Origin of the sequence: Nocardia sp. NPDC058244 (assembly GCF_042882065.1) — a bacterium.
In the GTDB taxonomy this organism is placed as follows: domain Bacteria; phylum Actinomycetota; class Actinomycetes; order Mycobacteriales; family Mycobacteriaceae; genus Nocardia.
Genome location: NZ_JBHVWX010000001.1, coordinates 487351 through 710099, shown reverse-complemented (window position 1 = coordinate 710099; position 222749 = coordinate 487351). Strand labels below are relative to the sequence as shown.

The 222749-nt window shown below is 69.5% G+C and carries 236 protein-coding genes, 2 tRNA genes and 3 riboswitches (2 of these 241 only partly in view); of the genes, 102 read left to right on the top strand and 136 right to left on the bottom strand.

Translation table 11 applies throughout. The annotated features are described in order from the left end of the window. On the bottom strand, positions 1-59 hold the 5' end (the start) of the coding sequence (locus ACFVW6_RS03475; protein ID WP_355273984.1) for a glutaredoxin family protein. Its footprint begins 223 nt before the window's first position; the window shows 59 of its 282 coding nt (coding positions 1-59); the start codon lies at positions 57-59; the stop codon falls past the left edge of the window. A gap of 184 nt (positions 60-243) precedes the next feature. On the opposite strand from ACFVW6_RS03475, the gene ACFVW6_RS03470 reads away from it, so the two are divergent. Further along, positions 244-1173, top strand: a complete 930-nt coding sequence (locus ACFVW6_RS03470; protein WP_355274648.1) for an HAD-IB family hydrolase — start codon at positions 244-246, stop codon at positions 1171-1173. Positions 1174-1179: 6 nt separating this feature from the next. Here ACFVW6_RS03470 and ACFVW6_RS03465 read toward each other — a convergent pair whose 3' ends face one another. The 9 genes from ACFVW6_RS03465 to ACFVW6_RS03425 form a co-directional block, all read right to left on the bottom strand. Then, positions 1180-2196: a lysophospholipid acyltransferase family protein gene (locus ACFVW6_RS03465; RefSeq protein ID WP_378823927.1), complete on the bottom strand. Its 1017-nt coding sequence runs from the start codon at positions 2194-2196 to the stop codon at positions 1180-1182. Continuing rightward, positions 2193-3227, bottom strand: coding sequence for an NAD-dependent epimerase/dehydratase family protein (locus ACFVW6_RS03460; protein WP_355273990.1), 1035 nt, complete (start codon positions 3225-3227; stop codon positions 2193-2195). The genes ACFVW6_RS03465 and ACFVW6_RS03460 overlap by 4 nt, the downstream gene beginning before the upstream one ends. Positions 3228-3463: 236 nt before the next feature. Then, positions 3464-3565, bottom strand: coding sequence for a 30S ribosomal protein bS22 (locus ACFVW6_RS03455; RefSeq protein WP_003402602.1), 102 nt, complete (start codon positions 3563-3565; stop codon positions 3464-3466). A 184-nt stretch (positions 3566-3749) separates the two neighbouring features. Continuing rightward, complete coding sequence (locus ACFVW6_RS03450; protein ID WP_355273993.1) at positions 3750-4019, bottom strand: helix-turn-helix domain-containing protein; 270 nt, start codon at positions 4017-4019, stop codon at positions 3750-3752. Positions 4020-4181: 162 nt separating this feature from the next. Beyond that, positions 4182-5000: a pyrroline-5-carboxylate reductase gene (proC, locus tag ACFVW6_RS03445; RefSeq protein ID WP_378823930.1), complete on the bottom strand. Its 819-nt coding sequence runs from the start codon at positions 4998-5000 to the stop codon at positions 4182-4184. 28 nt (positions 5001-5028) lie between these two features. Beyond that, entirely contained in the window at positions 5029-5895 is an 867-nt protein-coding gene (locus tag ACFVW6_RS03440; protein ID WP_378823933.1) for a thioesterase family protein, read from the bottom strand. Positions 5896-5988: 93 nt separating this feature from the next. After that, positions 5989-6828 (bottom strand): sugar phosphate isomerase/epimerase, encoded by an 840-nt coding sequence (locus ACFVW6_RS03435; RefSeq protein WP_355274651.1) that lies wholly within the window; start codon positions 6826-6828, stop codon positions 5989-5991. 42 nt (positions 6829-6870) lie between these two features. Further along, complete coding sequence (locus tag ACFVW6_RS03430; RefSeq protein WP_378823935.1) at positions 6871-8667, bottom strand: hypothetical protein; 1797 nt, start codon at positions 8665-8667, stop codon at positions 6871-6873. A gap of 76 nt (positions 8668-8743) precedes the next feature. Further along, on the bottom strand, positions 8744-9727 hold the full coding sequence (locus tag ACFVW6_RS03425) for a hypothetical protein (RefSeq protein WP_378823937.1): 984 nt from the start codon (positions 9725-9727) through the stop codon (positions 8744-8746). Positions 9728-9792: 65 nt separating this feature from the next. Between ACFVW6_RS03425 and ACFVW6_RS03420 the strand changes: the two genes are divergently transcribed. Both ACFVW6_RS03420 and ACFVW6_RS03415 read left to right on the top strand, forming a co-directional pair. Further along, positions 9793-10671, top strand: a complete 879-nt coding sequence (locus tag ACFVW6_RS03420) for a hypothetical protein (RefSeq protein WP_378823939.1) — start codon at positions 9793-9795, stop codon at positions 10669-10671. Between the two features lie 70 nt (positions 10672-10741). Further along, positions 10742-11071 (top strand): hypothetical protein, encoded by a 330-nt coding sequence (locus ACFVW6_RS03415; protein ID WP_355274010.1) that lies wholly within the window; start codon positions 10742-10744, stop codon positions 11069-11071. A gap of 59 nt (positions 11072-11130) precedes the next feature. On the opposite strand, the gene ACFVW6_RS03410 is transcribed toward ACFVW6_RS03415, so the two are convergent. The 3 genes from ACFVW6_RS03410 to ACFVW6_RS03400 form a co-directional block, all read right to left on the bottom strand. After that, the gene (locus tag ACFVW6_RS03410) at positions 11131-11820 is read right to left on the bottom strand and encodes a response regulator transcription factor (protein ID WP_019049472.1); all 690 of its coding nucleotides are present in this window, start codon (positions 11818-11820) and stop codon (positions 11131-11133) included. Then, the gene (locus ACFVW6_RS03405; protein WP_355274013.1) at positions 11817-13055 is read right to left on the bottom strand and encodes an ATP-binding protein; all 1239 of its coding nucleotides are present in this window, start codon (positions 13053-13055) and stop codon (positions 11817-11819) included. The genes ACFVW6_RS03410 and ACFVW6_RS03405 overlap by 4 nt, the downstream gene beginning before the upstream one ends. 128 nt (positions 13056-13183) lie before the next feature. Beyond that, a complete protein-coding gene (locus ACFVW6_RS03400) occupies positions 13184-13570 on the bottom strand; it encodes a helix-turn-helix domain-containing protein (protein WP_355274016.1) in 387 nt (128 codons plus the stop codon). A gap of 111 nt (positions 13571-13681) precedes the next feature. Between ACFVW6_RS03400 and ACFVW6_RS03395 the strand changes: the two genes are divergently transcribed. Beyond that, the gene (locus ACFVW6_RS03395; RefSeq protein ID WP_378823942.1) at positions 13682-14401 is read left to right on the top strand and encodes an NADPH-dependent F420 reductase; all 720 of its coding nucleotides are present in this window, start codon (positions 13682-13684) and stop codon (positions 14399-14401) included. Positions 14402-14439: 38 nt separating this feature from the next. On the opposite strand, the gene ACFVW6_RS03390 is transcribed toward ACFVW6_RS03395, so the two are convergent. The 7 genes from ACFVW6_RS03390 to ACFVW6_RS03360 all read right to left on the bottom strand — a co-directional run bounded on the left by ACFVW6_RS03390 (position 14440) and on the right by ACFVW6_RS03360 (position 18980). Beyond that, positions 14440-15144, bottom strand: a complete 705-nt coding sequence (locus tag ACFVW6_RS03390; protein ID WP_378823943.1) for an ESX secretion-associated protein EspG — start codon at positions 15142-15144, stop codon at positions 14440-14442. Beyond that, positions 15141-16478 (bottom strand): hypothetical protein, encoded by a 1338-nt coding sequence (locus ACFVW6_RS03385; protein WP_378823944.1) that lies wholly within the window; start codon positions 16476-16478, stop codon positions 15141-15143. The genes ACFVW6_RS03390 and ACFVW6_RS03385 overlap by 4 nt, the downstream gene beginning before the upstream one ends. A 2-nt stretch (positions 16479-16480) precedes the next feature. After that, complete coding sequence (locus ACFVW6_RS03380; protein ID WP_378823945.1) at positions 16481-17107, bottom strand: DUF3558 domain-containing protein; 627 nt, start codon at positions 17105-17107, stop codon at positions 16481-16483. Between the two features lie 3 nt (positions 17108-17110). Further along, positions 17111-17473: a hypothetical protein gene (locus ACFVW6_RS03375; protein WP_378823946.1), complete on the bottom strand. Its 363-nt coding sequence runs from the start codon at positions 17471-17473 to the stop codon at positions 17111-17113. 178 nt (positions 17474-17651) lie between these two features. Next, entirely contained in the window at positions 17652-18083 is a 432-nt protein-coding gene (locus ACFVW6_RS03370) for a hypothetical protein (protein ID WP_378823947.1), read from the bottom strand. Positions 18084-18117: 34 nt separating this feature from the next. Continuing rightward, positions 18118-18465, bottom strand: coding sequence for a hypothetical protein (locus tag ACFVW6_RS03365; protein WP_378823949.1), 348 nt, complete (start codon positions 18463-18465; stop codon positions 18118-18120). Positions 18466-18632: 167 nt separating this feature from the next. After that, positions 18633-18980 (bottom strand): DoxX family protein, encoded by a 348-nt coding sequence (locus tag ACFVW6_RS03360; protein WP_378823950.1) that lies wholly within the window; start codon positions 18978-18980, stop codon positions 18633-18635. A 205-nt stretch (positions 18981-19185) separates the two neighbouring features. On the opposite strand from ACFVW6_RS03360, the gene ACFVW6_RS03355 reads away from it, so the two are divergent. Beyond that, entirely contained in the window at positions 19186-20304 is a 1119-nt protein-coding gene (locus ACFVW6_RS03355) for a serine hydrolase domain-containing protein (RefSeq protein ID WP_378823952.1), read from the top strand. Positions 20305-20362: 58 nt separating this feature from the next. Here ACFVW6_RS03355 and ACFVW6_RS03350 read toward each other — a convergent pair whose 3' ends face one another. Next, positions 20363-21100, bottom strand: a complete 738-nt coding sequence (locus ACFVW6_RS03350; protein WP_355274046.1) for a phosphoglyceromutase — start codon at positions 21098-21100, stop codon at positions 20363-20365. A gap of 71 nt (positions 21101-21171) precedes the next feature. Beyond that, positions 21172-22065 carry an ROK family protein gene (locus tag ACFVW6_RS03345; protein WP_378823955.1) on the bottom strand — a complete coding sequence of 298 codons (894 nt, stop codon included), beginning with the start codon at positions 22063-22065 and terminating at the stop codon, positions 21172-21174. A gap of 201 nt (positions 22066-22266) precedes the next feature. On the opposite strand from ACFVW6_RS03345, the gene ACFVW6_RS03340 reads away from it, so the two are divergent. From ACFVW6_RS03340 to ACFVW6_RS03330, 3 genes are all read left to right on the top strand, one after another. Further along, complete coding sequence (locus tag ACFVW6_RS03340; RefSeq protein ID WP_378823957.1) at positions 22267-23442, top strand: lipase family protein; 1176 nt, start codon at positions 22267-22269, stop codon at positions 23440-23442. Between the two features lie 101 nt (positions 23443-23543). Next, entirely contained in the window at positions 23544-23813 is a 270-nt protein-coding gene (locus ACFVW6_RS03335; protein WP_378823959.1) for a type II toxin-antitoxin system Phd/YefM family antitoxin, read from the top strand. Then, on the top strand, positions 23803-24255 hold the full coding sequence (locus ACFVW6_RS03330) for a type II toxin-antitoxin system VapC family toxin (RefSeq protein WP_378823960.1): 453 nt from the start codon (positions 23803-23805) through the stop codon (positions 24253-24255). The genes ACFVW6_RS03335 and ACFVW6_RS03330 overlap by 11 nt, the downstream gene beginning before the upstream one ends. 1 nt (position 24256) lies before the next feature. On the opposite strand, the gene ACFVW6_RS03325 is transcribed toward ACFVW6_RS03330, so the two are convergent. From ACFVW6_RS03325 to ACFVW6_RS03305, 5 genes are all read right to left on the bottom strand, one after another. Continuing rightward, on the bottom strand, positions 24257-24775 hold the full coding sequence (locus ACFVW6_RS03325; protein WP_357342505.1) for a YbjN domain-containing protein: 519 nt from the start codon (positions 24773-24775) through the stop codon (positions 24257-24259). After that, positions 24772-26130: a D-inositol-3-phosphate glycosyltransferase gene (gene mshA / locus ACFVW6_RS03320; protein WP_378825606.1), complete on the bottom strand. Its 1359-nt coding sequence runs from the start codon at positions 26128-26130 to the stop codon at positions 24772-24774. The genes ACFVW6_RS03325 and mshA overlap by 4 nt, the downstream gene beginning before the upstream one ends. 154 nt (positions 26131-26284) lie before the next feature. Next, a complete protein-coding gene (locus ACFVW6_RS03315; protein WP_378823963.1) occupies positions 26285-27268 on the bottom strand; it encodes an alpha/beta hydrolase in 984 nt (327 codons plus the stop codon). Positions 27269-27620: 352 nt separating this feature from the next. After that, a complete protein-coding gene (locus tag ACFVW6_RS03310; RefSeq protein ID WP_378823965.1) occupies positions 27621-28643 on the bottom strand; it encodes an alpha/beta hydrolase in 1023 nt (340 codons plus the stop codon). A 128-nt stretch (positions 28644-28771) separates the two neighbouring features. Then, on the bottom strand, positions 28772-29596 hold the full coding sequence (locus ACFVW6_RS03305) for an alpha/beta fold hydrolase (RefSeq protein ID WP_378823967.1): 825 nt from the start codon (positions 29594-29596) through the stop codon (positions 28772-28774). Between the two features lie 81 nt (positions 29597-29677). On the opposite strand from ACFVW6_RS03305, the gene ACFVW6_RS03300 reads away from it, so the two are divergent. Continuing rightward, the gene (locus ACFVW6_RS03300) at positions 29678-30412 is read left to right on the top strand and encodes an SDR family NAD(P)-dependent oxidoreductase (protein WP_378823969.1); all 735 of its coding nucleotides are present in this window, start codon (positions 29678-29680) and stop codon (positions 30410-30412) included. Positions 30413-30601: 189 nt separating this feature from the next. Next, a complete protein-coding gene (gene mscL / locus ACFVW6_RS03295) occupies positions 30602-31057 on the top strand; it encodes a large conductance mechanosensitive channel protein MscL (RefSeq protein ID WP_378823972.1) in 456 nt (151 codons plus the stop codon). 36 nt (positions 31058-31093) lie between these two features. Here the strand turns inward: mscL and ACFVW6_RS03290 are convergent, their stop codons facing one another. Both ACFVW6_RS03290 and ACFVW6_RS03285 read right to left on the bottom strand, forming a co-directional pair. Continuing rightward, on the bottom strand, positions 31094-32533 hold the full coding sequence (locus ACFVW6_RS03290; protein ID WP_378823974.1) for a DHA2 family efflux MFS transporter permease subunit: 1440 nt from the start codon (positions 32531-32533) through the stop codon (positions 31094-31096). A 5-nt stretch (positions 32534-32538) separates the two neighbouring features. Beyond that, on the bottom strand, positions 32539-33141 hold the full coding sequence (locus ACFVW6_RS03285) for an NAD(P)H-dependent oxidoreductase (protein ID WP_357342496.1): 603 nt from the start codon (positions 33139-33141) through the stop codon (positions 32539-32541). 177 nt (positions 33142-33318) lie between these two features. On the opposite strand from ACFVW6_RS03285, the gene ACFVW6_RS03280 reads away from it, so the two are divergent. After that, positions 33319-34677, top strand: a complete 1359-nt coding sequence (locus tag ACFVW6_RS03280; RefSeq protein ID WP_378823975.1) for an MFS transporter — start codon at positions 33319-33321, stop codon at positions 34675-34677. A gap of 92 nt (positions 34678-34769) precedes the next feature. On the opposite strand, the gene ACFVW6_RS03275 is transcribed toward ACFVW6_RS03280, so the two are convergent. Both ACFVW6_RS03275 and ACFVW6_RS03270 read right to left on the bottom strand, forming a co-directional pair. After that, positions 34770-35948 (bottom strand): Ig-like domain-containing protein, encoded by a 1179-nt coding sequence (locus ACFVW6_RS03275; RefSeq protein WP_378823977.1) that lies wholly within the window; start codon positions 35946-35948, stop codon positions 34770-34772. A gap of 163 nt (positions 35949-36111) precedes the next feature. Then, the gene (locus ACFVW6_RS03270; protein WP_378823978.1) at positions 36112-37245 is read right to left on the bottom strand and encodes a UDP-N-acetylmuramate dehydrogenase; all 1134 of its coding nucleotides are present in this window, start codon (positions 37243-37245) and stop codon (positions 36112-36114) included. Between ACFVW6_RS03270 and ACFVW6_RS03265 the strand changes: the two genes are divergently transcribed. Genes ACFVW6_RS03265 through ACFVW6_RS03255 form a run of 3 tightly spaced genes read left to right on the top strand, consistent with a single transcriptional unit; the run spans position 37244 to position 39141 of the window. Further along, positions 37244-37729 carry a DUF2505 domain-containing protein gene (locus tag ACFVW6_RS03265; protein WP_378823979.1) on the top strand — a complete coding sequence of 162 codons (486 nt, stop codon included), beginning with the start codon at positions 37244-37246 and terminating at the stop codon, positions 37727-37729. The two genes, ACFVW6_RS03270 and ACFVW6_RS03265, sit on opposite strands and share 2 nt — an antisense overlap. Before the next feature lie 58 nt (positions 37730-37787). After that, entirely contained in the window at positions 37788-38315 is a 528-nt protein-coding gene (locus tag ACFVW6_RS03260) for a DUF2505 domain-containing protein (RefSeq protein ID WP_355274083.1), read from the top strand. 25 nt (positions 38316-38340) lie between these two features. Further along, positions 38341-39141, top strand: a complete 801-nt coding sequence (locus ACFVW6_RS03255; RefSeq protein ID WP_378823980.1) for a class I SAM-dependent methyltransferase — start codon at positions 38341-38343, stop codon at positions 39139-39141. On the opposite strand, the gene ACFVW6_RS03250 is transcribed toward ACFVW6_RS03255, so the two are convergent. Then, a complete protein-coding gene (locus ACFVW6_RS03250) occupies positions 39127-39735 on the bottom strand; it encodes a hypothetical protein (protein ID WP_355274089.1) in 609 nt (202 codons plus the stop codon). The genes ACFVW6_RS03255 and ACFVW6_RS03250 overlap by 15 nt on opposite strands. A 105-nt stretch (positions 39736-39840) precedes the next feature. On the opposite strand from ACFVW6_RS03250, the gene ACFVW6_RS03245 reads away from it, so the two are divergent. Further along, complete coding sequence (locus ACFVW6_RS03245; protein WP_378823981.1) at positions 39841-40575, top strand: DUF2993 domain-containing protein; 735 nt, start codon at positions 39841-39843, stop codon at positions 40573-40575. A 5-nt stretch (positions 40576-40580) separates the two neighbouring features. Here the strand turns inward: ACFVW6_RS03245 and deoC are convergent, their stop codons facing one another. Further along, complete coding sequence (gene deoC, locus ACFVW6_RS03240) at positions 40581-41252, bottom strand: deoxyribose-phosphate aldolase (protein ID WP_378823982.1); 672 nt, start codon at positions 41250-41252, stop codon at positions 40581-40583. Between the two features lie 143 nt (positions 41253-41395). On the opposite strand from deoC, the gene ACFVW6_RS03235 reads away from it, so the two are divergent. Continuing rightward, positions 41396-41923 carry an N-acetyltransferase gene (locus tag ACFVW6_RS03235; RefSeq protein WP_355274098.1) on the top strand — a complete coding sequence of 176 codons (528 nt, stop codon included), beginning with the start codon at positions 41396-41398 and terminating at the stop codon, positions 41921-41923. Between the two features lie 3 nt (positions 41924-41926). Here the strand turns inward: ACFVW6_RS03235 and purU are convergent, their stop codons facing one another. From purU to ACFVW6_RS03205, 6 genes are all read right to left on the bottom strand, one after another. Beyond that, on the bottom strand, positions 41927-42817 hold the full coding sequence (gene purU / locus ACFVW6_RS03230; protein WP_357342490.1) for a formyltetrahydrofolate deformylase: 891 nt from the start codon (positions 42815-42817) through the stop codon (positions 41927-41929). Positions 42818-42837: 20 nt separating this feature from the next. Further along, positions 42838-43890: an alpha/beta fold hydrolase gene (locus ACFVW6_RS03225; RefSeq protein ID WP_378823984.1), complete on the bottom strand. Its 1053-nt coding sequence runs from the start codon at positions 43888-43890 to the stop codon at positions 42838-42840. Positions 43891-43980: 90 nt separating this feature from the next. Beyond that, positions 43981-44274 (bottom strand): DUF2516 family protein, encoded by a 294-nt coding sequence (locus ACFVW6_RS03220; RefSeq protein WP_342800085.1) that lies wholly within the window; start codon positions 44272-44274, stop codon positions 43981-43983. A 73-nt stretch (positions 44275-44347) separates the two neighbouring features. Beyond that, positions 44348-45001 carry a heparin-binding hemagglutinin gene (locus ACFVW6_RS03215; protein WP_355274105.1) on the bottom strand — a complete coding sequence of 218 codons (654 nt, stop codon included), beginning with the start codon at positions 44999-45001 and terminating at the stop codon, positions 44348-44350. After that, entirely contained in the window at positions 45001-45447 is a 447-nt protein-coding gene (locus ACFVW6_RS03210) for a helix-turn-helix domain-containing protein (RefSeq protein ID WP_071932013.1), read from the bottom strand. The genes ACFVW6_RS03215 and ACFVW6_RS03210 overlap by 1 nt, the downstream gene beginning before the upstream one ends. Before the next feature lie 94 nt (positions 45448-45541). Beyond that, entirely contained in the window at positions 45542-46873 is a 1332-nt protein-coding gene (locus ACFVW6_RS03205; RefSeq protein WP_355274107.1) for a DUF445 family protein, read from the bottom strand. A 107-nt stretch (positions 46874-46980) separates the two neighbouring features. Between ACFVW6_RS03205 and ACFVW6_RS03200 the strand changes: the two genes are divergently transcribed. The 10 genes from ACFVW6_RS03200 to ACFVW6_RS03155 all read left to right on the top strand — a co-directional run bounded on the left by ACFVW6_RS03200 (position 46981) and on the right by ACFVW6_RS03155 (position 55630). Then, positions 46981-47808: a TetR/AcrR family transcriptional regulator gene (locus tag ACFVW6_RS03200; RefSeq protein ID WP_355274109.1), complete on the top strand. Its 828-nt coding sequence runs from the start codon at positions 46981-46983 to the stop codon at positions 47806-47808. A 159-nt stretch (positions 47809-47967) separates the two neighbouring features. After that, a complete protein-coding gene (locus tag ACFVW6_RS03195) occupies positions 47968-49386 on the top strand; it encodes an AarF/UbiB family protein (protein ID WP_378823985.1) in 1419 nt (472 codons plus the stop codon). Further along, positions 49383-50642: a saccharopine dehydrogenase family protein gene (locus ACFVW6_RS03190; RefSeq protein WP_378823986.1), complete on the top strand. Its 1260-nt coding sequence runs from the start codon at positions 49383-49385 to the stop codon at positions 50640-50642. The genes ACFVW6_RS03195 and ACFVW6_RS03190 overlap by 4 nt, the downstream gene beginning before the upstream one ends. Further along, positions 50639-51271 carry a class I SAM-dependent methyltransferase gene (locus ACFVW6_RS03185; RefSeq protein WP_378823987.1) on the top strand — a complete coding sequence of 211 codons (633 nt, stop codon included), beginning with the start codon at positions 50639-50641 and terminating at the stop codon, positions 51269-51271. Before ACFVW6_RS03190 ends, ACFVW6_RS03185 begins: the two co-directional genes overlap by 4 nt. Before the next feature lie 36 nt (positions 51272-51307). Further along, positions 51308-52765 carry an alanine/glycine:cation symporter family protein gene (locus ACFVW6_RS03180; RefSeq protein ID WP_378823988.1) on the top strand — a complete coding sequence of 486 codons (1458 nt, stop codon included), beginning with the start codon at positions 51308-51310 and terminating at the stop codon, positions 52763-52765. A 15-nt stretch (positions 52766-52780) separates the two neighbouring features. Continuing rightward, complete coding sequence (locus ACFVW6_RS03175; protein ID WP_378823990.1) at positions 52781-53626, top strand: polyphosphate kinase 2 family protein; 846 nt, start codon at positions 52781-52783, stop codon at positions 53624-53626. 73 nt (positions 53627-53699) lie between these two features. Further along, complete coding sequence (locus tag ACFVW6_RS03170; RefSeq protein ID WP_378823991.1) at positions 53700-54452, top strand: DsbA family protein; 753 nt, start codon at positions 53700-53702, stop codon at positions 54450-54452. Beyond that, entirely contained in the window at positions 54449-55015 is a 567-nt protein-coding gene (locus ACFVW6_RS03165; protein WP_218722026.1) for a vitamin K epoxide reductase family protein, read from the top strand. Before ACFVW6_RS03170 ends, ACFVW6_RS03165 begins: the two co-directional genes overlap by 4 nt. A 22-nt stretch (positions 55016-55037) precedes the next feature. Then, positions 55038-55337 (top strand): hypothetical protein, encoded by a 300-nt coding sequence (locus tag ACFVW6_RS03160; protein ID WP_378823992.1) that lies wholly within the window; start codon positions 55038-55040, stop codon positions 55335-55337. Between the two features lie 11 nt (positions 55338-55348). Further along, the gene (locus ACFVW6_RS03155; RefSeq protein ID WP_378823993.1) at positions 55349-55630 is read left to right on the top strand and encodes a hypothetical protein; all 282 of its coding nucleotides are present in this window, start codon (positions 55349-55351) and stop codon (positions 55628-55630) included. Here the strand turns inward: ACFVW6_RS03155 and ACFVW6_RS03150 are convergent. Continuing rightward, positions 55627-56712 carry a S1C family serine protease gene (locus ACFVW6_RS03150; protein WP_378823994.1) on the bottom strand — a complete coding sequence of 362 codons (1086 nt, stop codon included), beginning with the start codon at positions 56710-56712 and terminating at the stop codon, positions 55627-55629. The genes ACFVW6_RS03155 and ACFVW6_RS03150 overlap by 4 nt on opposite strands. A gap of 116 nt (positions 56713-56828) precedes the next feature. Here ACFVW6_RS03150 and ACFVW6_RS03145 point away from each other — a divergent pair, with 116 nt between their 5' ends. From ACFVW6_RS03145 to ACFVW6_RS03135, 3 genes are read left to right on the top strand one after another with little or no spacing between them, the layout of a single operon-like run. Further along, a complete protein-coding gene (locus ACFVW6_RS03145; protein ID WP_378823995.1) occupies positions 56829-57881 on the top strand; it encodes an NAD(P)-dependent alcohol dehydrogenase in 1053 nt (350 codons plus the stop codon). A 51-nt stretch (positions 57882-57932) separates the two neighbouring features. Next, positions 57933-59123 (top strand): AI-2E family transporter, encoded by a 1191-nt coding sequence (locus ACFVW6_RS03140; RefSeq protein ID WP_365008533.1) that lies wholly within the window; start codon positions 57933-57935, stop codon positions 59121-59123. Between the two features lie 7 nt (positions 59124-59130). Continuing rightward, positions 59131-59862, top strand: coding sequence for a ZIP family metal transporter (locus ACFVW6_RS03135; RefSeq protein ID WP_378823997.1), 732 nt, complete (start codon positions 59131-59133; stop codon positions 59860-59862). Here the strand turns inward: ACFVW6_RS03135 and ACFVW6_RS03130 are convergent. Genes ACFVW6_RS03130 through ACFVW6_RS03120 form a run of 3 tightly spaced genes read right to left on the bottom strand, consistent with a single transcriptional unit; the run spans position 59856 to position 62128 of the window. After that, positions 59856-60419 (bottom strand): TetR/AcrR family transcriptional regulator, encoded by a 564-nt coding sequence (locus tag ACFVW6_RS03130; protein WP_378823998.1) that lies wholly within the window; start codon positions 60417-60419, stop codon positions 59856-59858. The genes ACFVW6_RS03135 and ACFVW6_RS03130 overlap by 7 nt on opposite strands. Continuing rightward, positions 60419-60838 carry a VOC family protein gene (locus ACFVW6_RS03125; RefSeq protein ID WP_378823999.1) on the bottom strand — a complete coding sequence of 140 codons (420 nt, stop codon included), beginning with the start codon at positions 60836-60838 and terminating at the stop codon, positions 60419-60421. Before ACFVW6_RS03125 ends, ACFVW6_RS03130 begins: the two co-directional genes overlap by 1 nt. A 39-nt stretch (positions 60839-60877) precedes the next feature. Beyond that, a complete protein-coding gene (locus ACFVW6_RS03120; protein WP_378824000.1) occupies positions 60878-62128 on the bottom strand; it encodes a hypothetical protein in 1251 nt (416 codons plus the stop codon). 9 nt (positions 62129-62137) lie between these two features. Between ACFVW6_RS03120 and ACFVW6_RS03115 the strand changes: the two genes are divergently transcribed. The 5 genes from ACFVW6_RS03115 (at position 62138) to ACFVW6_RS03095 (ending at position 65332) form a co-directional block, all read left to right on the top strand. Next, entirely contained in the window at positions 62138-62677 is a 540-nt protein-coding gene (locus ACFVW6_RS03115; protein ID WP_378824001.1) for a TetR/AcrR family transcriptional regulator, read from the top strand. Between the two features lie 255 nt (positions 62678-62932). Further along, positions 62933-63232 (top strand): WXG100 family type VII secretion target, encoded by a 300-nt coding sequence (locus ACFVW6_RS03110; protein ID WP_378824002.1) that lies wholly within the window; start codon positions 62933-62935, stop codon positions 63230-63232. Beyond that, positions 63232-63534, top strand: coding sequence for a WXG100 family type VII secretion target (locus tag ACFVW6_RS03105; protein ID WP_378824003.1), 303 nt, complete (start codon positions 63232-63234; stop codon positions 63532-63534). The genes ACFVW6_RS03110 and ACFVW6_RS03105 overlap by 1 nt, the downstream gene beginning before the upstream one ends. A 59-nt stretch (positions 63535-63593) precedes the next feature. Next, complete coding sequence (locus ACFVW6_RS03100) at positions 63594-64871, top strand: hypothetical protein (RefSeq protein ID WP_378824004.1); 1278 nt, start codon at positions 63594-63596, stop codon at positions 64869-64871. Between the two features lie 20 nt (positions 64872-64891). Beyond that, complete coding sequence (locus tag ACFVW6_RS03095; RefSeq protein WP_378824005.1) at positions 64892-65332, top strand: hypothetical protein; 441 nt, start codon at positions 64892-64894, stop codon at positions 65330-65332. Positions 65333-65393: 61 nt separating this feature from the next. Here the strand turns inward: ACFVW6_RS03095 and metE are convergent, their stop codons facing one another. The 3 genes from metE to aceA form a co-directional block, all read right to left on the bottom strand. Next, positions 65394-67721 carry a 5-methyltetrahydropteroyltriglutamate--homocysteine S-methyltransferase gene (gene metE, locus ACFVW6_RS03090; RefSeq protein WP_378824006.1) on the bottom strand — a complete coding sequence of 776 codons (2328 nt, stop codon included), beginning with the start codon at positions 67719-67721 and terminating at the stop codon, positions 65394-65396. 227 nt (positions 67722-67948) lie between these two features. Then, the gene (locus tag ACFVW6_RS03085; RefSeq protein ID WP_218722035.1) at positions 67949-68818 is read right to left on the bottom strand and encodes a 3-hydroxybutyryl-CoA dehydrogenase; all 870 of its coding nucleotides are present in this window, start codon (positions 68816-68818) and stop codon (positions 67949-67951) included. Between the two features lie 160 nt (positions 68819-68978). After that, positions 68979-70268: an isocitrate lyase gene (aceA, locus tag ACFVW6_RS03080; protein WP_355274148.1), complete on the bottom strand. Its 1290-nt coding sequence runs from the start codon at positions 70266-70268 to the stop codon at positions 68979-68981. 504 nt (positions 70269-70772) lie between these two features. On the opposite strand from aceA, the gene ACFVW6_RS03075 reads away from it, so the two are divergent. Continuing rightward, the gene (locus tag ACFVW6_RS03075) at positions 70773-71933 is read left to right on the top strand and encodes a lipase family protein (RefSeq protein WP_378824008.1); all 1161 of its coding nucleotides are present in this window, start codon (positions 70773-70775) and stop codon (positions 71931-71933) included. A 65-nt stretch (positions 71934-71998) separates the two neighbouring features. Here the strand turns inward: ACFVW6_RS03075 and ACFVW6_RS03070 are convergent, their stop codons facing one another. Further along, positions 71999-72835, bottom strand: coding sequence for an alpha/beta fold hydrolase (locus tag ACFVW6_RS03070; RefSeq protein WP_378824009.1), 837 nt, complete (start codon positions 72833-72835; stop codon positions 71999-72001). Between the two features lie 70 nt (positions 72836-72905). Here ACFVW6_RS03070 and ACFVW6_RS03065 point away from each other — a divergent pair, with 70 nt between their 5' ends. Beyond that, positions 72906-73343 carry a MarR family winged helix-turn-helix transcriptional regulator gene (locus tag ACFVW6_RS03065; protein WP_378824010.1) on the top strand — a complete coding sequence of 146 codons (438 nt, stop codon included), beginning with the start codon at positions 72906-72908 and terminating at the stop codon, positions 73341-73343. A 158-nt stretch (positions 73344-73501) separates the two neighbouring features. Here the strand turns inward: ACFVW6_RS03065 and puuE are convergent, their stop codons facing one another. The 5 genes from puuE to ACFVW6_RS03040 all read right to left on the bottom strand — a co-directional run bounded on the left by puuE (position 73502) and on the right by ACFVW6_RS03040 (position 80967). Further along, positions 73502-74407, bottom strand: a complete 906-nt coding sequence (gene puuE, locus ACFVW6_RS03060; protein WP_378824011.1) for an allantoinase PuuE — start codon at positions 74405-74407, stop codon at positions 73502-73504. Then, positions 74404-75381, bottom strand: a complete 978-nt coding sequence (alc, locus tag ACFVW6_RS03055; protein ID WP_378824012.1) for an allantoicase — start codon at positions 75379-75381, stop codon at positions 74404-74406. Before alc ends, puuE begins: the two co-directional genes overlap by 4 nt. Positions 75382-75545: 164 nt before the next feature. Continuing rightward, positions 75546-76778 (bottom strand): DUF6986 family protein, encoded by a 1233-nt coding sequence (locus ACFVW6_RS03050; RefSeq protein ID WP_378824013.1) that lies wholly within the window; start codon positions 76776-76778, stop codon positions 75546-75548. Beyond that, on the bottom strand, positions 76775-80023 hold the full coding sequence (locus tag ACFVW6_RS03045) for a molybdopterin cofactor-binding domain-containing protein (protein WP_378824014.1): 3249 nt from the start codon (positions 80021-80023) through the stop codon (positions 76775-76777). The genes ACFVW6_RS03050 and ACFVW6_RS03045 overlap by 4 nt, the downstream gene beginning before the upstream one ends. Next, entirely contained in the window at positions 80020-80967 is a 948-nt protein-coding gene (locus ACFVW6_RS03040; RefSeq protein ID WP_378824015.1) for an NADP-dependent oxidoreductase, read from the bottom strand. The genes ACFVW6_RS03045 and ACFVW6_RS03040 overlap by 4 nt, the downstream gene beginning before the upstream one ends. Before the next feature lie 103 nt (positions 80968-81070). Between ACFVW6_RS03040 and ACFVW6_RS03035 the strand changes: the two genes are divergently transcribed. Beyond that, positions 81071-81469 carry a winged helix-turn-helix transcriptional regulator gene (locus tag ACFVW6_RS03035; protein ID WP_378824016.1) on the top strand — a complete coding sequence of 133 codons (399 nt, stop codon included), beginning with the start codon at positions 81071-81073 and terminating at the stop codon, positions 81467-81469. A 2-nt stretch (positions 81470-81471) separates the two neighbouring features. Here the strand turns inward: ACFVW6_RS03035 and ACFVW6_RS03030 are convergent, their stop codons facing one another. From ACFVW6_RS03030 to uraD, 5 genes are all read right to left on the bottom strand, one after another. Next, positions 81472-82317 (bottom strand): FAD binding domain-containing protein, encoded by an 846-nt coding sequence (locus tag ACFVW6_RS03030; RefSeq protein WP_365011229.1) that lies wholly within the window; start codon positions 82315-82317, stop codon positions 81472-81474. Between the two features lie 186 nt (positions 82318-82503). Next, positions 82504-83874 carry an 8-oxoguanine deaminase gene (locus tag ACFVW6_RS03025; RefSeq protein ID WP_378824017.1) on the bottom strand — a complete coding sequence of 457 codons (1371 nt, stop codon included), beginning with the start codon at positions 83872-83874 and terminating at the stop codon, positions 82504-82506. Continuing rightward, positions 83862-84767 carry a factor-independent urate hydroxylase gene (gene pucL / locus ACFVW6_RS03020; RefSeq protein ID WP_378824018.1) on the bottom strand — a complete coding sequence of 302 codons (906 nt, stop codon included), beginning with the start codon at positions 84765-84767 and terminating at the stop codon, positions 83862-83864. Before pucL ends, ACFVW6_RS03025 begins: the two co-directional genes overlap by 13 nt. 8 nt (positions 84768-84775) lie before the next feature. Next, positions 84776-85093: a hydroxyisourate hydrolase gene (gene uraH, locus ACFVW6_RS03015; RefSeq protein WP_357342443.1), complete on the bottom strand. Its 318-nt coding sequence runs from the start codon at positions 85091-85093 to the stop codon at positions 84776-84778. Continuing rightward, positions 85090-85584, bottom strand: coding sequence for a 2-oxo-4-hydroxy-4-carboxy-5-ureidoimidazoline decarboxylase (gene uraD, locus ACFVW6_RS03010; protein ID WP_378824020.1), 495 nt, complete (start codon positions 85582-85584; stop codon positions 85090-85092). Before uraD ends, uraH begins: the two co-directional genes overlap by 4 nt. Positions 85585-85710: 126 nt before the next feature. Here uraD and ACFVW6_RS03005 point away from each other — a divergent pair, with 126 nt between their 5' ends. After that, positions 85711-86307, top strand: a complete 597-nt coding sequence (locus ACFVW6_RS03005; RefSeq protein WP_378824021.1) for an NTP transferase domain-containing protein — start codon at positions 85711-85713, stop codon at positions 86305-86307. A gap of 15 nt (positions 86308-86322) precedes the next feature. Next, a complete protein-coding gene (locus tag ACFVW6_RS03000; RefSeq protein ID WP_355274203.1) occupies positions 86323-87339 on the top strand; it encodes an XdhC family protein in 1017 nt (338 codons plus the stop codon). A gap of 3 nt (positions 87340-87342) precedes the next feature. Here ACFVW6_RS03000 and ACFVW6_RS02995 read toward each other — a convergent pair whose 3' ends face one another. The 4 genes from ACFVW6_RS02995 to ACFVW6_RS02980 form a co-directional block, all read right to left on the bottom strand. Then, on the bottom strand, positions 87343-88407 hold the full coding sequence (locus ACFVW6_RS02995; RefSeq protein WP_355274206.1) for an ABC transporter substrate-binding protein: 1065 nt from the start codon (positions 88405-88407) through the stop codon (positions 87343-87345). 67 nt (positions 88408-88474) lie between these two features. Further along, on the bottom strand, positions 88475-89278 hold the full coding sequence (locus tag ACFVW6_RS02990; RefSeq protein WP_378824022.1) for an ABC transporter permease: 804 nt from the start codon (positions 89276-89278) through the stop codon (positions 88475-88477). Beyond that, the gene (locus ACFVW6_RS02985; protein ID WP_378824023.1) at positions 89275-90126 is read right to left on the bottom strand and encodes an ABC transporter permease; all 852 of its coding nucleotides are present in this window, start codon (positions 90124-90126) and stop codon (positions 89275-89277) included. The genes ACFVW6_RS02990 and ACFVW6_RS02985 overlap by 4 nt, the downstream gene beginning before the upstream one ends. Beyond that, entirely contained in the window at positions 90123-90917 is a 795-nt protein-coding gene (locus tag ACFVW6_RS02980) for an ABC transporter ATP-binding protein (protein WP_355274212.1), read from the bottom strand. Before ACFVW6_RS02980 ends, ACFVW6_RS02985 begins: the two co-directional genes overlap by 4 nt. A 245-nt stretch (positions 90918-91162) precedes the next feature. On the opposite strand from ACFVW6_RS02980, the gene ACFVW6_RS02975 reads away from it, so the two are divergent. Beyond that, on the top strand, positions 91163-92179 hold the full coding sequence (locus ACFVW6_RS02975) for an alpha/beta hydrolase (protein WP_378824024.1): 1017 nt from the start codon (positions 91163-91165) through the stop codon (positions 92177-92179). 76 nt (positions 92180-92255) lie between these two features. Here ACFVW6_RS02975 and ACFVW6_RS02970 read toward each other — a convergent pair whose 3' ends face one another. The 5 genes from ACFVW6_RS02970 to ACFVW6_RS02950 all read right to left on the bottom strand — a co-directional run bounded on the left by ACFVW6_RS02970 (position 92256) and on the right by ACFVW6_RS02950 (position 96454). Continuing rightward, on the bottom strand, positions 92256-92840 hold the full coding sequence (locus ACFVW6_RS02970; protein ID WP_355274217.1) for a TetR/AcrR family transcriptional regulator: 585 nt from the start codon (positions 92838-92840) through the stop codon (positions 92256-92258). Between the two features lie 185 nt (positions 92841-93025). Further along, positions 93026-93382 (bottom strand): DUF3349 domain-containing protein, encoded by a 357-nt coding sequence (locus ACFVW6_RS02965; RefSeq protein WP_355274220.1) that lies wholly within the window; start codon positions 93380-93382, stop codon positions 93026-93028. Positions 93383-93393: 11 nt separating this feature from the next. Further along, on the bottom strand, positions 93394-93675 hold the full coding sequence (locus tag ACFVW6_RS02960) for a hypothetical protein (protein ID WP_355274223.1): 282 nt from the start codon (positions 93673-93675) through the stop codon (positions 93394-93396). Positions 93676-93685: 10 nt separating this feature from the next. Beyond that, entirely contained in the window at positions 93686-94870 is a 1185-nt protein-coding gene (locus ACFVW6_RS02955; RefSeq protein ID WP_357342429.1) for an inorganic phosphate transporter, read from the bottom strand. Between the two features lie 63 nt (positions 94871-94933). After that, the gene (locus tag ACFVW6_RS02950; protein WP_378824025.1) at positions 94934-96454 is read right to left on the bottom strand and encodes an ATP-dependent DNA ligase; all 1521 of its coding nucleotides are present in this window, start codon (positions 96452-96454) and stop codon (positions 94934-94936) included. A 94-nt stretch (positions 96455-96548) separates the two neighbouring features. Here ACFVW6_RS02950 and ramB point away from each other — a divergent pair, with 94 nt between their 5' ends. Continuing rightward, positions 96549-97955, top strand: a complete 1407-nt coding sequence (gene ramB / locus ACFVW6_RS02945) for an acetate metabolism transcriptional regulator RamB (RefSeq protein ID WP_355274231.1) — start codon at positions 96549-96551, stop codon at positions 97953-97955. A gap of 22 nt (positions 97956-97977) precedes the next feature. Here the strand turns inward: ramB and ACFVW6_RS02940 are convergent, their stop codons facing one another. Further along, positions 97978-98256, bottom strand: a complete 279-nt coding sequence (locus tag ACFVW6_RS02940) for a ribbon-helix-helix protein, CopG family (RefSeq protein WP_355274233.1) — start codon at positions 98254-98256, stop codon at positions 97978-97980. 328 nt (positions 98257-98584) lie between these two features. Next, a complete protein-coding gene (locus ACFVW6_RS02935; RefSeq protein ID WP_378824026.1) occupies positions 98585-100414 on the bottom strand; it encodes an acyl-CoA dehydrogenase in 1830 nt (609 codons plus the stop codon). 341 nt (positions 100415-100755) lie between these two features. On the opposite strand from ACFVW6_RS02935, the gene urtA reads away from it, so the two are divergent. The 6 genes from urtA (at position 100756) to ACFVW6_RS02905 (ending at position 106314) form a co-directional block, all read left to right on the top strand. Further along, the gene (urtA, locus tag ACFVW6_RS02930) at positions 100756-102006 is read left to right on the top strand and encodes an urea ABC transporter substrate-binding protein (RefSeq protein ID WP_355274241.1); all 1251 of its coding nucleotides are present in this window, start codon (positions 100756-100758) and stop codon (positions 102004-102006) included. 73 nt (positions 102007-102079) lie between these two features. After that, a complete protein-coding gene (gene urtB / locus ACFVW6_RS02925) occupies positions 102080-102964 on the top strand; it encodes an urea ABC transporter permease subunit UrtB (protein ID WP_357342424.1) in 885 nt (294 codons plus the stop codon). Beyond that, positions 102961-104097 carry an urea ABC transporter permease subunit UrtC gene (gene urtC, locus ACFVW6_RS02920; protein WP_378824027.1) on the top strand — a complete coding sequence of 379 codons (1137 nt, stop codon included), beginning with the start codon at positions 102961-102963 and terminating at the stop codon, positions 104095-104097. The genes urtB and urtC overlap by 4 nt, the downstream gene beginning before the upstream one ends. Further along, entirely contained in the window at positions 104094-104906 is an 813-nt protein-coding gene (urtD, locus tag ACFVW6_RS02915) for an urea ABC transporter ATP-binding protein UrtD (protein WP_378824028.1), read from the top strand. The genes urtC and urtD overlap by 4 nt, the downstream gene beginning before the upstream one ends. Next, positions 104899-105591 (top strand): urea ABC transporter ATP-binding subunit UrtE, encoded by a 693-nt coding sequence (urtE, locus tag ACFVW6_RS02910; RefSeq protein ID WP_355274253.1) that lies wholly within the window; start codon positions 104899-104901, stop codon positions 105589-105591. The genes urtD and urtE overlap by 8 nt, the downstream gene beginning before the upstream one ends. A 9-nt stretch (positions 105592-105600) precedes the next feature. Then, entirely contained in the window at positions 105601-106314 is a 714-nt protein-coding gene (locus tag ACFVW6_RS02905) for a GntR family transcriptional regulator (protein ID WP_378824029.1), read from the top strand. Positions 106315-106318: 4 nt separating this feature from the next. Here the strand turns inward: ACFVW6_RS02905 and ACFVW6_RS02900 are convergent, their stop codons facing one another. Next, positions 106319-107215, bottom strand: coding sequence for a nuclease-related domain-containing protein (locus ACFVW6_RS02900; RefSeq protein WP_378824030.1), 897 nt, complete (start codon positions 107213-107215; stop codon positions 106319-106321). Between the two features lie 201 nt (positions 107216-107416). Between ACFVW6_RS02900 and ACFVW6_RS02895 the strand changes: the two genes are divergently transcribed. Both ACFVW6_RS02895 and ACFVW6_RS02890 read left to right on the top strand, forming a co-directional pair. Continuing rightward, positions 107417-107962, top strand: coding sequence for a carboxymuconolactone decarboxylase family protein (locus ACFVW6_RS02895; RefSeq protein ID WP_378824031.1), 546 nt, complete (start codon positions 107417-107419; stop codon positions 107960-107962). Between the two features lie 91 nt (positions 107963-108053). Then, positions 108054-108431 carry a VOC family protein gene (locus ACFVW6_RS02890; RefSeq protein ID WP_378824032.1) on the top strand — a complete coding sequence of 126 codons (378 nt, stop codon included), beginning with the start codon at positions 108054-108056 and terminating at the stop codon, positions 108429-108431. Here the strand turns inward: ACFVW6_RS02890 and ACFVW6_RS02885 are convergent, their stop codons facing one another. Continuing rightward, entirely contained in the window at positions 108432-108755 is a 324-nt protein-coding gene (locus ACFVW6_RS02885; RefSeq protein WP_378825608.1) for a hypothetical protein, read from the bottom strand. Between the two features lie 105 nt (positions 108756-108860). Continuing rightward, positions 108861-109709 carry an SDR family oxidoreductase gene (locus ACFVW6_RS02880; protein ID WP_378824034.1) on the bottom strand — a complete coding sequence of 283 codons (849 nt, stop codon included), beginning with the start codon at positions 109707-109709 and terminating at the stop codon, positions 108861-108863. A gap of 99 nt (positions 109710-109808) precedes the next feature. Between ACFVW6_RS02880 and ACFVW6_RS02875 the strand changes: the two genes are divergently transcribed. Beyond that, positions 109809-110216, top strand: coding sequence for a winged helix-turn-helix transcriptional regulator (locus ACFVW6_RS02875; protein WP_378824035.1), 408 nt, complete (start codon positions 109809-109811; stop codon positions 110214-110216). Here ACFVW6_RS02875 and ACFVW6_RS02870 read toward each other — a convergent pair. The 4 genes from ACFVW6_RS02870 to ACFVW6_RS02855 form a co-directional block, all read right to left on the bottom strand. Beyond that, positions 110213-110917, bottom strand: coding sequence for a polysaccharide deacetylase family protein (locus ACFVW6_RS02870; protein WP_378824036.1), 705 nt, complete (start codon positions 110915-110917; stop codon positions 110213-110215). The genes ACFVW6_RS02875 and ACFVW6_RS02870 overlap by 4 nt on opposite strands. Positions 110918-111043: 126 nt before the next feature. Beyond that, on the bottom strand, positions 111044-111457 hold the full coding sequence (locus ACFVW6_RS02865) for a L,D-transpeptidase (RefSeq protein ID WP_355274273.1): 414 nt from the start codon (positions 111455-111457) through the stop codon (positions 111044-111046). Between the two features lie 387 nt (positions 111458-111844). Further along, positions 111845-113248, bottom strand: a complete 1404-nt coding sequence (gene lpdA, locus ACFVW6_RS02860) for a dihydrolipoyl dehydrogenase (protein WP_357342409.1) — start codon at positions 113246-113248, stop codon at positions 111845-111847. Between the two features lie 75 nt (positions 113249-113323). Next, positions 113324-113767: a MarR family winged helix-turn-helix transcriptional regulator gene (locus ACFVW6_RS02855; protein WP_378824037.1), complete on the bottom strand. Its 444-nt coding sequence runs from the start codon at positions 113765-113767 to the stop codon at positions 113324-113326. Between the two features lie 89 nt (positions 113768-113856). On the opposite strand from ACFVW6_RS02855, the gene ACFVW6_RS02850 reads away from it, so the two are divergent. Next, on the top strand, positions 113857-114186 hold the full coding sequence (locus tag ACFVW6_RS02850; RefSeq protein ID WP_355274280.1) for a rhodanese-like domain-containing protein: 330 nt from the start codon (positions 113857-113859) through the stop codon (positions 114184-114186). Between the two features lie 79 nt (positions 114187-114265). Beyond that, positions 114266-115294 (top strand): AraC family transcriptional regulator ligand-binding domain-containing protein, encoded by a 1029-nt coding sequence (locus ACFVW6_RS02845; RefSeq protein WP_378824038.1) that lies wholly within the window; start codon positions 114266-114268, stop codon positions 115292-115294. On the opposite strand, the gene ACFVW6_RS02840 is transcribed toward ACFVW6_RS02845, so the two are convergent. Next, positions 115291-116193, bottom strand: coding sequence for a LysR family transcriptional regulator (locus tag ACFVW6_RS02840; protein ID WP_378824039.1), 903 nt, complete (start codon positions 116191-116193; stop codon positions 115291-115293). The two genes, ACFVW6_RS02845 and ACFVW6_RS02840, sit on opposite strands and share 4 nt — an antisense overlap. On the opposite strand from ACFVW6_RS02840, the gene ACFVW6_RS02835 reads away from it, so the two are divergent. From ACFVW6_RS02835 to ACFVW6_RS02825, 3 genes are all read left to right on the top strand, one after another. Continuing rightward, positions 116165-118072, top strand: coding sequence for an adenine deaminase C-terminal domain-containing protein (locus tag ACFVW6_RS02835; protein ID WP_378824040.1), 1908 nt, complete (start codon positions 116165-116167; stop codon positions 118070-118072). The two genes, ACFVW6_RS02840 and ACFVW6_RS02835, sit on opposite strands and share 29 nt — an antisense overlap. Before the next feature lie 31 nt (positions 118073-118103). Further along, complete coding sequence (locus ACFVW6_RS02830) at positions 118104-118802, top strand: YitT family protein (RefSeq protein ID WP_378824041.1); 699 nt, start codon at positions 118104-118106, stop codon at positions 118800-118802. Between the two features lie 137 nt (positions 118803-118939). Beyond that, on the top strand, positions 118940-119968 hold the full coding sequence (locus ACFVW6_RS02825; protein ID WP_378824042.1) for an NADP-dependent oxidoreductase: 1029 nt from the start codon (positions 118940-118942) through the stop codon (positions 119966-119968). A gap of 12 nt (positions 119969-119980) precedes the next feature. Here the strand turns inward: ACFVW6_RS02825 and ACFVW6_RS02820 are convergent, their stop codons facing one another. Beyond that, positions 119981-120955 carry a dipeptidase gene (locus ACFVW6_RS02820; protein ID WP_378825610.1) on the bottom strand — a complete coding sequence of 325 codons (975 nt, stop codon included), beginning with the start codon at positions 120953-120955 and terminating at the stop codon, positions 119981-119983. 135 nt (positions 120956-121090) lie between these two features. On the opposite strand from ACFVW6_RS02820, the gene ACFVW6_RS02815 reads away from it, so the two are divergent. Together ACFVW6_RS02815 and ACFVW6_RS02810 are read left to right on the top strand one after the other, a co-directional pair. Beyond that, the gene (locus ACFVW6_RS02815; protein WP_378824043.1) at positions 121091-121621 is read left to right on the top strand and encodes a hypothetical protein; all 531 of its coding nucleotides are present in this window, start codon (positions 121091-121093) and stop codon (positions 121619-121621) included. 79 nt (positions 121622-121700) lie between these two features. Beyond that, positions 121701-123761: a prolyl oligopeptidase family protein gene (locus ACFVW6_RS02810; RefSeq protein WP_378824044.1), complete on the top strand. Its 2061-nt coding sequence runs from the start codon at positions 121701-121703 to the stop codon at positions 123759-123761. Between the two features lie 3 nt (positions 123762-123764). Here the strand turns inward: ACFVW6_RS02810 and ACFVW6_RS02805 are convergent, their stop codons facing one another. The 9 genes from ACFVW6_RS02805 to ACFVW6_RS02765 all read right to left on the bottom strand — a co-directional run bounded on the left by ACFVW6_RS02805 (position 123765) and on the right by ACFVW6_RS02765 (position 132329). Next, positions 123765-124634 carry an alpha/beta fold hydrolase gene (locus ACFVW6_RS02805; RefSeq protein ID WP_357342393.1) on the bottom strand — a complete coding sequence of 290 codons (870 nt, stop codon included), beginning with the start codon at positions 124632-124634 and terminating at the stop codon, positions 123765-123767. Then, on the bottom strand, positions 124634-125239 hold the full coding sequence (locus ACFVW6_RS02800) for a TetR/AcrR family transcriptional regulator (RefSeq protein ID WP_355274303.1): 606 nt from the start codon (positions 125237-125239) through the stop codon (positions 124634-124636). Before ACFVW6_RS02800 ends, ACFVW6_RS02805 begins: the two co-directional genes overlap by 1 nt. A 360-nt stretch (positions 125240-125599) precedes the next feature. Then, the gene (locus ACFVW6_RS02795) at positions 125600-126205 is read right to left on the bottom strand and encodes an alkylhydroperoxidase domain protein (protein ID WP_378824045.1); all 606 of its coding nucleotides are present in this window, start codon (positions 126203-126205) and stop codon (positions 125600-125602) included. Further along, on the bottom strand, positions 126202-126678 hold the full coding sequence (locus ACFVW6_RS02790; RefSeq protein WP_378824046.1) for a hypothetical protein: 477 nt from the start codon (positions 126676-126678) through the stop codon (positions 126202-126204). The genes ACFVW6_RS02795 and ACFVW6_RS02790 overlap by 4 nt, the downstream gene beginning before the upstream one ends. A 32-nt stretch (positions 126679-126710) precedes the next feature. Next, complete coding sequence (locus tag ACFVW6_RS02785) at positions 126711-127718, bottom strand: LLM class flavin-dependent oxidoreductase (protein WP_378824047.1); 1008 nt, start codon at positions 127716-127718, stop codon at positions 126711-126713. Then, a complete protein-coding gene (locus ACFVW6_RS02780) occupies positions 127715-128461 on the bottom strand; it encodes an ABC transporter ATP-binding protein (RefSeq protein WP_378824048.1) in 747 nt (248 codons plus the stop codon). Before ACFVW6_RS02780 ends, ACFVW6_RS02785 begins: the two co-directional genes overlap by 4 nt. Further along, the gene (locus tag ACFVW6_RS02775; RefSeq protein WP_378824049.1) at positions 128451-129350 is read right to left on the bottom strand and encodes an ABC transporter ATP-binding protein; all 900 of its coding nucleotides are present in this window, start codon (positions 129348-129350) and stop codon (positions 128451-128453) included. The genes ACFVW6_RS02780 and ACFVW6_RS02775 overlap by 11 nt, the downstream gene beginning before the upstream one ends. Continuing rightward, on the bottom strand, positions 129331-131166 hold the full coding sequence (locus tag ACFVW6_RS02770; protein WP_378824050.1) for an ABC transporter permease: 1836 nt from the start codon (positions 131164-131166) through the stop codon (positions 129331-129333). Before ACFVW6_RS02770 ends, ACFVW6_RS02775 begins: the two co-directional genes overlap by 20 nt. Next, the gene (locus tag ACFVW6_RS02765; protein WP_378824051.1) at positions 131166-132329 is read right to left on the bottom strand and encodes an ABC transporter substrate-binding protein; all 1164 of its coding nucleotides are present in this window, start codon (positions 132327-132329) and stop codon (positions 131166-131168) included. Before ACFVW6_RS02765 ends, ACFVW6_RS02770 begins: the two co-directional genes overlap by 1 nt. A gap of 41 nt (positions 132330-132370) precedes the next feature. Then, positions 132371-132485, bottom strand: a riboswitch (SAM riboswitch). A gap of 219 nt (positions 132486-132704) precedes the next feature. Here ACFVW6_RS02765 and ACFVW6_RS02760 point away from each other — a divergent pair. Genes ACFVW6_RS02760 through ACFVW6_RS02745 form a run of 4 tightly spaced genes read left to right on the top strand, consistent with a single transcriptional unit; the run spans position 132705 to position 135914 of the window. Further along, on the top strand, positions 132705-133331 hold the full coding sequence (locus ACFVW6_RS02760) for an FMN-dependent NADH-azoreductase (RefSeq protein ID WP_378824052.1): 627 nt from the start codon (positions 132705-132707) through the stop codon (positions 133329-133331). Further along, positions 133309-134505: an MFS transporter gene (locus tag ACFVW6_RS02755; protein ID WP_378824053.1), complete on the top strand. Its 1197-nt coding sequence runs from the start codon at positions 133309-133311 to the stop codon at positions 134503-134505. Before ACFVW6_RS02760 ends, ACFVW6_RS02755 begins: the two co-directional genes overlap by 23 nt. A 41-nt stretch (positions 134506-134546) precedes the next feature. Beyond that, complete coding sequence (locus ACFVW6_RS02750; protein WP_378824054.1) at positions 134547-135047, top strand: DUF5063 domain-containing protein; 501 nt, start codon at positions 134547-134549, stop codon at positions 135045-135047. Between the two features lie 27 nt (positions 135048-135074). After that, complete coding sequence (locus tag ACFVW6_RS02745; RefSeq protein WP_378824055.1) at positions 135075-135914, top strand: DUF4265 domain-containing protein; 840 nt, start codon at positions 135075-135077, stop codon at positions 135912-135914. An 8-nt stretch (positions 135915-135922) separates the two neighbouring features. On the opposite strand, the gene ACFVW6_RS02740 is transcribed toward ACFVW6_RS02745, so the two are convergent. The 3 genes from ACFVW6_RS02740 to ACFVW6_RS02730 all read right to left on the bottom strand — a co-directional run bounded on the left by ACFVW6_RS02740 (position 135923) and on the right by ACFVW6_RS02730 (position 137284). Then, a tRNA-OTHER gene (locus ACFVW6_RS02740) sits at positions 135923-135993 on the bottom strand. 11 nt (positions 135994-136004) lie between these two features. Then, positions 136005-136076, bottom strand: a tRNA-Arg gene (locus tag ACFVW6_RS02735). A gap of 17 nt (positions 136077-136093) precedes the next feature. Further along, entirely contained in the window at positions 136094-137284 is a 1191-nt protein-coding gene (locus ACFVW6_RS02730; protein ID WP_378824056.1) for a hypothetical protein, read from the bottom strand. A gap of 294 nt (positions 137285-137578) precedes the next feature. On the opposite strand from ACFVW6_RS02730, the gene ACFVW6_RS02725 reads away from it, so the two are divergent. Continuing rightward, positions 137579-138472 carry an ADP-ribosylglycohydrolase family protein gene (locus ACFVW6_RS02725; RefSeq protein WP_387790564.1) on the top strand — a complete coding sequence of 298 codons (894 nt, stop codon included), beginning with the start codon at positions 137579-137581 and terminating at the stop codon, positions 138470-138472. A gap of 30 nt (positions 138473-138502) precedes the next feature. Here the strand turns inward: ACFVW6_RS02725 and ACFVW6_RS02720 are convergent, their stop codons facing one another. From ACFVW6_RS02720 to ACFVW6_RS02710, 3 genes are read right to left on the bottom strand one after another with little or no spacing between them, the layout of a single operon-like run. Further along, positions 138503-139345 carry a hypothetical protein gene (locus tag ACFVW6_RS02720; protein WP_378824058.1) on the bottom strand — a complete coding sequence of 281 codons (843 nt, stop codon included), beginning with the start codon at positions 139343-139345 and terminating at the stop codon, positions 138503-138505. Then, entirely contained in the window at positions 139339-140055 is a 717-nt protein-coding gene (locus ACFVW6_RS02715) for an HAD family hydrolase (protein ID WP_378824060.1), read from the bottom strand. The genes ACFVW6_RS02720 and ACFVW6_RS02715 overlap by 7 nt, the downstream gene beginning before the upstream one ends. Continuing rightward, positions 140052-140828 (bottom strand): AfsA-related hotdog domain-containing protein, encoded by a 777-nt coding sequence (locus ACFVW6_RS02710; RefSeq protein WP_378824061.1) that lies wholly within the window; start codon positions 140826-140828, stop codon positions 140052-140054. Before ACFVW6_RS02710 ends, ACFVW6_RS02715 begins: the two co-directional genes overlap by 4 nt. A gap of 14 nt (positions 140829-140842) precedes the next feature. Beyond that, positions 140843-140960, bottom strand: a riboswitch (SAM riboswitch). A 144-nt stretch (positions 140961-141104) separates the two neighbouring features. Between ACFVW6_RS02710 and ACFVW6_RS02705 the strand changes: the two genes are divergently transcribed. After that, positions 141105-141557, top strand: coding sequence for an SRPBCC family protein (locus ACFVW6_RS02705; protein WP_355274313.1), 453 nt, complete (start codon positions 141105-141107; stop codon positions 141555-141557). A gap of 59 nt (positions 141558-141616) precedes the next feature. On the opposite strand, the gene ACFVW6_RS02700 is transcribed toward ACFVW6_RS02705, so the two are convergent. Beyond that, positions 141617-142063, bottom strand: coding sequence for a MarR family winged helix-turn-helix transcriptional regulator (locus ACFVW6_RS02700; protein ID WP_378824062.1), 447 nt, complete (start codon positions 142061-142063; stop codon positions 141617-141619). Positions 142064-142177: 114 nt separating this feature from the next. On the opposite strand from ACFVW6_RS02700, the gene ACFVW6_RS02695 reads away from it, so the two are divergent. After that, positions 142178-143137 carry an SMP-30/gluconolactonase/LRE family protein gene (locus ACFVW6_RS02695; protein WP_378824063.1) on the top strand — a complete coding sequence of 320 codons (960 nt, stop codon included), beginning with the start codon at positions 142178-142180 and terminating at the stop codon, positions 143135-143137. On the opposite strand, the gene ACFVW6_RS02690 is transcribed toward ACFVW6_RS02695, so the two are convergent. Together ACFVW6_RS02690 and ACFVW6_RS02685 are read right to left on the bottom strand one after the other, a co-directional pair. Next, positions 143138-143917, bottom strand: a complete 780-nt coding sequence (locus ACFVW6_RS02690) for an alpha/beta fold hydrolase (RefSeq protein WP_378824064.1) — start codon at positions 143915-143917, stop codon at positions 143138-143140. It lies immediately after the preceding gene. Between the two features lie 53 nt (positions 143918-143970). After that, on the bottom strand, positions 143971-144357 hold the full coding sequence (locus ACFVW6_RS02685; protein ID WP_378824065.1) for a DUF2867 domain-containing protein: 387 nt from the start codon (positions 144355-144357) through the stop codon (positions 143971-143973). A 53-nt stretch (positions 144358-144410) separates the two neighbouring features. On the opposite strand from ACFVW6_RS02685, the gene ACFVW6_RS02680 reads away from it, so the two are divergent. After that, positions 144411-145007, top strand: a complete 597-nt coding sequence (locus ACFVW6_RS02680) for a TetR/AcrR family transcriptional regulator (protein ID WP_378824066.1) — start codon at positions 144411-144413, stop codon at positions 145005-145007. Positions 145008-145133: 126 nt separating this feature from the next. After that, positions 145134-145934: a DUF6585 family protein gene (locus ACFVW6_RS02675; RefSeq protein WP_357342381.1), complete on the top strand. Its 801-nt coding sequence runs from the start codon at positions 145134-145136 to the stop codon at positions 145932-145934. Positions 145935-145950: 16 nt separating this feature from the next. Here ACFVW6_RS02675 and ACFVW6_RS02670 read toward each other — a convergent pair whose 3' ends face one another. The 4 genes from ACFVW6_RS02670 to ACFVW6_RS02655 all read right to left on the bottom strand — a co-directional run bounded on the left by ACFVW6_RS02670 (position 145951) and on the right by ACFVW6_RS02655 (position 149362). After that, positions 145951-146292 carry a type II toxin-antitoxin system PemK/MazF family toxin gene (locus ACFVW6_RS02670; protein ID WP_378824067.1) on the bottom strand — a complete coding sequence of 114 codons (342 nt, stop codon included), beginning with the start codon at positions 146290-146292 and terminating at the stop codon, positions 145951-145953. Then, positions 146286-146642, bottom strand: coding sequence for a hypothetical protein (locus ACFVW6_RS02665; RefSeq protein WP_378824068.1), 357 nt, complete (start codon positions 146640-146642; stop codon positions 146286-146288). The genes ACFVW6_RS02670 and ACFVW6_RS02665 overlap by 7 nt, the downstream gene beginning before the upstream one ends. A 119-nt stretch (positions 146643-146761) precedes the next feature. Then, the gene (gene groL / locus ACFVW6_RS02660; protein ID WP_355274330.1) at positions 146762-148387 is read right to left on the bottom strand and encodes a chaperonin GroEL; all 1626 of its coding nucleotides are present in this window, start codon (positions 148385-148387) and stop codon (positions 146762-146764) included. A 243-nt stretch (positions 148388-148630) separates the two neighbouring features. Then, positions 148631-149362, bottom strand: a complete 732-nt coding sequence (locus ACFVW6_RS02655) for a Clp protease N-terminal domain-containing protein (protein WP_378824069.1) — start codon at positions 149360-149362, stop codon at positions 148631-148633. Positions 149363-149434: 72 nt separating this feature from the next. Between ACFVW6_RS02655 and ACFVW6_RS02650 the strand changes: the two genes are divergently transcribed. Then, complete coding sequence (locus tag ACFVW6_RS02650) at positions 149435-150697, top strand: hypothetical protein (RefSeq protein ID WP_378824070.1); 1263 nt, start codon at positions 149435-149437, stop codon at positions 150695-150697. Here ACFVW6_RS02650 and ACFVW6_RS02645 read toward each other — a convergent pair. The 5 genes from ACFVW6_RS02645 to ACFVW6_RS02625 all read right to left on the bottom strand — a co-directional run bounded on the left by ACFVW6_RS02645 (position 150648) and on the right by ACFVW6_RS02625 (position 154750). Beyond that, positions 150648-151736 carry an NAD(P)/FAD-dependent oxidoreductase gene (locus ACFVW6_RS02645; RefSeq protein ID WP_378824071.1) on the bottom strand — a complete coding sequence of 363 codons (1089 nt, stop codon included), beginning with the start codon at positions 151734-151736 and terminating at the stop codon, positions 150648-150650. The two genes, ACFVW6_RS02650 and ACFVW6_RS02645, sit on opposite strands and share 50 nt — an antisense overlap. Positions 151737-151818: 82 nt before the next feature. Next, on the bottom strand, positions 151819-152706 hold the full coding sequence (locus ACFVW6_RS02640) for an RNA polymerase sigma-70 factor (protein ID WP_378824072.1): 888 nt from the start codon (positions 152704-152706) through the stop codon (positions 151819-151821). A gap of 116 nt (positions 152707-152822) precedes the next feature. Continuing rightward, positions 152823-153692 (bottom strand): phosphatidylcholine/phosphatidylserine synthase, encoded by an 870-nt coding sequence (locus ACFVW6_RS02635; RefSeq protein WP_355274344.1) that lies wholly within the window; start codon positions 153690-153692, stop codon positions 152823-152825. After that, complete coding sequence (locus ACFVW6_RS02630) at positions 153689-154402, bottom strand: phosphatidylserine decarboxylase (protein WP_355274346.1); 714 nt, start codon at positions 154400-154402, stop codon at positions 153689-153691. Before ACFVW6_RS02630 ends, ACFVW6_RS02635 begins: the two co-directional genes overlap by 4 nt. Before the next feature lie 75 nt (positions 154403-154477). Then, positions 154478-154750, bottom strand: coding sequence for a GlsB/YeaQ/YmgE family stress response membrane protein (locus tag ACFVW6_RS02625; protein WP_355274349.1), 273 nt, complete (start codon positions 154748-154750; stop codon positions 154478-154480). A gap of 239 nt (positions 154751-154989) precedes the next feature. On the opposite strand from ACFVW6_RS02625, the gene ACFVW6_RS02620 reads away from it, so the two are divergent. The 5 genes from ACFVW6_RS02620 (at position 154990) to ACFVW6_RS02600 (ending at position 159938) form a co-directional block, all read left to right on the top strand. Then, positions 154990-156018, top strand: coding sequence for a beta-ketoacyl-ACP synthase III (locus tag ACFVW6_RS02620; protein ID WP_378824074.1), 1029 nt, complete (start codon positions 154990-154992; stop codon positions 156016-156018). Between the two features lie 190 nt (positions 156019-156208). Continuing rightward, positions 156209-156388: a hypothetical protein gene (locus ACFVW6_RS02615; protein ID WP_355274354.1), complete on the top strand. Its 180-nt coding sequence runs from the start codon at positions 156209-156211 to the stop codon at positions 156386-156388. 46 nt (positions 156389-156434) lie between these two features. Next, positions 156435-158102, top strand: a complete 1668-nt coding sequence (locus ACFVW6_RS02610; protein WP_378824075.1) for an FAD-dependent oxidoreductase — start codon at positions 156435-156437, stop codon at positions 158100-158102. Between the two features lie 13 nt (positions 158103-158115). Then, positions 158116-159585 (top strand): ATP-binding protein, encoded by a 1470-nt coding sequence (locus ACFVW6_RS02605; protein WP_355274358.1) that lies wholly within the window; start codon positions 158116-158118, stop codon positions 159583-159585. Further along, positions 159585-159938: a UBP-type zinc finger domain-containing protein gene (locus ACFVW6_RS02600; protein ID WP_378824076.1), complete on the top strand. Its 354-nt coding sequence runs from the start codon at positions 159585-159587 to the stop codon at positions 159936-159938. The genes ACFVW6_RS02605 and ACFVW6_RS02600 overlap by 1 nt, the downstream gene beginning before the upstream one ends. Before the next feature lie 6 nt (positions 159939-159944). On the opposite strand, the gene ACFVW6_RS02595 is transcribed toward ACFVW6_RS02600, so the two are convergent. Next, a complete protein-coding gene (locus tag ACFVW6_RS02595; protein WP_378824077.1) occupies positions 159945-160331 on the bottom strand; it encodes a hypothetical protein in 387 nt (128 codons plus the stop codon). Positions 160332-160504: 173 nt separating this feature from the next. On the opposite strand from ACFVW6_RS02595, the gene ACFVW6_RS02590 reads away from it, so the two are divergent. The 9 genes from ACFVW6_RS02590 (at position 160505) to mnhG (ending at position 171391) form a co-directional block, all read left to right on the top strand. Next, complete coding sequence (locus tag ACFVW6_RS02590; RefSeq protein ID WP_378824078.1) at positions 160505-162709, top strand: AAA family ATPase; 2205 nt, start codon at positions 160505-160507, stop codon at positions 162707-162709. A 62-nt stretch (positions 162710-162771) separates the two neighbouring features. Next, the gene (locus ACFVW6_RS02585; protein WP_378824079.1) at positions 162772-164037 is read left to right on the top strand and encodes a hypothetical protein; all 1266 of its coding nucleotides are present in this window, start codon (positions 162772-162774) and stop codon (positions 164035-164037) included. A 63-nt stretch (positions 164038-164100) separates the two neighbouring features. Further along, on the top strand, positions 164101-165372 hold the full coding sequence (locus ACFVW6_RS02580) for a hypothetical protein (RefSeq protein ID WP_378824080.1): 1272 nt from the start codon (positions 164101-164103) through the stop codon (positions 165370-165372). A gap of 114 nt (positions 165373-165486) precedes the next feature. After that, positions 165487-168273: a Na+/H+ antiporter subunit A gene (locus tag ACFVW6_RS02575; protein WP_378824081.1), complete on the top strand. Its 2787-nt coding sequence runs from the start codon at positions 165487-165489 to the stop codon at positions 168271-168273. Continuing rightward, positions 168270-168653, top strand: a complete 384-nt coding sequence (locus tag ACFVW6_RS02570; protein ID WP_378824082.1) for a Na(+)/H(+) antiporter subunit C — start codon at positions 168270-168272, stop codon at positions 168651-168653. Before ACFVW6_RS02575 ends, ACFVW6_RS02570 begins: the two co-directional genes overlap by 4 nt. Further along, entirely contained in the window at positions 168650-170245 is a 1596-nt protein-coding gene (locus tag ACFVW6_RS02565; protein ID WP_378824083.1) for a Na+/H+ antiporter subunit D, read from the top strand. The genes ACFVW6_RS02570 and ACFVW6_RS02565 overlap by 4 nt, the downstream gene beginning before the upstream one ends. Further along, positions 170242-170802, top strand: a complete 561-nt coding sequence (locus ACFVW6_RS02560) for a Na+/H+ antiporter subunit E (protein WP_355274378.1) — start codon at positions 170242-170244, stop codon at positions 170800-170802. The genes ACFVW6_RS02565 and ACFVW6_RS02560 overlap by 4 nt, the downstream gene beginning before the upstream one ends. Further along, a complete protein-coding gene (locus ACFVW6_RS02555; RefSeq protein WP_355274380.1) occupies positions 170799-171059 on the top strand; it encodes a monovalent cation/H+ antiporter complex subunit F in 261 nt (86 codons plus the stop codon). The genes ACFVW6_RS02560 and ACFVW6_RS02555 overlap by 4 nt, the downstream gene beginning before the upstream one ends. Continuing rightward, a complete protein-coding gene (mnhG, locus tag ACFVW6_RS02550) occupies positions 171056-171391 on the top strand; it encodes a monovalent cation/H(+) antiporter subunit G (RefSeq protein WP_378824084.1) in 336 nt (111 codons plus the stop codon). Before ACFVW6_RS02555 ends, mnhG begins: the two co-directional genes overlap by 4 nt. On the opposite strand, the gene ACFVW6_RS02545 is transcribed toward mnhG, so the two are convergent. The 5 genes from ACFVW6_RS02545 to ACFVW6_RS02525 form a co-directional block, all read right to left on the bottom strand. Further along, entirely contained in the window at positions 171388-172731 is a 1344-nt protein-coding gene (locus tag ACFVW6_RS02545; RefSeq protein ID WP_378824085.1) for a DUF5933 domain-containing protein, read from the bottom strand. The genes mnhG and ACFVW6_RS02545 overlap by 4 nt on opposite strands. Before the next feature lie 50 nt (positions 172732-172781). Continuing rightward, positions 172782-173924 (bottom strand): glutamate--cysteine ligase, encoded by a 1143-nt coding sequence (locus ACFVW6_RS02540; RefSeq protein WP_355274388.1) that lies wholly within the window; start codon positions 173922-173924, stop codon positions 172782-172784. 10 nt (positions 173925-173934) lie between these two features. After that, positions 173935-174627, bottom strand: a complete 693-nt coding sequence (locus ACFVW6_RS02535; protein ID WP_357342350.1) for a superoxide dismutase family protein — start codon at positions 174625-174627, stop codon at positions 173935-173937. 119 nt (positions 174628-174746) lie between these two features. Next, positions 174747-175322: a LytR C-terminal domain-containing protein gene (locus tag ACFVW6_RS02530; RefSeq protein WP_378824086.1), complete on the bottom strand. Its 576-nt coding sequence runs from the start codon at positions 175320-175322 to the stop codon at positions 174747-174749. A 42-nt stretch (positions 175323-175364) separates the two neighbouring features. After that, positions 175365-175682 carry a DUF3263 domain-containing protein gene (locus ACFVW6_RS02525; protein ID WP_378824087.1) on the bottom strand — a complete coding sequence of 106 codons (318 nt, stop codon included), beginning with the start codon at positions 175680-175682 and terminating at the stop codon, positions 175365-175367. A gap of 180 nt (positions 175683-175862) precedes the next feature. On the opposite strand from ACFVW6_RS02525, the gene ACFVW6_RS02520 reads away from it, so the two are divergent. The 8 genes from ACFVW6_RS02520 to ACFVW6_RS02485 all read left to right on the top strand — a co-directional run bounded on the left by ACFVW6_RS02520 (position 175863) and on the right by ACFVW6_RS02485 (position 186101). Then, positions 175863-176453: a peptide deformylase gene (locus tag ACFVW6_RS02520; RefSeq protein WP_355274398.1), complete on the top strand. Its 591-nt coding sequence runs from the start codon at positions 175863-175865 to the stop codon at positions 176451-176453. After that, positions 176443-177405 (top strand): GNAT family N-acetyltransferase, encoded by a 963-nt coding sequence (locus tag ACFVW6_RS02515; protein WP_378824088.1) that lies wholly within the window; start codon positions 176443-176445, stop codon positions 177403-177405. The genes ACFVW6_RS02520 and ACFVW6_RS02515 overlap by 11 nt, the downstream gene beginning before the upstream one ends. A 16-nt stretch (positions 177406-177421) precedes the next feature. Then, on the top strand, positions 177422-178237 hold the full coding sequence (locus ACFVW6_RS02510; RefSeq protein WP_355274404.1) for an exodeoxyribonuclease III: 816 nt from the start codon (positions 177422-177424) through the stop codon (positions 178235-178237). 74 nt (positions 178238-178311) lie between these two features. Beyond that, positions 178312-179514, top strand: a complete 1203-nt coding sequence (locus tag ACFVW6_RS02505; RefSeq protein ID WP_378824089.1) for a homogentisate 1,2-dioxygenase — start codon at positions 178312-178314, stop codon at positions 179512-179514. Then, positions 179511-180698: a fumarylacetoacetase gene (gene fahA / locus ACFVW6_RS02500; protein ID WP_378824090.1), complete on the top strand. Its 1188-nt coding sequence runs from the start codon at positions 179511-179513 to the stop codon at positions 180696-180698. Before ACFVW6_RS02505 ends, fahA begins: the two co-directional genes overlap by 4 nt. A 149-nt stretch (positions 180699-180847) precedes the next feature. Next, positions 180848-183112: an MMPL family transporter gene (locus tag ACFVW6_RS02495; RefSeq protein WP_378824091.1), complete on the top strand. Its 2265-nt coding sequence runs from the start codon at positions 180848-180850 to the stop codon at positions 183110-183112. 74 nt (positions 183113-183186) lie between these two features. Continuing rightward, a riboswitch (TPP riboswitch) is annotated at positions 183187-183315 on the top strand. Beyond that, entirely contained in the window at positions 183308-184948 is a 1641-nt protein-coding gene (thiC, locus tag ACFVW6_RS02490) for a phosphomethylpyrimidine synthase ThiC (RefSeq protein ID WP_378824092.1), read from the top strand. It overlaps the preceding riboswitch by 8 nt. 127 nt (positions 184949-185075) lie before the next feature. Next, positions 185076-186101 carry a linear amide C-N hydrolase gene (locus tag ACFVW6_RS02485; RefSeq protein ID WP_378824093.1) on the top strand — a complete coding sequence of 342 codons (1026 nt, stop codon included), beginning with the start codon at positions 185076-185078 and terminating at the stop codon, positions 186099-186101. A 21-nt stretch (positions 186102-186122) separates the two neighbouring features. On the opposite strand, the gene ACFVW6_RS02480 is transcribed toward ACFVW6_RS02485, so the two are convergent. Continuing rightward, on the bottom strand, positions 186123-186428 hold the full coding sequence (locus ACFVW6_RS02480; protein ID WP_378824094.1) for a hypothetical protein: 306 nt from the start codon (positions 186426-186428) through the stop codon (positions 186123-186125). A 436-nt stretch (positions 186429-186864) separates the two neighbouring features. Between ACFVW6_RS02480 and ACFVW6_RS02475 the strand changes: the two genes are divergently transcribed. From ACFVW6_RS02475 to ACFVW6_RS02455, 5 genes are read left to right on the top strand one after another with little or no spacing between them, the layout of a single operon-like run. Then, positions 186865-188211, top strand: coding sequence for a serine hydrolase domain-containing protein (locus tag ACFVW6_RS02475; RefSeq protein WP_387790539.1), 1347 nt, complete (start codon positions 186865-186867; stop codon positions 188209-188211). Further along, a complete protein-coding gene (locus ACFVW6_RS02470) occupies positions 188208-189242 on the top strand; it encodes a sensor histidine kinase (protein ID WP_378824096.1) in 1035 nt (344 codons plus the stop codon). Before ACFVW6_RS02475 ends, ACFVW6_RS02470 begins: the two co-directional genes overlap by 4 nt. Before the next feature lie 58 nt (positions 189243-189300). After that, the gene (locus ACFVW6_RS02465; RefSeq protein ID WP_378824097.1) at positions 189301-189954 is read left to right on the top strand and encodes a response regulator; all 654 of its coding nucleotides are present in this window, start codon (positions 189301-189303) and stop codon (positions 189952-189954) included. Positions 189955-190010: 56 nt separating this feature from the next. Next, positions 190011-190229 (top strand): hypothetical protein, encoded by a 219-nt coding sequence (locus ACFVW6_RS02460; protein ID WP_378824098.1) that lies wholly within the window; start codon positions 190011-190013, stop codon positions 190227-190229. Between the two features lie 20 nt (positions 190230-190249). After that, positions 190250-191044 carry a thioesterase family protein gene (locus tag ACFVW6_RS02455; protein ID WP_355274432.1) on the top strand — a complete coding sequence of 265 codons (795 nt, stop codon included), beginning with the start codon at positions 190250-190252 and terminating at the stop codon, positions 191042-191044. On the opposite strand, the gene ACFVW6_RS02450 is transcribed toward ACFVW6_RS02455, so the two are convergent. From ACFVW6_RS02450 to ACFVW6_RS02435, 4 genes are all read right to left on the bottom strand, one after another. Then, positions 191045-191557: an SRPBCC domain-containing protein gene (locus ACFVW6_RS02450; RefSeq protein WP_357342328.1), complete on the bottom strand. Its 513-nt coding sequence runs from the start codon at positions 191555-191557 to the stop codon at positions 191045-191047. It abuts the gene before it with no gap. Between the two features lie 16 nt (positions 191558-191573). After that, a complete protein-coding gene (locus tag ACFVW6_RS02445) occupies positions 191574-191903 on the bottom strand; it encodes a metalloregulator ArsR/SmtB family transcription factor (RefSeq protein ID WP_355274437.1) in 330 nt (109 codons plus the stop codon). Beyond that, a complete protein-coding gene (locus ACFVW6_RS02440; protein WP_357342326.1) occupies positions 191893-192324 on the bottom strand; it encodes an SRPBCC domain-containing protein in 432 nt (143 codons plus the stop codon). The genes ACFVW6_RS02445 and ACFVW6_RS02440 overlap by 11 nt, the downstream gene beginning before the upstream one ends. Positions 192325-192396: 72 nt before the next feature. After that, positions 192397-193917 (bottom strand): MFS transporter, encoded by a 1521-nt coding sequence (locus ACFVW6_RS02435; RefSeq protein ID WP_378824099.1) that lies wholly within the window; start codon positions 193915-193917, stop codon positions 192397-192399. Positions 193918-194288: 371 nt separating this feature from the next. Between ACFVW6_RS02435 and ACFVW6_RS02430 the strand changes: the two genes are divergently transcribed. Then, positions 194289-195470, top strand: a complete 1182-nt coding sequence (locus ACFVW6_RS02430; protein WP_378825612.1) for a beta-ketoacyl-ACP synthase II — start codon at positions 194289-194291, stop codon at positions 195468-195470. A 50-nt stretch (positions 195471-195520) separates the two neighbouring features. Here the strand turns inward: ACFVW6_RS02430 and ACFVW6_RS02425 are convergent, their stop codons facing one another. From ACFVW6_RS02425 to ACFVW6_RS02405, 5 genes are all read right to left on the bottom strand, one after another. After that, the gene (locus ACFVW6_RS02425; protein ID WP_355274451.1) at positions 195521-196516 is read right to left on the bottom strand and encodes an ABC transporter substrate-binding protein; all 996 of its coding nucleotides are present in this window, start codon (positions 196514-196516) and stop codon (positions 195521-195523) included. Positions 196517-196546: 30 nt separating this feature from the next. Then, the gene (locus ACFVW6_RS02420; protein ID WP_378824101.1) at positions 196547-197299 is read right to left on the bottom strand and encodes an ABC transporter ATP-binding protein; all 753 of its coding nucleotides are present in this window, start codon (positions 197297-197299) and stop codon (positions 196547-196549) included. 97 nt (positions 197300-197396) lie between these two features. Then, on the bottom strand, positions 197397-198203 hold the full coding sequence (locus tag ACFVW6_RS02415; RefSeq protein ID WP_378824102.1) for an ABC transporter permease: 807 nt from the start codon (positions 198201-198203) through the stop codon (positions 197397-197399). 45 nt (positions 198204-198248) lie between these two features. Continuing rightward, positions 198249-198671, bottom strand: a complete 423-nt coding sequence (locus tag ACFVW6_RS02410; protein ID WP_355274459.1) for a VOC family protein — start codon at positions 198669-198671, stop codon at positions 198249-198251. Between the two features lie 85 nt (positions 198672-198756). After that, on the bottom strand, positions 198757-199404 hold the full coding sequence (locus ACFVW6_RS02405) for a TetR/AcrR family transcriptional regulator (RefSeq protein ID WP_378824103.1): 648 nt from the start codon (positions 199402-199404) through the stop codon (positions 198757-198759). A gap of 90 nt (positions 199405-199494) precedes the next feature. On the opposite strand from ACFVW6_RS02405, the gene ACFVW6_RS02400 reads away from it, so the two are divergent. Next, entirely contained in the window at positions 199495-200640 is a 1146-nt protein-coding gene (locus ACFVW6_RS02400) for an epoxide hydrolase family protein (protein ID WP_378824104.1), read from the top strand. A gap of 104 nt (positions 200641-200744) precedes the next feature. On the opposite strand, the gene ACFVW6_RS02395 is transcribed toward ACFVW6_RS02400, so the two are convergent. Next, complete coding sequence (locus ACFVW6_RS02395) at positions 200745-201893, bottom strand: GTP-binding protein (protein ID WP_378824105.1); 1149 nt, start codon at positions 201891-201893, stop codon at positions 200745-200747. Positions 201894-201970: 77 nt separating this feature from the next. On the opposite strand from ACFVW6_RS02395, the gene thiD reads away from it, so the two are divergent. Then, positions 201971-202819, top strand: a complete 849-nt coding sequence (gene thiD, locus ACFVW6_RS02390; protein ID WP_378824106.1) for a bifunctional hydroxymethylpyrimidine kinase/phosphomethylpyrimidine kinase — start codon at positions 201971-201973, stop codon at positions 202817-202819. Positions 202820-202934: 115 nt separating this feature from the next. Here the strand turns inward: thiD and ACFVW6_RS02385 are convergent, their stop codons facing one another. Further along, a complete protein-coding gene (locus ACFVW6_RS02385; protein WP_378824107.1) occupies positions 202935-203657 on the bottom strand; it encodes a TetR/AcrR family transcriptional regulator in 723 nt (240 codons plus the stop codon). A gap of 139 nt (positions 203658-203796) precedes the next feature. Between ACFVW6_RS02385 and ACFVW6_RS02380 the strand changes: the two genes are divergently transcribed. Further along, entirely contained in the window at positions 203797-204423 is a 627-nt protein-coding gene (locus ACFVW6_RS02380) for a class I SAM-dependent methyltransferase (protein WP_378824108.1), read from the top strand. Here ACFVW6_RS02380 and ACFVW6_RS02375 read toward each other — a convergent pair. Continuing rightward, positions 204420-204914, bottom strand: coding sequence for a DUF6790 family protein (locus ACFVW6_RS02375; RefSeq protein WP_378824109.1), 495 nt, complete (start codon positions 204912-204914; stop codon positions 204420-204422). The genes ACFVW6_RS02380 and ACFVW6_RS02375 overlap by 4 nt on opposite strands. Positions 204915-205050: 136 nt before the next feature. On the opposite strand from ACFVW6_RS02375, the gene ACFVW6_RS02370 reads away from it, so the two are divergent. Next, positions 205051-206313: a glycosyltransferase gene (locus ACFVW6_RS02370; RefSeq protein ID WP_378824110.1), complete on the top strand. Its 1263-nt coding sequence runs from the start codon at positions 205051-205053 to the stop codon at positions 206311-206313. A 148-nt stretch (positions 206314-206461) separates the two neighbouring features. Next, on the top strand, positions 206462-208651 hold the full coding sequence (locus ACFVW6_RS02365; protein ID WP_378824111.1) for a glycosyltransferase family 39 protein: 2190 nt from the start codon (positions 206462-206464) through the stop codon (positions 208649-208651). 140 nt (positions 208652-208791) lie between these two features. On the opposite strand, the gene ACFVW6_RS02360 is transcribed toward ACFVW6_RS02365, so the two are convergent. From ACFVW6_RS02360 to ACFVW6_RS02315, 10 genes are all read right to left on the bottom strand, one after another. Next, positions 208792-209571, bottom strand: a complete 780-nt coding sequence (locus ACFVW6_RS02360; protein ID WP_378824112.1) for an SDR family oxidoreductase — start codon at positions 209569-209571, stop codon at positions 208792-208794. A 71-nt stretch (positions 209572-209642) separates the two neighbouring features. After that, positions 209643-210074 carry a PIN domain-containing protein gene (locus tag ACFVW6_RS02355; RefSeq protein WP_355274487.1) on the bottom strand — a complete coding sequence of 144 codons (432 nt, stop codon included), beginning with the start codon at positions 210072-210074 and terminating at the stop codon, positions 209643-209645. Then, entirely contained in the window at positions 210065-210271 is a 207-nt protein-coding gene (locus ACFVW6_RS02350; RefSeq protein WP_378824113.1) for a DUF2191 domain-containing protein, read from the bottom strand. Before ACFVW6_RS02350 ends, ACFVW6_RS02355 begins: the two co-directional genes overlap by 10 nt. A gap of 82 nt (positions 210272-210353) precedes the next feature. Further along, positions 210354-210968 (bottom strand): TetR/AcrR family transcriptional regulator, encoded by a 615-nt coding sequence (locus ACFVW6_RS02345; RefSeq protein WP_355274491.1) that lies wholly within the window; start codon positions 210966-210968, stop codon positions 210354-210356. 4 nt (positions 210969-210972) lie between these two features. Then, positions 210973-211755: an enoyl-CoA hydratase family protein gene (locus tag ACFVW6_RS02340; RefSeq protein WP_378824114.1), complete on the bottom strand. Its 783-nt coding sequence runs from the start codon at positions 211753-211755 to the stop codon at positions 210973-210975. A gap of 60 nt (positions 211756-211815) precedes the next feature. Further along, positions 211816-212976: an acyl-CoA dehydrogenase family protein gene (locus ACFVW6_RS02335; RefSeq protein ID WP_357342295.1), complete on the bottom strand. Its 1161-nt coding sequence runs from the start codon at positions 212974-212976 to the stop codon at positions 211816-211818. Beyond that, entirely contained in the window at positions 212973-214970 is a 1998-nt protein-coding gene (locus ACFVW6_RS02330; RefSeq protein WP_378824115.1) for a biotin carboxylase N-terminal domain-containing protein, read from the bottom strand. The genes ACFVW6_RS02335 and ACFVW6_RS02330 overlap by 4 nt, the downstream gene beginning before the upstream one ends. Before the next feature lie 11 nt (positions 214971-214981). Beyond that, on the bottom strand, positions 214982-216580 hold the full coding sequence (locus tag ACFVW6_RS02325; RefSeq protein WP_355274500.1) for a carboxyl transferase domain-containing protein: 1599 nt from the start codon (positions 216578-216580) through the stop codon (positions 214982-214984). Then, entirely contained in the window at positions 216577-217728 is a 1152-nt protein-coding gene (locus ACFVW6_RS02320; RefSeq protein WP_378824116.1) for an acyl-CoA dehydrogenase family protein, read from the bottom strand. The genes ACFVW6_RS02325 and ACFVW6_RS02320 overlap by 4 nt, the downstream gene beginning before the upstream one ends. Continuing rightward, on the bottom strand, positions 217725-219440 hold the full coding sequence (locus ACFVW6_RS02315; protein ID WP_378824117.1) for an acyclic terpene utilization AtuA family protein: 1716 nt from the start codon (positions 219438-219440) through the stop codon (positions 217725-217727). Before ACFVW6_RS02315 ends, ACFVW6_RS02320 begins: the two co-directional genes overlap by 4 nt. Before the next feature lie 85 nt (positions 219441-219525). On the opposite strand from ACFVW6_RS02315, the gene ACFVW6_RS02310 reads away from it, so the two are divergent. Together ACFVW6_RS02310 and ACFVW6_RS02305 are read left to right on the top strand one after the other, a co-directional pair. Then, positions 219526-219669, top strand: coding sequence for a hypothetical protein (locus ACFVW6_RS02310; RefSeq protein WP_355274678.1), 144 nt, complete (start codon positions 219526-219528; stop codon positions 219667-219669). 101 nt (positions 219670-219770) lie between these two features. Then, the gene (locus ACFVW6_RS02305; protein WP_378824119.1) at positions 219771-220085 is read left to right on the top strand and encodes a hypothetical protein; all 315 of its coding nucleotides are present in this window, start codon (positions 219771-219773) and stop codon (positions 220083-220085) included. Positions 220086-220087: 2 nt separating this feature from the next. On the opposite strand, the gene ACFVW6_RS02300 is transcribed toward ACFVW6_RS02305, so the two are convergent. The 3 genes from ACFVW6_RS02300 to ACFVW6_RS02290 form a co-directional block, all read right to left on the bottom strand. Beyond that, positions 220088-220855, bottom strand: coding sequence for an adenylate/guanylate cyclase domain-containing protein (locus ACFVW6_RS02300; RefSeq protein WP_365011233.1), 768 nt, complete (start codon positions 220853-220855; stop codon positions 220088-220090). A 274-nt stretch (positions 220856-221129) separates the two neighbouring features. Then, positions 221130-221888, bottom strand: a complete 759-nt coding sequence (locus tag ACFVW6_RS02295) for an ABC transporter permease (RefSeq protein ID WP_378824120.1) — start codon at positions 221886-221888, stop codon at positions 221130-221132. After that, positions 221888-222749, bottom strand: partial view of an ABC transporter ATP-binding protein gene (locus ACFVW6_RS02290; protein WP_355274513.1) — the 3' portion only. 71 nt of this gene lie beyond the right edge of the window; the window shows 862 of its 933 coding nt (coding positions 72-933); its start codon lies off the right edge, out of view; its stop codon occupies positions 221888-221890. The genes ACFVW6_RS02295 and ACFVW6_RS02290 overlap by 1 nt, the downstream gene beginning before the upstream one ends.

Genomic DNA, 222749 nt, shown 5'->3' with positions numbered 1-222749 from the left:
GTGCACAGGTAGCAACCGGCGCGCGTCAACAGGGTCACGGTGGGTGTGGGATTAGTCATGAGCCCTATTTAATCCTCGAGCCCGCCGCGGCTTGTCGGTGAATCCGGTTACTGTGGACATGGTTCGCGCGACTAGCGGAGGGTACTGGTGCCGGAACGTTCGAAGGTGGCTAGGGCCGGATTCGTCGCAGGGCGATTCGGGGAGTTCCCTGCGCGGTGGCAACCCAGCCGCCTCGGCCAGGAACTGCAGGAACAGTTCGCACGGCTGCCCCGCAGCCCGTTCGGGCCGAGCGAGGAGGAGCTGCGCGCCAACCTGGCCGGTGAGGCCAGCGCCGACGCCGCGCTCACCCTGCACGAGTCCGAACTCGCCGAACAGGGCGAGCCGACGGGCCGGGAGGTACCCCGCGATCTGACGGCGGCGGCGTTCTTCGACGTCGACAACACCCTGGTCCAGGGTGCCTCGATCGTGCACTTCGCCCGCGGGCTGGCCGCCCGCAAGTACTTCAAGACCTCCGATCTGGTCGACGTCGCCTGGAAGCAGGTGAAGTTCCGGGTCACCGGCAAGGAGAACTCCTCCGACATGGCCTCGGGCCGGGAGAAGGCGCTCAGCTTCATCGCGGGCCGCCCGACCGCGGAGCTCGCCGCGCTCGGCGAGGAGATCTACGACGAGATCATCGCCGACAAGATCTGGCCCGGCACCCGCGCGCTCGCCCAGATGCACCTGGACGCGGGCCAGCAGGTGTGGCTGGTCACCGCGACGCCGGTGGAGCTGGCCAACGTCATCGCCAAGCGGCTCGGGCTCACCGGCGCGCTGGGCACGGTGGCCGAGAGTGTCGACGGCAAGTTCACCGGCCGCCTGGTCGGTGACATCCTGCACGGCCTCGGCAAGGCGCACGCGGTGCGCACCCTGGCCATCCGCGAGGGCCTCAATCTCAAGCGCTGCACGGCCTACTCCGACAGCCACAACGATGTGCCGATGCTCTCGCTGGTCGGCACCGCGGTGGCGATCAACCCCGACTCCGACCTGCGTGAGGTCGCCAAGAACCGGGGCTGGGAGATCCGTGACTTCCGCACCGGCCGCAAGGCCGCCAAGATCGGCGTGCCCACCGCGCTCGCACTCGGCGCGGCGGGCGGTGCGGTCGCGGCGGCGGTCGCCCGCCACCGGGAGCGCTAGGCGCCGCTACCCCAGCACGGTGTTGCGGCGCTTGGCCAGCAGCTTGTAGAGGGTCTGCTGGATGGTCTCGCGGACCTGGTCGGTGACCTCGAACATCGTCATCGGGTCGTCGGCCTCTTCCGGTTCGTAGGCCGTGGTGGCGATCGGCTCACCGAATTCGATGTACCACTTCGAGGGCAGCGGCACGGCGCCCAGCGGGCCCAGGTGCGGGAACAGCGGGGTCACCGGGAAGTACGGCAGGCCGAGCAGGCGGGCGAGCGGCTTGATGTCGGCCAGCTTCGGGTAGATCTCCTCCGAGCCGACGATCGAGCACGGGATGATCGGCACACCCGTGCGCACGGCCGCCGAGACGAACCCGCCGCGCCCGAAGCGCTGCAGCTTGTAGCGGTCGGCGTAGTTCTTGCCGACGCCCTTGAAGCCCTCGGGGAACACACCCGCGATCTGGCCGGAGCGCAGCAACCGCTCGGCGTCGGGGTGGCAGGCCAGCGTGTGCCCGGCCTTGCGGGCCAGCGCGCCGAGCAGGGGCAGCTCGAAGATCAGGTCGGCGGCCAGCAGCCGCAGCGCCCGGTGGCTCGGATGCTTGTCGTGGATGGCCAGCTGCAGCATCAGCCCGTCGAGCGGGACGGTGCCCGCGTGATTGGCGACGATCAGCGCGCCGCCGGTGGCCGGGATGTTCTCCAGGCCCGCGGCCTCGACCCGGAACCAGTAGTCCGACAGCGGCCGCAGCGCGGGCAGGATGACCGACTCGAGCAGATGCTCGTCGTAGCCGAACTCGTCGACCGAGTAGTCGCCGGTGAGCCGGCGCCGCGCGAACTCCGCGGCGTTCTCGATCTGGCCCGCGACGGTGTCGCGGACGAGGTCGGACAGGGTCTTGGGTGGCCGGGTCGGCATCCCGGGCCTGCGTTCACTCAGCGAAGTGACCGGGGTGGCTTGCCGCGGCTGGTCTGGCCAGCGGCGCGCCTGCGGTCGTTGTCGGGCCTCGACATTCACGTCGAGACGAATGACTTTCGCTCCCTCGTTCATGTATGCGCTCCCGAACCGGCCCCGATGAGGCCGAGCAGTTTGGTTTCCGCGGCGTCGATCCATGCCGGATCGAAGACGGGCCGCAACGCTGCGCCCGCGATGAAGTCGTCGAATGCCTGGACCGTGGTCCAGCGGGGGGTGAAACCGAGTTCTGTCCGCATGCGGGTGGTATCCAGCCCGCAACCGAAGTAGAAGTAGTCGGGTTGTTCACCGCTGAATCCGCGCATGACCGGGCCCATCAGCGTGCGCCCGACAGTGCGGAAAACGAAGAACGGCACCGGCGCGACAATGCGGCCCGCCCTGCGGATGGCCTGGGACATGGCCAGCGCGCCGTCGCCCGCGATATTCACCGTGCCGCCGTGTGCCCGAAATGCCGCGTGCACCAGGACGGCGACAGCGTCTTCTTCATGCAGCAATTGCAGCCTGGCTTCGCGCCCGAGGACGGTGGGGGTGATCGGCGAGCGCAGATATTGCACTCCACGATCGGCCAGCCGGGGACCCACGATCGGCGCGAAACGCAGAATCGAGGCGGAAATATCGGGCCTGCGTCGCGCCATTCCGCGCACCAGTGCCTCGATATCGATCATGTCGCGCGCAAACCAACCGGACGGTGGGGTACGCGCGCCCATTTCCTCGGTGAATTTCGCCGGGTCCTTGGCGCTGCAGCCGTACACCGCCGAGGACGACCGGACGACAACGCGCCGCACCGACGGCGCCTTCTGACAGACCGCGAGCAACTGCATCGTGCCGAGGACGTTGAGATCCTTCATCACCGCGCGACCGCCACCGGCGGGCGGACGGGTGAGCACGGCCGCGTGGACGACGGTGTCGACGTCGTTGCCCTCGACGACCTTGCGGATCAGCGGATTCCTGATGTCGGCGCGCACGAACTCGGCGCTGCCCATGCGACGGCGGAGCTCCCGGCTGGGGGTCATCGTGTCGACCGCGATGACGCGCTCGACACCCGGTTCCGCGGCGAGCCGGGACGCGACATTGCCACCGAAGAAGCGGCTGGCTCCGGTCACCAGCACTACCTTCGGTACGTGTCGTTCCCGTGTATCGGAACTCGGTCCTGGCCCCACTCAAAGCCCCCTGCTTCTCATGTTTTCCCGCGTACCAGAGTAGCCGCATTCGTGCCACCCACCGACACGATCAACAAGCTTTTAACGAGGTCGACTCGTCAGCGCATGACGAGATTCACAAACCTGATCTTTTCAAAACGAGAGCCCGCCACCTCGAAGGTGACGGGCTCGCGTGGCACGCAGGCTTACTTGCCGAGTTTGCGCCGCTGAACACGCGTGCGGCGAAGCAGCTTGCGGTGCTTCTTCTTCGACATACGCTTGCGGCGCTTCTTGATCACAGAACCCATAGGGTTTCCTCGCGTTTCTCTTCTCGGCATACACACGCGGTGTCGCGTGCGTCGTCTGGTGTCCGCGCCGCCGGGGCGCACCGGACACCACGAAGCGGTGCCACCGGCAGGCGGACACGAACCGAGGGTTCATGCTACCGGGACACCCGAGCAGCGACGAAACCGCCCTTGTGGCCGACCTGGGTCAGCCGGCGTCGAAGTACGACGTCTCCAGGTAGTCGTGCACCGCCTTCGCGTGCACCCGGAACGAGCGGCCGACCCGCACCGCGGGCAGTTCACCCGAGTGGACGAGCCGATACACCGTCATCTTGGACACCCGCATGAGATCGGCGACTTCGGCGACGGTGAGAAACTGAGTGCCACCGCCGATCACCGGTTGTCCCTGTGTGGAGCCGACCCGCGGACTCGGCGAACCCGATCCGCCGCCCGACGCCGGTGAATTGCTTGCAGACATTCTGTTCGCAGACATCATGGCACCATTGACCTCCGGCACGTCCGCGCCGCCGGCTTCCCCACCGGCGGAACAGACACGCACGTGCTTCTACGAGCTTAGCGGGACCAGTGGGATTACTGCGACGGGTGTGAGAAATCGGTTTTCATCCCGGGTACCCGATCGTCATTCGTTCGACGCGCCCTGTTCCGCGGAGCGTTGCTTGGAGGCGTGCAGCGCCTCGATGAACGTCGAGCGCAACGCGCCGCGCTCGAGCACCCGCAGTGCCGCCGCCGTCGTACCGGCGGGCGAGGTGACCGCGGCCCGCAGATCGACCGCGTTCTGCCCGGTCTCGTCCAGCAGCGCCGCCGAGCCGATCATGGTCTGCACGACCAGCTGGGTGGCCACATCGCGCGCCAGCCCCAGGCTCACACCGGCATCGATCATCGCCTCGACGACGAGGAAGAAATACGCCGGTCCGGAACCCGACACCGCGGTGACCGCGTCCATCTGCGATTCGGCCACCGTCACCACCTTACCCACGGCCTCGAGCATCTCGCCGACGAGCTCGAGCTGCTCGGGGTCGGCGTAGCGGCCCGGCGCGAGCACGCTCATGCCCTGCCCGACCAGCATCGGGGTGTTCGACATGACCCGGACGACCGGGAAGCCCGCGGGCAGCTTGGACTCCAGCCGCGCGGTGGTGACACCCGCGGCCAGCGACACCAGCACCTGCTCGCTGCCGGTGTCGAGATCGGCCTTGGACAGGTCGGTGAGCACCGAGTCGACATCGCCCGGCTTGACCGCGACGACGACGATGTCGGCCCCGACGACCGCCTCCACGACCGAACCGCTCACCCGCACCTTGAAACGCTCGGCGAGCTGCGCGGCCCGCGCGGCGACCGGCTCGACGACGACCAGGTCCTTGGTCGCCCGGCCGGACTCCAGCAATCCGGCGACCAGCGCCTCACCGATCCGACCGCCACCGACTACCGCAATTCTCGTCATGGAATCCAGGTTAGTGGTGCGGCACCCTTCAGCGCGCCGCCGGGATCAACGCCAATTGGCGACTCTGCGCGACGACCGCGCCGGTGGAGTCGATGACCAGCTGGTCCTCGTCGAACATGCGCTCACCGACCTCACGGGCGGTCGCGATGACGCGCAGCCAGCCGGGGGCGGGGATGCGGCGCAGGTAGGTGGTCATCTGGACGGTCGGCGACCAGCCGAACTGGCCCAGGTTGATCGGCACCGGCGGGCTCATGTCGGCGGCCATCATGGCGAAGGCGGCGCGCACGCGCGGGTCGGCCTCGTCGCCGTCGAGCGGGCGGATCCACAGCCGGGCCCGGGGCGCGCCGGTCTCGCCGCGGGCGAAGTCGGCCCACTTGGCGTCGAGGTAGACCCGGGCCACCTCGCCGACGTGCACGATCTTGCCCATCGGCGAGTCGGGGGTGTACTCGAGCGCGGTGGCGTCGGGCTCGGCGGGCATGTCGGTGGCGGTGTCGCTCCAGCGGGTGCCGTCGGCGTCGAGGTGGCCGAAGGTGAAGGCGGTGCGCACGAGGGTGCGGCCGTTCTGGATCAACTCCGCGTCGGCGAGGCAGATCTGGCGGCCCTTCTTGCGGATGTGGACCGCGTACTCGACCTCGCCGGGCTCGGGGGCGCCGAGGAAGTCGGAGCTGGCCGCGATCGGCGCCATCTGCGCGAGCGAGGCGTCGGACTCGGTGAGCCAGCGGGTGGCCGCGGCGGCGCTGGCGGCGACCATGGTGCCGCCGTGCACCTTGGGACCGATGGTCCAGGCGGGCGCGATGATGCCGACGTAGCGCCCGGTCTCGGCATCGGTGGTGGGGAGTTCGGTCAGGTCGACGACCTGACCGAACGGCGCGTCGGTCGCGAGTTCTCGCGTCATCGTCACTCCTGGTCGCGGTTCACTTCGGTTCGTACAGCGTACAAGCATGCTATGCAAGGCACCATACTGCGGCGGTGTGACGTAGCAGATGCCTCAGCTGAGGTCGGCGTGGGTGGCGCCGGTGAGGTGCCTGCGCGCGAAGTCGAGCGTGCGGCCGAGCAGGGCCGAGCGTTCGGCCGTGGTGCGCGCGGTCTGGGTGTTGATCTCGGCGACGGCGTGCCCGGTGAAACCGGTGTGCACCAGGTGCTCGCACAGCTGCGCGCACGGCTGGGTGCCGTCGCCGGGGACCAGGTGCTCGTCGTGGGCGGCGCCCCGGCCGTCGGCCAGATGCAGGTGCACCAGGCCCTCACCCATCCGCTGAGCCAGCTCGAGCGCGTCGGCGCCCGCGGTCGCGGTGTGCGAGAGATCGAGGGTGTAGTGCTCGAAGCCGATGTCGGTCGGATCGAAGGACGGGCTGAACGCGCTCACCGCCGGACCGGGCCCGGAGCGGCGTTCGAGCCTGCGCACCGCGCCCTCGCGGAACAGGGTGTCGGCCCGCATCGGGAACATGTTCTCCACCGCGACCTTGATCGGGTAGTTGGCCTCCAGCTCACCGACCTGGTCGGCGAAACCCTTGGCGTAGCGGCGCTGCCAGCGGAACGGCGGATGCACCACCACGGTGTCGGCGCCGAGCGCCTGCGCGGTGCGCACACTGCGCTCCAGCTTGGCCACCGGGTCGGCGCCCCAGACCCGTTGGGAGATCAGCAGACACGGCGCGTGCACGGCCAGCACCGGAACGCCGTAGCGCTTCACGTAGGACTGCACGGTCGCGATGTCCTGGCTGGCCGGTTCGGCCCACACCATCAATTCCACACCGTCGTAACCCAATTCGGCCGCGTAGCGGAACGCCGCCTGGGTGTTCTCCGGATACACCGACGCCGTCGAGAGCCCGATTCCGATATCCGCCCGCGCGTTCCCCACAGCCCACTCCCTGCTTCAGCTGGTACTGAGGAGAAAGGCTAGCGGTCCGAGCGTCACGAAGACGCCTACGACGACGGCGATCACAGTGCTGTAGATGTCGTCGGTGCGGCGCAGTATCCGCACCAGCGCCACCAGCCCGAGGATGACGACCATGGCCAGGGCCAGCGCGACCCAGGGCAGCGTCTCCCACATCGTCTCGAAACCCTTGAACAGCAACATTCCGGCGATCGCCGCGCCGACGCTCTGCCCGGCGAGGATCAGCCACTGACGGCGGTTGTCGTCCTCGGTGGCGCCGCGGGCCAGCTGGGAGAAGCGCCCGCTCGCGCGGGTGGCCGCGACCCGGCTCGCCGCCCGCGACTTGGCCCGGCTCGCCACCTTGGACGCGGCGGCCTTGGTCGCGGCTCGCCTGCTCGCCCTGGTCGGCTTCGGTTCGGGCTCGTAGTCGTCGTCGTAGTCGTCATCGTCGTAGCCGGTGTCGTAGTCGCCGGTCGTGTAGTCGGTGTCGGAGTAGTCGTTGTCGGCGTAGTCGCGGTCGACATAGTCGGACTCGGCGTAGTCGTCGGTGTCCGGCTCGGCGGCGCGGTTACCGCCGACGCGGTAGACCTCGGTGCGGGCGTCGGCGTCGTCGGCCTGCTGGCGCAGCAGGTCACCGGCCACCGACTGACCCGAGATCAGCGGCTGCTCCTGGCTGACCGGCGACCAGGCGGCCGTCGGGAAACCGCCGCTCTCGGGCGCGGACGGCGCCGGGTCGGGCCGGTGCCTGCGCGCCGACCAGGACGGCAGCCCACCGGTCTTGCCCGCCTCGGGCCCCGGCCTGCGGCGATCCAGCGACGGCCGCTGCTCGGCCTCGGGGGCGGGCCAGCCGGTCCCCCGCGCCTGCGGGACGTCGGGGGCGGGCGGGGCGTTGTAGACCTGCGTGGCGTCGATGTCGGCGCGCGGGCCGAATTCCGGGAACGCGTTGAAGCCGGGCGCCGCGCCACCGGGAGCGGGGAAACCACCGAAACCGGATCCCGAGTCCTGGCGGCCGGGGAAACCACGGGCGGTGTCCGGGGCGGGCGCGGGAGGTTCGAAACCGGTCGGCGCCGCGTATCCCGACGCGTCCGGCGTCCACGGCGCCGGCGCCGCGGCGGCCTCCTCGGCGGCCTCGGCCGCGCGCCTGCGGGCAGCCCGGCCACCGGTGGCGGGCGGCGCCTGCGGCGGCTCGGGCAGCGGAGCGGGTTCGGGCGCCTCGTCCGGCTCGGCCCGGCGACGACGGCCGCCACCGACCGCGGGCAGCGCGCCCGAACCGAACATCTCGGCGATGCCGGGATCGACCGGCTGGGCCGAGCTGGGCGCGCCCAGCCGGCCGGGACCACGTCCGGCACCGCGCGAGCCGGAGTCGCGCGCCTCGGCGCGATACGGGCCGAACGGATCGGCCGACGGGCGCGGGCCCGCCACGCCGAGCGGATCGCTCGGATCGGGGGCGGAGAACCCGGACTGGGGATCGAAGCGGGTGATCGGCCCCGACATCGGCGAGTACGCCGGCTCGGCCGGGCCCGGCGGCGGATACGGCGCGGGCTGATAACTCGCGGGCGGTTCGTAGGCGGGCGCGGGCTCCGGCTGATAGGCGGGCGGCTCGGGCTCCGCGCTGGGCGCGGCGTGCGAGTTCGGCCGGACGGCCGCGTTCTCTCCGGTCAGATCGTTGACCGAGAGCCCGCGACCACTGCGTCGCCGTCTGCCGCCCCCACCGCTCGCCGGCGGCGACGCGCCCTGCGCGGCATTGCGCGCGAGTAGTTCGGCGACCGATAGCTGTTTCGAATCGTCAGCGCTCATGCCCGCGCCTCGCTAGCGCTCGGCGCCGGCATGACCGCTGCGGCAGCTGTGCCGATCTGCCGCTCGCTCCGCTCGCTCATGCCGACTCCGCTCTCGCCACCGACGCGACCGGCGGGACGATGGCCGGGCCCCCGTTCGGCTCGGTATCCAGCTTGCGCAGGATCAGGCCTTCACGCAGCGCCCATGGGCAGATCTCGATGCTGTCGAGCGACAACGCCCGCATACTCGCCTCCGCGACCAGTGCGCCGGCCACCAACTGCTGGGACCGGTCCGAACTCACGCCTTCCAGCTCCGCGCGGTCGGCCGCGGTCATCCGGGAGATGAACGCGATCAGCTGGCGCAAACCGGAGCTGGTCAGTGTACGGCGCACCCGCGGACCGGCGGCCGAGGGTGCCGCCCCGGTCAGCCTGGCCAGCGAGCGGAACGTCTTCGAGGTGCCGACGGCCAGGTCGGGCTTGCCCGCTTCGATGATGGTCCGGGTGGGGGCGACGAGCTCGGCGTCGAGCCAATCGCGCAGGACCGCGATCTTGCGCTTGCTCGGCGGATCGTCGCGCAGCCACTCCCTGGTGAGCCTGCCCGCGCCGAGTTGCAGCGACAGCGCGACGTCGGGTTCCTCGTCGCCGCCGTTGGACATCTCCAGCGAGCCGCCGCCGATGTCGAGGTTGATGATGCGGCCCGCGCTCCAGCCGAACCAGCGGCGCACCGCGAGGAACGTCAGCCTGGCCTCGTCGTCGCCGGAGAGCACCTGCAGATCGACGCCGGTCATGCCGCGCACCCGGGCCAGCACCTCATCGGAATTGGTGGCCTCACGCAGGGCCGATGTGGCGAACGGCATCAGCTCGACGCACTTGGAATTGCGCGCCAGATCGGCGAATTCCTCGATGGTCGCGATCAGCCTGGCCTCGCCCGCCTCGGTGATGCGGCCGTCCCCGTCCATGTTCTCCGAGAGCCGTAACGCCGACTTCGACGAGCTCATCGGCATCGGGTGACCACCACGATGCGCGTCCACCACGAGCAGGTGAACGGTATTGCTTCCGACATCGAGAACACCAAGCCGCACAGGAATACGGTACTTGGTGATCCGGTACTACAGGTCAGGCGACTGAACTGTTAGCGTCACAAGTTGTGACCGAAGGCGCATCTGGCACCGCGGAGACCGGGCTCCGACCTGGGCGAAAGATCGATCCGAGCCCCGAGGTCGAGCTCGACTTCCCACGCGAATGGATCGAGTTCACCGACCCAGCAAACGACGAGCACCAAATCGTCGCCGATCTGACCTGGCTACTCTCCCGCTGGTCGTGTGTATTCGGCACACCCGCCTGTCAGGGCATCATCGCCGAACGCCCCGACGACGGGTGCTGCTCGCACGGCGCTTTCCTCGCCGACAAGGACGACCGCAAGCGGCTGGCCGGTGCTGTGAAGATGCTCACACCCGAGGACTGGCAGCTGATGGGCGAGGCCACCGAGAAGGGCAAGGTCGTCAAGAAGGGTTACCTCGAGCTCGATGAACTCGAGGACGAACCGGCCCTGCGCACCCGCCGCTTCGACGGCGCCTGCATCTTCCTCAACCGCCCCGGTTTCGCCGCGGGCCCCGGCTGCGCGCTGCACATCATGGCGGTGCGCAAGGGCATCGAACCGCTCGAGGTGAAGCCGGACGTCTGCTGGCAGCTGCCGATCCGCCGCACCCAGGATTGGGTGGAACGTCCGGACGGAGAACAGATCCTGCGCACCGTGGTCACCGAATACGACCGCCGCGGCTGGGGTCCGGGCGGCCTCGATCTGGACTGGTACTGCACCGGTTCGCCCGACGCGCACGTCGGCGCCAAGCCGGTCTGGCAGTCCTACGGCCCCGAGCTGCGGGAACTGCTCGGCGCGCCCGCCTACGAGGAACTGGCCCGGCTGTGCCGCCGGCGCGAGGGCCTCGGCCTGATCGCGGTGCATCCGGCGACGGTGAAGGCGGAACGCATCCACCCCGAGGCTCACATTTCGAATCAATCGGCGTGAAAACCTCGTAACCTGCTGGTTCACCCCGTGGTCATGCGGAAGTCACTCCGATCGGGTTGGATCGTTATCCATGTCGAAGAAAGCGCTCTCCCTGGCGACCCTCGTGATCGGCGCCACCCTCTCCATGACCGGCCTGGCCAACGCCGAACCGAACGGTGACCCGGCCAAGTACGCGGACTTCACCTCGAGCTTCGTGAACTACAACTCCCCCGAGGCCCTGACCGCGGCCCAGGACGGCAAGTACATCATCGTCAGCCCCCAGGGCACCTCGACCACGATCGCCTGCCGTGGCACCGGCACCGACGTGGCGATCTACGACTGCATGCAGGAAGACCAGTTCGGCTGGTACAACCTGCGCAAGATCGACACCCCGCTCGGCCCCGCCTGGAGCTCCGTCTAAGTCCCTCCGAACACGAGAGCCCCGTCGGCGGACCGACGGGGCTCTGTTCGTTCGCGCGATCAGGCTTCGAGCTTGTACCCGAGGCCACGCACGGTGACCAGGTGCTCCGGCTTGGCCGGATCGGCCTCGATCTTCGAGCGCAGGCGCTTGACGTGCACGTCCAGGGTCTTGGTGTCACCGACGTAGTCGGCGCCCCACACCCGGTCGATCAGCTGCCCGCGGGTGAGCACGCGGCCCGAGTTGCGCAGCAGGTATTCGAGCAGGTCGAACTCCTTGAGCGGCAGGGTCACCTGCCCGCCGTTGACGTGCACCGTGTGCCGGTCCACATCCATCCGCACCGGACCGGCCTCGAGCACGCCGTTCTCGCTGCCGGAATCCAGCTCGTCACCGGCGCCGCGGCGCAGCACCGCGCGGATCCGGGCGATCAGCTCGCGCGCCGAGTACGGCTTGGTGACGTAGTCGTCGGCGCCCAGTTCCAGGCCGACGACCTTGTCGATCTCGCTGTCGCGCGCGGTCACCATGATCACCGGCACGCCGCTGCGGGTGCGCAGCTGCTTGCAGACATCGGTGCCGCTCATGCCGGGCAGCATCAGGTCGAGCAGCACGATGTCGGCGCCGGAACGATCGAACTCGGCCAGCGCGGACGGGCCGTCGCCGACAACGGTGACGTCGAAGCCCTCCTTGCGCAGCAGGAACGCCAGCGGATCGGCCAGCGACTCCTCGTCCTCGACGATCAACACACTCGTCATCTGCGTGCCTCCACACCGTTCGTTCGTCCAGCGGGGGTGCGCTGGACAATGGTTTCTCTCGTGGCGAGCTCCGGCCCCTGCTCCGCGTCCTCGTCCCCATCGGTTTCCAGATGGGCGGGGATGCGCAGCGTGAACGTCGAGCCGGTGCCCAGTTTGCTCCACAGGGTGATCTCACCGTTGTGGTTGGCCGCCACGTGTTTGACGATGGCCAGGCCGAGCCCGGTGCCGCCGGTCGACCGCGAGCGGGCCTTGTCGGAGCGGAAGAACCGCTCGAACACCCGCTCCTGGTCTTCCTTGGCGATGCCGATGCCACGGTCGGTGACGGCCATCGCGACGTGATCGCCGCGCAGCGACCGGCTCACCGACACGTGCGACCCCTGCGGCGAGTACGCGATGGCGTTCTCGACCAGGTTCGACAGCGCGGTGACCAGCAGCGTCTCGTCGCCGAGCACTTCCAGCCCACTGGGCCGATCGGTGCTGACGGTGATGCCCGCGGCCTCGGCGGCGGTGCGCGACCGGTCGACGGCCTGCTGCACCACGGTGTCGACGTCGACCACGGCCAGATCCGGCAGCTTCTCGGCGCCCTGCAGGCGCGAGAGCGCGATCAGCTCGGTCACCATCTTGCCGAGGCGCCGCGATTCGCCGAGCACGCGCGAACCGAAGTGGCGCACGGCCTCGGGATCGTCGGCGGATTCCAGCATGGCCTCGGCCAGCAGGCTCATCGCGCCGACGGGGGTCTTGAGCTCGTGGCTGACGTTGGCGACGAAATCGCGCCTGGTCGCCTCCATGCGCGCCTGCTCGGAGTCGTCGTCGGCGAACAGCACGACGAAGCTGGTCTCCTCGCGCGAGAGCTTGCGGGCGACGCCACGCACGGCGATCCGGCCACGGCCGGGCAGCGGGTTCTTGGCGGTGAGGTCGTATTCGGCGGACTCGCCGGTGGCGAGCACCTTCTCCACGGCGGCCCACGCGCGTTCGTCGAGCAACCGGTTGCGGACCAGGCCGAGTTCCTCGGCGCGCGGATTCACCAGGACCACGTCGCGGTACTCGTCGACCACGGCGATGCCGCTCTCGGAGGCGAGCACGATCAGGTCGAGCACCTGGGACATGGTCAGCCCGGTGTCTTCCTGGGTGCGGGCGGCCTGCCTGGCGTTGACATACGGGATCAGCAGGCCCCCGACTGCCAGTCCGACGACAGCCGCGAGGACTGCCAACAGCACGGCCTGCGGAACACTCACGCTTTGATCGTACGAGTGCCGACCGACGTATCGGTGGCGGGTCGTCGAAGTTTCGCGCAGGTCACAGGCCCTTGGCGTGGCGTTCTCGTGCCGTTCACCCGGCGGGCACCTGGAGTGTCCTCGGCGTGTCAGTCCGGCGGTTCGCCGTACATCGCGAGGGTCACCGCGGCCCCGTGCCGGTCGACCCATGCGCCGAGCGCATAAATCGGCTGGAGCAGATCGCGGCCCGCTTCGGTGAGTTCGTATTCCACCCGCGGCGGCGCTTCGGCATACCGCTGCCTGCGCACGAGCGTCATCTGTTCCATCCGCCGCAACGTCTGGGTGAGCATCTTCTGGCTGATGCCCCCGACGGCGGTGCGAAGGTCACTGTGACGAAGCGGACCATCGCGCAGCATGTACACGATCACGGGCAGCCAGGAATTCCCGAACAGATCGACGCCCATCCTGGCGGGGCAGTCGGACTCGTAGTCGCCATAGGGCGCGTAGTCGACCCGTTCGGCCGGTTCCGCGGTCATGCGATCCAGCCTGCCACCGCCGATAGGCACCCGGGAGTGCCTATCGGAATTCCTACCGTCGGTGTGGTCGATGCCATCGGGCGTCGGCACCCGCGAACCCTGGGAGTTCTCATGCGAATCGGAATCATCGGCGCTGGTGCGATGGCGGCCGCGCTCGGCGGCGGCTGGGCGGCGGCGGGCCACGAGGTGCGGATCGGCGCGCGGTCGGCCGAGGCCGGGCGCGCGCTCGCCGCCCGGATCGGCCCGCGCCAGCCGGTGCGTCGATCCACCGAGGTGCCGGGCATCGGCTCGGCACCCGTGGTCCACGCGGGCGACATCGTCTCGGCGATCACGGACGCCGACGTGGTGCTGCTGGCGGTGCCGGTCGACGCGCTCACCGCCGTGCTCGGCGAACACCGCGACGTGCTGGCGGGCAAGGTCCTCATCGATTGCACCAACGCCTTCCTGCCCGACGCGGCCGCGCCCGAGGGCGACACCGCGTTCGTCCTGAGCGAGGACGCGGTGGCCGAACGCATCGCGGCGACCGTCCCGAAAGCCCACGTGGTCAAGGCTTTCAACCTGCTCGCCGCCGAGGTGTGGGCCGGACCGGACCGTGTCTTCGACGGCGAGCGACTGGCCGTCCCGCTCTGCGGTGACGACGCCGACGCGATGCGCACCGTGGCGTCCCTCGCCGAAGACCTTGCCCTGCAACCGTTCCCAGCCGGTGGCCTCCATCGGGCGAAATACCTGGAGGCCACCTCGGTCTTCACCGTCGGCCTGTGGTTCGACGGCGCGAACGCGCGGGCCATGCTGCCACCGCTGGCGGCGGCGTTCGCGGTGGCCGACGCCTAGGTCCAGCCACAAAACCCCAGCAGGACAGGCGTTCTGGATCAGTCGCCGCGCGCGGGGGCGGTCGCGATGGCTTCGATGGCGTCGATCAGGCGCTGCTTGCCCGCGGGTTCGATATGCAGATCCTGGAATCGCCGATAGCTCAGGTAGCGGCCATCGTCGGTGACGTCGAGCCAGGTCAGGTACCGGGCCGGGGTCGCGCGCTCGGCGTGCAGGCCCACCCTGGCCTCGATGTACCCGGACGCCGCGCGCGGCGACGCGGTGAGCCGGTGCATTCGCTCGGCGACGGAATCCGCTGCGCGCTGCCAGGATTCGAAGTGCGCGGCCAGGCGGTCGACGTCCTCGACGAGGTGGCCCGCCTGCCCCGCGGGCAGCTCGCCGAGGAAGGAGGCGAAGGCGCGCGTCACCATCCCGGCGCTGCCGGAGAACACCTCGACACTGTTGTCGTCGTACTGCCGGATCACGACACCGCGCTCCCCCGACCGCGCGCCATAGGCCCGCAGCCGGGGCCCGGCCTGATCGAAGACCGCCATCGCGGTGTCCGGTCGCGCCGCGTGCCGCAGCACCGCGGTCAGGTCGGGGTCGGCGCCGGTGGGCCAGCGCTGCGCCGCGGCGCGGGCCAATTCCTCGTAGCGGCCCTGGGTCGGCGCGTCCGAAAACACGGTCAACGGGAAGGGGTACCGGTCCGCGCCGGTCTCCCCCTGCCAGACGAAGGCGAACTCGTCGGCGGTGAAGGTCCAGCTCACGATGCCCCCGCGCCGCCCTGATCCGCGACCCGCGTCGACGGCGCGTCCGAGCCGATCGCTTCGGGCACCGCGGGAATCTCGTCCCCGAACAGCTCCGGCTGCACCCGGCGCAGGTAATCGGGTGAGTTGTGTTCCTCCTCGTCGTCCTTCCCGCCGCCGCGCGCACCCGGCGCGCCCATCATGCCCGGACTCATGCCACGCCCGGCCGCCGCGCCCGCCGCACCGGAAAGCCCTGCGGCAGCGAGGTTCTGGCCGACACCCGCCGGCGCCCGACCCGCGACGGACCCACCCGGCGTCAACGTGGCGCCACCCGGGCTCGAACCGCCCGGCGACCCCGACCCCGGCGAACCGCCACCACCCGGGCTGGTCCCCGGGGTGGTCGACGCCGGTGTCGTCGACGCGGGCGTGGTGCCCGCCGGATCGGTGCTGCTGTCGTCGCCCTGCGAGTCGTCGGAACCGCCGCTGTCCTCGGTATCCGTTCCCGCAGTGGTGGTCTCGTCGTCGTCGGTCGTCGTCCCGGGTTGCGTGGTTTCCTCCGTGGTGCCGGGGTCCTCGCCTGTCGTCGTCCCGTCGTCGGTGGTGGTGCCACCCCCGCCGTTGGTGGTGCCACCGTTGTTCGACCCGCCACCACCGGTGCCCGGATCATTGGGATTGACGGTGCCAGGCTGGGTGGGTGCGACGAAGGTCGGCACGTTCTCCCCGGCGGGGCCGTAGGTCGGCTCGTAGGTCAGGGTCATCGCCGCGATCGCCTGTAGGCGCCGGTCTTCCTTCTCTCGCTCGGTAGCCGCCGCCGACCCGGGAACCGCGAGTTCCGCCAAGGTCGCGGGCACCGACGTCCCCGGGTCGGCCACCACAGTCGCGTTGATCGGCGCGGGCACAGCCACTTTCACCGCCTCCGCACCATAGGCCGCGGCCTTCACCCGATGTCCTACCGCTGAGAGCACCGTGTACACGTCCGTCGCCTCGGTGACGAACTTCCGCCCGGCAGCCTCACCGGCGGAGGCGAACTCGCCGTGCAGGCTCGACGAGGCCCGCGCGGTCTGGATCATCAGCCCGGTCACCGCACCGGAGATCTCGGTGAACATCGCGACCCACTGATCACCGAACTGCTGCATCACGCCGGGCTGCATCTGCTGCACGGCGTTGTAGATCTCCTCGTGCGACATGCTGTTGAACGGCTCGAACCCAGAGATGTACTTCGGATCGACACCACCGTGACTGAGCGATTCCTGTTGCTTCTCGGCACCGGACTGCTGCTGTCGCCCGCTGACCTGCTGATCCAGTCCCGGCAGAATCGCGCTCAGCGGATTCTGCGAGCCTCCCCCGTCCGCCATGGTCAGTTCTCCTTACCGATGGATTTCTCTACGACCGAGGCGATTTCCATGATGTTGGCGCAGGGGTCGAGGTTCTGGCGTTGGCCGAGGCTGAGGACAAGGGTCCTGACGAAAACGACACCGGCCTCGGTTCGAAGGTGCACCTTGCAGGCGTTCTCACTGCCCGGGTCGCCGCGTACCAGTCCGGCCTGGCGTCCGTTGACAGTTGTTTCCTGCAACCAGGCGCCGTTCTTCTGAAGGTTCTCGTCCCACGTGATGTTGCCGGAGTCCAGCCCGAGAGAGACGGTATTACCCGAGTCACGGAAATCGCAGGTCAAAAAGGTGTACTCGGCAACCAGGTCCGACCCCCGCTTCCGCGACGTCGGCTGGAATCCGACGGCCGTGATGTCAGCGTCGCTGATCCAAGTGCACGGGTCGAAAACCACCTTCGAGCGTCCGGTCGACTGCGTGTACTTGTTGTCCTGGGATGGCGGCTGAAGCTTGGGGTCGGTCAGCGTCGGACGCGCCGCCTGGGTCGTGGACGACCCGCCCTGAGCCGAGGGTTCGGGGCCGGCGGTGCCGGTCGACGAGCTACACGCCGAGGCCGCCAGAGCAACGAGGACGCCGCCCGCGATCACTCTCGTTTTCATGTGTTATGCCTGCCTAGCTATCTCGCTCAACGCATCCGCGTTGAGCTGGTCCGCCTCGCTCAGAATTCCCGCAGCCTGCAGATATCCATCTGCCATACCCCTCGCTGCCGTCGCCAGCTGCTGCAACACCTGCTTTGCAGCGATCGCCTTGTTCGAGAACCCCTGCTGCAAAGACAGGGCAGAGTTCAGTGACCCGAAACCACTGATATTCACCATCCGCTCAGCGTCTACGACCCACTCATCGCACATCGCCGCGAACCGCAGATACGCCTGCGCCACGTCCCGAGCCGCATCCGGCTCCATCGTCAACTGCCCCGACGACGCCGCATTCCACAGCTGCGCGGCAGCATCCCCACCGATAGCCACAGGATCCCCTCCCAACGATGCCCACCCGCATCCTAGCGCCCGATCTTCCGCACACGATATAGCGGAGGCTGACCCACTACCAGGCCTGAGCCCGCCTCACCGGGCGACCGTGCCCCGCCCCCTCCGCGCGCACGCCCCCGAACGGCCGGAGCTCGAATTGGCCGCGGATCTATTCGGATCAAATCGGCAACCAAGCCGGCCACCATGGCGGAATATTCCCCGGCGGACAGATCGGAATCCGCGCAGACTGACCGGGATCATGCAGCCAGAACATCGTGAACCATAGAAGCCCGAGTGATCCGAGCAAGCAAACCAAGAACGTCAAGGCACCGCGAATCACTGCAGGCGCCCTATCTCGAAAACGCCTACTGATCGTCAGCGTGGCGCCCCACCAAAGAGCGGCTGCGATGACATTCGGCACCAGGAGCAGCAGCAACGTCATGCCTTCGCCGGCGCCGGCGACCCCGCAATCGCGCCATGATCGCGTAATAGTGCTGTTGATCGCGCTCGAGGTAATCGCACCTGCTACGAGGCTGATCACGACATAGGCCACAATGGCTCGGGCGGGCGGCCGCACCAGCCTGTGAGCAGAATCGAAACTCTCAACCATCAACTAGGCGGGTCCGCGATCCGGCGGATGCCGGTCAGGCGAAGACTTCGTCGATGGTGTCGGCGGTGAGTACTCGGCGCGCCCACAGACGCAACCGATCCAGATCCGCCGCCCGAACCCGTGCCGACAGCTCGGCGGGCACAGTGCCGAACTTCTCGATCAGCTGCTCGACCAGGATCTCGGCTCTGCCCCGCGCTTCGCCGCGAGCCTCGCCTCGTGCCTCGCCCTCGGCGCGCAGGCGCTCAGCTGTCGTCATGATCGCCTCCTTGGCGCGCGGACCGAGCTGTTCGATCACCGGATCCAGGTCTTGTTCGGGCGTATCGCCCACGATCAGGATATAGCTGAATGTCGGTCGGAGGTCGACGGTGGGATCGGCCTCCATCGCCCGTAGGTCCTCGACCAGCTCGAGCAATTCGATGGCGGCGAGACCATGCGAGCGAACCTACGCCGACGGTGGTGCCGATTACGAATCACTCAAATCGACCATGCGCCAATCAGATACGAGAGACCACCTGGGATCCGGCGCTCCGGATCCCAGGGACGGGTCAGTCAGGCGGCGGCGCCGAGGCCCAGCGCCACCGCGACCGGGAGGAGGTAGAGCAGGGGGAAGGCGACGGTCTTGTACGAGCGGGCGCGGAGGACGGTGATGACCGCGCCGAGGAAGTAGAGGATGAGGGCTATGGCGGCGGTGATGCCGAGGGCGGGAATCCAGAGGCCGATGATCAAGCCGATGGCGCCTGCGGCCTTGGCCAGGCCCAGCGGGGTCCACCAGGTTGGGGGGACGCCGTAGTCGATCAGGGGGTCGACTACGAAGGGGGCTCGGCGGAGCAGCGAGAAGGCCGAGAAGCCGACCCAGAGGGCGGCGATGACGGTGACGATGACGTACGCGGTGTGCATGGTTGGCCTCCTTCGGCAGCCGCGTTGTTCGCGGCGTCTACCGAGGTGACGACGTAGCCGGGGTGGGTGTGACATCGCGGGGCCGATCGCCGAATCCTGGGGTGTCATCTGGTGATTCGTCGGTCGGGGCCCGTACTCCGGTCCGAGGCGGTGGCAGTACCGCAGACCGATGCGCGTGGCGGTCGGCGATTTCTACCGTCGGATCATGCGTACCCGAGTTCTTGCTCTCGCGATCTGCACAACCGCCGTGCTGCTGTCGTCCTGCACGACCGGTGCGGCGGAACCGCTGCCCTCAGGGGTCGCCACCCGCGCGGACACCGTGCAGGCGGATCTCGATGGGCTGATCAGCTCCGGCGCTGTCGGCGCGCTCGCGACGCTCACCGACAGCGGCACTACCACCGTCTTGGCCGCGGGCACGACCGACCTCACGACGCCGATGCCCACCGATCCGCCGCAGCATGTCCGGGTCGGCAGTATCACCAAGACCTTCACCGCCGCGGTCGTGCTGCAACTGGTGGCCGAGGGCAAGGTCGAGCTCGATCGGCCGGTCGAGACGTACCTACCCGGGCTGCTCACCGGGGACGGCATCGACGGTCGCGTCATCACGGTCCGGCAGATCCTGGGGCATCGCAGCGGGCTGCCCGAGCCGACCGAGGCCCTGGGCATGGACGAGCACACGGCGGCGCGGCTCGGGCGCACCTTCACCCCTGCGGAGGAGATCGCCCTCGCTCTGCGGTACCCGGCGCGGTTCGGCCCGGGTGCGCGGTTCGAGTACACGAATACCAACTACATCGTCGCGGGGATGCTGATCGAGGCGGTGACCGGACGCGCCTACGGTGACGAGCTGCGTGAGCGGATCCTCACGCCGCTGGGGCTGTCGGGCACGTATCTCCCGGCTACCGGCGAGACCGGCCTGCGCGATCCGCATCCGGCCGGCTACACCACCGTCGACGGCACCGTCACCGAGGAGACGCTGATGGAGCCGTCGGTGCCGTGGGCGTCCGGTGCGCTGGTCAGCACCGGGGCCGACCTCAATCGCTTCTACACCGCGCTGCTGGCCGGTCGGGTGGTGTCGCTGACCCAACTGCTGCCCATGCTCGACGGAATCGATATGGGCGGCGACGACGGCATGTCCTACGGCCTCGGCGTCGGCTACACCCGGTTACCGTGCGGCGCCCGCTTCGTCGGCCACGTCGGCGGTGTGCGGGGCTTCACCGCCGTCTCCGGCGCCACCGAAGGCGGACGAGCGGTCACCTTCTCCTTCACCGGCACGCCCACCGCCACGGAGATCGGCACGCTGCTCACCCACGCGCTGTGTGACTGACCGGCAACGGAACGGCCCCGCACCGTGCGAACGATGCGGGGCCGGTCCGGGGGAACGACTACTTACCGCCCTGGCTGGCGACGGCGGCGGCGCCCGCGGCGGCGGCCTCCGGGTCCAGGTATTCGGCGGGCTTGACCGGGCGCAGGTTCTCGTCGAGCTCGTAGCGCAGCGGGATGCCGGTGGGGATGTTCAGGCTGGAGATGTCCTCGTCGGAGATGTTGTCGAGGTGCTTGACCAGCGCGCGCAGCGAGTTGCCGTGGGCGGCGACCAGGACGGTCTTGCCGGTGAGCAGCTCGGGGGCGATGGTGGTCTCCCAGTACGGGATCATCCGGGCCACGACATCCTTCAGGCACTCGGTCTTGGGGACCTCGATGCCCGCGTAGCGCGGGTCGCCTTCCTGGCTGTACTCGTTGTCGTCGGCGATCGGCGGCGGCGGGGTGTCGTAGCTGCGGCGCCACAGCATGAACTGGTCCTGGCCGTACTGCTCGCGGACCTGCTCCTTGTTCTTGCCCTGCAGGTCGCCGTAGTGGCGCTCGTTGAGCCGCCAGTCGCGGATGACCGGGATCCAGTGCCGGTCGGCGGCGTCGAGCGCGTTGTTGGCGGTGCTGATCGCGCGGCGCAGCAGCGAGGTGTAGACGATGTCGGGCAGAACGTCGTGCTCGGCGAGCAGCTCGCCGGCCCGCTTGCCCTCGGCGATGCCCTTGTCGGTCAGGTGCACATCCACCCAGCCGGTGAACAAGTTGAGGGCATTCCATTCGCTCTCGCCGTGGCGCAGCAGCACGAGGGTGTAGGTCATGGGGTCATTCTGGCATTTCGCCGATACTTCCGGCCCACCCACCTGCTATGCGGGCGCAATGGCCACGAGGATCACGCCGCGTCCGCCTCCACCGCCAGCACCCCGGCGCCGACGAGCGTCGCGCCGTCGGACAGCGTCGACAACTCCACCGTGAGCCCGCGGACGAACTCCAGCCGCGCGTGCCGGGCGACCGCCGCGCGCAACGGCCCCCACAGCGGCTCGCCCGAGTGCGCGAAGCCGCCGCTGATCACCGCGCGGTCCACATCGAGCAGGGCGGCGGCGCTGGAAACCGCCTGTCCGAGCGCGGTTCCCGCCCGGGCCAGCGCGGCGGTCGCCACCCGGTCGCCCCGGTGCGCTGCCTGGGCGAGCTCGATGCCGGTCGTGCCCGCCCAGCCGTGCTCGCGCGCCCAGCGCACCGCGGACAGTCCGCTGGCCACCGCCTCGACACAGCCGAACCCGCCGCATCCGCACGGGGTGTCGTCACCGGGGACGACGATGTGCCCGAGATGACCGCCGTTTCCGGTGCGCCCCACCAGGACTCGCCCATCCGCGATGATCCCGCCGCCGATCCCGGAGGACACCGTCAGCGCCAGCCCGTCGGCCACCCCGCGCAGCCCGCCGACCCGATGTTCGGCCAGCACCAGGCACGCCCCGTCGATAGCCAGCCGCACTGCTGCGGCCGGGAACAGCGCCCGCACATGCTCGACGATCGCGAATCCGTCGCGCCACGGCGGCAGGTTCAGCGGCCGGACGACACCGGCGGGCACGTCGACCGGGCCCGCCGAACCGATCCCGACGGCGGTCACCTCGGTGTCGCCCGCCACAACGCGCAGCAGGTCGCGACAGGCCGCCCACGGGTCGCCGGTCGCGGTGGCCGCGCGGCGCACGCCACGCAGCGTGAAATCCGGATCGACCAGTCCCGCAGCGAATTTCGTTGCCCCGATATCGAGTGCGAGTGCCGTCATCACCCCTCCTGTCCGCACGGTGCCCGGCACCTTGTCGTCGCAGCCCAACAGGGCCGTGCGGACCACGCGATGTGAGGGATCACAGCATGTGGCACACGACACTTTGACTACTGGTTGGTACGCACGGCCCATTTTCGTTAGATACTTCGACGCGGGTCGGGTCTAGTCAGCTGGGCAGCACAACTCTGATGAAGGATAGCTGTGTCGAAATTTGTCGTATTGGTGTTGAGCTTGCTGTCGGTGGGCTTCCTAGCCGCACCGGCGGGGGCGAACCCGTTGTATCCGACCCCCGATCCGGATCCGTTCTTCGCGGCACCGAGTGACATCGCGGCGCTCGCGCCCGGTGACGTCGTGCGCAAGCGTCGCATCGACACCCTGCTCTACCCCGGGACCGAGGGCTGGCAGATCGCGTTCCGCTCCACCAACTCGGCGGGCAACGCGATCATGGGCGTCACCACCGTGCTGATGCCGATCGGCGTGAAGAACCCGCCGCTGGTGTCGTACCAGGCGCTGATCAACTCGATCGGCACCCGCTGCAACCCGTCGCAGTCGCTGTTCAACGGCGAACTGCAGGACGCGCCCGGCGCGATGCTGCCGTTGCAGCGCGGCTGGGCCATCTCGGTCCCGGACTACCTCGGCCCGACCGTCGCCTACGGCGCGGCCAAGCTGAGCGGCATGGTCACCCTCGACAGCGTGCGGGCCGTGCAGAAGGTCGCCGAGCTGGGTGTCGGGAACTCGCCGGTCGCGATCGCCGGGTACTCCGGCGGCGGCATGGCCACCGCCTGGGCGGGTGCCCTGCAGCCGACCTACGCGCCGGAGCTGAAGCTGTCGGCCGTGGTCGCCGGCGGCATCCCCGCCGACCTGGAGCTGATGGCCGACGCCCTCGGCTTCGCGCCGCACCCCGGCTTCGGCCTGGCCTTCGCCGCGGCGATGGGCATCGAGCGCGAGTACCCCGAGCAGGTGCCGGTCTCGGACCAGCTCAATGAGAACGGCCTGTGGTTCCGTGAGTTCACCAAGGACGCGTGCCGCCGGTTCCTGCTGTTCCACGGCATCTTCCGCAATGCCGAGCAGATGGCGGCGTCCAAGGAACTGATGACCAGCCAGGTCGCGCGCGGGGTGCTGCGCGAGAACAGCCTCGTGCACTTCACCGGCGCGCCCACCGCGCCGACCTACATCTGGCAGGGCAAGTACGACACCCTGACCCCGTACGGTCCGGTCGCCGAGTCGGTCGCGCACTTCTGCTCGAAGGGCGCCCCTGTTCAGCTCCAGACGATCGAGATCTCCGAGCACATGACCGCCGCCGCGGCCGGTTTCGTGGACGCCTGGAACTACGTCGAGTCCCGCTTCCGCAACGAGCCGGTGCCGTCGAACTGCTGACCCGACACCGGGTACCCGTGCGCGCAAACACGCGGGTACCCGGTATCGCCAGCCCTTGGCACGTGGTAGCACAAGGTGGCACTGCTCGCTAAGCTGGGAGTATGAGTGCCCAGCCAGAGATCACCCAACGGGATCTACGGAACCGGTCCAAGGAGATCATGGACGCGGTTCAACACGGCACGTCATTCACGGTCACCCGTGATGGCCACCGGATCGGTGAGCTGATCCCCCTGCGGCGCCGACGCCGCTTCGTCAGCCGAGCTGACTTCGCCGCAATGTCGCGGACCTCTCCGGAGATCGATGTCGCGACCTTCCGCGCCGATCAGGCGATCGCGATGGACGACACCGCGGGCGACCCCTATGACGCCTGAGACACCCGAGGCCGGACTGCTCGACACCAATATCCTGATCCTGCGCCGTCGTATCGATGCGAACGAATTGCCTGATCAGATGGCGATCAGCGCCGTCACCCTCGCCGAGCTGTCCAGCGGACCGAATCAGGTTCGACCCAATTCGGAACAGAACGACTACGACGAGATCGAAGAACGCGCCCGCCGGCTGGAGGTGCTGCAGCGCGTCGAGAGCGAGTTCGATCCGATTCCGTTCGATGTGGAGGCCGCGCGGATCTACGGGCGGGTTTCCGCTGCGGTGGTCGCCGTCGGCCGCAAACCACGCCGACGCGTCGCCGATCTGATGATCGCCGCGACCGCGATCGCCGAGGACCTGCCGCTGTTCACCACGAATCCCGATGACTACATCGGTTTGGAGAAGCTGCTGACCATCGTCGCCGTGACGCGACCGTCGGACGGGTGAGCTAGTCGCGCGGCGGCGCGGCCATGTCATCCGGCGTCTGCGTGTCGATCAGGTGCTCGAAGGCGCGCAGGTTCTTGAGGGACTCGCCGCGGGAGACGCGCCACTTCCATTCCTTGCGGATGGATTCGGCGAAGCCGAGTTCGAGCAGGATGTTGAAGTCGGTGTCGACGGCCTCGAGGATCTGGCCGAAGACGCGGTCGAGCTCGTCGGGGGTGACCGACTCGGCCGACATGCGGCCGACGAGGTAGATGTCGCCGACGTTGTCGAGGGTGTAGGCCACGCCGTAGAGGCGGCGGTTGCGGCGCAGCAGGTACTTGTAGACGCCTTCGAAGTTCTCGTCCGGCTTGCGGCAGACGAACGATTCGATGCGCACGCCGTGCTTGCCGACGGTGAGCATCACGGTCGTCTTGAGCTTGCGTTCGCCGGGCAGCACGACGATGAAGGTGTCGTCGGTGTGGCGGGTGTATTCGATCTCGCGGTCGCGCAGCGTGTCGTCGATGACCTGCGATACGGCGCTCACCTGCGTACTCCCGTCCGGCGCCGCCACAGCGCCCGCGATCTGGCCTGGCTGGTCTCGCCCGCGTGCAGGGCGATCGGGCCGCGTTCGGCGCGGAACCCGGCCATGGCGGCAGCGTAGCTGTCGAGCAGCCCCTCGGCGGTGTGCGCCCAGGAGAACTCGCTCGCGTGCGTGACGGCGGTGGCGCTCATCCGCGCCAGGCGATCGGGGTCGTCGAGCAGGGCGGCCAGCGCGTCGGCCCAGTCCGGGGTGCGGTGTCCCGGCACCAGCAGACCGGATTCGCGGTGCCGCACGGCGGTGCCGAGGCCGCCGACGTCGGCGGCGAGCACCGGGGTGCCGCTGGCCTGCGCCTCGATGGCGACCAGGCCGAAGGATTCGTTGTAGCTGGGCACGGCGACGACATCGGCCGCGCGGTACACCTGCACCAGCCGGTCCGCGGGCTGCGGCGGCAGGAAGGTGACGTGGTCGGTGATGCCGAGATCGGCGGCCAGCTCGATCAGCGCGTCGGGGCGGGCCAGGCCGGAACCGGACGGTCCGCCGACGATCAGCACCCGCAGCTTGCGGCGGGGGTCGCGGCGCAGCAGCGCGGCCGCGGCGCGGACCAGCACGTCGGGGGCCTTGAGCGGCTGGATCCGGCCGACGAAGGCGACGACCTGCTCGTCGGCCCGCAGGCCGAGCTCGGCGCGGGCCGCGAGCTTGTCGCCGGGCCGGTACCTGGTCAGATCGGCGCCGGGCGGCACCACGTCGATGCGATCAGGCGAGGCGCCGTACAGGTCGACGAGCTGGCGGGCCTCGTCACCGGTGTTGGCGACGAGCCGGTCGGCCTCGGCGATGACCTGCTTCTCGCCGATCACCCTGGTCTCGGGTTCGGGGGCGTCGCCCTCGGCGAGCGCGGCGTTCTTCACCGCGGCCAGCGTGTGCGCGGTGTGCACCAGCGGCACCCGCCAGCGGTCGCGGGCCAGCCAGCCGACCTGGCCGGAGAGCCAGTAGTGGGAGTGCACGAGGTCGTAGTGGCCGGGCAGGTGGCGCGCCTCCTGGCGCAGCACCTCGGCGGTGAACGGGCACAGCTGGGTGGGCAGGTCGTTCTTGTCCAGGCCCTCGAACGGTCCGGCGACGACGTGGCGCACCAGCACGCCGGGCCCCGCCTCGGCCACCGGCGGCAGATCCGACGAGGTCGCGCGGGTGAAGATCTCCACCTCGGTGCCCCGTTTGGCGAGCTCGAGCGCGGTTTGCAGCACATAGACGTTCATGCCGCCCGCATCGCCGGTTCCGGGCTGCGCCAGCGGTGACGTATGCACCGAGAGCACCGCGATGCGGTGGGGCAAAAGTTCCGGACGACGCTGACTCACACCCTCCAGTGTGCACGCCGCGACGCCGCCGCCGACATCCCTACCGGGATCGGTGACGGTCGTCACAGGGTATTCGTGAGTGAGTTCACGTGTGTGTCGACACGAGCCTGCCGGATTCGCGAGATCGGTGCCAGCGAATTCCGGACATCGCGTTCGCGGCGGGTCAGCGGCGCAGCGCCTTGTCGAACATCGGCCAGGACTTGTGCAGATCCTGCTGCCAGTAGCCCCACGAGTGGGTGCCGTTGGGCCGCAGATCGACGGTCGCGGGGATGCCGAGCGATTGCAGCCGGTCGCGCAACTGCTGGGTGCACGCGCCGGTGACCGCCTCCAGCGACGCGCCGAAGAGCAGCTCCATGGTCCGCTGCACCGGGTCGTCCTGGACACCGATGGTGTCGAACGGCCCGGGAATCCCGTTGCCGGAGGACAGATACACCTCGGTGCCGCGGAAGGTCTCGGCGTGCAGGTAGGGATCGTGCGCCGTCCACGCCGGATCGGTCGGCGGCCCCCACATGTTGCGGACGTTGCCGAGCCTGCTGCCGACCACCGCGCTCACGATCGCCTGTCCGCGTAGGTCACTGGTGCGCACGCACCCGCTGTAGGACCCGATCGCCCGGTACAGCCCCGGTTCGGCGAGCGCGAGCTGGAACACCGCGGTGCCCGCCATCGACAGTCCCGCGATGGCGTTGGCGCCGGTGCCGTCGAACGCGGCGTCGATGACCGGCGGTAATTCCCTGGTGAGGAAGGTGGTCCAGCGCTGCTTGCCGAGCACCGGATCGTCGGTGCGCCAGTCGGCGAAGTAGCTGCCGGCGCCGCCGAACGGGATCACCACATTGACCTGTTTGTCCTTGAAGAACTCGACGACATCGGTGCGATCGAGCCAGTTCCCGTCGCTGCCGCCGCCGACCCCGTTGAGCAGATACAGCGTCGGCGCAGGCGAATTCGGGTCGGCGGCCCGCAGCACCCGCACCCTGGCGACGGTATCCATCGCGGGCGAGTACACCCCGATGTCGATGGTGTGATCGGCCTCGATCCGCCGATCCTCGATCCGCGCCGTGGGTTCCGCCGCGGCGGGACCCACGGCCATCGTCCCGGCGAGCACCGCCAGCACCACCCCGGCGATCCGAGCGCCCACTGCCCGACCGAACATCATCGAACTCCGCTCTCGACGCCGAACCCACTTCCTCTGCGATCAAACGGCATTCCCGAACGCTACACACGAATTCACCGAAACATTGTGACGATTACCAGAAGATTTATCGGCGCCCTGTGTGTTCGAACTCCTTAGGCCCGAAGCACAATCACAGTCGTATCACATCGGCGTCCGGCACCAACCCGACCTGCTGAAACATTGCCGATGACCTGCGTAGAAACCGTTCCCATAGAGCGCAATATTGCGAACCCAGCGGGCAGCCGGAATCGCCTCGCATTTGCTGTGAAAAGACTCACCGGACTCTTTTCCGAGGACCGGCGAGCACGCGATCCGGCAGCGAATATCCGATTCAGCCGACACGCAGGGCGCGGGCGAACAGCGGCCAGGAGCGGTGCAGGTCGTCGGTCCAGTAGCCCCAGGAGTGGGTTCCGTTGGGGCGCAGGTCGACCGTGGCGGGGATGCCGAGTTCGCCGAAGCGGACGGCCAATTGGCGCGTGCACAGGCCGGTGACCGCGTCGAGCGCGCCGCCGACGAGCAGCTGATCGATCAGCTTCATGGTGTCGCCGCCGATGCCGGGGCCCGCGGTGGTGTCGAGGTCGCCGGGCAGGCCGGTGCCGGAGGCGACGTAGATGGCCAGGCCGCGCAGCCGATCCGCGTGCAGGAAAGGATCATTGGCGGCCCAGAGCGGGTCGCCGGGTTGTCCCCACATGTTCACCGGGTCACCGTTCTGGCCGGAGACGACGGTGTTGACGATGGCGTGCCCCTGCGGACCGCTGGTGGAGACGCAGCCGCTGTAGCTGCCGACGGCGCGGTAGAGGTGGGGCGCGGCCAGGGCCAGCTGGAACGCGGCCGTGCCCGCCATCGAGACGCCGGCGATGGCATTGGCTCCGGTGCCGTGGAATTCGGCGTCGATCACCCGCGGGAGTTCGCGGGTGAGGAAGGTCGTCCAGCGCTGGCGCCCGAGCACCGGATCGTCGGCGCGCCAGTCGGCGTAGTAGCTGCCGGCGCCGCCGATCGGCATCACCACGGTGACCTGCTTGTCGGCGAAGAACTGCTCGGAGTCGGTGCGGGTCAGCCAGTTTCCGCCGTCGCGCCAGTCACCGGTGGTGCTGCCGCCGTCGACCCCGTTGAGCAGGTACAGCACCGGCGCCGACGAGACCCGGTCGGCGGCGGGCAGCACGGCGACGTGCACCGGCTTACCCATCGCCCCCGAGTAGACGACCAGGTCGACGACCCGCCCCTGCCCCGGCGTCGCCGAGATCAGCCGGGCGGCATCGATGCCGCGCGGATCGGGCGGCGCCGCGCCGGCGACCGCTTGGGCGCAGACCAGCCCCGCGACGAGAAGCAACCCACACCGTGCCAGGACGCTCATGCGTCACCTCCCTGCCCGGCCGAGAACGAGACCGTGCGAGAGAGGTTAGGCAGGTCAGGCTGCCCGCACCCGCATTTCTGAAACATTGATAGTTCACAGCAAGAAAGGCGCGGCGCGGGCGCCGGAACTCAGTCCAGCGCGTCGATGAACGCGCTGACCTCGGCGAAGAAGCGCGGCCGGTCCTCGATGAAGAGCCCGTGCTGGGCGCCCTCCCACAGCGAGATGCTGGCGTTAGGGGCATTGTCGGCGATGTACTGCCCGTTGGCCGCGGGCACCACCGGGTCCTCGGTGCCGTGCAGGACCAGGACCGGGATGTCGAGGCCGCGCAGGGTGTCGGTGTTGTCGACGGTGCGGTAGAACAGCGCCTTGCGGACCGAGGGCGAGGTGGCCAGGCTGGTGCCGAACAGCCGCTGGGCGTCGACGCCCTTGTCCGCGCCGGGACCGGTATTGGCATTGCCGAACACCGAGAAGCCGCGCACCGCGCGACCGGCCGCCTCGTCGAAGACACCCGGAATCGCCTTCTCCATGGCCGGGCCGGGCGCCGCGCCGGGCACCTTCGGGCCGATACCGGCCTGCGACCCGCAGTAGACGGCCGCGGCGACGGCGGCGCTGCCGTGCGCGGCGAGGTAGTCGGTGGCGACGATGCCGCCGTAGGACCAGCCCAGCAACACCGCGCCCGATTCGATGCCCTCGGCCGCCAGCACGGCGGCGACATCGCCCGCCCACGCCTTGGGGTCGTCGTAGCCCGCGCCCGGATCGTCGGAGTAGCCGTGCCCGCGCAGGTCGACGGCGATGACCCGGTAGCGCTGGGCCAGATCGTCGGCCGCCCCGCCCCAGCAGCGCAGATTGCCCGCCCAGCCGTGCAGCAGCACCAGCGGCCTGCCGGTCTCCGGGCCGCTCACCCGGTAGACGATCCTGGTTCCGTCGGCACTGACAGCATCGCGAATAGCCATGCCGACAGGCTAACGCCGGTACACATCACGGTGATCCCAGCCATGGCGACGGCGAATCCGCGGCGAATAGGATCAATCCACATGAGCACTCGCACCGCCGTCGTCACCGGAGCCAGCTCGGGAATCGGTGAGGCCACCGCCCGGGAACTCGCCAAGCAGGGCTACCACGTCTACGTGGGCGCCCGGCGGTTCGATCGGGTGCGGCGCCTCGCCGAGGAGATCGGCGGCACCGCCGTCGAGCTGGATGTCACCGCCGAGGAGTCGGTGCGCGCGTTCACCGACTCGATCGACCGGGTCGACGTGCTGGTCAACAACGCCGGCGGCGCCAAGGGCCTGGCCACGGTCGCCGAGGCCGACCTCGACGACTGGCGCTGGATGTGGGAGACCAACGTCCTCGGCACCCTGCGCCTGACCAAGGCGCTGCTGCCGAAACTCGTCGACTCCGGCGACGGCCTGATCGTCACCATCACCTCCATCGCCGCCTTCCACGCCTACCCGAACGGCGCCGGCTACACCTCGGCCAAGCACGCCCAGGCCGTGCTGCACCGCACCCTGCGCGACGAGCTGCTGGGGCAGCCGGTGCGGCTGACCGAGATCGCGCCCGGCGCGGTGGAGACCGAGTTCTCCCTGGTCCGCTTCGACGGCGACGCCGAGCGCGCCGCCAAGGTCTACCAGGGCATCGATCCGCTCTACGCCCAGGACATCGCCGAGATCGTCGGCTTCGTCGCGAGCAGGCCCGCGCACGTGAACCTCGACACCATCGTCGTCAAGCCCCGTGACCAGGCGGGCCCCGGCAGCTTCGCCCGACGCTCCTGACCTGCGGCGTTCAATCCCCGGACCGGGCAACCGAATCCGGGGACCAGCGCCGCCCGAGTGGCGGCCCGGCCCGTCGGGGCCGATACTGCCCAGGACCGGCCGACGGCATAGCTACGAATTCGCTACCAGTTGGGGCGGTCGCTAGCATCACCACGTTTGCCGATAGCCAGTCTTAGGAGTGCTCCACCGATGCGCAGTATCAAGTCCGTGTTCGACGGGTTCAAAGACTTCCTGATGCGAGGAAACGTCATCGACCTCGCGGTCGCGGTGGTCATGGGCACCGCCTTCACCGCCGTCGTCACCTCGTTCACCAAGGGCATCGTCAACCCGCTGCTCGCGGTGTTCGGCTCGTCCAACGAGCTGGGCCTGGGTGTCCAGCTGATCGCCGACAAGCCGGCCACCTTCATCGCGCTCGGCCCGATCATCACCGCGTTCATCGACTTCTTCATGGTCGCCGCGGTGCTGTACTTCGTGCTGATGCTCCCGATGAAGTCGCTGAAGAACCGGTTCGGCACCACCAAGGCGGCCGAGCCCACCGAGACCGAACTGCTCATCGAGATCCGCGACCTGCTGGCCAAGCAGCAGGGGCTCAGCACCGATCAGACCGAGACGCTGAGCAAGGAACGCGCGAGCGAGTCCGCCTAGCGTCATCGTCGCCCAGGCGGTGGTGTGGCCGACCGGCTAGCGACGCGGCAGCAGTAGCGCCGGGATCATCGCCAGCGCGATCATCACCGGGGCGATCCAGTAGGTGTGCTGGAACGCCTCGGCCAGGGCCGGGGCCAGCTCGGCGCGTTCGACCTGGTCCATGCCGTTCAGGGCCTGGAGCCCGCCGGTCACCGGGAGCAGCGCACCCAGCGTCACCGAGCTCACCGCGGTGCCGACCGCCATGGCCGTGGTGCTGATCATGTTCAGCACCGTCGACCCGGCCGGTTGCTGTTCCCGGCTCAGCGGCCGGGTGGCGGTGGTGATCACCGGCATCATGGTGCCGCCGCCACCGGCGCCCATCAGCAGCATGGTCAGGCCGAGCGCCCAGTACGGCGCGTCCGCGTCGAGCTGGAGCACGAACAGCACGAAACCGGTGAGCGCCACCGTGATCGACACCGGCAGGTAGCGACCGGGCGGAATCCGATCGATCAACCGGCCCGCCACCTGCATGGTGGCGCCCGACGCCAGCGCGAACGGAATCCCGAGCGCGCCCGCCACCAGGGCCGATTCACCGCGAACCACCTGGAAGTACAGCGGCAGCAACAGCATCGACCCGAAGTAGCCGCTCGCGAACAGCGCGAGCAGGGTCGCGGAGATCCCGGTCGTGCGGTTGCCCAGGACCCGCAGATCCAGCAGCGGCACCGGCGTGCTCAGCGAGCGCAGCACGAACGCGACGATGAGCCCGGCGCCCGCCAATAGCGGTACCAGCACCGACGCCGAGACGAAACCGGCGTTCTCCCCCGCGGCGGTCACGCCGTAGATCACCAGCGCCAGGCCCGGCGACATCAGCAGCAGGCCGACCACGTCGAGCGGCCGCGGCGGCTCCGGCGCGTCGTCGGGCACCACCCGGGCCGCCAGCACCAGCACCAGCGCGCCCAGCGGCAGGTTCAGGAAGAACATCCAGCGCCAGGACACCTCGTCGATGAGGTAGCCGCCGATCACCGGACCCAGCAGCGGGCCGACCAGGATCGCCAGGCCGAGGGTGCTCATCAGGCGCCCCAGCCGCTCCGGTCCGGCCGCGCGCAGCAGAATCGTCATCGCGACCGGCATCAGCAGGCCGCCGCTCGCGCCCTGCACCAGCCGGAACGCGATGAGCGACTCGATGTTCCAGGCCAGCCCCGCCAGTACCGAGCCGACCGCGAACGCGGCGATCGCCGTCAGATACAGCCGCTTGGCGCCGAAGCGGCCGACCAGCCAGGCCGAGGTCGGCACCACGGCGCCGAGGGCGAGCGAGTAGCCGGTGGCCACCCACTGGATCGTGCTCAGTCCCGCGTCGAACTCGACGGAGAGCTTGTTGATGGCGACATTGACGATCGTCTGATCGAGCGTCGCCATGATCATCCCGACCACCAGCACCAGCGCGATGCGCATGGGGTCGCGGGTGCCGGGCGGGGCGGTCGTGGTCCTGGTCAGCACGGCGATCACTTCCCGTACGGGCGGACGGCGCGGGCGGCGCGCAGGGCTTCGGCCCACCAGATCAGCTGGTCGAGCAGCACCGCGGCGGCGGCTTCGGCGGCGTCCGGGTCGGTCAGCGCACCCGCGTCGTCGAATCTGCCCCAGGGGTTGGGGAGCGCGACCGAGTCGCGGACGGTGACCGCGTGCAGTTCGGCGAAGACCGGGCGCAGGTGTTCCACGGCCCGCAACCCACCGGAGATGCCGCCGTAGGAGACGAAGCCGACCGGTTTCGCCTGCCACTCGGTGTGGTGGGTGTCGATCAGGTTCTTGAGGGTGCCCGGGTAGCTGTGGTTGTACTCGGGCGTCACCACGACGAAGGCGTCGGCGCGGGCGAGCTTGCCGGTGGCCTCGGCCACGGACGGATGCTCGGCGGTGGCGCCGAAGGCGCTGGGCAGTTCGACCCGACCGGTGTCGACCACGTCGACCTCGATCGTGTCGCGCAGCGACGCCAGCCGGACGAACCAGTCGGCGACCGTGGGGCCGAAGCGCCCCTCCCTGGTGCTGCCGATGACGACGACGACCCGCAGCGGGCGAATGGCGGTGCGGGCGTGCTCAACCGTGGCGCTCATGTGTTCCTCCGACTAGGTGGCGGCCGCGTGGCCGCCGCTGCGCACAACGGTGCTACCTCAACTTCCCTTCAGGTCAAGCGGCGACTTTCCACCCCTTGACCGGAATACCCCCTATGGGTATATAGTTGCATCAGTACGCAGATAACAGACCATGCATGTCCGGGAGGGACGACCGTCATGACCACCTCACTGTTCGCCCACCGGGACTACCGCCTGCTGTTCACGGCGCAGGTCGCGGCCCTGTTCGGGACCGGGCTCACCACGGTCGCCCTCGGCCTGCTCGCCTACGAGCTGGCGGGCGGCAACGCCGCGATCGTGCTCGGCACCGCGCTGACGCTGAAGATGGTCGCCTACGTCATCGTCGCCCCGATCGCGGGCGCCTACGCGGGGCTCCTACCGCGCAGGCAATTCCTGATGGCGCTCAACGGCATTCGCGGCGGCATCGTGCTGGCGCTGCCGTTCGTCGACCAGATCTGGCAGATCTACGTGCTGATCACCCTGTTGCAGATCGCCTCGGCCGCCTACACCCCCACCTACCAGGCCGTACTGCCGGACATCCTGCCCGACGAGCGCGACTACACGAAGGCGCTCTCGGCCGCCCAGCTGGCCGCGACCATGGAAACCCTGCTCAGCCCGATGCTGGCGGCGCTGGCGCTGAGCGTGATCAGCTTCCACTGGCTGTTCGTCGGCACCGGTATCGGCTTCGCGGTCTCGGTCGCCCTGGTGCTGGCGGCACGCATCCCGAACGCGGTGGTGGGCGACGGCGCGATCGGGCAGCGGCTCGCCGCAGGCCTGCGGCTGTTCGCGGCGACCCCGCGACTGCGCGGCCTGCTCGGACTGAACCTGGTGGTCGCGGCCGCGGGCTCGGTGGTCATGGTCAACACCGTCAACTACGCCCGCGACGTGCTCGGCGGCGATCAGTCCGGCGTCGCGCTGCTGCTGGCCGCCAACGGCTTCGGCACGATGCTCGTCGCGCTGACCCTGCCCAAGATCCTGGACCGGCGCGGTGAACGTCCGGTGATGCTCACCGGCGCGGCCGTGCTGGTCACCGGCCTGGTCGCCGCGATCACGCTGTCGACCACGGGCATCGGCGACTGGAGCTGGGCCGCCGCCCTGGCCACCTGGGCAACCATCGGCGTCGGCACCGCCCTGGTCCTCACGCCAACGGGCCGCGTGCTGCGCCGCTCGGCCCAGCCCGAGGATCGCCCGGCCATCTTCGCCGCCCAGTTCTCCCTGTCGCACCTCGCCTGGCTGATCACCTACCCGATCACCGGCTGGCTGGCCACCACCGCCGGTTTCACCACCACCTGGGTCACCCTGTCGGTCATCGCCGCCCTCGGCGCCGTCGCGGCGATCCGGCTGTGGCCCCGCCAGGATCCCACCGAGATCACCCACATCCACGAGCTCGGCACCGTCGACCCGGCCATCCTCACCGATGCCATCGAAATCACCCCCGGCCGCTATCAACACACCCACTCGTACGTGATCGACCGCAACCACCCCCGCTGGCCCAGCCGCACCCCGGCCCTGGTGTGACGAAACACCGGCAGAACAGCACACCCCGCACGCGTTCAGCGTGCGGGGTGCGTCGGCATCCGGACCATGGCAGGCGATGTCCGGTGATCGCGCTAGCGTGGCCCGGCGGCCGATCCGCCCGACGAGGAACCGGCGGGCAACGCCGACATGGACTGCCAGGCCGGCCAGTCGATGGCCCAGTCGTAGATGTCGCCGTCGGCCTGGGAGAGCTCGATGGAGGTGCCGGTGACCTCGACCGGGTCGCCGTAGCGGGCGGTCGGGAAGTAGGCCTGGGCGTCGGCGGGTGAGAGGTTGATGCAGCCGTTGGTCACGTTGGACGAGCCCTGGGCGGACAGGGATTCCGGGTTGGCGTGGATGAATTCGCCGTTGTTGGAGATCCGGACGGCCCAGCGCTCGCGAACGTTGGTGTAGTACGGCGGATTCGACATCATGAAGTCCTCGTACTTCTCGGTGACCACGTGGGTGCCCGAGCGGGTGACGTTGCGCGGCTCGTTGCCCTCGCCGTAGGACACGGCGAAGTCGAAGACGGTGACGCCGTCGCGGACCACCTGCATGCGATGGCTCGGGGCGTTGGCGATGACGATCTGACTGCGGCCGATCGTGAAGTCGGAGGTGAGATCGGAGTCGCCGTACGCGCCGCCGCCGAGGCCGACGCCGTAGAGCTTGGCCGCGACGTGCACGGTGGTGCCGGGGGTCCAGTAGTTCTTCGGCCGCCAGTGCACCCGCGAACCGCCGTCGTCGGGCAGCCACGCCCACGAGCCCTCGGTGCCCGGGTCGGTGGTGACGGTGAGCGCCTTCTCCACCGCGGCCTTGTTCGTCACCGGGCCGGTGAACTTGATGATGATCGGGGCGGCGATGCCGACCTCCTGGCCGTCACCGATATTGATCGTGGCCGGGATCGTCGACTTCGGTGTCAGCGTGCGGAAGGTGCCGTCGATCGGGACCGGCTTGCCGTCGGTGCCGATCGCGGTGCCGGTCCAGGTGTAGGTGGCGTCGTAGCCGAGCGGCTCGGTGACCTGGTAGCTCGCGCGATCGGGGCCGAAGGTGCCCGCGACCTGCTTGCCGTTGGCGTTGGTGAGCGCGATCTGGTCGATCCGGCCACCGTCGACCGTCACCGACACGGGGGTGACCGGCGCGACCTCGGTCGCCCCCGCCGCCGGCGTCATGGTGACCCGCGCGACCGGCCCCGCCGGCGCGGCGTCGCCGCCGGACCGGTCGATCGTGCAGCCGGTCAGCACGACCAGCGCCGCCAGCAAGATCACCGCAACCACGGGGCGCCCGCGCCGAACACCCACGCCACCGCTGTCGGCGGCCAACGCGCGCCGGACATGCCGAACTGCCGTCCCGCGCGCACGCAACGAGGCGGTTACCGAAGGTTTGCTCACGGCATCGAATGTACGCCGGGCTACCGACCGCGCCGCGGCGCCGCCGGGCTCAGAGGGTGAGGCCGACCGTCACCGGCTCCGGTTCCAGCGTCACGCCGAAACGGTCCTCGACGCCGGCGCGGACCGTGCGAGCCAGCGCGGCGATGTCGGCGGCGGTGGCCGCGCCGCGGTTGGTCAGCGCGAGGGTGTGCTTGGTCGAGAGCCGGGCCGCGGCCTGCTCGCCGGGGAAGCCCTTGGCGAATCCGGCGCGTTCGATCAGCCAGCCCGCCGAGAGCTTGGTGCCGTCGGGCGCGGGGTAGGTCGGCACCGACACCTCGCCGAGGTGCGCGGTGATGGCCGCCAGGACCTGCGGCAACCGGTCCTCGGCCACGACGGGGTTGGTGAAGAACGAGCCCGCGCTCCAGGTGTCGTGGTCGGCGGAGTCGAGCACCATGCCCTTGCCCGCGCGCAGCCGCAGCACCTCCGCGCGCACCGCCGCGGCCGGGCGGGACTCCCCGTCGCCCGCGCCGAGCACCCTGGCCAATTCGCCGTAGCGCAGCGGCGCGCTCAGTCCGGACGGGTCGAGCCCGAATTCCACCGCCAGCACCACCGCGGCGTCGCTGTGCTTGAGCACGCTGGTCCGGTAGGCGAAGCCGAGTTCGCCCGGCTCGGCCCAGCGGACCTCGCCGGTCGTGCGATCGAGCAGCCGCACCCGGCGCAGCAGCGTGGACACCTCGGCGCCGTACGCGCCGACGTTCTGCACCGGCGTCGCCCCGGCCGAGCCGGGAATCCCCGACAGGCATTCCAGTCCGCCCAGGCCGGCCGCCACCGTCGCCGCGACGACCTCGTCCCAGTTGGCGCCCGCCTCCGCGAACACACTGTCGGCACCGATCCGCACGCCGGTGGTCGCCACCCGGACGACGACCCCGTCGAAGCCGGCGTCGTCGATGAGCAGGTTCGACCCACCCGCGATCAACAGCACCCGGATACCGGCCGTATCCAGCGCCGCGACCGTGGCGATCAGCGCCTCCGTGGTCCCGCACTCGGCGACCAGCGCGGGCCCGCCGACCCGCAGGGTGGTCAGTTCGGACAAACGCACCGATTCCCGCACCACCGCGCCGGTATCGGCGAGGAGGTCACGCACCTGATCGGCGGACACCACCTGTGTTGTTCCCACGTTTGAAGACGGTAGCCTGTCGCGCATGGCTACACCTCTGGCGTACACGGCTCGCTACACCAAGCCGGTCGCGGCCGTGCGCGCGGCGTTCTCCGACGAGCAGTACTGGAAGGCCCGTATCGAAGAGGTCGGCGGACCCGGCGCCCGGCTGGATTCCTTCACCGGCACGGGTGACCAGGTGCGCGTGCAGATGGTCCAGTCGATCCCCGCCGATCAGCTGCCGCCCGCGATCACCGCGGTCCGCCCCGGCGACCTGGTGATTCCCCGCACCGAGAGCTACACCGGCACGACCGGCACCATCGAGGCCCACGTCGACGGCGCGCCCGCCAAGGTCAACGCCACCGTCACCCTGACCGACGAGGGCACCGGCTCGATCGCCACCATCAGCGGCACCATCGAGGTGAAGATCCCGCTGTTCGGCGGCAAGATCGAGGCCGCGATCTCCGAGCACCTGCTCGAGCTGCTGAGCAATGAGGCCGGCTTCACCGAGCAGTGGCTCGCCACCCACTGACCCGCACAGCCACCGGTCCGGGGCGCCCGTGTCGAGCGCCCCGGTAACGTGTCCCCTCATGGCACGTCGACTTGACTACTCCGCCCGCTACCCGCTGCACACCACCGAAGAGCTCTACGCGGCGCTGCAGAGCAGGGAATACTGGGAAGCGCGCGTCGCCGAGATGCGGAAATACTCCCCGCACAACGAGGTGATCAGCCACGAGGTGAGCGACTCCGGCATCGAGGTGGTGCTGGCGCACACGCTGCCGCGCGAGATGCTCCCCGAGATCGCCCAGACGGTGATGCGCAAGGACATGGTCATCACCCGCAAGGAGAGCTGGGGCCGGTTCGACCACGACGAGACCGAGGGCCGCTTCTCCGCGTCCATCCCGGCCGGTCCGGGCAGCCTCACCGGTGACATCCGGCTGTTCCCCACCGAGACCGGCGCCACCATGCGGTTCTCCCCCACCGCCAAGGTGTTCATCCCGATGGTCGGCCCGCGCCTGGAGCAGCTGATGCTGGTGAACCTGGTCGACCTGTTCCGGGCCGAGCAGGAGGAGACCTCGCGCTGGCTGGAAGAGGCCGCCGCGAAGAAGTCGGTCTGACCCACCCGCAGGAGAGACGACCGCCGTGGACCGCAAACGACCGGCACCGGTCGGCACGATCACCCGCGGCACCACCGGCGTCAACCGCCTGCGCCGCAGCGACCGCTGGCTGACCAACGACGACCTGGTGACCGACCGCCTGCGCGCGGCCGCCGATCCGCTGGTCGTCGACCTCGGCTACGGCGCCGCGCCCTGGACGACGTTCGAACTGGCCGCCCGGCTGCGCACCGTCCGTCCTGATCTGCGGGTGGTCGGGCTCGAGATCGACCCGGCCCGGGTCGTCGACGGCCGCGACGGCGTGCGCTTCGCCCGCGGCGGCTTCGAGCTGGCCGGGCTGCACCCGGTGCTGGTCCGCGCGTTCAACGTGCTGCGCCAGTACCCGGAGGACGCCGTGCCCGACGCCTGGGCGCGGATCCGGTCGAACCTCGCGCCCGGCGGCCTGCTCGTCGACGGCACCTGCGACGAGCTCGGCCGCCGCTGCGCCTGGGTGCTGCTCGACCGGCAGCGCCCGCTGTCGCTGACGCTGGCCTGGGATCCGTTCACCGTCGAGCGCCCGTCCGATATCGCCGAGCGACTCCCGAAAGTGCTGATCCACCGCAACATTCCGGGTGAACCGGTGCACGCGCTGCTCACCGCGGCCGACCGCGCCTGGGACCGCGTGGCGGCGCTGGCGCCGTACGGTCCGCGCGTCCGCTGGCGTGGCGCGGCGGAGCTGTTGCGCGAGAGCGGGTTCCCGGTGCGCGCGTACCGGCGCCGGATGCGCGACAACGTGCTGTCGGTGCCGTGGCCGGTGGTCGCGCCGAACGGCTGGTCAGACGCCGGTTAACGCCCGGCGCACCCGGGCGGCCGCGCGCGGGGCGAGTTGCTGTCCACCCCACCAGATCTCGTCGATGTCGCAGCGGTGGATGGCGATCGCGTCGGCCACCACCTCGTCCAGCGCCGACTGCGAGATCTCGGTCTCGGCCAGATCGAGCACGGTGCGCACCGGCGTGGTGACCAGGAACGGCCCGGCCGATTCGACATCGGGCCCGTCCAGCTTGCGCCGGGTGAGCACCAGGCGCGGCGTCACCGGCGGGCGCCCCGCCGACACCGACAGATGCAGGAACCGCGGTTGCAACCGGCCGATCCCGTGCAGCTCGGCCGCGCTCTGATACGACACCGCCGCGGCGCCGTCGAACCAGGCCGCCCACATCGCGTACTCGTCGAGCGGCCCGGCCCGCCACTGCGCCAGCCGCATCATGCCGACGCCGGCCCTGGTCACCGATCCGTCGCCGAGCGCCGCTCTGACCTGCAGTTCACAGCCGGTTCGCAATACCTGACGGGTCGTGAAGAAGCCCGCGTGCCGACCGGCGAGCCGCCGCAGCACACGCCACCGATGATCCGCCGTCCCCTGCACCCGGCGCACACCCTCGCCAGTCATGGATCAAGGCTACGCCCGGTGAAGTGCTCCAGGTCACACTTTGCTGCGAAGGCTTTCACGCCCTCCTCAGAGCAGACACAGAAAGATCCGGAAGAATCCGATGCCATGACCACGCAGACACCCCAACGCCCCAAGGTAGGTCGGCGCACGCTGGTGATCGCCTTGGTCGTGGTCGCCGCGCTGCTGGTGGCCGCGATCGCCGGCACCGAAGCCTATGCCCGCCACCAGATCTCGCGCTGCATCAGCAGCTCGTTCGAGCAGCAGATGGGCTCGAGCATCGACGTGGGCTTCGGCCCGAAGCCGATGCTGCTCACCTACCTCGACGGCAAGGTCGGCTCGGTCACCATCGACAGCGAGGACAACAAGTTCGGTCCCGCGGTCGGCATGGTGGTGCACGCGGAGTTCGACGACATCGAGCTCACCGACCGCGGTCGCGGCGGCGGCACCATCGGCAGCTCCTCGGCCGAGGTGACCTGGAACAACGACGGCATCCAGCAGACCCTCGGCGGCATGGTCAGCGGCGTGACCTCCTCGCGCACCACCGGCGTGCTCACCCTCGACGTGATCGGCGGCCTGGCCCAGCTGCAGGTGCAGCCGATGGTCCGCGACGGCAATGTCGTGGTGGAGACCAAGTCGGCGCAGCTGCTCGGCATCGGCCTGCCCACCGACCTGGTGCAGGGCATCGTCGAGACCTTCACGCAGAGTCTGCAGAGCTACCCGCTCGGCCTGCGCGCGCAGGAGGTGCGGGTCACCGACGACGGCGTCACCGTGCTGCTCGCGGGCGGCAAGACCACGCTCGAGTCCGCGCCGAGCGGTCAGCAGGCCGAATTCACCTGCTGATGGCGTCAGCCGGGGAAACCGTCGAGCACCGCGGCGGACTTGGACAGCCCGAGCCGGGTGGCGCCCGCCGCGATCATCGCGGCCGCGTCCTCGGCGGTGCGGATACCGCCACTGGCCTTGACGCCGAGCCGGCCGCCGACGGTCTCGGCCATCAGCCGCACCGCGTGCACGCTGGCCCCGCCCGCCGGGTGGAAACCGGTGGAGGTCTTCACGAAATCGGCGCCGCCCTCCTCGGCGGCCCGGCACGCGCCGACGATCGCCTCGTCGGTGAGCGCGGCCGATTCGATGATCACCTTGAGCACGGCGCCGCGATCGGTGGTCGCCTCGCGCACCGTGATGACGTCGGTGAGCACGGCGTTGAAGTCACCGGCCAGCGCGGCGCCCACGTCGATGACCATGTCGACCTCGGCCGCCCCCTGCTCGACCGCGAAGCGCGCTTCAGCACCCTTGACGAGCGAGTGGTGTTTGCCGGACGGGAACCCGGCGACGGTCGCCACGACCAGCCCGGGAGCCCGCACCGGCAGCATCGAGGGCGACACGCAGATCGCGTACACACCGAGCGTGCGCGCCTCGGCGATCAGCGCCTCGACCTGGGCCGGAGTGGCTTCGGGGGCGAGCAGGGTGTGATCGATCATCGCGGCCACGTCGGCCCGGGTCAGCGGTGTCGAGACGGTCATGGACTCGAGCATGACACACCACGACACGGCGGCCGCCGCGCAGGCCGCCACGTAAACAGCGTTGCGCGGGTCTACCCAAATCCGGGAGACTTAAGCGTGGCGGTTTTCGACCGGCGCCGGCCGCCGAGGATACGGAGACGATTGTGCTGATCCGTCGAGAGACCCCTGCGGACGCCGCGGCCATCGCCGCCATCCACCGCGACGCCTTCACCCCCCACTACGCCGACGACCCGTCGATCACCGAACCACCCGAGGTGGCACTGGTCGACGCCCTGCGCACCGACGAATCGTGGATGCCGACGCTGTCACTGGTCGCCCTCGAATACGAGACGGTCGTCGGGCACCTGTGCCTCACCAGGGCCGGGATCGGCCCGTTCCCGGTGCTCGCGCTCGGCCCGCTCGGCGTCGATCCCGACCATCAGAAGACCGGGGTCGGTTCGGCGCTGATGCACGCCGCGCTCGGCGCGGCCGACGCGCTCGACGAGTCGGTCGTCGGCCTGGTCGGCAATCCCGACTACTACGCCCGCTTCGGATTCGTGCCCGGCGCCCGGCTCGGCATCGTGCCGGACGAGGCCGACTGGGCCGAGTTCTTCCAGGTGCGCCCGCTGACGGCCTACGACCCGGCCGTCACCGGCGAATTCCGTTACCCGGCACCGTTCTACGACCTCTGAGGACTACTCGAAGACGACCGTGCGGCGGCCGTGCACGAGCACCCGGCCCTCCAGGTGCCAGCGCAGGCCGCGGGCCAGCACGACCCGCTCGATATCGCGGCCCTGCCGCACCATGTCGCGCACGTCGTCGGCGTGGTCGACCCGGATGACGTCCTGCTCGATGATCGGCCCCGCGTCCAGCTCGGCGGTGACGTAGTGGCAGGTCGCGCCGATCAGCTTCACGCCGCGGGCGTAGGCCTGGTGATACGGGCGCGCGCCGACGAACGACGGCAGGAAGCTGTGGTGGATGTTGATCGCCCGGCCCGCCCAGTGCTCGCACAGCTCGGCGGGCAGCACCTGCATGAAGCGGGCGAGCACGACGGCGTGCGGATCGTGCCCGTCGACGAGGTCGCGGACCTGCTCGAAGGCCGGGCCGCGCTCGGCCGGGTCCTTCGGGAACGGCACGTAGTGGAACTTCACGCCGTGCGCCTCGGTCATCCCGGCCAGGTCGGGGTGGTTGCCGATCACGGCCTCGATGGTGGCGGGCAGCTCGCCGGCGGCCGCGCGCCCGAGCAGGTCGTGCAGGCAGTGGCCGTCCTTGCTGACCAGCAGCACCGCCCGTCGCGGCGCCCCGGAGTCGTGCAGCTGCCAGTCGGTCTCCGGACCGAACTCCGCGGCCACTTCGGCGAAGCGGGCGCGCAGTTCGTCGATGCCGAACGGCACCGTCGCGGCCTTGACCGCCTGCCGGGTGAAGAACCAGCCGATGTCACCGTCGGAGTGGTAGCCGGCCTCCACGATCGAGCCGCCGAATTCGGCGATGAACGAGGAGATCCGGGCGATGATGCCCGGCCGGTCCGGGCAGCCAAGGGTCAGCACGAACCGGCGGTCATCCGAGGTCACAGGGGCAGAACTCATCCGCCCATCCTCGCAGGCCCTCAGGCCAGCGCGCGCACAGGCTCACGCACGGCGGCCAGCACGCCGCGCAGCTCGGCGTTGAACAGGTCGTAGCGCTCGACATTGCCGAGGTGCCCGGTGGGGAGCACCGTGAACCCGGCGAGGTTGCCCGACTCGCGCAGCAGCTCGGCCAGCCGCTCGGCGTGCAGGGCCGGGGTCATGTCGTCGCGATCGCCCGCCAGCACCGTGGTCGGCACGCTGAAGTTGCGCGCGGCGTCGCCCAGATGCAGCTCGGCGAGCAGCAGGCCGTAGCGCGACCGGGTCATCATCGGACACCCGCGCACCACCGACAGCGCGTAGTTCAGCTTCTCGGCCGTGGTGTCCAGCGTCATCACCTGACGGGCGAAGATCCAGCGCACCGGCTTGATCGGCGGGAAGACCACCGGTGTGCCGAGGATGAGCCTGCCGAGCCAGTCCGGCGTCGGCATCTGGCGACCGCCCAGGATCCGCAGCGGCTTGTTCAGCCCGGGGACCATGGTCGAGACCTCGACCAGCGAATGCGCGCCGGTATTGGTGAGCACGACGGCGTCGGCCTGCTCGGCGACCCGCTCGGGGTAGCGGCCCGCCCAGGCGATGAGCGTCATGCCGCCCATGCTGTGGCCGACCAGGACCGCGCGCTGACCGGGCAGCAGGACCGCGTCGAGCACATCGGACAGGTCGTCGGCGAGCAGATCGGTGCTCGGGCGCGCGTAGCCGTTGGTGCTCTCACCGTGGCCGCGCTGGTCGTAGGCGACCACGCGGTACTCGCCGGCGAAGGCGTTGATCTGGGCGTTCCAGTATTCGATCGAGCAGGTCCAGCCGTGCGCGAACACGATGACCGGCGCGTCGACGGGCCCGTAGGCGTGCACCCGCAACCGGGCGCCGTCGGCGGTGACCACGGGGATCACCTCGGCGGGCACGGTCGGTGGATCGAACGCCGCGATCCCGTGGGTTCGGGTCCGCAGATCGGCCCGGTGGGCCGCCAGGGTGGTCTTGACCACGAGGGACGCGGAATCGACCAGGTTCAGCAGAGCCGTCGGCAGCTTTGCGCGCATCGGCACACTCCTTTGTGTTACTGCCAGATACAGTAACACCGCGTACCGCTTACCCGCGAGGGATCCGCGCCGGAAATCCGGCGCGCGTCGTCACCAGCGCGGGCCGCGCTGCACCTCGTCGACCTTGGGGCGCACATCCGCGAGGTAGACACCCGTCGCGATGATCGCGATGAACGAGGTCAGCATGCCGAAGCCGGCGATGCCGAGCAGCAGGAAGACCAATGCGCCCGCGAGGATCGCCAGCCAGATCGGCTTGGTCATCTTGTCGACCGCCGTGAAGGCGTCCGCGCGCTGCCGCACGGCGTGGATCAGCGCGAAGACCGTCGCGCCGAAGGCCGCCACCCACAGGGCCAGCAGGATCAGCGACGTCAGACCGTTCACCATGTTCACTCCCCCATCATACGAACAGCGGCCCCGCTCACCACTGGTGCGCGGGGCCGCTGTTCGCGGTAGAAGATCAGGCCTTCTTGGGGGCGGCCTTCTTCGCGGGGGCCTTCTTGGCCGGGGCCTTCTTGGCGGCGGGCGCCTTGGCGGCCGCAGCCGGGGCGGGCTCCTCGGTGCTCACGGCGACGACCTCGGCGTCGACGACAGCCGCGACCTCGTCGGCGACGGTCTCGGCCTCGGCCTTGCCACGGCCCAGCAGGTCGGTGACCTTGGCGAGGGCATCCTCGGCGCGGGCGGAGGCATCCTTGTACAGGCTCTCCACGCGGCCGATCTGCTCGTCGACGGCCTGGTTGGCGCGCAGCCGGTCGACGGTCTCCTCACCGCGGACGGCGAGGTCGGCGTAGATGTCGAGCGCCTGGCGGTAGTACTGCTCGGCCAGCTTGCGCAGCTCCTCCGGGGTGAACTTCTCGCGCAGGTCGGCGAGGTCCTCCGGCAGCTCCGACGGCAGGCCGGCGATGCGCTCGCGCAGGGTCTCGAACTGGGCCTGCACGTCGGCGGGCACGTTGGCGATGCGCTCACGGGCCTCGTCGACGCGGGCCTGGACGTCGGTGGCGCCGACGCGACCACGGACGTCGGCGACGACGTCGTTCACGGCGGTATAGAGGGCGTCACCCGCGCCGACGGTGGCGAACAGCGGCTTGGTCACGGTAGCGGTCTTCTCGGTCATCAGTCTTCGTTCTCCTGGCGTGGCGGAGTGTCAGTTGTCGTGAACGAAACGTCGCTGTCCCGTTCGATCCCCCCTGAGCCGGTTTCTTCCCCGTTTTCCCGGCGAAACGACTCATAGATTTCCAGCAACACCTGTTTCTGCCGCTCGGTCACCGAAGTGTCCGCGAGCAGGGCGTCCCTGACCGGGCTGTGCGGACGCTGCTCGAGATATCCGGCCCGCACATACAACACCTCCGAAGACACCCGCAGCGCCTTGGCGATCTGCGCGAGTACTTCGGCGGAAGGGTTGCGCAATCCGCGTTCGATCTGGCTCAGGTACGGATTGCTCACCCCCGCCAGTGCGGCGAGCTGACGTAAGGACACCTGCGCTGCTTCACGCTGGGACCTGATGAACCCTCCGATGTCTTGTGCCGCGTGCGCTACACGTCCCTCGGGCTGGTCTGCCATCACTCACCTTCTGGCGGTTGTACGGTCAATACTAAATCAGGGTGCTAGCTATTGCAAGCACTTCTGTTAGCACAGGTTCGGCTAACGGTTCGGCTCAGTGGAACAACAACTGCGAGATCGTGTAGATGGCCAGGCCTGCCAGCGCGCCGACGACCGTTCCGTTGATCCTGATGAACTGCAGATCCCGGCCGACCTGCAGTTCGATCTTGCGGCTCGCCTCGTCGGCGTCCCAGCGCGCGACGGTGTCGGTCACCAGGGTCGTGATCTCGGCCGAGTAGTTACCGACCAGATAGCGGGCGCCGCGATCGATCCAGCCGTCCACCTTGCCGCGCATGGCCGGGTCGTCGCGCAAGCGTTCACCGAGCTGCTGCACATTCTCGGCCACCTTGCGGCGCAACGTGGAATCGGGGTCCTCGGCCGACTCCAGGATCAGCCGCTTGGCCGCTCGCCACGTCGCCTCGGCCATGCCGGTGATCTGCTCGCGGCCCATGATCTCGGCCTTGACCTTCTCCGCCTTGGCGATCATCGCGTCGTCGTGCTGCAGGTCGTCGGCGAAATCCTGGAGAAAGCGATCGGCGGCCTTGCGCAGTTCGTGGTCGGGATTCGAGCGCACCTTCCAGGTGAACTCGACCAGTTCCCGATAGATCCGCTCGGACAGCAACGTGTTGACGAATTTCGGCGCCCACTGCGGCGCGTCCCGCAGCACGATCCGGTCGATCGTCTCCTGCGAACCCAGCGCCCACTGATGCGCGCGCTCGGCCAGCAGATCGATCAGCGGCAGCTGGCGATTGTCGGCGATCATCTCCGAGAGCACCCGGCCGATCGGCGGACCCCACAGCGGTTCGGCGATCCGCTTGACGATGGTGTTGTCGATGATCTGCTCGACGTCCTCGTCACGCAGCACGCCGACCACCGCGGTCAGGATGGTCGCGCTCTCCTGCGCCACCCGTGCCGCGTGCCCGGGATCGGCCATCCAGGTCCCGACCCGCAGCGAGATCTGCGCCGAGTCCAGGCGCGCCGACACCACGTCCGGCGCGAGGAAGTTGGTGCCGACGAAGGCGCCCAGGCTCGACCCGAGCTGGTCCTTCTTCTTGCGGATGATCGCGGTGTGCGGGATCGGCAGCCCCAGCGGGTGCTTGAACAGCGCGGTGACCGCGAACCAGTCGGCCAGCGCGCCGACCATGCCCGCTTCGGCGGCGGCCCGCACATAGCCGACCCACTCACCACCGCCGCCGCGCGATTCGAGCCAGCGGCAGAACAGGTACACGACGCTGGCCACCACGAGGAACCCGGTGGCCAGCGCTTTCATCTTGAAGAGGTCACGTTTCTTGCCCGCCTCGTCGGTCATGACCGCGAAACCCGCTGGTCGCGCGGCGGGCTCGGTGCGCGGCGCGAGAACCGCCGTGTTGCCGGGAGCTTTCTCCATAGCCCCCATTCTGCTGTGCCCGTCGCGAGCGCGCCGCCGCGAACCCGCGTGGCGACCACAGAACCGCCCGGTTTGTCTTACGCGCGGGTAGACCAGCGGTGTGGTAAATGCCGCAACCTCGGCCAAACGAGCGCTACCCCACACCGGCGCGCCTAAGCTGTAGAACCAGAGACGCCACATCGATTAAGGGGGCTGTTCTGTCCACCGAAGACCTTGTCGAGATCGGCGAGCAGACCGGTCGCGCCACCGTACGCGGCGGCGGTCCTGTCGACGGCCGCAAACGGCGGTGGCGGCAGCACAAGATCGACCGGCGCGAAGAGCTGGTCGACGGCACGCTCAACGCCATCCGCGCGCGCGGCAGCCAGGCGGGCATGGACGAGATCGCCACCGAGATCGGCGTGTCCAAGACCGTGCTGTACCGCTATTTCGCCGACAAGAACGACCTCGTGCACGCGACCATGCAGCGGTTCATCGAGACCACGCTGCTGCCCCGCGTCTACGGCGCGATCAACCTCGACGCCGACGAGTACCAGCTGGTGCGCGCCGCGATGACCGAGTACGTCGGCACCGTCGACGACGACCCCGAGGTCTACCGGTTCATCATGAGCAACTCCGCGGGCGACAAGTCCTCGCTGGCGGAGTTCGAGCGGCTCTTCGCCGAGGTGGTCACGGCCGTGCTCGTCGACCGGGCCGGCGCCAAGGGTGTGCGCACCGACGGCGCCATGCTGTGGTCGTATGTGCTGGTCGGCGGCATCCAGCTGGCCACGCACTGGTGGACGACCACCGAGAAGGCGATGCCGCGCCAGGACGTCATCGACTACCTGACGATGATGGCGTGGTCGGCGATCGAGGGTGTCGCCAAGGCGGGCGGGTCGCCCGAGTACTTCACCTCGCAGAGCCACGAACTGCCCGAGATCCCCGTTCAGCCCTCCTGACCGGGCGATCCTCGCGTTCGCCGGAGCCGGGCTCGACATCGCGGCTCGGTTCGTTACGCTGAACCGAGCGGGGCGCTGTGGCTTGCGTCACCGCGGGTGGTCGCGCGCGCTGTATGGGCGGTGACCGCCCTGCGCGTCGGCACCAACGGAGGTACCTCGATGGCGAAAAACGTGCCGACATCCCGGCTTGCTCGCGGGACGAAGCTGGGGGCAGTAGCGGCGAGCTCGGTGATCCGCTCGAAGAAGACCAGGCTGTCCATGCGCGGGCGGTCCGAGGCCGTGCGCGCCCGGATGGCCGAGGAGTCGATGATCCGCACCACCGAGCAGGTGGTCATGGTGCTGGGCACCATGAAGGGCGTGGCCATGAAACTCGGCCAGATGATGTCGGTACTCGACCTGGATCTGGTGCCGCCGGATCATCGCGACCGGTTCCAGCAGCGGCTGGCCGTGCTGCGCAACGCCGCCCCGACCGTCTCGTTCGAGGCGATGCGCGCGGTCGTCGAGGAGGACTTCGGCCGCCCGCTGACCGAGGTGTTCGCCGAATTCGACCCCGAACCGATCGCGGCCGCCTCGATCGGCCAGGTGTACCGGGCCACCCTGCACGACGGCCGAACCGTCGCGGTGAAGATCCAGTACCCCGGCGTCGACGTCGCGGTGCGCGCCGACCTGAAGAACCTGACCATGTTCCGCCGGGTGCTGGCCTCGGCGATGCCGTGGATCACCCCGGCCGTGCTCGACGAGCTGAAGCTCAACATGGAGGCCGAACTCGACTACGTGGCCGAGGCCGTCACCCAGTCCGAGATCGCGCACCTGTACCGCGACCACCCGTTCATCGTCGTCCCCGACGCGGTGCGCGAGCTCACCACCACCCGCGTGCTGGTCAGCGAGTTCATCGAGGGCACCGGCTTCGAGGACATCCGGAATCTGCCCGCCGCCGAGCGCGATCGGGTCGGCGAGATCATCTACCGCTTCTACGTCGGCTCGCTGTTCACCTTCAACGAGTTCTGCGGCGACCCGCATCCGGGCAATGTGCTACTGGCTCGCGACGGCCGCGTGGCCTTCCTCGACTTCGGCCTGTTCAACCGCATGGACCCCAAGCTCGTGCACTTCGAGATCCTGTGCCTGCGCGCCGCCGCCGAGGACCGCGCGGAAGACCTGCGGCAGTTGATGATCGACCGTGGCGTCATCGATTCGCCGGACGAGATCGGTGCCGAGGAGTGTCTCGAGTACGTGCTCGCCGCCTCCGAATGGTGCCTGGTCGACGAGGAACTGACCATCACCCCCGAGCTCGCCAGCGGCGCGTTCCTGCTGGCCGTCGACCCGAGGGCCAGCGAGTTCACCGGCATGAAGCAGCAGAACCTGCCGCCGGAGCACCTGTTCTCCCGCCGGGCCGACTTCCTCACCTTCGGCATGCTCGGCCAGCTCGACAGCACCAACAACTGGCACCTGATCGCCCGGGAATGGCTCTACGATGAGCCGCCGGTCACCGAACTCGGTCTGGCCCACCGTGATTGGCTCGCCACCCATCCGCCGAAACCGACGAAGAAGCCGCGCGCCCGCAAGGCGAGCACTCGATGAAAGGCGCCCCTGTGCCGCAGTCCCGCGAATTCGACCTGATCCTGTTCGGCGCGACAGGTTTCGTCGGCAAACTCACCGCCGAATACCTGCTCACCGCCGCCCCCGCCGACGCGCGGATCGCGCTGGCCGGCCGCTCGGCCGACAAGCTCGCCGCCGTGCGCGCCGAACTCGGCCCCGCCGCGGCCGGGTGGGAACTGGTTCTCGCCGATTCGAACGATCCCGCCTCGCTCGCCGCGATGGCCGAGCGGACCACGGTCGTGGTCACCACGGTCGGTCCGTACCTGCGCTACGGGCTGCCGCTGCTGGGCGCCTGTGCCACCGCGGGCACCCACTACGCCGACCTCACCGGTGAGCCGCTGTTCATCCACGACGCCATCGAGCAGTTCGAGCAGGTCGCGGTGGATTCCGGCGCCAAGATCGTGAATTCCTGTGGCTACGACTCGATTCCGTCGGACCTGAGCGTCTACGAGCTCTACCGTGCCACCGTCGCCGATGACACCGGCGAACTGGAGGACACCACCCTGGTGGCCTACCTCAAGGGTGGGATGAGCGGCGGCACCATCGATTCCGGCCGCGCCATGATGGAGGACATCGCCGCCGATTCCGGCCGCGGCAAGATCCTGGCGCACCCGTACTCGCTGAGCCCCGATCGCTCGATGGAGCCCGAGGTGGGCCGTCAGTCCGATCAGGCGCTGGCCCGCGCCGACAGCATCGATCCGAGCCTGGACGGCTGGGTCACCACGTTCATCATGGCCTCGCACAACACCAAGGTCGTGCGCCGCACCAACGGCCTGCTCGGCTGGGCCTACGGCAAGCAGTTCCGCTACCGCGAGGTGATGAACGCGGGCCGCTCGGCGGCGGCGCCGCTGGTGGCGGCGGGTATCGCGGGCGGCATCGTGGCGGGCATGGCCTCGGGCGCGGTGCTCTCGCGTGTCTCGTTCGGCCGCAAGCTGCTCGACCGGATCCTGCCCAAGCCGGGCACCGGCCCCAGCGAAAAGGCCCGCCTCAGTGGCTGGTTCACCATGAAGACCTTCGCCCGCACCAGCTCCGGCGCCAAGTACCAGGCCACCTTCTCCGGCACCGGCGACCCCGGCTACCAGGCCACCGCCGTGCTGCTCGGCCAGGCGGGCCTGAGCCTGGCCTTCGACGAACTCCCGCCGCGCGCCGGCATTCTCACCCCGGCCTCGGCCATGGGCGAAGCACTCACCGAGCGGCTGCGCGGCGCGGGCATGACCATCGAGGTCGCGCGGCAGTGAACCTCGCGCGCAAGACCATGAACGCGCCCGCGCTGGCCGCGGTCTACGAGCACGCGTGGCGACCCACGCTGTTCTACCTCGCCAGCGGCCGCACCACCGGCAGCGATCGGCGCGAGGCCGTCGACACGCTGCGGCTCGGCGGCGGCAAGAAGGTGCTCGACCTCGCCTGCGGCCCCGGCAATTTCACCCGGTACCTGAGCGAGTTCCTGTCCGGTGACGGCTTCGTCACCGGCCTGGACTACTCCGAGCCGATGCTGGCCAAGGCCGCCGCCGACAACGCGGGCCCCCGGGTCGGCTACGTCCGCGGTGACGCGCGGGTGCTGCCCTTCGCCGACGGAACCTTCGACGCCGTCTGCTGTTTCGGCGCCCTGTACCTGATCCCGGATCCGATCGCGGCCACCCACGAGATGATCCGGGTGCTCGCGCCGGGCGGCCGGATCGCGATCACTACCAGCTACCGCGAGGACAACCTGTTCGGCCGGGCCAGCACCATGGCCGCCGGCCTGAGCGGGCTGCGGCTGTTCGACCGCGACACCTTCCCGCGCCTGTTCGCCGAGGCCGGGCTGGTCGAAATCGACCAGCGCGTGCACCGTTTCATGCAATACGTCGACGCCACCCGGCCCGCCTGACCTTTTCCCGGGTTGCCCGGCGGTAGCCTTCGCCGCATGGACACGCTGAACTCGGTCGTCGTCGATGTCAACGACGTGTTCTGGAACTGGCTGCTGATCCCGCTGGTGATCGCGGCCGGGCTGTACTTCACCGTGCGCAGCGGTGTCGTGCAGTTGCGGATGCTGCCGGAGATGCTGCGGGTGGTCGCCGAGAAGGGGCAGCCCGCCGCCGACGGCAAGAAGTCGGTGTCGGCGTTCGGCGCGTTCAGTATCTCGGCGGCGGCGCGGGTCGGCACCGGCAATATCGCCGGCGTCGCCACCGCGATCAGTGTCGGCGGACCGGGCGCGGTGTTCTGGATGTGGGCGATGGCGACCCTCGGCGCCGCGTCGGCCTTCGTCGAATCCACGCTCGCCCAGCTGTACAAGCGACCGGAGCACGAGCCGGGCACCTTCCGTGGCGGGCCCGCCTACTACATGGAGTACGGGCTGCGGCGGCGCTGGCAGGGCCTTATCTTCGCGGTCATCATCACGGTGACCTTCGGTTTCGTGTTCAACGCCGTGCAGTCCAACACCATCGTGGCGACCACGCGGGCATCGCTGTCGGGCCTGGACGGCGACTGGTTCCCGCTCGCGGTCGGGCTCGCGCTGATCATCCTGCTCGGCGTGGTGATCTTCGGCGGGGTGCGCCGGATCAGCCACATCACCGAGGTACTCGTGCCGATCATGGCGGTCGTGTACCTGCTGCTCGGCATCGCGGTGGTGGCGCTGAACATCGACGATCTGCCGCGGGTGCTCGCCGATATCGTCGGCGGCGCGTTCGGCCTGCGCGAGGTGGTCGGCGGCGGGATCGGCGCCGCCATCGCGCAGGGCATCCGGCGCGGCATGTTCTCCAACGAGGCGGGCCTGGGCTCCTCGCCGAACGCGGCGGCCGCCGCCGACGTCTCGCATCCGGTGAAGCAGGGGCTGGTGCAGTCGCTCGGCGTCTACTTCGACACCCTGCTGATCTGCTCGATCACCGCGTTCATCATCCTGACCAGCGATCCCGACCTGTCCGAGCGGCGCAGCGCCGACCTCACCCAGAGCGCGCTGCAGCACAGCCTCGGCACCTGGGCCGGGCACGTGCTGACCGCGGTGGTGTTCCTGCTCGCGTTCAGCTCGATGATCGGCAATTTCTACTACGGCCGGGCCAATATCGAGTTCATCACCGACCGGCCGCAGATGCTCACCGCGTTCCGGGTGGCCGTGCTGGTGGCCGTGTTCGGCGGCGCGCTCGGCTCGGTGAGCCTGATCTGGAACCTGGCCGATGTGTTCATGGGCGTGATGGCGCTGGTCAACCTGGCCGCCATCATCCCGCTCGGTGTCGTCGCGTTCCGGCTGCTGGCCGACTACCGCGCGCAGCAGGCGGCGGGCGCCGACCCGGTGTACGTGCACCGGCCCGAGATCGCCGACCCGGCCGGGGTGGCCTGCTGGCAGGCAACGATTGCGTCGAGCTTGCCGGTCGATCGCGCGCAGTAGTGGTAGGCATGGGAAATGGCGAAACACTGGGCCGAACCCGTCACCACCGCGCTGCGGGCCGACGGCCAGCGGATCATCGACCTCGACACCTCGGCGACGCCGGGATTCACCGGTGACAAGGCCCGCGGCAAGGAGCTGCTGACCGAGCGCGCCGCCGTGCTCTCGGACCTGCAGGAGAAGCTGTTCGCGCACGGCCGCACCGGCGGCAAGCACAGCGTGCTGCTGGTCCTGCAGGGCATGGACACCGCGGGCAAGGGCGGCATCGTGCGCCACGTGATCGGCTCGGTCGACCCGCAGGGCGTCGACCACGCGTCCTTCGGGGTGCCGACCGAGGAGGAGAAGCAGCACGACTTCCTCTGGCGCATCCGCAAGCGCCTGCCCGCGCACGGCCAGATCGGCGTGTTCGACCGCTCGCACTACGAGGACGTGCTGGTCGTGCGCGTGCACGACCTGGTGCCGCAGTCCGAATGGGAGCAGCGCTACGGCCTGATCAACGCCTTCGAACACGAGGTCGCCGACGCCGGGACCACCATCGTGAAGGTGGCCATGTTCGTCTCGCTCGAGGAGCAGAAGCGCAGGCTCCGCGAGCGGCTGGAACGCCCCGACAAGTACTGGAAGTTCAATCCCGCCGACATCACCGAACGCGGCTACTGGCCCGAGTACCAGAAGGCCTACCAGGCGGTGCTGGAACGCACCAACACCGATTACGCGCCGTGGTACGTGCTGCCCGCCGACCACAAGTGGTACGCGCGCCTCGCGGTGACCGAATTGCTGATCGACGCGCTGAACGGCCTGAAACTGGATTGGCCGCCCGCCGATTTCGATGTCGCCGAGCAGCTGCGCAGGCTCGACGCGTCCTGATCGGATCGTTGAAGAAACTCTCAGGTTCGGCCCGCATGATGTCCCCGGTGGGGAGACCACGAACGAAAGGCGTGTGACAACGGTGAGCACGGGCAAGCAGAATCCGCTGGCGGCGGCCGAAGCAGCCGACAGGAAGCGCAAGATCGCGATCCAGGTCGGCGTCGCCGCCGTCCTGGTGGCTCTGGTGGCGGCGATCGGCATCGGCATCGCCGTCAAGCAGTCCGACACCGACAGCAGCACCACATCGGCGGCCCAGCTGCCCGCGACCGGCGGTTCGGTGACCGACTCCGGCGCGGTGCGCATCGGCAACCCGGACGCCAAGGTGAAGGTTCGCGTCGTGGCCGACCTTCAGTGCCCGGCCTGCAAGCAGTTCGAGGCCGCCAACGGCGAGGCGCTGGCGCAGGCCGCGGCCGACGGCACCGCCGTGATCGACTACCAGATCATCTCGTTCCTCGATCGCGCGTCCACCACGCAGTACTCCTCGCGCGCGGCCAACGCCTCGTTCTGCGTGGCGAAGTCGGACCCGAGCAAGTACCAGACCTGGCTGCAGACCATGTTCGCCAAGCAGCCCGCCGAGGGCACCGCCGGGCTCAGCAACGAGCAGCTGATCCAGATCGCGACCGAGGTGGGCTACACCGATCCCGCGGTGGCCACCTGCATCAATGACAAGCCGTACAACGACTACATCACCCAGGTCACCCAGGAGACCCTGAACAGCGGCGTGCAGTCGACGCCGTCGGTGTTCGTCAACGGGCAGCTCATCCAGTCCGACGCCCTCTTCACCGAGAACGGCATGGCGTCCGTGATCGCCGACGCGGCCAAGTGATCACCGCCCCCGCCCGCTCGGCGTGGCTGCTGCTGATCGCCGGGCTGGCGGGGTGGCTGGCCTCGTTCACGCTGACCGTCGAACGCTTCAAGCTGTTCGTCGACCCGAACTACGTCACCTCGTGCAGCATCAATTCGGTGCTCTCGTGCGGGTCGATCATGAAGACCGACCAGGCCGCGGTCTTCGGTTTCCCCAACCCGCTGTTCGGCATCGTCGGTTTCTCGGTGGTGGTGACCCTCGGCGTCCTCGCCGTCGTCGGCGTCGGCTTCCCCCGCTGGATCTGGGGCGGCCTCTGGCTCGGCACCGTCCTCGGCGTCGCCGCCATCTGCTGGCTCATCTTCCAAAGCCTCTACCGCATCAACGCCCTGTGCCCGTACTGCATGGTCGTCTGGGCGGTCACCCCCCTCCTGTTCGCCGTCACCACCCAGGAAACCTGGGGCCGCTCCCGCGGCATCATGGCCATCCTCGCCGAATGGCGCTGGACCCTCGTCGTCGTCTTCTACGCCGTAGTCCTCCTCCTCGTCTTCCTGAAGTTCCAGGACTACTGGCTGAGCCTGGTGTGAACCGGCCCCCTGGATCGCAGCGATGACCATCGACTCGAAACCCGCCGACCGGCTGGAGTACTGGCGGGGCGCGACGCTGGCGACAGCGGGCGCGATGGTCATCGGGGTGACCTTGTTCGGGGCGCTCGCCGCGTTGTCCGATCGTCGGCATCCCGACCTGGCTCCGGGTGCGCCCGGCCTTGTCTCGATCGTCGTTCTGACGCTGTGCGTGCTCGCGGCCGCGATCATCGCCGTCCGCAGGTCACCGCGACTGCTCGGGGTCGCCACCGGGGTGTTCGCCGCCGCGATGGTGATCGGCCTCGCCGGCTTGGTCCTGCGGTGACCGCGTCCGGCATGAAGCGATCCGCGGTGTTCGGACCCGAAAGCTTCCTGGCGACGCTCGCCGGATTCGCGTGTATCTCGTTGCCGTATCTCGACATGACGTTCCGGCAGGCGTGGTGGCTGATCGTGCTGCCGCCGGTGGTCGGGATCATCGCGCTGGCGCTCGGCGGGGACGCTTCTCCCCTGCGGTTGTCGTTGCAGCGCGTGGGTGTGGGGCTGCTGGTCGCTTTCGCCGGGTTCGTGCTGTCGGTGGCCGGGTTGCTCGGGGCGATCGGGATCGCTTCGCTGGTCTAGTTCGGGGTGCCTTCGGCGAGGACTACGTCGATGGTGCGGGTGGTGCCGTCGGGGGCGGTGATGTCGAGGCGGATGCGGTCGGCGGGTTTGCGGGTGTTGATCGCGGAGCTGAGGGCTCGGGCGGTGGTGATGGGGCGGCCGTCGAGGGCGGTGATGATGTCGCCGGTGGTGATGCCTGCGGCGCGGGCGGGTTGGCCGTAGAAGGCCCAGTTGACCTGGGCGCCCGCGGGTTTCGCGTCGACGACCTGGACGCCGAGGGTGGCGGTGGGGCCGATGTGGACGGTCTCGGTGGGGGTGCCGGAGCGGATCTGGGCGACCACCCGCATGGCCGTGTCGATCGGGACCGCGTAGCCGTTGGCCTGCTTCGGCGGCTCGCCGCCCGGACGCTCGCCGGAGGCCGCGGTGATCACGCCGACGACCGCGCCCGAACTGTCGGCCAGCGCGCCGCCGGACTGCCCGCCGACCACCGGCGCGGCGATCTGCACCATGCCGCGCAGCGATTTGCGGGTCAGGTCGGCGGAGTTCATCGCGACGATGCTCGCGTCCAGGTCGGTGATCGGCCCGGCGACCGAGGTGGGTGCGCCACCGTCGCCGCCCGCGTCGCCGATGGCCAGTACGTCCTGGCGGATCCGCAGCTCGGCCGATGACCCGAGCCGGGCGGTCGGCAGGCCGGACGCCCCTGCCAGCGACAACAGCGCGATATCGGCGGTCGAGTCGTACCCGAGCACGGTGGCCGCGTAGACCAGCCCGTTCCCGATATCGGTCACCGAGACCTCCTCGGCGCCTTTGATCACGTGATGGCTGGTCAGGATCTGACCGTCGGGGGTGAGCACGATCCCGGAGCCGGCGGCGGTGGTCCCGAACACCGCGGCGTCGACGGAGATATTGACCAGCACAGGCTGCACCTGGGCCGCGACCAGCGCCGGGTCCAGCGGCACCTGCGGCGGCGCCTGCACGACCGCGACATAGTCCTGCGCGTGCGGTTTCCAAGGAAGTACCAGGTCACCGCGGTATCCCAGGAAAGCGCACACGCCGATCAGCGCGACGACCAGCGTCGCGAACACCCGTCCGACAGCGTGCACGCGCCCGTCCTCTCTCGCGAGCCGACACCTCCATTGTGACCCCGATACACAGTCATCCGGTATCGATCCGGCCGCGCCTGTTGGCAAACGACGCATGCGGCGGTAGGCATGACTCCATGAGTACCGCAGCCGCCTACGCCCTCCCCGCCCCCGACGGGTCCTTCGAGAAGGTCACGATCGAGCGCCGTGAACTCGGCCCCGACGACGTCCTGATCGACATCAAGTACGCGGGTATCTGCCATTCCGACATCCACACCGCCCGCGACGAGTGGGGCGGCAGCAAGTACCCGTGCGTGCCCGGCCACGAGATCGCCGGCATCGTCGCGGCCACCGGCTCGGCCGTGCGCAAGTACAAGGTGGGCGACCGGGTCGGCGTCGGCTGCCTGGTGAACTCCTGCGGCAAGTGCGTGCCGTGCCTGGCCGGCGAGGAGCAGTACTGCACCAACGGCGCCACCTGGACCTACAACACCCCGGTCCCGGAGTCCGTGCAGCCCGGCGGGTACACGATGGGCGGATACGCGACCCAGATCGTGGTCGGCGAGAGCTTCGTCGTCGCCATTCCCGAGGGCATCGGCCTCGATGTCGCCGCGCCGCTGCTGTGCGCGGGCATCACCCTGTACTCGCCGCTGCGGCACTGGAACGCCGGGCCGGGCAAGAAGGTCGCGATCATCGGCATGGGCGGGCTCGGGCACGTCGGGGTGAAGATCGCGGCGGCGCTCGGCGCCGAGGTGACGGTGCTGAGCCAGTCGCTGCGCAAGCGTGACGACGGCCTGCGGATGGGCGCGCACCACTACTACGCCACCAGCGACCGGGAGACCTTCCGCCAGCTGCGCGGCTCGTTCGACCTGATCATCAACACCGTCTCGGCGAATCTGCCGATCGACCACTACCTGCGCCTGCTCGCGCTCGACGGCACCCTGGTGATCCTGGGCCTGCCCGATCAGCCGATGAGCGTCACCGGTCGCAACCTGGCCGCGTTCCGCCGGTCGCTGGCCGGTTCGATGATCGGCGGTGTCGCGCAGACCCAGGAGATGCTGAATTTCTGCGCCGCGCACGGCATCGGCGCGGAGATCGAGCTGATCTCGGCCGACGAGATCGATTCCGCCTACGAGCGCGTCGTCGCCAGCGACGTCCAGTACCGCTTCGTCATCGATACCGCGACCATCTGAGCCCCGCGCGCCAGCGCGCGGAAATCGGCGCGTCCTCGGTACCGTGACGTGGTGGCCGACGACGAATCGACTTCTGGTCCCGCCGCACCGGCGACCGGCCCCGCGCTGCCCGCGTTCTGGACGGTCCGCACGCCGCCGCGCTGGCTGCCGCGGTCACTGCTCTACGCCGCGCTCGCCGTCGCCGGGCTGATCGCGGCGTTCTGGATCCTCGGCAAACTGCAGGGCCTGCTGACCGTGCTGCTGGTCTCGCTGTTCCTGGCGTTCGCGATCGAACCCGCGGTGAATTGGCTTGCCGCCCGCGGTGTTCGGCGCGGCGCGGGCACCGGCGCGGTGTTCGGGGTGCTGCTGCTGGTGATCGTCGCGTTCGTGTGGACGCTGGGCGCGCTGCTGATCAGCCAGGTGACGATGCTGGTCGCCAACGCGCCCGGCTATGTGCAGGACGTGGTCGACTGGATCAACAAGACCTTCGACCAGGATCTCTCCGGCGACGATCTGACCAAGTACGCCTCGGAGTGGAGCTCGACGATCGAGGGCTACCTGGTCGGGCTGGCCGGAAACGTCTGGGGCATCGGCACCGTCGCGATCGGCGCGATCTTCCAGCTGCTCGGCGTCTTGCTGTTCACCTTCTACTTCGCCGCCGACGGCCCGCGCTTCCGCACCTGGGTGTGCTCGCTGCTGCCGCCCAGGCAGCAGAAGCACGTGCTGCGGGCGTGGGACATCGCGGTCGAGAAGACCGGCGGCTACATCTATTCGCGCGCGCTGCTGGCGCTGTGTTCGGCGATCGCCCACTATGTCGCGCTGCGGGTGCTCGATGTGCCGTCGGCGTTCGCGCTCGCGCTGTGGGTCGGCGTGGTCTCGCAGTTCATCCCGACCGTCGGCACCTATCTGGCCGGCGCGCTGCCGGTGCTGGTCGCGCTGGTGCACGATCCGATCAGCGCGCTGTGGATCCTGCTGTTCATCGTCGGCTACCAGCAGTTCGAGAACTACGTGCTGCAACCACGGATCACCGCGACCACCCTGGACATGCATCCGGCAGTGGCCTTCGGCGCGGTGATCGCGGGCGCGGCGCTGCTCGGGCCGACGGGCGCGCTGCTGGCCATCCCGGTGACCGCGACGATGCAGGGTTTCGCTGGCGCCTATGTGCGGCGCTACGAGGTCGCCGAGGACGCCGAGACCCCGGCGCCGCCGAAGAAGAAGCGCAAGTCCAAGCAGCCGGAACCCACCGACCAGGCCGAGGAGTAGGCCGGCCATGGCGATCCTGCTGTCCCTGGTGTCGATGCTGTCGACGCTGTTCGGCGGCTTCGTCGCCATGCGGATCGGCGACCGCAGGCACCTGGTGCTGGGGCTGGCCGCGGGCGTCATGCTCGGGCTGGTCGCCTTCGACCTGATCCCGGAGGCGCTCGAACAGTCCTCGGGCGAGGTGTACGGCGTGCCGGTGGTGCTGATCGCGGCGGTGGCCGGGTTCCTCAGCATCCACATCATCGAGCGCGCGGTCGCGATCCACACCGGCCACGAGAGTGAATTCGGCTCGCACCATCACGGATTCGAGTCGGTCGGGTTGCTCGCCGCGGCGGGCCTGATCTTCCACAGCACCCTGGACGGTTTCGGCATCGGGATCGGCTATCAGGCGGGCGCGACGGTCGGCATGTCGGTCGCGATCGCGGTGATCTGCCACGACTTCGCCGACGGCTTCAACACGTTCACCATCCCGACGCTGTACGGCAACGCCCGCAAACGTGCCCTCACCCTGCTCGGGCTGGACGCCATCGCCCCGGTCGTCGGCGCGATTCTCGGCACCCTGATCCACGTGCCCGAAGAGTGGATCGGCCTGTACCTCGGCTATTTCGCCGGTTTCCTGCTCTACCTGGCCACCGCCGACATCCTCCCCGAGGCGCACGCCGAGCATCCGTCCCGGCTGACCCTGCTGAGCACCGTCACCGGCGTCGCCGCGATGTTCGGCGTCGCCGCGATCAGTCACTGAACCAGGCGCACAACGGCGTCCACCGAGGACTCGACCAGGGCATCGTCGAGCGGCAGGTGACCGAACAGCGCGCGGAAGTAGATCGGCGCGGCCACCACGTCGAGGACGAAGTCGAGGTCGATGCCCGGGTCGACCTCGCCGCGCGCCATGCCCGCGCGCAGGGCGGCCGCGGTGCTCGCCCGGCGCGGTTCGAAGACCGTCGCCAGGAAGTGCGCGCGCAGCTCGGGGTCGTTGGCGAGGTCGGCGACCAGCGCGGGCAGTACCCGATCGAGCGAGGTGTCGCGCAGCGCCGCGACCAGATCACGCAGGGCCACGGTGAGATCCGCGCGCAGGTCGCCGGTGTCGGGGGTCGGGCGCACCCCCAGCGCGTCGGCCACCACCGCGACCACCAGGTGCCGCTTCGACGGCCAGCGCCGGTAGATCGCGGGCCGGTGGATCCCCGACCTGGTCGCCACCTCGCCGATGGACAGGTCGGCATAGCCGTTGTCGTCGAGCACCTCTCGGGTCGCGGCGAGTACCGCGGTGTCGATCCGGTCCTCGCGCGCGCGGCCCGGCATCAGAACACCGGCCGCGGCACGAGCATGACGATCCAGCCGTCGGGATCGGGAAAGGCCATGCCGCCGTTGGCCGCCCAGTACGGGTTCTCGGCCGGGACCGGTTCCGCGCCGAACTCGCCGAGCCGGCGCACCGCGTCGAACATCGCGGACTCACCGTCGAAGTAGAGCACCAGCAAGTTCTCGGCGCTCGGCGCGGCGCCGGGACTGCCGTCGACGTGGGTGGTGAATTCGAGGTGGTAGTCGGTGCCGGGCAGGCCGAGCATCACCCCGTCGTAGCCCGCGTGGTTCTCGAAGCGGTACAGCTCGCGCAGCCCCAGCCCGTCGACGTAGAAGCGCACCACCTCGTCGAGCCGGTCCGTCGGGCGGGCGATCCGGACCTGCGCGACACGCAGGGAATCCGGCCAGGTCGAGGTGTCCATGCCAAAACAGTACAGTACGTACCGTAATGAAACCAGGGTTCAGGTCAGGTCGTGCAGCAGCTCGGTGAGGGTCAGGCGGAGCTTGTCCATGCGGGAGCGGCTGTAGCGGGCGGTGTCGTATTCGAGCTGGAGGGTGAGGCGGCCCGCGATGGTGAAGACGGTGAGCTTCGGCGGCATGGCCGGGCCCATGGCGAAGACGTCGTCACGCAGGAAGGCGAGGTCGTCGGGGAACGAATGTGGCCGCAGGCGGCCGATATTGGAGACGGCCAGTGTCGGCGGGGCCGCCAGCAGGGCGGCGGTGAACTCGTCGGCGACCCGCTGGACGGCGAGCGGGAAACGGGCGGGTTCGCGACGATCCAGTCCGGCGCGCAAGCCGTCGTCGACCAGCCGGGCCAGTTCGAGCGGACCGGCGTCGCCCGCCGCGCGCACGAGCAGACCGGAGCCCGAGGCGTAGTTGACCATGGTCTCCACCGGCACCGGCGGCCGTACCGCGCCGCGCACATCGGCCGCGTAACCGAAGAACAGCGGCAGCGGGCCCGGCTCCGCGAACCGGGTGCGGACGGCGGCCAAGGCCGCGCCGCTGACCACACTGTTCACCGAAACCCCCTGCTCGCGAGCCACTGCCACGAGGTGGGCGGTCGCCTCGGCGGTCAGCTCGATGCGCTGCATGGCGAATCGGCCCAACGGGTCGGCGCCCGCGCCGTCGCCGTCGCGGGGCAGCATGCGCGGGGCGTCGCCGGGCCCCATCGTCGTCGCGCGCGCCCGCAGGTCGTCCAGCCACGCCTCCGCGTCGGCCGCCGTCACCACCTCGGCCAACCGGGTGTCCATCGCGGCGGGCAGCCACTGGTCCGGATCCGCCTGCGGCACAGCACCTCCGGTCACGTGCGCGGTGTAGTGCCGCCACAGCCGATCCAGCAGCGCGAATCCCGATCTGCCGTCGGCGATGCCGTGATGAACGACGAGCACGATCTGCTGCCGCACCCCGGCTCGCAGCAGGTACGCGCGGAACAGCCCATCGCGCCAGTCCTGCGGCGTGTTGAGCAGCGCGAGGTACTCGGCCTCGTCGCCATCGAGCACATCGAAGCGGGGACGGAAACCGTCGTCACGAACGAGGTGGCCGTCCACCACCCGGCTGCGCAACAGCGGGTGCGCGGCGGCGAGCTCGTCGAGCACCCGGCGCAGGACCGCGAGGTCCAGCGTGCCGTAGACGGTGGTGCCGAGGAACAGCGGCATGCCCGCGGTGGGCACGGTGCCGAGCGTGGTGCCGGTGCCGAAGTAGGTGGATTCCATCGTGCCCGGGTGGGAACCCGAGAAGATCTGCTCGACGCGGCCAAGCGCTGCCTCGCCGAACGCGGCTACGCCCGCACCACCGTGCGCGATATCGTCGCCGCCTCCGGCACCAACCTGGCGGCCATCAACTACCACTTCGGCACCCGCGACAAGCTGCTGCAACAGGCGATGCTGGAGTCCAGCGCCGCCGCGGTGCAGCACATCCTGGACTCACTGCCCGCCGACGACCCGGCCGACCCCACCGCCCGGCTCGAGGACTTCTGGCAGCGCCTGATCACCTCGTTCACCGAGGACCGCGCGCTCTGGCAGGCCAACGCCGAATGCCTCAACCAGGCCCTGCACTCCCCCGAACTGCGCGCCGAACTGGCCACCGCCCAGGAACTCGCCCGCACCGGCCTGTCCCAGGCCTTCGGCACCGACAGCGCCATCGGCGCGGTCCTGCAGACGATGATCGGCGGCCTGCTCCTGCAATGGCTGATCGACCCCGACCACGCCCCCACCCCCACCCAGCTCACCGCGGGCGTCCAGGCCCTGCTCCCCCGGACATGACGATGGTCGCACCGGATTCCGGTGCACCCATTCGGCATTCGTCCCATTCCGCGACGGCTCCGGACTCGGCGGCCAGTGCCCGCCTGCACGCAGTGGATCGCCTGTGCCTACCGCCATGTTCGTGGTACCACCCTCAACCATTGACCTACCTTGTCTGTTGCAGCCCCATCCTCGCCGCGTATAGGCTCGCTTCGATGGCGTGAGGTTGGGGGACGCGTGGCGGGTGAGAGCGATACGCCTGGAACAGTTTTCGCGATGGTTCCAGCCGAGGTGAGCGATGCCGGTGTCTATATCCAGCAGGTCGCGGAGTCGCTGATCAACGGACTCGGCACGCTTGACCGCGAGGTATCGACCGTCCTGGACAACTGGAGCGGTGCGGCAGCGGAGGCATTCGAGGACGGCTGGACTGAGACCAAAAAGGGTGCCACAGACGTACTGAACGCGCTCACAACGATGGGCGAACTACTGGGCACTGCCAGCAAAACCGTTGTTGGCCAAGATATCTCTAACTCAGATGCTTTGAGCTCGCTCAACCTACCGCAATTGAACATGTGATGGCCGACGACTCCCGCGACTTCACCTTCGACATCGATGAGTTGGACCAGCTGATCAGCCGCGCCAATGGATTCATCGGCTTCCTCACCGAAAGCCTCGACGCCATCAACGACCGAGTCGCCGCCATGCAGCAGAACTGGCAGGGGACCGCCGCGGACGCTCAAGAGCAAGCCTACCGAGAATGGGTTACCGGGGCTGCAACGGTATTTGAAGGACTCACCCAGATGTACAACGCCACGGTCACCGCCCGTGACGCCTACAGTGCTGCAGCGGCAGCCAACCTGAGAATGAGCGGTGGCTGACTTCCATGGGGGCAATTTCGCCGCAGTCCTACGAAAGCGCGGCCACGGCATGCTACGACTTGTCGAAGAAATTCCAAACCGTCTACACAACGCCGCAAACCGTACTCTTGGAAACAAATGCGATGGCCGGCGGCTACGCAGCGGTCAAGGCGTGGTCGAAATCCTACGACGACCGTGCTGCCGCGTTGACAATGGTCGCGACCAACTTCGCGCGAGCACTGCAACATTACGGAGACATACTGACCGCGTCCAGTTACAACTGGAAGTCCGCAGAACACACAGCCAACCGCGACCCCAACAAAGGCGCCCCACCGTCAGCGCCAACCGGCATCCCGACCGAACTCCCCTACGGCGCGGGAACAGTAGTCGGTATCGCGTCATCAGGAGCCTACACCAACGGACTTCAGACAGACTGGACGGAGCTGCAGGACAAGGTCACAACCCTTGTCACCGGGGGCCAAGTTCCGGACGGAGATACCGACAAGCTCGCACGCGCAGCAACAATGTGGAAGACCTTCGCCAATTCAGACCCTCTTGAATATGGCGTGGCACGACTTCTAACCGTTTCCTCCGGGCTGGAACAAGGCTTCGGCACCAAAGTCCCAGAAGACATCCCGAACCATACGGCCAATCTTCGCAAGCTCGCCGAGAAACTCCGCGAGATCCGCACCGCCTCCCAAGACATCGCCAACGCAGTCGAAGCCCACAACACAGCCTTGACGAAAATGCGTTCGGATATCAATACTCAGTTCGCGGCGGTGGTTACCGTCACCGCGATATCAATCGGGCGTTCGGCGGTAGACGTCAAAGAGCAACCAGCGAAGGAAAAGGCGCCGAGCAAGCAGCAGTCGCCCAACGAAAACAAAGTCGAGATAGACATCGACTTCCTCAACGACGCCGCCTGGGCCATAGCCGGGCCCGCCAACACATTCCTCACCACCCTCAGCACCCTCAGCTTCTCCACGGCCGAGCTACTAAACGGCGACCTACTGACCATCGTCGGGTTGGAGATTGTGATAAACTCCCCCGATGACGGCACCCTCGGCGGAGATGACCCCGTCACACAGGACGCCGCAAGAAAAATTGCTGAACATGCGAATGGGCGCGCGCAACAAGGAGATGGGACACACTACGTCTCCGGCGTTTCAGCAACAGGTTTGGCCGAGTACGTGCGCAAAGTTCTCGATGGCGAAATAGCAACCGAGCAGAGATATCTCAGAAATGGCCGGACTGCATACTGGGATAATGAAAGGGGTGCGCTGATAATCGAGGACCCACCCGCCGGAACCGTATTCACGCCGACAGATGGCAAAGATGCATTCGATGATCTCAAATAGAAACAAGGATATCGATAAAAATGCAATCCGGCTCCAATTTCACCATTGATGCACCGACCTTCGAGGTTATTTACCAGCTCACAAAAGAGATTCCCAACTTCCGCAAACCTCTAATGTCCGAGCCAGGTTGGACATCTGAAATCGAGAAGTTTCTATTAGATGTCGTGCGCTCAGTACCCAGGGATCTCGATCCGACGTCATGGGTAAGAATCGCGATCGTCGAGGGCACCGGGACCTTCCCCGCACAGCCGCCCAGGCCGGAGCTGCCACTGGCGGCAGGCGAGGAGGCGGTTCGAGACGTTCCCAGGCAGGTCAGTGCGCTGTGGCCACGCCTTCTCGATGTCGTATGGGCAAAATTGGGCCCGTTGGAAGCTCGCTACCGTACCGGCTACCGCGAACCTGAAATAACCGGCGCTTTAGCGACCTTCACCGCAGGGATCAATTCGGCTTTGGAAAGCTGAACAAGTCGCACACAACGAACGGGCGCACCGGAAACCCGGTGCGCCCGTTGATAGTTCGCGGTTACTCCGCAGCCGCGGCGGATTCCCCTTCGGCGGCCAGGGTGCGACGGCGCACGCGGCGGGCGGCGGCGACCATGTTGCGCAGCGAGGGCTCGAGCTGCCAGTAGTGGCGGGTCTTCAGGCCGCCGTCGGGGTTGGCCCAGAGTCGTTGCGGGGTCACCGCTTCGGCGGCCTGGGTGAGCAGTTCGTCGAGCTCGTCGATGTCGGGGATGCGGGCCGAGCGGCTCTCGTAGACGCCGGGGCCGACGCCGTGGCTGAGGCCGTGGCCGGTGGCGGCGTCCTCGGTGAGGGCCTGCATCACCCATTCGATCGAGCGGGTGGCCACGATCGCGGTGACGTCGGCGTCGAGCTGCTCGATCGCGTCGACCACCTCGGTGCGGCCGGAGTAGCCGATGTGGGTGTGGATCTGGGTCTCGGCCCGCACACCGGAGGTGGCCAGCTTGAAGGCGCCGACCGCCCAGCGCAGGTACTCCTCGCGGCCCTGCGGGCGCGGCGGCAGCAGCTCGCGGATGGCGGGCTCGTCGACCTGGATGATCGCGATGCCCGCCTTCTCCAGGTCGACCACCTCGTCGCGGATGGCCAGGGCCACCTGGTCGGCCGTCTCGTAGAGCGGCTGGTCCTGGCGCACGAACGAGCGGGCCAGCATCGTCACCGGGCCGGTGACCATGCCCTTGACCGGCTTGTCGGTCAGCGACTGGGCGTAGGTGGTCCAGTCGACCGACATCGGCGCCGGCCGCGACACGTCGCCGTAGACGATCGGCGGGCGCACGCAGCGCGAGCCGTACACCTGCACCCAGCCGAAGCGGGTGGTGGCGAAGCCGTCGAGCTGCTCGGCGAAGAACTGGATCATGTCGTTGCGCTCGTGCTCACCGTGCACGAACACATCGAGGCCGATGTCCTCCTGGAGCCGGATCGTCGCCTCGATCTCGGCCTCGACCTGCTTGCGGTAGTCCTGCTCGGACAGCCTGCCCTGGGCCACCTCGTGGCGGGCCTGGCGCAGCTTGCCGCTCTGCGGAAACGAGCCGAGCGTGGTCGCGGGCACCACCGGCAGGTTCAGCCGTTCCTGCTGGGCGGCGCGGCGCTCGATGTAGGGCTCGCGCTCACGCATCTCCGGGGTCACCGCGTACACGCGCTGACGCACGGCGTGCTTCTGCTTGAAGTGCACCTCGGTCGGGCGCTTGCGCCAGTTGTCCGACGGGCCCTCGGTGAGCGCCTTGGCCAGCGAGACCACCTCGCCCACCTTCTGCTTGGCGAAGGCGAGCCGGTCGGCGACATTGCCGTCGATGTCGTACTCGGCGAGCACGTCGTAGGGCACGTGCAGCAGCGTGGTTCCGGTCGACACCACCAGGTCGGGGCAGACCTCGGCGATCGAGTTCAGGTAGTTCAACGTGACGAAACGATCGGCACGCCAGACATTGGTGCCGCCGATGACACCGGCGTACAGCCGCTTGCGCTTGATCCCCGGGATCGCGGCCAGCTCCTCCGGCGTCATCCGGTAGGACGCCAGGTCCAGGCCGATCGCCTCGACATTGCTCGCGGCCAGGATGCGCAGCGCCTCACCGAAATCGCCGTACTGGCCGGTGACCAGGATGCGCGGGCGCAGCGGGGCCTTGGCCAGCCGCTGGTAGGCCTTGTCGAAGGCGGCCAGCTCGGCGGCCGAACGCTCGCCGGTGAAGCAGGGTTCGTCGAGCTGCACGCAGGTCGAGCCGCGCTTGGCGAGGATCTCGAACAGTTCCTCGTAGAACGGCAGCAGCTTGTCGAGCAGGCTCAGCGAGTCGAACTCGGTCTCGCCCGGCACGTGACCGGCCTTGGACAGCAGCAGCAGCGACACCGGGCCGAGCACGACCGGGCGCAGCTCGATCCCGCGCGCGATCGCCCGGTCCCACTCGTCGAGCAGGGCCTCGGGGTGCAGCGAGAACGTGGTGTCGGCGTCGAGTTCGGGCTGGCGGTAGTGGTAGTTGGTGCCGAAGAAACGCACCAGCTCCAGCGGCGGCAGGTCCGGGTTGCCGCGGGCCATCAGGAAGTAGAAGTCCAGGGGGTGCATGCCCTCCTGGTGCTCCTTGAACCGCGACGGCACGGCGCCGAACAGCAGCGCGTTGTCCAGGATGTGGTCGTAGAAGGAGAAGGTGTTGCCGGGGACCTGGGTCAGCCCGGTCGCGGCCAGCTCGTTGAACTGGCGCTCCTGGATGTCACGGCCTACCGCGAGCAGTTCCTCGCGCTCCAGCGATCCGCGCCAGTACGCCTCGAGCGCACGCTTGAGCTCGCGGTGCGGACCGATCCTCGGGTATCCGAGAACGCTCGACCCGAATCCATCGGTGACGTTGACCATGACCGGGATACTCCCTTTCGATCACCTGCGCGGTCACCCGGACGCTCGCCGGTCCCCGCGCATTGCTGCGCTCGACATATCGCCGGGCCGCGCTGGCGCGTCCGGCTACAGCAGCTTAGGCCGCGAGCGCGACCCTTCGCTGTTCCCCCTGCAAACACCCCCGAAATGGCCGAAGGCCACCGTCATCGGGTCGTTGGTGATGACGGTGGCCTCCGGGGAGCAAACCCCTACTTGCCGTACTGGTAGAAGCCGGCGCCGGTCTTCTTGCCCAGCAGGCCCGCCTCGACCATCCGCATCAGCAGCGGCGGAGCCGAGTACAGCGGCTCCTTGAACTCGGCGTACATCGAGTCCGCGATCGACTTCACGGTGTCCAGGCCGACCAGGTCGGTCAGCGCCAGCGGGCCCATCGGGTGGGCACAGCCGAGCACCATCGCCTTGTCGACGTCTTCCTTGGTGGCGAAGCCCGACTCGACCATCCGGATGGCCGAGAGCAGGTACGGCACCAGCAGCGCGTTGACGACGAAGCCGGAGCGGTCGGCCGAGCGGACGACCTGCTTGCCCAGGATGTCGGCGGCGAACTGCTCGGCGCGCTTGGCGACCGGCTCGCTGGTCTTGAGGGTGGTGACCAGCTCGACCAGCGGCAGCACCGGCACCGGGTTGAAGAAGTGCAGGCCGACCACGCGCTCGGGGTTCGCCGTGGCGACCGCGATCTTCATGATCGGGATGGAGGAGGTGTTGGAGGCGAGCACGGCGTCGGGGTCGGTGACGACCTTGTCCAGCTCGCTGAAGATGGCCGTCTTGACCTCTTCGTTCTCGACAACGGCTTCCACGACCAGCTGACGGTCGGCGAAGTCGCCGAGATCGGAGGTGAAGCGCAGCCGCCAGGCCGCCTGCTCCCGCTCGCGCTCGGTGATCTTGCCGCTGCTCACGCCACGGTCCAGCGAGCGCAGGATCCGAGCGCGGCCCGCAGCGGCGAGTTCGCGACTGGTCTCGTAGACGAGGACGTCGACGTGCGCGCGTGCGCACACTTCCGCGATGCCCGCGCCCATTTGTCCGGCGCCGATGATGCCGACGCGCTGAATCTTCTCGCTGCTCACGTCCCGCTCCTGCTGTGTGTCTGGCTCTGGGGTGGCTGGGGTGGTCATGACGACCAAGTTATAGGGATGCCCTCCCACGCCGGGGCTGTTCGGCGTGGGAGGGCGTACACCCCTACCGAGGTAGAGGAATGGTGTTGCTAGTCAAAGCAACCCCGGCGGATCAGTGGAACTGACCCTCTTCGGTGGAGCCCTTCAGGGCAGCCGTCGAGGTGTTCGGGTCCACGGTGGTGGCGATGGTGTCGAAGTAGCCGGCACCGACCTCACGCTGGTGCTTCACGGCGGTGAAGCCACGCTCGGCGGCAGCCTTGAACTCGCGCTCCTGCAGGTCGACGAACGAGGTCATGCCGTCGCGGGCGTAGCCGTACGCCAGGTCGAACATGCCGTAGTTCAGCGAGTGGAAGCCGGCCAGGGTGATGAACTGGAACTTGAAGCCCATCGCGCCGAGCTCACGCTGGAACTTCGCGATGGTCGCGTCGTCCAGGTGCGCCTTCCAGTTGAACGAAGGCGAGCAGTTGTAGGCCAGCAGCTGGTCCGGGAACTCGCTGCGGACGGCCTCGGCGAACTTGCGCGCGACCTCGAGGTCCGGCACGCCGGTCTCCATCCAGATGAGGTCGGAGTACGGGGCGTAGGCCTTGGCACGCGCGATGCAGGGCTCGATGCCGTTCTTCACACCGAAGAAGCCCTCGGCGGTACGGGTGCCGTCCAGGAACTCACGGTCGCGCTCGTCCACGTCGGTGGTGAGCAGGGTGGCGGCCTCGGCGTCGGTGCGGGCGATGATCACCGACGGCACGCCGGCGACGTCGGCGGCCAGGCGCGCGGAGGTCAGGGTGCGGATGTGCTGCTGGGTGGGGATCAGCACCTTGCCACCGAGGTGGCCGCACTTCTTCTCCGACGCCAGCTGGTCCTCCCAGTGGACACCGGCGGCACCAGCGGCGATCATCGCCTTCTGCAGCTCGTAGGCGTTCAGCGCGCCACCGAAGCCGGCCTCGGCGTCGGCCACGATCGGGGCCAGCCAGTTGGCGACCGAGTTGTCACCCTCGACCTTGGAGATCTCGTCGGCGCGCAGCAGCGCGTTGTTGATGCGACGGACCACCGACGGGACCGAGTTCGCCGGGTACAGCGACTGGTCGGGGTAGGTGTGGCCGGACAGGTTCGCGTCACCGGCGACCTGCCAACCCGACAGGTAGATGGCCTTCAGGCCGGCGCGGACCTGCTGCACGGCCTGGTTGCCGGTGAGGGCACCGAGGGAGTTGATGTAGTCCTCGTTGTTGACGAGGTCCCACAGGATCTCGGCACCACGACGGGCGAGGGTGTGCTCCTCGACGACGTTGCCCTGCAGGGCGACGACCTGCTCGGCGGTGTAGTTGCGGGTGATGCCCTTCCAACGGGGGTTGGTGTCCCAGTCGTTCTGGATCTCCGCAGCGGTCTTCGGGGTGCCGACAGTCGACATCTCTGACTCCACTTCCTCGGTGTGGTCGGTGCTCCTACGGTCCAGCCGTGAAACAACCGGCGGCTTAACGCTTTCGGTTGCGCGACTCGTACTGCTGAAGCAATTTGCAGGCTTGCTAGGACTAGCTAGGGCCTGAGGGGTGTACTTCCACACGATGGCACACCAGGAAATAGCCGTCTACCTGTTGCTTATGTGAATCTCAGCTAGGTTTGCCGCCGCGTTTGCTAACTTTGCGAAATTTGCGGGCTAATTGCAAGCACCCATCCTACCGACCGGTAGCGCTGACCAGGAGTTTTAGCATAACGCCCGTACTGTTAGCGCTGCCCGCCCGGGCACTGCCCGACACGCCCAACTCTCGCACCCTGTGACCTGTTTCACACACCACGCCGGGCAGGAATGGTGTGCGTGTCGTCACTGAATCGCCCGACATCGCCGCCCACCCCGGAAATGGGGGCAGCGCGCGCAGTCCTGGACACTCGTCCGCGAAGACGAGAGGGTGACCCCATGAGGATTTCGAGGATCGCGGCGACGTCGAAGGTCGCGCTGGCGGTGGTCGCGGCGACGGCCGCGGTGAGTCTGGTGCCGACGGCGGCGGGCGCACAGCCGGAACAGCGGGCCGGGAGTGTCGTCGGCGTCGAGACGCTGTCCGCCGCGGCGACGCTGCCCGGTGCGGCGCGGGCCGAGCGGCTGATCTACCGCTCGACGACGGCGGGCGACCAGCCGACCACCACCAGCGCGGCCGTGTACCTTCCGGCGGGCGCGGCGCCTGCGGGTGGGTGGCCGGTGATCGCGTGGGCGCACGGCACCGTCGGCCTCGGGGACGACTGCGCGTACAGCGTGGCCGGGCCCGCCGCGGTCGAGCGCGACTGGGCCTACCTCGGCACCTGGCTGAACCAGGGGTACGCGGTCGTGGCGGCCGATTACGCGGGCCTGGGTGGCCCGGGAGCGCATCCGTACCTGAACGGCGTGGTGGAGGCGCACAACGTGGTCGACGCGGTGCACGCGGCCACCGCGCAGTACCCGGCGCTGTCGAACAAGTGGGCCGTGGTCGGCCAGTCCCAGGGCGGCGGCGCCGCGGTGTTCACCGCCCGCTACGCCACCGAGTTCGGCGGCCCCGCCCTCGACTATCGCGGCGCGGTCGGCACCGGCGTGCCCGCCTACATCGAGGACGTCATCCAGCTGCTCGGCCCCGGCATGCCACCGATGGCGCTCAGCGCGCACCTGTCGGCGTACGTGCTCTACATCCTCAACGGCCTGCGCACCACGTTCCCCGACCTCGGCATCGACGGCCTGCTCACCGACTCCGGCCGCGCGTGGGTCGCGCGCGCCGAGACCGGCTGCATCGGCCCGCTCGGCGACGAGCTCGCCGCCGCGAAGCCCAGCCTCGGCAGCCTCTTCGCCCGTCCGATGTCATCGATCCCCGACGCGCACGGCCTGCTCTCGCGCTACATGGGCCTGCCCGAATCCGGCTACGACCGGCCCGTGTTCCTCGGCCAGGGCCTACGCGACACCGATGTCGTCACCCCCGAGACCCTGCGCTTCGCCGCCGTCCTCACCGCGAACCGCCAGCCGGTCACCGTCCGCGCCTACCCCACCGACCACGACGGCACGGTCAACGCCTCCCTCGTCGACTCCCTCCCGTTCGTCCGCGCCCTCTTCGCCTGAGCACGAGACCCGGCCCCACCGTTCAGGGCCGGGGCCTCGCCCAGCACCAGACCCAGCCCTGCCGTTCAGGGCCGGGCCTCGGCCAGCACCGCGCGTACGACCGCGGCGTACGCGGCCGGGTGGGTGAGGTTGCCATTGTGGCCGCCGGGGAATTCGACCAGCGGCGTGACGCGCAGGTCTGCCAGTTCCCGTGCGCATTTGTGGTCGAAGACGTGGTGCGCGGTGGTACGCCCGGTCGCGGGGACGATGCGCGTCGGCGAGTCATGGAGTGCGGCGACGTCGATGTGGTCGGCCCGGACGGCGGTGAAGTCGTGGTTGAGGAAGTACTCGAAGTTGCGTGCGCGGTCGGCATCGATCGGCGCCAACCGCACGCCCGGTTCGACCTCCTGATTCGCCGGATCGATGCCGAGGGTGCGCACCATCGGCGCCAGTGCCGCCCGCCAGCCCTGCTCGCGGAAGACCTCCTGACATTCGGCCAGCTCCGCGAGGTGATGGGCGCGCTCGGTCGCGGCTAGCAGCCATGGACTCACCGGCTCGTGGGCGATCAGTGTGCTCAGCTGTCCCGGATGGGTGACCGCCAGGTGCAGGCCGATCGACGCACCCATGCTGCAACCGAGCATCACCACCGGCGCGTCGGTGAGCGCGGCCAGCAGCCGGTGCGCGTCGTCGGCGTGGGTGGCGATCGATGCGCCCGGCGTGCCGTGGATCCGGCTGCGCGAAAGTCCGCGCCGGTCGTAGGTGATGACGGTGAAGTCCGCTTCCAGTTCCCGCACCAGCGCCTCGCTGCGCCGCGCGTCCCCCTCACCGCTCTGCGAGATCAGCAGCGTCGGTCCGCGACCGCGCACCTCGTAGTACAGCTCGGCGTCCGGAACCAGCAGCGTGTCGGCGTGAATCATGCTCATGTCGTCCACCGTAATTCATCAAATTTGATTCATCAATCCTGATGCATCAACTGTGATGTATCTTGGCGGCATGGATGGAGTCGAACTGTTCCTGCTCGGGCGGACGCTGATGAAGATCGGCGAGGAGGCCCTGCCCACCGAGGGCCTCGGCAGCGGTCACCGGCCGGTGCTCGTCGTCACCAGCGACATCGTCGCCCATCCGGACAGCACCGTCGGCGAGATCGCGCGCCGCACCGGACTCCCGCAGAGCGCGGTGTCCACGGCCGTGGCCCGGCTCGAGGAAGCGGGCTCGATCACCACCGACACCGATCCGCGCGACCGCCGCCGCACCGTCATCCGCCCGGCCGCGCGAATCTCCGCCCGGGTCGCGCAGATCCGCGCCTCCACGATCGACGCCGCCGTCACCGCAGCGCTCCCCACGGACGACCCGGCCGCGGCCGCCGAGGTGCTCAACGCCCTCGACATCCTCGCCCGGCACTTGCGCCCGAGAGCTACTGCAGCACAATAGAAAAGGCGCGCCCCGAGTTCGCTACTGCAGCGCGATAGAACCGGCACACCCCGAGTTCGCTACCGCAGCGAAACAGAACCGGCCTGCCCCCGAGTTCGCTACCGCAGCGCGACAAAAGAACGGCCGCGCCCCCGAATTCGAGAGCGCGGCCGCACTTCTCACACCAGCGGCGAATGAACCTTGCGCCAGTGTTCGGCGATATCGATCCGCCGGGCGACCCAGACCCCGTCATGCGCTTGAACGTGATCGAGGAACCGTTCCAGCGCCGCGGTCCGCGCGGGACGACCAGCGAGACGGCAGTGCAACCCGATCGACAGCATCTTCGGACTGCCCTCGGCCCCTTCGCGATACAGCACGTCGAACGCGTCGCGCAGGTGCGCGAAGAACTCGTCGCCGTTGGCGAAGCCGGCCGGGGAGGCGTAGCGCATGTCGTTGGTGTCGAGGGTGTACGGGACGACCAGGTGGTTCTGGCCGCGCACCTCGGTCCAGTACGGCAGATCGTCGGCGTAGGAGTCGGAGTCGTAGACGAAACCGCCGTGCTCGACCACCAGTTCCCTGGTGCTCGGCGAATCGCGCCCGGTGTACCAGCCCAGCGGTGCCGCGCCGGTCAGCTCGGTGAGCACGCGCACCGCCTCGGCCATGTCGGCGCGCTCGATATCGCGATCGATGAGCTGGTAGGACTTCCATTGCAGCCCGTGACAGGCGATCTCGTGGCCGAGTTCCCGGAAGGCCGCCACCGCTTCGGGATTGCGCTGCATGGCCCGCGCCACCGCGAAGACGGTGAGCGGCAGGCCGCGCCGCTCGAAGGCGCGCAGCACCCGCCACAGCCCGGCGCGGGAACCGTACTCGTAGAGCGATTCCATGCTCATGTGCCGGTTCGGGAACGCCTCGGCCGGGGTCATCTCGGAGAGGAACGTCTCCGAGTGCGGTGACCCGTCGAGGACGTTGTTCTCCCCGCCCTCTTCGTAATTCAGCACGAACTGCACGGCCACCCGCGCGCCGTCGGGCCACTGCGGGTCCGGTGGATTCGGCCCGTAGCCGACGAAGTCCCGGATATCGCTCATGCGCCCAGCTCCCCGAAGAGCCGCAGCCGCGCGAGGCCGCCGTCGGGATAGATGTCGAGGCGCACCTCCTCCACCGAGGCGGCGGCCGGGGCGAGCGCGAAGCGATGCCTGGTATCGGGCAGCAGGTCGGTGCGCGGCAGCAGTTCGACCTGGGTGCCGTCGTTGGTGAAGCCGGTGAGCGCGGCGGCACCGGGGCTGTTGCCGAGGAAGCAGGAGGTGTCGATCTCGGCGAGCCGGATCGCGCCGGGGCCCGCCAATCTGATGCGTACCCAGTCGTTTCCGTCGTCGCGGCGGCGGGCGGTTTCCCAGCCGTCGCCCATGACCCTGGCCAGGCCGGGGTAGAGCAGCTGGTTCGGTGAGCTGTAGAAGCGGTTGGAGCAGTCCAGGACCAGCGCGCCGTTCTCCAGCGCGGCCAGGTCGAGCGGACCGAGGCCGAGCAGCGCCGGGTCCGGCCTGCCCTCACCGTGTACGCGCAGCCGGGCGACGCCGCCGTCCGGGTGCATGGTGAGTTTCACGTGGGTCCAACGGTTCTCGTCGACGACGGCGAAGGGATTGCGGCTGTCGCCACCGACCTTGACCCGGTCGAGCAGGGTGACCCAGTCGGTGCGGACGGCGATCTCCTCGGCGGGCGGATAGCCCTCGATCGCCAGCGCCGACAGCGACACCTCGGGCGGGTAATTGCCCTTGAACCAGGCGGTGTCCACCACGACGCCGCGGATCACGCCCGGCACGCCGAGCCGCACGATGGCGCTGTCGTCGCCGGGCCTGCCCCGGTGCCGCCGGGTCTCCCAGCCGTCGTAGACCTGCCCCTTGTGCCCGAACGTGGCGGGCTGGTACTCCGACGGACCCGGGTTGACCAGGTTCTCCTTCTCCGCGAAGAACTCGTCGTTCGCCCAGATCACCGAACCACCGAGCGATCGAACCGCCAGGTCGGGGAGCAGCGTGAAATCGTCGCCGCCGAGGTGTGTGGTCACCGTTGCCTCCTATGCCTCAGGTGCTGCGGGCTCTCGCCCGCCATGGGGGTACTGCCTGTGCGTATCGCCGCGCTCGAATCAGCGTCGCGCCGCGGCCATCCGGTCGCGACATCGACCGAGCCGCATGGCGTTGGCCTGCCGATGCCCAGGCACTCCCCGGTGTGTCATCGCGCGTCCGGTGCCGAGTAGGTGCGCGCGGCCAGCGCCTCGAGCACCGGGACGGTGAGTTCGGCGGCCCGCGTGGCGAGTTCGTCGGCGGTGACCGCACCGCAGCGCAGGCCGCGCAGCACGGTGGTGGCGAGCGCTTCGGCGGTGGCCGGCTCGTCGATCACCCCGCCGGAGCGCCGGTCCAGGTAGGCCTGCAAGCGCGGGACGGCGACGTCGGTGGCTGTGCGGAAGAAGTCGTAGGTGGCCAGCCAGCGGGTGACCAGATGCCCGGGATGCATGTCCCAGCCCTGGTAGTAACCGCGCCGCAAGGCCCGCTCGACCAGGCGGTGGTGATTGCGGAAGGCGCCTTCGGGGTCGGCGTCCGGCACGATCTGGGTGGACCCGTCGCAGATCCACACCCCGGTCTGGGCGGCCGCGACCTGCATCACGGCCTTGGCGTGGTCGGCCGCCGGATGATCGAGGGCCTGATCGGTGGCGGCGATGCCGCAGGCGGCGGTGTAGTCGTAGGTGCCGAAATGCAGTGCGCTGCACCGTCCGTCGGCGAGGGTGATCATCCGGGGGATCGGCGCGCTGCCGTCGGGCGCGATGATCGCCTGTGGGCTCTCGATCTGGAGTTCGAAGCGCAACATCCGCTCGGGCAGCCCGTGCACCGCCTCGATCCCGGCGCACAGGTCGACGATCGCCGAGACCTGTTCGGCCGCCCTGATCTTCGGGACGGTGAACACGAACCCGGGCGCCACCCCTCCCGCCGCGTCGAGCACGAGTTCGAGGGTGCGCAGGGCCCGCCTGCGTTCGCCTGCGGCCAGGCCCTTGGTGCGGACGCCGAACGAGGTGGGAGCGCCGGGCCGACCGGCCCAGCTCGCCAGCGCCTTGCCCGCGGCGGTGGCGGCCGCGTCCTCCTCCGCGTCGGCGCGGAAGCCGTAGCCGTCCTCGAAGTCGATCCGCAGGTCCTGCACCGGCTGCTCGGTCAGCCTGCGGCGCACCGCCGACAGCGCGTCGGTGACATCGAGGCCGACGAGGAAATCGGCGTGCCGGTGCAGCAGTTCGAGCGCGGCAGCGCCCCACTCGGCCGGGGTGTCGGCGGTGGCGCGGTCGGCGCCCACGTAGGCGGTGTGCACCGGCTGGATCCGGTCACCCGCGCCCGGGTAGCGCGTCCGCAGACCTGCGTCGACGGCGTCGAGGGTGGCGTCGATGCGGGCACGGATATGTTCGGGTAGCTGGGAGTTCACCCGGCGGCTCCTTCCGCGATGATCCGCCACACGCGGTCGGCGGTCATCGGTAATCGGTCCGGTCGGGCGCCGACGGCGTCGCGGATCGCGTTCGCCAGTGCGGGCGCGACCGGGTTGTAGGGGGACTCACTCATCGATTTGGCACCCAGCGGGCCCAACTCGTCACTGGTTTCGGCGAAATACACCTCGGTGCGGGGCAGATCGGCGAACTGCGGAATGTGATAGTGCCGCAGCGTCCGGGTGGTCACCACGCCCGCGTCGGTGCGCATGTCCTCGTAGAGCGCGGTGCCGAGCGCCTGGGCGACGCCGCCCTCCACCTGGCCGCGCAACTGCACCGGGTTGACCACCGTGCCCGCGTCCGCCACCTGGATCGATTGCAGAATCCGCACCTCACCGGTGCTCGGCCGGACCGCCACCCGGAACGCGTGCACATTGAAACTCACCGAGCGTGGCGTCCCCGCGTGCGTGCCGTGCGCGACCAGCTCGCCGTCGGGGAGCAGCTGTTCGGCGGTCATCAGGTCGGTGCCGCACCGCACCCCGCCCGCTTCCAGCACACAGTCGCGTTCCGGGTGCCCGCTGACCTTCGCGGCCCTGGCCAGCAGCATCGCGCGCAGCTCCAGGGCGGCCGCGTAGGCGGCCTTGCCCGCGACCATCGTGCCGGTGGACCCGAACGCGCCGGTGTCGTGCCCGACGACATCGGTGTCGGACTGCCGGATCCGGATCCGGTCGGCGGTGGTGGCCAGCGCGGTCGCGGCCAGCTGCGCGTGCACCGTGGTGGTGCCGTTGCCGAATTCGGCGGTGCCGACGCCGATCTCGTAGGTCCCGTCGGCGAGCAGGCGCGCGGTGGCGTCGGCGTGGTGGCCGCGCGGTGGCACGGTGGCGATCATCGCCACCGCCATGCCCTCGCCGATCCGCCACTCCGGCGCCGGCGCGGCGACGCCGTTGCCCCGGCGCAGGGCCCGCTGGGCGGTGTCGAGGCATTGGTCGAGGCCGTAGCTGCCGAAGGTCAGGTCGCCCTCGTCGACCTCGGCGCCGGTGAACCGGTCACCGGGCACGACCACATTGCGGCGGCGGAATTCGAACGGGTCGATGCCGAGTTCGCGGGCGAGTTCGTCGATGGCCGACTCCACGCCGAAGATCACCTGGCCGAGCCCGTAGCCGCGGAACGCGCCGGAGGGAATGTTGTTGGTGTACACCGCCTGTGCGTCGACCCGCTTGTTCGGGCAGCGGTACACCGCCACGGATTCGCCGACGGCGTGGAACATCACGCCCGCGCTGTGATTGCCGTAGGCGCCGGCGTCGGTGAGCACGTCGACCGCGAGCGCGGTCAGCAGGCCCGCCGCGTCGGCGGCCGCGGTGACCGCGACCCGCATCGGATGACGGCAGGTGGCGGAGGTGAATTCGTCGGTCCTGGTGAACTCGTACTGCACGGGATGCCCGCTCCGCAGCACCGCCAGCGCGATCAGGTCCTCGGCCAGCATCTCCTGCTTGGCCCCGAATCCGCCGCCGACCCTGGCCGCGAACACTCGCACCTTGTCCCGGTCCAGCCCGAACACATGGCACAGTTCGTCGCGCACCAGGAACGGGACCTGGGTGCTCGTCCGGACGACCAGCCTGCCCGCGTCGTCCAGCCAGCCGATCCCGCCGTGTGTCTCCAAATGCACGTGCTGCACGCGCGGCGAATGCCACACCCCGCGCACCACTTTCGCCGCGCTTTCGATCCCCGCTTCGAAATTCCCCACCCCGCCGTGGATCTCGGCTACCAGGTTGCGTTGCGGGTCGGCGATACGCGCCGACTCCGGTTTGTCGGCGTGGAGCTTCGGCGCGTCCGCGGCGAGTGCGGATTCGGGCTCGAAAACAGCTGGTAGCAGCTCATATTCGACGCGCAGCGCACGCACTCCGGCACGTGCGGCATCGAGCGTCTCCCCCACCACCGCGGCCACCCGCTGGCCCGCGAACCGCACCGTGCGATCGAGGACGAAGGTGTCGTCGGGATCGTCCTCCCGGAATTCGTGCCGCGCTGTCGAGAACGCCGTGGCCGGCGCGTCCGCGTGGGTCAGGACCAGCCGTACTCCCGGAATCGCCTGCGCCGCCGCAGTATCGATCGACACGACGTGCGCGTGCGGATGCGGACTGGTGAGTACGGCCAGATGCCACGGCGCGACGGGCGGCATCCGCTCGCCCGCCCCGGGCACCAGGTCGAGGGTGAACGGTTCCGCACCGCGCACGATCCGCGGGCCGGCCGGCGCCCGCACCCCATCACCCATCTGACCAGGACCGTACTTGCGCCGCATCGCCGCATCGACCTGAGCCTCGACCGCCCCCACCGCGGCACCGCCCACATCGGGTCCAACCACCGCCGACACGACGGTGACCTCGTCCTCGCCCGCCCCCGCCTCCCCGGCGACATAGGAATCCACCGCCGGGCCCCTCGCGATCAGCGGCTCACCCGAACCCACTTGGTCGTCACTCGCGCCGAACACCTGGCCCTCGTCCGAACCGGCCATCTGATCCGCACCCGAGCCGACCGCTCGATCGACTCCGATCCGCGCGTCGACCTGCGAAGCGTCCGCCTTGTCGGCCAGAGATCCCGCCCTGTGATCGGCCGACCGCACCTCCTCGACGCCCGCACCGGACGACGACCCCGCTACTGCCACGGCACCGCCCGGCCGATCCGCCCGATCCTCGGCAGCCGCCTCGACAGAGTGAGCGCTCCGGGATTCGCCGACACGGTCGCCCGCACCGGGTGTGGGGGTGGACGTAGTTGTGCACAGTGATGCACAGGATGCCGACAGGGCATCGGCGATGGCGCGATAACCCGTGCAGCGGCACAGGTTCCCCTTGAGCAGCTCGGCCCGCTCGGCGTCGGTGACCGCGGACCGGTCGGCCAGCGCGGCGGCATCGGCCCGACCGGCGGCCAGACCGCTCGCCGTGACGACCATTCCCGCGGTGCAGTAACCACATTGGAACCCGGCGTGCTCGACGAAGCCGCGCTGCACCGCGTTCGGTCCGTCGGCATCGGCCAACCCGGCGGCGGTGGTGACGCTGCGACCGTCGGCGCGGTGGGCCGGGATCAGGCAGGAGTGGACCGGTTCACCGTCGAGCAGGACCGAGCAGGCGCCGCAATCGCCGGAGTCGCACCCCTTCTTGACCGCGAGTTCGCCCTGTTCGCGGAGCAGGGTGCGCAGGCATTGCCCGGGACGCGCGGTCGCCTCGACCGCGCGTCCGTCGATCTCCAGTCTCATGAACCACCTCCTGGTGCCGTGGTCAGCACGAGCCGGCCGCGCAGGCCGCCCTCGGCGAGCCGGGTGTGGGCGCGCGCCGCGTGTTCCAGCGGCAGCGTGTCGGCCACGCGCAGCGTGAGGTCGTAGGCGGCGAGGGTGGCCAGGGCGGCACCGTCGGCGCTGATCCAGGTGTGGTGAACGCGGATGCCGCGCAACGGGATCGGGTCGGCGCCACCGACGACGGTGACGAAGGAGCCACGATTGCGCACGGCGGCCAGCGCCCTGGCGCCCAGGCCCGCGGTGTCCAGCACGGCGTCGACCCCGCCGGGCACCAGCGCGCGCACGGCCTCGGCCAGGTCGGTGACCTCGCGCGACACCACCCACTCGGCGCCCAGCGCCCGGACGAGATCGGTATCGGCGTCGCCCACCTGCGCGATCACCCGCACCCCACGCCACCGCGCGGCGATCTCCACCGCGAACCCGCCGACCGCACCGGCCGCGCCGGTCACCAGCAGGGTGTCGCCCTCGGCGAGGTCGAGCAGGTCCAGCGCCTGGAAGGCGGTGAGCCCGTTCAGCGGCAGGGTGGCCGCCTCGATCGCGGACCGTCCGGCGGGCGCGGGCGCCACGGCCGACGCGTCGAGCACCAGATAGTCGGCATAGCTGCCCAGCGACCGGTCGAGCAGATCCCGCAGCCCGATCACCCGCTGACCAGCGACGAACCCGGCCACCCCGGCGCCGACCGCGTCGATCTCGCCTGCCACGTCCCAGCCGATCCCGGTCACCGCGCGCGGCGCCATCAGCCCGGCCTCGACCAGGGCTCCCGTCCTGGTCACCGCGTCCACGGGATTCACCGCGGCCGCCGCGACCCGGATGCGGACCTGCCCCGGTCCCGGTACGGGGACGGGAACGTCGACGAGTTCGAGTGCTTCCGGTCCGCCGAAACTGTGGACGACCACTGCGCGCATGATGCTGTCTCTCTCTTCCGTAGGTACTTGTCGAACCTAGGGAGAGCTACTCTCTATCGGGAAGTACGCACCGCGAAGTGCGTACCGCACGCGAGGGAGAGCGATGACCACACGCACCGCCGCCGAGCGCCGCGCCGAGGCGGGCGCGGCCTACAACGCCTACGTGGCCGAGTGCCCGGCCCGGCAGCTGCTGGACCGGATCGGCGACAAGTGGGTCAGCCTGGCGATCAACGCGCTGGCCGACGGCCCGCTGCGCTACAGCGAGGTCAACCAGCGACTGGCCGGGGTGAGCCAGAAGATGCTCACCCAGACCCTGCGCAATCTCGAACGCGACGGCCTGCTCACCCGCACCGTGCTGCCCGAGGTGCCGGTCCGGGTGGACTACCGGCTGACCCCGCTCGGCCTGGAACTGCTGCCGGTCATGCGGACCATCAAGGGCTGGGCCGAGCAGCACATGGATCAGGTGCTGGTCGCCCGCGCCGCCTACGACGCGCGGTCCTGAGGTCACGCCGTCCCCCTGAGCTCGGCGGCCACCTCGGCGGCCAGCAGTCCGGTGACGTGCGCGCGCCAGTCCGGAGCGCCGTGTGGATCGTCGAACCACACCTCCGGTTCCAGCTCGGTCAGCGCGACCGCGAGATCGAATTCGGTGGGGACCGTGTCGAAGTCGAGCACCACCGGCCGCACCGTCGACGCGGTGACGGTGATCGCGCACCGCCCGTCGGCCTCGCGCCTGCCCATCACCACCGCGCCGGAGCGCCCGAGCGGGGCCAGCGCGATCTTGCGGAAGCTGGTGCGCGCCAACAGACTCGCGGTCGGCACCAGGAAGGACCGCACGACAGCGCCGGCGGCGAGGATGTTCTCCCCCGGCCCGGTCACGAAGTCGCGCAGTGGAATCCGCCGTTCGCCACCGCCGCGCGGCCAGATGACGGCGGTCGCGTCCAGCGCCACCAGCGCGCCGAGGACCGCGCCGGCGGGCAGCGACAGGCAGACGTTCCCGCCGACGGTCGCGGTGCGCCAGATCTTGTGCGAGGCGAGCAGCGCCCGGCAGGACTGCGCGAACAGCGCAGTCCCCGGCCACCCAGGTCGCAGCACGTCCGACCCCAGTTCCCGGCCGGGATGCGCCCCGGCGAACTCGGCCAGCGTGCAGGTCGCGGCGATCTCGAGCCCGTCGCAGCGCTCCAGCAGCGGCGCCCAGCCGAGCGTGGTGATGTCGACGAGCCGATCGAGCCGATCGTGCGGTTCGGAGAACAGGAATGTGCCGCCCGCCAGCACCGCGCTACCGGCGCCGACCTGTGCCAGGTCGGCGCGGTCACGGGCGAGAACCACCTCTCGAACAGTGTCCAGATCCACGTTCACCTCGCTTACCTCACCGGCCACAGTAGGGGCCGGGAGTTGCCACGATGTTGCGCGAAACCCGCGCCGGATTGCGGCGCGGTTAACCCGGTATACGCCATCCAGTGTGCCCCGAATTCGGCGTCATCGCTGTTCAGCGCACCGACCGCCGGAGTAACAAGATCGTCGGCCCGCCCCTCGCGCTCACGCACCGGCCAGCAGCGTCGCCTGCGCCCGGGCGACATCGGCACCGACTGCCGCCTCGTCCACCGTGGTAACGACACCGTCGCGCACCACTTCGCGCCCGTTCACCAGCAGCGCGGCCAGCGGCGGCGCCGACCCGAGGACCAGCGCGACGACCGGATCCTCGATCCCCGCGTGCGCGGGCGTGTCCAGCCGCCACAGCGCCAGGTCGGCCAGCTTGCCCGGCTCGATCGAGCCGATCTCCGCGGCCCGGCCGAGCACCCGCGCCCCGCCCATGGTCGCCAGTTCCAGCGCGGCGCGCACGGTCATCGCCCGCGGCCCGCCGACGGCCCGCGCGTACAGCAGCGCGTTGCGCGGTTCCTCGATCATCGAGCTCGACTCGTTGCTGGCCGCGCCGTCCACGCCGAGACCGACCGGCACACCGGCGGCCACCAGATCCGCGGTCCGCGCGATGCCGGCGCCGAGCCTGCCGTTGGAGGTCGGGCAGTGCGCGACGCCGGTCCCGGTGCGCGCCATCGCGGCGATCGCCGGATCGTCGAGGTGCACGGCGTGGGCGTACCAGACGTCGTCGCCGAGCCAGCCCAGCTGTTCCATGTACTGCGCCGGGGTGCACCCGAAGGTCGACTGGCAGAAGTCCTGCTCGTCGATGGTCTCGGCCAGGTGGGTGTGCAGCCGCACCCCCGCCGACCTGGCCAGCGCCGCGGATTCCCGCATCAGATCGGCGGTCACCGAGAACGGCGAGCACGGCGCGAGCGCGATCCGCACCATCGCGTCGAAGGACGGGTCGTGCCACCGCTCGATCGCCGCGCCGCTCGCCGCGAGGATGTCGTCGATCGACTCGACCACGTCGTCGGGCGGCAGCCCGCCCTTGCTCTGGCCCAGATCCATCGACCCGCGCGCCGGATGGAACCGCAGCCCGACCGCCGAAGCCGCGCCGATCTCGGCGGCGAGCAGGTCACCGCCGCCGCGCGGGAAGACGTAGTGGTGATCCGACGAGGTGGTGCAGCCGCTGCGCGCCAGCGAGACCAGCGCGCCGGTGGCCGCCACCCGCACCGACTGCTCGTCGATCCGCGACCACACCGGATACAGCGTGGTCAGCCATTCGAACAGGGTGTTGTCGGCGGCCAGCCCCCGGGTGATCCACTGGTACAGGTGGTGGTGGGTGTTGACCAGCCCCGGCGTCAGCACGCAGCCGCGCCCGTCGATGCGGGTCACCTCGGGCCCGAATTCCGGCGGCGCGCCCGCACCGAGGGCGTCGATCCGGTTGCCCCGCACCGTGACCCAGCCGTCGCGGTATTCGGTGCCCGCCGCGTCGACGGTCACCACCGCGCACCCGGCGATCAGCAGATCGGGCGCGCTCACAGCTGCCATGCGATCCCCGCCTCGGGTGCGTCCGCGCGCCGCAGGGTCGCGTGGATGGAGCCGTAGGGGCGGTCCGCCGCCCAGAACACCTCGCCGTTGTTCTCGACCCCGAAGCGGGCGAGGTCGTAGTCGAAGTGGTGCTTGTTCGGCGCCGACAAGCGGATCTCGGCGAGCACCGGGAACCGTTCCAGCGCCGCGGTTCCCATCGCGTGCAGGGTCTGCTGGAGCGCCTTGGAATAGGTCGTCGCGAACAGTTCGAGCAGCGTGGCCCGGATACCGTCGTAGGTCTGGTCCCAGTCGAATCCGCTGGTCTCGGCGAAGCGCCACTGCACGATCAGCGAGGTGGCCAGCACCCGGTCGTTGGTGGGGGCCAGGGTCGTGTACTCGTCGGTGAGGAAGTCCGCGAACTCCGACCCGGTGGATTTGAGCACCACCAGGTCCTTGATCCCGCCGATCACCCAGGTGCGCTGGTCGGCGCCCTTGCCCGCCACCGTCACCGCGGCGGTGCGCACCTCCGGACCCTGCCGCACCCAGGTGTGGTCGTGTTCCTTCCCGTCGATCGATACCCGCTGCCACCCATAGGACTCCACATCGATCCGCGCGCTCGACACGGGCTCCACGGTGTCGGTGAAATGCTTCGCCAGCGCGATCGCGTAGTCCTCGACGGTGTCGAGTCCCGGCCGCTTCGCGAAGACGAAGGCCATGTTCTTCTGGGTGTCGGTGGGCAGGACGTGACGCTGGTCACCTTCGGTGTAGGCCGCCGCGAAATCACCACGGAGCGTGGTCGAGACGTTCACATCGCGGATCTCGTGGCGCGCGTTCTCCTTGTAGAAGCGCACCACCCGGTTCTCGGCCTTGCCGTAGCGATTGTCGGCCAGCTCGATCGGACCACTCAGTGGCATCTGGTTGCTCAGCTCCCTCGGTAGGTGGAATAGGCGAACGGCGACAACAGCAGCGGCACATGCAGATGCGGCTGCTCACCCACCGTGAACGCGACGCAGACCTCGGGATAGAAGGTCTCGACTCCCTGCGCCGCGAAATAGCTGCCGGTATCGAAGAACAGGCGGTAATCGCCCGGATTCAATCCGGCGGCAAGCTCTTTCACCCGGCCGTCGGCATCGGTCAGCGCCTCGGTGAGACGTTGATCGCCGCGGGTCAGCCAGACCGCGACGCCCGCAGCGGGCACCCCGCGCACGGCGTCGAGCACGTGCGTGCTCAGCCCGGTCACGACGACGCCACCAGTCGGGCGAGCCGGAGCCGATTGATCTTTCCCAGTTCGGTGCGCATGACCTGCCTCTCGGTCGACGGATCGTTGTCCAGCCGTGCCCGCAGGACCGCGAGCAACTCCGCGCCGTCGCGCCCTGCCGCGCAGACCAGGTAGAGATGGCCGAACTTGGCCTCGTAGTCGCGGTTGCCCGCGGCCAGCGCGGCCTTGACGTCGGCGCCCGCGACGCCCGCCTGCTCGCGGGCCGAGGCCGCCGAGGTCGGGCGCTCCCCGATCCGCGGGTGACCGGCCAGCGCCGCGTCGAGCTCGGCGTCGTCGAGCGCGGCCGAGGCGGCATCGGCCGCCGTGAGCAGCGCGTCTGTGCTCGCATAGGGCCGCGCGGCGGCGATCGCCCGCGCCCAGCCCGGTGCGGAGCAACAGGCGAGCAAGGCCGCTTCGGCGGCCGCGGCGGAGAGCGCGTTGAACTCCGCCAGGCCGATCGATTCGCTCGTCATCGATCCAGCATCTCCCCATCACCGACCGCGGGCCACCGATGTGCGGTCAGTCACGTCGGCGTGTCGTCGTCCTTGCGCTCCCCTGCTGTAATCGAGCGGCAACATTGCGCAATTACCTTCACCGTCATGCCCCCGATCGACCCTCCCGTGCCGTCGGCGTGCACGGGCGTCGTCCTCGCGGCGGGCGCGGGCACCCGCTACGGCAAACCCAAGGCACTCGCCGAAGACGGCGCCTGGCTGTGCGCGGCGATCACCGCCCTGCGCGACGGCGGCTGCGATCCGGTGATCGTTCTGCTCGGCGCCACCGGCCCCGATCCGGCCGCCGTGCACCTGCCGCCGGAGACCGAGTGGCGGTGGGTCGCGGACTGGGCCACCGGCCTCTCCGCGACCGTGCGCGCAGGCCTGCGCGCGGCCGCCGAGGCGGGCACCCGGTATGTGGCGTTCCTTCCCGTCGACACCCCCGATATCGGAGCCGATGTGGTCGCCCGGGTACTCGCCGCGGCCCGCGCGAGCGAGAGCGGACTGGCTCGTGGTGTGTTCTCCGACACACCTGGCCATCCCGCTGTGATCGAGAACAAGCACTGGGACGCCATTTCGGCGGAAGCCGTAGGCGATGTGGGAGCTGGTTCCTATTTGGGCGCCAGTCAGGATATGGTGTGCGTCACGTGCGACGACTTGGCGACAGGGAACGATCGCGATTTCCCGGTAGTCGGCGCACGGTGATCGGAGTTTTGGGATATGCGCGATATCGTCGATGACCTTCTGCGAGTGTGGCATTCGGGCCGTACCGGCGGCCTCGCCACCGTGGTCCGTACCATCGGCACGAACGCGCTGCCGATCGGGTCGGGAATGCTCGTCACCCCCAATGGCGGAGTCTTCGGATCCATTGCTTCCGGGCGCCTGGAGGAGACGGTCTACGAGGCGGCACTGGAAGCCGCGCAGACCGGCATCCGGCAACTACGTCGCTACAGCCTGATCACCGGAATGGAATCGGGATCCGACGACGGCGAACTGGTCGATATCTTCATCGAGCCGTTCTCCTGCCGCGATTTCCCGGAATTCCCCGCTATCGCCGCCGATATCCAGGCCCATCGCCGGGTCACCGTGTTCACCGTGGTGTGGAACCAGGATCCCGATGTCATCGGTCAGCATCTGGTCACCGATCGCAAGCACGCCACCGAGCTGGTCGCGCTGCCCGAGTCGGACCTGTTCGTCGCCTCCTACTGCCCGCCGCCGCGCCTGATCATCTTCGGCGCCAACGCCTACGCCGCCACCCTGGCCGCCCAGGCCAGGATGATCGGCTACCGGGTCAGCATCTGCGATTCGCGTCCCGAGTTCGCTGATCCCGCGTCGTTCCCCGGCGCCGAGGTCGTCGTGGACTGGCCGCACCGCTATCTGAACACCCTCTCGGCCGCAGGCGAGATCGACAGCAGCACCGGCATCGTGGTGCTGGCCAACGAGCCCCGCTTCGAGATCCCGCTGCTCACTGTCGCCTTACGACTACCCGAGCTGGGCTACCTCGCCGCGCTCGGCTCGCCCGCCGACCAGGCCCGTCGCCTCGACGACCTGCGCGCAGGCGGCTTCGACGAGCCCACCCTGGCCCGCCTGCACGTGCCCGCCGGCCTCGAATCGGGCCCGCGCACGCCGGCCGAGACCGCCGTCTTCGTCACCGCCGACTTCCTCGCCTCGCGCGCGGGCCTGCGCCTGGCCGCCCGCCGCGACTACGGGTCGGCGGCGGTCGGCCTGGCGATCTAGGACTTACTTCAACCCGGGGTTCTCCGCGTAGACCTCGCGCAGGATCGACAGGTCGAACAGCTGCTCGGCCTTGATGTCGATCTTCGCCGTGCGCAGCGCGGCGATGTTCTGCTCGATCAGCGCGTCGGTCATCGACAGCAGACCGTCGGTCTTGGTCGAGGCCGAGACGACCAGGTCGTTCTGCGCGATGGCCTCCTTGGTCTGCTCGCCCAGCTCCAGCTTCTGGTCCTTGCCGTACACCTCGACGGCCAGCCGGGCCGACTCGGCGGGATCGGCGACCGCGTCGCGCCAGCCCTTGATCTCGGCGATCAGGAACGCCTTGAGCTTGTCGCGCTCGTTGTCGATGGTGTCCTGGGTGACCGTCAGCGTCTCGGCGACCAGCGGCAGGCCGAAATCGGCGAACAGGAAATGATCGTTGGCGAAGCCCTTGGCGGCCAGGGTGATCGGCTCGTTGGTCACGTAGCTGACCCAGCCGTCGACCTCGCCGTTGGCCAGCGGCGTCGGGTCGAACTGCGCGGGCACCACCGTCACCTCGCCCGGTTTGATGCCGTTGGCGGCCAGCAGGGCGCTGAAGATCAGTTGATTGGTGTCCTGCACGCCGATCTTGCGGCCCTTCATGTCCGCGGGTGACTTGATCGGCTTGCCCGCCGCGCTGACGATCGCGAACGGATTCTTCTGATAGGTCGCGCCGACGATCTTGGCGGGCAGTCCCTCCAGGATCGCGGGCGCGGTGGTCTGCGGCGCGGACAGCCCGATCCACACCTTCCCGGTGTCGAGTCCGGCCTCCACCGAGGTACTCGCCGCGCCACCCGCGATGAGGTCTACCGCACCGAATCCCGCATCCTTGAAATATCCCTTCGAATCGGCGAAATACTCACCCGCGAATTCGATGTTCTTCAGCCACGACAACTGCACCGCGACCTTGCCGTATTTCGAGCCGTCGTCGCTCGAACCGTTCGACGAACTCCCCGAACTGCTTCCGCACGCGGCCAGCAGTCCGGCCCCGCCGAGCGCGGCCCCGGTCAGCGCGGAATAGCGGAGAAAGGAACGACGGTCGATACTGTTCATGCGCCGAATGTAGTTTCGGTGCGTTTCGTTCTCTTTGCGTCTGCGTTCCGCCGCTATTCCTTCCCGATCAGGCCCGCCCGGCGCTCGGGCCGAACCGCGCGAGCACCAGATTCTCGACGACTCCGACGATCGCGTAGAGCAGCACCGACACCACCGTCACCACCACGATCGAGGCCCACAGCCGGTTGTACTGGAACATCGGAATGGCGCGTACCAGGCTGGCGCCCAAACCCGTTCCGCTGCCGAGCCATTCACCGAGCAGCGCGCCGATCAGCGCGCCCGGCACCGAGACCCGGGCCGCGGCGAACACCGAGGGCAGCGCGGCGGGAACGGCGACCATCCGCAGCCGGGTCCACCGCGAGCCGCCGTAGGCGGTCACCAATTCCATGGCCTGCCTCGGCGCTTCGCTCAGCCCGGTCATGATCATCACCAGCGCCGGGAAGAACACCACGATCGCGGCCAGCACCGCGACGCCCACTGTGCCGCGGCCGAAGACCAGCACCACGATCGGGCTCAGCGCCACCAGCGGCACCGAGCGCAGCAGCATCGCCACCGGCATGAACGTCTGCCGCACAGCCGAATACAGCACGAACAGCGCGGCCACCCCCAGCGCGCCGAGCATGCCGACGGTGAAGCCGATCGCGGCGTCGCGCAGGGTGATCGCGAGGTCGTCGAGAATCGCCTGGCGTGCCGTTGCGGCGCCCGGCGCGGTCACCAGGTAGCGCCAGATGTCCGACGGCGTCTTGCCGACCCGCGGCCCGATCTGCGGGAACGCCCGCAGGAACAGCGACCAGATGACCAGCAGCAGGATCAGCGAGGTGGCCAGCGGCAGCAGGAAGCGGCCGATCCGGCGCAGCACGGTGGTCGTCATCGCCGCTCCTCCGTACTCGCCGTCCACGGCGTGATCAGTCGCGCGGCCACCGCGACGAGCAGATAGCCCAGCCCGGCCAGCGCGGCGGCGGCCAGCGCCATGCCCCAGGTGCGCGGCACGTTGTAGGCGGTCTGCGCGGCCGTCAGCGCGACGCCGATCCCACTGTCGACACCGCCCAGGTATTCGCCGATGATCGCGCCGAGCACGGCCGACGGCGCGGCGATCTTCAAGGCGGCGAACGTATTCGGCAACGCCGCGATCGCCTGCACCCGGTACAGCCGCTGCCAGCGACCGCCGCCGTAGGCGCGTACCAGATCCAGGCTCGCCGGGTCGGCCGAGCGCAAGCCGGTGACCGCGCCGACCATGGTGGTGAAGAAGCAGTACATGGCGGCCAAGAAGACCGTCGGAGTGCGGCCGCCGAAGACCACCAGGATGATCGGGCCCAGCGCCACCAGTGGCGTGCAGTAGCTCAGGATGGCCAGCTGGGTGGCCAGCGGCTCGATCCGCGGGATCAGCATGATCAGTGCGGCGAGCCCGATCGCGAGCGCGTTGCCCCACAGGAAGCCCTGGAGCGCGCCCGCCGCCGTCACCCGGAAGTTCGGGCCGTACAGGCCCCAGCCGTCGGCCCACATGGTCGACAGGACCCGCCACGGCGTCGGCACCGTGCCACCGGCCACGCCCGCGGCCGCCAGCACCCACCACAGCGCGATCAGGGCGGCGACGCCCAACGCACCCGCCATCCGGTAACCACGGAATCCCTCTCCGAGCCGCGCACGAATCGCGCTCACCGGCGGCTGCCCGCCCGTGGCCTCGACCGGCGGCCCCGAGTCCGCGAGTGCCTCACTCATGCCACACCGCCCCGGCCGAACAACAGCTCGGACAGGTAATCGCAGAGCTTGTGGAATTCCGGCGTCCGCATCATTTCAGGGGTGCGCGGGCGCGGCAGATCGATCTCGACCAGTTCCAGCACCCGGCCGGGACGCGGGCTCATCACCGCGACCACGTCGGAGAGGAATACCGCTTCCCCGATGCCGTGGGTGACCATCAGCGTGGTCGCGGGCTTCTCGGTCCAGATGCGCAGCAGTTCCAGGTTCAGCCGCTGCCTGGTCATGTCGTCGAGGGCGCCGAACGGTTCGTCGAGCAGCAGCACCGACGGCTGCACCACCAGTGCCCGCGCGATCGAAACCCGTTGGCGCATACCGCCGGACAACTGCGCGGGCTTGGCCTTCTCGAAACCCTCCAGGCCGACCAGCGCGATCAGCTCGGCGATCCGCTCCGGTTCGGCGGGCAGCCCGGCGACCTGCAGCGGCAGCCGGATGTTCGACTCGACGCTGCGCCAGGGCAGCAGCGCGGAATCCTGGAACGCGATCCCGAGCTGATGGCCGCCGCGCAGCCGCTCCGGCGTCAGCCCGTTGATCGTGGCGGTGCCCGCGGTGGGTTCGTCGAGACCGGCCAGAATTCGCAAAACGGTCGATTTGCCGCATCCCGACGGGCCGAGCAGGGAGAGGAATGCGCCGTTCGCGGTCCGCAGATCGACCGAGTCCAGCGCGCGCACGGTATCGCGACCCACCCGGAACGACTTGCTCAACCCGCTGATCTCGATCCCGGCCGACGCGCCGCCGGGGATTTCCTTACCCATGGCCGTCACCATAAGAGCGGCTGGTTGCGGCGGTATTTCCGATTCGCGGGCAGTATTGCGCGGTCGTTAACCGTGCTCGAGGTCACGGCGAATTGTGAACCAGTAACGATTCTGTCCCGCCGGAGGACATAGAGTGTCGGAGGATCTGACAGCCCCGCAGCCGTCGAGCGCGCATCGTTCGGCCAAGGGGGGAAGCACTGCGATGACGGAGCCGACACGGCCCGTGGACTGGAACCGACTGTTCGATGAAGCTCTCTGCTGTACGTACCGTGGCCGCCTTGCGCACCACCGCCGTAGCTCTGACCGCCGCGCTGTCGGTGGCCGTGATCGCGGGCGGCGGCGCCGCCTCGGCCGAACCCGAGAAGCCCTCTGCCGTGTCGTCGATCGTCAAGGACGGGCGCACCTGGCACCTGAAGGTGTACTCGGCGGCCATGAAGAAGGACATCACCGTCGACGTGCAGCGGCCGGTCGACGAGTCCAAGCCCGCCCCCAACCTCTACCTCCTCAACGGCCTCGACGCCGGTGAGGGCACGGCCAGCTGGGCCGCGCAGACCAACGCGCTCGGCTTCCTGGCCGACAAGCAGGTCAATGTCATCCAGCCGATCGGCGGCCGCGGCAGCTACTACGCCGACTGGCAGAAGGAAGACGCCCGCCTCGGCCTGAACAAGTGGAACACCTTCTTCACCCAGGAGCTGCCGCCGCTGCTCGACAGCACCCTGAACTCGACCGGCCTCAACTCGCTGGCCGGCCTGTCCACCTCCGGCACCTCGGTGCTGCAGCTGGCCGAGGCCAAGCCGGGCCTGTTCAAGTCCGTCGCCGCCTACTCCGGCTGCGCGCAGATCGCCGACCCGATGGGCAGGCAGTTCGTCAAGTTCTCCGTGGAGACCTGGGCGGGTGGCGACACCGAGAACATGTACGGCCCGGACAACGACCCGGCCTGGGTCGCCAACGACCCGGTCCTCAACGCCGAGAAGCTGCGCGGCACCAACCTCTACATCTCCAGCGGTAGCGGTCTGCCGGTGATGGAGGACGTGCGCTACTACACCGAGGGCAACGGCCCGATGGGCGTGGTCAACCTCGGCCTCGGCGTCGCGATCGAAGCCGCGACCAACGCGTGCACGCAGAACCTGAAGACCAAGCTGGACTCGCTGGGCATCCCGGCCACCTACATGTTCAACCCGGTCGGCACCCACTACTGGCCGTACTGGGAGCAGGCGCTGCACGAGTCGTGGCCGATGCTGGCCCAGGGCATGGGTATCTGATTCTCCGCAGAACCGAAAAGGGAGGCGTCCGATCGGACGCCTCCCTTTTTCGTCGGCTCAGGTCGTTCGCCGATGCTCAGGTCGGCAGGGCCGACGGCCGGACCGAGAGCCCGGACCGGATGAAATAGGCGATCTCGTCGCAGATCTCGTCGACCGAGATCGCGTCACCGGGAACGGTGGCGTGCACCATCTCCTGCGCCAGGGAATTCACCGCGCCGATCAACGCGAGCGTGAACAGGTGCACACTGCGCGATTCCGCTTCCCCGCGCGCGGCGGCCCGCTGGGCCTCCCTGGTGAGCAGGCCGGAGACCGATCGCCGCTGCGCGCGCCGCCACTCCTCCACCGCCGGGCTCACCCCGACCACCTCGACGTAGAACACCCTGGCCGCGCGCCGATCCCGGCAGGTCACGGCGAGAAAAGCCCGGAAGCTCTCCACCACGCGCACCACCAGTGGCTGCTCGCTGGTGCGTTCCAGCGCCTCGTCGACCCGGTGCAGCGCGGCGGTGTTGAGGCGGTCGACGAGGGCGATCAGCAGCGCCTCGCGGCTGCCGATGTCCTCGTAGAAACTGCGGGTCGACACATTCGCCGTCGCGCACAGGCGCTCGATCGAGGTCGACGAATAACCCTGGGTACCGAATAGTTCCAGTGCGGCATCGGTCAACCGGTTTCGCCGCATGGCTACTCGCTGCTGGCGCGACAATCCACCGTAACTACGACCACTATCGGTTTCATCCACACGCCGAACCACCCGTGCATGCTAGCGCGCACCCGGCGGGCATCCGGGCGAATCGGAAATTGGTACTGCCACGAATTCCGCTGGCACAGCGGAATTGTCGCGCCGGTAACTCAGTCCTGTTCCGGCGCCGGTTCACCCTCGTCCAGCGGTTCGGCCAACGGCCAGCCACCGGCGGCCAGATGCGAGGCCACGCGCGAGACGTCGTCCGGCGCGGGCTGCTGCTTGGCGAAATCGGCGATCGCCGCCGCGATCTCGGCCTCGCTGATCGATTCCCGGTTCGGATTGGCCTCGATCAGCTTCTCGCCGATGACGACCACCTCGTAGTCGGTGAGGTGCCGGTGCAGAACCGCGAACAGCGCGACATAGTCCGATTGCGGGATGCCCTGCGGATATCCGGCGCGCAGCCAGCCGAGCACCCGGGAGAGCAGGTTGCGCCGGACGGCGGGCGTAGGGGTCGGATCTGTCATCGCGTCCTCGCTCATGCTTGACCGAACAGATGGATGCCGAACTGATGGGCGATGAAGGCCTTGGCGGTGAACAGGATTCCGGTGATCACCACCATGACGATGACGACCACGCAGATCAGCGCACCGGCCAGCGCCGGGTAGTTGCGGCGGACGCGACCGTCGGCGTCGACCGTCTCCGCCTGGGCCCACCACCGCACGGCGAAGGCGAAGACCGCGGGCACGCCGGCACCGAAGACCAGCGCGGCCAGCACCACTTCCCACAGTGAACTCAGATTCGTGATCACGGATTGCACGATCGCTCCTTTACCCGGCGTGGTGCTGTTCGACCGACGACGGCGTCGCCGCGGGCGGCACACCCTCGGGCCACTCGTTGACATTGTGGGTGCCGACCGGGTCGCGGCGCGACCGCAGATAGATGCCGAGCGCACCGCCGATCAGGATCGCGAACACCACCAGGACGCCGGGCAGGCCACCGATGAGGTGCGCGATGGCCCAGCAGATCGCGCCGACGATGCCCGCCATCGGCAGCGTCAGCAGCCAGGCGACGGCCATCCGGCCCATCACCCGCCAGCGCACCTCGGCGCCCTTGCCGATGCCGGTGCCGAGGATCGAGCCGGTCGCGGTTTGCGTGGTCGACAGCGGCAGGCCGAAGTGCGCCGAGGTGAGGATGATCGCCGCCGAGGTGGACTCGGCGGCCATTCCCTGCGGCGACTCGATCTCGACCAGGCCCTTGCCCAGAGTCCGGATGATCCGCCAGCCGCCGAGGTAGGTGCCGAGGGCGATCGCCACCGCGCAGGCCGCCATCACCCACAGCGGCATGTGGTCGTCCTTGTCGAGCGTGCCGTAGGCCACCAGCGCCAGGAAGATGATGCCCATCGTCTTCTGCGCGTCGTTGGTGCCGTGGGCCAGCGAGACCAGCGACGCCGACCCGATCTGGCCCCAGCGGAAGCCCTCGTTCGCCTTGTCCTCGTCGACGCCACGGGTGATCCGGTACACCAGGAAGGTGGCGATGGCCGCGACCAGCGCGGCGATCACCGGGGCCAGGATCGCGGGCAGCACGATCTTGATCAGCACGCCCTCCGAGCCCGACGCCCAGATCACGCCGTTCCAGCCGAGCGCGGCGATCGTGGAGCCGATCAGGCCGCCGAACAGCGCGTGCGAGGAGCTCGACGGCAGCCCGAGCAGCCAGGTCAGCAGGTTCCACAGGATGCCGCCGACCAGGCCGGCGAAGACGATGACGAGCAGGTCCTGCCCGCCCACGTCGTTCAGCTGCACGATGCCCTTGGCCACAGTCGCCGCCACCGATACCGACAGGAAGGCGCCGATCAGATTCAGCACGCCGGACAGCGCCACCGCCACGCGCGGCTTCAGCGCCCCGGTGGCGATCGAGGTCGCCATGGCATTGGCCGTGTCGTGGAATCCGTTGGTGAAGTCGAATGCGAGAGCTGTGACGATGACGATCAACAGGACCATTAGTTCGGCGCTCACCCGAACAGTGTGTCGTATGCCGATACCGGATTGCCAAACTGTTGCAGGTAAGTCCCCGACGGGTCAGCTCACGACCCCCAGCGCGCGCACCGCGTCGATGGTGTCGGCCTGGTCGGGCTCCTTGTCCGGCCGGTAGCGCAGCACCCTGGCGAAGCGCAGGGCGACACCGCCCGGGTACCTGGTGCTGGCCTGGACACCGTCGAGCGCGATCTCGACGACGAGCCGTGGGCGCAGGAACACGGCGTGCCCGTCGGTGTGGGTCTGGTGCCGGGGGAACTCCGCGGTCTGCCAGCGCAGCAGCTCGTCGGTGAGGCCCTTGAACGTCTTGCCGACCATCACCGGCTCGCCCGTCTCCGGATCGCGCGCGGCCAGGTGCAGGTTCGACAGGAACCCGGTGCGCCTGCCGTAGCCCCATTCCGCGCCGATCACCAGCAGGTCGAGGGTGTGCGCCGGTTTGATCTTCTGCCACGCCTTGCCGCGCCTGCCCGCCGCGTACGGCGCGTCCAGCGCCTTGACCATCACGCCCTCGTTGCCGACGGCCAGCGCGTCGTCGTAGTACTCGGCGGCCGCCTCGGCGTCGGGGGCGACCAGCGCCGGGATGACGTGCTCGCCCGCCACCCCGGCCAGCGCGGCGCGGCGGGCCCGCAGCGGTTCGTCGATCAGGTCGACGCCGTCGAGGTGCAGGCAGTCGAAGAAGTAGGGGTGCAGCAGCAGGTCCCTGGCGTCCTCGCCGACGGTCGCGAACCGGCTCATCGTCTCCTGGAACGGGCGCGGCCTGCCCGCGTCGGTCAGGGCGAGGGTCTCCCCGTCCAGGACCACGCTCGTGCAGGCGAGGCCGGCGACCAGCTCGACCAGCTCGGGCACGCTCGCGGTGATGTCGCGCAGCGTGCGGGTGAAGACCCACACGCGCTCGCCGTCGCGGTGCACCTGGATCCGGGCGCCGTCGAGCTTGTGCTCGACGCTCACCTGCGGGCCGAGTTCGGCCAGCGCCTCGTCCAGCGAGCCACCCGGTGACGCGAGCATCGGCGCGACCGGCCTGCCGACCTCGAGCCGGAACGCGGTGAGCGCCGCCTCGCCGCCGGTGACCGCGGCGACGGCGGTCGCGGGCAGCTGACCGGACAGCATGTGCGCGCGCCGCACCACCTCGACCGGGATGCCGGTGGCCTGGGCGAGCGCCTCGACGACGACCGCGGTGAGCGCGCCCTGGCGCAGTTCCCCGGTGAGCAGCCGGATCAGGAAGGACTGTTCGTCCTCGGTCGCGGCGGTGAACAGGGCCGTGAGCAGTTCCCGCCTGCGCAGCGTCGAGCCGGTGCCGCTGAGCCCGGTGAGTTCGGTGAAGACGCCGTCGACCTCGCCGACGGTCAGCCGCGGCGCGGCGCTCGGCGGCGTCTCCAGGCCGGCCACCGTGCGCCACCCCGCGCCGATCCGGCCCTGCACCAGGTCGCCGGAGAGCCAGGCGACGACGGTCCCGATCTCCGCCGGGCCCGCGGCGGCGAAGAGCTCGGCCAGCGCGGCGATCTTCGCCTTGCGCGACCTGGTCGCCCGCACGGCCGCCGAGGCCGCGACGACATCGCTGAACAGCACCCGACGACGGTAGCGCGACGGTGTGACACATCGCTCAGCCCACGCTGTTAAGAATCCATTGGCAAGGTTGCGAAACCGCCCATAAACTGGACATATGGCCAAGACCTATGTCGGTGCGCGGCTGCGCCAGCTGCGGACCGAGCGCGGGCTGAGCCAGGTCTCGCTGGCCCAGAAGCTGGAGATCTCGGCCAGCTATCTCAACCAGATCGAGCACGACGTGCGGCCGCTGACGGTGCCCGTGCTCAAGCGGATCAACGAGGTCTTCGGCGTCGATCCGGCCTTCTTCTCCGCCCACGACGACACCCGGCTCATCGCCGAGTTGCAGGAAGTCGTGATGGACGCCGAGCTCGGCATCGAGGCCGACACCCAGGAGATCGCCGACATGGTCTCGGCGCATCCGAGCATGGCGCGCGCCCTGGTCGCCATGCACAACCGGTACCGCAACACCAGCGCCCAGCTCGCCGCCGCCACCGAGGACCGGTTCTCCGACGGTTCCGGCAGCGCCGCGATCAGCAAGCCGCACGAGGAAGTGCGCGACTACTTCTACCAGCGCCAGAACTACATCGACGAACTCGACACCGCGGCCGAGGACCTCACCGCGCGCATCCGGTTCCACGGCGGCGAGGTGAGCACCGAGATCGTCCGGTTGCTGCGCGCGCACGGCGTGCGGATCGTCGAGCGGATCGATCTCGGTGAGGGCGTGCTGCACCACTACGACCCCGAGACCAAGCAGCTCGAGATCTCCCCGCACCTGTCCGGCGGGCAGCGCACCTTCAAGCTGGCCGCCGAACTGGCCTATCTCGAGTGCGGGCCGCTGCTCGACAAGCTGGTCGAGGAGGGCAATTTCGCCTCCGAGGCCTCGCGCAAGCTGGCCATGCTCGGCCTGGCCAACTACTTCGCCGCGGCGACGGTGTTGCCCTATACCCACTTCCACGAGGTGGCCGAGGACTTCCGCTACGACATCGAGCGCCTGTCGGCCTTCTTCTCGCAGAGTTACGAGACCATCTGCCACCGGCTCTCGACGCTACAGCGGCCGAGCCTGCGCGGCGTTCCGTTCTCCTTCGTCCGCGTCGACCGCGCGGGCAACATGTCGAAACGCCAGTCCGCCACCGGTTTCCACTTCTCCGCCAGCGGCGGCACCTGCCCGCTCTGGAACGTCTACGAGACCTTCGCCTACCCCGGCAAGATCATGACCCAGATCGCCCAGATGCCCGACGGCCGCAAATACCTCTGGGTCGCCCGCACCGTCGAACGCCGCGCCACCCGCTACGGCCAGCCCAGCAAGACCTTCGCCATCGGCCTCGGCTGCGAACTCCGCCACGCGGGCCGCGTCGTCTACGCCGACGGCATCGACCTCGGCGAAGCCACCGCCACCCCGATCGGCGCCGGCTGCCGCGTCTGCGTCCGCTCCAACTGCCCCCAGCGCGCCTTCCCCCCACTCGGCAAGGCCCTCGACATCAGCGAACACCGCAGCTCGGTCTCCCCCTACCTGATCAAGTAGTCCACCGACTCAGCTGCTCACTTCACGCACTGAGGGGATGACGGGCCAAGTATTCGGCTACCGCCCGGCGCAGGACATCACTCGGCGTCGTCTCGGCCTGGTCGGCGTACGCTGCCAGACGCGCATCCAACTCGGCCGGAAGTCGTACAGTCCGGACCGGACTCTTCCCGCCGCGGGCCCCACCGATCGGCCGCCCCATCGTCAATTCGGGCCCCGCTTCGATCGGGCCGACGACCGCGTAGTCGCCGTGCTCGAACTCGGCAGCCATCGCTTCGTACTCTTCAGCACTTCGCTTTGCCATCACGGACTCTCCGTTCCACTCCATGAACTCCGTTGCGGCCGTTGCCGGATCGCACACGGCAGCGAGATGCGTGCCAGCGCGTACACCTCGGCAGCAACTCGCGCGGTCAGCCGCATAGCGTGAAACACCTCCCAGGTGATGTCTTCGACGCTCTCTGCCACCACCTCGAGTCACGGCTCGTTGTCCAGCCGCCCGACGAACACGAACACTGCCGCTTCAGGGTCCATCCTTGATCTCACCGCGTATCGCAGCATCGGATACGAGATGATCGCGCGAATCTCGTCTTCCAGGATGCCGTGTGGTGCACGCCACTACCTATCGGCGGCGGTCAGAAGGCTTCCTCCGGGATGGACATGATGTCGTTGTCGAGGGTGGCGAGGATGTTTCTGGTGGCGGTGAGTTCGGGGAGGACGTTCTTGGCGAAGAAGCTGGCCGCGGCCACTTTGCCCTGGTAGAAGGGGCGGTCCTTGGGGGCGGTGTCGGCGGCGAGGGCCGCGGCGGCGATGTCGGCCTGGACGAGCAGGCGCCAGGCGATGAGCAGGTCGCCGACCGACATCAGGAAGCGGACCGAGCCGAGGCCGACCTTGTAGAGCTCGGTGGGATCGGTCTGGCCCGCCATGGCGTAGCCGGTGAGGGTGGACGCCATCGCGCCGATGTCGGCCTGGGCAGTGCGCAGCAGGGCGCGCTCGGTGGCGAAGCGGCCGGTGTCGCTGTCCAGGTAGGCGGTGATCTGCGCGTTCACATGCGCCAGCGCGGCGCCGCGATCGCGAATGATCTTGCGGAAGAAGAAGTCCTGGGCCTGGATCGCGGTGGTGCCCTCGTAGAGCGAGTCGATCTTGGCGTCGCGGATGTACTGCTCGATCGGGTAGTCCTGCAGATAGCCGGAGCCACCGAAGGTCTGCAGCGACTCGGTGAGCAACTGATACGCCCGCTCCGAGCCGACCCCCTTGACGATCGGCAGCAGCAGATCGTCCACCCGGTGCGCCAGCTCCGCGTCGGCGCCGGAGACGAGCTGTGCCACGTCCTCGTTCTGATGCGCGGCGGTATACAGATACACCGCGCGCAACCCTTCGGCGTACGCCTTCTGCATGGCCAGCGACCGCCGCACATCGGGGTGGTGGGTGATGGTGACGCGCGGCGCCGCCTTGTCCGCCATCTGCGTCAGATCCGCGCCCTGCACGCGCGTCTTGGCGTACTCCAGCGCGTTCAGGTACCCCGTCGACAACGTCCCGGACGACTTCACGCCCACCGTCATCCGCGCGTTCTCGATCACCTTGAACATCTGCGCGATGCCGTTGTGCACGTCGCCGACGAGCCAGCCCTTGGCGGGCACCGCGGTGCCACCGAAGGTGACCTCACAGGTCGGCGAGGACTTGATCCCCATCTTGTGCTCGACCCCGGTCACGTACACGCCGTTGCGGTCACCGAGCTCGAACGTCTCGGGATCGAAGAGGAACTTCGGCACGTAGAACAGCGACAGCCCCTTGGTGCCGGGACCGGCGCCCTCCGGCCGGGCGAGCACCAGGTGGAAGACGTTCTCCGCGATCTCACCCACGTCACCACCGGAGATGAACCGCTTCACGCCCTCGATGTGCCACGATCCGTCGGGCTGCGGCACGGCCTTGGTCCGGCCCGCGCCGACGTCGGACCCGGCGTCGGGCTCGGTGAGCACCATGGCGCCCTGCCAGCCGCGCTCGAATCCGCCACGCGCCCAGCGCTTCTGCTCCTCGGTGCCGACCTCGTAGAGCACCGAGCCCATCAGCGGGCCCATGTTGAAGAAGCTGGCCGCCGGATTGGCGCAGATGACGAGCTCGTTGATCGCCCACATCAGTACGTTCGGGGCGGCGGTGCCGTCCATGCCCTCCGGCATGCCGAGGCGGAACCACCCCGCCTCCTGCACCGCGGCCACCGTCTTGCGTAACGGTTCGGGCACGGAGATGTCGAAGGTATCCGGATGGAAGACCACGGGGTGCCGGTCGGCGTCGGCGAACGAGTCCGCGATCGGCCCCTCGGCCAGCCGTTCGACCTCGGCGAGAATCTGGCGCACCGTCTCGGAATCCAGGTCGCCGTAGGCGCCGGTATCCAGGAGCTTGTCGAGGTTGAGCACCTCGAACAGATTGAACTCGATATCCCGCACGTTCGCCTTGTAGTGCCCCACGTGGCGCCTCCTCGACTGACCACACACGGCCCGAGTGCCGCGTGCTCCGGCTGTTCGACGTCGTACGAATTCGAAGCGTGCCGCACCGTGGCGTCCCTACGCAACCGTAGGCGCGCAGCCGCCCGCACCCGCCGCCGAGCAATTGTTCACATGGATGAAACAGACGAAACGGACACGTGACCGAGAGATATTCCGGTGCAACAAGTTCCCTCTACTGTTCCGCTCACGAATACAGCCGCTGTATACAACTCGGTGTACATCCAGTCACCGGGGCAGACCGCGGTGGTGTTCGTTGTGGCGCGTGTGGCGCCGCCGTTACACCTGATGAGGAGAACCGCCCCATGTATCGATCCCGTTTGGCCAAGGCACTCGCGGTGCCCGCCGCGGTGGCCGTCACCGGCCTGTTGCTCACCGGTTGCGGTGCCCGTGACGACGCGTCGTCCGGCTCGACCGCCGCCTCGTGCGTCGACACCACCAAGGACACCATCAAGGTCGGCTCGCTGCACTCGCTGTCCGGCACCATGGCCATTTCCGAAGTCACCGTGGCCAATTCGACCAAGCTGGCGATCGACCAGATCAACGCCGCGGGCGGTGTGCTCGGCAAGAAGATCGAGATCGTCCTCGAAGACGGCGCCTCCGACCCGAAGACCTTCGCCGAGAAGGCGGAGAAGCTGATCAGCTCCGACTGTGTCGCCGCGGTGTTCGGCGGCTGGACCTCGTCGAGCCGCAAGGCCATGAAGCCCAAGTTCGAGAGCCTGAACTCGCTGCTCTACTACCCCGTGCAGTACGAGGGCCTGGAAGACAGCAAGAACATCTTCTACACCGGCGCCACCACCAACCAGCAGATCATTCCCGCGCTGGACTACCTGAAGCAGAAGGGCATCAAGTCCCTCTACCTGGTCGGCTCGGACTACGTCTTCCCGCAGACCGCCAACCGCGAGATCAAGGCCTACGCCGCGGCCAACGGCATCGAGATCAAGGGCGAGGACTACACCCCGCTCGGCTCGACCGACTTCTCCACCATCGTCAACAAGGTCCGTAATGCCAAGGCGGGCGCGGTCTTCAACACCCTCAACGGTGACTCCAACGTCGCCTTCTTCCGCGAGTACACCAACGCGGGCCTGAAGGCCGCCGAGATGCCGGTGGTCTCGGTGTCGATCGCCGAGGAAGAGGTCGCCGGCATCGGCGCGCAGAACATCGCGGGCCAGCTCACCGCCTGGAACTACTACCAGACCGTCGACACCCCGGTGAACAAGAAGTTCGTCGCCGACTACAAGGCCGCCTTCGGCGCCGACAAGCCCACCTCGGACCCGATGGAAGCCGCCTACGCCTCGGTCTTCCTGTGGAAGAACACCGTCGAGAAGGCCAAGTCCTTCGCCGTGGCCGACGTGCAGGCCGCCGCTGACGGCGTCAGCTTCGAGGCCCCCGAGGGCACCGTCACCATCGACGGCTCCAACCACCACATCACCAAGACCGCCCGGATCGGCGAGATCCGCCCGGACGGCCTGATCTACACGGTGTGGGACTCCGGCAAGGCGATCACCCCGGACCCGTACCTGAAGTCCTACGACTGGGCCAAGGGCCTCAAGTAAGTAGCCCGACAGGTGTGGGACGCGCCGTCCGCGGCGCGTCCCACACCGCCCCATTTCCAAGGAGTCCGCTGCAATGGACGTGCTGATCGGCCAGCTCTTCACGGGGTTGAGCCTGGGATCGATTCTTCTGCTCGCCGCCCTCGGTCTGTCGCTGACCTTCGGTCAGATGGGCGTCATCAACATGGCGCACGGCGAATTCATCATGGCCGGCTGTTACACCACCTACGTTGTGCAGCAGGTCTTCTCGTCGGCGGGCGTCTCGCTGGTCGTCTCGTTGTTCATGGGCTTCCTGATCGGTGGCCTGCTCGGCGCCGCCCTGGAAATGGGCCTGATCCGCTACATGTACGACCGTCCGCTGGACACGCTGCTGGTCACCTTCGGTGTCGGTCTGGTGTTGCAACAGGCCGCGCGCGACATCTTCGGCGCGCCCGCCAAGAACGTGCTGGTGCCCGAATGGCTCAGCGGCGGTATCACCATCGCGGGCGCGGTGGTGCCCAAGACCCGCATCTTCATCCTGGTGCTGGCGATCGTCGCGGTGACCGCGCTGGCCGCCGTGCTCAAGACCACCCCGATGGGTCGCCGCATCCGCGCCGTCGTGCAGAACCGCGGCCTGGCCGAAACCTCGGGTATCTCTTCGCGATTCACCGATATCAGCACGTTCTTCATCGGGTCCGGCCTGGCCGGTGTCGCCGGTGTGGCGCTGACCCTGATCGGCTCGACCAGCCCGACCATCGGCCAGAGCTATCTGATCGACGCGTTCCTGGTGGTCGTCATCGGTGGCCTCGGCCAGATCAAGGGCACGGTGATCGCGGCGTTCGCGCTCGGCCTGCTCAACTCGTTCATCGAATACTCGACCACCGCGTCCATCGCGAAGGTCATCGTGTTCGTGCTGATCGTCATCTTCCTGCAGGTTCGCCCGCAGGGCCTGTTCACCGTGCGGACGAGGAGCCTGGCATGACCGCACTCAAGGACCGTCTCAGCGCCTACCCCCGGCTGACCCCGCTCGCCGGTTTCGCCGTCGCCGCCTTCATCCTGTTCGCGGTGGCACCGGCGGTACTCAGCGACTTCCGGCTGAACCTGCTCGCCAAGTTCCTCTGCTTCGCCATCGTGGCGGCGGGCATCGGATTGGCCTGGGGCCGTGGCGGAATGCTCACCCTCGGCCAGGGCGTGTTCTTCGGCATCGGCGCCTACATCATGGCCATGCACATGCAGCTGGCCGACGCCGCCCGCCTCGGCAACGACGTCCCGGAGTTCATGGAGATCTCCGGCATCAGCGAACTACCGGGGTTCTGGCAGCCGTTCACCTCGGCGCCGGTGGCCATCCTCGCCATCCTGGTGCTGCCAGCGCTGGTGGCCGCCGTGCTCGGCTACGGCGTGTTCAAGCGCCGGGTGCGCGGCGCGTACTTCGCCATCCTGAGCCAGGCGCTGGCTGCGGCGCTGGCCATCCTGCTCACCGGTCAGCAGGCCATCGGCGGCTTCACCGGCCTGTCGGACTTCCGGTCCTTCTTCGGGTTCCGGCTCTCCGACCCGGCCAACCGCCAGATGCTGTTCTTCATCGCCGCGGGCACGCTGCTGCTGGTCGTCGCGCTGATCCGCCAGCTCAACCGCAGCCGCTACGGCGAACTGCTGGTCGCGGTGCGCGACGCGGAGGAGCGGGTGCGCTTCCTCGGCTACGACCCGGCCAACATCAAGATCGTCGCCTACGTGGTGGCGGCGTTCCTGGCCGGGATCGCGGGTGCGCTGTTCACCCCGATCGTCGGCATCATCTCCCCCGCCGACATCGGCGTCGTCCCGTCCATCGCGTTCCTCATCGGGGTCGCGATCGGTGGCCGCACCACGCTGCTCGGCCCGGTCCTCGGCGCGATCGGCGTCGCCTGGGCGCAGACCTCGCTCTCGGAGTCGTTCCCGTCGGGCTGGACCTACCTGCAGGGCGTGCTGTTCATCGTGGTCGTCGGGTTCATCCCCGCCGGGCTGGCCGGGCTGTGGCCGCTGTTCAAGGGCTGGTGGCAGAGCCGGAAACCGGAACCCGCACCCGCACCGGCGCCGGCCGAACCCGCCGTCGTCACCGAGGAGAAGGTGGAAGCGCGATGACCACACACGAGCCCAAAGCGGGCGGCAACGCGGGCATGGACAGCGACTACCTCGAAATCCGTGGCCTCTCGGTGAGTTTCGACGGATTCAAGGCGGTCACCGATGTCGACCTGACGGTGCTGCAGGGCGACCTGCGGTTCCTGATCGGTCCCAACGGCGCGGGCAAGACCACGCTCATCGACGCCATCACCGGCCTGGTGCCGGCCACCGGCTCGGCCCAGAAGTCGGGCACCGAACTGCTCGGCAAGAAGGTGCACCAGATCGCGCGGCTCGGCGTCGGCAGAACCTTCCAGACCGCGAGCGTGTTCGAGCAGCTCAGCGTGTTACAGAACCTGGATATCGCCGCGGGAGCGGGCCGTTCGCCGCTGTCGCTGCTGCGGGCCCGCAAGTCGGTGCTGCCGAGCATCGAAGAGGCACTGGAGACAACGGGTCTCACCGCGCTGCGGGACAAGCCCGCCGGGGTGCTGGCCCACGGGCAGAAGCAGTGGCTCGAGATCGGCATGCTGCTGGTGCAGAACGCCTCGGTGCTGCTGCTCGACGAACCCGTCGCGGGCATGAGCGCCGAGGAGCGCGAGGAGACCGGAAACCTGTTGCGCCGCATCGGCGGTGACCGCGTGGTCGTCGTCGTCGAGCACGACATGGACTTCATGCGCTCCTTCGCCACCTCGGTCACCGTCCTCGCGAGCGGCAAGGTGCTCAGCGAGGGCAGTGTCGAAGAGGTGCAGGCCGATCCGAAAGTGCAGGAGGTCTACCTCGGCACCGCGGCACTGGCCGGGGACGCGACGAACAAGGAGTCGGCCGATGCTTGAACTACACGACATCCACTCGGGCTACGGGCGCACCGAGGTGATCCACGGCGTCAGCCTGACCGTCCCGGACGACAGCGTGGTCGCCATCATGGGCCACAACGGCGCGGGCAAGACGACGCTGCTGCGCACCGCGGTCGGCCTGCTGCCGACCAAGTCGGGCACGATCACCTTCGACGGCGACAAGATCACCAAGCTGTCCCCGTCGCAGCGGGTCAAGCGCGGCATCGCCTACGTGCCGCAGGGGCAGCAGAGTTTTCCCCAGCTGACCACCGCCGAGAATCTGCAGGTCGTCGCCGACGGGCGCAAACGCGGCAAGGCGCTGATCGAGGAATCGCTCGAACTGTTCCCCGCCCTGCGTGAGCTGCTGACCCGCAAGGCCGGGCTGCTCTCCGGCGGTCAGCGCCAGCAGCTGGCCATCGCCCGCGCCCTGATCACCGAGCCCAAGCTGCTCATCCTCGACGAGCCGACCGAGGGCATCCAGCCGTCGGTGGTGGCCGAGATCGAGCGCACCATCATCGATCTCACCCAGCGCGGCGGCCTCAGCGTGCTGCTGGTGGAGCAGCACATCGGCTTCGCGCTGCAGGCCGCGCAGCACTACTACGTGCTGCATTCGGGGCATCTCGGCTCGTCGGGTGCGGGCGGTGCCGGTGCGGAATCCGCGGTCCGCGCGGCGATGGCGATCTGACCGCAGGCCATGAACCGCAGGGGGCGGGTGTCTCTGGCCGAGCGCGTCTACCTGGCGCTGCGCGACGACCTCGCCACCGGGACCGTCCCGCCGACCGAACGACTACGCGCCGAACGGCTGGCCCAGCGGTACGGCGTCTCGCGCACTCCGGTGCGCGAGGCGCTGGCCCGGCTCCAGGCCGACGGGCTGATCCAGCGCCACCAGGACGGGCTCTATCTGTACCGGCCGCGCCTTGCCGAACTGGACGAGCTCTACGAGCTACGAATAGTGCTGGAGGCCCGTGGTTTCCAGCGCATCGATGCCGCCGACTCGGTCCAGCCGCACAGTCCCGCCTCGCACGATCTGCCCGCCGTGCGCGCGGAACTGGAACGCTGGCGCGAGTACCGGGACACCCCGCCGGAACCGGGGCCGGAGCTGGTGGCGGCCGACGAGCGATTCCACACCGAACTACTACGGGCAGCGGGCAATTCGGCCCTCGCCGACGCGCTCACCGCGGTCTATGTGCGGGTGCGCCCGGTCCGCACCATGGACGTGCCGACCGCCGAGCGGGTCGCGGCGATGACGGCCGAGCACATCGCCATCGCCGAACAGGTCCTGGCGGGCGCCGGCGAGGCGGCCCTGCACACCCTCACCGCGCACATCGACTCCTCCCGCGCGCATGTCCGGGTGCGCGCCGAGCAGGCGATCGCCTTCACCAAACTCGGTCGCGCCGTGCGGGATTGAGCGCTCAGCAGCCGTTCTGGAACGGCCAGCACTCGACCGGCCGCTGACCGGCGGGCGTCGAAGACGGCACCCTGGTCGTGCTCTGCGAGGTGTCCGAGCTGGGGCGCGGCTGCGGCGAGTCCCGCAGCAGGGCCTGGCCGACCACCAGGAACACCACGAACACACCGAGCACGGCCACGGCGAACAGGATCAGCCCGACCGCCTTCCCGCGCTCGGCCGGCTGGGCGGGCGGCGGCGGCTGGATCGGTTCGGTGAACCGGCGCGGCTGCGGCGGGAGCGGCGCAGGCGCGGGGCGGCTGCCCGCGAAACCGTCGGCGGCCAGCTCGGCGCGCGGCGGTGTCAGGGTGCCGACGCCCAGCGCGGTGCAGGTGGTGAGCACCCGGTCGATGGTCCAGGCCGGGGGCCCGGCGGAGAAGCCCTCGAGGTAGACCCGCAACTCGTGCGCGTCGACGGTATTGGCGACCAGCACGTCCAGCCCCGGTCGCAGCGCGGTGCGCGCCGGCCGTACCACCACGCCCCGGTACGGCACCATCACCACCGCGCCGCTGACATGCCTGCTGTCCTGCAGCGCCTGCTCGAGCGCGACGCGCACGGCGTGGATCCCGTGTTCGAGCCGGTCGGTGAGGCCGCCCGAGGGGTCGGCGTCCAGGTCGAGCGGGCTGTCGCTGATCGTCCACTCGCCCGCCGCCGAGACCGCGAGCAGGCCGCTCTGCCGTCGCCGGAAGCCCTTCACCTCGATGACCGTGATCCCCCGTGGCGTCACGACCACCGCGCCGAGCCTGCGATCGCCCACCCGGCAATCCACCAGCGCGAGCCCCGTGCTCGGATAGGCGCGCAGGCAATCCACGAACTCCCGCTCGGCGCCGGTGAGCTCCGCATCCGGCCTGATCCGAACCAGCATTCCGATGTTCCCCTACCAGTGCTGCGACCTCACACCGCCGCTGCGCGCTGCGGTACCCACCGATCATGACGCGCAACTGTTGCGAAAACCACTGGAAACCAAAGAAAACCGGCACGACTCCCACAGTCGCCGTCGCGATCCCGTACCGGCGAGTACGCTGCGAACCGGCCGGGCGAGCACGAGCAGACAGGTGGAGATGTGATGGATCCAGCGCCCCTACCACGGGTTTCCCCGGGACGGTTCGCCGAACTCGGACCGATCAACTGGGTTGTCTGGCAAGTGCTTTCCCGCGCGTCGGGCACCGACGACGCGCACCTGTTCAGCACGCTCGGGCGCACCGGCGGGCTGTTCCGCGGCTGGCTGCACTTTTCCGGCAAGCTCATGCCGGGCGGGCGGCTGCCGCGCGCCGAGGCGGAGCTGGTCATCCTGCGGGTCGCGCATCTGCGCGCCTGCGACTACGAGACCGACCATCATCGCCGCCTCGGCCGCAGGGCCGGGCTGACGGCCGTGGAGATCGACCGGGTCGCCGCCGGACCGGACGCGGAGGGCTGGACGCCGCGGCAGCGGGCGCTGCTCACGGTCGTCGACCAGCTGGTGACCGGCCGCGATGTCGACGACGCCGCGTGGGCCGGACTCGCCGCGCACTACGACGAGCGGCTGCTCATCGAGATCGTGCTGCTGATCAACCAGTACGAGGGCCTGGCCGCCACCATCACCACGCTGCGGATCGACCGCGACACCTTCTGATCCTGTGACGCAGGTCATACAGCGGAACCGGCGACCTCCTCGCCATCGTTAAAGGCGTACAACGTACGGAGTTCAACACCGAGGAGAACCCATGCAGATCACCGGTTCCGCCATCTCGCTCAATGTCGCCGACCCGCAGGCCTCGGCGACATTCCTCATCGACCACCTCGGCTTCACCGAGCAGATGGCCGCCGACGGGTTCGTCTCGCTCCAGCGGCCCGACGCCGGGATGAACGTCATCTACCTGCGCACCGGCCTGAGCACGTTCAAGCCGGCGCGCATCGCGGGTAGCGCGGGCGACGGCACGCTGGTGGTGTTCGTCGTCGACGACATCGACGCCGAGTACGAGCGCCTGCGCGCCGCGGGCGTCCCGATCGAGACGCCCATCGAGACCGAGGAGTGGGGCGAGCGCTACTTCCAGCTGACCGACCCGAACGGGATCGTCATCCAGCTGGTGCAGTGGGTGTGATCAGCGGCGCGCCACGCGCAGCGCGGCCACGACCATCGGGATCTGCAACGGCAGCCGCGCCAGCACGCCTGCCTTGAACAGGCCGGGCGCCTTCGGGTTGCCCACCACGTCGACAGCCATCTGGATGTTCGCCGGGAAGACACCGATGAACAGCGCAGCGGCCAGCCAGCCGCCGAAGCGACGGGTGCGCGGCACCGCGAGCGCCGTCGCCACACCGAGCTCGGCGACCCCGGAACCGTAGGTGTAGGTCCGCGGGTTGCCGGGCAGCTGCGGCGGCACGATGCCGTCGAAGGGCTTCGGCGCGACGAAGTGCAGGACGCCCATCACGAACAGCAGCCCGCTCAGGTAGGAGTGCGTGCGTCGACGGGGAGTTTCGGTAGCCACACCCGAACTCTGCCACACGGCTCCCCGTCGGCCCACCCCCGGAAATCAGCCGAGGATGCCGCGGAACGCCTCGGCGGGCGGGGTCACCGGGCGGCCGAGGAGCTTGGCCAGATCACCCGTGCGGACCTCGAGCAGGCCGTCGGCGATGCCCGAGTCGGCGTCGGCCAGCGCCGCGGCCACCGGCGCGGGCAGGCCCGCCTGGCCGAGGACGGCCGCGTAGTCGGCTTCGGCGAGATTCTCGTAGCGCACCGGGGAGCCGGAGACCTCGGTGAGCACGGCGGCGATGTCGGCACCGCTCAGGGCCTCGTCACCGCCGAGCTCGTAGACGCGGCCCTCGTGGCCGTCGGTGGTGAGCACGACCGCCGCCGCCTGCGCGTAGTCGGCACGCGGAGCGCCGGAGACCTTGCCCGCGCCCGAGGCGCCGGCCAGCACCCCGGTCTGCGTGGCATGCGCGGCGCCCGCCGCGTAGTTCTCCCAGTACCAGCTGTTGCGCAGCAGGACGGTCGGGATCGACGCGGTGGCGAGTACTTCCTCCGTGCCGCGGTGCTCCTGCGCGAGGATCATCCGATTGTCGTCCGCGACCGGAATGCTGGTGTAGGCGAGCAGCCGGACACCGGCGCGCTCGGCGGCCCGGAGGACAGTGGTGTGCTGGGCGACCCTGGCACCGAATTCGTTGCCGGAGACCAGCAGCACCCGGTCGACACCGGCCAGCGCGGCGTCGAGCGCGGCGGGGTCGTCGTAGCTCGCCTGCCGGACCTGGGCGCCACGTTCGGCCAGGTCGGCGACCTTGGCGGGATCGCGCACGATCGCCACCGGCTGTTCGCCCGCCGCCAACAGGGCTTCCACGACGAGCCTGCCCAGCTGTCCACTCGCTCCGGTCACCGCGACAGTCATGGTCTACCTCCAGGATTGGTTCTGATTTTCTAGTACTAACTATTAGTAAGCACTATGCATTCCGCAAGCACTCTGGTCAAGAGCGGTACGATCGGCGGTATGAGCACGCAGCCCTCGTCGACCGACGACGATCAGGCGCTGGAAGCCGACGTCTTCGCGCGCAATTGCGAGTCGCGGCCGGTGCTGCAGAATGTCGCCGGCCGGTGGGGCGTCCTGGCCCTGGTGGCGCTACGCGAAGGCCCCTACCGGTTCAGCGCGCTGCGCAGACGGGTCGACGGCGTGAGCGAACGAATGCTGTCGCAGACCCTGCAGGGGCTCGAACGCGACGGGATGGTGCATCGCGAGGTACTCGAGGCCATCCCGCCCCGCGTGGAGTACACGCTCACCGAGCTCGGCGCGCAGGTGGCCGAACGCCTGGAGTCGCTGATCGTGGTCCTGGAGACCAACATGGACACCGTCCGGGCGGCCCAGGCGAACTATCACCGTTCCGCCGCTCCGCGCGGCTAGGCGGGCGCTCGCCGCAGCAGGTCGGACACGGTGGTGAAGTCGTAGCCGCGCGCCCGCAGGCCGGACACGATCTCCGGAAGGGCAGCGGCGGATTCGTGGCCGTGCATGACGTGCAGCAGCACGATCGAGCCGGGTTTCGTCTGCGCCAGGGTGTCGTCGACGATGGCGGCGCGGGTGGCGCCGCCCGCGGAATCGGGTTCGACATCCCAGGTGACCGTGGTGCGGTCGTGCTCGGCGAGATAGCTCGGCAGCGCCCAGAGCTTCTTGCCGTAGGGCGGGCGGAAGGTGATCGGGCCCTGGTAGCCGGTGCGGCGGATCTCGGTGTCGGTGCGCTCGATCTCCGCGCGCACCGTGTCACCGGAGATCAGCACCATGCGGCGGTGCGAGTACGAGTGGTTGCCGATCTCGTGGCCCGCCGCCGCGATCGCGGCACCGTATTCGGGATGAGCGGCCAGGTTGTCGCCGATCAGGTAGAAGGTCGCCGGGACCCGCAATTCGGCGAGCGTGCGCAGGATCTCGGGGGTGCGTTCGGTCGGCCCGTCGTCGAACGTCAGCGCGACCAGCTTCTCGTCGGTGTCGACGCGATCGACCAATCGGCCGGTCAGCTGGTAGGTCCGCGAATTCATGAGCACGTACAGCCCGGCGACGATCACCAGCAGCAGCGCGACCGCCGCGGCCCCACCGATCAACCACTTACGCACTGTTCCGCCTCTCCGCGTATTCAGGCCAGACTAAGGCGCGGGGGGCGTGAGCGTTGGCGGGCGGTTCACCGGGTCGGGTCAGCCCGTGCCCGGTGAGTTACCCATGTTCGTTCGTTCGGGCGTTGCTCAGTCGATGACCTGGGTGATGTCGCCGGGGTTCAGGTAGTCGAAGAAGCGGTGGGCGCCGTCCTCGGTCATCCGCACACAACCGTGCGACTTCGAATTGACCGGGCCGACATGGAATGCCATGTCACCGTTGAAGAAGGTGGCCCAGCGCATCGGCGCGTTGTGCATCGTGCTCCAGTGGAATTCCCGCTTGAAGGAAATCCGGGTGACGGCGGGCGGAGTTTCGTATCCGGCCATACCGTGCGAAATCGGCGTCGGGCCGAAGATCACCCGGCCGTTGTCGACCAGCCACGCCTCGTTCGTCGACAGCCGCATGCACGCCCTGGCCTCGACCACCGGGCACGGGGAGGCCGTCGGGAGGATGGCGGGAACGCCGGGAACGTCGGGGCCACCGGGGAAAAGCGGTTCGGCCATCGCGGGTGCCATGGTTCCGAATCCGGCCACCGCCACCAATGCCGCAGCACGAGCTACCCAACCGAGAATTCGCATACGAGTCCGTTACCTCTCTGTCCGCCTCCCCGCGACTCTTGCCGGTCGTCGACAAGTCGAAAATCAGGGCGCCGGGCTGGCGGTCACGAGGAAGTCAGCTTGCGGGCGTGCCCGGCGAGTTACCCATGTACTCACGAGATCAGGTGTAGCGACTGACAAGCGAACGAAGAACTACACGGATCATCGTGGACGGCCCCCCAATTCGCCAAATCAACGCCCGCAATATTGGCCGAAAAGAAATACACGGAATTCGTGTCGCTGACACGACCGAGGGGCGGTCGCCCGGCGACCGCCCCTCGTGTCCTCGACAGATCAGAAGTTGATCATGTGGCCCGCGAGGCCGTGGATCGCTTCCTGCAACGCTTCGCTGAGCGTCGGGTGGGTGTGCACGTTGCGCGCGAGCTCGTTGACCGTGAGGTCCCACTTCTGGGCCAGGGTCAGCTCGGGCAGCAGCTCCGAGACGTCGGGGCCGATGAGGTGGCCGCCGATGAGCTCGCCGTGGGTCTTGTCGGCGATCAGCTTCACGAAGCCGGTCGGGTCGGCCAGACCGTGCGCCTTGCCGTTGGCGGTGAACGGGAAGGTCGCGACCTTCACGTCGTAGCCCTCGTCGCGGGCCTGCTCCTCGGTGAGACCGAAGCTGGCGACCTGCGGCTGGCAGAAGGTGGCACGCGGCATCATCCGGTAGTCGCCCAGGGTCAGCGTCTCGGCACCGGCGATGGTCTCGGCGGCGACCACACCCTGCGCCTCGGCGACGTGCGCGAGCTGCAGCTTGGCGGTGACGTCACCGATCGCGTAGATGCCGGGCACATTGGTGCGCATGTACTCGTCGATCTCGATGGCGCCACGGTTGGTGAGGGCGACACCGGTGGTCTCCAGGCCGTAGCCATCGACGCGGGGCGCGAAGCCGACGGCCTGCAGCACCTTGTCGACGGTGACGGTCTCGACCGCGCCGGACTTGTTGTCCTTGATCTGGACGGTGACCTTGGAGCCGTCGTCGTCGATCGTCTGCACGGCGGCACCGGTGGTGATGGTGATGCCGAGCTTCTTGTACTGCTTGGTGATCTCCTTGGAGACGTCCTCGTCCTCGTTGGGCAGCGCGCGGTCGAGGAACTCCACGATCCGCACGTCCACGCCGTAGTTCTTCAGGACGTAGGCGAACTCCATGCCGATCGCGCCCGCGCCGACGATCAGGATCGAGCCCGGCAGGTCGCGGGTGAGGATCTGCTCCTCGTAAGTCACCACGTTGGCCGAGAGCTGGGTGCCCGGCAGCAGCTTGGTGGTGGTGCCGGTGGCGATGATGACGTTGTCGAACGTGATCGTCTCGACGCCGCCCTTGGTGAGGGCCACGTCCAGCGAGTTCGGGCCGGTGAAGGTACCGAGGCCGTCGAACTCGTCGATCTTGTTCTTCTTCATCAGGAAGTGCACGCCCTTGACGCGCCCGTCCGCCACCTTGCGGCTGCGGTCGAACGCCGCGCCGAAGTCGAAGCTGACCTCACCGGAGATGCCGAAGGTCTTGGCTTCCTTGTGGAAGATATGGGCCAGTTCGGCGTTGCGCAGCAGTGCCTTGGACGGGATGCAGCCCACGTTCAGGCACACGCCACCCCAGTATTTCTGCTCGACAATCGCTGTTCGCAGGCCGAGTTGAGCGGCACGGATCGCGGCGACGTATCCGCCGGGACCAGCGCCGAGAACGACGACATCGTAGTGGGAAGTCACGACCCCGAGCCTAACTCTGTTCCGGGGAGTTCACCCACCCGTCCCCCACTTCGGTGAGGTGCGCGCGAGCGGGCGCTACGGGCCGCCGAGCACCGTGCGCAGAGTGACGGCCACGGCCTCGAGTTCGGCGGCGCTGACGTTGGCACCGAGCCGACGTTCGATACCGGCCAGATAGTGCGGCGCGGCCTCCCGGAACCGCCGCCTGCCGAGGTCGGAGATGGCGACGAGCGCGGACCGGCCGTCGTCGGGGTTGGACTCGCGGCGCAGCAGGCCGTTCGCCTCCAGTTCCGCGACGAGGCGGCTGACCCTGGTCCGGCTGAGGACGACCTTCTCGCCGAGGTCACTCATCCGCATCGGTCCGGCCGCGTCGAGTTCCAGCAGAACGTCGTACCAGGTCAGCGGCAGTCCGGTGGCCCTGCGGAGTTCGGCGTCGAGCTCGGGGACGAAGGCCGCGTGCACCTGGAGCAGCGCGGCCCACGCGGCGACCGCGGCGCGACGGGACGGCTGATCGGTGGGCACCGGACCAGCTTAGCCACTTGCGTGCGTGCGCACACAACTAGTAGCGTGTGCACGCACATAAATTTCCTCCGAACGACCGAGGTGGACCCATGACCGCACTCATCACCCGCGACGAGCTGGCCGCGGAGATCGCGGCGAACACCGTGACCGTGCTCGACGCGCTGCCGCCGGACTACTACGCCAAGGCGCACCTGCCCGGCGCCCTCAACCTGGTCGAGGACGAGGTCGACGACCGCGCCCCCGACCTCCTCCCCGACCGCGACGCGGCGATCGTGACCTACTGCACGAACGCGGTGTGCGGCAACAGCCAAGTCGTCGCGAGCAAGCTGGAGGCTCTCGGCTACACCAATGTCCGCAAGTACCGCGAGGGCATCCAGGACTGGTCCGAGGCGGGCCTGACGGTCGAGACGTCGGCCTGACCCCTCGGCGTTCGCCCGGTCACCGCGACCGGGCGAACGCGCACCGGGCGCTTCGCATCGGCGCAGTAGGGTCGCAGAGGTGAGTGGTGTTGCGGCGGAGGGGATCGGTAGCCGTCTCGACGGCACGGTGTCCACCCATCTGCTCCGGCTGCTCCTGCGTGCCGCGCGGGCCGCGGGCGTGGCCGAGGACCAGCTGGCGCGTGTTCCCGGCACCGACGAGGTGATCCTGAGCGGCGAGCTCAACCGCATCCCGATGACCTCGCTGCTGCGCCTGTGGGAGCTCATCGCGCAGGCGCGACCCGGCGCCGGATCGGGGGCGGCGATCGCCGCCGCCGCGCCGCTCGGCTCCCTCAACACCTGGGACTACCTGGTGACCACCGGTGCGACACTGGCGGATTCGCTGCGCGCCGCCCAGCCGTATCACCGCCTGGTCACCGCGGCCACCGAGGGTTTCGACCTCACCGGCGACGGTGATCTCACCATCGGCTACCGGACCTCGGCCGGCGATCCGGCGGTGGCCGCCGTGGTCAACGAGTACGTCCTCGCCTACTACCTGCGCCGCGCGCGCGAAGCGCTCGGCCGACCGCTCGTGCCGACCCGGGTCAGCTTCGGCCACGCCGCACCGGCCGACCGCACCGGCCTGATCGCCGTATTCGGCACCGCCGACATCGAATTCGACGCGGAGTCGGACGCGATCACCTTCCACGCCGACGACGCCACCGCCCCGCTCGCGCGCGCCGACCCGATGCTGTCGGACCTGATGCGCAGCCACGCCGACCTGGTCCTGGCCTCCGCCCGCCCGATCGCGGGCCCGCTCGACGCCTTCCGCATCGCCCTCGGCGCGGCCCTGGACGCGGGCGACCCGGCCCTGCCCCGGGTCGCGAAGAACCTCGCCATGAGCCAGCGCACCCTGCAGCGCCATCTCGCCGACCACGGCACGTCCTGGCGCGACGAACTCGACCTGCTGCGCTACGAGCGCGCGCGAGCCCTGCTCGACCAGGGCCACAGCACCTCGACCGTCGCCCAGCGCCTGGCCTTCACCGACGACCGCGCCCTCCGCAAGGCCTTCCACCGCTGGACCGGCGCCTCGCCGACGACGCGCCGCTAGTCGGGATCGCCGGGCCGCAAGGTCTTTCCGATCTCGTCGGCGAGCAGGAAACTCGCCAGGCCGTGGCCGTGCTTCTCCCGGCGCACGAGCGAGATGATGTTCACATCGAAGGCGTCGCGGACGTGCCGGAAGGCCAGCCGACCGTCCCGCAGTTCCTCGGCGACGTCGAATTCGCTGAGAAAGGCGATGGCCTCGCCGGACATCGCGAGCCGTTTCATCGTCTCGATCGAATTGGTGTGGAACGCGGGCTGGATATCGAGACCGGCGTTGGCGAAGGCCTCGGCGACGATGCCGTGGATCACCATCGAGCGGTCGGCGAAGATCAGCGGAAACGGCGTGCACTGCGCGAGCGGAATCGTCTCCATCGGGGCCAGTGGATGCTGCGGCGAGACGACGACGCCCAGCCGCGTGTTCATCTGCCAGCAGACCTCGAGCTGCGCGGACGGCGGGATGTTGAAGCCGAGGCCGAGGTCGGCCTCGCTGTTCTCGATCGCCTGCACGATGTCGAGGGTCGACATAGTGCGGATCGAGATCCGGATCTGCGGATGCCTGGCACGGAAGGTCGTGGCCGCGGTGGCGACGACGCTGCTGGCCAGGCCGGTCATGGTGGCGATCACGACCTCGCCGCTGCCGAGAGCGCGCAGATCACGGATGTCGGCCACGGTCTCGCGATACTGCCGCAGCGTCTGCCGGATGTGCACGAGCAGCGCCTCCCCCGCCGGGGTCAGACGCATGCCGCGCGGCAGCCGTTCGAACAGCGGCTGATCGAGTTCGGCCTCCAGCAGCAGGATCTGCCGATTGATCGCCGAGGGCGCGACATGGAGCCGGGCACCGGCCGCGCGAATGGACCCGAGCCGCGCCACCTCGTCGATGTACTGCAGCAATCGTGAATGGAGCACCGCTCACCTCCCGGAATCAGTGTACGAAAATTTAGTACACCTCGTGCGAAAACGAATGCTTGTGGGCAACGGTACCGATCGCGTCCAATCGATACACGCACCGCGACAGTGCGGGAATATCGAGGTGAGGACCGCTATGCCCCAGCAGAATTCGACGACCGACGTTTCCACCCAGGACGATCACGTCCGCAGTATCTTCGCCATCCTGGAAGGCGAGCAGGAAGCCGACCTGCTGCTGCGCAATCTGCACATTCTCGATGTGCACAGCGAAACCGTGTACCCCGGCACCCTTCTCGTCCACGGCGGACGCATCATCGCGCTCAGCCCCGACGAATCGATCGTGCGTTTTCGCGAATCCTTCGATGGTGAGGGGCTTTACGCGATTCCCGGCCTGATCGACGCGCATCTGCACTTCGAATCCCAGCTCGCGCATCCGGCGGCCTTCGGGGAGGCGATCGTGCCGAGCGGCACGACGACGGTCTTCGGCGAGACCCTCGACTTCGCCAGCGCCGCAGGCGAGGAGGCCGTCGAGGCCGCGCGGGCGCTGTTCGCCGACCACGACAAACTCCCCTATCGGCTCTATGCCTTCGCCCCGGGAAAGAAGACCTCGCCCGAGGTGACCGAGGCGATGCTGGCGATGGATCCGGTGATCGGCCTCGGCGAACTGGCCCACCTGTCCTATATGACCGGCAATGCCGACGATTTCCGCAAATCCGCGCTCGGCCGGGCGAATGCCGGATTCGTGAACTGCCACTGGGGTGTCACGTCACTGTCGGACATGCTGCTCAATTACATGCCCGCGATCGGTGTCGACAACAACCACGACGTGTGGAACGAAGCCGATATCGAGAAGAGCATCCGCTACGGCCTGAACACGCAGATCAAGTTCGGCGTCGGCAGTCCCGAGGTCATTCGAACGATGTTGCGCGCCATCGTGAAACGCCGCTGGCCCGCCGAGAACTTCCAGCTCTGCGCCGACAATATCTCGGTGGACCGGGTCCTGCGGCAAGGCCATATCGACTGGGTCGTCTCGCTGGCCGTGGAGATGGGGATGCCGCCGATCAAGGCGATCAAGATGGGCACGCTCTACGCCGCGCGCTCGTTCCACAAGGACCGTGATCTCGGCTCGCTGAGCCCGGGCCGATTCGCCGACATCGTGCTCACCGACAGCCTGTCCACGATCAACCCGCGCTACGTCTTCAAGGGCGGCGAGCTGGTGGCCGCGGACCGGCGGCTGCTGGAGCCCGTCGGCATCGACTACTCGGTCCTGGCCAAGCGGCCCCGGCCCGGACTCGGCGACCTGCGGCCCGAATTGCTCGAGCTCACGCCGATCGAGATCTCGGCTGACGGCACGCAGGCGAAGGTGCTGCTCTTCGACGTCTACGGGCGCGGGCATCGCAAGTTCGCGCAGGAGGTGTGGGTTCCGTACCGCGACGGCGCGGTCGTCCCCGAATACGACGGGGCGCGGCTCAACCGGATCTCGATCGTGCAGCGCTACGCCGACGGCCCGCGGCACATCGTGAACGGCCTGTTCCAGGGCGTGTCGATCGATCGCGGCGCGGTTTCCACGTTCTGGCCAGCGCCGTCGGCCTACTTCGTGGTGGTCGGCTCCGACAGCGCCGAGATGTGCGACAACCTGCACCGGCTGGACGGTCTCGTCGGCGGCTGCGTCGTCACCGAGGACCGCGAGGTGAGGGCCGTGCTGCCGCTGGACTTCTACGGGGTCATGGCCGATATGGACCTCGCCGAACTCGTCGCGGCGACCAGGTCGATCGATGACGCGCTGGCCGAGCTCGGCCATCACAACGAAGGTGAACCGGTCGTCAACAAGCTGCTGACGCTGTTCATCTCGCTCGACCGCTTCGGCTTCATGAAATAGCCTCGGCTACCAGAGCAAGGGATCCACCGCTATGCAGCACGACAACGACGCGGCAGTCATCGACAACGGAAACAAGGTGCGCCGCTGGATCACCTACGTCGCCGGCATCTACCTCCTCACCCTCGGCCTCAGCCTGGCCATCAGGGCCGGGATCGGCATCTCCCCGCAGAGCAGCCTCACCCGCACGATGACGCTGGTGTTCACCCCGCTGAGCCAGGGCAACTACAACCTCATCCTCGAGATCATCATGCTCGGCCTGACCTTCCTGGTCAGACCGAAGGCCTTCAAGGCGAGCTACCTGCTCTCGATGATCCCGGCGCTGGTGCTGGCTCTCCTGCTCGATCTCAACCTGTGGCTCACCGACTGGATCCACCTCGAGCCGTACGTGGCCAACCTGGTCCTGCTTGTCTTCGCCGACGCGATGCTCGCCCTCGGCCTGTTCCTGATGATCCGCGCGAACCTCATCCTGATGCCGATCGACCTGTTCGTGAACACGATCCAGCAGAAGACCGGGCGCAAGTGGGGCAACATCAAGACCGTGTTCGACTGCACGCTGCTGGCGATCTCGGCGTTGATCGGCCTGGCTTTCCTCGGCGCACCGCATTTCATCCGCGAGGGCACGATCATCAACGCGATCCTCGTCGGGCAGTACGTGAAGGGGTACTTCTTCCTGGTCGAGAAGTTCTCGGCGCGCAAGCGCCCGGCCGTGCCGGTGCCCGTCGCCGACTAGCCGACCCCGGCACCGCCCGGTCCTGTCGTGAACGGACCGGGCGGTGGCGTCCGCGGACCTGGGAGCGCGGGCACGGCCGCCATAACGTAGTCGGCACCGGAGAAAAACACCGGCTGACCTCGAAAGAAGGCTCGATCATGTCGAACTCGACCAGCGCCGCGCTGCCCACCACCACCCGGGAGATCCACCTGGCCGCCCGGCCGGACGGCGCTCCCGTCGCCACCGATTTCGCCCTGGTCGAGCGCCCGCTGCCCGAGCTCGCCGACGGCCAGATCCTGGTCCGCAACACCTGGATGTCGGTCGACCCGTACATGCGCGGCCGGATGGACGACAAGGAGTCCTACATCCCGCCGTTCGAACTCGCTGCGGCACTGGATGGTTCGGCCGTCGGTGAGGTGATCGCGTCGCGCTCGGCCGAGATCGCGGTGGGCGCCACGGTCTCGCACTTCGCGGGCTGGCGGGAGCACGCGGTCGTCGACGCGGCCACCGCGACGCCGATCGACCCGGAACTGGCCGCGCCGCAGCAGTTCCTGAGCGTGCTCGGCACGACCGGCCTGACCGCCTACGCCGCGCTCACCGATGTCGCCCCGGTGCGCCCCGGCGACACGGTGTTCGTCTCGGCCGCGGCGGGCGCGGTCGGCAGCGTCGCGGGGCAGCTCGCCAAGGCGCTCGGCGCGAAGCGGGTGATCGGCTCGGCGGGCGGGCCGGCGAAGACCAGGACGCTGCTCGACGAGTTCGGTTTCGACGCCGCCATCGACTACCGCGCGGGCGATCTCGCCGCGCAGCTCGCCGCGGCCGCGCCCGACGGCGTCGACGTCTACCTCGACAGCGTCGGCGGCGAGCACCTGAAGGTCGCCATCGAGGCGCTCAACCAGCACGGCCGGATCGCGCTGGTCGGCGCGATCAGCGGCTACAACGGCGCGGGCGCCCAGCAGATCCCGGACCTCTACCTGGCCGCGACGAAGGAGGCGACCCTGCGCGGCATGCTGGTGACCAGCTACTTCCCGCTCTTCGGCGAGTACATCGGCAAGGCGGCGGGCTGGCTCGCCGACGGCACCCTGCGCACGACCGAGACCGTCTACGAGGGCCTCGACCAGGCTCCCGCCGCCTTCCTCGGCGTCCTCACCGGCGCCAATACGGGCAAGATGCTGGTGCGCCTGGGCTGAGACCCGAGGACGTCAGTCGCGCCAGACCTGCCCCGCGACTCTGGCGAAGTTGCCGCCGAAGATGGCGGCGCGCTCCCCGGCGTGGAACCCCCGGTCGGCCAGCAGCTCGTCGAGGCCGGGGGCACCGGATTCCCCGAGCAGGTCCTCCGGGGGAACCCATTGCAGCGGGCCCCATTTCGTGTACGACTCGGAGAAGGCGCCGGGGTTGGCGCGGATCTCGTCGTTGAACTCCTGGCCGTCGAAGGAATAGTCCGAGCCGACGCCGATGTGGTCGAGCCCGACCAGGTCGACGCCGTAGCGGATGTGGTCGGCCATGGCGGCGAGGCGGGCGGCGTGGTCGCCGGGGGCATTGTGGCCCAGGAAGATTCCGACGCCGTTGATGCCGATCACGCCGCCGGTCTCGGCGCAGGCGCGGGCCTGGTCGTCGGTGATGTTGCGCGGATGTTCCCACAGGGCGGCGAAGTTGGAGTGGCTGTAGATCATCGGGACGGCGGTGTGGGTCGCGATGTCGAGGCCGGTGCGCCGCGAGCAGTGCGAGCCATCGGCGAACATGCCGACCTCGTTCAGTTTGCGCACCAGGTCTTTTCCGTAGCCGGTGAGGCCGGTGTCGGCGGTGTCGAGGCAGCCGCAGCCCGCCGCGTTGGCATGGTTGTAGCTCGGCAGCAGCGAGCGAACGCCGAGCCGGTAGAACAGCTCCACATTGTCGAGATCGCCGCCGAGCGGGCCGGAGTCCTCCAGGTCGAAGGCGAGCGCGATCGCGTCGTCGGCGCCGATGTCGGCGCGGCGCTCGACCAGCCGGAAGCGCGGATCGGCCGCCGCCTGGTCACGGAACCGGTGCACCAGTTCCAGCGAATCCGCGGTGGTCTGGGCCGAATACCCGACATTGACCGAAAGATACGACCCGAGCGGATACCGGGCGAGTTCGCCGATGCGCGCCGTGTGATGCAACGGCAGACAGCAGTGCTGCTCCCACAGGAAGGGCGCCACGTTCACCTCCGGTCGTTGTTCGTGACCTGCGATCCTACGTTTCGCAACACAGCCGGAACCGGAGCGACGCTAACGCGATGTCTGATTAGTCCGATTAATCAGTACCTTCCTCCCACTGCCCGAAGGCGGTGCGACATGCGTCGCTTCCTCGTCCTGTTCACCACGCTCGCGGCCTGCGCGAGCCTGTGGACCCTCCCCGCTGCCGCCGCCCCGTCCTCCTGTGGCGTCACCTGGGGCTCGCTCGACAAGTCCAGCGCGAACTACTCCACCGCGACCGTCGGCGCCGTCCGGTCCGGCCGCCACGACTGCTTCGACCGGCTCGTCATCGACATGTCCGGCCCGCTGGCCGGCTACCGCGTCGGCTACGTCGACACCGTGACGATGGACGGCTCCGGCGCCACCGTCCCGCTGCGCGGCGGCGCGTACCTCCAGGTGATGGTGCAGGCCCCGGCCTACGACGGCGCGGGCAACAGCACCTACCGCCCGGCCGACCGCACCGAACTCGTCGACGTGCGCGGCTACCCGACCTTCCGCCAGGCGTCTTGGGCGGGCTCGTTCGAGGGCCAGACCACCCTCGGCCTCGGCGTCCGCGCCCGGCTGCCCTTCCGGGTCACCACCCTCGACGGTCCGGCGCGCGTGGTGATCGACGTCGCCCACGCCTGGTGACGGCGCTCCACCGGCCCGGCGACCCCCGGGCGGTGAGCTGGCGGAAGATGCGATCGGCCACATCGGCAACAATGTGGGGATGAGCGGCGTTGAGCAGGACGTGACGGATCCCTATCTCTGGCTCGAGGATGTGACCGACGAGGCCGCGCTGGACTGGGCGCGGGCCCGCAACGAAGTCGTGGCGCGACGGTTCGCGGCGACGGAGCGCTTCACCGCGCTCGAGCAGCGCGTCCTCGCGATGCTCGACGACGACACCAAGATCGCCTACCCCGGCCGGCGCGGACCCTGGCTGTACAACTTCTGGCGCGACGCCGAGCACCAGCGTGGCCTGTGGCGCCGGACCACCTTCGCGTCCTACGCGAGCGAGGACCCCGAGTGGGATGTGCTGATCGATGTCGACGCGCTCGCCGAGGCCGACGGTGAGAACTGGGTCTGGTCGGGCGCTGCGGTCCTGCGGCCCAGCCAGGAGCGCGCCATCATCCACCTGTCCCGGGGCGGCGCCGACGCGACCGTCGAGCGTGAATTCGACCTGACGACACGGGAATTCATCGCACCGGAGGACGGTGGGTTCTACCTGCCGGAGGCCAAGTCCCGGATCGGCTGGATCGACGCCGATACCGTCTATGTGGGAACCGATTTCGGCCCCGGCTCGCTCACCGATTCCGGGTACCCGCGCATCGCCAAGCGCTGGCAGCGCGGCACCGAGTTGTCCGCGGCGGAGACGGTGTACGAGGGCAAGCCGGGCGATGTCTCGATCGGCGCGGGCTACGATCGCCACCCCGGCTACGAGCGACACTATCTGCACCGGTCGACGGACTTCTTCAACAGCGAGGTGTCCCTGCTCGACGACGGCGAGTGGCGGTTGATCGAAACGCCGACCGACGCCGACGTCGACTGGTACCGCGACTGGCTCCTGGTGCGCCTGAAGACCGCCTGGACACCGGGCGCGATCACCTACCCGCCCGGCGCCCTGCTGGTCACCGACGTGAACGACTTCCTCGCCGGCGCACGCGAATTCGAGGTGCTGTTCACCCCGGACCCGCACACCTCGCTGGAGACGTGGGGCTGGACCGAGAACCACCTGATCCTCACCACCCTGCACGATGTGCAGACCGGGCTGCGCGTGCTCACACCCGGACCCGACGGCTGGACCAGCGCCGAACTCGCCGACTCCCCCGCCATGTCCTCCACGTCGGTGAACAACCTCGACCCGCTCGAGGGCGGCGACGAATTCATGCTCACCACCACCGGTTTCACCACGCCGACAACACTGCTCAGCAGTGCCATCGGCGATCAGGCCACCGTGCTCAAGCAGGCGCCCGCCTACTTCGACGCCACCGGCATCGAGACCGAGCAGTTCTTCGCGACCTCCGACGACGGAACGGCCGTGCCCTACTTCGTGATTCGTCACCGTGACCGTCGCGGCACGCCGAGCCCGACCATCATGAACGGCTACGGCGGCTTCGAGATCTCCAAGACCCCGCAGTATCTCGGCTCGGCGGGTATGGCCTGGCTGGAGCGCGGCGGCACCTATGTGATGACCAATATCCGCGGCGGCGGCGAATACGGGCCCGAATGGCACACCGCGGCGCTGAAAGAGCACCGGCACCGCGCCTTCGAGGATTTCGCCGCGGTCGCCCGCGACCTGGTGACCAGAGGCATCACCACCCCGGACCGGCTCGGCGCCATCGGCGGCAGCAACGGCGGCCTGCTGATGGGCGTGATGCTCACCCGCTACCCGGAGCTGTTCGGCGCGATCGTGTGCCAGGTGCCGCTGCTGGACATGCGGCGCTACCACCTGCTGCTGGCAGGCGCGTCCTGGGTGGCCGAGTACGGCGACCCGGACAAGCCCGAGGAATGGGCCTACATCAGCGAGTACTCGCCCTACCAGAACACCGACACCGACCGGCAGTACCCGCCGATCCTGCTCGCCACCTCCACCCGCGACGACCGCGTGCACCCCGGCCACGCGCGAAAGATGGCGGCGCTGCTGGAATCCCAGGACCGCACCGTCTGGTATTACGAGAACATCGAGGGCGGGCACGGCGGCGCGGCCGACAACAAGCAGTCGGCCTACCTGTCCGCGCTGGTCTACGAGTTCTTCACGCAGATGCTGATGGAGGGCAGGCGCTCGGCGTAGGCGCTAGCGGTCGCGCAGCCACTTCTCGACGACGTCGACCGTGGAATCCGGATTGGTGATCCAGCCGTTGTGCCCCAGCGCTTCCGGCTGGAACCACCGGGTCACCGGCGCCGCGGGCAGTTTGCTCAGCAGGTGGTCGGCGGAGGTCTGCGGGGCCAGGTCGTCGCCGGCCACGGTGATCGACAGCACCGGGAACTTCAGCCGCGAGATCCGTTCCTCGTAGTCGATATCGGCGCCGACGGGCACGAAGCGCCCGGTCCGGGCCAGCCGCGCCCAGTCCGACATGAGCACCTTGGACTGCCTGCCGTAGGCGCGGCGGCCGAACATGTCGCCCGGCCAGAAACCGGCCAGATTCGAGGCGACCGCCACCGCGGCCGTGCCGACCAGCACGCCGGGACCGAACACCCCGCGATAGCCGCGGAAGTACGGCGTGCCGGAGGCGACCAGGATCAGCCCGGCGATCCGGCCGCGCGCCCTGGCCGCGTACAGGACGGCGAGCTGCCCGCCCATGCTGTGCCCGAGCAGGTAGGGCGTGCTCCCGGGGAACCGGTCGCGCACGGCCTGCAGCATCGCCGGGAAGTCGACGGCGGCCAGTTCGTGGTAGCCGTAGGCGCTGTCGGCGTCCGGGCGGTGGGTGCTGTCGCCGTTGCCGCGCAACTCGCCGATGGCCACGTCGAAGCCGCGCTGGGCCAGCCGGTCGCCGAAGTATTCGTAGAACTCACCTGGCACGGCGAGGCCGGGCACGATGACGACGACCGGCCGCGGCGCGTCCGGCGTCACCGGATGTCGATGCGGGCCACGGGCCGGGATGAGCCGCACGGGCAGGGTGGTGCCGTCGGGCACCTGGATCGGGACGACCTCGACCCGGGGCATCAGGCCCCTACCGCACCGAGGATCACCCGGCTCAGCACTTGGATCACATCGTCGAGCGGCGGCCGCGGCTCGGAGCCGCTCCAGCCGTCGACGACGTAGTTGACCGCGCCGATGATCGCCAGCACGCGCAGCTCGTAGTCACCGGAGGGAATCTCGCCGTGCATGGCGGCGTCCTCGGCGGCACTGGCCAGCAGCGAGCCCCACACCCGGCGCAGCTCCAGCCGGAACTTCTCCACCTTGGGACCCGCGCCGACCACCTCGACGAGCGCCACCCGCGCCTTGCGCGGATCGGCGCCGATCGCCTCGACGTAGGCGCGCACGGCGGCGTCGATCTGCTCGAGCACCGTCGCGTCGGTCTTCGCTTCGAGAGCAGTGGCGACCGCTTCGCGCGATTGCCGATCGATCTGCTCGTACAGTTCCAACAGCAGCGACTCGCGGCCGGTGAACTCCTCGTAGAACTGACGGGACGAGAGTCCCGCGTCCTTACAGATGGCACCGACCGAACTGTTGGCGTACCCGTCGCGCGCGAAGACCGTCAGGCCTGACTCCAGAAAACGCGCACGCCGCTGGCGTTGCCGGTCCTCTACGGGTTGCCCGGCATACATTCGTCCCGTATTCGCATCCTGTGACATTGTCGCTGACAATACCGAAGGGCCCGATCCCCTCGTCATGGATCGGGCCCTTCGGCCGCCCTTCCGGCTTACCGCGCGTTAGCCGAAAGTTGGCTACAGTCCGCTCAGTTGCCCGAGGCCTGCGCAGAACCGGTGCTGAGCGAGCTGGTGAGCAGGCCGAGCAGCAGGCTCAGGATGTTGCCGTCAGAGCTGTCATCGGTGATGTTGTAAAGCATGTGTCACTCCAAGTTGGTGCTTTGTGACTACGTTGTCACTGGCCATTTGCCGTCTCGGACGATACCGAGGCAAATGTGAACAGGGAGTGTTTTAGAGGAATTTCGTAGAACTTTTTTGTCACTTGGCACAAGCCCCAGGAACTTCCGGCTCGCCCAGACTCAACATGAGCCGGTTCGCCCACGAGAACGACGCCGTCGACAGCACCAGATCGTGAATGTCGCCGTCATCGAATCCCAGCAGGCGCAGCCGTGCCAGTTCCGCCTGCGCGGGCCGGGGCGGGTGCGCGGCCAGCGCGGCGGTGAAATCGATGATCGCGTCCCAACGTTCGTCGATCCGGACCGTCACCCCGTCGTCGAGCAGCCGCTGCACATCGTCGGCGCGCTTGGACAACTGGGAGGTGAAACGAGAGTGTACCGATGCGCAGTACTCGCAACCGTTGAAACGGGAAGTCACCGTCGCGGCGAGTTCCCGTTCGGCGCGCGTCAGCCCTTCCCGGCTGTAGAAGATGTCCTTGTCGTTGGCGCTGCGCTGGGCCAGCACCTCGGCATTGCGGGCCAGCAGCCGGAAATACGGGCTCTCGCCGCGCTGACCTTCCAGCAGCGGACGCTGGTGCTCGTCGGCGTCGGCCAACGCGATCGGCTCGACCCAGGGCACCCAGTCCAGCTCGCGCTGGGTGAATCCCGCCGGGCGCGCGGCGATCTCGACGTCACGTACCTCGGTCATCGCGGCGCTCCGATCAGTTCGAGGCCGGCCACGAGCCGGACCTGGTAGTTCACGAAGCCGACCAGCTGCGAGACGGTGACGACATCGGTCTCGGACAGTCCCGCCGCGAGCAGCACGTCGAGGTGCGCGCGGGTGCTGGTCGCGGGCGCGGTGGTGAGCCGGGCGGCGTGGCGCAGCGCGGCCGCCAGCACGACATCGCCCGCCGAATCCGGCTCGGTACCAGCACTTCCCGCGCGCCCGGCGTAGTACTCGGCGAGCGCGGTCGACTCGGCCAGGGTGGCCACGTGCGCCGCGACGGCGGCCAACCGCCGAGGGCCGAACGCACGACCCGCCGGTCCATCGAACAGCGCGTCGAGCACGCCCTGGGTATGGGCCACGACGGCGGGCCTGGCCCGGCGTACGACGGCGACCCCGGCCGCGACCTCCGCGCCGAGCGCCGCGTCGATCACGTCGACGCTAGGCTCCGGAATCACTTCCGGGGTAACGGTATTCGTCCGGCCTGTACTCATGCCGAACCCCTTTCGTCTACCGGCCGACCGAGTCGCGGCGCGACCTCGGTGGCGAGAAGTTCGATCGATCGCAGCGCGGCGCGCTGATCGGGATCGATCGGATGGACCTGGACGATGAGATCGGTGGCCGCGCCGACCGCGCGGTCGGCCGCCAGCCGGGTGGCGACCGCGTCGGGAGTGCCGATGTAGGAGTCGCGCAGCACCTCCTCGACGGTGGACGCCATTTCCGGAATGCCCGCGGTGCGAAGATGTTCCAGGAACCGCAGGGCGCCGCGGTGCGCCCACCGCTGCGCCTCGTCGTCGCTGTCGGCGACGAAAACGCTGCGGGAGGCGCCGATTCGGGCGGTCGCGCCGTCGGGCAGGTTGTCCCGGTAGGCGCTGATCAGCCGCTCCTGCACGTCGTCGAGTGGGACGCCGGGATCGCGTGGCTGGGTCCGTGAGAGCAGCAGCCCCGCGCCCGCCGTCCCGGCCCGCGCCGCGCCCTCGACCGAGAAGCTGGCGTGCCAGACGCGCTCGCGCAGCGTGGCGACCGGCGGGTGCAACGTCCGGCCCGGTACCAGTTCCGCGCCGTCGAGGGCGGCGGTGATCGCGGCCAGCTTCTCGGCGTACACGCGCTGCTTGTCCTCGGGCCCGATCCCGAACAGCGCGAAGGAGCCCTTGGAACCGCCACTGCCGTACCCCAATTCGAGGCGGCCACCGGACAGGGTGTCCAGCACCGCCGCGTCCTCGGCGACCCGGATCGGGTCCTCCAGCCCCAGTGTCACGATGGCGGTGCCGAGCCGGATCCGCTCGAACCGGGCCGCCGCGTGCGCGAGGAACACCAGCGGCGAGGGCAATCCGCCCTCGGCCGGGTCGATGTGATGCTGGGCCACCCAGGCGGTGTCGTAGCCGAGTCGCTCGGCCAGCCCGATCTGGGCCAGCGCGTCGGCGTAGACCTGGGCCGCGGTCTGCGCGTCGTGGTACCGGACCAGCCGCGTGAACAGTCCGAGCCGCAGACCGCTCATGCCGCCGCCTTGCCCAGGTAGGCGTCGCGGATGGCGGGATCGTCGAGCAGCTCGGCCGCCGTGCCGCGCAGCACGATCTGCCCGCCGCGCAGCACGTTTCCGGAGTGCGCGATCGACAGCGCCAGCTCGGCCTGCTGCTCGACGATCAGGATGGCCAGGCCCAGTTCGGTATTGAGCCGGGCGATCTCGTCGAGCACCCGGTCGACGAACAGCGGCGACAGCCCCATCGTCGGCTCGTCCATGCAGATCAGCCGCGGCTTGCTCATCAGCGCCCTGGCGAAGGCGAGCATCTGCTGTTCGCCGCCGGACAGCGTGCCCGCCTGCTGGGTCCGGCGCTCGCGCAGACGCGGGAAGTGCTCGTACAGCTCGGCGGCCCTGGCCGCGAGCACCGAGCGACGCTCCTTGCGGATGTAGCCGCCGACGTAGAGGTTCTCCTCCACCGTCATCGCGGGGAAAACGCGCCTGGCCTCGGGCACCGAGGCCAGCCCGGCCGCGATCCGCGTGGCCGGTGAGCTGGTGCTCACGTCGACCCCGTCGATACGGACCGCTCCCGAACTCGGCCGCAGCAGGCCGAGCGCGGTCTTCATCGTCGTCGACTTGCCGGAGGCGTTGCCGCCGAGCAGCGAGACGATCTCGCCGGGGCGCACGCTCAGCGACACCTTGTCCAGCGCGCGCGAGGGACCGTAGTGCACGGTGACCTCGTCGAATTCGAGGATGGGCGTGGTCTTCTCGTCATTCGGCACCGACAGTCACCTTCTCGTTCGGCACGTCGGCGGGCGGCGTGCGGAGTCTGCGCCGTCCGAGGTAGGCCTCGATGACGCGCTCGTCGTGCTGGATCTGCTCCGGTGTGCCCTCGGCGATGATGCGGCCCTCGTCGAGCACGATCACCCGGTCGGACAGTGCGTTCACCAGCTCCAGTTTGTGTTCCACGAGCACGATCGTCTGACCGGCGGCTTTCAGCTCGGCGAGTTGCCGCCCGACCTCGGCCGTCTCGGTCTGGTTCATGCCCGCCGCCGGTTCGTCGAGCAGCAGCACCGTCGGGCGCGGGGCCAGCGCCCTGGCGATCTCGGTGCGGCGGCGGTTGGCGTAGGACAGGGTGTAGGCGTTGTGCTCGGCGCGCGGTTCGAGGCGTTCGGCGAAGCGGGCCAGCTGGGTGTCGACCAGCGCGGTCGTGGCGCGGCGTTCGGCCCGGACCGCGGGCGTCGGTACCAGCGCCAGCACCGTCTCGGCCAGCAGCGGCACCCAGCGCAGCACCGGGATCCCGGCCAGCGACTGCCACGGCCGGGCCGCGGTGATCGTCGTGTGCAGGCCGATCTCGACGTTCTCGCGCACCGTCAGATTGCCGAACACCCGGCCGTTCTGGAACGTCCTGGCGATTCCCGCCCTGGCCGCCGCCTCCTGGGAGCCCGGCCGCAACCGGACGCCGCCGACCTCGACCCGCCCCTCGTCCGGGCGCAGCACGCCGGAGACGAGGTTGACGGTGGTGGTCTTGCCGGAGCCGTTGGGCCCGATGATGGACACGAATTCGCCGGGGGCCACCCGCAATTCGACGCCGTTCACCGCGCGAACGCCACCGAAGGACTTGCGCAGGCCGGTGACCGCGAGCACGGGGTCAGGCGTGGACGGGGACACGTTCTCTCCTCACCAGAACGCCCTGCGGGCGGAATCGGATGATCAGCAGCAGCACCACGCCGTAGAGCAGGATGCGCGCCTCCGGCGCCAGCCGCAGCGCCTCGGGGACGCCGATCAGCACCGCGGCGCCGAGCACCGCGCCGTAGGGCGAACCGGTGCCGCCGAGCACGAGAATGGTGACGATCAGCAGGGACATGGACAGGTTGAACACGGTCGGATCGATGTAGCTGTACTGGTGGGCCAGCAGCGCGCCCGCGATCCCGGAGAACAACGCGCTGATCGCGAAGGCCAGCGCCTTGTAGTCGCGCACCGGGATGCCGGCGGACCGCGCCGCGACCTCGTCGGCGCCGACCGCGCGCAACGCGGTGCCGAGCCGGGAGCGCTGCACGCCGACCACCACCGCGAGGGTGATCGCCAGGAACACCAGGTCCAGCCAGAACACCTCGGTGTTCGCGGTGAACTCGTGACCGAGCACGCTGGGCACCGGAATACCGAAGATGCCGTAGCTGCCCCTGGTCAGCGACTCCCAGTTGCGGATCACCGCGACGATCACGATGCCGATGCCGAGCGTGGCGATCGCGACGTAGTGCCCGTTGAGGTTCCACAGCGGCGCGGCCAGGATCGAGGAGATCACCGCGGCCAGCACCCCGCCGGCCAGCGCGGCGGCCAGGAACGGCCAGTCGTGGTTCACCGTGAGGATCGCCGAGGTGTACGCGCCGATCGCGATCGGCCCGGCCTGGCCGATCACCAGCTGCCCCGCCGACCCGGCCACCAGCGTCATCGAGACCGCGATGATGGCGTAGGCCAGGATCTGGGTGCCGACCACGATGGCGTAGTCGTCGACGACCAGCGGCACGATCAGCGCCGCCACCGCGAACACGGCGACCGCGTGCCACCACCGCACCCGCAGCTGCCTGCCGACTCCGAGGAAGGTGCCGGTGAGCGGTTCGGCGCTGATCGCGGGCACCTTGGCCAGCAGCCCGCCGGGCCGCAGGATCAGGAACGCCACCAGCACGCCGAAGGTGATCAGGTCGCGGTAGCCGTCACCGAAGACGTAGATCCCGAACGCCTCCAGGACACCGAGCGCGAACCCGCCGATCACCGCACCGGGAATCGACCCGAGACCACCGATGGTGGCCGCGACGAAACCGGTGAGCCCGGCCAGGGTGCCGCTGGTCGGCGAGATGTTCGAGTTGTACAGGCCGACGAAGATGCCCGCCAGACCGCCGAGCCCGGAGGCGATGGCGAAGGCCAGCACCTGGACGCGGCTCACCCCGATGCCCATCTGGGCGGCGGCGTCCGGGTCCTGCGCGGTGGCCCGGATGGCCAGGCCGTACCGGCTGAACCGGAGGAAGCCCGCCAGCCCGGCCATCACCGCCAGGGTGATCGCGAACATCACCAGATCGGAGGTGCCGAAGCGGACGCCGCCGAGCTGGAAGTTGTTGGTGGGCAAGATCTGTGGGAACGGACGGGTGTCCGGCCCGAAGACGATCTGGGTCAGGTTCTCGATGATCAGCCCGGCCGCGACCGTCGCCAGCAGCGCCGCGATGGCGGGCGCCTTGCGCAGCGGATGCACCGCGAGCACGTCGATGAGGACGCCGACGGCGGCGGTGATCGCCACCACCAGCACGATGGTCAACCACAGCGGGAAGCCCTGCTCGGCGATGAACCACCAGCCCAGGATCGACCCGAGCGCGAACACCGCGCCGTGCGCGAAATTGATGACGTTGGTGACCCCGAAGATGAGGGTGATGCCCACGGCGAGCAGCGCGTACGCGTTGCCGTGGACCACCCCCGCGATCAGTGTGTCGAACATCAGCGGTTGCCGGTCGGCACGAACTTGCCTTCCTTCAGCACCAGCTCACGCGGCGTCACGCCCTTCGGGCGACGCGTTTCCTGGTCGAAGGCGAAGGTGCCGAGGCCGATTCCGGTGAAGTTCTGCTCGGTCTTCAGGCCGTCGAGGACACCCTGGCGGGTGGCGCCGCCCTTCTTGGCCGCCTGCACCACCACGTTCAGCGCGTCGTAGGCGTAGACGTTGAAGTCGCCCGGATCGGTGTTGAACTTCTTGCGGAACTTGGTGACGAAGTCCTGGATCTTCGGGTCCGGGTCGGCCGGGCTGAAGATGCCGTTGACGATGTCGCCCTCGGCGGCCGCACCGGCCAGCGAGATGAACTGCGGGGTGTTCTGGCCACCGAAGAACTGACCGGTGAAGCCCACATCACGCAGCTGCTTGACCACCAGCGCGCCGTCGGGGCCGTAGCCGAGGTGCACGACCGCGTCCGGGCCTGCCTCGCGGCCCTTGATCAGGATCGGCTTCACATCGGTGGAGTCGGGCAGGATCGGCGAGGAGTAGACGATCTCCACGCCCTTCTGCTTGGCGAACTTCTCGAAGAACTGGAAAGCCTGCTTACCCCAGTCGGTTTCGAGGTAGACGACCGAGACCTTCTTGGCCTTCTTCGACACCCATTCGGCATTGCGTTCCTGGAACACATCGAGGGTGATCGACGGGCTCCACGAGTAATCGCCCGCCTTGGTGAAGTCGACCGCGGAGTTGGTGAATCCGTACTGGACGAGCTTGCCGCGGTTGTAGATCGGCGACGCGGCGATCGAGGCCGGGGAGGAGAAGTCGCCGAGCTCGGCGATGATCGAGGAGTCGTCGACGAACTTGGTGGCGATGGGCACCGTCTGCTTGGGATCGGACTGCGAATCCTCCCACTTCAATTCGACCTTGCGGCCGTTGATGCCACCCGCGGCGTTGATCTCGTCGAGCGCGAGCTCGAAGCCCTGCTGCCACAGCCGCCCGTACTCCGCCGACGGACCGGTCCGCGGCCCGGAGACGCCGAAATACACCGGACCATCGACGGATTCGCCCTTGCCGGAATCACCGCAACCGACCACCGCGGCCGCCACCGTCACCGCGGCCAGCGCGCCGGCGACAATCTTGAAACGACGGCGTGAGCCGATCGAGAACTTACTCATTGCTGATTTTCCTTCGAACATGCCGAACGCACGAAAGAACCCTTCGGCGCTTGCGCTCTCGGTCGAGAGCGCCTGGTCGTCACCCGGGGCACCCCACCGCCGAGCGAGGGTTGCCGATCAGCGAGCCGGGGCTCGAACGTGCTGATACTCGTGACCGTGGGAGGAAATGTAGCAGCAGGTCAGGAGCTGTTCCCGCGATCGCGGTCGTCGTCGATGCCGTTCCGGGACAGTCGGATACGGCGCTAGCTGCGACGATCGACGGGCGGGCGATTTGCGATCAGCTCGAGACAAAACACGGGCGGATTTCGGTGGCGATCAGCGCAGCCTGCGACAAATCATTGTCGACGTCCGGCGGGCTCGGTACTGCTATTCCCCATGACCACTCTGCTGCACATCAACGCTTCCGCCCGCGGTGAATTCAGCCAATCCCGCGCTATCGCGCAGACTTTCATCGAAACCCTCGCCACGCGGGATTCCGGTCTGCGAGTCGACACCCTCGATCTGTTCGACGCGGGGCTGCCCGCATTCGGCACCGACGCCGCGGCCGCCAAACTGGCCGTATTCACCGGCTCGGAGCAGACGCCCGAACAGGTCGCGGCCTGGGAGCGGGCGCGCGCCGTGTTCGACCGGTTCGCCGCGGCCGATCTCTACGTCCTCAACATCCCGATCTGGAACCACGGGGTGCCCTACATCCTCAAGCAGTACGTCGACATCGTCACCCAGCCGGGCTGGGCGTTCGCCTTCGATCCCGAGGTCGGCTACAGCGGCCTGCTGGAGGGCAAGCGGGCCGTCACCGTCTACACCAGCGGCGTGCACCAGCCGGGCGTGCCGGTCCAGTTCGGCAACGACTTCGCGACCCCGTTCGTGCAGGACTGGCTGCGGTTCGTCGGGGTGAAGGACGTGGCCGAGATCCGCTTCGCGCCCACGGTGCTCACCGAGGACCCGCAGGTCGGCTTCGACGCGGCTCAGGAACGCGCGCGTGAGCTCGCCGGCGACTACTGAGTCGACGGATCGGGGGTGGGCACCGACCGGCCGGACCGTCGCGACGATCTGTGCCGTCGGGATTCTCGTCGTCGGCCAGCTCTACGTGGTGTTGCCGGTGCTGGACGACCTGGCCGCGGAGTGGGGCACCTCCCGCGCCGCGGCGACCTGGACCACCACTGCGTTCGGGCTGGCCTACGGGGCGGGATTCCTGGTCACCGGTCCGCTCTCGGACCAGTGGGGTCGCCGCCCGGTGATCGTCGGGGGCCTGGCGGCGACCGCCCTGTCCACCCTGCTGGTGCTCGCGGCGCCGAATCTCGGCGCCGGCCTCGCCGCCAGGGTGGTGCAGGGATCGACCGCGTCCTTCTTCGCACCGGCGGCCTTCGCCTACCTCGCCGAGCGGATCGCGCCGCATCGCCGTGTCTTCGCACTCACCTGTCTGACCAGCTCGTTCCTCGGCGCCGGCGTGATCGCGCAGGTACTGGCGCAACTCGTCGACGGCGCGTTCGGCTGGCGCGCGGTCTTCGTGGCGGGCGCGCTCGGGTTCGCGGTCTCGGCCGTGGTCTTGTGGCTGGTGCTGGAACCCGGGCAGCGGGCGGGCGGGCGCGCGTCGGTGCGCTCGGTCGGCGCCGCCTTCGCGACCTTGCTGCGCACGCCCCGTCTCGCCCTGCTCTATCTGAGCTGTCTGGCCGTGCTCGGTTCGTTCGTCGGCCTCTACACCGGGATCCAGCTGTCCCCGCCCGACGGCGTCGGCACCGATAACACGGCACTGCTCGCCCTGCGGGCCTGCGCCCTCCCGGCCATGATCGCCGTCCCCGTGCTGGCGAGCAGGCTGGCGCGGATCGATCCGGAACTCCGGCTGATCACCGCTCTCGGCGCGGCCGGTCTCGCCGCCGCGATCACCGCCGTGCCGCTGGGCGGGCTCTGGGTCGGCGCGTGGCTTTTCGTCTTCGTCGCGGCGGTCGCGATCGCCGCGCCCGCCGCCGTGCAGGCGATCGCCGCGCACGCGGGCGAGGCCAGGGGCGCGGCCACCGCGCTGTACACCTTCGCCCTGTTCGTCGGGGCGAGCGCGGGTCCGCAGGTGGCCAATCTGGTCGCCGGCGCGGGCTACGCGGCGGTCGCGCTCGCCATCGCCGCGCTCGGCGTCGGCGGCGCGGCGGCGGCCTTCGCCGCTACGCGTGTACGTGGCGGCTGAGGGGACTTGCCGAGGTCGGGCGGGCGAACCATCCTTACCGGATGAGCGAGAAGCCGCCGGAAGTCGAGACGTTCGTCGGATCGGCGCGCGAGTACTGCGCGGTCGTCGAGGGGCTCGGCGGCGAATGGGCGCCGGCGGCACTGGCACGAGTGCTCGTGCCGGTGCTGGCCGGGCTCGTCGCCGCCGGGTGCGCGCTACCGCAGGTGGAACCGACCTCGACCGCGGTGCCGGATTTCATCAGCCGCGAGCGGTGGTTCGAGCGGTTCGAGCGGCTGGGGGAAGTCCTCGGCCGCACCGACCACTACTGGTCGAATCTCGACCTGACCACCGAAGCTCCGGTGAGCGCGGGCTCACTGGCCGACGACCTGACCGACATCTGGCGCGACCTGCGCCACGGTCTCGACGCGCTCGACACCGGATCGGATTGGCGTGACGTGGTATTCGAGTGGCGGCTGTCCTTCATCGCGCACTGGGGCAGGCACGCCGTCGACGCGCTGCGTCCGCTGCACGCCGCCCTGCGCGCCGACCTCCTCCAGAAATAGGCGCCGCCCCCTGGCATGCTCTCCCGCATGACCGCGAACGAGGACGACGACACCGACTACGTGCGGGTGGTGTTCCGGCTGCCGGAGGACCCCGCGGGCTGGCACGCGTTCAGCACGGAGCGGATGTGGGCGGTGCGGCTCGACGAGCGGCGGGTTCGGCTGGACAACATCCCTTTTCACGCACGGGCCGTCGCGCTCGGCGATGTGGTCGCGGTCGCGGCGGACGACGAGGGTGTGCTGTGGGCCGGTGACGTGCTCGAGCCGTCGGGGAACTGCACGATCCGGGTCATCCCGGCCGAGGGTTGTCTGCGCGCCGAGGTCCGTCAAGCCGTGCTCGACGCCTTCGAACCGCTCGGCGTCGAGGGCGAGGGCAGCGGCACCGGCCTGGTCGCCCTGAACGTCCCCGCGCACAGCGACCTCGAGGAGACCAAAGCCACTCTCGCTCAAGGCCACGCCGACGGCCTGTGGATCTACGACATCGGCGCGGCCACCGAGCAATGGCGCACCGCCACACCGGCACTCGCCGACCGCAACCCCAGCGACCCGCCCCCGGCGTCCTACGGTCTCGCCTTCCCCGCCGACCTCACCGCCTTCGTCTACAACACCGTCGCCACCGGCGAACGCCCCGCCCTGGTCGTCGTCCGCGACCCCGACGGCGAATGGATCATCGGCGACGGCTCCGACGCTCCCCTCGCCGCCGACACCGCCACCGTCCTCCCCATCCAGCACGTCACCGACACCGACTCGTCCGTCCTCGAACTGGCCGCCCTCCCCCCAGCCAAACTCGCCTGGCGCGACCACCCCATCGACCCCTGGACCATCGAGGACTTCACCTACACCGACGAGGACACCGACCACCCGGAGTAGCGGCGGAGTCTCGCCGACCGGGCTCGAACCGGCGTCCACCCGGTCCGAGCCGGGCGCTCTACCACTGAGCTACGACGAGACCTCCGCCTGTGCTGTCGACCGGGCTCGAACCGGCGTCCGCCCGGTTAGGAGCCGGGTGCTCTACCGCTGAGCTACGACAGCTCCGCGATCGTGCCCCATCAGAGGTGCGGGTGTCCACCGGATTCCGCGGACAGTTCGGCGGCGTAGCCGGCCTTGACCGGCTTGCCGCTGAACGCGCCTGCGCTGCGAAGCAGCATGGCCCACAGCGGATCCGCGACTTCGACGCCATGCACCAGCTCCGGCGTCGGGCGGAAGGTGCCGACCCGGCCCGGTGGTTTCGGCGCCGTCCAGCCGCCACGCTCCGGATCGACCGCGGCGGCCGCGCAGGCCGTGCGGACGTCGGCCGCGGTGCAGGCGGCCCGGCCCGCGAGCACCTCCCACGGCAGTGGCAACGCCGCCCAGACCCGGGTATCCGGGTGCGGGCCGGATCCGGCCGCACTGTGCCACGCCGCCAGATCTCCCGCGATCAGCATCATCGCTTTGCCGGGACAGACGGTGTCCAGTAGATCGGTGGCGCCACTCGCCGCGAGGCAGGACAGCCAGGCGGCGCGGGCCGCGTTGTAGGCACCGCACAGCAGATTCCAGGTCGAGGAGTCGTTGCCGCGGCGCACCACCATGCCCTGCCGGTCGAATTCGCTGGAGTTCCAGACCTTTTCGAGCATCTCGGCCGTCGCGCGGAGCACGGCGGACCACCGGCCGACCAGCATGCCCCGCTGTTCGTCGGTGAGGTGATCGAGCACCTCCGGCGTCGCGTAGGCCTGGGCGATCATCCACCAGTCGGTGTCGTCCTCCCGTCGGCAGCGCGCGAACAACAGCTCGGCGATCTCGTCGAACGGATTCTCCCGCCCGGAGAGAGTGAACTCCCGGCGGAGCTTGCGCTTGGCCGTGTAGTAGGCGACGAAGCAGGCCGCGTTCGGGTCGGCCCGGAACCGGTCGAGCGTGAGTTCCGCGGCGAACCCGGCGCGCGCTCGCACCGCGAGCTGCCTCTTGCGCTGCTCGGCCGCCAGCTTCGCCGCCTTGGCGGTCAGCCTGGTCAGCGCCCGGAATCGGCGGTTGTACTGCCGCTTGGAGACGTCCATGCCCGCGTCCGCACGCTGCTGCCGGTTGAGCCGATCGGCCAGGAAGTCGGTGCGTCGCGGGTCGAACCCGATCTCGGCACCGATCGACTCGGCGAAGGCCAGGAGCGAGGCCGGGGTGTCGGCATCGACCTCCGCGGTGACATCGAAGAGCCTGCTGGTCGCCGCGACCTGGTGCACGCCACCGACCGGACGCGCGAAATCCTCGGTCATGGAACTCAATCCGTCCCATCGCCGCGCCGCCTCCGCGACCCCGGCCAGCCGAGTGTGCTCCTCACTGCGCAGATCCCGTTTCAGGCAGTACAACGCGAGCCGCGCCACACTCTCCGGCCGGTACCGCGCATCCAACGACCGATGCAACTCGACCAGTGCCTCATCCCGCCCCATCGTCATGCGGTCGATCATCACAAGTCCCGGCGTCGCGCTGCAACGCCAATTCGGCGGGTAGGTGGGCGATCATCGTTATGGTTGCAATGACCACTACCTTGGTGGCAGGATGGCCCGCACATGATGCGGGATATTGATAGTGCTCGGGACAGCCTCGATGGGTTGTCGGTGGGGGATGCGTTGGGGGCGCAGTTCTTTGTGCCCGGGCGGTCGGTGGCTGAGCTGATGAGTGGGCGGGTGCCCGCTGGGCCGTGGGAGTGGACCGATGACACCGAGATGGCGTGTTCGGTGTTCACCGAGATCCGGGCGCGGGGGCGGATCGATCGGGATGCGCTGGCGGCCGTGTTCGCCGATCGGTGTGAACCGTATCGGGGGTACAGCGGCGGGACCGTAGCTGTGCTGCATCAGATTCGGGATGGTCGGCCGTGGTCGGAGGCGGCGGGGGCGCTGTTCGACGGGCGGGGGTCGTGGGGGAACGGTGCGGCGATGCGGGTGGGGCTGCTCGGAGCGTATTTCGCCGGTGACCTCGATCGGGCGGCGGTGGAGGCGGCGTCGGCGGGCGAGGTGACGCATCGGCACCCGGAGGCGATCGTGGGTGCGATGGCTGTCGCGGTGGCCGCGAGCTGGGCGGCGGCGAGTCGCGGAACGGACCGCGCGCCGGAGGAACTCCTGGCGGCGGTCGAGCCGTACCTGGTTCCGGGGCGGACGGCGAGTGGGGTGCGGCGCGCCGGGGAACTACTCGGACGGTCGGTCGCCGAGGCCGCGTACGAGCTGGGCAACGGCGCGCAGGTGAGCGCACAGGACACGGTGCCGTTCACATTGTGGGTGGCGGCGAGCCACCTCGACGACTATCCGGCCGCGATCACCGCGTGCGTCGAAGCCGGTGGTGACGCGGATACCACCGCGGCGATCGTCGGCGGAATCGTGGCCGCGCGCACGGGGATCGGCACACCGGGCGGGGTGCCGACGGACTGGTTGGCGGCCAGGGAGGCGCTGCCGGGCTGGGTGGGGTGAAGGCGCCGGCCGGCGACGCCTTCACACCGGTCAGGGTCGGGTGCGGAACTCCTCGAAGGTGGGGGTGGGGAGTTTGAGCTGGGCGTGGATGTCGCCGCCGAGGCCGAAGTGGCCGATGGCGCCGCCGTAGTTCTGCTGGTAGCTCTGCCAGAGGACGACCACGCTGATGACGCGGTTGGCACCCGGCGTCGACGGGTCGGGGAAGGGACTGGGCAGGGTCGCCCGGTAGGTGGCGGTGCCGTCGGCGGCCGTGACGAAGACATTGGGGACACCGAGCGGGCCGGGCCGGGTGGGGGCGGCGGGATTCAGATCGCCCGAGCGCAGGGACATGACGGTGTAGAGCGAGTCGGGGATCAATCCCGCCAGCTCGAAATGGAATTCGCCGTGCCGTTCGTCGTCGGCGACCGAGACCTCCACCGTGCCACGGGCTTCCAGCCAGCGCCCGAGGGTCACCGGCTCGGTCAGTTTGCGTCCGTCCTCGGCACGCAGGTCCGGGATCGGGACCTCGTGGAAGGGGTAGCTCGGGCGCACCACCGACCCGGCGTTCGGGAGCTGATCGGGCGCGAACACCATCGGGTAGTTGTGCGCGGGCAGCGGCAGCGGCAAGGTGTGCAGCACCAGATTCGCGTCGGTGTCCGAAAGTTGCTCGGGGAGTTCGCGAATCACCCGGTACGGCAGGTTCTCGCCGAACGCGGGCAGCGGTGTGTCGGCCGCGACGACGGCCCGGCCCCAGCGCCGCGTGACGCTGCCGTCGGGCCCAGCCTCGTTCAGGAAACCGACGACGAGGAAGTCGCCGTCGGCGTCCACGATCTCGCTGGGCGGGTACAGCGGACCCTGCGTCGTCGGGGTCAGGTCGTAGATCCGTTTCACCACGCGGACACCACCTTTCGATCGTCGGACAGTGCGGTGCCGTCGACGTCCCCGACCCGGTCACCGAGCGAGCCCCAGGCCGCGGTCGCGGCGGCCAGCAGGTGCGGGTCGTCGCCGCGCCGGAAGGGGTGCGCGACGATCCAGAGGAACGGCAGGTCGGTGCCGTGATCGCCGTAGCCCCAGGTGTCGTCGGTGCTGATGCCGTGCTCGCGCAGGAACGCCACCACCGCTTCGCCTTTGGCTTCGCCGATCATGGGGCGCAACACCTCGCCGGTCAGCGCACCGCGCTCGTCGAGCACCGGTTCGGTCGCGATGAGGTGATCGGCGCCCACCGCCGCGGCCACCGGGGCGATCGCGGGCGCGAACGAGCCGGACACCAGCACGGTGCGCACGCCCGATTCCCGGTGCGCGCGCAGCGCTTCCAGGGTGTCGAGATAGAAGGCGCCGCCCGCGGCCGCGTACGCGTCGAACCAGCGCTGCCCCGATTCCGCCAGCGCGGTGTAGGCCACGCCGCGGAAGAGCCGGTAATAGTGCCGGTTGATCTCCTCGCGTGGCGTACCGGCGTCCGCGCGCTCCTTGATCTCGTCGGTGACGCGCGTGTACTCGCTGCCGTCGTCACCGTGCTCGGCGAGCCAGTGCCGCAGGAACGCGAACATGCTCTTGACGGTGATCAGCGTTTCGTCGACGTCGAAGAACGCCGCGCCCGCGCTCATGCCGACTCCGCGAGGTGCGCGGTGACCGCCTCGGCGGCCTTGGCGCGCTCGATCCGCGCGATGCGCTCGTTGGGCAGCGCGGTGAACTCGATGCGCGCGTCGGCCACGGTCTTGCCGAACTGGCGGACCTCGGTCTCGATGACGAACCGCAACTTGCCGGGATCGTCCAGCGAGACCGGGGTCAACCGGGCGTGCAGGGTCGCGGGCAGCGGGAACAGGAACGAGGTGAACCGCAGGTCCACGTTGTTCCACACGATGTAGAAGTGCTCGCGCGGGTTGCGCACGCCGTATTCGAGTTCGAAGGCGGCCAGGAACAGCTGGCGCACCGCCTCGATCACCACGATGCCCTGCACGTGCTCGCCGGTCTGATGGTCGAGCAGCAGTTCGTTATCGCTGTCCAGGCGCAGATCGGCGTGGAAGACGTGCTCCTGCTCCCTGGTCAGCCCCGCCAGCAGCACATTGGAGTGCTGGTACTTGTGCACGTGATGCCTGCGGGCGGGTTCGGCGATCTCGCCGATCACCCGCAGCCCGGCGCCCGAGGTCTTCGCGACGTGCTCGAGATAGTCGAGATCGTGCCGGGTGATGCCCTGCCCCAGGTGCACCGTCAACTCCCGATCGGTCAGTCGACCGCCGCGCAGCTGGGCGACCAGGCCCGACACGGTGTGCACCCGCTCATCCGCGGAGATGCCGAGGAACCGGTCGGCCACCACGACGAACGTGGTCGCGACCGTTTCCTCGGCACGGGTGGTGGAGTCGAGTTGGACTACAGACATGGATGGACCCTCCAGAAGGACGCTTACGACAGGGAGGAACTCCCCCGCCATCCGGTCGTCACCCGGAGCACCCCGCCGCCGATGGAGGGTTGCCGCCCAGCAAGCCGGGGCTCGAAGCTGGAACTCGTGACCGTGGAACGAAAATTATTCGGCCCCAAACCTTTTGACCAGCGTTGCGACCAGGCTGCGAAAAATCCGACCGGGGGCGGAGGATCCCCAGGTCGACGATGCCTATGCTGTGCGTGACAGACCGTCACACCCATCCCGGAGGCACCGTTGCCGAACAATCTCGAAGCCAGCATCGACATCGCCGCAGCGCCGGAGAAAGTGTGGTCGATCCTGGCCGACCTGCGCCGCGTCTCCGAACTCAGCCCGACGACGCTCAAGATGATCGCCCTCGGCGGGGTCCGTGACGGCGCGTTCACCGTCAACGTCAACAAGGTCGGCTGGAAGATCTACCCGACCACCTCGCGCATCGTGACCTTCGAGCCGAACAAGTCCTTCGCGTTCCGGATGAACGAGAACCGCACGGTGTGGCGCTACGACCTCGTGCCCACCGCCACCGGCACCCGGGTGGTGGAGACCCGCACCGTCGACGCCAAGGGCCTGCCCGGCTGGCTGCGCGGGACCATCAAGGTGGCGATGGGCGGCGAGCAGAAGTTCGAGGCCGACCTGGTCGCCGGGATGCGGGAGACGCTGAGCAAGGTCAAGGCCGCCGCGGAGCGCTGACCCGCACGACACCCGAGAGCCCGCCGGATGATCCGGCGGGCTCTTCGTCGTTCACGGGGTCAGAGGTCGGCGCGGATCTCGTCGAGCGCCTCCGCCGTGCGGGTGAGCAGGGCCGTGACCGCGGCCAGTTCCGCGGCGGTGAACCGCGCGGCGAGGTCGCGTTCCACCGCGACGGCGCGGACGTCGGCGGCCGCGGTCACCTCCCGGCCCGCTTCGGTCAGCCGGGTCTCCAGCACGTTCCTGTGCCATTCGTGCGGTGTCCGCTCGACCAGGCCGCGGTCCTGGAGGTTGGTCAGCACGGTGTTCATGGTCGGCGGCGTCACCCCGGCCAGCCGGGCCAGCGCCGCGGCGGAGATGCCGGGGTTCTCGGCCAGGTGCAGCAGGGCGCTGTACTGCGGAACGGTCAGCCCGGCCGGCTTCAGCGCGGCGGTCTTCGCCGCGATCAGGGACTGCTCGGCGCGCTTGATATACGTGCCGAGCCTCTCGGCGGCGGGCATGGACGTCATGGGTGCATGCTATCCGCCCATCATCTCGTAATGCCCTTGACGATCATTAGAACTCTAACTTACATTCCTGCCTATCACTTGATGTCTGGCATTACATCACTGAGAGGCTTCATCATGATCAGGACCAGCGCCACCCTCGCCCTGGCCGTCGCCTGCCTGTCCGTCACCGCGTGCGGCACCGCCGCCACACCCCGGCTGAGCACCGCTTACGAGCTGCCCGGCAGCGCCGTCTATCCCGAGGGCATCGCGGTGGACGCGCGCTCCGGCGACAGCTATGTGGGCTCGTTCGCCGACGGGGCCGTCTATCGCGCCGCCCCGGGCGCGACGCGAGCGGAGGTGTTCCTGCCCCCGGGCGCCGACGGCCGCAAGACCACCAACGGCCTGCGGGTCGACCGGGACGGCAGGCTGTGGGTGATCGATTCGAGCGCCGGTGTCGCCGTGTACGACACCGGGTCGCGTGCACTGCTGGCCTCGTTCGCGGTGCCGGACAGCGCGCCACGATTCGTCAACGATCTCGACTTCGGCGCCGACGGCAGCGCCTACCTGACCGACAGCGTGCGCAATGTCGTCTACCGGGTGGGCCCGGACCGGGTGTCAAAGGGCAGCGGGGACTTGGAGATCGGTTACGACCTGAGCCCGGTACTCGGTCCGCGCGATCCACAGGTCTTCGAGCTGAACGGGATCGTCGCCGATCCGGCGGACGGGTACCTGCTGGTCGTCGCGATGTCGGCGGGCGAGCTGTACCGGATCGATCCGAGCGGCGCCGAGCCGATCCGCAAGGTCGCGCTGACCGGTGGCGATGTGCGCCACGGCGACGGCATGGAACTGCGCGACGGCACCCTGTGGGTGGTCCACAACACCGAGAACACCCTCAGCCGGTGGACCGTCGCCGACCACGGTGCCACCGCGACGCGAGTCGCCGAATTCCACGATCCCGCACTGGCTGTCCCCACCACCATGGCGCACGTCGGCGATCGGGCGCTGGTCGTGTCGTCACAGTTCGACAAGGGCGGACCGCTGGGCGACACAGGGACGCCGGGGACCTTCGTGGTGACGGCGGTCGACGGGTTCTGATCAGGTCTCGGCGACGAATTCCCGCAGTACCGCGACGAATTCGTCCGGCTGCTCGACCTGCGGGGAGTGCCCTGCGTGTTCGACCAGGTGGGTGCGCGCGCCCGCCGCCGCGTAGCGGTCCAGGGTGGCGGTGCTGTCGTAGAGGTGGTCGTGGCGGCCGTGGATCGCCAGGACCGGCAGGTCGAGGGCGGCTGCCCGAGCGTCGAGGGGACGCGCGGCGAGGTCGTCGCCCCGGGGACCCGCGGCGTAGGCCAGGCCGGCGGGCACGGCCGCGCGGAAGTCGCGCACCACCGCGTCGGCCAGGCCGGGCGCGGAGTCGTAGCGGAAGCGCGGCGCGAACGCGGTCCGGTTCGCCAGCCGGACCACCAGGGCCGGTGTCCAGCGCTGCGCCAGCCGGACCGTCCACGGGCGGACCACCCATGCGGCCGCCGACGGGATCGCGGCGATGCGGTAGTCCGGCGCCTGCCCGACCACCACCACCCTGGCCACCCGGGGCGAGACAGCAGCGAGTTCCAGGGCGATCTCGGCGCCGAAGGAGTGCCCGACCACCGTGACCCGCGCGAGGTCGAGTTCGTCGAGGAGTTCGACGACCGGCGCGGCCCGGGCGGTGGCCGCGAAATCACCGGAGTCCGCGCCCTGATCGTGGACGTCCACCCGGATCACCCGGTACTCGGCCGCCAGCCGCTCGGCGACCGCCGCGAACCAGTCGACCGAGCCGGGGATGCCGTGCAGGAACACGATCGCGGGGCCGGTGCGTGGGCCTTCGTCCAGAAACAGCACCCGTCCAGACTATCGAGACCGATCGGTTCGATCCCCACACCGTTCAGTCAGCGTCACGATCCGTCGCGGCGGCGCGCATCACGCATCCTTCGCTCGGCACGCGCCATCATGCGCGGGACCAGCCTGCGGTGTGCGATGCCGACGATCGTGAAATACACCCGGCCCAGCCGATTCCGGTAACGCACCAGCGTGGTGAGAGTGACGCGCCCGTCGACCACGCGCACCGAGGCGACGAAGTCGAGCATCGGCATGGCCTGGCCGGTGAGGTGTTCGGTGTCCGACACCGCCCGCTCGGGAAAGGCGCTGCGGCCGAAGATCGCCCGGGTCCAGGCCGCCGGGTCGGTGGTGGCGCCGGGCGGCACGTCGACGGAGTAGGCATCGGCGTAGTCGGGGTCGGGGATGGCCGCCTCGGCCAGCGGCGCCGCGGTGACGATCGGCATGGTCAACCTCCATACTGTCCCGTATGGATTCGACCATACGGTAGCGTATGTGAATGCCGCAAGAGGAGAACGCGAAGTCGGCGGGGCGCCGGCTCACCGCCGACGACTGGGCACGGGCCGCGCTCGCAGCCCTCGGCGAGGGCGGCCTGGCCGCGGTCGCGGTCGAGCCGCTGGCGAAGCGCCTCGGCGCGACCAAGGGCAGCTTCTACTGGCACTTCAAGGACCGGGCCGCGCTGGTCGACGCCGTTCTCGCGCAGTGGGAGCGGCGCGGCACGCAGGACGTCATCGACGAGCTCGATCGATTGCCGGGGCCCGCCGAACGATTGCAGCAGCTGTTCACCCATGTCATCGACTACGCCGCGCACGGCAGGGAAGATCTCGCGCTGCTCGCTTCGGTGGATCAGCCCGCCGTCGCCGCCGCGATGCGCCGGGTCGCCGAACGCCGGATCGCCTACGTCGCCGCGCAATTGCGGCTGCTCGGGGTGCCCGATCCGCAGGCGGCCACCCGCGCGGCAGTCGCCGTCAGCATCTATCACGGGTTCAATCAGCTGGCCAGGGTCGCGCCGGGCACGCTGCCCGCCACCGACGAACTGGTCGACGCCGTGCTGCTCCGGCTGCTCGATCCGGCAGCGCCGAATCAGTCGGATTGACAGCGCGTTCACCCCGCGTAGCAGCCGATTTCGGGATCGAGGCGACGATTGTCGATGCACCAGTGGCGGTATTCGGCCTCGTCGAATACGCTTCGCCGCGGATGAAAACGCCTCATGGAGGGACGAGTGATCACTCCGAACAGGGCGGAGGACGTAGCCGAAGCCCGGCATACCGTGCCGTTGACCCAGCTGATACACCTGATGGCGGAGTATCAGCACCTCGGCGCGCACCGTGACACCTTCCTCGCGACCCCGGCCGATGACACGTTCGTGCGCGGCTGCGGCATCGTCGCGGGGAGCATCGCCACCATCGGCGTCATCTGCACGGCTGTCGGCGCCTGGCAGGGTGGCGTCGCGCTGCTGACGATCGCCGCGGTCCCGGTGCTGCTGGCGTTCCGCCGCGGAATCCTCAACCGGCAGAACCGCGCCGCCCGCATCGACCTGTTCGACCACGGCGTCACCGTCTACCGCTCCGGCCAGCGCGTCGCCGGATTCCGCTGGGACAGCACCGAAGTCCGCCAGCAGATGATCCCGTTCCACGACACCATGCCGGTGTCGTACTACCTGGAGCTCAGCGGCCCCGGTGGCGTCGAGGCCACCGTCGACGAGGAAGGCTTCGCCCGCGCACGCGAATGGGCCCGTGCCATCCAATCCGCCGTCACCGCAACCCAACTCCCCGCCGCCGTCACCGCCATCGACAACGGCGACACCGTCGCCTTCGGCGAGCTCGCCCTCTCCCTCGACGCCCTCACCTACAACGGCGAGGCCTTCCCCTGGGAGAACATCCAGCTCATCGACGCCCGCAGCGGCCACATCCGCATCAAACTCGCCGGCATGTGGATCTCCCTGACCCCCGTCAGCACCATCCCCAACTTCTACATCTTCAACGAACTCGCGGAACGCCTGCGTTTGACCCCGGTGGGCTAGTGCGCGGCCGCCGGGTTCACGGTTGCAGTCCGAGAATCAGGCGGACCGAGCTCTCCACCCGGCGTAGCTCGGTCGGCGCGAGCACCCCGAGTTTGCGCCGCAGGCGCGGCTTCGCCACCGTGTGCAGATCTGCACAATTCACGTAGGACTCCGCGTATTTGGTCAATCCGGAATCCGAGCCGACCGGAACGTGCGTGACCCCGGGGCCGGAGGTTCCGGTGATCAGCGCGACGGTTACGGCAGCCAGCGGTTCGGCGATCCGATTGACAGTCAAGACGACAACAGGGTGGGGACCCACCGGCGAAGGCAGAGCGCAGGACCAGACCTCACCCCTGAGCGCGGTTCCCGCGGTTACCACTGCATCTCGTCCACGGCGGCCAACTCGTCCGCATCCGGCTCGACAACGCCCTCGGGTAGCGGGGCAGGCCTGCTTGCGTAGAAGGCACGAATTTCCTCGGCCGCGCCGACCTCGGCGGCCTCCCGAGCAAGGAGCCGCAGACCTTCCCGCAGCGCATCCGAGGTCGAGCCGATGTGCAGGGTCCGCATAACCTCCTGCAAGGCCGCGACCTCGTCGGCGCGCAGTCGGACCTGCGCCAGACGGCTGGGGCCGAGCGAACTCGCCGTTTCCCGGCGGGTGGCCCCCCGCTTCTTCTCGGCCATCCGCTTGCGGGTCGCCGCCACTTCGGCAGCTTGTCGTACAGATGTCATACACCCAGTGTGAATCGACAGAGCGTAACGGTCAAGCAGGTCCGTTACAGCACCGAAGGCCGGCCCACCGAGCGGTGGACCGGCCTTCGTGACTTGCGGGAACTAGTGATCCGGGGGGATCAGAAGTCCATGCCGCCCATGCCGCCGGTCGGGTCGCCCGCGGGGGCGGCCTTCTCCGGCTTGTCGGCGACGACGGCCTCGGTGGTGAGGAACAGGGCCGCGATGGAGGCCGCGTTCTGCAGGGCCGAACGGGTGACCTTGACCGGGTCGGCAACGCCGGCGGCCAGCAGGTTCTCGTAGACGCCGGAGTCGGCGTTCAGGCCTTCGCCCTCGGGGAGGTTGGAGACCTTCTCGGCGACGACGCCGGGCTCGAGGCCGGCGTTGAAGGCGATCTGCTTCAGCGGGGCCGACAGCGCGACACGCACGATGTTGACACCGGTGGCCTCGTCGGCCGACAGGCCGCTGAAGCCGTCCAGCGCGGGGGCGGCCTGGAGCAGGGCCACGCCACCACCGGCGACGATGCCCTCTTCGACGGCAGCCTTGGCGTTGCGCACGGCATCTTCGATGCGGTGCTTGCGCTCCTTGAGCTCGACCTCGGTGGCGGCACCGGCCTTGATCACCGCGACACCGCCGGCCAGCTTGGCCAGGCGCTCCTGCAGCTTCTCACGGTCGTAGTCCGAGTCCGAGTTCTCGATCTCGGTGCGGATCTGCGCCACGCGGCCCTTGATGGCCTCCGCGTCGCCCGCGCCCTCGACGATGGTGGTCTCGTCCTTGGTGACGACGACCTTGCGGGCCTGGCCCAGCAGCTCCAGACCGGCGGTCTCCAGGGAGAGGCCGACCTCTTCGCTGATGACCTCGCCACCGGTCAGGATGGCGATGTCGGCGAGCTGCGCCTTGCGACGGTCACCGAAGCCCGGGGCCTTGACGGCGACGGACTTGAAGGTGCCACGGATCTTGTTCACGACCAGGGTCGACAGGGCCTCGCCCTCGACGTCCTCGGCGATGATCAGCAGCGGCTTGCCGGCCTGGATGACCTTCTCCAGCAGCGGCAGCAGGTCCTTGACGGTCGAGATCTTCGACGACACCAGCAGGATGTACGGGTCCTCGAGGACCGCTTCCTGACGCTCGGGGTCGGTCACGAAGTAACCGGAGATGTAGCCCTTGTCGAAGCGCATGCCCTCGGTGAGCTCCAGCTGGAGACCGAAGGTGTTGCTCTCCTCGACGGTGATGACGCCTTCCTTGCCGACCTTGTCCATGGCCTCGGCGATGAGCTCACCGATGGACGCGTCGCCGGCCGAGATACCGGCGGTGGCAGCGATCTGCTCCTTGGTCTCGACCTCCTTGGCGGTGTCGAGCAGCTTGGCGGTGACGGCCTCGACGGCCTTCTCGATGCCGCGCTTCAGGCCCAGCGGGTTGGCGCCGGCCGCGACGTTGCGCAGGCCCTCACGCACGAGCGCCTGGGCGAGCACGGTGGCGGTGGTCGTACCGTCGCCGGCGACGTCATCCGTCTTCTTGGCGACTTCCTTGACCAGCTCGGCGCCGATCTTCTCGTACGGGTCCTCGAGGTCGATCTCCTTGGCGATGGACACACCATCGTTGGTGATCGTGGGGGCGCCCCACTTCTTCTCGAGCACGACGTTGCGACCCTTCGGGCCCAGCGTCACCTTGACAGCGTCGGCGAGGGCGTTCAGACCCCGCTCGAGACCGCGACGGGCCTCTTCGTCGTACGCAATTGTCTTGGCCATTGCGTTGAGATCCTCCACATGTCTATGGCTGACACACGAGACGACCACAGGTTGGATCGCCCCAAAGTACGCTGGCCAGGTGCGGTGCCCGCGACGGACGACCGAGGGTGTCGATGGATCCCGATCTCACCGTCCCGACCTGGCACTCAACAGACGTGAGTGCCAAAGCCATTTTTAGCACTCGGGTAGTGAGAGTGCAAGGTCGCGCCCGACGGGAGGACCGCGCCGGGCGCGTCCGCCGCCTCAGGACTCGTACTCCGCCGCGGCCAGGAACTGGTTCAGCAGCTCGACGAGCTCGGCTTCTACCACAGCCTTGTCCAGGCCGAGGCCGCTGAGCACGCCCGTGCCGTTCTCCTGCTCGAGCAGCGCGAGCAGGATGTGCTCGGTGCCGATGTAGTTGTGACCGAGGCGCAGCGCTTCGCGAAAGGTCAGCTCCAGCGCCTTCTTGGTGTCACCGTCGAACGGGATGAGCGCGGGGATGTCGTCGGTCGCGGGCGGCAGCGCGGCGAGGGCCGCCGCGCGGACCGCGTCCAAACTCACGCCCCTGGCCACGATCTCCTTGGCCGCCAGCCCTTCGGACTGATCGATCAGACCGAGAATGAGGTGGCCGAGGGTGATCTGGTTGTTGCCCGCGGACCTGGCCGATTCCTGGGAGCCGACCACGACCTGCCGCGCCCGGTCGGTGAACTTGGCGAACCCGGCCTGCGGGTCCATGGCCGCCGCGTCACCGGGCCGCTTGGGGACGAAGCGCTTCTGGGCAGCCTGCTTGCTGACGCCCATGCTGACGCCGATGTCGGTCCAGGAGGCGCCGGAGCGGCGGGCCTGGTCGACGAAGTGGCCGATGAGGTGATCGGCCACCTCGCCGAGATGGCCCGCGGCCACCACGGCGTCGGAGAGCTGGTCGAGAACGTTGTCGGGACGGGCCTTCTTGATGCCGTCGATCAGGTCGTCGAGGCGAATGTTCGAAGTGCTCATGCGTCAACTCTAAGTTGACGATCCGCTGGCGTCAACCATTGGTTGACGACATGTCGATGGCACCATGTCCGCATGGGGAGATTTCGGCGCACGGCCCGGTGGGCGCTGCGCATCGTGGGGATCGTCGTGACACTGGCCTGTGTGATCGGCCTCGGCCGGTTCCTGTGGCCGCAGCCGGGCATCGACGCGCAGCCCGGGTCGACCGAGCGTCAGCTGGCATTCCTCCGGGACGCGCTCGACGACGGGGCGGATGTCGCCGCGCAGAGCCAGTTTCCGGAGGGGCACTTCTTCCTGAACGCGCTCTACGGGCTGTCGTGGGTGCAGGCCGCGCGCATCGATCCGGGTCTGCGTGAGCAGGCGTTGCGCGAATCCCGCTGGGCGCTGCAACGAGTGGAGTCGGCCGACGGGCGGGCGGTGTTCAGCCCGGCACTGCGGCCCGCGTACGGGGTGTTCTGGGCGGGGTGGACCAACTGGTTGCGCGGGGCGATCCTGTCGCTCGATGCCGGCGATCCCGCCGAGGTGCAGCGGTTCGAAGCGCACAGTGCCGAGATCGCGGCGGCGTTCGCGGCGGCGGAGACACCGTTCCTGCAGGCCTATCACGGGCAGGCGTGGCCGGTCGATTCCACCGTGGCGGTCGCGTCGCTGCGGTTGCACGACAGGCTGTTCGGCGAGCGATTCGGCACGGTGACCACCCGGTGGCTCGCCGCGGCGCGGGCGCACCTCGACCCGGCCACCGGTCTGCTGCCGCACGACGTCACGCCGGACGGCACCCAGCTCGACGGTGCGCGGGCCACCTCGCAGACGGTGATCCTGCGGTTCCTACCGGAACTCGACGCCGACTTCGCCCGCGACCAATACCGCCTGTTCCGCGACCAGTTCCTCACCTACCCTGGCGGTTTCGGACCCGCGCTGCGCGAGTACCCGCGCGGGGTGGACAAGCCGGGCGATGTCGATTCGGGGCCGCTGGTCGCCGGGATCAGCCTGTCCGCCACGGTGGTCGGACTCGGGGCCGCCCGGGTCAACGGTGACCACGAGCTGGCCGCCGCGCTCGGCGCCGAGGGCGAACTGCTGGGGCTGCCGGTGGATCTGCCCGGCTCCAAGCGGTACGCCTTCGGGCTGGTGCCGATCGGGGACGCGTTCGTGGTGTGGTCGTCGACCGCTCGACCGCTCACCACGGAACCAGCCGCGAGCGAGCTGGATCTGCGCTGGTGGTGGCGGGTGCCGTGGCTGCTCGTGCTCGGCGTGCTCGCTGTCGTCCCCTGGATCGGGTCACTCGTCGGAGCACTCAGCGCAGGCCGGCCGCTCGGCCCGCGATCCGGACGATCCGCTCCTTGACCCAGGCACCGGCGCGCCCACGGACGACGCGGTTGGCCGGGCTGTCGTCGGCGTGGAGGAACTGGATGACGGCATCGTGGCGGCCCAGGCTGATGCACTGCAGCTGGTAGCGGAAGGTCATCGGCTTCGGCTCGGCGCCGCTCGCCCTGGCGACGATCGCCGTGGCGACGTAGGAGCCCGCGGGCAGGGCGGTCGCGCAGGCCATCCGGAGGGGACGGTCGCCGGGGCCGTCGATCAGCGCGGCGTCGCCCGCGGCGTAGACGTCGGGGTGCGAGATCGAGCGCAGGGTGGCGTCGGTGCGGATGCGGCCCTGTTCGTCGACGGCGAGGCCCGCGCGGCGGGCCAGGTCGGGCACGGTGAAACCGGCGGTCCAGACGACGGCCGCCGCGGACAGCACGGTGCCGTCCACCAGGCGGACACCGTCGGACAGCACCTCGGCGACCTTGACGCTTGCCCGGATCTGCACGCCGAGTCCGGTCAGCGTGGTGCGGATGCGCTCGGTGGCCGCGGTCGACAGCCAGCTGCCCGGCTCCTCCGAACCCAGCAGCGTGACCCGCGAATCCCGCTGCGACTCCGCCAGTTCGGCCGCCAGCTCGATGCCGGTCGACCCGGCGCCGACGACGATCACCGGACCGGCGGGCAGGGCCCGCAGATCCTCGGGCGTGGCGACGGAGTGCGCGTGGTCGGCGACGCCAGGCACGCTCGCGCGGTCGGCGGCACTACCAAGGGCGTAGACGAGGGTGTCGTAGCCCATCGACCACTCGCCGTCGAGCCACACCCGCTTCGCGTCCGGATCCAGGGCGGTGACCCGCGCCCGCACGAACTCGACACCCTTGCGCTCCAGCAACTCCCGCAGGTCCCAGCGCCGGATCGACTGGCCCGCGGCCGCCTGGTGCAGCCGCACCCGTTCGACGAACTCCGCGCGCGTATCGACCACCGTGATCGTGGTGTCGCGTGCCTTGCGCGCCAGGCGGCGGGCCGCGCTGAGTCCCGCGTAGCCCGCGCCGAGGACGACGATTCGCTGCTGCTGCCCGGTCATGGTGTGGCTCCTCTCGACAATGCCGACACCCTCCAGACCGGACAGCCCCCGATTTCCTGACAGGTCCCGGACGTGATCCGGGTCACGCCTCGGAGGCGACCAGAAAGCCCAGCTTGTCGGGGTTGACGACGATGCGGATCGCGTCGACCCGGCCGTCGGCGTCGAGCTCGAAGAGCATGACCGAGCTCGCGACGACGCCGTCCGCGCGCACCACCAGCGCGGGTTCGCCGTTGATCTCGTCGACCGAGAACGAGCTCGCCGGGGTGAGGAACTTGGTCAGGCCGACGAGGTAGCGCGCGACCGGATCGCCGCCGTGCACCGGGCGCCGGGCCGCGGTGATCTTGCCGCCGCCGTCGGCGGTGGAGACCACGTCGTCGGCGAGCAGCGCGCGCAGGGCGGTGACGTCACCGGTCGAGGCGGCGAGCAGGAACCGGTCGATCAGCGTGCGGGCGTGCGCGGCGGGCACGGCGAAGCGCTGCTTGCCCGTGCGCACCCGCCCGCTCGCGCGGTGCAGGATCTGCTGGGAGTTGGCCTCGGTGAGGTCGAGCATCGTGGCGATCTCGGCGTGCGGGTAGCCGAACGCCTCGCGCAGCACGAAGACCGCGCGCTCGATCGGGCTGAGCCGTTCCATCGCGGTGAGCAGGGCCAGCGAGATCGACTCGCGGGCCTCGACCGTCTCCAGCGGGCCGAGGGCGCCGCGACCGGTCGGGACGGGTTCGGGCAGCCACGGGCCGACGTAGGTCTCGCGGCGGGCGCGGGCGGAGACCAGCGCGGTGCGGCAGAGATTGACCGTGACGGTGGTCAGCCAGGCTTCGGTGTTGGCGATCTCGGCGCGGTCGGCGGCGGCCCAGCGCAGGTACACCTCCTGCACCACGTCCTCGGCCTCACCGGCGGCGCCGAACATGCGATACGCGAGCGCGAACAATCGCGCCCGGTGCCCGAGGAACTCCTCGACCTCGTCGGATTCCACGCTTCCCCCTTCACCTCCGCCGCCGTGGCGACGCACCCACCGATGCCGGATTCGGCGCGGTATCCCGCTCCCCGGATACCGCGCCGACAGCCGACAACCTCACGGCCCGCCGAAACTCAATCCCGCGGACGACGCAACCGCAACCGGGCCGACCCGCGGATCGCCGGACGCCGGATCTGCGGGATCCGGCTCTGCGCGCGCCGCTGGGCCCGCCGCTCGGACGGCTTGTGCTGCCAGGTCTCCGGGCGCGCCGCGACCCAGCGCGCCGAGCGCCAGGCGAACGGGATGTGCGCCAGGTAGAGGCCGACCAGGATGAGCAGCAGCACGATCGGGTAGGTCACCAGCAGCGCGGCGGCCAGCGCCACCAGCACCAGCAGGCCCGCGGCCGCCTGCGGGGCGACCGAGACCGACTTCATCGCCAGCGTCGGGATGGTGCTCACGCACAGCAGCGCGGCGAAGATCGTCCACGCGGCGACGAAGGCGAAGCCGTCCCACCAGCCGTCGCCGAACTGCACCTTCAGCGCGATCGGGACCAGGGCGATCAGCGCGCCCGCCGGCGCGGGCACGCCGACGAAGTACTCACGCGCCCAGTTCGGGCGGGAGTCGTCGTCGAGCAGGGTGTTGAAGCGGGCCAAGCGCAGCACCAGGCTCACCGCGTACAGCAGGGCGACGATCCAGCCCGCGCTGTAGCCGTCGAGCAGGGTGACATAGAGGACCAGCGCGGGCGCCACACCGAAGGAGATCGCGTCGGAGAGCGAGTCAAGTTCGGCGCCCATCTTGCTGGTCGCGTCGAGCATCCTGGCCAGCCTGCCGTCGAGGGTGTCGAGCACGGCGGCGGCGCCGACCATGGCCAGCGCCACGTCCAGCTCGCCGTCGAGCCCGAACTTCACCGCGGACAGCCCGGCGCACAGCGCGAGGATGGTGACGACGCTCGGCAGCAACCGCACCGAGCGCGGGCGCTTGCGGCGGGCGGCCTGTTCGATCATCCCAGCACAGCCAGGACTGTTTCGGCCCCGATCGTGCGCTGGCCGGGGGCGACCAGCAATTCGGTGCCCACCGGGAAGTACGTGTCGACCCGCGAGCCGAACCGGATCAGGCCGTAGGTGTCGCCGATGGTGAGCACGTCGCCCGCGCGCGCGTCGCAGACGATGCGCCGCGCCAGCAGACCGGCGATCTGCACGACCACGACCTGCTTGCCGTCGGCGGTGTCGATCACCATGCTGTTGCGCTCGTTGGCGTCGCTGGCCTCGGGCAGGTCGGCCGAGAGGAACTTGCCCGGCTGATGCAGCACCTCGCGCACGGTCCCGGACACCGGGACGCGCTGCACGTGCACATCGAGGACCGACAGGAAGATGCTGACGCGCGGCAGCGGCTGATCGCCCAGGCCGAGCTCGGCGGGCGGCACCGCGGTGTCGACGAGGGCGACCTCACCGTCGGCGGGCGCGACGACGACGCCCGCCCGGTTCGGCGGCACCCGGTGCGGATGCCGGAAGAACGCGGCGCAGGCGGCAGCGGCGGCGAGACCGGCCCGGCGCACCCATTTGTTCCGTCCGCCGACGACCGCGACCGCGAGCGGCGCCGCGACGAACGGCAGGCCGGCGGGGTGTAGCGGAGGTACAGCGGCCCGCACCAGGTCGACGACATGGCCGACGCCGGTGGTTTCGGGCGTGCCGGGCGGAGTGGGGCGGCGTGCCACGGGCTCCCTCTTTCGTGGTGTGACGACAACGCAAGCGTTCACACCTTACGGGAACCCCGCCGCATCCACCCGTGGTCAGTGTGCCGCTTTACGCCCTGTGAACAGCTTCACCAGGAACAGCAGGACGCAGGCGCCCGCCAGACAGGTGAAGAAACTGAAGATCCAGCCCGCGCCCTCGACATCGACGCCGAAGAGACTGAGGACGAATCCGCCGAGCAGACCCCCGACGACGCCGACGACGATGTTGAGCAGGATGCCCTGCTGCGCGTCGGTCTTCATGAACTTGCTCGCAATCCAACCGGCGAGGCCGCCGATGATGATCCAACTGATTATCCCGAGTCCAAGCATGGTGTCCTCGTTCCCTCGATGGGTCGGCGAGCAATCGCCTTGTCTCCAAGGTATACCCCGGACCAGTTGTGACATAAGACACGAATCGGCCGGGCGAACGCGCTAATATGAGGAAGCCTCATGTCTGCCCGTTCACATGTTGTCCACGCGGGAGTCATGGGCGATGAGCGACGGATTTCGATGCTTCGGGTACACCCAGCGGTGCGACCGCAGGTTGACAGGTACATAGGAGACGCAACATGGCTGCTCGAATCGCCCAGACGACTGGGGCTGAGCACACCGCGATTCTCGGGTTGGGCGTCTACCGCCCGGCCCGGGTGGTCACGAACGACGAGGTCGCGGGGCCGATCGACTCGAGCGACGAGTGGATCCGCACCAGATCGGGGATCAAGACCCGGCGCTTCGCCTCGGCCGAGGAAACCATCCAGTCCATGAGCGTCGCCGCCTCGCGCGACGCCCTGGCCGCGGCGGGCATGGCGGCCGACGAGGTCGACTGCGTCATCGTCGCGACGTCGACCCATCTGCTGCTCACCCCGGCCATCGGACCGCAGATCGCCACCGAACTCGGCATGACCGGCGCCGCCGCCTTCGACATCTCGGCGGGCTGCGCCGGGTTCTGTCACGCCCTGGCGCTGGCCTCGGACCTCGTGCGCGCCGGCACCTCGAAGAACGCGCTGGTGATCGGCGTGGAGAAGCTGACCGACACGGTCGACTTCACCGATCGCTCGACGGCGTTCCTGTTCGCCGACGGCGCGGGCGCGGTCGTCGTCGGCCCGGCCGAGGATCAGGGCATCGGCCCGACCGTCTGGGGTTCGGACGGCACCCAGCACCATGCCATCCGGCAGAACAAGGACTGGATGGAGTTCTTCGCCGAGATCGACGAGAAGGGCACCGACGCGGTGCGCCCCTACCTCGCGATGGAGGGCACCGCGGTGTTCCGCTGGGCGGCGCACTCGCTGGAGAAGGTCTGCCGGGACGCGATCGACCGGGCCGGCCTCACCACCGAGGACCTGAACGCGATGATCCCGCACCAGGCCAACGGCCGGATCATCGAGATCATGGCCAGGGTGCTCCAACTGCCCACGGACTGCGCGCTGGCCAACGACATCGAGGACTCCGGCAACACCTCGGCAGCATCGATCCCGCTGGCCATGGAGGCGCTACTACGCAAGGGCGAGTCGAAGCCGGGCGACACCGCTCTGCTGATCGCCTTCGGCGCCGGACTGTCCTACGCCGCACAGGTTGTCACGCTGCCCGACTGGCGCTAGCCCGACCAGCAACTTCGCCCACCGCGACGGTGGTCTGCCCCGCGCAGGCCACCGAGCGGTGGGCTCGCCGTGTCCACGCTGTCCCGCTTGCACCAACTCGGACATGCTGGCAAACTCTTCGCTAATCGCCGTTGCTGATCGACGATGCTCAGCTCCCAGCGTTCCCGTCGTCAACCCGAGGTGATCGGCCGTGAAAATGCGCTCCTTCCTGCCACGCAGGCACACCAACGACGTCCCGCTGCTGCCGACCATCGAGCCGGAGGACGGCTCCGCGCTGCGCGCCGCCCTCACCCGCCGCAAACGCGACGAACGCCTCGAACGCCTGCTCACCCCCAGCGAACTGGATCTGGTGCTGCACAACCAGCTCTGACCGCGCGCGACGGCGCGGCACCGCCGCGGAGGGGGATACTTCTCTGGTGAGCACTCCAGCGGTAACCAAACCGGCCATTCTGAGCGTCGACGACGATCCCGGGGTCTCCCGGGCGGTGGTGCGTGATCTGCGCCGCCGCTACGGCGCGGACTACCGGATCCTGCGGGCCGAGTCGGGACCGCAGGCGCTCGAGGCGCTGCGGGAGATGAAACTGCGCGGCCAGCCGGTCGCGGTGCTGATCGCCGACTACCGGATGCCGGGCATGGACGGCATCGAATTCCTGGAGCAGGCGATGGACCTGCATCCCTACGCGCGCCGCGTCCTGCTGACCGCCTACGCCGACACCAACGCCGCGATCGACGCGATCAACGTCATCGACCTGGACCACTACCTGCTCAAGCCGTGGGACCCGCCGGAGGAGAAGCTCTACCCGGTGCTCGACGGCCTGCTCGACGCCTGGCGCAGTGCCGAGCACCGCCCGGTGCACGAGACGAAGGTGGTCGGCGATCGCTGGTCGCCGCGCTCCTCGCAGGTGCGGGAGTTCCTGGCGCGCAACCAGCTGCCGTATCGCTGGTACCCGGTCGACGAGCCGGAGGGCGCGCGGCTGCTCGAGGCGGCGGGCGCCGATCCGCTGGCCTGTCCGGTGGTGATCACCGCGGCGGGCACCGCCCTGATCCAGCCCAGCGACAGCGAACTCGCCGAGAACGTCGGCCTGACCGTGCGACCCAGCGGCGACTTCTACGACCTGATCGTGGTCGGTGGCGGCCCGGCCGGGCTCGGCGCCGCCGTGTACGGCGCGTCCGAGGGCCTGCGCACGGTGCTGGTGGAGCGCACCGCGACCGGCGGGCAGGCCGGGCAGAGTTCGCGGATCGAGAACTACCTGGGCTTTCCCGACGGCTTGTCCGGCGCGCAGCTGGCCGATCGGGCGCGGCGGCAGGCCACCAAGTTCGGCGCGGAGATCATCACCACCCGCGATGTCGTCGGACTCGAGGTCAACGGCTCGGCGCGCACGGTGCGCTTCGCCGACGGCGGCACGCTGTGCGCGCACACGGTGCTGATCGCGACCGGCGTCGACTACCGGCGTCATCCGGCCCCCGGCGTCGACGAATTCACCGGTCGCGGCGTGTACTACGGCTCGGCGATGACCGAAGCCGCCGAGTGCGCCGAGCAGGACGTCTACATCGTCGGCGGCGCCAACTCCGCCGGGCAGGCCGCGGTGTTCCTGTCCCGCAACGCCCGTCGCGTGCACATCGTGGTCCGCGGCGACGCGCTGGAGAAGTCGATGTCGCACTACCTGATCCAGCAGATCGCGCAGATCCCGAACATCGTGGTGCACACCGACACCGAGGTGGTCGGCGTCGACGGCGACGATCACCTGGAGCGGATCGTGCTGCGCGACAACCGCAACGGCACCGAGGACAAGGTCGAGGCGCAGCGGTTGTTCCTGTTCATCGGCGCCGCGCCGCAGACCGGCTGGCTCGACGGGGTCGTCACCCGCGACAACGCGGGCTACGTGGTGGCCGGACCCGACCTGATGGTCGACGGCGCCCGCCCGCCGGGCTGGGAACTGCCCCGGCCACCGCATCACCTGGAGACCAGCGTCCCCGGCGTCTTCGTGGCGGGCGACGTGCACGCCGAATCGGCCAAGCGGGTCGCCTCCGCGGTCGGTGAGGGCGCCATGGCGGTCATGCTCGTCCACCGGTACCTGGCATGAGAGGACAGCGGGCATGACCGACAGCATGCTGATCTGCGATCCGAACGAACTGCGCACCCTGTTCCTGTTCGAGAAGCTCGACGACGACCAGCTCGCGCAGCTGTGCGAGGCGGGCCGGATCGAGTACATCGACCCGGGCCCGGTCTACCGCGAGGGCGAACCGGCGACCTGCTTCTACGTGCTGATCGACGGCGCGGTGCGGCTGACGAAGCTGTCCGGCGGCATCGAGATCGAGATCAACCGCACCGACCACCGCGGCGTGTACGCGGGCGCCTGGATGGCCTACCTCGGCGACAAGGTGAGCCAGGACTACGCGGGCTCGATGTACGTCGAGCGGCGCTCCCGGTTCCTGGTGCTCGCGGCCGCCGACTTCGCGCGGATGGTCAAGGACTGGTTCCCGATGGCGGTACACCTGCTCGAGGGCGCGTTCTACGGCGGGCAGAAGTCCAGCCAGCGGATCGCCGAGCGGGAGCGGCTGCTCGCGCTCGGTTCGCTCTCGGCCGGGCTCACCCACGAGCTCAACAACCCGGCCGCCGCCGCGGTGCGGGCCACCGCGGGCCTGCGCGAACGCGTCGCGGGCATGCGGCACAAGCTCAAGATGATGGCCACCGGCAAGTTCCCGCCCGAGGCGCTGGTGCACCTGGTCGACCTGCAGGAACAGGCGGCCGAGCGGGTCGCCAAGGCCCCCGATCTGTCACCGCTGGAGGCCGCCGACCGGGAGGACGCGCTCGCCGACTGGTTCGACGACCACGGCATCGCCGACGGCTGGAACCTGGCGCCGACCTTCGTCCAGGCGGGCCTGGACATCGACTGGCTCGAGGGCGTGCACGCGACCCTGGAGGCGTGCCAGGCCCAGGTCTTCGAGGGCGCGATCCGCTGGCTGAACTACACCATCGAGACCGAACTGCTGATGAACGAGATCGGCGACTCGACAGCCCGCATCTCCACCCTGGTCGGCGCGGCCAAGCAGTACTCGCAGATGGACCGCGCGCCCTACCAGGTGGTCGACCTGCACGAGCTGCTCGACTCCACGCTGGTGATGCTCAACCGCAAGCTCGGCGACGGCGTCCAGGTGGTCAAGGACTACGACCGCGCGCTGCCGCCGGTCCCGTGCTTCGCCGCCGAACTCAACCAGGTGTGGACCAACCTGATCGACAACGCGGTCTACGCGATGGGCGGCACCGGCACCCTGACGGTGCGCACCTACAAGGAGAACGATTGCGCCGTCGTCGAGATCGGCGACACCGGGCCCGGCATCGCGCCCGAGGCCAAGGGCCGGATCTTCGAGCCGTTCTTCACCACCAAACCGGTCGGTGACGGCACCGGACTCGGCCTCGACATCTCGTTCCGGATCGTGGTCAACAAGCACAACGGCGACATCCGGGTCGAATCCGAACCGGGCGACACCCGTTTCATCGTCCGCCTGCCGCTCGATCCCCAGGCGGACAACGACAGCACCCCGTCGAACACAGGAGATCAGTGATGGCCGAAGAGTTCGAAGGTATCGATACCAGCGTCCCGCCCAGTGGCGCCGGTTGTCAGGAGTGCGACGCCGCGCGGGGCTGGTGGGTGCATCTGCGCCGCTGCGCCGAATGCGGGCACGTCGGCTGCTGTGACAGCTCGCCGAGCCAGCACGCGTCGAAGCACTTCGCCTCGACCGGGCATCCGTTCATGCAGAGCTACGAGCCCGGCGAGGACTGGTTCTACAACTTCACCACCAGCGAGATGTACAGCGGTGGTCCCGAACTCGCGGCGCCGACCAGTCACCCGATCGGCCAGCCCGTCCCGGGACCGGCCGACCGGGTGCCAGCGAACTGGCAGTCACTGGTCCACTGAGCAGCGCTACGGCGTGATCCCGGCGGCCTCGGCGACGGTCTTGTCGGCGTTGCCCGGCGCGAGGCAGACCAGCTTCGCGGTACCGAGTGCCACATTCGGGCTGCCCTCGAAGGGGCTGCCCGGGTTGGCCGCCAGGATCTGCTCGATCGCCTGCTTCTCGCCGTCGGTGTCGAGTTCCTTGAACTGACCGCAGGTGATCTTCGCGCCGGTGGCGGCGGCGCTCGACGTCGTCGTCGCGCCCGCCTTGGTCGTGGTGGTGGCACTCGCGCTCGCGCTCGAGGTCGGTGTGCCCTTGCGCAGCCCGCTCGCGTCGGCGGTGTCGTCGGAACCGCATCCGGCCACCGTCAAGCACAACGCCCCAGCAGCCAGGACGACGAGGGAGATTCGATTCATCTGCAGCTTTCCCCGGTGGATCGCGGCGCCGGCACCTCCGGCGCGTCCGGTGCAGCGTACCGGCTGGTTGCGGTGGTTCGTCATGTCAGCCACTTTCGCCCCTCGACCTTGCGGTCTGCCAAAGGATCGCTCATCGCCGGAGCGAATTCGCCGGGACGCGGCAGAATGGCACAGTGGCTGAACTCTCGCTGACCGCCCGGCTCAACCCTTCGGCGGCCGATGCCCGGCGCGGGGTGGTGCGCCTGCACCCCGAGACGTTGACCGCGCTCGGCCTGCGCGAATGGGACGGCATCGGCCTGACCGGCGCCCGCAGGACGGCGGCGGTGGTGGCCAAGGCCCCGGCGGGCACCCCGCCCGGCGTCGCGCTGCTCGACGACGTGACGCTGTCGAATGTGGGGCTGCGGGAGAACGCGGCGGTGACGGTCGCGCCGGTGACGGTCTACGGCGCCAAGCAGATCTCGCTGAGCGGATCGGCGCACGCGACGGCCAGCATCCCGGCGGCCACGCTGCGCCAGGCCCTGCTCGGCAAGGTCGTGACGGTGGGCGACACGGTGTCGCTGCTGCCGCGCGATCTCGGCCCCGACATCAGCTCGGCGGCCGCCACCCAGGCGCTCTCGCGCGCCTTCGGCATCGCCTGGACCACCGAGCTGCTCACCGTCACCGCGATCGATCCGATGCCGGGACCGGTGAGCGTGCAACCCAATTCGGCCGTCGGCTGGGGCCGTGGCCCGGCCGCGATCATGCACGCGATGGAACGCGACGCCGATCCGGGGCAGAACGGCCTGCCCTCGGACGTGGTGTCGGTGAGTTCGGGCAGCGCGCCGATCCAGGTGGAGGAGCTGGCCGGGGTGCAGGGGCAGGCGGCCAAGCTGTCGGAGTGGCTGAGCCTGGCCCTCGACGAGCCAGAGCTGCTGAAAACACTGGGGGCACCGGCGCATCTGGGTGTGCTGGTCACCGGACCGGCCGGGGTCGGCAAGGCGACGCTGGCCAGGGCGGTCGCCGCGCCGCGCCGGGTGGTGGAACTCGACGGGCCGAGCGTCGGCGCGATGGAGAGCGGCAGCAGGCTGCGCGAGGTCGCCGAGGCCGTCGGTGACATCGCCTCGGGCCAGGGCGGCATCCTGCTGATCACCGATATCGACGCATTGCTGCCCGCCGAAGCCGAGCCGGTCGCCACGCTCGTCCTCGATCAGCTGCGCGCCGCGATGCGCGCGCCGTGCGTCGCCCTGCTGGCCACCACCGCCCATCCGGCGCAGGTGGATTCGCGCCTGCGCGCGCCGGACCTGTGCGATCGCGAACTCGCCCTGCCGCTGCCGACGGCGGTGGTCCGGCGCGCGCTGCTCGAACAGCTGCTGCGCAAGGTACCCGCCGGCACGCTCGATCTGGATCTGGTCGCCTCGCGCACACCGGGTTTCGTGGTCGCTGACCTGGCCGCGCTGTGCCGGGAGGCCGCGGTGCGCGCGGCCGGGCGGGCCAGCCGTGAGCAGACCGAGCCCGAACTCGCGCAGGACGATCTGGTCGGCGCGCTCGATGTCATCCGGCCGCTGTCGCGTTCGGGGACCGAGGAATTGGCGATCGGCTCGCTCGACCTCGACGACGTCGGCGACATGGTGGAGACCAAGCAGGCGCTCACCGAGGCGGTGCTGTGGCCGCTGCGGCATCCCGATTCCTTCGCCCGGCTCGGCATCGACCCGCCGCGCGGGGTGCTGCTCTACGGTCCGCCGGGCTGCGGCAAGACCTTCCTGGTGCGGGCGCTGGCCGGGACCGGTCAGCTCAGCGTGCACGCGGTGAAAGGCGCCGAGCTGATGGACAAGTGGGTCGGCTCCTCCGAGCGGGCGGTGCGCGAGCTGTTCCAGCGCGCCCGCGATTCGGCACCGTCGCTGATCTTCCTCGACGAGGTGGACGCGCTGGCGCCGCGGCGCGGGCAGAGCAGTGACTCCGGCGTCTCCGATCGGGTGGTCGCCGCACTGCTCACCGAGCTCGACGGCGTGGAACCGCTGCGCGATGTGGTGGTGCTCGGCGCGACCAACCGCCCCGAGCTGATCGACCCCGCTCTGCTGCGGCCGGGGCGGCTGGACCGGCTGGTGTTCGTGCCGCCGCCCGACGCCGCGGCCCGGCTCGACATCCTGCGCACCGCGGGTCGCTCGGTGCCGCTGGCGGCCGACGTCGACCTGGCCGCCCTGGCCGAGGACCTCGACGGCTATTCGGCCGCCGACTGCGCGGCCCTGCTGCGCGAGGCGGCGCTCTCGGCGCTGCGCCGCGATATGGCGGCCGCCGACGTCACCGCCGAGGACGTCGCGACCGCGCGGGCGAGCGTGCGGCCGTCGCTGGATCCCGAACAGGTCGAGTCGCTGCGCCGGTATGCCGAGAGCCGGGCCTGACCGATCCCGAATCGTCGACAACGTCGCAGCTAGACGGGACTTTCGGCGAGTATCGTCGAACTGTGCCCACGTTCGGGGATGGTGTGGATGCGGTCACGGCGTTCGCAGGTGCCGCGATCGCGGGAATCGCACTGTTCGTGCCGTTCACCTCCCGCTCCAGCACGATGATCGACACCCCCTATCAGGTCGCTGGGTGGGCCAACAGCGTTCCCCGCGCGACCACCCTCGGACTCATCGTCGCCGTCGTCGTCGCCGCGCTGATCCGGCCCGGACTCGACTGGCTGGTCGCCGCCTGCGCCGCCGCGGCGCTGGGGTTCAACTACTTCGTCGGCCACACCATGGACTCGGCCGAGGTGCTCACCACCCAGAACTATGTGAACGCGCTGTTCGGCGGCGTGATCTTCGGCGCCCTGTGCCTGTGTTCGCTGCGCTTGCGCTGGGCCGCGGCCGGTTTCGCGCTCGGCTCGGTGGTGGTGTTCGTGTACGGCGAGGTGATCGCGCTGGTCACCGAGAACATGCTGACGACGACGGACCGGGCCGTGCACAGTCCGTCGGGGCTGATCATCGCCGCCGTCGTGCTGCTCGCCGTGAACACCGTCCGGCACCGGCACACCATCAAGCCACCCGCCGGGCCGACGGGCACCGCCGAGCTGCCGATGATCCCGATCGTGGCCGCGACGGTCCTGTCGCTGTCGCTGCTGCTGGCCACCGAATGGCTGCAGCGGGAGTTCGCCGAGGGACCCCAGGGCTTCTGGCGGATCGCGCTCGCGGTGACGGTCACGGTCGTCGCCGCGTTCGTCGCGGCCACCCTGCTGCCCGGTCGCGACGGTGCGGGTGTGCTGGTCGCCGTCAGCCTGGCGGCCGCGGGCGACTCGGTCATCGACGGTCCGAGCCTGGGCTGGAAGATCGTGCTCGTGCTGGGCGCGGCGGCCGCCGGCGTCCTGGCCGGACAGCGGTGGGCCTCGCCGTGGGCCGCGCTGTGCTGCGTCGCCGCCATCTGCGTGTTCGTCACGTTCTCCGCCCGCCTGCCGTGGACGATCGCCTGGACGGCAGGCGCGCTGGCGCTGGCCGTGGTCGCCGGGTACGTGTTCGGCTCGATCCGGGTCGCCCACGGGCCCAGCGCCGTGCTCGGCCTCGGCGCGGTGTACCTGCCGTCGATCCTGTGGTCGATACCCACCGGTCTGCGGAACTGGCCGACCGGCGCCGACCCGGTGGCCGAAGCGACGGCGGGCCGGGTCGCGCTGGCCATCACGATCGGCGGCGCGGCCGCGCTGCTGCTGCTGTACCGGATCCGGCCCGACGAGCCGGCGCCCACCACCACGCCCTAGCCGTACCGGCGATCCGATCGTGATATCCCAGGTGGGACGGCGTTCGCCGGTATCGTCGAAGGGGTGCCCAAGATCCGGAATGGTCTGGACGCGGTGACGGCGTTCGCCGGGGCCGCGGCGGCGGGAATGTCGCTGTTCCTGCCGTTCACCTTCGGCGCCGAGTCGGTCGACTCGCCGTACCGGGTCACCAGCCTGATCAACAGCGTGCCGCGCGCGGCGGCGCTCGGGCTCATCGTCGCCGTCGTCGTGGCGGTGCTGGCCCGGCCGATCACCCGCCCCGGGCTGATCTGGCTGGCCGCCACCGGCGGGGCGCTCGCCCTGGCGATCAACTATTTCGTCGGCCAGACGATGACCTCGACCGACGTGCTCACCACCCAGAACTACATCGATTCGCTCTGCGGCGGCGTGCTGTTCGGCGCGCTCGGCATCTGCGCGCTGCGCTTGCGCTGGCCCGCGGTCGGCTTCCTGCTCGGGGTCGTGACCGTGTTCGTCTACGGCGAGGTCGTCGCCGTGTTCAGCTCGAACACCTCGGCCACGGCCAGCAAGTCGGTGCACACCCCGGCCTGGCTGGTGATCGCCGCCGTCGTCCTGCTGACGCTGAACACCCTGCGGCACCGGCACGGCATGATGCCCGGTATCCCCCGCCTCGCCGCCGACCTGCCGATCACCCCGATCGTGGCCGCCACCGTGCTCGCGCTGACGCTGCTGGTCGCCACCGACTGGCTCGATCGCGAATTCGACGACCTGAACGGCAACACCTGGCAGATCACGCTGGCCGTGGTGGTCACCCTGGCCGCCGCCTTCGCCGCCGCCACCCTGCTACCCGGCCGCGACGGCGCCGGCGTGCTGATCGCGGTCAGCCTGGGCGCCGCGGCCGACTCGCTGGCCGACGCGACGAGTCTCGGCTGGCATCTGCTGCTCGTCCTGCTCGTCGCCACCGCCGCCATCCTGGCCGGGCTGCGCTGGTCGAGCCCGTGGGCCGTGCTGCTCGGCGCGGCCGTGATCTGCCTGTTCTCCACCGTGGCCGAACGGTTTCCGTGGGCGTTCGCGTGGACGGCGGGTCTGCTCGCGCTGACCGCCGTCGCCGGCTTCGCCGCCGGTTCGCTGCGAGTCGGCTACCTGCCCAGCGCCGTGCTCGGCCTCGGCGCGCTGTACCTGCCGTCGATCCTGTGGTCCATTCCCACCCGGCTGCGGCACTGGCCGACGGGCACGACCTCGGTCGAGGAGAGCATTCCCGGCTGGGTCGCGCTGACCATCACCATCGGCGCCGCCGCCGGGCTGGCCGTGCTCTACCGAATCCGGCCCGCCGACACGGAATCCGCGCCGCGGCGATAGCCGAGCACCCGGCGACATGGCCGACGCGACAGCGTCGGTGCCGCGAAACCCGGCACGATCGCCCGTAGGATCGGGGCGCACTACTCGACCGCCACCGACCCGACGGAGGAGGAGTTGCTCGCCGTTCTACTCGCCCACGCGCTGGCCGCACTGGCGGCCCCGCTGTGTGTACGAGTGCTGGGCCGCAACGCTTTCTACCTGCTCGCCCTGGTTCCGCTGGGCAGTCTCGGCTGGGTGCTCGCGCACTGGGGCACGACCGTGCGCACGCACGTGCAATGGGCGCCGCAGATTTCGATGGACATCGACCTGCGCTTCGATTCCCTCGCCGCGGTGATGTGCACGCTGGTGCTCGGCATCGGCGCGCTGATCCTGGCCTACTGCGGCCGCTACTTCGATCGCGACGAGGTCAGGCTCGGGGTCTTCGCCGCCGAGCTGACCGGTTTCGCCGGTGCCATGTTCGGCCTGGTCACCAGCGACAACATGCTGCTGCTCTACGTGTTCTGGGAAATCACGACCGTGCTGTCGTTCCTGCTGGTCGGCCACTACGCCGAGCGGGCGGTGAGCAGGCGGGCGGCGATCCAGGCGCTGCTGGTGACCGGCGCGGGCGGGCTGGCGATGCTGGTCGGGATCATCGTCCTCGGCAACCGCTACGGCAGTTTCCTGCTGTCGGATCTGCTCGCGACCGCGCCGCCCGGCGGGACGGCGGTCTCGGTCGGGATCGGGCTGGTCCTCATCGGCGCGATCAGCAAATCGGCGATCGTCCCGCTGCACTTCTGGCTCCCCGGCGCGATGGCAGCGCCGACACCCGTCAGCGCGTACCTGCACGCGGCCGCGATGGTGAAGGCGGGCATCTATCTGGTGGCCCGGCTCGCGCCCGCCTTCGCCCAGACCCCGCCCTGGCACGCGATGCTGCTGCCGCTGGGTCTCATCTCCATCCTGCTGGCGGGCTGGCGGGCGATGCAGGTGTACGACCTCAAGCTGGTGCTGGCGTTCGGCACCGTCAGCCAGCTGGGCCTGCTGATGACGATGATGGCGATCGGCACGCCGGACGCGGCGCTGGCCGGGATCACCCTGCTGGTGGCGCACGCGCTGTTCAAGGCCTGCCTGTTCATGGTGGTCGGCATCATCGATCACGGCGCGGGCACGCGCGACCTGCGCGAGTTGTCCGGGCTCGGTCGGCGGGCCCCGTGGTTGTGCGCGACCGCCGTCGTCGCCGCGCTGAGCATGGCCGGGATCGCGCCGCTGCTCGGCTTCGTCGGCAAGGAGTCGGCACTGACCTCGGTGTGGTCGGCGGAGGTGCTGACGACCCCGGTCAAGCTGGCCGAGCTGGCGGGCATCGCAATCGGCTCGGCGTTCACGGTCGCCTACAGCACCCGGTTCATCTGGGGTGCCTTCGGCAAGACCGCCGATCCCGCGCGCCCGATGACCTGGCACGCGCCGGGTCCCCTGCTGCTCATCCCGCCCGCGGTGCTCGCCGTGGCCGGCGTCGCGGGCGGGCTGGACACGACCGACGTCGACCGCTGGCTGAGTCCCTACGCCCAGACGCTGCCCGGCGAGCTGGACGCCCATCTCGCGCTCTGGCACGACCTCACCTGGCCGCTGGTGCTGACGCTGTTCATCATCGCCGCCGGTGTCGCGCTGTTCCTGATCCGCGGCCGGATCGACGAACCGGTCCATCCGCGCCTCGGCAACGCCGACCGCGCCTACGACGCCGCGCTGCGGGCGATGGACCGGCTCTCGCTGAAGATCACCGGCACCGTGCAGTCCGGCTCGCTGCCCGCCAGCCAGGCCACCATCCTCGGCACCCTGATCGTGCTGCCGACGGTGCTGCTGGCGCTGGGCACCCGGACCGGCGTGGAACTGCGGCTGTGGGATTCGCCGCTGCAAGCCGCGATCGGGGCGATCATGATCGCGATGGCGCTGGCCGCGACGGTGCTGCGCAACCGGTTGGCCAGCGTGCTGGTCGTCGGGGTCACCGGGTACGGCTGCGGCGTGATCTTCGCGCTGCACGGCGCGCCCGACCTGGCGCTGACCCAATTCCTGGTCGAGACACTGACGCTGGTGATCTTCGTGCTGGTGCTGCGCGCGTTCCCCGCCGAGATCGCCGAGGACCAGGCGACCGCCTTCAAGGTCCGCCGGGCACTGCTCGCGATCGGCGTCGGGATCACCGTCGCGGTACTGGCCGCGTTCGCCACCGCAGCACGGCGCGCCGAACCGATCTGGCAGGCCATCCCGGACGCCGCCTACCGGATCGGCGGCGGCAAGAACGCGGTGAACGTGCTGCTCGTCGACATCCGCGCCTGGGACACCCTGGGCGAGATCTCGGTGCTCGTCGTCGCCGCGACCGGCGTCGCCTCGCTGGTGTTCCGCAGCAGGCGCTTCGGCAGCGCGCCCCGCGCGGCCGACGCGCCGAACTACGATCCCGACGCGGTGAGCTGGCTGCCCGCCGCCCGGCTGGTCGACCGGCGCTACCGCTCGATGGTCCTGCAGATCACCACCCGGCTGATCTTCCCCACCATCATGGTGCTGTCGGTGTACTTCTTCTTCTCCGGGCACAACGCGCCGGGCGGCGGCTTCGCGGGCGGCCTGGTCGCCGGGCTCGCGCTGACCCTGCGCTACCTGGCGGGTGGACGCTACGAACTGGGCGAGGCGCTGCCGGTGGACGCCGGGCACCTGCTCGGCGCCGGGCTCACCCTGGCCGCGGGCACCGCGACCGCCTCGCTGCTGCTCGGCGCGCCGCCGCTGTCCTCGGCGATCATCGAGGTGACGCTGCCGGTGCTCGGCCACATCAAGCTGGTCACCGCGATGTTCTTCGACCTCGGCGTCTACCTGGTCGTGGTCGGCCTGGTCCTCGACGTGCTGCGCAGCCTCGGCGCCCGCCTGGACAAGGAACTCGTATGAGCGCGAATCTCGTTCTGTTGATCACCATCGGCGCGCTCACCGCGTGCGGGGTGTACCTGCTGCTCGAGCGGGTGGTCTCGAAGATGCTGCTCGGGATGATCCTGCTCGGCAACGCGGTGAACCTGCTGATCCTCACCATGGGTGGCCCCGACGGGCGGCCGCCGATCCTCGGCAGTTCCGACACCTCGCACGAGGGCATGGCCGATCCGCTGGCCCAGGCCATGGTCCTCACCGCCATCGTCATCACCATGGGGCTGGCCGCGTTCGTGCTCGCGCTGGCCTACCGCTCGTACATGCTGACCACCAGCGAGGACGTCGACAACGACCCCGAGGACGCGCAGATCGCCGCCCGGCGGGAACAGGAGGATCCCGAACAGTGACCCTGTCCCCGGATCTGCTCCCCGCCCTCGCCGCGCTGCCGGTGCTGGTCCCGCTGCTCGGCGCCGCGGCGACCCTGGTGTTCGGCCGCCGCCCGCGGCTCCAGGCGATGATCTCGCTGAGCGCGCTGACGTGCGTGCTGGTGATCAGCGCGCTGCTGCTGTACCTGGCCGATCGCGACGGCACCACCGCGGTCCAGGTGGGCGGCTGGCCGTCACCGATCGGGATCACGCTGGTGGTGGACCGGCTCTCGGCGGCGATGCTGCTGGTGTCGGCGTTCGTGCTGCTGGTGGTGTCGATCTACGGTGCGGGCCAGAACATCTCCGACGGCGACGAGCACCAGCCGACCTCGATCTACCGGCCCACCTACCTGGTGCTGACCGCGGGGGTCTCGACCGCGTTCCTCGCCGGTGACCTGTTCAACCTGTTCGTCGGCTTCGAGGTCCTGCTGGTCGCCTCGTTCGTGCTGCTCACCGTCGGCGCGACCGAGGAGCGCATCCGCACCGGCATCGCCTATGTGATGGTGTCGATGGTGTCGTCGCTGATCTTCCTGATCGGCATCGGCATCACCTACGCCGCCACCGGAACCCTGAATCTGGCGCAGCTGGCCGTGCGCCTGGACGCCACCCCGAGCGGCGTGCGCACCGCCTGCTACGCGGTGCTGCTGGTGGCGTTCGGGATCAAGGCGGCGGTGTTCCCGCTGTCGAGCTGGCTGCCCGACTCCTACCCCACCGCGCCCGCCCCGGTGACCGCGGTCTTCGCCGGCCTGCTCACCAAGGTCGGGGTGTACGCGATCATCCGCACCCACACCCTGTGGTTCCCCGACGGCGCGTTCGACGACATCCTGCTGGTGTGCGGACTGGCCACGATGCTGGTGGGCATCCTCGGCGCGATCGCGCAGACCGATATCCGGCGACTGCTCTCGTTCACCCTGGTCAGCCACATCGGCTACATGGTCTTCGGCATCGGCCTGGCCACCACCGCTGGGCTGACCGGCGCGGTCTTCTACGTCGCCCACCACATCCTCGTGCAGACCGGGCTGTTCCTGGCCGTCGGCCTGATCGAACGCCAGGCGGGGTCGGTCTCGCTGCGCCGGATCGGCGGGCTGGCCACCGCGAGTCCGCTGCTCGGCGTGCTGTTCCTGGTCCCCGCGCTGAATCTCGGCGGCATTCCGCCGTTCTCGGGGTTCATCGGCAAGGTCGCGCTGCTGGAGGCGGGCGCGGCCGACGGCAGCGTGCTGGCCTGGGTGCTGGTCGCGGGCTCGGTGATCACCAGCCTGCTGACGCTGTACGCGGTGGCGCGGGTGTGGAGCAAGGCGTTCTGGCGGCCGCGCGAGGAGGCGCCGGAGGGTCATCTCACCGCGGCGAAACCGCCCACCCTGGTGGAGGATTCGACCGATGTGCACTACGAGGACCGCACCGACCCCGGCCGGATGCCCGCCCTGATGGTGCTGGCGACCGCGAGCCTGGTCACCGCCGGGCTGGCGCTGACGGTGCTCGCCGGGCCGATTCTCGGCATCGCCGAACGGGCGGCCGCCGACCTGGACGATCCGGCGGTCTACATCGGTTCGGTGCTCGGATCGGAGCCGCGATGACGCTCGGTCGGCTGGTCAACCGCGACAACGTGCTGCGGATCGGGGTGCTCGCGTGGCTGACCGCGGTCTGGGTCGCGCTCTGGGGCGACCTGAGCGCGGCCAATGTCGTGGCCGGCTTCGTCGTCGCGCTGATCGTGGTCTTCGCGCTGCCGCTGCCCATGGTCCCGGTGACCGGCCGGTTCCATCCGCTGTCGTTCCTCGAACTGATCGTGGTCAGCGCCTATTACGCGCTCGAGTCGAGCGCGCAGGTGGCCTGGTTCGCGATCCGGCCCGCCGGTCCACCGGTTTCCGGTGTGCTGCGCGTGCACCTGGGCATCCAGTCCGATCTGGTCCTGGTGATGGCCACCGACCTGCTGAACCTGATTCCCGGCACCATGGTGCTCGAGCTGGACCGGCCGCGGTGTGTGGTCTACGTCCACGTGCTCGACGTGGGCAGCGAGAAATCGGTGCTGAAGTTCTACCGCACCACCCGGCGATTGGAGCATCTGCTGATCAACGCCTTCGAACGGCCGAGCGAACGCCGCAGGCTCGACCCGGGCCCGGAGGTGCGGTCATGACGGTCGTCGCCGTGCTCGCCGGCATCCTGCTGACCGCCGCCGCGGTGATCACCAGCTACCGGGTGCTGGCCGGGCCGAGCACCCTGGACCGGGTCGTCGGGATCGACTCGCTGATGGCCATCGCCGCGTCCGGGCTCGCGGTCTGGGCCGCCTACAGCAACGACACCACGGTGATCCCGGCCATCGTGGCGCTGGCCCTGGTCGGCTTCCTCGGCTCGGCCGCGGTCTCGCGCTTCCGCGTCAGGGACGACCGATGACGGCGTGGGAGTGGGTCTCGGCCGTGCTCATCCTGACCGGCTGCGTGCTCGCGGTCACCGCCGCCATCGGCATCGTGCGCTTCCCCGACACCCTCACCCGCATGCACGCCGCGACCAAACCGCAGGTGGTCGGGCTGGTCCTGGTGATGATCGGCACCGGCATCGACATCAGGGGCGACGTCAACGTCTGGATGCTGGTGCTGACCGGCCTGTTCACCATCCTCACCGCGCCCGTCATCGCCCATCTCCTCGGCCGCACCGCCTACCGCGAACAGCGGCACCGCGACGGCCTGCTGCGGATCAACGAACTCGGCCGCGACGCCGACGACTAAGCGGCCACCGGCGCGAGCTCCCGCCGCGGCGCCGCCGCGAACCAGGTCGCGTGGAACGCCGCGGCCACCGCCGCCAGCAGCCCGAGGACGACGGCGCCCGCGAGCACCGGGTACTCGGCCATCGGCACCGCGAGGTACCGGAACGACAGCAGCAGCCCGGCGAACACCACCGCGCCGAAGCCGACCATCCGCACCCGGAACGCGCCCCAGCCCCGTTCGGGTGCCCGCAGCGCCGACTCGACGGTCAGGCACAGCACCGCGCCCGCCACCAGGTCGACGCCGTAGTGGTACCCGAACCCGAGCGTGGCGGCCACGGTCGCGGCCAGCCAGAACGCGCCGCCCCAGCGCAGCCAGGCCGGCGCCCGCGACCCGTCGACATCGCGACGGGTGTGGATGAACAGCGACAGCGCCCAGGCGGTGTGCATCGACGGCATGCAGTTGCGCGGGGTGAACGCGTCGAACGGCAGCGCGGCCGGGTTGTGATCGATCGGCGGCAGCATGGCGGGCCAGAAGTTGCCGACCTGGAAGCCGTGCCCGTCCGCGCCGAACGCGAACATCGGCCCGACGACCGGGAACAGCACGTAGAACAGCGGACCGACCAGCCCGAGCACCAGGAATGTGCGCACCAGGTAGTGCGTCGGCCACTCCCCCGTCGGGACGACCCGGCGCAACTGCCACACCGCGACCACGATGGCCGCGACCGGCAGCTCGATGTAGACCCAGTGCAGCACGCCGTACACCTCGGGCCCGAGCACCTCGAGCACCCGGCCGAGGACCCAGGACGGGTCACCGAGCGCGTGATCGGCGAGGACCAGGTATTCGTCGAGCACCGAGGGCCGCACCGCCGAGGTGACGTGCAGCCACACGTCGCCCACCTTGGTCGCGAGCACCAGCAGCGCGCCCAGCGCCGCCGCCTTCAGCGCGTCGGTGCGTTCGCGCCCACGCCAGCGCACGGCCGCCACGATCACCAGGCCGGTCAGGACGATGGTCGGTCCGTTGCCGACGGTGAACGGCTTGCCGTCGAGCAGCCGCAGCGCGGCGTAGATCGCGTCGATCCCGATCGCGGCGGCCACCGCGTACAACCGCCTGCGCGCGTTCACCCCGACGAGGGCGAGCAGCAGACCGGCCCACGGCACCGACATCGATTTCGGCGTCCCGATGTAGTCGCGCGCCAGGCTCGCGAGCGGTCCGTCGAACCCGCTGACCCAGGCGGCGATCTGCAATCCGACCAGCAGCGCGAGCACCGCCGACACCGCGACGACGGCGAGGGTGCGTGGCTCACGCAGACGGCTCCGTTGGGTGGCACCCCCCGCATCGGCGCGCGGATGTTCGACAAGCATCCAGCCATCGTAAACGGCGGGTTAACGCCACCCCGCCGTGCAGCTGAACGCTACTGATCCAGCTCTCGCACCAGCGAATCCACGACAGCGACAAGATCACCCTGCGATTGCGCCGCGACTCGGCGTTGCCGCTGGTAGGAGGCACCGTGGCGGGGAATGTCGGCGACCGAGGCCAATTCGTCCGAGCAGCCCAAACGCTTGGCGGTCGGCTCGAGTTTGTTCAGCAGTTCCATCAGATCGTCTGTGACCAAACGCTCATTGCTGGCGTCGTCGACGATCACGATCGCGTCGAGCCCGTAGCGCGCGGCGCGCCACTTGTTCTCCTGCACGTGCCACGGCGGCAGCGTCGGCAGGTCCTCGCCCGCGTCCAGTCTGCGTTCCAGATCGACGACGAGGCAGTGGATCAGCGCGGCCACCGCGGCCAGTTCGGCCCGGCTGGACAGCCCGTCGCACACCCGGATCTCGATGGTGCCCCATTTGGGCGCCGGCCGGATGTCCCAGTGCATGCCGCCGAGCTGTTCGAACACACCGGTTTTGAGCTGGTCGTGCACGAAACCCTCGAACTGCGGCCAGTTCTCGAACTGGAACGGCAGCCCGGCGGTCGGCAGCTGCTGGAACATCAGCGCGCGGTTGCTGGCGTAGCCGGTGTCGTCACCGGACCACATCGGCGAGGAGGCCGAGAGCGCGAGCAGATGCGGGTACGACAGCAGCAGCGAGTTCAGGATCGGAAAGACCTTGTCCCGGTGCGAGACTCCCACGTGCACGTGCACGCCCCAGATCAGCATCTGGCGGCCCCACCACTGGGTGCGCTCGATCAGCTCGTCGTAATGCGGTGAGCGGGTGAGCTGCTGGGCCGACCACTGCGCGAACGGATGGGTGCCCGCGCAGAACAGGTCGACGCCGAGCGGATCGGCCGCGCGGCGCACCGCGTCCATGGTGCCGCGCAGGTCCTCGACCGCGCCGCCGACCGTGTCGTGCACACCGGTCACCAATTCGACGGTGTTGCGCAGCAATTCCTTGGTCACCTGGGGCGTGCCGTCGTGGGCACGCCGGTCACCGACGGCGTCGAAGACCGCGGAGGCGGTGTTGGACAGATCGCGCGTCACCTTGTCGACGAGCGCGATCTCCCATTCGATGCCGATGGTGGGCCGGGGCGAACCTGGGAAGGGTACCGACTGGATTGCCCCGGCCATGCGCGTCTCGCTAACCGACCACGCCGCAGGCGACCCGGGAGCCCGCGTCACCGGTGGACAGCGTGGTCTCGTCGGGGCCGGTGCCACCCTCGCGGGTGTACCGGGACGGGATGTTGCCGAAGTTGTCGGCGCCGGAGTGCACGATCAGCGCCTTGCCCTTGATGTTGTCCAGGGTGACGGTGTCGGTGCGGGTGACCAGCTTGGCGGTGCCGTCGGCACCGACCTGCAGCGAGGTCAGGTCGCCGCTGGCCGGGTGCGCGTTGGCGGCGCCGACCTGCAGATGACCGCCGGCCGAGGTGAAGTCGCCCTCACAGGTGCCGTTCTGGTGGAAGTGCAGGCCGTGGAAGCCCGGGGTGAGGCCCTGCGCCTCGACGGTGACCACCAGGTGGCTGCCCTCGGTGACGAAGGTCGCGGTGCCGACGCTCGCGCCGGAACCCGACTTGAGCTCGGTCTTCAGACCGCCCGCCGCGGGCGCGCCGTGGTCGCCGCCGCCGTGGTTCGCGGTCGTCGGGGTGCCGTGGCCGCCACCGTGCTCGGTACCGGAACCCGCGGGCGCGGGCGAGCTGGTCCACACCGGCGGCGTGGTTCCCTTGACGTCACTCGACTCCTGGCTGTTGGAGCAAGCGGCGAGCCCGAACGCGGCAACCGCCAGCACCGGGGTCACAATGCGCCAGGACGGGCGACGAGTTGTCGACGTGGCCATCAGGGAACTCCTTTACGAGTACCGAGTTTAACGAGTAAAGCTGGGTGGACAGGGGCTGTACCGCTCAAGATGATGCCACAGCGCACGTTCCCCACTCGGCACCGCGTGCCGAGCCTCGTTCAGCGACCGGTCAGTACGACGACCACGCCCGGCGAGGTGTCGCCGGTCTTCGGCGCGACGGTCCCGCCGATCTCCGCGGCGATCTCGGCGGCCGCGGCCTTGTCGCCCGCGCCGCCGCCGTAGAACACCGTGGTGGTGGTGAGGTTCTCGCCGCTGTAGTTGCCGGTGCTCACGTTGCTCCAGCCCGACGAGGTCAGCTCGCCCGCGGTGCGCGCGGCCAGGCCGGCGACCAGGCTGTTGTTCAGCACCCGCACGGGCACACTCTGGTCGACCGAAGCCGCGGGCGCGGTGCTCGGCGCCGCCGTGGTGGTCGGCGCGACCGTCGTCGTGGTGGTCTTGGCGGTGGTCGGGGCAGCGGCCGCGCTGGTGGTCGTCGCGGCGGCCGTGGTGGCCGGCGCCTGCGCGACCACGCTCGACGTCGTCGTCTCGGTCGGCTCGGCCGAATCGGCGGAGTCGGCATCGGAGTTCGACAACGACATCGCACCCAGACCCGCGAAAACGATGGCCAGGGCGATCAACACCATCGCCAGCGCGCGCAGCGGCGGGCCGCCGGGGGTGGGATTCGGGTTGCTCACCCGCGCAACCCTAGTCGCAACCGGTGCTGTGTGGCCGTCATGTCAGACCTGGAAACCGAGTCGGCGTGCTGCGCGGGCCTTCTGCCTGCTGGCCCGCAGCCTGCGCAGGCGCTTGACCAGCATCGGGTCCGCCGCCAGCGCCTCGTCCTTGTCGACGACCGCGTTGAGCACCTGGTAGTACCTGGTGGCCGACATGGCGAACAGCTCGCGGATCGCGTCTTCCTTGGCGCCCGCGTACTTCCACCATTTGCGTTCGAAGTCGAGGATGTCGAGCTCACGGCGACTCAGCCCGCTGCCGTCGTCGGGGGCCGTGTCCTGTGTGGTTCCCGCCTCGATGTTGCGAGCCGCTGCGCCGTCCATCTTGCTCCCTCGCCGAGTATCACGAGATGAAAATGACGCTTGCACGTCGCGGATCATTCAACCACGCAGGAGCCGGATCCTCCGAGCGATGTCCCGGCGTGTTGACTACGGGCCAGTAGGGTGTCGTACCCCACAGGGGCCGCCGCTCACCCACGCGCGCGACCGGCGATAATGGCGCTCATGGCAATTCTCCCGATCGTGATCGTCGGTGACCCCGTCCTCCACAACCCCACCGCACCGGTGACGGAGACGCCGGCCGAGCTGGCCGACCTGATCGCGGACATGTACGACACCCTGGAGGAGTCCAAGGGTGTCGGCCTGGCGGCCAACCAGGTCGGGGTCGGCAAGCGGCTGTTCGTCTACGACTGCCCCGACTTCGACGCCGCGGGCAAGCCGATCCGCCGCAAGGGCCTGGTGATCAACCCGGTGCTGGAGACCTCCGAGATCCCGGAGACCATGCCCGATCCCGACGACGACGAGGAAGGCTGCCTGTCCGTGCCGGGCGAGCAGTTCCCCACCGGTCGCGCCGACTGGGCCAGGGTCACCGGGACCGACGAGAAGGGCGAGCCGGTCGACATCGAGGGCACCGGCTTCTTCGCCAGGATGCTCCAGCACGAGGTGGGCCACCTCGACGGCTTCCTCTACGTCGACGTGCTGATCGGCCGCAACGCCCGCGCGGCGAAGAAGGCGATCAAGCGCAACGGCTGGGGCACACCGGGTCTGAGCTGGATCCCCGGCACGGTGCCCGACCCGTTCGGCCATGACGACTGAGATCCCCCTCGGCCGCCGCGTCGTCATGCGGTACCAGCTCCCCGAGGGGTATCCCCAGCCGCTCACCGATGTGATCGGCGAGCTGGTGTCGCTGAGTCCGCCGTCGGTGCGCACCGCCGAGGGCGAGCTGGTCTCGGTGGCGCCCGATCGGGTCGTCGCGCTGAAGGCCCTGGGTCCGCGGCCGATTCGCACCAGGGAGATCCGCTCGCTGGAGACCGCGGCGGCCGCCGCCTGGCCGGGCAGCGCGCATCTGTGGATCGACGGCTGGCTCGCGCGGGCGGGCGCCGGATACACCGGGCGCGCGAATTCCGCTGTGCCGCTGGGTGAGTCCGGCGTGCCCGCGGTGCTGTCGATCGACACCATGCACAAGATCGCGGACTGGTACACCGCCAACGGGCTGCCGCTGCTGCTGCAACTGCCCGATCGGCTGGCCCCGGTGCCGCCGGGCTGGAACACCTGGAGCGAGACCGTCGTCCTCGGGCTCGACATCGCGAATTTCGTCCTGCCGCAGGGCCCGTCGATGGTCAAGATCACCGGCGCGCCGAGCGAGAGCTGGCTGCGCACACACCGGTATCGCGGCGAGATCCCGCTCGATCCCGCCGTCCGGGAACCGGACGTCGCGGTCCTCACCTCGGTCATCGACGGCACGCTCGGGTTCGCCTCGCTCGGCCTGCCGGAGGCGCTGGCGATCGGCCGCGGCGCGGTCACCACCGCGCCGGACGGGAGGCGCTGGGTCGGCCTGACCTGTGTCGCGGTGGCGACCGCGCACCGGCGCAACGGCCTGGCCTCGCTGCTGTGCGCCGAGCTGATCCGCTGGGGCGCCGAGCACGGCGCCACCCACGCCTACGTGCAGGTGGAGGTAGGCAACGCCACCGGACTCGCGCTCTACCGCGAGCTCGGCTTCCTGGAACACCACAGCTACCGCTACGCCGCGCCGCCGAGCGCGTCGTAGGAAAGGACCGCGACCCGTGCGTCTCGCCACCTGGAACGTCAACTCGATCCGCTCCCGCGTCGATCGGGTGACCGCCTTCCTCGACCGCCACGACATCGATGTCCTGGCGATCCAGGAGACCAAGTGCCGCGACGACCAGTTCCCCTACGAACAGTTCGACCAGGCGGGCTACGAGGTCGCCCATGTGGGACTGAACCAGTGGAACGGCGTCGCGATCGTGTCCAGGGTCGGGCTCACCGACGTCGAGACCGCGTTCTCCGGGCAGCCCGGTTTCGACAAGAACGCCGGTGACTCGCTGCTCGAATCGCCGGTAGTGGAGGCCAGGGCGATCGGCGCGACCTGCGGCGGAGTGCGGGTGTGGAGCCTGTACGTGCCCAACGGCCGCGCGCTCGACGACCCGCACTACGCGTACAAGCTCGACTGGCTGTCGACCCTGCGCGAGCGGGCGACCGACTGGCTGACCGAGGACCCGGCGGCCAAGATCGCGCTGGTCGGCGACTGGAACATCGCCCCCACCGACGACGACGTGTGGGCCCCGGAGCTCTTCGAGGGCAAGACCCACACCTCCGCGCCCGAGCGGGCCGCGTTCCAGGGCATGCTCGACACCGGCTTCCGCGACGTCATGCGCCCGTTCGCGCCCGGCCCCGGCGTCTACACCTACTGGGACTACACCCAGTTGCGTTTCCCCCGCAAGGAGGGCATGCGCATCGACTTCATCCTGGCCTCCGCCGCCCTCGCCGACCAGGTGAAGGACGCCTCGGTCGACCGGGAGGAGCGCAAGGGCAAGGGCGCCAGCGACCACGCCCCGGTCATCGCGGAGTTCTCCGACTGACCCGGCTCGCGTCGCCCGAGCGGTACCGTGGATGACAGGATCATCCGACCTGCGACGTAGCGGGAGGTGTGCTTGTGGCGTTCTACCAGAAGCTCGGGTTCGTGCCACCGAAGCGGCATACGCAGCATCGGGACGAGCGCGGCAACCTCTACTACGAGGAGCTGATGGGCGAGGAGGGCTTCTCCGGTGACTCCTCGCTGCTCTACCACCGTGGCCTACCGCCCGCGATCGTCGACTCGACCGTGTGGCAGCTCCCCGATCAGTCGCTGACGCCGAATCACCCACTGCGCCACCGTCATCTGCGCCTGCCCGCACTGTTCCCCGGCGACACCCCCGCCAGGACCGACCCGGTGACCGGCCGCAGGCTGCTGCTGGCCAATGCCGACATGCGCATCTCGTATGTGGTCGCCAAGGGCGCGTCCCCGCTGTACCGCAATGCGATCGGCGACGAGCTGGTCTACGTGGAATCCGGTGCGGCCGTGGTGGAGAGCGTGTTCGGCGCGGTCCCGGTCCGGCAGGGCGATCAGCTGATCATGCCGCGCGCGACCACCCACCGCTGGCTGCCCACGGGCGAGGAACCGTTGCGCGCCTATGTGATCGAGGCGTCCAGCCATCTCACCCCGCCCAAGCGCTATCTCTCGAAATTCGGCCAGCTGCTGGAGAATTCGCCCTACTGCGAACGGGACCTGCACGGTCCCGCCGAGCCACTGCTGGCCACCGGCACGGAGGTGGAGGTGCTGGTCAAGCATCGGCCGGGCGCGGAGGTGGTCGGCACCAGGATGATCTACGCGACGCACCCGTTCGATGTGGTCGGCTGGGACGGCTGCCTGTATCCGTACACCTTCAACATCGCCGACTTCGAACCGATCACCGGCCGAGTGCATCAGCCGCCGCCCGCGCACCAGGCGTTCGAGGGGATCAATTTCGTGGTCTGCAATTTCGTACCGCGCAAGGTGGACTATCACCCGCTGTCGATTCCGGTGCCGTACTACCACTCCAATGTCGACTCCGACGAGATCATGTTCTATTGCGGCGGAAACTACGAGGCGCGCCGAGGTTCCGGGATCACCCAGGGTTCGGTGTCGGTGCACCCCGGCGGCTACGCGCACGGCCCGCAGCCCGGCGCCTACGAACGCAGTATCGGCGCCGAGTTCTTCGACGAACTGGCGGTGATGGTCGATACCTTCCGGCCGCTCCAGCTCGGTGAAGGCGCGCTGGCCTGCGAGGATCCGGCCTACGCCTGGACCTGGTCGGGCCGCGGACCGGGGCTGCGATGAGCGGGCGGCTGCTGCGGGTCGAGGTGGCGCCGGACTCGCTGTTCGGGCCGGAGAACCTGCCCTACGGCGTTTTCGCGCCGCCAGGGGGCGGCTTCCGGGTCGGCGCCCGGCTGGGCGATACCGTGCTCGACCTCGTCGCGCTGCTCGGCGATCCGGTCTTAGCCCAGCCGTCCATGAACGCCTTCCTGGCCTCCGGGCCCGACCACTGGCGGACGGTCCGCGACCGGCTGCGGGAGCTGGCCGGCACCGAGCTGCCGATCGAGGCGGTGCACCCGGTCAACGGCGTGGAGATGGCGCTGCCGATCCACATCGGCGACTACGTCGACTTCTACGCGAGCATCGACCACGCCACCAATCTCGGCAGGCTGTTCCGGCCGGACAGCGAACCGCTGCTGCCGAATTGGCGACATCTGCCGGTGGGTTACCACGGCCGGGCCGGCACCGTCGTGGTGTCGGGGACGCCGATCATCCGGCCGCTGGGTCAGCGCCGCACCGATTCGGCCACACCGGATTTCGGGCCGTCGCGGCGGCTGGATATCGAGGCCGAGCTGGGTTTCGTGGTCGGCACCGGGTCACCGCTCGGCGTTCCGGTGCGCGTCGACGAATTCAGCGACCACGTCTTCGGCGTCGCCCTGGTCAACGACTGGTCGGCCCGCGACATCCAGGCCTGGGAGTACCAGCCGCTCGGCCCGTTCCTGGGCAAGTCGTTCAGCACGTCGCTCGCGGCGTGGATCACCCCGCTCGCCGCCCTGGCCGACGCCCGCGTCCCGCTGCCGCCGCAGGACCCGCCACCCCTGCCCTACCTGCGGGGCAGCGACGACCACGGCCTCGACATCGACCTGGCCGTCCGCTGGAACGGCGAGGTCGTCGCACACCCGCCCTATGCGCGGATGTACTGGTCACCGGCGCAGATGCTCGCTCACCTCACCGCCAACGGCGCCTCGATCCGGCCCGGCGACCTCTACGCCTCCGGCACGATCTCCGGACCGGAGACCGATCAGCGCGGTTCGTTCATCGAGCTGTCCTGGGGCGGAACGCAACCCGTCACCGTGCGCGGCGAATCCCGGACCTTCCTGGCCGACGGCGACGAGGTGACGATCACCGCCACCGCCCCCGGCACGGCGGGCCGCCGCATCGGCCTCGGCGAGGTCAGCGGCCGAATCCTGCCCTCGCGGACGCCCTGACCACCCGGGTGACCCGGCTTCGATGATCACCCCGGCAACCACCCAGGGGCGGAGATGGTAGTGGTACAACCTCCACCTTGGGGTGGTATCGAGCATATTTCTTTGCGGGATACGGTGACGTCCGACGATCCCTAGCAGAGAGCCCGACGATGTTGACGAGAATCGCCCGCGCCGCCGTGGCCCGACCACGACTGGTCGTCGCGGTCGCACTGTTGCTGATGATCCTGAGCGGCGCCATCGGCGCCACCGTGCACTCGCACATGAAGTCGGGCGGATTCGTCACCGACGATCTCGACTCGGTGCAGGCGAGCCAGTACCTGAGCGACCACTTCCCCGGCTCCGAGCCGAATTACGTGCTGCTGGTGACCGCCGAGGACGGCGCCGATTCGCCGGCCGCGCGCGCCGCCGCGGACACCGCGATCGCCCAGCTGCGCGGCCACTCCGACATCGTCAGCGGGGTGCAGTCGTACTGGACCTCGCGCCCCGATCTCCAGCAGGCGCTGCGCAGCAAGGACGGCAAGCGAGCGCTCATCCTGGCCAGCATCGAGGGTGACGACGCCCAGCTGCCGGACCGCGCGGGCAAGCTCAGCGAGGAACTCCGGGTCGACAGCGGGCCGGTGACGGTCGAAGCGGGCGGGCTCGCCGCCTCGTTCTCCGATATCAACACCCAGATCAGCAAGGACCTGGTGATCGCCGAGGCCGTCGCCATCCCGGTGACGGGCCTGCTGCTGGCCCTGGTGTTCGGCAGTGTCGTGGCCGCGGCGCTGCCCATCGCGATCGGCCTGTTCGCCATCGCGGCGGCGCTGGGCATCCTGCGCGTGCTGACCGCCGTCACCGACGTGTCGATCTTCGCGCTGAACATGACCACCGCGCTCGGGCTGGCGCTGGCGATCGACTACAGCCTGTTCATCGTCAGCCGGTACCGCGAGGAGCTGACCGCCGGCGCCACCCCGGCCGCCGCCGTACAGCGGGCGATCCAGACCGCGGGCCGCACGGTGGTCTACTCGGCGCTGGTCGTCGCGCTGTCGCTGTCGGCGCTGCTGGTGTTCCCGCAGTACTTCTTCAAGTCGTTCGCCTACGCGGGTATCGCGGTGGTCGCCGCCGCCACCGCCGCCGCGGTGATCGTGCTGCCCGCGCTGCTCATCCTGGTCGGTGACCGGATCGACACGATCGACCTGCGCGCACCGCTGCGCGGGCTGTTCCGGCGGCCGCCGCGGGTGGACAAGCTGCCCCAGCAGACGTTCTGGTATCGCCTGGTCACCGCCGTGATGAAGCGGCCGCTGCCGATCGCGCTGGCGACCACCGCGTTCCTGCTGCTGCTCGGGTCGCCGTTCCTCGGCGTCCAGTTCGGCTACCCCGACGACCGGTCGCTGCCCACCGGCGTGGCCAGTCGCGAGGTCGGTGACGTGCTGCGCACCGAGTTCGACGCCGACATGGCCGCGAGCGCGACCATCGTGCTGCCGGAGTTCCACGGCACCCCCGCCGAGCTGGACGGCTATGCCCTCGCCCTGTCCAAGGTGCCGGACGTGCCCGCCGTGCTCAGCAGCGCGGCCGTCTATCGCAACGGCTGGCGGGTGGCCTCGGGCGTGCCGGAGATGTCGGACCCGTCGGCGGGCGCGTACCTGTCGGTCGCAACCACGCTCGACCCCTACTCCGACGCGGGCCGGATCCAGCTCGACGCGATCCGGGCCGTCCCCGCACCGTCGGAGGCCCTGGTCACCGGTCCCGCCGCGCTCAATCAGGACTCCGTCACCGCGATCACCGGCAAGCTGCCGCTGGCAGGCGCGCTGATCGCGATCACCACCCTGGTGCTGCTGTTCCTGTTCACCGGCAGCGTGGTGCTCCCGGTGAAGGCGCTGGCGTTGAACATCCTCTCGCTGGCGGCGACGTTCGGCGCGATGGTGTGGATCTTCCAGGAGGGCAACCTGTCGGGGCTGCTCGGTTTCACCTCCACCGGCACGCTCAACCTGGCCATGCCGATCCTCATGTTCAGCCTGGCCTTCGGCGCCTCGATGGACTACGAGGTGTTCCTGCTCTCCCGGATCCGGGAGGAATGGCTGGCCGGGCCCAAGACCACCGAGGGCAATACCGAGGCCGTCGCGATGGGTGTGGCCCGCACCGGCCGCATCTTCACCGCCGCCGCGCTGCTCATGAGCATCGTGTTCCTCGGCGTGGCGACCTCCGGCGTGTCGATGATGAAGCTGTTCGGTCTCGGCTGCGCACTGGCCGTGATCAGCGACGCCACCGTCATCCGCGGCCTGCTCGCGCCCGCCCTGATGCGGATGATGGGCACCTGGAACTGGTGGGCGCCCAAGCCGCTGGTGCGGCTGCACGACCGGTTCGGGCTGCACGAGGCCGACGAGCCCACCGTCGACAAGGTCGACCGGCCCGAGCCCACCCCGGTCTCGGTCTGAGCCGAGCGCGGCCCGCGCGGGACTTCCCGAGCGGGCCGCGCACCACGGCGGGTATCGTCGGCCCGGAAAATTTCACACACGCCAACGGGGGCTCGCACCAGCGGGCTGAGAGGACGGCTAGCCCATTTCTCGGGCGATCAGGGCCGTCGACCGTATGAACCTGACCGGGTAATGCCGGCGTAGGGAGGAATCACCATGGGCACAGCCACGTCTTCGACCGGGGCGGTCGACACCGTCACCACCGGGCCGATCCAGGGCAGCGTCAAGCACTACCAAGAGGTCGACGGCCTGCGCATCCCGGTGCGCCGGATCAACCTGACCAACGGCGAGCACTTCGACGTCTTCGACACCTCCGGCCCGTACACCGACGACAACGCGGTGATCGATCTCGAGGCCGGCCTGCCGAAGCTGCGCGACGAGTGGGACAAGCCCGCCGTCGACGGCCCGCCGACCCAGCTCGCCTGGGCCCGCCAGGGCATCATCACCGCGGAGATGCGCTTCATCGCCGCCCGCGAGGGCGTCTCGCCGGAGCTGGTGCGCGACGAGGTCGCCGCCGGTCGCGCGGTGATCCCGGCCAATCACAAGCACCCCGAGCTGGAGCCGACCATCATCGGCAAGAAGTTCCTGGTGAAGATCAACGCCAATATCGGCAACTCGGCGGTGACATCGTCGATCGCCGAAGAGGTCGAGAAGATGGTGTGGGCCTCGCGCTGGGGCGCCGACACCATCATGGACCTGTCGACCGGCAAGAACATCCACGAGACCCGCGAGTGGATCCTGCGCAACTCCCCCGTCCCGATCGGCACCGTGCCGATCTACCAGGCGCTGGAGAAGGTCAACGGTGATCCCACCAAGCTCACCTGGGAGATGTACCGCGACACCGTGATCGAGCAGTGCGAGCAGGGCGTCGACTACATGACCGTGCACGCGGGCGTGCTGCTGCGCTACATCCCGCTGACCGCCAAGCGCGTCACCGGCATCGTCTCGCGCGGTGGCTCGATCATGGCCGCGTGGTGTCTGGCGCATCATCAGGAATCGTTCCTGTACACGCACTTCCGTGAGCTCTGCGAGATCCTCGCGAAGTACGACGTCACCTTCTCCCTCGGTGACGGCCTGCGTCCCGGCTCCATCGCCGACGCCAACGACGAGGCCCAGTTCGCCGAGCTGCGCACCCTCGGCGAGCTCACCAAGATCGCGAAATCCTATGGCGTGCAGGTGATGATCGAGGGCCCCGGCCACGTGCCGATGCACAAGATCGTCGAGAACGTGAAGCTCGAGGAAGAGCTGTGCGAGGAGGCGCCGTTCTACACCCTCGGCCCGCTGGCCACCGATATCGCGCCCGCCTATGACCACATCACCTCGGCCATCGGGGCCGCGATCATCGCCCAGGCGGGCACCGCGATGCTCTGCTACGTCACGCCGAAGGAGCATCTGGGCCTGCCCAACCGCGACGACGTCAAGGTCGGCGTGATCACCTACAAGATCGCCGCCCACGCCGCCGACCTCGCCAAGGGGCACCCGCACGCGCAGGACCGCGACAACGAATTGTCCAAGGCGCGTTTCGAATTCCGCTGGCACGACCAGTTCGCGCTCTCGCTCGACCCGGACACCGCCCGCGAATACCACGACGAGACGCTGCCCGCCGAGCCCGCCAAGACCGCGCACTTCTGCTCCATGTGCGGTCCGAAGTTCTGCTCCATGCGGATCTCCGCCGACGTGCGCGAGTACGCCGAGAAGCAGGGTCTGACCGACGTGGCCGCCATCGAGGCGGGCATGGCCGAGAAGTCGGCCGAGTTCGCCGACCAGGGCAACAAGGTCTACCTGCCCGTCGTCTGATTCCGAGGTCCCCGGGACCGGCACGGCTGCGCCGCGCCGGTCCCGGCCCTTTCCGGGGCTAGCATTGTTCCGGCACAGAGCACCTGTGCGCAGCCTTTTCTGTACCGACCGGAAAGGGATCACTCGCATGTGCACTTCGTTCACCGTCACCGCCGCGGACGGTTCGGTCACCGCCGGACGGACCATGGAATTCGCCTTCGATCTCGAATCGCGCCTGCTCGTCTTCCCCCGGGGCATGTCGTACCAGGCCAAGAGCCCCGATCCCGACGCTCCCGGCTATTCCTGGCGCGGCTCCTACGGCACCGTCGGCATGAATCTGCTGGACCGCGACTGCCTGCTCGACGGCGTGAACGAAGCCGGTCTGTATTTCGGCGCGCTGTACCTGCCGAACTTCACCGAATACCAAGCGGTGCCGGTCGGCCGCGAATCCGAGTCGATGTCGCAGATCCACGATGTCGGCAATTACCTGCTGTCCACCTGCGCGTCGGTGAGCGAGGCGGCGGCCGCCCTGGAACGGGTGCTGGTGTGGGGCCAGCCCGATCCCAGCACCGGAGCGCCCATCGAACTGCACTACACCCTGCACGACGCGAGCGGCAATTCGCTGGTCGCCGAATACATCGACGGCGAACTCCGACTGCACGACAATCCGCTGTCGGTCCTGACGAATTCGCCCCCGTTCGAATGGCATCTGCTCAACACCGGCAATTACGTCAATCTCTCTGCCGTCAATGTCCCCGACCTGCCGCTGTCGGGATACGACGTGAGCGCCCTCGGCCAGGGCAGCGGAATGCTCGGCCTCCCCGGCGATTTCACCCCGCCTTCCCGCTTCGTCCGCGCGGTCGCCCTCACCCAGGCCGCCGAACCGGCCCCCGACGCACCCGGCTCCGCCATCGTCGCCGCCCACATCCTCGACAGCTTCGACATCCCCAAGGGCTTCGTCCGTGCCGGCGACAGCGGCCCCGACTCGATCGAATACACGGAATGGTCGGTCATCGCCACCCTCGCCGCCGACCACCGCCGCTATCTCGTCCGCTTCTACGACAGCCCGGTCTGGTGCGCGGTCGACCTGGCCGAACTCGACTTCGACCAGGCCGGGGTCACCACCGTCGACACCGGAGCGGCCTGGTGCGTCGACATCACACCCTCGACCTGACCCGGGACCGGGGCGTGAAGCTCACCAGTCGTCGAGGTAGTAGAGGGTCAGGGAAACGGTGCCGTCGGGAAGTTCCCTGAGGCTGATGCTGGTTTCGTGGCGGTCCAGGGGCCAGCCTTCGAGGGGGCACTCGCCCCACCAGTAGCCGTCGGTGGGGGTGGTTCCGCGGTTGTGTTCGAAGGTGCAGGAGCGGGTGTCGGCGAAGTGGCCGCGGAGGCGGTCGGTGATCTGGGCGGGGGTCGTGTCGGTGGCGCCGATGGCGAATTCGCGGGTGCAGCTGCTGTTCGACGAGAGGGAGGCGCAGTAGCCCGGCGCGGTCGAGCGCACGGAGAGTTCGGCGGGCAGCGGCTGGATCGCCGTAGAAGACCCACCGGCTGATCACCGCGTACTGCGCGAACGCGAGCGCGCCGAGCAGCCCGAGCCCGATCAGCAGACCCCGCCGGGTCGCCGCGATCAGCGGCCAGAGCACCAGCGGCAGGAAGAGCAGACTGAACCACACCACCAGGCGACCGTATTCGAGGGGCCCGGTGGTCCGCAGGCGATAGCGGCACGGCGACCCGCGCCCGGCGCGACCTGACGGGCAGCTGCTGTCCTATCGACTTTCGTAGGGGGTGACGGCGCCGTTCGGCGGGTTCGCCGGGGTGGGCCGGATACCTAGCTTCGTGGTATGGGAAGCAGAGCGAGGGTGTTGGCGGTGGTCGCCGGGGCGGTCGTCGGGCTTGTCGTGCCAGCCGTAGCGGTGGCACAGCCGGAGCGGATCACTTTGTCCGCCAGCACTTTCGACGACTATCTCGCCGAGTCGGTGCGCGACACCGGGGTGCCGGGACTGTCGGCGGTGATCACTCGGAACGGGGAGATCGTGCACGCGGCGGGCTACGGGCGGGACGCCACCGGGGCGGCGATCACCGCGCGGACGCCGATGCGGATCGCCTCGCTGACCAAGGCGTTCACGGCGACGGCCGTGATGATGCTGGTCGAGGACGGGGCGATCGGGCTGGACCGGCCCGTGGCCGAGCAGCTCCCCGGGTTCCGCACCGCCGACCCGCGCTCGGATCGGATCACGGTACGGCAGTTGCTGAATCAGACCTCCGGGTTCGCCGATCGGACCGTCGACATCCGCGCGACGGAGTCCGCCGATTCGCTGGAGCGCTACACCGCGACGCTGCGGACCGCCCGGCTCGCCGCCGAACCGGGCGCCCGATGGGCGTATACGAACGTCAACTACAACCTCGCGGCGCGGCTGGTCGAGGTGGCGAGCGGGTCGGATTTCGGAGAGTTCCTGCGGCAGCGGATCTTCGACCGGCTGGGCATGCCGGACAGCGCTCTCGGCGACGACACCATCACTCCCACCGCCGGTTTCAACTCCCTGTTCGGACACTGGACCGCCCGCGCCGAACTGCGGGGCTTCCTCGACGACAGCGGCAGCGGCGGCGTGGTCACCTCGGCGGCGGATATGGGCCGGTGGCTCATCGCCCAATCCGGCGACGGCCCACCGCTGGTCGGCGCCGACAGCCTGGCACTGATGCACGCGCCGACCCCGGTGCGCGATTACGGCATGGGCTGGGGCCTCGACACCGAGCACGGCGCGCCGCTGCTGACCCACTCCGGCAATCTGTTCACCTACACCTCGGCGGCCGCGCTCGACCCCGCCACCGGCTACGGCTTCGCGGTCCTGGCCAACAGCGCCGCACTCCACGACGACACCTACGCGATCCTCACCGGCCTGGTCGCGCTGGGCCGGGGCGAGCCGCCCGAACCGCTCGTCGACGCCAGGCTGCGCATCGAGGCCGCGCTCGCGGCGGTCATGGCGGGCGCGCTCGGACTCGGCGTCGCCGGCGTGCTCCGCTCCCGGCGCTGGGCCGAGCGTCGTGGGGACAGCCGGTGGTGGTGGATCGTGCCGCGCTGCGTGCCCGCCGCCCTGCCGATCGCGCTGTTCGCGAGCTGTCCCCAGGCGATGTCGGTGCTGATGAACGGACGGACCGTCACCTGGGCGCAACTCACCTATTTCCCCGCACCGCTCACCATAACCCTGCTGACCTGTGCGTTCGCCGGAGCCGCGATCCTGATCGCCCGGCTGTCGCGGCTGCGCTCACTAAGCTCGAGCCGATGAGGAACTACGCCGGACTCGCGCTGCTCGCGGGCGGGTGCGCGCTCAACGGGTTCTTCCTCGACGCGCTGCCCGCCTGGCGGCAGGCCGTGTTCGCCGGACTCGCGGTCGCCGCGTACCTGTACGGCCGCCGGGTGCCGGTCGCGCGGGGCTGGCTGGTGCAGGCCGTGGCCGCGGCACCCGGCCTCCTCTACTGCGCGGTGGACTTCTCGATCGGGCTCGGGGCGATCCTGAGCCAGACCGTGTTCGTCGTGCTGCCGTGGCTGGCCGGACGATTCCGGCGGCAGCAGGCCGCGCTGATCGTGGCGGGCCGGGACCGGGTGGCCCGGCTAGAGCAGGAACAAGCCCTGATCGCCGAGCGTGTCGCCCTGCGCGAGCGCGCCGCGATCGCCGCCGACATGCACGACTCGCTCGGGCACGACCTCGCCCTCATCGCCCTGCAAGCCGGGGCGCTCGAACTGTCCACCGATCTCCCCGAGCCGAATCGGGCTGCCGCGCAACGCCTGCGGGCCTCGGCGGTGGCGGCGACCGATCGGCTGCGCGGCACCGTCGCGGTCTTGCGGGACGGCTCCGCGCCGTCCGTCCCTCGCGACGAACCCGTCGCGGTCTTGGTGGAGCGCGCGATCGACGCGGGAATGGCGGTCGATCTACATCTGCCGAACGACGGTGAACCGTTGCCGCCCTTGCCCGACCGCGCGATCTACCGGGTGGTCCAGGAATCCCTCACCAACGCGGCGCGCCACTCACCCGGTGCGCCGGTGACGGTCATCCTCGAACAGACATCGGCGCAAGCGACAGTCACCATCGCCAATCCCCTGCGCGACAACATCACCCGGCATCCATCGCGCGGCTGCGGTGGCTCGCCCGCACGACCCGACCGAAAGGACGCGGGCGACGACGCCCACCGCGCCCCGGCTGGACCACCCGGCCGATCTCGTGCAGCCGACACGGACGCGCGGACCGGATCCCGCCGGGCGACGGCAGCGGACTCGACGGCCTGCGTGCCCGCGCACGCCTCGCCGGTGGCACGATAACGGCGGGCGTCGAGGGCGCCATGTTCGTCGTGCGCGCTCGATTTCCCACGGCGGCACCGTGATCCGGGTCCTGCTCGCCGACGACGAGGCGATGATCCGCGCCGGGATCCGCTCGATCCTCGGCACCGACCAGGGGATCGAGGTCGTCGCCGAGGCAGCCGACGGCCGGGAAGCCGTGGATCTGACCATCGCGCACCGACCCGATGTCGTGCTGATGGATGTGCGGATGCCGCGCCTGGACGGACTCGCGGCCGCCGCGGCGATCCGGGCGGTGGCACCCGAGATCGCCGTCGTCGTCCTCACCACGTTCGACGAGGACGACTACGTGACGGCGGCGCTCGACGCGGGCGCGGCCGGATTCCTGCTCAAGGCCTCCGATCCGCGCGAACTGCTGCTCGCCGTGCACGCGGTCGCCGACGGCGGCGCCTACCTGTCGCCGCGTATCGCGAAGAAGGTGATCGCGCGCTGGGACGGCGGCGGTTTCGCGAACAAGACCGCGGCCCGGGCCCGGATCGCCGAACTCACCGACCGGGAGCGGGCGGTCCTGGCGGGCGTCGGCCGGGGGCTGGCCAACCAGGACATCGCCGCCGAACTGTTCGTCGCGGAGTCCACGGTGAAGGCCCACGTCAGCGGCATCCTGCGCCGCCTCGGCCTGACCAATCGGGTCCAGGCCGCCATCCTCGCCCACGAGGCGGGGCTGACCAGGCGCTGAGCGAGCCCAGGATTTCGGGGGCTTTCCCCGTGCGCGCCGGTCAGTAGGGTGCTGACATGCAAGCACGCACGAAACGCTTCGTCGCCGGCGCCGCCGCGGCCGCCGCCCTGTCCCTCGCCGCCCCGCTCGGCACCGCCCAGGCCGCGACCCCCGTCGCCGACTCCGGCTCCGCGTCCATCGGTTGCACCTCCACCGACATCAACCCCTGCCCCATCCGCCCCCTCCTCGACCTGCTCACCGCCCTGACCACCGGCTCCGCCGGAGGCGGGCAGTAGCCTGCGGTAGCGTCGGCGATATGGCCGATGCGTTCTATCTCCCCGATCCCGCGGACCCGAACCGGTTCGAGTCGACCGAGCTCACCCGCGGGCCCTGGTCGCCGGACGCGCAGCACGCCGGCCCGCCGTCGGCGCTGCTCGGACATGTGATCGAGCGGTGCGAGCCGCGCGAGGGGTTCCAGGTGGGGCGGGTCGCGGTGGAGATCCTCGGGCCGGTGCCGCTCGCGCCGCTGACCGCGACCGCCGAGGTGGTGCGGTCGGGGCGGAGCGTGGAACTCATCCAGGCGACGTTGTCGTCGGAGCGGGGGCCGGTGATGCAGGCCAACGCGTGGCGACTCAAGCGCAGTGAGCCCGCGCTCGATCTGCCGGTCGAATTCCTGCCGAGCGGCACGCGCCCGCTGCCGACGGCGACCGAACCCGAGGTGTTCCCCTCCGATCAGGCGATCGGATTCCACACCGGCATCGAATACCGTTTCGCCTCCGGCTCTTTCGGGCGACCGGGGCCCGCGGTGTGCTGGATCAGGTTGAAGTACCCGATCGTCGCGGGCACCACACCGAGCCCGCTGGAGCGGACGCTGGCCGCGGCCGACTCGGGCAACGGGGTGAGTTCGGTGCTCGACTGGGCGAAGTACCTGTTCATCAACACCGACCTCACCGTCACCCTGCACCGGCAGCCGGTCGGCGAATGGGTGTGCCTGGACGCGGTGACCCATCCGCAGCCGCACGGCATCGGCCTCGCCGAATCGGCGCTGTTCGACGAGACCGGACCGATCGGACGCAGCACGCAGACCCTGCTCATCGCGCCGCGCGGCTGATCAGCGCAGGGCGTCCAGGTTCACCAGGTCGTCGTTGCCGTGCTTGCGCAGTTCCGATTCCGCGGTGCTGGTGCGCCGGAACGGATCGCCCTGGCCGGTGGTGAGCAGGCCGCGCAGGCTCGTGGTGATGTAGGCGCCCCAGGCGTTGGAACACACCTCGTAGCATTCGCCCGCGGGCACCAGACCCCGATGGGTGAAACGGATTTCGGTGCCGTCCGCGCCTTCGGTGATGTCGAAGACGACGTCGGTGTCCTCCCATTCGGTGGTGTCGGCGATGAACGCGAGGTGCGAGTCGGTCACGTGCCAGACCAGGCGGCGGCCGGGCACGGACTCGGTGGTGGTCATGGTGCAGCGATGGATGCCGGGGACCTCGAACAGGTAGCTGTCGCCGACGGTGCCGGTGCTGCCCTCGATGGTCTCCGACCACCAGGACCAGACGTCGTTGACGGCGGCGAAGGCCTCGTCGGGAGTCTTGTCGACGGTGATGGTGACGGTGAAATCGGTGTCGCTCATTGCTTTTCCTTTCGGCTCAGCCGTCCAGGTGACGGCGGAGCGCGTCCAGTGGGCCGTCCCAGTCGCGCGCCAGCGCGGCCAGGAACTGTTGGGCCACTCGCATGGGTGCGGAATCGAGGCGATAGCGCACGCGCCGCCGCTCGCCGGGTTCCGCGATCACCAGGCCCGCGTCTGCCAGCAGGGCGAGGTGTTTGGCGATCGCCTGCCGCGTGATGGGCAGGCGATCGGCGAGGTCGGTCGCGGTCGACGGCCCGTCCGCGGCGAGGGCGGCCAGGACCGAGCGCCTGCTCGGATCGGCCAGCGCGACGAAGACCCGTTCGGCGGTGGCCTCCAGCTCAGGCCGCATCGAGGTACTCGACGAGCTCGCCCAGCTCGCTCTTCCAGCCACCGGTGTTGCCCTCGAACGCCTCCTTGTACTGCGCGTCGGGCAGCTGGGCGAAGCCTGCCTCGATCACGGTCAGCCTGGTGCCCGCGCCGACCGGTTCGAGGGTGAACTCCACGTAGGTGCGCCGCGGGTCGTCATCGGGCAGGCCGTAGATCTGCCAGGTGTAGCCGAAGACGTTCGGCTCCTCGACCCGCTCGACCCGCATATTGGCCACATGACCTTCCTTCCAGGTCATCTTGGCCTCCCCACCCGGGCGCAGGTCGATGGTGGCGGTGTTGCCGAACCAGCTCGCGAGCCCTTCGGCGGTGGTGAGCGCCGCCCACACCTTGGCGGGCGGATGGGCGAGCTCGACGGTTCGCACGATCTGATCAGGGAATCCCATGATGTTCTCCTCGTCAGTAGCAACCAGTTGGTTGCAACTCAGAGTATGGCAACCAACTGGTTGCGTCAAGGGTCAGTGCCCGCCGGTGACCCGGAACCCGCGCGGGACCAGCCACACCGCGCCGACCGCGACCAGCGCGACGACCACCGCGGAGATGTACGAGGTCGTGGTGAGCGCGGTGTCGAAGGCATGGCTCGCGGCGTCGACGAGCTGGGTGTGCGCGGGTTCGGGCAGTTCGGTGGCCACCTCGTAGGCCCCGCCGACCGACCCGCTCGCCTGCTCCGCCTTGTCGGCCGGGACCGGCGGGTTCGCCATGTGCTGACTGAAGATCCTGGCGTGCAGACTGCCGAGCAGCGCGACGCCGAAGCCCACGCCGACCTCGTAGTTGGTCTCCTCGACCGCGCCCGCCTGACCGGCCCGATCGGCGGGCACCGCGCCGACGAGGACGGCCGCGGCCGCGGTCACCGCCATGCCGTCGCCGAGCCCGAACGACACCAGGACCAGCGCGACGACCGGATAGGTCGTCGGCTCCGGGCTCACCGCCAGCAGCAGGAACCCCAGCGACACCGCGCCGAGGCCGACCCCGAGCACCGCGCGGACGCCGAACTTGTCCATGAGCATCGGCGTCAGCAGCGAGGCGGTGAGCAGCGTGAGAGCCGCGGGCAGCATCCGGATGCCCGCCTGCGACGGGCTGTAGCCGTGGACGTATTGCAGCCACAGCGAGACCAGGAACATGGCCGCGCCGATGGCCATCATGGCCAGCAGGGTCGCGACGGCGGCCGCGGTGAACGCGCCGTTGCGGAACAGGCGCACGTCCAGCAGCGGATCGTCGGCGGTGAGCTGGCGGCGGACGAACCAGTACATCGCGCCGATGCCGACGACCAGGATCACCCAGTCGACCGGTCCCGCTTCACCTTTCGCGAGATGCTTGATGCCCCAGGCCAGGCACACGATGCCGATCATCGACAGCGCCGCCGCGAACCAGTCGAGGCTGCCCGCCTGCGGCGCACGGTATTCCGGCAGCACCCACAGCCCGACCACCACCGTCACCAGGACCACCGGCACATTCAGCCAGAACGCCGAGGACCAGCCGAAGTGCTCGACCAGGAAACCGCCGATGATCGGCCCGACCGTGGCGCCGACGCCGGCGACCGCGGCCCAGATCCCGATGGCCATCGTGCGCTCGCGCGGGTCGGTGAAGATATTGCGGATCAGTGAGAGCGTCGATGGCATCACCATCGCGCCACCGATCCCGAGCAGCACCCGGCCGCCGATCAGCTGGGCCGCGCTGCCCGCGGTCGCCGCGATCACCGAGGCGATGCCGAAGAGCACGAAACCGCTGATGAACAACAGCTTTCGGCCCACCCGGTCACCGAGCGCGCCGGTGGTGATGAGCAAGCCGCCGAGCACCAGGCCGTAGATGTCGATGATCCACAGCTGCTCGAGCGGACCCACCTGGAGATCGTCGATGAGCGAGGGCAGCGCGACATTGAGAATGGTGGCGTCCATCGCGACCAGCAACAGGCTGGCGCACAGCACCCCGAGCATCACCCACCGGATGGCACCGTAGGTCTTCGTCGTCTCGCTCACCATGCCGCCTCACCGCCGATTCCTGGTCGTGACCGGTTTCCGGATCCGTGGCGCTCGATCCGCTGCTCAACCTACCGAGTCGGCGGCGGTTCCGGCCGGAGCGAGCGCGGCGGCGCAGCGCACACTCAGCGTTCGGGCAGCACCGCGTCGACGAGGGTGCGCGCGGCCCGGCCGGTGCGCTCCCGGTCGCCGGTGATCACCCGATCCTGGATGATGCCGCGCAGTCCCGAGACGAGCAGGGTGGCGACCACCTCGGGATCGTCCGCCAGGCCCGACCGGCGCAGCGCGGCGGCGAGTTCGGCGACGAAGGTGGCGATGGCCGCGTTCGCGTAGTCCTGATACGGCGAATCCGGCGCGCACGCCGCGCCGAGCACCTGGAGCAGCACCCGCACGCTGTCGGCCTCGGCGCCGTCGGTGTTCAGGTCGAAGAAGCCGAGGAGCCGGGCGCGCAGCAGCGTCACTTCGGTGACGTCGGCGAAGACCGCGGCCAGGTCGGGGCGCTGCGTCGCCAGCGCCTGGACCAGCAGTTCCTCGAACAGCGCAGGCACTCCTACGTCGAGCGGATGGCGCTGGTCCTCGGCCGACAGGTCCGGCAGGCGGCGGGCGCGCCGGAGGTCGACCCCGAGCGGCTGTCGGTGGCCATCGGCACCGGGCTCGGCGGCGGTGACGCGCTGATCGACGCCGTCGACGCGATGCGGGCGGGCGGCTACCGCAAGGTCTCGCCGCTGGCCGTTCCGATGGTGATGCCCAACGGCCCCGCGGCCACCGTCGGACTCGAGATCGGCGCGCAGGGCGGCGTTTTCGCGCCGGTCTCGGCCTGCTCGTCGGGGTCGGAGGCGATCGCGCACGCGTGGCGGCTGATCAGTACCGGCGAGGCCGACGTGGTGGTCACCGGTGGCGTCGAGGGCCATATCGACCCCGTTCCCATCGCGGGTTTCGCGATGATGCGGGCGATGAGCACCCGCAACGACGAGCCGGACCGCGCCTCGCGGCCGTTCGATCGCGACCGCGACGGCTTCGTCTTCGGCGAGGCGGGCGCGCTGCTCGTCCTCGAATCCGAACAGCACGCGCGAGCCCGTGGGGCGCGGATCCACGCCAGGGTGCTCGGCGCGGGTATCACCTCCGACGCCTTCCACATCGTGGCCTCCGATCCGGCGGGGGCCGGGGCGGCGCGCGCGATGCGCAAGGCGATTCGGACCGCGGGCCTGCGGGATTCCGATATCGACCACGTGAACGCGCACGCGACGTCGACGCCGGTCGGCGACGCCTCCGAAGCCACGGCCATCACCGCGGTCACCCCCGATGCCTCGGTGTACGCGCCGAAATCGGCGCTCGGCCATTCGATCGGCGCGGTGGGCGCGCTGGAGTCGGTGCTCACGGTCCTGAGCCTGCGCGAGCAGATCGTCCCGCCCACACTGAATTTCGATCACCCCGACCCGGTGGTCGAACTCGACATCGTCGCGGGCACGGCCCGTCCGCAGCGTATCGACTACGCGCTCAACAACTCGTTCGGCTTCGGCGGGCACAACGTCGCCTTGGCGTTCGGAAAAGCGTAGCGGCGCCGCCGATCCGGGGATCGACGGCGCCGCGTTCGGCTCGGTGGCGACTACGCCTTGTCGAATCTGGTGTCGACGAAGGACGCGAAGTCGACCTTGCCCGGGATGGCCTTGGCCGCGGTGAAGGCGTCGGCGATCTCCTGCTCGGACGCGATCACCTGATCGGTGAGCTTGATCGGCTCCTTGATCGAGCGGGTCCAGGTGGTGCGGGACGCGTCGACGCTGATCTGGGTGAGTTCGGCGTACTTGGTCGACCAGGTGTCGAGGTTGTCCGAGGACCACTTGGTCGCGGCGGCGTAGCGCTGGAAGAAGTCCGCGATCGCGGCCGACTTGCCCGCGTCGGCCACGGCGTGCTTGCCCGCCGCCCAGAAGTTGTAGCCGTTGGCGGCCTGATCGGCGGTGGCGATCGGCTTGGCACCGATCTCCTTCTCGGCGATCGCGGTGTAGGGATCCCAGGTGGCCCAGGCGTCGACGTCGCCGCGGGTCAGCGCGGTGTAGCCGTCGGCGGGCGCCAGGTAGACCGGCTCGATGTCGCCGAGCGACAGGCCCGCCTTCCGCAGCTGCAGCAGCAGATTGGCGTTGGCCGAGCTGCCCTTGTAGACGGCGACCTTCTTGCCCTTCAACGCCGCGACGGAGCCGATCGAGGAGTCCTTGCCGACCAGGATCGCGTCGCCCTTGCCGGTCGCCGAGAGCGCGCCGACGATCTTGATATCGGCATCGGACGCCGCACCGAAGATCACCGGGGTGTTGCCCGTCTGCGCGATGTCGATGCCACCGGCGCTGGCCGCCTCGACCAGCGGCAGGCCCGCGGTGAAGGTGGAGAACTCGATCTTGTAGGGCAGGTTCTCCAGCTGACCGGACGCCTTGAGCAGCACTTCGATCGAGATCGCCTTCTGGTCACCGACTTTCAGCGTGACGGTGCTCAGGTCGACCGGGCCCGACGGCGCGGCGTCGGTCGCCGCGTCGTCCCCGCAGGCGCTCAGCGAGAGCGCGGCGACGACGGCGAGGGCGAGCCCGGCCAGGCGGGACTTCGGAGTGCGTTTCACGGGAACAACTTTCGTGCGGGGGTGGAAATCTCAGTGGGTGACGCCGAGCAGGGCCAGCAGGCGCGTCGCGTACTCGGCGACCTCCGGTGCGGCCGCGGTGCGCGGTCGCGGCAGCTCGATGGCCACCTCGGCGGCGATGCGGCCCTCGTCGAGGACCAGGACGCGGTCGGCCAGAGTGATCGCCTCGAGCACGTCGTGGGTCACCAGCAGCACACCGAACGCGTGCTGGGCGTGCAGGCCGAGCAGCAGCTCGTGCATGCTCAGGCGGGTGAGCGCGTCGAGGGCGCCGAAGGGCTCGTCGAGCAGCAGCAGGGTCGGCTCGGCCACCAGCGCGCGGGCCAGCGCCGCGCGCTGGGCCTCGCCGCCGGACAGGGTGAGCGGCCAGGCATCGGCGCGCCCGGCCAGGCCGACCTCGGCGAGCAGATCGCGCGCGGCCCGCTCGTCCGCGCGCCGGTTGCGCGGCTTCGGCCTGCCCAGCGCGACATTGCGGACCACCGGCTGCCACGGGATCAAGCGCGGTTCCTGGAACACGATCGTCGGCCTGCCCGCGCCGGAAACCGCACCGCGACCGGCGGTATCGAGCCCACCGAGGATGCGCAGCAGCGTGGACTTGCCCGAGCCGCTGCGCCCGACCAGCGCGACGATCTCACCCGCACCGATCTCGAGGTCGATCCCGTCCAGCACGGTCCGGTCACCGAATTTCTTGCCCAGACCGGTGATTCGGGTGGCGGGGGCGCGGTCGGCGGCCTCGGCCGAGATGGGTGTGACTGCGGCGGCGGTCATGACGGGATCCTCGCGGTAGAGCGGCGGCGGGTGGCGGGCCAGCCGAGGGCCGGGACGGGGTGGGTCCGGCGATCGGCGCGGGGAGCGGGGGCGGACATCAGCGATGGACCGCCGGGCGCCAGCGCAGGGCGCGGCGTTCGAGCAGGCGCACGACGGAGTCGGTGGCCAGGCCGAGCAGGCTGTAGATCACCAGGCCGAACACCACGATGTCGGTGCGCAGGAATTCGCGGGCGTTGTTGACGACGAAGCCGAGACCCGCGCTGGCATTGATCTGTTCGGCGACGATCAGCGAGAGCCAGGCGATACCGAGACTCTGCCGCACGCCGACCAGGATCTGCGGCAGCGCGCCGGGCAGGATCAGCAACCGCAGCCGTTCGGCCAGGCCGAGTCGCAGGGCGCTGCCGAGCTCGAGCAGCTTGGGATCGAGCTGGCGGATACCGGCGAAGGTGTTGAGGTACAGCGGGAAGAACACACCGAGGGCGATCAGGTAGACCTTCGGTTCCTCACCGATGCCGAACCAGATGATGAACAGCGGGATCAGGCCGAACAGCGGGATCGTGCGGATCATCTGCAACGGCGGATCGACCGCGTACTCACCGATCTTGCTCAGCCCGGCCAGCACGCCGAGGGCCAGCGCCAGCACCGCGCCGAGCACGAAGCCGTAGAGCGCGCGCTGGCCGGAGACCAGCAGCGCTTCCCCGAGCTGACCCGAGCGGAAGGTCTCCAGCCCCGCGTCGAAGACGACCGAGGGGGCGGGCAGCTTCTTGGCCGGAATCCAGCCGCCGGTGCTGCCGATCTGCCAGATCAGCAGCAGCACGACCGGCGAGAGCGCGCGCAGGAAGCCGGAGCGGCGGTACAGCGGGATCCGTCGCTCGTCGGTTTCGGTGGGGCTCGCCAACAGCATTCGTGCATGGTGCCCGGCCGCACGGGTCGCCCGACAGGGTTCGGATCAGCTCGAGGATTTCTCGGCCCGCGCCGAGATCTGCTGGACGGCCCAGCCGTTGCCGTCGGGATCGCTGAAGAAGACGAAGCCGACATTGTCGAGCGGATGCGGTGTCGGCCTCGGGTTCTGACCGAGTGACTGCACCTCGGTGACCTCGACGCCACGGGCCACCAATTCGGCGTGCGCCCGCTCGATATCGGGCACCACCAGCTGGAGCCCCTTCAGCGAACCGGGCGGCATCTCGGGCACCGCGCCCTTGCCGATGACGATCGAGCAGCCCGACCCCGGCGGGGTGAGTTGCACGATGCGTACGTCGTCGGAGATCACGGTGTCGTGGTCGACGACGAAGCCGAGCTGATTCGCGTAGAAGTCCTTGGCCCGGTCGATATCGGAGACCGGGACGATGACGACTTCCAGGGTCCAGTTCACGGAGTGCCTCCCGAGGTGTGGTTCGGTCACGCGGTGGTGCCGAGTCTGCCATCGGCACCGGCTCGACGCGGGCTGAACAGCCTGTTCACAGCCTGCGCTCCCAGCGCCAGGCGTATTCGCCGTCGGCGGGTGGCGGACCGGGGAGGTCGCCCTCGGCCGTCATGCCGTCGAGCAGCAGGGCCAGCACGCGCCGGCGCAGCTGCGCGGTGCGCACCGGATCGGGCATGGTCACCGCGGCACACGCCTCCAGCAGCAGTCCGACGTCCTGCGGATCGAAATCGGCCCGCAACCGGCCACTCGCGTGCGCCCTGCGCACCAGCTCCGCGCCCGCTTCGCCCGCGTGGATGACGTCGGGCAGCATCGCATCGTCGGGGGTGAAGGTGCCGGCGAGCTTCACCGTCAGCGAGTGCACATCGGCCTCGACCACCCGTTCCAGGAAGCCGACGAAGCCGCGCCAGCCGTCCGGATCCGCCAGTGCCGCATCGGCTTCGGCGTTGAACCGGCGCAGCCCCTCGTGGCACAGCGTGCGCAGCAGCACCTCCTTGCTCGGATAGCGCCGGTAGAGGGCGCTGATGCCGACGCCGGCGCGGTCGGCGACGGCCGCGATCGGCGCGGTCGGATCGTCCAGGAAGACGGCGCGGGCGGCGTCGAGGATGAGTCCGTCGTTGCGCGCGGCCTGTGCCTTACGGCCGGACAGGCGGGGCTGAGCTGCGGTTTCGGTCTGGTTCGGCATGAATCTCAGAATACCACTTGAAACGGAATGATCCGTTCTGCTAGATTTGGAACAGAACGAAGCATTCCGTTTCGAGAACAAGGAGTCGACATGACCGCCACGGCCACCATCACCCCCTTCCGCATCGACGTGCCCCAGGCGAAGCTCGACGACCTCGCCGCCCGCCTGCGCGGCGCCCACTTCCCGGACGAGCTGCCCGGCGTCGGCGACGCCTACGGTGTCCCGGCCAGCCGCGTCCGCGCCCTCGCCGAGTACTGGCTCGAGGAGTTCGACTGGCGCGCACTGGAATCCGAGCTGAACGCGTACCCGCAGTTCACCACCGAGATCGAGGGCGAGAACATCCACTTCCTGCACATCCGGTCCTCGCGGGCCGACGCGACGCCGGTGATCCTCACCCACGGCTGGCCGGGCTCGATCCTCGAGTACCTGGACGTGATCGCCCCGCTCACCGAGCCGGAATCGGCCGAGAATCCGGCCTTCCACCTGGTCATCCCGTCGCTGCCGGGCTTCGGCTTCTCCGGCCCGACCCGCAGCACCGGCTGGAACCGCTACCGCACCGCCCGCGCCTGGGCCGAGCTGATGGCGCGCCTCGGCTACGAGCGCTACGGCGCCATCGGCAACGACGGCGGCTCGATGGTCTCCCCCGAGCTCGGCCGGATCGCGCCCGAGCAGGTGCTGGGCGTGCACGTCACCCAGCTGTACTCGTTCCCGTCCGGCGATCCGGCCGAGTTCGAGGGCCTCTCGGAGGCGGATATGGCCGCGCTGGCGCACCTGCAGTGGTTCCACGAGAACAAGATGGCCTTCAACACCCTGCACAGCCAGCAGCCGCAGACCCTGGCCTACGCCCTGGCCGATTCGCCGGTCGGGCTGCTCGGCTGGAACGCGCAGCTGTTCGGCGAGTCGATCGACGCGCGGTTCGTCGTCGCGAACATCGCGCTGTACTGGCTCACCGGCACCTCGGGCTCGTCGCTGCGGTTCTACTACGAGGACGCCCACGCCACCGAGCACCCGACCGAGCCGACCACGGTGCCGACCGGGCTGGCCATGTTCGCCGGTGACTTCCAGTCGATCCGCCGGTTCGCCGAGCGCGATCACAGCAATATCGTCAGCTGGAATTCCTACGACACCGCCGCCGCGACGGGCGGCGCGAACGACGCGGCCGGACACTACGCCGCGCACGAGGCGCCCGAGGTGCTGGTCGGCGACATCCGCCGATTCTTCGCCGGCCTCGCCTGATCCGGCTTCGGTGCCGCGGCCCACGCTCCCCTCATCGGTGCGTGGGTCGCGGCCCATTCGAATCATGCACCAGCGCAGTGTCATACGCGCACCGAAGAAGCCAATCAGTGATGCTCGTGCAGGTCGCCCCAGGCCGGGAAGGGATCGGCGAAGCCGGCCCACCCGGCCGGACCAGCGGCGAACTCCGCGTCGGTGAGCAGCGCGGCGTCGAGGGCGCGCCGGACCGCGGGCGCGTCCAGGCGCACGCCGATGAACACGATCTCCTGACCGGCGGGCACGTCCAGTGCCGACCACCACGCGCCCGGTTCGAAGGTCAGGTTCGGACCGGCCTGCGACCAGATCGCGGCCAGCTCGGGGCGGCTGGCGATCCAGCAGAATCCCTTGCTGCGCAACATTCCCCGCAGCCCGGACAGCGCCTCGGCCAGCCGGTCCGGATGGAACGGGCGATCGGCGGTGTAGGTCAGGCTGCTGATCCCGTATTCCTCGGTCTCGGGCGTGTGGCCGCCGGCCAGCTCCTCGGCCCAGCCCTCGGCCTCGGCGGCCACCACCGGGTCGTAGCGGCCGGTGGCGAGCACCTCGTCCAGCTCGACCACACCCTTCTCGGTGCGCAGGATGTGCGCCCTCGGGTTGAGCCTGCGGACGGTGGCCTCGACGGTGGCCGCCGCGTTCGCGCTCACCAGGTCGGTCTTGTTGATCAGCAGCACGTCGGCGAACTCCACCTGGTCCACCAGCAGATCCGCGATGGTGCGGGTATCGCCCTCGCCCGCTTCGAGTTCCCGCTCGGCCAGCGCCTGGCCCTTGACCAGCTCGGCCAGGAAGGTCGACGCGTCGACCACGGTCACCATCGTGTCGAGGCGGGCCAGCTCGCCGAGGCGGAAGCCGTCCTCGAACTCCCAGTCGAAGGTCGCGGCCACCGGCATCGGCTCGGAGATGCCGGTGGACTCGATCACCAGCTGGTCGAACCGGCCGTCGCGGGCCAGCCGGGCGACGGCCTCGATCAGGTCCTCGCGCAGCGTGCAGCAGATGCAGCCGTTGGTGAGTTCGACCAGTTTCTCCTCGGTCCGGTCCAGGTGGCCCTGGCCCGCGACGAGCGCGGCGTCGATATTGACCTCGCTCATGTCGTTGACGATGACCGCGACCCGGCGGCCGTCCCGGTTGGCGAGGATGTGGTTGAGCAGCGTGGTCTTGCCCGCGCCGAGGAACCCGGACAGGACGGTGACGGGCAGGTGCGCGATGGGAGCGGAGTTGGTCACGAGTTAATGATAATGGTTTTCATTTGCTGTTCGCGGGTGGGGTCTCCGCACGGCGCGCCCGGTCGTAGGGTTGGGGCGTGAAGATGTTGCCGCTGACCCCCGATGGCCAGACCCCTGTTCGCGCGCTCACCATCGCGGGTACCGACTCCGGCGGCGGCGCCGGTATCCAGGCCGACTCGCGGACGATGGCGCTGTGCGGCGTGCACGCGTGCGTGGCGGTGGCGGCGGTGACCGTGCAGAACACGGTGGGCGTCAGCGGGTTTCACGAGATCCCGCCGCACATCGTGGCCGACCAGGTGCGGGTGGTCGTCCGCGATATCGGGATCGGCGCGGCCAAGACCGGCATGCTGGCCTCCACCGCGATCATCGAGGCCGTCGCCGAGGTGTGCCGCGAGGTCGGGATCGGGCGCGACGCCGCCGTGCCGCTGGTCGTCGACCCGGTCGCGGCGTCGATGCACGGCGACGCGCTGCTGCACGCCGAGGCGCTGGACGCGGTGCGCAACACCCTCATCCCGCTGGCCACGGTCGTCACCCCGAACCTCGACGAGGTCCGCCTGATCACCGGCATCGAAGTGGTCGACGACGCCACCGCCCGCAAGGCCGCCGAGGCGCTGCACGAGCTGGGCGCGCAGTGGGCGATCGTCAAGGGCGGGCACCTGCGCTCCTCGGAGTACAGCACCGACCTGCTCTACGACGGCGACACCTTCCGCGAGTTCACCGCGCCGCGCATCGCCACCGGCAACGATCACGGCGGCGGCGACACCCTGGCCGCGGCCATCGCCAGCGCGCTGGCCAACGGCTATCCGGTGCCCGACGCGGTCGCCTTCGCCAAGGAGTGGACCTACCGCTGCCTGGCCGCGTCCTACGATCTCGGCGCGGGCCACGGGCCGGTTTCGCCGCTGTGGCGGCTGCACACCGGCGCCTAGCGTGGCGTCGCGAACTTGTCGGTGGGTGGGTTCATACTGAACCCATCGCACCCACCACCGGTTCCAACGACGCAGCCGGCGAGAACAACGGAGTTCGCCTCGGGCGCGAAGACTTTCAGCCGACGACGAACGCGTCGCGCAACGGCCGCGACGGATCGATCCGCACACCGTTGAACCGTGCGTGCGCCAGGGCCAGCGCCGAGATGCTCTCGGCCAGATAGTCGACGAATCGCTCCACCGGCATCGCCGAGACCTCGCGCTGATTCGCGCCGAGCCACCAGTCCGTGGCCGAGGCCACCGCGCCGAAAATCGAATAGTTCACCAATTCGATCCCCGCCACGTCGATCGATTCGGTCGGCAGCAGATCGGCGAAGAATTCCGCAGCGCGGCGTGCCGATTGCCTGGCCGCGACCAGCGCCCGTTCCGTTTCCTTGGCCTGCTGGCTGAAATGGCTGTGCAGCATGAACCGGAAGACGTTCGGATGCTCGGAGACGACGGCCACGTATTCGGCGGCCGCGCGCCGGACCAGGTCGGCGACGGAATCGTCGGTGAGATTCACCCCGCTGAGCATCCGCTCCCACAGCATGTCGCGGACCCGGTCGACGATCGCGTTGTAGAGATCGGTCTTGTCCTCGAAATGCCGGTAGAGCTTCGGTTTGGCCGCGCCCGCCTCCTTGGCGATATCGCCCATGCTCACATCGGGGCCGACCCGATCCAGCGCGCGGAACGCGGCGTCGACGAATTCGATCCGGACCTGCACCCGGTGTTCGCGCCACCGTTCGGTCCTGGCGTCGACACGACGGACCGGCTCGTCTGCTTTCCGGTAACCGCGTGTCACGGTCAGCAGCTTATTGGCGTGGTCGGCCTGGGTGCTGCGCGGGGCGACATTTGCCGAACCGGCAACCTTTCTTGCGGAATTGTCGCGGGTGCCCGCACCATCGAATCGTCTACGCGTCCGCCGACCGACAGGAGCCCCGATGACCGAGACCGCGCCGACCCCCGAACAGTTCTGGGAGGACTTCTACCGCGAGCGGGACCAGATCTGGACCGGCAACGCCAACAAGACCCTGGTCAGCGAGGCCACCGAGCTGACGCCGGGCACCGCGCTCGACCTCGGGTGCGGCGAGGGCGGCGACGCGATCTGGCTGGCCCGGCAGGGCTGGCAGGTCACCGCGGTCGACGTCTCCGCGACGGCGCTGGAGCGGGGCGCGCGGCACGCGGCCGACGCGGGCGTGCGCGTCACCTGGGAACGCCACGACCTGCAGACGAGCTTCCCGGCGGGCACCTTCGACCTGGTCTCCGCGCAGTTCCTGCACTCGCCGGTGGAACGCCCCGACGAGCGCGCGACCATCCTGCGCCGGGCCGCGGCCGCCGTCGCACCGGGTGGCTCGCTGGTGATCGGCAGCCACGCGCACTGGCCGACCTGGGTCACCACCCCGCCGCACGACGTGTCCTTCCCGACCATCGAGCAGATGCTCGCCCAGCTCGACCTCGGCCCCGAGTGGCACGTGGCGACCGCGGGCCTGATCACCAGTCCGTCGAAGAGCCCCGACGGGGTCGAGGGTGAGCGCGCCGACAGCGTACTGCGCGTGCGGCGCGGCTAGCCGGCGGCCGCCTTGGGCAGCGCGTCGCCACCGCTTCGGCGGGACAGCAGATAGAGCACCCACATGACGATCGGCAGCAGGATGTCGGTCCACAGCGGGACGCCGATGTTGTACGGCTTCGTGTTGTCCTCGGCGATCCAGAAGTAGATGTGCCCGGCCGCGTCGCCCCAGTACTGAATGGTCAGGACGACGATCGTGCACAGCCAGAAGTGGCCGCGGAACCAGTAGGCCATGATGCCGACCACGCCGATGGCCAGATCACCCATCGCGTTCTCCCATTGGAAGCCACCGTCGCCCCGGGTGTAGCCGATCTGCTCGGCGACATTCGCGCCGTCGAAGATGTGCGCGGCGGCGCCGAGCACCGAGGCGACGCCGACGACGGCCACCAGCCACCAGACCAGGTGGATATCGACCGCGCGGCGGCCGGGCTGACGCCGGCTCTGGACGAACGCGCCGACGAGGGCGACCAGCACCGCGATGATGGTAGGCATCGCAACGCCTCCGACTCGGTAGTCGAGCACTGTTCCAGCAGGTAGTCGAGCATTTCCAGTGTAGCGGCCCGGATCCCCAGGAACCTCCCAGCTCTGTCCCAGCTCGGTGGCAGCGCCGCCGTCGAGGGTAGGTGCCATGACCCAGACCGAGGCCGAGCCACAGCCCACGCAGAGCCGCCGCGCGCCGGTGCTCGACGTGGTGATTCCCGTCTACAACGAAGAAACCGACCTGGGCGTGTGCGTGCGCAGGCTGCACGCCTACCTGCGGGACGGGTTCCCGTTCACCGCCCGGATCACGATCGCCGACAACGCCAGCACCGACGCCACCCTCGAGGTCGCGCGGCTGCTGGCCGCCGAGCTCGACGGCGTCGGGGTGCTGCACCTGGACGCCAAGGGCCGCGGCCGGGCGCTGCGGGCGGCGTGGGCGGGGTCGGACGCGACGGTGGTCGCGTACATGGACGTCGACCTGTCGACCGATCTGAACGCGCTGCTGCCGCTGGTCGCGCCGCTGGTGTCCGGCCATTCCGACCTCGCGATCGGCACCCGGCTCGACGCATCCTCGCGGGTGGTGCGCGGACCCAAGCGCGAGATCATCTCCCGCTGCTACAACCTGCTGCTGAAGACCACCCTGCGCGCACACTTCTCCGACGCGCAGTGCGGTTTCAAGGCCGTGCGCACCGATGTCGCCCGTGAGCTGCTGCCGCTGGTGCGCGACGGGGAGTGGTTCTTCGACACCGAGCTGCTGGTCCTGGCCGAGCGTGCCGGCCTGCGCATCCACGAGGTGCCCGTCGACTGGATCGACGATCCGGACAGCCGGGTCGACATCGTCGACACCGCCCGCAAGGACCTGCGCGGCATCTGGCGGCTGACCAGGGCACTGGCCACCGGCGCGCTGCCGCTGGACGAGCTGCGCGCCGCCGTCGGCCGCGAACCGCTGGTGGCGGGGGTGCCGCTCGGGATGGTCGGGCAGCTGGTGCGGTTCGCGATCGTCGGCGTCCTGTCCACGCTCGCCTACGTGGTGCTGTATCTGCTGCTGCAACCCTTCTTCGGCGGGCAGGGCGCGAACCTGGTGGCGCTGCTGGTGACCGCGGTCGGCAATACCGCCGCCAACCGGGCCTTCACCTTCGGTGTGCGGGGACGTGGTGACGCGATGACGCACCAGTTCCAGGGCCTGGCCATCTTCGCGTTCGGCCTGGCGATCACCAGCGGTTCGCTGTTCGCGCTGCACCGCTGGGCACCGGCGGCGCCCGTCGCGGTGGAGCTCGGCGTCCTGATCGCCGCCAACCTCCTCGCGACGCTCACCCGATTCGTCGGACTGCGCTGGGTGTTTCGGAACGCGACCGAAGAGGCCGTCACCGCCGAGCCGGTGCGGCGCGTCTCCGTGGAGGCGAACCGATGAGCACTACGCCGTCCCCCGTCGGCCGAGGCCACTCGTCCCCGCAGGCGATCACCGAGCCGATCACGCGCATCGGTGATGTCGGGTCCGACCGCGCGGCGATCACCGCCGATCGGGCGGATTCGGAACCCGGCACTTCGGAGGTTTCCCGATGACCGCCACGATCGCGTCACCGCCGACGGCGAGCACCGTGCCCGACCCCGCGCCTCGACCCCGCTGGGAACTCCCGGCCTTGGCGGTTCTGCTGCTCGGCACCACCGCCGCCTATCTCATCAATCTCAGCGCCAACGGCTGGGCCAACGACTTCTATGCCGCTGCGGTGCAAGCGGGTTCGCAGTCGTGGGAGGCGTTCTTCTTCGGCTCCTCCGACGCCGCCAACTCGATCACCGTGGACAAGCCACCCGCCTCGCTGTGGGTGATGGAACTGTCGGTGCGGCTGTTCGGGCTCAACAGCTGGAGCATGCTCGTGCCGCAGGTGCTGCTCGGCGTCGCGACGGTCGCGGTGCTGTGGGCGACGGTGCGCCGATCCTTCGGCCCCGCGGCGGGTCTGATCGCGGGCACGGTGCTCGCGGTGACACCCGTCGCGGTGCTGATGTTCCGGTTCAACAACCCCGACGCCCTGCTGGTCCTGCTGATGACCGCGGCGGCCTGGGCGATGACCCGCGCCGTCGCCGACGGGCGCTGGCGGTGGCTGCTGCTCACCGGCGGCCTGATCGGCTTCGGCTTCCTGGCCAAGCAATTGCAGGTGCTGCTCGTCGTGCCCGCGCTGGCGCTGACCTACCTGTTCGCGGGCCCGCCGCGGCTGGGCAAGCGGATCGCGCAGCTCTTCGCCGCGGGCGCCGCGATGGTGGCCGCCGCGGGCTGGTGGCTGCTGACGGTGGAGCTGTGGCCCGCCGACCAGCGACCGTGGATCGGTGGGTCGCACGAGAATTCGATCATCGAACTGACCCTCGGCTACAACGGGCTCGGCCGGTTGAACGGCAACGAGCGCGGCAGCGTCGGCCCCGGCGGTGAACTGCCACCGGGCGGCAACGGCATGTGGGGCAGCACCGGGATCACCCGGCTGTTCGAGCCGGCGCAGGGCGGTCAGATCGCCTGGCTGATCCCGGCCGCGCTGGTCGCCCTGGTCGCCGGGCTCGTCCTGTGCGGGCGGGCGCCACGCACCGACCGGCGCCGGGCCGCGCTGATCCTGTGGGGCGGTTGGCTGCTCGTCACCGGCCTGGTGTTCAGCTACATGGCGGGCATCTTCCACCAGTACTACACGGTGGCCCTCGCACCCGCCGTCGCCGCGCTGGTCGGCATCGGCGCCGCGCAGCTGTGGGGTGCGCGCGACCGGCTGTGGATCCGCCTGACCTGCGCCCTCGCCATCGGTCTCACCACCGCCACCGCGTGGGTGCTGTTGTCGCGCAGCGCTTCCTTCCAGCCGTGGCTGCGCTGGACCATCCTGGCCCTCGGAGTCCTCGCGACCATCGCGGCGGCCTTCCCCCTGGCCCGCAGGCAAGCCCTGATCGCCGCCATCGCCGCCACCTTCGTCGGCCTCGCCGGGCCCGTCGCGTACTCCATCGACACCCTCGCCACCGCGCACTCGGGCGCGATCCCGTCGGCCGGGCCGAATGCCGGTGGGATGCACGGGTTCGGGGGTCGTGGTGGACCGGGTATGCGGCCCGGGGGCGATGGACGGATGGGCGTGATGCCGGGGACCGACGGTGCGAATTCGTCAGGTGGTGGCGCCGCGCAGGGTGGTCAGCTGCCGGGCGGCGCGAACACTCAGGGCGGCTTGCCGCCGGGCGGCGCCAACACTCAGGGCGGTCTGCCGCCGGGCGGCGCCAACGCACAAGGCGGTCTGCCCTCGGGCGGCGCGAATACGGAGGGCGGCGGTATGCCGTCGGCTGGAGCTCCGGGTGGCGGTACGCAGTCGGACGGTGGTGCGGCCCAGCAGGGTGGTCCCGGTGACCAGATGATGGGTGGGCCCGGTGGGCTGCTCGGTGGCTCGCGCCCGAGCGAGCGGATCGTCAGCCTGCTCGAGCACAACGGCGAGAATTACACCTGGGTCGCGGCGACAGTGGGTTCCAACAGCGCCGCCGGATACCAGCTGGCCACCGAACTGCCCGTGATGCCGATCGGCGGCTTCAACGGCAGCGACCCGTCCCCCACCCTCGACCAGTTCACAACCTATGTGGCCGAAGGCAAGATCCACTACTTCGTGGCGGGCGGCCGGGGCGGTCCCGGCGGAAACAGCGAGTCGACCAGTTCGGCCATCACGGCCTGGGTGACCGCGAACTACACCGCGACCACCGTGGACGGCGTGACGCTGTACGACCTCACCCAACCGAAGTCGTAATCGCCCGGTCCCGAACATCCACAACCGCACCAACACTCGAGGCCGGCCCGGCCGGATCACACAGATCCGCTGGCCCCGGCCTCGGTGGCGACTCGACCTCTCGCGTTTCGGCCGACCGGACGCCCGCGGGTTCCGGCTCGTCACCGTCCGGACGGCACGCTCGCCGCGACCCATTCGGCGAAGGTCGGGCCCGTCAGGGTGGCGTGGGAGGAGGGCAGGAGGGTGCCGTTCTCGAACTGTTCGCGGTCGGGGTTGGTGTTGTCGGAGACCTCGATGACCTGGCGGGCGTCGCCGCGGGCGGCGAACAGGGTGGTGGCGGCGGCCGCCATCGTGTCCGGCTGGGGACCGGCGATCTCGGGGAACGGGATGTCTTCGGCCGGAATCGGATTCGTCGCGAGGTCGACCAGCGCCTCGGCCACCGTGCGGGCGGCGACCAGCTGGGTGCGCATCGCGGGCAGGTAGGCGACCGCACCCTGGGTGCCCCACTGCGCCATCACCTCGACGAGTTCGTGGAACTGCGCGGCGCGCAGGATCTGCACGGGCACAGCGCCCTTCAGCAGTTCCTGCTCGTGGGCGAGCTTGGCGGCGTTGTACCCGGCGAGGGAGCCGTCGATGCCGATGATGGAGACCACGACGAGCCGCTCGACCCCGGCGCGCTCGCCCGCGGCGTGCAGGTTGCGGGCGGAGGCGGTGAAGAACTCGGTCGCTACCTGCTGGTCGGCCGACGGGGTGCTGGACGCGTCGATCACGAGATCGACGCCGGTCAGCGCCGCGTCGAGCCCGGCGCCGGTCTCGATGTCGACGCCGTTCGCGCGGGAGAACGCGACCACCTCGTGGCCGCGCTCGGTCAGCACGTCCACCACGTGCTTGCCCAGCCTGCCGGTCGCCCCCGCCACCGCGATCTTCTTCTGCTCACCCATGATCCGCTCCTTCTTCGCTTCTTTCGCGTTCACAGAGACGACGAAGCGGGGGCGGGGAGTGTGACATCGGGTCAGGACGTGCCGAGACTCCCGCGCGGCGCGATCCAGCGATGGTTCAAGTCGACGACAGCGGCGACCGTCTCGAAGTCGGCGTCGTAGTGGAAGAGCACGAGCCGGTGCTCCACCGCCAGTACCGACGCGAGCAGGTCATGGATTCCGACGGCCCGATGACGACCGGACCGGGCGAGTTCACGCTGGATCGCGAAGGCGCTCTGCCAGTGTTCGTCATTGGTGTGCAGGTACTCGAACAGTGCGCGCCGGTCTGCTCTCACCTGCTCGTACTCGACCGGCGTGCGTGCGCTGTAGAGCACCTCGGCATCGATGGGCGCGCAGGTCGCGACGACACCCGCCTCGATCAGCGGAACGAGTTGGGCGGCGACTTCCGGGTGGCGCATCCGCGCCAGCGCGCTGGTATCGACGAGGTAGCGCGCCGTTATCGCCATACTTCGTCGCGCCGATCCTTGTCGGCCATCTCTTCCATTCCGCCGCTGATCAACCATTCGACATGGCGTGCGCGGGCAGCCGCCACCGTCGCCGAACGAAGCGCCGCCCGGACCGTATCGGAGACGCCCGAGGTCCCGAGCGCGTCCTGCGCGGACTCGAGTAGCTCGTCGTCGATCTCGATCAGCCGCTTGGTCATGCCACAATCCCTCGTTATATATTCCCCCATGCGAGGAATATATACTCGCCGCTGACCAGCGTCAATGGCGAAATCTTGCGGCTCAGCGTGGCGGGTTCAGCGCCGAGTGCAAGGTCACCGCCCACTGGTCGACGATCAATTTCCGGCGCGCCGAATCGTCGGTGAGGACATCGGCCAGCCCGAGCCCACGAGCCAGGTCGAGGGTCGCCTGGACCAGGTGATGGTTGACCGGATCGGAGTCGTCGACACCGAGCGCTTCGACCGCACGCCGATGCGCGATCCGGCCGAACCTGGCCTCGAGCGGGACGATGCGTTCGCGCAGCGCCGGGTCGGCGGCGGCGTGCGTCCATACCTGCAGGGCCGCCTTGAACAGCGGCGAGGTGTAGGACTCGACCAGCCCGGAGACGACGGCGCGGGTGCGGCCGACCCCCTCGGCGACCTCGCTGATGGCGGCGGCCTCGGCGGCCGACTGATCCATCCTGGTGTCGAACATGTACTCGAGCGCGCCGGTGATCAGGTCTTCCCTGGTCGGAAAATGATGCTGCGCGGCGCCCCGCGACACCCCGGCCCGTTCGGCGACCACCGACACGGTGGCGGCTGCCCAGCCGGTCTCGGCCAGGCAGTCGATGGTCGCCTCGAGCAGCCGCTGCCGGGTGGCCCGGCTGCGGTCCTGCTTGGGTTCGTGGGGTGTCGCCATCGGACTATTGTGCCCAGCTGGGCGGGCGCTTCTGGAAGAAGGCGGTCATGCCCTCGATCACCTCGGGGGTGCCGAAGAAACCGGCCGAGCGCTGCGCGAGTTCCTCTGCCTCGGCGTCGAAGCGCGCGAGCAGGGTCGAATTGACCAGCTTCTTGGACTCGGCCAGCCCCTGCGGCGAACCCTTGCGCAGCTCGCCACACAGGCGCTTCACCTCGGCGGCGGCATCGGCGGCCGCGATGGTGACCAGGCCGACTTCCCGCGCGGTCGCGGCGTCGAACTTCTCGCCGGTCAGGAAGTAGCGGCCCGCCGAGCGCTGGTCCATCCGCGGCACCAGCGTGAGCGAGATCATGAACGGCGCCATGCCGATGCGCACTTCGGTGAGGGCGAAACTGCTGCCGGGCCCGGCGACGACGAGATCGCAGGCGCCGATGATGCCCATGCCACCGGCCCGGACATTGCCCTCGATCTGGGCGACGACCGGTTTGGGCGAGGCGAGGATCCCGCGCAGCACGTCGATCATCACGCGGGTGCGCTGATCGGCCGCGGTCGCCGGATCGGCGGTGCTCGCCTCCTTCAGGTCGGCGCCCGCGCAGAACGTGTCGCCGGTGTGCGCCAGCACGATGCCGCGGACGGCGGGATCGGTGTTCGCCGCGTCCAGCCCGGCCAGCAGCTCGCGCACCAGCTTGGACGAGAGCGCGTTGCGGTTGTGCGGGGAATCGAAGGTCAGCGTGGCGAACCCGTCGACGACCTCGTAGCGGACGAACGGTGTTTCCGTCGCGTCACTCATCGGGACTCCTGTTCATCCGGGAGGAACGGCGGCCGCCCACCCGGGCGGCCGCCGGAGGGCCTAGTACGAGCGTGGGAGACCGAGCGAGTGCTGGGCCACGAAGTTCAGGATCATCTCCCGGCTGACCGGCGCGATGCGCGAGATGCGCGCGGCCTGCAGCATGGCCGCGAGCCCGACCTCGCGGGTCAGACCCGAACCGCCGTGGGTCTGGATCGCCTGGTCGAGCGCCTTGATGCTGGCTTCCGCGGCCGCGTACTTGGCCATATTGGCCGCCTCGGCGGCGCCGAACTCATCACCGGCGTCGTAGAGTACCGCAGCCTTCTGCATCATCAGCTTGGCCAGTTCCAGCTCGATCTTGACCTGGGCCAGCGGATGCGAAATGCCCTGGTGCGCACCGATCGCCGACTTCCAGACCGTGCGCTCCTTGGCATATTCCACCGCCCGGTCGATGGCGTAGCGGCCGAGGCCGACCGCCATGGCCGCGCCCATGATGCGCTCGGGATTCAGGCCGGCGAACAGCTGGGCGATGGCGGCGTCCTCGGACCCGACGAGGGCGTCGGCGGGCAGGCGCACGTCGTCGAAGAACAGCGTGAACTGGTTGTCCGGCTCCACGATGTCCATCTCCTGGACGTTCTTCACCAGGCCGGGCGCGTCGACCGGCACGATGAACAGCGCGGGCTTGAGCTTGCCGGTCTTGTGGTCCTCGGTGCGCGAGACCACCAGGATGGCCTCGGCCTGATCGACACCGGAGATGAAGATCTTGCGCCCGTTGAGGATCCAGTCGCCGCCGTCGCGACGGGCGGTGGTGGTGATCTGGTGCGAGTTGGAGCCGGCGTCGGGCTCGGTGATCGCGAAGACCATCTTCGACGAGCCGTCGGCCAGCTTGGTCAGCCAGGTCTGCTTCTGCGCGTCGGTGCCGTACTTGGTGATGATGGTGCCGCAGATCGCCGGGGAGACGACCATCAGCAGCAGCCCGGCACCCTGCGCCGCCAGTTCCTCCTGGACCAGCGCCAGCTCGTACATGCCCGCGCCACCGCCGCCGTACTCCTCGGGCAGGTTCACGCCGAGGAAGCCGAGCTTGCCCGCCTCGTCCCACAGCTCGGTGAGCGGCTCGTTCTTGCGCGAGAGCGGCAGCACGTAGTCGCGGTAGTTGTACTTCGACGCCAGCGCGGCGACCGCCGCGCGCAGCGCCTTCTGCTCTTCGGTTTCGTGGAAGCTCATGCCTGCTCCTGCTCTTCTTCCTCGACGACGGCGAGGACGGTTCCGACCTCGACCTGCTGGCCGACGGTCACGTTGAGTGCACTGAGGACGCCGGTGGCCGGCGCGACGATCGTGTGCTCCATCTTCATGGCCTCCAGCCACAGGATGGGCTGCCCCTGGGTGACCTGGTCGCCCTCGGCGGCGCCGAGGCGGATCACACTGCCGGGCATGGGCGCGAGCAGCGAGCCCGCCGCGACCTGCTCCGACGGGTCGGTGAAACGGGGCAGCCTGCGCGCGGCGACCGGGCCGAGCGGCGAGTCGACCGCGACGAGGTCGCCGTAGCGGGCGATCTCGAACTGGCGGCGTACCGGACCGCGCTCGCCCGGCACCGCCAGCACCACGCGCTCGGGCGTCACCGAGATCAGCGCGAGGCCGTCGTGGCCGTCGACCTCGATGTCACCTGCCCTGGTGAACCGGTACCGCACCTCGTGCGTGCCGCTGGTGCGACTCTCGTAGGACTTGCGCTGCGGCTGCGAGGCCAGGTTGCGCCAGCCGCTCGGAGCGAGCTTGGCGAACCGGTTCGTGGTGTGCGCCAGCGCCGCGTCGGCGAGGGCGGCGGCCACGATCGACAGCGCTTCGTCGGCGTCCGACACCAGCGGCGCGGACAGCGCGGCCAGGTCGTGGGTCGCGAAGAACGCGGTGTCGGTGTCACCGGCCAGGAACGCGGGATGCCGCAGCACCCGCACGAGCAGGTCGCGGTTGGTCACCAGGCCGTGGATCTTGGCCCGCTGCAACGCGGTGGCCAGCAGATGCGCCGCCTCGGCCCGGGTCTCGGCGTAGGAGATGACCTTGGCCAGCATCGGGTCGTAGTGCACGCCGACGACCGAACCGTCGACGACGCCGGTGTCGAGCCGCACGCCCGCCTGCTCGAGGACGGTGAACTCGCCTGCGGTGAACGGGATCTCGATCTTGTGCACCGGGCCGCTCTGCGGCTGCCAGTCGTGCGCGGGGTCCTCGGCGTAGAGCCGGACCTCGATCGAGTGACCGCGCTGGGCGGGCTGGGTCGCGGGCAGCGGCAGGCCCGAGGCCACCTGCAACTGCAGGCGGACCAGGTCGAGGCCGGTGGTCTGCTCGGTGACCGGATGTTCCACCTGGAGACGGGTGTTCATCTCCAGGAAGAAGAAATCGCCCTTCTCGTCGGCGAGGAACTCGACGGTGCCCGCGCCCTCGTAGCCGATCGCCTCGGCCGCCAGCCGGGCCGCCTCGAACAGCCGATCGCGCATGCCGTCGATCTTCTCGACCAGCGGCGAGGGCGCCTCCTCGACGACCTTCTGGTGCCGTCGCTGGATCGAGCACTCGCGCTCGCCCACCGCCCAGGTCGTGCCGAAAGTATCGGACATGACCTGGACTTCGATGTGGCGGCCGGTCTCGAGGTAGCGCTCGCAGAACACGGTCGGATCGCCGAAGGCCGACTCGGCCTCGCGCCGCGCGGCGGCGATCTGATCGTTCAGCTCGCCCAGCTCGCGCACCACGCGCATACCGCGACCACCACCACCGGCGGACGCCTTGATCAGCACCGGCAGGTGCGCCTCGGTGACCTCGGCGGGATCGAGCTCGGCGAGGACGGGGACACCGGCGGCGTCCATCATCTTCTTCGACTCGACCTTGGAGCCCATCTGCTCGATCGCCGCGACCGGCGGACCGATCCACACCAGGCCCGCGTCCAGCACCGAGCGCGCGAATTCGGCGTTCTCGGAGAGGAATCCGTAGCCGGGGTGGATGGCGTCGGCCCCGGCCGAGAGCGCGGCCTCGATGATCAGCTCGCCGCGCAGGTAGGTCTCGGCGGGGGTGTTGCCGGGCAGCCGGATGGCCGCGTCGGCCTCGGCCACGTGCGGGGCCGCGGCGTCGGCGTCGGAGTAGACCGCGGTGGTGCCGATCCCCATCCGGCGGCAGGTGGCGAACACCCGGCGCGCGATCTCACCACGGTTGGCAACCAGAACGTTCGTGATAGCCATGCTGTCGCGCCTCACATTCGGAAGACGCCGAAGCCCTCGGCGCCCTGGATCGGGGCTGTGTGAATGGCCGACAGGGCCATCCCCAGCACGGTGCGGGTGTCGCGGGGGTCGATGATGCCGTCGTCGAAGAGCCTGCCCGACAGGAACATCGGCATCGCCTCGGCCTCGATCTGCGCCTCGACCATGGCGGCCAGCCCGGCGGCGGCCTCCTCGTCGAACGGCAGGCCCTTGGCCTCGGCCGCGCCGCGCTGCACGATGGTGAGCACGCCGCCCAGCTGCGCGCCGCCCATCACCGCCGACTTCGCGCTCGGCCAGGCGAACAGGAAGCGCGGGTTGAACGCGCGCCCGCACATGCCGTAGTGACCGGCGCCGTAGGACGCGCCGACCAGCAGCGAGATGTGCGGCACCGTCGAGTTGGCGACCGCGTTGATCATCATCGCGCCGTGCTTGATGATGCCGCCGTGCTCGTAGTCCTTGCCGACCATGTAGCCGGTGGTGTTGTGCAGGAACAGCAGTGGCGTGTTCTTCTTGTTCGCCAGCTGGATGAACTGGGTGGCCTTCTGCGATTCCTCGGAGAACAGCACGCCGCGCGCGTTGGCCAGGATGCCGATCGGATAGCCGTTGATCTCGGCCCAGCCGGTGACCAGGCTGGAACCGTAGAGCGGCTTGAACTCGTCGAAGTCCGAACCGTCGACGACGCGGGCGATCACCTCACGCGGATCGAACGGGATCTTCAGATCCGAGGGCACGATGCCGAGCAGTTCCTCGGGATCGTAGAGCGGCGAGATGACCTCGGCGCGCGGCTCGGGGCCCTGCTTCTTCCAGTTCAGCCTGCGCACGATGTTGCGGCCGATCCGGATCGCGTCCTGCTCGTCGGCGGCCATGTAGTCGGCCAGACCCGAGGTGCGGGCGTGCATCTCGGCGCCACCGAGGGTCTCGTCGTCGGAGTCCTCGCCGGTGGCCATCTTCACCAGCGGCGGCCCGGCCAGGAAGACCTTCGCACCCTCTTTGACCATCACCACGTAGTCGGACATGCCGGGGATGTAGGCGCCACCGGCGGTCGAGTTGCCGAACACCAGCGAGATGGTGGGAATGCCCGCGGCGGAGGCCTGGGTGAGGTCGCGGAACATCGCGCCACCCGGGATGAAGACCTCTTTCTGCGTCGGCAGATCCGCGCCGCCGGACTCGACCAGCGAGATCACCGGCAGGCGGTTCTGCTTGACGATCTCGTTGATGCGCAAGGTCTTACGCAGCGTCCACGGGTTCGAGGTGCCACCGCGCACGGTCGGATCGGGCGCGACGATCATGCACTCGACGCCCTCGACGATGCCGATCCCGGCGATCGTGGACGCGCCGACGTGGAAGTCGCTGCCCCAGGCCGCGAGCGGGCACAGTTCGAGGAACGGCGAGTCCTCGTCGAGCAGCAGCTCGATCCGCTCACGGGCGGTGAGCTTGCCGCGCTTGTGGTGCCGGGCCACCTTGTCGGGGCCACCACCGGCGATCGCCTTGGCGAACTCGGCCTCGACCTCGGTGAGCTTGGTGGCCATCGCCTCGGCGGCGGCGGTGTACTCCGGCGACGCGGTGTCGACGGCGGAACGGAAGGTCGTCACGACTGGTACCCCAATACTTTCGACGCCAGCATGGTCAGGATCTCGTTGGTGCCACCGCCGATGCCGATGATGCGCACATCGCGGTAGATGCGCTCCACCTCGGACTCGCGCATGTAGCCCATGCCGCCGTGCAGCTGGACCGCCTGGTTGGCGACCCATTCCGCGGCCTCGACGGCATTGTTCTTGGCGAAGCAGACCTGGGCGATCTGGTTCGTGTCCCCGGCGACGAAGCGCTCGACCAGGGCCCGGGTGTAGGTGCGCGACACGTCGACCCGCTGGGCCATCTCGGTCAGCGTCATCTGCACCTTCTGGCGGCTGATCAGCGGGCGGCCGAAGGTCTCCCGGTCCCGGCACCACTGCACCGTGAGGTCGAGGGCGCGCTGGGCCAGCGAGTACGCCTGCACCGCGAGGCCGACCCGCTCGCTGACGAACGCGTTGGCGATTTGCGCGAAGCCGGTGTTCTCGCCGCCGACCAGGTTCGCCGCGGGCACCCGCACGTCGACGTAGGACAGCTCGGCGGTGTCCGAGCACAGCCAGCCCATCTTCTCCAGCTTGCGGCTGACGGTGAAGCCGGGCGTCTCGGTGGGCACGATGATCAGCGAAACGCCCGCCGCGCCCGCGCCGCCGGTGCGGACCGCGGTGACGACGAAGTCGGCCCGCGTGCCCGAGGTGATGTAGGTCTTGGCGCCGTTGATGATGAAGTCGTCGCCGTCGCGCACCGCCGTCGTGGTCAGGTGGCCGACGTCGGAGCCACCGCCGGGTTCGGTGATGGCCAGCGAGCCGATCAGATCGCCGCGCAGCGTCGGCACGGCCCACTTCTCGATCTGCTCCCGGTTGCCGGAAGCGATGATGTGCGGCAACGCGATTCCACAGGTGAACAGCGAGGCCCACAGCCCGCCGGAGGCACCGGCGAGATGGATCTCCTCGCCGACGATCATCGAGTCGATGATGCTGCCGCCCTCGCCACCCGCCGATTCCGGGTGCTCGATGCCGAGCAGTCCGAGTTCACCGGCCTTCTTGTGCAGTTCGCGGGGCAGTGCGCCGTCGCGTTCCCAGGTGTCGAGGTCGGGCAGGATCTCCCGCTCGACGAAACCGCGCACCGTGGCGCGCAGTTCCCTACGTTCCGGTGTGTCCCAAACAGATGTCATGCGAACAGCTCCGTCGGCATATCGATGTGGCGGGAGCGCAGCCATTCGCCGAGCCCCTTGGCCTGCGGGTCGAACCGTGCCTGGTAGGCGACGCCCTTGCCGAGCAGACCGGAAATGATGAAGTTGACGGCCCGCAGGTTCGGCAGCACGTGCCGGGTGACGGTCAGCTCGGCCGTCTCGGGCAGCAGTTCCTGGAGCTTGCCGACCGTGAGCGTGTGCACCAGCCAGCGCCACTGCTCGTCGGTGCGGACCCAGACGCCGATATTGGCGTCGCCGCCCTTGTCGCCGCTGCGGGCCAGGGCGATGGTGCCGAGCGGGACGCGAGCGGTCTCCGACGGCGGCAGGTCGGCGGGCAGCTCGGGCTCGGCGACCGGTTCCAGCACCGCGGTTTCCGCGGCGGGCTCGATGGCGACGCGGGTGCCGTCGGCCAGCACCGCGGTGTGCGGCACCTCGTGTGCGTCGACGAAGCCCGGCGTGAAGACGCCGTAGGGCGAGCCGTTGCCCGGCAGGGTGGTGAAGGTCGCGCCCGGGTAGCTGGCCAGCGCCAACTCCACGGCGACATTGGAGAATCCGCGGCCGACCTTGTTCGGGTCGGGGTCGCGCACCACGCAGCGCAGCAGCGCGCTGGCCTGCTCCTCGGTGTCGGCGTCCGGACGGTCGAGCCGGGCCAGGGTCCAGGTCAGCTCGGCGGGCTTGGCGGGCAGCCAGGCTTCCAGCTGTCGTTGCGCCAGCGCGGCCTTGGCCTCGATCTCCAGGCCGGTGAGGATGAACTCCATCTCGTTGCGGAACCCGCCGAGGGTGTTCAGCGAGACCTTGAGCTGCGGCGGCGGGGCCTCACCGGTGACGCCGCTGATCAGCACCCGGTCCTTGCCGTCCTGGCTCAGCTCGATGCTGTCGAGGCGGGTGGTGACGTCGGGGCCCGCGTAGCGCACGCTCTGGATCTCGTACATGAGCTGGGCTTCGACGGTATCGACGGTGACCGCGCCGCCGGTGCCGTCGTGCTTGGTGATGACGCTGGAACCGTCGCGGCGGATCTCGGCGATCGGGAAGCCCGGGCGGCCGATATCGCCGAGTTCGGTGAAGAAGGCGAAGTTGCCGCCGGTGGCCTGGGTGCTGCACTCGATCACGTGCCCGGCGACCACCGCGCCGGCGAGGGCGTCGTAGTCGGTGCGGCCCCAGCCGAAGTGGGCCGCGGCGGGGCCGACGATGACCGAGGCGTCGGTCACCCGGCCGGTCACGACGATGTCGGCGCCGGAGTTCAGGCATTCGACGATGCCCCACGCGCCGAGGTAGGCATTGGCGGTCAGCGGCTGCCCGAGACCGAGGTCGGCGGCGCGGCCGATCAGGTCGTCGCCCTCGACGTGCGCGATCTTGGCGTCCAGGCCCAGGTCGGCGGCGACCTTGCGCAGCCGCTCGGCCAGCCCGGCCGGGTTGAGGCCGCCCGCGTTGGTGACGATCTGGACGTTCTTCTCGAGCGCGAGGGCCAGGCAGTCCTCGATCTGCTTCACGAACGTCTTGGCGTAGCCGAGGCTGGGGTCCTTCATGCGGTCGCGGCCCAGGATGAGCATGGTGAGCTCGGCGAGGTAGTCGCCGGTCAGCACGTCGAGGTCGCCGCCCTCCAGCATCTCGCGCATCGCGCTGAGCCGGTCGCCGTAGAACCCGGAGCAGTTTCCGATCCGGATCAGGTCCGGGTCCGCCGAGAGTGCACTCATGAACCCCAGGATCACATCGGTTCAGAAAAAAAGCAAGCATGCGTGCTTGTTAATTGCGGGCAATCCACCAGGCAAGATGGAAGCCATGTCATCGGTCCTCCTCTTCGCCCTGGCCGGCTTCCTGCTCGGCGGCGCCTACACGACCTGGAAGAACAACCGCGCGATGTCGATCGCCCTGATCGCCGCCGCCGTCCTCGCCGCCATCGGCGCAGCCCTCTGGCTGCAATAGCGTCACCAAGCATTTCGAAAGCGGCGGGCAAGCCCACCGCGATTAGCTTTCGCCGTCCTGTTGTCCGGCCGATCGGCCGCCTCGCGTCGGGGGAAGCATCCATGTTCGATTGGTACGTCGGTCTGCTCGCGTTCAGTGGTATCGCGATGATCGTGATGGCGAACGTCAAGGGCGGGCAGAGTGAGTTCGCGCAGGTCCTCAACGCCGTGTTCGGTATCGGGTTCCTCGGCTACGCGGGCTACCTGGCGTTCGTCTTCGACGGCGGCAGCTACCTGATCTTCTTCCAGGCGTTCATCCTGCCGGTGCTGCTGCTGATCAATTTCGTGAAGTCGACGAACTGGACGGTGCTGACCACCAGGCCGACGCCCACCCAGCAGGCCTGGCGCGCGTACCAGCGCGAACAGCAGCGTGGCTGAGCTCAGCTCGGGGCGGTGAGTTTGAAGATGCGGACGTCTTCGGGGACGCCGTTGAGGGGGGCCGCCCAGAAGTTGCGTTTGTAGGGCTTGACGGTGGCGCCCAGTTCGTCGAGGGTTTCCGGGCGCAGGGCGGCGAGGGTGGTGCTGGACAGCATCGTGTTGCCGTTGCCGCCTGCCTCCATCATGCGGGCGGCGATGTTGACGTCGACGCCGAGCCAGTCGCCGCCGATCTCGCGGGGGGAACCGGTGTGCAGGCCGACCCGCATGCGGGGCTTGTAGCCCTCCACCTCGACCGCGGCCAGATTGCGGCGGGCGGCGACGGCGGCGCGGACCGCGCGATCGGGGGACGAGAAGACCGCCATCAGGCCGTCGCCCATGCGCTTGACCACCTGACCGCCCCGCTCGGCGATCGGCGGCTCGATGGCCTTGGCTACCTTGCGCAGCAGTTCCAGGGTGCGCTCGTCGCCCGCGGACAGCGACCAGCTGGAGAACGCGACCAGGTCGGTGAACACGATGGTCACCTCCTCGGTACCGCGACCGCGGCCGATCCGCTCGAGCGCGGCCTGCCACACCTGGAGCGCGCCGAAACCGATCTCCCTGGCCGCGCTGGGAGTGCCACCCACGATCTTGTCCGCGGCACGGGCGACCGCGCGGGCGCCACCGGGACCGGAGACCGAGAGCGGATCGCCGAACGCCGGGTCACCGGGGAGCTGCTGACGAGCCTTGCGCACCGCACCGATCACATCGGCACGCCGATTGGCCGCCTGCAATTTCGAGGAGAACTGGACGCGCCGCCGACCGGACCGGGCATCGTCGGCGTCCGACGTCTCGGACCGCGCATTTTCGGTGGGCTCCAACGGGATAACCACCTCCGCGGCAGCGTCACGCCGCCGCGGATCAACCCCGCCAGAAGGCGTTTCACTCACGCCCAGATCGTACCTGTTCCGCCCCGCTGCTCTTCCAGACGAAAAGAAGCCCTCGGCGTCCGGGCAGCGGACGCCGAGGGCGGTCCCGGGCATCTGCGAGGGCAGCCCGGGACGTCTGTCAGGCGTCTCGGCGGTTGATCATCACCAAGGCACCGGCGAACACGATCGCCACGAACACAGCGAAGTAGATCAGACTGCCCCACACGCCCCAGTGCCAGTTGCCCGAAACGTCCTCGACGGTCAGGAATCGGTTGGCGTTCTGGAACGGCAGGAACGGCTTGACGGTACGGCCGAAGCTGCCGAACGCGCCGAGCAGACCCTCCAGCAGCAGCGACCACAGCACGATCAACGAGATCGCGGCGGCGGACTGGCGCACCAGCACGCCGACGCCGATGGCGAGCACCACGCACAGGAAGGCGTAGATCGGGATGCCATAGATGGCGCGCCAGTTGCCGTCGAGCACCAGTTCCGGCGCGTCGTCACCGACGAACAGCTTGGCGACCACGAAGGCGGCCAGCGCGAGTACGCCGGTCAGCACCGCCGCATATACGCCGACCAGGCCCGCCTTGGACAGCACCACCTTCGAGCGGTTCGGCACCGCCAGGAAGCTGGCGCGGATGACGCCGAAGCGGTATTCACTGGTGACCGTCAGCGCGGCCATGATCATCAGCACCATCACGCCGAAGCCGGAGACACCGGAGACCACCACGCTCGGGGTGAGCAGCGTCGGCACGTCCCCCGGCTGGGTGTTCTCGGCCTTGGTGACCAGGGCGATCAGCACGGCGAGGCCGATGCCGAGGAGCACGACGATCGCCGAGCACCACCAGGGCGACCGGGTCGAGGTGAGCTTGATTCGTTCCGCAGCGAGCACGCCCATCAGAGCGCACCTCCCATCACCTGGTCGAGGCCGGCGCCGTGGTACTCCACGGCGCCGCCGGTCATCCGCATGAACGCCTCCTCGAGCGACGCCTGCTGCGGCGCCAGCTCGTAGAGCGTGACGTTGTTGGTGCCCGCCACCTTGCCGACCTCGTCGCTGGTCACCCCGGCGACGATCAGCGCGGCGTCGCCCTCTTCCCGCACGGTCATGCCGTGCGAGGTGAGCAGGCTGCGCAGCTGATCCAGCTGCGGGCTGCGGACCCGGACCGACTGCTCGGAAGCGCGGTCGATGAAGTCCTTGGTGGTGGTGTCGGCGATGAGCTGACCACGGCCGATGACGATCAGGTGCTCGGCAGTCTGGGCCATCTCCGAGAGCAGGTGGCTCGACACCAGCACGGTGCGGCCCTCGGCGGCCAGGCGCTGCATGAAGCGGCGGATCCAGAGGATGCCCTCGGGGTCGAGACCGTTGACCGGCTCGTCGAACAGCAGCACCTTGGGATCGCCGAGCAGCGCGCCCGCCAGGCCGAGCCGCTGGGACATGCCCAGCGAGAAGCCGCCGGCGTTCTTGCCGGCCACCTCGGACAGGCCGACCAGCCGCAGCACTTCCTCGACCCTGGACTTGGGGAGGTCGTTGGAGGCGGCCAGCCACTCCAGGTGCGCGCGCGCCGATCGGTTCGGATGCACCCACTTGGCATCCAGCAGCGCGCCGACCTGGGTCAGCGGACGCTCCAGATCCTCGTAGCGCTTGCCGTCGATCAGCGCGGTGCCCGAGGTCGGCCGGTCCAGGCCGAGGATCATCCGCATGGTCGTCGATTTACCGGCACCGTTGGGTCCGAGGAACCCCGTCACCTGTCCGGGATGG

Coding starts and splice junctions, on each gene's coding strand:
- ACFVW6_RS03465 (WP_378823927.1), bottom strand. CDS start 2,196: ATGAACGAGGGAGCGAAAGTCATTCGTCTCGACGTGAATGTCGAGGCC.
- ACFVW6_RS03455 (WP_003402602.1), bottom strand. CDS start 3,565: ATGGGTTCTGTGATCAAGAAGCGCCGCAAGCGTATGTCGAAGAAGAAG.
- ACFVW6_RS03450 (WP_355273993.1), bottom strand. CDS start 4,019: ATGTCTGCAAGCAATTCACCGGCGTCGGGCGGCGGATCGGGTTCGCCG.
- proC (WP_378823930.1), bottom strand. CDS start 5,000: ATGACGAGAATTGCGGTAGTCGGTGGCGGTCGGATCGGTGAGGCGCTG.
- ACFVW6_RS03440 (WP_378823933.1), bottom strand. CDS start 5,895: ATGACGCGAGAACTCGCGACCGACGCGCCGTTCGGTCAGGTCGTCGAC.
- ACFVW6_RS03430 (WP_378823935.1), bottom strand. CDS start 8,667: ATGAGCGCTGACGATTCGAAACAGCTATCGGTCGCCGAACTACTCGCG.
- ACFVW6_RS03415 (WP_355274010.1), top strand. CDS start 10,742: ATGTCGAAGAAAGCGCTCTCCCTGGCGACCCTCGTGATCGGCGCCACC.
- ACFVW6_RS03410 (WP_019049472.1), bottom strand. CDS start 11,820: ATGACGAGTGTGTTGATCGTCGAGGACGAGGAGTCGCTGGCCGATCCG.
- ACFVW6_RS03400 (WP_355274016.1), bottom strand. CDS start 13,570: ATGACCGCGGAACCGGCCGAACGGGTCGACTACGCGCCCTATGGCGAC.
- ACFVW6_RS03395 (WP_378823942.1), top strand. CDS start 13,682: ATGCGAATCGGAATCATCGGCGCTGGTGCGATGGCGGCCGCGCTCGGC.
- ACFVW6_RS03385 (WP_378823944.1), bottom strand. CDS start 16,478: ATGGCGGACGGGGGAGGCTCGCAGAATCCGCTGAGCGCGATTCTGCCG.
- ACFVW6_RS03380 (WP_378823945.1), bottom strand. CDS start 17,107: ATGAAAACGAGAGTGATCGCGGGCGGCGTCCTCGTTGCTCTGGCGGCC.
- ACFVW6_RS03370 (WP_378823947.1), bottom strand. CDS start 18,083: ATGGTTGAGAGTTTCGATTCTGCTCACAGGCTGGTGCGGCCGCCCGCC.
- ACFVW6_RS03365 (WP_378823949.1), bottom strand. CDS start 18,465: ATGGAGGCCGATCCCACCGTCGACCTCCGACCGACATTCAGCTATATC.
- ACFVW6_RS03360 (WP_378823950.1), bottom strand. CDS start 18,980: ATGCACACCGCGTACGTCATCGTCACCGTCATCGCCGCCCTCTGGGTC.
- ACFVW6_RS03355 (WP_378823952.1), top strand. CDS start 19,186: ATGCGTACCCGAGTTCTTGCTCTCGCGATCTGCACAACCGCCGTGCTG.
- ACFVW6_RS03350 (WP_355274046.1), bottom strand. CDS start 21,100: ATGACCTACACCCTCGTGCTGCTGCGCCACGGCGAGAGCGAATGGAAT.
- ACFVW6_RS03345 (WP_378823955.1), bottom strand. CDS start 22,065: ATGACGGCACTCGCACTCGATATCGGGGCAACGAAATTCGCTGCGGGA.
- ACFVW6_RS03335 (WP_378823959.1), top strand. CDS start 23,544: ATGAGTGCCCAGCCAGAGATCACCCAACGGGATCTACGGAACCGGTCC.
- ACFVW6_RS03330 (WP_378823960.1), top strand. CDS start 23,803: ATGACGCCTGAGACACCCGAGGCCGGACTGCTCGACACCAATATCCTG.
- ACFVW6_RS03315 (WP_378823963.1), bottom strand. CDS start 27,268: ATGTTCGGTCGGGCAGTGGGCGCTCGGATCGCCGGGGTGGTGCTGGCG.
- ACFVW6_RS03310 (WP_378823965.1), bottom strand. CDS start 28,643: ATGAGCGTCCTGGCACGGTGTGGGTTGCTTCTCGTCGCGGGGCTGGTC.
- ACFVW6_RS03305 (WP_378823967.1), bottom strand. CDS start 29,596: ATGGCTATTCGCGATGCTGTCAGTGCCGACGGAACCAGGATCGTCTAC.
- ACFVW6_RS03300 (WP_378823969.1), top strand. CDS start 29,678: ATGAGCACTCGCACCGCCGTCGTCACCGGAGCCAGCTCGGGAATCGGT.
- mscL (WP_378823972.1), top strand. CDS start 30,602: ATGCGCAGTATCAAGTCCGTGTTCGACGGGTTCAAAGACTTCCTGATG.
- ACFVW6_RS03285 (WP_357342496.1), bottom strand. CDS start 33,141: ATGAGCGCCACGGTTGAGCACGCCCGCACCGCCATTCGCCCGCTGCGG.
- ACFVW6_RS03280 (WP_378823975.1), top strand. CDS start 33,319: ATGACCACCTCACTGTTCGCCCACCGGGACTACCGCCTGCTGTTCACG.
- ACFVW6_RS03265 (WP_378823979.1), top strand. CDS start 37,244: ATGGCTACACCTCTGGCGTACACGGCTCGCTACACCAAGCCGGTCGCG.
- ACFVW6_RS03270 (WP_378823978.1), bottom strand. CDS start 37,245: ATGCGCGACAGGCTACCGTCTTCAAACGTGGGAACAACACAGGTGGTG.
- ACFVW6_RS03260 (WP_355274083.1), top strand. CDS start 37,788: ATGGCACGTCGACTTGACTACTCCGCCCGCTACCCGCTGCACACCACC.
- ACFVW6_RS03250 (WP_355274089.1), bottom strand. CDS start 39,735: ATGACTGGCGAGGGTGTGCGCCGGGTGCAGGGGACGGCGGATCATCGG.
- ACFVW6_RS03245 (WP_378823981.1), top strand. CDS start 39,841: ATGACCACGCAGACACCCCAACGCCCCAAGGTAGGTCGGCGCACGCTG.
- deoC (WP_378823982.1), bottom strand. CDS start 41,252: ATGACCGTCTCGACACCGCTGACCCGGGCCGACGTGGCCGCGATGATC.
- purU (WP_357342490.1), bottom strand. CDS start 42,817: ATGAGTTCTGCCCCTGTGACCTCGGATGACCGCCGGTTCGTGCTGACC.
- ACFVW6_RS03225 (WP_378823984.1), bottom strand. CDS start 43,890: ATGCGCGCAAAGCTGCCGACGGCTCTGCTGAACCTGGTCGATTCCGCG.
- ACFVW6_RS03220 (WP_342800085.1), bottom strand. CDS start 44,274: ATGGTGAACGGTCTGACGTCGCTGATCCTGCTGGCCCTGTGGGTGGCG.
- ACFVW6_RS03215 (WP_355274105.1), bottom strand. CDS start 45,001: ATGACCGAGAAGACCGCTACCGTGACCAAGCCGCTGTTCGCCACCGTC.
- ACFVW6_RS03210 (WP_071932013.1), bottom strand. CDS start 45,447: ATGGCAGACCAGCCCGAGGGACGTGTAGCGCACGCGGCACAAGACATC.
- ACFVW6_RS03205 (WP_355274107.1), bottom strand. CDS start 46,873: ATGGAGAAAGCTCCCGGCAACACGGCGGTTCTCGCGCCGCGCACCGAG.
- ACFVW6_RS03200 (WP_355274109.1), top strand. CDS start 46,981: ATGCCGCAACCTCGGCCAAACGAGCGCTACCCCACACCGGCGCGCCTA.
- ACFVW6_RS03195 (WP_378823985.1), top strand. CDS start 47,968: ATGGCGAAAAACGTGCCGACATCCCGGCTTGCTCGCGGGACGAAGCTG.
- ACFVW6_RS03190 (WP_378823986.1), top strand. CDS start 49,383: ATGAAAGGCGCCCCTGTGCCGCAGTCCCGCGAATTCGACCTGATCCTG.
- ACFVW6_RS03180 (WP_378823988.1), top strand. CDS start 51,308: ATGGACACGCTGAACTCGGTCGTCGTCGATGTCAACGACGTGTTCTGG.
- ACFVW6_RS03175 (WP_378823990.1), top strand. CDS start 52,781: ATGGCGAAACACTGGGCCGAACCCGTCACCACCGCGCTGCGGGCCGAC.
- ACFVW6_RS03160 (WP_378823992.1), top strand. CDS start 55,038: ATGACCATCGACTCGAAACCCGCCGACCGGCTGGAGTACTGGCGGGGC.
- ACFVW6_RS03155 (WP_378823993.1), top strand. CDS start 55,349: ATGAAGCGATCCGCGGTGTTCGGACCCGAAAGCTTCCTGGCGACGCTC.
- ACFVW6_RS03145 (WP_378823995.1), top strand. CDS start 56,829: ATGAGTACCGCAGCCGCCTACGCCCTCCCCGCCCCCGACGGGTCCTTC.
- ACFVW6_RS03135 (WP_378823997.1), top strand. CDS start 59,131: ATGGCGATCCTGCTGTCCCTGGTGTCGATGCTGTCGACGCTGTTCGGC.
- ACFVW6_RS03130 (WP_378823998.1), bottom strand. CDS start 60,419: ATGCCGGGCCGCGCGCGCGAGGACCGGATCGACACCGCGGTACTCGCC.
- ACFVW6_RS03125 (WP_378823999.1), bottom strand. CDS start 60,838: ATGGACACCTCGACCTGGCCGGATTCCCTGCGTGTCGCGCAGGTCCGG.
- ACFVW6_RS03120 (WP_378824000.1), bottom strand. CDS start 62,128: ATGGAATCCACCTACTTCGGCACCGGCACCACGCTCGGCACCGTGCCC.
- ACFVW6_RS03110 (WP_378824002.1), top strand. CDS start 62,933: ATGGTTCCAGCCGAGGTGAGCGATGCCGGTGTCTATATCCAGCAGGTC.
- ACFVW6_RS03105 (WP_378824003.1), top strand. CDS start 63,232: ATGGCCGACGACTCCCGCGACTTCACCTTCGACATCGATGAGTTGGAC.
- ACFVW6_RS03095 (WP_378824005.1), top strand. CDS start 64,892: ATGCAATCCGGCTCCAATTTCACCATTGATGCACCGACCTTCGAGGTT.
- metE (WP_378824006.1), bottom strand. CDS start 67,721: ATGGTCAACGTCACCGATGGATTCGGGTCGAGCGTTCTCGGATACCCG.
- aceA (WP_355274148.1), bottom strand. CDS start 70,268: ATGTCGACTGTCGGCACCCCGAAGACCGCTGCGGAGATCCAGAACGAC.
- ACFVW6_RS03075 (WP_378824008.1), top strand. CDS start 70,773: ATGAGGATTTCGAGGATCGCGGCGACGTCGAAGGTCGCGCTGGCGGTG.
- ACFVW6_RS03070 (WP_378824009.1), bottom strand. CDS start 72,835: ATGAGCATGATTCACGCCGACACGCTGCTGGTTCCGGACGCCGAGCTG.
- ACFVW6_RS03065 (WP_378824010.1), top strand. CDS start 72,906: ATGGATGGAGTCGAACTGTTCCTGCTCGGGCGGACGCTGATGAAGATC.
- puuE (WP_378824011.1), bottom strand. CDS start 74,407: ATGAGCGATATCCGGGACTTCGTCGGCTACGGGCCGAATCCACCGGAC.
- ACFVW6_RS03045 (WP_378824014.1), bottom strand. CDS start 80,023: ATGAGACTGGAGATCGACGGACGCGCGGTCGAGGCGACCGCGCGTCCC.
- ACFVW6_RS03040 (WP_378824015.1), bottom strand. CDS start 80,967: ATGCGCGCAGTGGTCGTCCACAGTTTCGGCGGACCGGAAGCACTCGAA.
- ACFVW6_RS03035 (WP_378824016.1), top strand. CDS start 81,071: ATGACCACACGCACCGCCGCCGAGCGCCGCGCCGAGGCGGGCGCGGCC.
- ACFVW6_RS03025 (WP_378824017.1), bottom strand. CDS start 83,874: ATGGCAGCTGTGAGCGCGCCCGATCTGCTGATCGCCGGGTGCGCGGTG.
- pucL (WP_378824018.1), bottom strand. CDS start 84,767: ATGCCACTGAGTGGTCCGATCGAGCTGGCCGACAATCGCTACGGCAAG.
- uraD (WP_378824020.1), bottom strand. CDS start 85,584: ATGACGAGCGAATCGATCGGCCTGGCGGAGTTCAACGCGCTCTCCGCC.
- ACFVW6_RS03005 (WP_378824021.1), top strand. CDS start 85,711: ATGCCCCCGATCGACCCTCCCGTGCCGTCGGCGTGCACGGGCGTCGTC.
- ACFVW6_RS03000 (WP_355274203.1), top strand. CDS start 86,323: ATGCGCGATATCGTCGATGACCTTCTGCGAGTGTGGCATTCGGGCCGT.
- ACFVW6_RS02995 (WP_355274206.1), bottom strand. CDS start 88,407: ATGAACAGTATCGACCGTCGTTCCTTTCTCCGCTATTCCGCGCTGACC.
- ACFVW6_RS02990 (WP_378824022.1), bottom strand. CDS start 89,278: ATGACGACCACCGTGCTGCGCCGGATCGGCCGCTTCCTGCTGCCGCTG.
- ACFVW6_RS02985 (WP_378824023.1), bottom strand. CDS start 90,126: ATGAGTGAGGCACTCGCGGACTCGGGGCCGCCGGTCGAGGCCACGGGC.
- ACFVW6_RS02980 (WP_355274212.1), bottom strand. CDS start 90,917: ATGGGTAAGGAAATCCCCGGCGGCGCGTCGGCCGGGATCGAGATCAGC.
- ACFVW6_RS02975 (WP_378824024.1), top strand. CDS start 91,163: ATGAAGCTCTCTGCTGTACGTACCGTGGCCGCCTTGCGCACCACCGCC.
- ACFVW6_RS02965 (WP_355274220.1), bottom strand. CDS start 93,382: ATGACAGATCCGACCCCTACGCCCGCCGTCCGGCGCAACCTGCTCTCC.
- ramB (WP_355274231.1), top strand. CDS start 96,549: ATGGCCAAGACCTATGTCGGTGCGCGGCTGCGCCAGCTGCGGACCGAG.
- ACFVW6_RS02940 (WP_355274233.1), bottom strand. CDS start 98,256: ATGGCAAAGCGAAGTGCTGAAGAGTACGAAGCGATGGCTGCCGAGTTC.
- urtA (WP_355274241.1), top strand. CDS start 100,756: ATGTATCGATCCCGTTTGGCCAAGGCACTCGCGGTGCCCGCCGCGGTG.
- urtB (WP_357342424.1), top strand. CDS start 102,080: ATGGACGTGCTGATCGGCCAGCTCTTCACGGGGTTGAGCCTGGGATCG.
- urtC (WP_378824027.1), top strand. CDS start 102,961: ATGACCGCACTCAAGGACCGTCTCAGCGCCTACCCCCGGCTGACCCCG.
- urtD (WP_378824028.1), top strand. CDS start 104,094: ATGACCACACACGAGCCCAAAGCGGGCGGCAACGCGGGCATGGACAGC.
- urtE (WP_355274253.1), top strand. CDS start 104,899: ATGCTTGAACTACACGACATCCACTCGGGCTACGGGCGCACCGAGGTG.
- ACFVW6_RS02905 (WP_378824029.1), top strand. CDS start 105,601: ATGAACCGCAGGGGGCGGGTGTCTCTGGCCGAGCGCGTCTACCTGGCG.
- ACFVW6_RS02900 (WP_378824030.1), bottom strand. CDS start 107,215: ATGCTGGTTCGGATCAGGCCGGATGCGGAGCTCACCGGCGCCGAGCGG.
- ACFVW6_RS02895 (WP_378824031.1), top strand. CDS start 107,417: ATGGATCCAGCGCCCCTACCACGGGTTTCCCCGGGACGGTTCGCCGAA.
- ACFVW6_RS02890 (WP_378824032.1), top strand. CDS start 108,054: ATGCAGATCACCGGTTCCGCCATCTCGCTCAATGTCGCCGACCCGCAG.
- ACFVW6_RS02885 (WP_378825608.1), bottom strand. CDS start 108,755: ATGGGCGTCCTGCACTTCGTCGCGCCGAAGCCCTTCGACGGCATCGTG.
- ACFVW6_RS02880 (WP_378824034.1), bottom strand. CDS start 109,709: ATGACTGTCGCGGTGACCGGAGCGAGTGGACAGCTGGGCAGGCTCGTC.
- ACFVW6_RS02875 (WP_378824035.1), top strand. CDS start 109,809: ATGAGCACGCAGCCCTCGTCGACCGACGACGATCAGGCGCTGGAAGCC.
- ACFVW6_RS02865 (WP_355274273.1), bottom strand. CDS start 111,457: ATGGCCGAACCGCTTTTCCCCGGTGGCCCCGACGTTCCCGGCGTTCCC.
- ACFVW6_RS02850 (WP_355274280.1), top strand. CDS start 113,857: ATGACCGCACTCATCACCCGCGACGAGCTGGCCGCGGAGATCGCGGCG.
- ACFVW6_RS02835 (WP_378824040.1), top strand. CDS start 116,165: ATGTACTGCAGCAATCGTGAATGGAGCACCGCTCACCTCCCGGAATCA.
- ACFVW6_RS02830 (WP_378824041.1), top strand. CDS start 118,104: ATGCAGCACGACAACGACGCGGCAGTCATCGACAACGGAAACAAGGTG.
- ACFVW6_RS02825 (WP_378824042.1), top strand. CDS start 118,940: ATGTCGAACTCGACCAGCGCCGCGCTGCCCACCACCACCCGGGAGATC.
- ACFVW6_RS02815 (WP_378824043.1), top strand. CDS start 121,091: ATGCGTCGCTTCCTCGTCCTGTTCACCACGCTCGCGGCCTGCGCGAGC.
- ACFVW6_RS02810 (WP_378824044.1), top strand. CDS start 121,701: ATGAGCGGCGTTGAGCAGGACGTGACGGATCCCTATCTCTGGCTCGAG.
- ACFVW6_RS02805 (WP_357342393.1), bottom strand. CDS start 124,634: ATGCCCCGGGTCGAGGTCGTCCCGATCCAGGTGCCCGACGGCACCACC.
- ACFVW6_RS02800 (WP_355274303.1), bottom strand. CDS start 125,239: ATGTATGCCGGGCAACCCGTAGAGGACCGGCAACGCCAGCGGCGTGCG.
- ACFVW6_RS02795 (WP_378824045.1), bottom strand. CDS start 126,205: ATGACCGAGGTACGTGACGTCGAGATCGCCGCGCGCCCGGCGGGATTC.
- ACFVW6_RS02785 (WP_378824047.1), bottom strand. CDS start 127,718: ATGAGCGGTCTGCGGCTCGGACTGTTCACGCGGCTGGTCCGGTACCAC.
- ACFVW6_RS02770 (WP_378824050.1), bottom strand. CDS start 131,166: ATGTTCGACACACTGATCGCGGGGGTGGTCCACGGCAACGCGTACGCG.
- ACFVW6_RS02765 (WP_378824051.1), bottom strand. CDS start 132,329: ATGAGTAAGTTCTCGATCGGCTCACGCCGTCGTTTCAAGATTGTCGCC.
- ACFVW6_RS02760 (WP_378824052.1), top strand. CDS start 132,705: ATGACCACTCTGCTGCACATCAACGCTTCCGCCCGCGGTGAATTCAGC.
- ACFVW6_RS02750 (WP_378824054.1), top strand. CDS start 134,547: ATGAGCGAGAAGCCGCCGGAAGTCGAGACGTTCGTCGGATCGGCGCGC.
- ACFVW6_RS02745 (WP_378824055.1), top strand. CDS start 135,075: ATGACCGCGAACGAGGACGACGACACCGACTACGTGCGGGTGGTGTTC.
- ACFVW6_RS02730 (WP_378824056.1), bottom strand. CDS start 137,284: ATGACCGAGGATTTCGCGCGTCCGGTCGGTGGCGTGCACCAGGTCGCG.
- ACFVW6_RS02725 (WP_387790564.1), top strand. CDS start 137,579: ATGATGCGGGATATTGATAGTGCTCGGGACAGCCTCGATGGGTTGTCG.
- ACFVW6_RS02715 (WP_378824060.1), bottom strand. CDS start 140,055: ATGAGCGCGGGCGCGGCGTTCTTCGACGTCGACGAAACGCTGATCACC.
- ACFVW6_RS02710 (WP_378824061.1), bottom strand. CDS start 140,828: ATGTCTGTAGTCCAACTCGACTCCACCACCCGTGCCGAGGAAACGGTC.
- ACFVW6_RS02700 (WP_378824062.1), bottom strand. CDS start 142,063: ATGACGTCCATGCCCGCCGCCGAGAGGCTCGGCACGTATATCAAGCGC.
- ACFVW6_RS02695 (WP_378824063.1), top strand. CDS start 142,178: ATGATCAGGACCAGCGCCACCCTCGCCCTGGCCGTCGCCTGCCTGTCC.
- ACFVW6_RS02685 (WP_378824065.1), bottom strand. CDS start 144,357: ATGCCGATCGTCACCGCGGCGCCGCTGGCCGAGGCGGCCATCCCCGAC.
- ACFVW6_RS02680 (WP_378824066.1), top strand. CDS start 144,411: ATGCCGCAAGAGGAGAACGCGAAGTCGGCGGGGCGCCGGCTCACCGCC.
- ACFVW6_RS02665 (WP_378824068.1), bottom strand. CDS start 146,642: ATGACATCTGTACGACAAGCTGCCGAAGTGGCGGCGACCCGCAAGCGG.
- groL (WP_355274330.1), bottom strand. CDS start 148,387: ATGGCCAAGACAATTGCGTACGACGAAGAGGCCCGTCGCGGTCTCGAG.
- ACFVW6_RS02655 (WP_378824069.1), bottom strand. CDS start 149,362: ATGAGCACTTCGAACATTCGCCTCGACGACCTGATCGACGGCATCAAG.
- ACFVW6_RS02650 (WP_378824070.1), top strand. CDS start 149,435: ATGGGGAGATTTCGGCGCACGGCCCGGTGGGCGCTGCGCATCGTGGGG.
- ACFVW6_RS02645 (WP_378824071.1), bottom strand. CDS start 151,736: ATGACCGGGCAGCAGCAGCGAATCGTCGTCCTCGGCGCGGGCTACGCG.
- ACFVW6_RS02635 (WP_355274344.1), bottom strand. CDS start 153,692: ATGATCGAACAGGCCGCCCGCCGCAAGCGCCCGCGCTCGGTGCGGTTG.
- ACFVW6_RS02625 (WP_355274349.1), bottom strand. CDS start 154,750: ATGCTTGGACTCGGGATAATCAGTTGGATCATCATCGGCGGCCTCGCC.
- ACFVW6_RS02620 (WP_378824074.1), top strand. CDS start 154,990: ATGGCTGCTCGAATCGCCCAGACGACTGGGGCTGAGCACACCGCGATT.
- ACFVW6_RS02605 (WP_355274358.1), top strand. CDS start 158,116: ATGACCGACAGCATGCTGATCTGCGATCCGAACGAACTGCGCACCCTG.
- ACFVW6_RS02600 (WP_378824076.1), top strand. CDS start 159,585: ATGGCCGAAGAGTTCGAAGGTATCGATACCAGCGTCCCGCCCAGTGGC.
- ACFVW6_RS02595 (WP_378824077.1), bottom strand. CDS start 160,331: ATGAATCGAATCTCCCTCGTCGTCCTGGCTGCTGGGGCGTTGTGCTTG.
- ACFVW6_RS02570 (WP_378824082.1), top strand. CDS start 168,270: ATGAGCGCGAATCTCGTTCTGTTGATCACCATCGGCGCGCTCACCGCG.
- ACFVW6_RS02560 (WP_355274378.1), top strand. CDS start 170,242: ATGACGCTCGGTCGGCTGGTCAACCGCGACAACGTGCTGCGGATCGGG.
- ACFVW6_RS02555 (WP_355274380.1), top strand. CDS start 170,799: ATGACGGTCGTCGCCGTGCTCGCCGGCATCCTGCTGACCGCCGCCGCG.
- mnhG (WP_378824084.1), top strand. CDS start 171,056: ATGACGGCGTGGGAGTGGGTCTCGGCCGTGCTCATCCTGACCGGCTGC.
- ACFVW6_RS02545 (WP_378824085.1), bottom strand. CDS start 172,731: ATGCTTGTCGAACATCCGCGCGCCGATGCGGGGGGTGCCACCCAACGG.
- ACFVW6_RS02540 (WP_355274388.1), bottom strand. CDS start 173,924: ATGGCCGGGGCAATCCAGTCGGTACCCTTCCCAGGTTCGCCCCGGCCC.
- ACFVW6_RS02535 (WP_357342350.1), bottom strand. CDS start 174,627: ATGGCCACGTCGACAACTCGTCGCCCGTCCTGGCGCATTGTGACCCCG.
- ACFVW6_RS02525 (WP_378824087.1), bottom strand. CDS start 175,682: ATGGACGGCGCAGCGGCTCGCAACATCGAGGCGGGAACCACACAGGAC.
- ACFVW6_RS02520 (WP_355274398.1), top strand. CDS start 175,863: ATGGCAATTCTCCCGATCGTGATCGTCGGTGACCCCGTCCTCCACAAC.
- ACFVW6_RS02515 (WP_378824088.1), top strand. CDS start 176,443: ATGACGACTGAGATCCCCCTCGGCCGCCGCGTCGTCATGCGGTACCAG.
- fahA (WP_378824090.1), top strand. CDS start 179,511: ATGAGCGGGCGGCTGCTGCGGGTCGAGGTGGCGCCGGACTCGCTGTTC.
- ACFVW6_RS02495 (WP_378824091.1), top strand. CDS start 180,848: ATGTTGACGAGAATCGCCCGCGCCGCCGTGGCCCGACCACGACTGGTC.
- thiC (WP_378824092.1), top strand. CDS start 183,308: ATGGGCACAGCCACGTCTTCGACCGGGGCGGTCGACACCGTCACCACC.
- ACFVW6_RS02485 (WP_378824093.1), top strand. CDS start 185,076: ATGTGCACTTCGTTCACCGTCACCGCCGCGGACGGTTCGGTCACCGCC.
- ACFVW6_RS02470 (WP_378824096.1), top strand. CDS start 188,208: ATGAGGAACTACGCCGGACTCGCGCTGCTCGCGGGCGGGTGCGCGCTC.
- ACFVW6_RS02460 (WP_378824098.1), top strand. CDS start 190,011: ATGCAAGCACGCACGAAACGCTTCGTCGCCGGCGCCGCCGCGGCCGCC.
- ACFVW6_RS02455 (WP_355274432.1), top strand. CDS start 190,250: ATGGCCGATGCGTTCTATCTCCCCGATCCCGCGGACCCGAACCGGTTC.
- ACFVW6_RS02450 (WP_357342328.1), bottom strand. CDS start 191,557: ATGAGCGACACCGATTTCACCGTCACCATCACCGTCGACAAGACTCCC.
- ACFVW6_RS02445 (WP_355274437.1), bottom strand. CDS start 191,903: ATGCGGCCTGAGCTGGAGGCCACCGCCGAACGGGTCTTCGTCGCGCTG.
- ACFVW6_RS02440 (WP_357342326.1), bottom strand. CDS start 192,324: ATGGGATTCCCTGATCAGATCGTGCGAACCGTCGAGCTCGCCCATCCG.
- ACFVW6_RS02435 (WP_378824099.1), bottom strand. CDS start 193,917: ATGGTGAGCGAGACGACGAAGACCTACGGTGCCATCCGGTGGGTGATG.
- ACFVW6_RS02420 (WP_378824101.1), bottom strand. CDS start 197,299: ATGACCGCCGCCGCAGTCACACCCATCTCGGCCGAGGCCGCCGACCGC.
- ACFVW6_RS02415 (WP_378824102.1), bottom strand. CDS start 198,203: ATGCTGTTGGCGAGCCCCACCGAAACCGACGAGCGACGGATCCCGCTG.
- ACFVW6_RS02405 (WP_378824103.1), bottom strand. CDS start 199,404: ATGCCGAACCAGACCGAAACCGCAGCTCAGCCCCGCCTGTCCGGCCGT.
- ACFVW6_RS02400 (WP_378824104.1), top strand. CDS start 199,495: ATGACCGCCACGGCCACCATCACCCCCTTCCGCATCGACGTGCCCCAG.
- ACFVW6_RS02380 (WP_378824108.1), top strand. CDS start 203,797: ATGACCGAGACCGCGCCGACCCCCGAACAGTTCTGGGAGGACTTCTAC.
- ACFVW6_RS02375 (WP_378824109.1), bottom strand. CDS start 204,914: ATGCCTACCATCATCGCGGTGCTGGTCGCCCTCGTCGGCGCGTTCGTC.
- ACFVW6_RS02370 (WP_378824110.1), top strand. CDS start 205,051: ATGACCCAGACCGAGGCCGAGCCACAGCCCACGCAGAGCCGCCGCGCG.
- ACFVW6_RS02365 (WP_378824111.1), top strand. CDS start 206,462: ATGACCGCCACGATCGCGTCACCGCCGACGGCGAGCACCGTGCCCGAC.
- ACFVW6_RS02360 (WP_378824112.1), bottom strand. CDS start 209,571: ATGGGTGAGCAGAAGAAGATCGCGGTGGCGGGGGCGACCGGCAGGCTG.
- ACFVW6_RS02355 (WP_355274487.1), bottom strand. CDS start 210,074: ATGGCGATAACGGCGCGCTACCTCGTCGATACCAGCGCGCTGGCGCGG.
- ACFVW6_RS02350 (WP_378824113.1), bottom strand. CDS start 210,271: ATGACCAAGCGGCTGATCGAGATCGACGACGAGCTACTCGAGTCCGCG.
- ACFVW6_RS02345 (WP_355274491.1), bottom strand. CDS start 210,968: ATGGCGACACCCCACGAACCCAAGCAGGACCGCAGCCGGGCCACCCGG.
- ACFVW6_RS02340 (WP_378824114.1), bottom strand. CDS start 211,755: ATGAGTGACGCGACGGAAACACCGTTCGTCCGCTACGAGGTCGTCGAC.
- ACFVW6_RS02335 (WP_357342295.1), bottom strand. CDS start 212,976: ATGAGCTTCCACGAAACCGAAGAGCAGAAGGCGCTGCGCGCGGCGGTC.
- ACFVW6_RS02330 (WP_378824115.1), bottom strand. CDS start 214,970: ATGGCTATCACGAACGTTCTGGTTGCCAACCGTGGTGAGATCGCGCGC.
- ACFVW6_RS02320 (WP_378824116.1), bottom strand. CDS start 217,728: ATGACATCTGTTTGGGACACACCGGAACGTAGGGAACTGCGCGCCACG.
- ACFVW6_RS02315 (WP_378824117.1), bottom strand. CDS start 219,440: ATGAGTGCACTCTCGGCGGACCCGGACCTGATCCGGATCGGAAACTGC.
- ACFVW6_RS02310 (WP_355274678.1), top strand. CDS start 219,526: ATGTCATCGGTCCTCCTCTTCGCCCTGGCCGGCTTCCTGCTCGGCGGC.
- ACFVW6_RS02305 (WP_378824119.1), top strand. CDS start 219,771: ATGTTCGATTGGTACGTCGGTCTGCTCGCGTTCAGTGGTATCGCGATG.
- ACFVW6_RS02295 (WP_378824120.1), bottom strand. CDS start 221,888: ATGGGCGTGCTCGCTGCGGAACGAATCAAGCTCACCTCGACCCGGTCG.